The 220,864-nt window shown below is 45.2% G+C and carries 252 protein-coding genes, 7 tRNA genes, 4 pseudogenes and 1 CRISPR repeat array (2 of these 264 cut by a window edge); of the genes and pseudogenes, 136 read left to right on the forward strand and 127 right to left on the reverse strand.

Annotated elements, in window-relative coordinates:
* From metG (A3L04_RS05295) to gltA, 3 genes are all read left to right on the forward strand, one after another.
* Nucleotides 1-859, forward strand: partial view of a methionine--tRNA ligase gene (gene metG / locus A3L04_RS05295; RefSeq protein ID WP_068576975.1) — the final stretch only. 1,316 nt of this gene lie to the left of the window's left edge; 859 of the gene's 2,175 nt are visible here — the last part of the coding sequence; the start codon falls outside the window, past its left edge; it ends in the stop codon at nt 857-859.
* A 179-nt stretch (nt 860-1,038) separates the two neighbouring features.
* On the forward strand, nt 1,039-1,890 hold the full coding sequence (locus A3L04_RS05300) for a sulfide/dihydroorotate dehydrogenase-like FAD/NAD-binding protein (RefSeq protein ID WP_068576973.1): 852 nt from the start codon (nt 1,039-1,041) through the stop codon (nt 1,888-1,890).
* Nucleotides 1,891-3,318, forward strand: a complete 1,428-nt coding sequence (gltA, locus tag A3L04_RS05305) for an NADPH-dependent glutamate synthase (RefSeq protein ID WP_068576971.1) — start codon at nt 1,891-1,893, stop codon at nt 3,316-3,318.
* Nucleotides 3,319-3,370: 52 nt separating this feature from the next.
* On the opposite strand, the gene cutA is transcribed toward gltA, so the two are convergent.
* Genes cutA through A3L04_RS05325 form a run of 4 tightly spaced genes read right to left on the reverse strand, consistent with a single transcriptional unit; the run spans nt 3,371 to nt 6,774 of the window.
* On the reverse strand, nt 3,371-3,676 hold the full coding sequence (gene cutA, locus A3L04_RS05310; RefSeq protein WP_068576969.1) for a divalent-cation tolerance protein CutA: 306 nt from the start codon (nt 3,674-3,676) through the stop codon (nt 3,371-3,373).
* Nucleotides 3,673-4,836, reverse strand: a complete 1,164-nt coding sequence (locus A3L04_RS05315) for a 60S ribosomal export protein NMD3 (RefSeq protein WP_068576967.1) — start codon at nt 4,834-4,836, stop codon at nt 3,673-3,675. Before A3L04_RS05315 ends, cutA begins: the two co-directional genes overlap by 4 nt.
* Nucleotides 4,837-4,876: 40 nt before the next feature.
* The gene (locus A3L04_RS05320; protein WP_088859113.1) at nt 4,877-5,680 is read right to left on the reverse strand and encodes a helix-turn-helix transcriptional regulator; all 804 of its coding nucleotides are present in this window, start codon (nt 5,678-5,680) and stop codon (nt 4,877-4,879) included.
* Complete coding sequence (locus A3L04_RS05325) at nt 5,677-6,774, reverse strand: hypothetical protein (protein ID WP_068576963.1); 1,098 nt, start codon at nt 6,772-6,774, stop codon at nt 5,677-5,679. The genes A3L04_RS05320 and A3L04_RS05325 overlap by 4 nt, the downstream gene beginning before the upstream one ends.
* 184 nt (nt 6,775-6,958) lie before the next feature.
* Between A3L04_RS05325 and A3L04_RS10970 the strand changes: the two genes are divergently transcribed.
* Entirely contained in the window at nt 6,959-7,126 is a 168-nt protein-coding gene (locus A3L04_RS10970) for a hypothetical protein (protein ID WP_157092405.1), read from the forward strand.
* 2 nt (nt 7,127-7,128) lie between these two features.
* Nucleotides 7,129-7,311 (forward strand): hypothetical protein, encoded by a 183-nt coding sequence (locus tag A3L04_RS05330; protein ID WP_068576961.1) that lies wholly within the window; start codon nt 7,129-7,131, stop codon nt 7,309-7,311.
* Nucleotides 7,312-7,431: 120 nt separating this feature from the next.
* Here A3L04_RS05330 and A3L04_RS05335 read toward each other — a convergent pair whose 3' ends face one another.
* Complete coding sequence (locus A3L04_RS05335) at nt 7,432-8,088, reverse strand: peroxiredoxin (RefSeq protein ID WP_269451372.1); 657 nt, start codon at nt 8,086-8,088, stop codon at nt 7,432-7,434.
* A 220-nt stretch (nt 8,089-8,308) separates the two neighbouring features.
* On the opposite strand from A3L04_RS05335, the gene A3L04_RS05340 reads away from it, so the two are divergent.
* The 11 genes from A3L04_RS05340 (at nt 8,309) to A3L04_RS05385 (ending at nt 15,682) form a co-directional block, all read left to right on the forward strand.
* On the forward strand, nt 8,309-8,758 hold the full coding sequence (locus A3L04_RS05340; protein WP_068576958.1) for a hypothetical protein: 450 nt from the start codon (nt 8,309-8,311) through the stop codon (nt 8,756-8,758).
* A 16-nt stretch (nt 8,759-8,774) separates the two neighbouring features.
* Nucleotides 8,775-9,920, forward strand: coding sequence for a hypothetical protein (locus A3L04_RS05345; protein WP_068576955.1), 1,146 nt, complete (start codon nt 8,775-8,777; stop codon nt 9,918-9,920).
* The gene (locus A3L04_RS05350) at nt 9,917-10,324 is read left to right on the forward strand and encodes a hypothetical protein (protein WP_068576954.1); all 408 of its coding nucleotides are present in this window, start codon (nt 9,917-9,919) and stop codon (nt 10,322-10,324) included. The genes A3L04_RS05345 and A3L04_RS05350 overlap by 4 nt, the downstream gene beginning before the upstream one ends.
* Nucleotides 10,325-10,951, forward strand: coding sequence for an ABC transporter ATP-binding protein (locus tag A3L04_RS05355; RefSeq protein ID WP_068576951.1), 627 nt, complete (start codon nt 10,325-10,327; stop codon nt 10,949-10,951). It begins immediately after the preceding gene.
* 190 nt (nt 10,952-11,141) lie between these two features.
* A complete protein-coding gene (locus tag A3L04_RS05360) occupies nt 11,142-11,414 on the forward strand; it encodes a hypothetical protein (RefSeq protein WP_068576949.1) in 273 nt (90 codons plus the stop codon).
* On the forward strand, nt 11,411-12,088 hold the full coding sequence (locus tag A3L04_RS05365) for an MBL fold metallo-hydrolase (protein ID WP_068576947.1): 678 nt from the start codon (nt 11,411-11,413) through the stop codon (nt 12,086-12,088). Before A3L04_RS05360 ends, A3L04_RS05365 begins: the two co-directional genes overlap by 4 nt.
* Nucleotides 12,085-12,333: a DUF504 domain-containing protein gene (locus A3L04_RS05370; protein WP_068576945.1), complete on the forward strand. Its 249-nt coding sequence runs from the start codon at nt 12,085-12,087 to the stop codon at nt 12,331-12,333. The genes A3L04_RS05365 and A3L04_RS05370 overlap by 4 nt, the downstream gene beginning before the upstream one ends.
* Nucleotides 12,296-12,823 (forward strand): thermonuclease family protein, encoded by a 528-nt coding sequence (locus tag A3L04_RS05375; protein WP_068576943.1) that lies wholly within the window; start codon nt 12,296-12,298, stop codon nt 12,821-12,823. The genes A3L04_RS05370 and A3L04_RS05375 overlap by 38 nt, the downstream gene beginning before the upstream one ends.
* A 278-nt stretch (nt 12,824-13,101) precedes the next feature.
* The gene (locus A3L04_RS10975; RefSeq protein ID WP_157092404.1) at nt 13,102-13,272 is read left to right on the forward strand and encodes a hypothetical protein; all 171 of its coding nucleotides are present in this window, start codon (nt 13,102-13,104) and stop codon (nt 13,270-13,272) included.
* A complete protein-coding gene (locus A3L04_RS11255) occupies nt 13,269-13,709 on the forward strand; it encodes a hypothetical protein (RefSeq protein ID WP_231963856.1) in 441 nt (146 codons plus the stop codon). The genes A3L04_RS10975 and A3L04_RS11255 overlap by 4 nt, the downstream gene beginning before the upstream one ends.
* A gap of 728 nt (nt 13,710-14,437) precedes the next feature.
* Nucleotides 14,438-15,682, forward strand: coding sequence for an ATP-binding protein (locus A3L04_RS05385; RefSeq protein WP_068579488.1), 1,245 nt, complete (start codon nt 14,438-14,440; stop codon nt 15,680-15,682).
* 91 nt (nt 15,683-15,773) lie between these two features.
* Here the strand turns inward: A3L04_RS05385 and A3L04_RS05390 are convergent, their stop codons facing one another.
* Both A3L04_RS05390 and A3L04_RS05395 read right to left on the reverse strand, forming a co-directional pair.
* Entirely contained in the window at nt 15,774-16,670 is an 897-nt protein-coding gene (locus A3L04_RS05390) for a helix-turn-helix domain-containing protein (RefSeq protein ID WP_068576941.1), read from the reverse strand.
* A gap of 424 nt (nt 16,671-17,094) precedes the next feature.
* Nucleotides 17,095-17,526 (reverse strand): EVE domain-containing protein, encoded by a 432-nt coding sequence (locus A3L04_RS05395; protein ID WP_068576939.1) that lies wholly within the window; start codon nt 17,524-17,526, stop codon nt 17,095-17,097.
* Nucleotides 17,527-17,649: 123 nt separating this feature from the next.
* Here A3L04_RS05395 and hsdR point away from each other — a divergent pair, with 123 nt between their 5' ends.
* The 7 genes from hsdR to A3L04_RS05430 all read left to right on the forward strand — a co-directional run bounded on the left by hsdR (nt 17,650) and on the right by A3L04_RS05430 (nt 26,286).
* On the forward strand, nt 17,650-20,178 hold the full coding sequence (gene hsdR, locus A3L04_RS05400) for an EcoAI/FtnUII family type I restriction enzme subunit R (protein ID WP_068576937.1): 2,529 nt from the start codon (nt 17,650-17,652) through the stop codon (nt 20,176-20,178).
* 3 nt (nt 20,179-20,181) lie between these two features.
* A complete protein-coding gene (locus A3L04_RS05405; RefSeq protein ID WP_068576935.1) occupies nt 20,182-21,690 on the forward strand; it encodes a class I SAM-dependent DNA methyltransferase in 1,509 nt (502 codons plus the stop codon).
* Nucleotides 21,687-22,946, forward strand: coding sequence for a restriction endonuclease subunit S (locus A3L04_RS05410; protein WP_068576934.1), 1,260 nt, complete (start codon nt 21,687-21,689; stop codon nt 22,944-22,946). The genes A3L04_RS05405 and A3L04_RS05410 overlap by 4 nt, the downstream gene beginning before the upstream one ends.
* A gap of 125 nt (nt 22,947-23,071) precedes the next feature.
* Nucleotides 23,072-23,302 (forward strand): hypothetical protein, encoded by a 231-nt coding sequence (locus A3L04_RS05415; protein WP_068576932.1) that lies wholly within the window; start codon nt 23,072-23,074, stop codon nt 23,300-23,302.
* A gap of 92 nt (nt 23,303-23,394) precedes the next feature.
* Nucleotides 23,395-23,811 (forward strand): RNA-binding domain-containing protein, encoded by a 417-nt coding sequence (locus A3L04_RS05420; protein ID WP_172799782.1) that lies wholly within the window; start codon nt 23,395-23,397, stop codon nt 23,809-23,811.
* An 86-nt stretch (nt 23,812-23,897) separates the two neighbouring features.
* Complete coding sequence (locus tag A3L04_RS05425; RefSeq protein ID WP_068579485.1) at nt 23,898-25,088, forward strand: M20 family metallo-hydrolase; 1,191 nt, start codon at nt 23,898-23,900, stop codon at nt 25,086-25,088.
* A 109-nt stretch (nt 25,089-25,197) separates the two neighbouring features.
* A complete protein-coding gene (locus tag A3L04_RS05430; protein ID WP_068576928.1) occupies nt 25,198-26,286 on the forward strand; it encodes an AAA family ATPase in 1,089 nt (362 codons plus the stop codon).
* 154 nt (nt 26,287-26,440) lie between these two features.
* On the opposite strand, the gene A3L04_RS05435 is transcribed toward A3L04_RS05430, so the two are convergent.
* The 3 genes from A3L04_RS05435 to proS all read right to left on the reverse strand — a co-directional run bounded on the left by A3L04_RS05435 (nt 26,441) and on the right by proS (nt 29,137).
* Complete coding sequence (locus A3L04_RS05435) at nt 26,441-27,016, reverse strand: TATA-box-binding protein (protein ID WP_068576923.1); 576 nt, start codon at nt 27,014-27,016, stop codon at nt 26,441-26,443.
* 104 nt (nt 27,017-27,120) lie between these two features.
* Entirely contained in the window at nt 27,121-27,678 is a 558-nt protein-coding gene (locus A3L04_RS05440) for an AAA family ATPase (RefSeq protein ID WP_068576921.1), read from the reverse strand.
* Between the two features lie 10 nt (nt 27,679-27,688).
* Nucleotides 27,689-29,137, reverse strand: a complete 1,449-nt coding sequence (proS, locus tag A3L04_RS05445; RefSeq protein ID WP_068576919.1) for a proline--tRNA ligase — start codon at nt 29,135-29,137, stop codon at nt 27,689-27,691.
* 91 nt (nt 29,138-29,228) lie between these two features.
* Between proS and A3L04_RS05450 the strand changes: the two genes are divergently transcribed.
* Nucleotides 29,229-30,521, forward strand: coding sequence for a lipopolysaccharide biosynthesis protein (locus A3L04_RS05450; RefSeq protein ID WP_068576917.1), 1,293 nt, complete (start codon nt 29,229-29,231; stop codon nt 30,519-30,521).
* Here the strand turns inward: A3L04_RS05450 and A3L04_RS05455 are convergent.
* The 4 genes from A3L04_RS05455 to A3L04_RS05470 all read right to left on the reverse strand — a co-directional run bounded on the left by A3L04_RS05455 (nt 30,490) and on the right by A3L04_RS05470 (nt 34,968).
* Nucleotides 30,490-31,248, reverse strand: a complete 759-nt coding sequence (locus tag A3L04_RS05455; protein WP_068576915.1) for a metallophosphoesterase family protein — start codon at nt 31,246-31,248, stop codon at nt 30,490-30,492. The two genes, A3L04_RS05450 and A3L04_RS05455, sit on opposite strands and share 32 nt — an antisense overlap.
* Nucleotides 31,249-31,303: 55 nt before the next feature.
* A complete protein-coding gene (locus A3L04_RS05460) occupies nt 31,304-33,925 on the reverse strand; it encodes a DEAD/DEAH box helicase (protein ID WP_068576913.1) in 2,622 nt (873 codons plus the stop codon).
* Complete coding sequence (locus A3L04_RS05465; protein ID WP_068576911.1) at nt 33,922-34,845, reverse strand: MBL fold metallo-hydrolase; 924 nt, start codon at nt 34,843-34,845, stop codon at nt 33,922-33,924. Before A3L04_RS05465 ends, A3L04_RS05460 begins: the two co-directional genes overlap by 4 nt.
* A gap of 45 nt (nt 34,846-34,890) precedes the next feature.
* Nucleotides 34,891-34,968 (reverse strand) — tRNA-Tyr (locus A3L04_RS05470).
* Nucleotides 34,969-35,059: 91 nt separating this feature from the next.
* On the opposite strand from A3L04_RS05470, the gene A3L04_RS05475 reads away from it, so the two are divergent.
* Together A3L04_RS05475 and A3L04_RS05480 are read left to right on the forward strand one after the other, a co-directional pair.
* The gene (locus tag A3L04_RS05475; RefSeq protein ID WP_068576909.1) at nt 35,060-35,515 is read left to right on the forward strand and encodes an HIT family protein; all 456 of its coding nucleotides are present in this window, start codon (nt 35,060-35,062) and stop codon (nt 35,513-35,515) included.
* A complete protein-coding gene (locus A3L04_RS05480; RefSeq protein WP_068576907.1) occupies nt 35,502-36,473 on the forward strand; it encodes an AI-2E family transporter in 972 nt (323 codons plus the stop codon). The genes A3L04_RS05475 and A3L04_RS05480 overlap by 14 nt, the downstream gene beginning before the upstream one ends.
* Here the strand turns inward: A3L04_RS05480 and A3L04_RS05485 are convergent.
* Nucleotides 36,451-36,996 (reverse strand): nicotinamidase, encoded by a 546-nt coding sequence (locus A3L04_RS05485; protein WP_068576905.1) that lies wholly within the window; start codon nt 36,994-36,996, stop codon nt 36,451-36,453. The two genes, A3L04_RS05480 and A3L04_RS05485, sit on opposite strands and share 23 nt — an antisense overlap.
* Nucleotides 36,997-37,105: 109 nt before the next feature.
* Here A3L04_RS05485 and A3L04_RS05490 point away from each other — a divergent pair, with 109 nt between their 5' ends.
* Nucleotides 37,106-38,068, forward strand: a complete 963-nt coding sequence (locus A3L04_RS05490) for a homoserine dehydrogenase (RefSeq protein WP_068576903.1) — start codon at nt 37,106-37,108, stop codon at nt 38,066-38,068.
* Here the strand turns inward: A3L04_RS05490 and A3L04_RS05495 are convergent.
* The 5 genes from A3L04_RS05495 to A3L04_RS05510 all read right to left on the reverse strand — a co-directional run bounded on the left by A3L04_RS05495 (nt 38,065) and on the right by A3L04_RS05510 (nt 42,353).
* Nucleotides 38,065-38,898, reverse strand: coding sequence for an NAD(+) kinase (locus A3L04_RS05495; RefSeq protein ID WP_068576901.1), 834 nt, complete (start codon nt 38,896-38,898; stop codon nt 38,065-38,067). The genes A3L04_RS05490 and A3L04_RS05495 overlap by 4 nt on opposite strands.
* Nucleotides 38,899-38,942: 44 nt before the next feature.
* Nucleotides 38,943-39,569, reverse strand: coding sequence for a DUF3267 domain-containing protein (locus A3L04_RS05500; RefSeq protein ID WP_068576899.1), 627 nt, complete (start codon nt 39,567-39,569; stop codon nt 38,943-38,945).
* Nucleotides 39,570-40,598, reverse strand: a complete 1,029-nt coding sequence (locus tag A3L04_RS05505; protein ID WP_068576897.1) for a polyprenyl synthetase family protein — start codon at nt 40,596-40,598, stop codon at nt 39,570-39,572.
* 235 nt (nt 40,599-40,833) lie between these two features.
* The gene (locus tag A3L04_RS11400) at nt 40,834-40,956 is read right to left on the reverse strand and encodes a hypothetical protein (protein WP_269451362.1); all 123 of its coding nucleotides are present in this window, start codon (nt 40,954-40,956) and stop codon (nt 40,834-40,836) included.
* Nucleotides 40,957-41,030: 74 nt separating this feature from the next.
* Nucleotides 41,031-42,353, reverse strand: a complete 1,323-nt coding sequence (locus A3L04_RS05510) for an RNase J family beta-CASP ribonuclease (RefSeq protein WP_068576895.1) — start codon at nt 42,351-42,353, stop codon at nt 41,031-41,033.
* Between the two features lie 105 nt (nt 42,354-42,458).
* Here A3L04_RS05510 and A3L04_RS05515 point away from each other — a divergent pair, with 105 nt between their 5' ends.
* Nucleotides 42,459-43,328, forward strand: a complete 870-nt coding sequence (locus A3L04_RS05515) for a cation diffusion facilitator family transporter (RefSeq protein ID WP_068576894.1) — start codon at nt 42,459-42,461, stop codon at nt 43,326-43,328.
* Nucleotides 43,329-43,387: 59 nt separating this feature from the next.
* Nucleotides 43,388-43,892: direct repeats of the CRISPR family, unit length 30 nt; unit sequence CTTTCAATTCTCTTCTAGTCTTATTGTAAC.
* A 461-nt stretch (nt 43,893-44,353) separates the two neighbouring features.
* Here A3L04_RS05515 and A3L04_RS05520 read toward each other — a convergent pair.
* The gene (locus tag A3L04_RS05520) at nt 44,354-45,229 is read right to left on the reverse strand and encodes an acetamidase/formamidase family protein (protein ID WP_068576892.1); all 876 of its coding nucleotides are present in this window, start codon (nt 45,227-45,229) and stop codon (nt 44,354-44,356) included.
* Nucleotides 45,230-45,291: 62 nt separating this feature from the next.
* Here A3L04_RS05520 and A3L04_RS05525 point away from each other — a divergent pair, with 62 nt between their 5' ends.
* From A3L04_RS05525 to A3L04_RS11275, 7 genes are all read left to right on the forward strand, one after another.
* Nucleotides 45,292-46,044, forward strand: a complete 753-nt coding sequence (locus A3L04_RS05525) for a ZIP family metal transporter (RefSeq protein ID WP_231963854.1) — start codon at nt 45,292-45,294, stop codon at nt 46,042-46,044.
* A gap of 4 nt (nt 46,045-46,048) precedes the next feature.
* Nucleotides 46,049-46,624 (forward strand): tRNA(Phe) 7-((3-amino-3-carboxypropyl)-4-demethylwyosine(37)-N(4))-methyltransferase Taw3, encoded by a 576-nt coding sequence (gene taw3 / locus A3L04_RS05530; protein WP_088859114.1) that lies wholly within the window; start codon nt 46,049-46,051, stop codon nt 46,622-46,624.
* Between the two features lie 115 nt (nt 46,625-46,739).
* Nucleotides 46,740-49,943 (forward strand): isoleucine--tRNA ligase, encoded by a 3,204-nt coding sequence (ileS, locus tag A3L04_RS05535; protein ID WP_068576886.1) that lies wholly within the window; start codon nt 46,740-46,742, stop codon nt 49,941-49,943.
* A gap of 101 nt (nt 49,944-50,044) precedes the next feature.
* Nucleotides 50,045-50,395 (forward strand): DEAD/DEAH box helicase family protein, encoded by a 351-nt coding sequence (locus tag A3L04_RS11260; RefSeq protein ID WP_269451371.1) that lies wholly within the window; start codon nt 50,045-50,047, stop codon nt 50,393-50,395.
* 131 nt (nt 50,396-50,526) lie between these two features.
* A complete protein-coding gene (locus A3L04_RS11265) occupies nt 50,527-50,928 on the forward strand; it encodes a hypothetical protein (protein ID WP_231963879.1) in 402 nt (133 codons plus the stop codon).
* Nucleotides 50,929-50,930: 2 nt separating this feature from the next.
* Nucleotides 50,931-51,428, forward strand: a complete 498-nt coding sequence (locus A3L04_RS11270; RefSeq protein ID WP_231963869.1) for a DEAD/DEAH box helicase — start codon at nt 50,931-50,933, stop codon at nt 51,426-51,428.
* Nucleotides 51,429-51,468: 40 nt separating this feature from the next.
* On the forward strand, nt 51,469-52,197 hold the full coding sequence (locus A3L04_RS11275) for a hypothetical protein (RefSeq protein ID WP_231963853.1): 729 nt from the start codon (nt 51,469-51,471) through the stop codon (nt 52,195-52,197).
* Here A3L04_RS11275 and A3L04_RS10980 read toward each other — a convergent pair.
* Entirely contained in the window at nt 52,194-52,352 is a 159-nt protein-coding gene (locus tag A3L04_RS10980; RefSeq protein WP_157092403.1) for an antitoxin VapB family protein, read from the reverse strand. The genes A3L04_RS11275 and A3L04_RS10980 overlap by 4 nt on opposite strands.
* Nucleotides 52,353-52,404: 52 nt before the next feature.
* Nucleotides 52,405-52,752, reverse strand: a complete 348-nt coding sequence (locus tag A3L04_RS05545) for a hypothetical protein (RefSeq protein WP_068576884.1) — start codon at nt 52,750-52,752, stop codon at nt 52,405-52,407.
* Between the two features lie 195 nt (nt 52,753-52,947).
* Between A3L04_RS05545 and A3L04_RS05550 the strand changes: the two genes are divergently transcribed.
* From A3L04_RS05550 to A3L04_RS05560, 3 genes are all read left to right on the forward strand, one after another.
* Nucleotides 52,948-53,487, forward strand: coding sequence for a nucleotidyltransferase domain-containing protein (locus A3L04_RS05550; RefSeq protein WP_068576883.1), 540 nt, complete (start codon nt 52,948-52,950; stop codon nt 53,485-53,487).
* Between the two features lie 26 nt (nt 53,488-53,513).
* Nucleotides 53,514-53,930, forward strand: a complete 417-nt coding sequence (locus tag A3L04_RS05555) for a HEPN domain-containing protein (protein ID WP_231963852.1) — start codon at nt 53,514-53,516, stop codon at nt 53,928-53,930.
* Nucleotides 53,931-54,128: 198 nt separating this feature from the next.
* Nucleotides 54,129-55,181 carry an AAA family ATPase gene (locus tag A3L04_RS05560; protein WP_068576880.1) on the forward strand — a complete coding sequence of 351 codons (1,053 nt, stop codon included), beginning with the start codon at nt 54,129-54,131 and terminating at the stop codon, nt 55,179-55,181.
* Here A3L04_RS05560 and A3L04_RS05565 read toward each other — a convergent pair.
* Complete coding sequence (locus tag A3L04_RS05565) at nt 55,178-55,753, reverse strand: type II toxin-antitoxin system PemK/MazF family toxin (RefSeq protein WP_084448858.1); 576 nt, start codon at nt 55,751-55,753, stop codon at nt 55,178-55,180. The genes A3L04_RS05560 and A3L04_RS05565 overlap by 4 nt on opposite strands.
* A 156-nt stretch (nt 55,754-55,909) precedes the next feature.
* On the opposite strand from A3L04_RS05565, the gene A3L04_RS11280 reads away from it, so the two are divergent.
* The gene (locus tag A3L04_RS11280; protein WP_084448857.1) at nt 55,910-56,200 is read left to right on the forward strand and encodes a P-loop NTPase family protein; all 291 of its coding nucleotides are present in this window, start codon (nt 55,910-55,912) and stop codon (nt 56,198-56,200) included.
* 24 nt (nt 56,201-56,224) lie between these two features.
* Complete coding sequence (locus A3L04_RS05580) at nt 56,225-57,076, forward strand: ATP-binding protein (protein ID WP_231963851.1); 852 nt, start codon at nt 56,225-56,227, stop codon at nt 57,074-57,076.
* A gap of 406 nt (nt 57,077-57,482) precedes the next feature.
* Here the strand turns inward: A3L04_RS05580 and A3L04_RS05585 are convergent, their stop codons facing one another.
* Together A3L04_RS05585 and A3L04_RS05590 are read right to left on the reverse strand one after the other, a co-directional pair.
* The gene (locus A3L04_RS05585) at nt 57,483-57,809 is read right to left on the reverse strand and encodes a hypothetical protein (RefSeq protein ID WP_157092402.1); all 327 of its coding nucleotides are present in this window, start codon (nt 57,807-57,809) and stop codon (nt 57,483-57,485) included.
* A gap of 397 nt (nt 57,810-58,206) precedes the next feature.
* A complete protein-coding gene (locus A3L04_RS05590; RefSeq protein ID WP_068576876.1) occupies nt 58,207-58,410 on the reverse strand; it encodes a hypothetical protein in 204 nt (67 codons plus the stop codon).
* 278 nt (nt 58,411-58,688) lie between these two features.
* On the opposite strand from A3L04_RS05590, the gene A3L04_RS05595 reads away from it, so the two are divergent.
* The 7 genes and pseudogenes from A3L04_RS05595 to A3L04_RS05620 all read left to right on the forward strand — a co-directional run bounded on the left by A3L04_RS05595 (nt 58,689) and on the right by A3L04_RS05620 (nt 62,197).
* The gene (locus A3L04_RS05595; protein ID WP_068576874.1) at nt 58,689-59,204 is read left to right on the forward strand and encodes a hypothetical protein; all 516 of its coding nucleotides are present in this window, start codon (nt 58,689-58,691) and stop codon (nt 59,202-59,204) included.
* Nucleotides 59,204-59,497, forward strand: a complete 294-nt coding sequence (locus A3L04_RS05600; RefSeq protein ID WP_068576872.1) for a transcriptional regulator — start codon at nt 59,204-59,206, stop codon at nt 59,495-59,497. Before A3L04_RS05595 ends, A3L04_RS05600 begins: the two co-directional genes overlap by 1 nt.
* 59 nt (nt 59,498-59,556) lie before the next feature.
* Nucleotides 59,557-59,895 carry a DNA-binding protein gene (locus A3L04_RS05605; RefSeq protein ID WP_068576871.1) on the forward strand — a complete coding sequence of 113 codons (339 nt, stop codon included), beginning with the start codon at nt 59,557-59,559 and terminating at the stop codon, nt 59,893-59,895.
* Nucleotides 59,896-60,134: 239 nt separating this feature from the next.
* Nucleotides 60,135-60,278, forward strand: coding sequence for a hypothetical protein (locus A3L04_RS10985; RefSeq protein WP_157092401.1), 144 nt, complete (start codon nt 60,135-60,137; stop codon nt 60,276-60,278).
* A 256-nt stretch (nt 60,279-60,534) separates the two neighbouring features.
* Nucleotides 60,535-60,669 (forward strand): annotated as a pseudogene (locus A3L04_RS05610) (P-type ATPase); the annotation flags it as partial.
* An 82-nt stretch (nt 60,670-60,751) separates the two neighbouring features.
* A pseudogene (locus A3L04_RS05615) lies at nt 60,752-61,036 on the forward strand (recombinase family protein); the annotation flags it as partial.
* Nucleotides 61,017-62,197 (forward strand): annotated as a pseudogene (locus A3L04_RS05620) (RNA-guided endonuclease InsQ/TnpB family protein). The pseudogenes A3L04_RS05615 and A3L04_RS05620, both read left to right, overlap by 20 nt.
* Nucleotides 62,198-62,537: 340 nt before the next feature.
* Here the strand turns inward: A3L04_RS05620 and A3L04_RS05625 are convergent.
* From A3L04_RS05625 to A3L04_RS05665, 8 genes and pseudogenes are all read right to left on the reverse strand, one after another.
* Nucleotides 62,538-63,114, reverse strand: a pseudogene (locus tag A3L04_RS05625) (SagB/ThcOx family dehydrogenase).
* Between the two features lie 60 nt (nt 63,115-63,174).
* Nucleotides 63,175-63,483, reverse strand: coding sequence for a DUF424 domain-containing protein (locus A3L04_RS05630; protein WP_068576867.1), 309 nt, complete (start codon nt 63,481-63,483; stop codon nt 63,175-63,177).
* Between the two features lie 31 nt (nt 63,484-63,514).
* A complete protein-coding gene (locus tag A3L04_RS05635; RefSeq protein WP_068576865.1) occupies nt 63,515-64,507 on the reverse strand; it encodes a 5-oxoprolinase subunit C family protein in 993 nt (330 codons plus the stop codon).
* Nucleotides 64,500-65,183: a 5-oxoprolinase subunit PxpB gene (pxpB, locus tag A3L04_RS05640; RefSeq protein ID WP_068576863.1), complete on the reverse strand. Its 684-nt coding sequence runs from the start codon at nt 65,181-65,183 to the stop codon at nt 64,500-64,502. The genes A3L04_RS05635 and pxpB overlap by 8 nt, the downstream gene beginning before the upstream one ends.
* A gap of 7 nt (nt 65,184-65,190) precedes the next feature.
* Nucleotides 65,191-65,457, reverse strand: coding sequence for a PIN domain-containing protein (locus tag A3L04_RS05645; RefSeq protein WP_068576861.1), 267 nt, complete (start codon nt 65,455-65,457; stop codon nt 65,191-65,193).
* 157 nt (nt 65,458-65,614) lie between these two features.
* The gene (locus A3L04_RS05655) at nt 65,615-66,415 is read right to left on the reverse strand and encodes a LamB/YcsF family protein (RefSeq protein WP_068576860.1); all 801 of its coding nucleotides are present in this window, start codon (nt 66,413-66,415) and stop codon (nt 65,615-65,617) included.
* A gap of 72 nt (nt 66,416-66,487) precedes the next feature.
* Entirely contained in the window at nt 66,488-67,759 is a 1,272-nt protein-coding gene (locus A3L04_RS05660; RefSeq protein WP_068576858.1) for an ATP-binding protein, read from the reverse strand.
* A 104-nt stretch (nt 67,760-67,863) separates the two neighbouring features.
* Nucleotides 67,864-67,951: transfer RNA gene (locus tag A3L04_RS05665), tRNA-Leu, on the reverse strand.
* A gap of 99 nt (nt 67,952-68,050) precedes the next feature.
* Between A3L04_RS05665 and A3L04_RS05670 the strand changes: the two genes are divergently transcribed.
* From A3L04_RS05670 to pbp11, 5 genes are read left to right on the forward strand one after another with little or no spacing between them, the layout of a single operon-like run.
* On the forward strand, nt 68,051-69,016 hold the full coding sequence (locus A3L04_RS05670) for a beta-ribofuranosylaminobenzene 5'-phosphate synthase family protein (protein WP_068576856.1): 966 nt from the start codon (nt 68,051-68,053) through the stop codon (nt 69,014-69,016).
* The gene (locus A3L04_RS05675) at nt 69,013-69,732 is read left to right on the forward strand and encodes an N-glycosylase/DNA lyase (protein WP_068576853.1); all 720 of its coding nucleotides are present in this window, start codon (nt 69,013-69,015) and stop codon (nt 69,730-69,732) included. The genes A3L04_RS05670 and A3L04_RS05675 overlap by 4 nt, the downstream gene beginning before the upstream one ends.
* A 43-nt stretch (nt 69,733-69,775) precedes the next feature.
* Nucleotides 69,776-70,537, forward strand: a complete 762-nt coding sequence (locus A3L04_RS05680) for an ABC transporter ATP-binding protein (RefSeq protein WP_068576851.1) — start codon at nt 69,776-69,778, stop codon at nt 70,535-70,537.
* Nucleotides 70,537-71,991: a hypothetical protein gene (locus tag A3L04_RS05685; protein WP_068576850.1), complete on the forward strand. Its 1,455-nt coding sequence runs from the start codon at nt 70,537-70,539 to the stop codon at nt 71,989-71,991. Before A3L04_RS05680 ends, A3L04_RS05685 begins: the two co-directional genes overlap by 1 nt.
* A 2-nt stretch (nt 71,992-71,993) precedes the next feature.
* Entirely contained in the window at nt 71,994-72,314 is a 321-nt protein-coding gene (gene pbp11, locus A3L04_RS05690) for a tRNA-binding protein Pbp11 (RefSeq protein WP_068576848.1), read from the forward strand.
* Here pbp11 and A3L04_RS05695 read toward each other — a convergent pair.
* Nucleotides 72,311-72,880 (reverse strand): hypothetical protein, encoded by a 570-nt coding sequence (locus A3L04_RS05695; protein WP_068576846.1) that lies wholly within the window; start codon nt 72,878-72,880, stop codon nt 72,311-72,313. The two genes, pbp11 and A3L04_RS05695, sit on opposite strands and share 4 nt — an antisense overlap.
* 54 nt (nt 72,881-72,934) lie before the next feature.
* Here A3L04_RS05695 and A3L04_RS05700 point away from each other — a divergent pair, with 54 nt between their 5' ends.
* Nucleotides 72,935-73,780, forward strand: a complete 846-nt coding sequence (locus A3L04_RS05700; RefSeq protein WP_068576845.1) for a TatD family hydrolase — start codon at nt 72,935-72,937, stop codon at nt 73,778-73,780.
* 37 nt (nt 73,781-73,817) lie between these two features.
* A complete protein-coding gene (locus A3L04_RS05705) occupies nt 73,818-74,123 on the forward strand; it encodes a hypothetical protein (protein ID WP_068576843.1) in 306 nt (101 codons plus the stop codon).
* Here the strand turns inward: A3L04_RS05705 and A3L04_RS05710 are convergent.
* From A3L04_RS05710 to A3L04_RS05730, 5 genes are all read right to left on the reverse strand, one after another.
* Nucleotides 74,101-74,853, reverse strand: a complete 753-nt coding sequence (locus A3L04_RS05710; RefSeq protein ID WP_068576841.1) for an ABC transporter ATP-binding protein — start codon at nt 74,851-74,853, stop codon at nt 74,101-74,103. The two genes, A3L04_RS05705 and A3L04_RS05710, sit on opposite strands and share 23 nt — an antisense overlap.
* Complete coding sequence (locus tag A3L04_RS05715) at nt 74,850-75,881, reverse strand: FecCD family ABC transporter permease (protein WP_068576839.1); 1,032 nt, start codon at nt 75,879-75,881, stop codon at nt 74,850-74,852. The genes A3L04_RS05710 and A3L04_RS05715 overlap by 4 nt, the downstream gene beginning before the upstream one ends.
* Nucleotides 75,881-76,987: an iron ABC transporter substrate-binding protein gene (locus A3L04_RS05720; RefSeq protein WP_068576836.1), complete on the reverse strand. Its 1,107-nt coding sequence runs from the start codon at nt 76,985-76,987 to the stop codon at nt 75,881-75,883. The genes A3L04_RS05715 and A3L04_RS05720 overlap by 1 nt, the downstream gene beginning before the upstream one ends.
* Entirely contained in the window at nt 76,984-77,676 is a 693-nt protein-coding gene (locus tag A3L04_RS05725; protein WP_068576834.1) for an FmdE family protein, read from the reverse strand. The genes A3L04_RS05720 and A3L04_RS05725 overlap by 4 nt, the downstream gene beginning before the upstream one ends.
* A gap of 73 nt (nt 77,677-77,749) precedes the next feature.
* Nucleotides 77,750-78,469, reverse strand: coding sequence for a cytochrome c biogenesis CcdA family protein (locus A3L04_RS05730; RefSeq protein WP_068576833.1), 720 nt, complete (start codon nt 78,467-78,469; stop codon nt 77,750-77,752).
* 115 nt (nt 78,470-78,584) lie between these two features.
* On the opposite strand from A3L04_RS05730, the gene A3L04_RS05735 reads away from it, so the two are divergent.
* Together A3L04_RS05735 and A3L04_RS05740 are read left to right on the forward strand one after the other, a co-directional pair.
* The gene (locus A3L04_RS05735; RefSeq protein ID WP_231963849.1) at nt 78,585-79,973 is read left to right on the forward strand and encodes an ATP-binding protein; all 1,389 of its coding nucleotides are present in this window, start codon (nt 78,585-78,587) and stop codon (nt 79,971-79,973) included.
* Nucleotides 79,974-80,103: 130 nt separating this feature from the next.
* The gene (locus tag A3L04_RS05740; RefSeq protein WP_068576829.1) at nt 80,104-81,396 is read left to right on the forward strand and encodes an RNA-binding domain-containing protein; all 1,293 of its coding nucleotides are present in this window, start codon (nt 80,104-80,106) and stop codon (nt 81,394-81,396) included.
* 9 nt (nt 81,397-81,405) lie between these two features.
* On the opposite strand, the gene A3L04_RS05745 is transcribed toward A3L04_RS05740, so the two are convergent.
* Genes A3L04_RS05745 through A3L04_RS05755 form a run of 3 tightly spaced genes read right to left on the reverse strand, consistent with a single transcriptional unit; the run spans nt 81,406 to nt 83,769 of the window.
* Nucleotides 81,406-82,197: an ABC transporter permease gene (locus tag A3L04_RS05745; protein WP_231963848.1), complete on the reverse strand. Its 792-nt coding sequence runs from the start codon at nt 82,195-82,197 to the stop codon at nt 81,406-81,408.
* Nucleotides 82,194-82,949, reverse strand: coding sequence for an ABC transporter permease (locus A3L04_RS05750; RefSeq protein ID WP_068576825.1), 756 nt, complete (start codon nt 82,947-82,949; stop codon nt 82,194-82,196). Before A3L04_RS05750 ends, A3L04_RS05745 begins: the two co-directional genes overlap by 4 nt.
* Nucleotides 82,939-83,769, reverse strand: coding sequence for an ABC transporter ATP-binding protein (locus tag A3L04_RS05755; RefSeq protein ID WP_084448856.1), 831 nt, complete (start codon nt 83,767-83,769; stop codon nt 82,939-82,941). The genes A3L04_RS05750 and A3L04_RS05755 overlap by 11 nt, the downstream gene beginning before the upstream one ends.
* A 202-nt stretch (nt 83,770-83,971) precedes the next feature.
* On the opposite strand from A3L04_RS05755, the gene A3L04_RS05760 reads away from it, so the two are divergent.
* Complete coding sequence (locus A3L04_RS05760; protein WP_068576823.1) at nt 83,972-84,274, forward strand: nucleotidyltransferase domain-containing protein; 303 nt, start codon at nt 83,972-83,974, stop codon at nt 84,272-84,274.
* Between the two features lie 254 nt (nt 84,275-84,528).
* Here A3L04_RS05760 and A3L04_RS05765 read toward each other — a convergent pair whose 3' ends face one another.
* Complete coding sequence (locus A3L04_RS05765) at nt 84,529-84,918, reverse strand: methyltransferase RsmF C-terminal domain-like protein (RefSeq protein WP_068576821.1); 390 nt, start codon at nt 84,916-84,918, stop codon at nt 84,529-84,531.
* An 11-nt stretch (nt 84,919-84,929) separates the two neighbouring features.
* Nucleotides 84,930-85,433: a hypothetical protein gene (locus A3L04_RS05770; protein ID WP_068576819.1), complete on the reverse strand. Its 504-nt coding sequence runs from the start codon at nt 85,431-85,433 to the stop codon at nt 84,930-84,932.
* 49 nt (nt 85,434-85,482) lie between these two features.
* Between A3L04_RS05770 and truA the strand changes: the two genes are divergently transcribed.
* Together truA and A3L04_RS05780 are read left to right on the forward strand one after the other, a co-directional pair.
* Nucleotides 85,483-86,271 (forward strand): tRNA pseudouridine(38-40) synthase TruA, encoded by a 789-nt coding sequence (gene truA, locus A3L04_RS05775; protein ID WP_068576817.1) that lies wholly within the window; start codon nt 85,483-85,485, stop codon nt 86,269-86,271.
* Between the two features lie 32 nt (nt 86,272-86,303).
* Entirely contained in the window at nt 86,304-86,774 is a 471-nt protein-coding gene (locus A3L04_RS05780; RefSeq protein ID WP_068576814.1) for a hypothetical protein, read from the forward strand.
* Between the two features lie 59 nt (nt 86,775-86,833).
* Here the strand turns inward: A3L04_RS05780 and metG (A3L04_RS05785) are convergent, their stop codons facing one another.
* Nucleotides 86,834-87,163: a methionine--tRNA ligase subunit beta gene (metG, locus tag A3L04_RS05785; RefSeq protein WP_068576812.1), complete on the reverse strand. Its 330-nt coding sequence runs from the start codon at nt 87,161-87,163 to the stop codon at nt 86,834-86,836.
* 54 nt (nt 87,164-87,217) lie between these two features.
* Here metG (A3L04_RS05785) and A3L04_RS05790 point away from each other — a divergent pair, with 54 nt between their 5' ends.
* The 6 genes from A3L04_RS05790 to A3L04_RS05815 all read left to right on the forward strand — a co-directional run bounded on the left by A3L04_RS05790 (nt 87,218) and on the right by A3L04_RS05815 (nt 91,909).
* Complete coding sequence (locus tag A3L04_RS05790; RefSeq protein ID WP_068576810.1) at nt 87,218-87,910, forward strand: 6-hydroxymethylpterin diphosphokinase MptE-like protein; 693 nt, start codon at nt 87,218-87,220, stop codon at nt 87,908-87,910.
* Nucleotides 87,911-87,979: 69 nt separating this feature from the next.
* Nucleotides 87,980-89,689, forward strand: coding sequence for a carbon starvation CstA family protein (locus tag A3L04_RS05795; protein WP_068576809.1), 1,710 nt, complete (start codon nt 87,980-87,982; stop codon nt 89,687-89,689).
* 36 nt (nt 89,690-89,725) lie between these two features.
* Nucleotides 89,726-89,992 (forward strand): hypothetical protein, encoded by a 267-nt coding sequence (locus A3L04_RS05800; protein WP_068576807.1) that lies wholly within the window; start codon nt 89,726-89,728, stop codon nt 89,990-89,992.
* A gap of 9 nt (nt 89,993-90,001) precedes the next feature.
* Entirely contained in the window at nt 90,002-90,997 is a 996-nt protein-coding gene (locus A3L04_RS05805) for an ArsA family ATPase (protein ID WP_068576805.1), read from the forward strand.
* On the forward strand, nt 90,984-91,262 hold the full coding sequence (locus tag A3L04_RS05810) for an iron-sulfur cluster assembly protein (protein WP_068576803.1): 279 nt from the start codon (nt 90,984-90,986) through the stop codon (nt 91,260-91,262). Before A3L04_RS05805 ends, A3L04_RS05810 begins: the two co-directional genes overlap by 14 nt.
* Nucleotides 91,262-91,909 (forward strand): hypothetical protein, encoded by a 648-nt coding sequence (locus A3L04_RS05815; protein ID WP_068576801.1) that lies wholly within the window; start codon nt 91,262-91,264, stop codon nt 91,907-91,909. The genes A3L04_RS05810 and A3L04_RS05815 overlap by 1 nt, the downstream gene beginning before the upstream one ends.
* Here the strand turns inward: A3L04_RS05815 and ndk are convergent.
* The 3 genes from ndk to A3L04_RS05830 are packed head-to-tail and all read right to left on the reverse strand — an operon-like array spanning nt 91,906 to nt 94,553.
* Nucleotides 91,906-92,391, reverse strand: a complete 486-nt coding sequence (gene ndk, locus A3L04_RS05820) for a nucleoside-diphosphate kinase (RefSeq protein WP_068576799.1) — start codon at nt 92,389-92,391, stop codon at nt 91,906-91,908. The genes A3L04_RS05815 and ndk overlap by 4 nt on opposite strands.
* Complete coding sequence (locus tag A3L04_RS05825) at nt 92,351-92,647, reverse strand: hypothetical protein (RefSeq protein ID WP_231963846.1); 297 nt, start codon at nt 92,645-92,647, stop codon at nt 92,351-92,353. Before A3L04_RS05825 ends, ndk begins: the two co-directional genes overlap by 41 nt.
* Nucleotides 92,631-94,553, reverse strand: a complete 1,923-nt coding sequence (locus A3L04_RS05830; protein WP_068576797.1) for a helicase C-terminal domain-containing protein — start codon at nt 94,551-94,553, stop codon at nt 92,631-92,633. The genes A3L04_RS05825 and A3L04_RS05830 overlap by 17 nt, the downstream gene beginning before the upstream one ends.
* 345 nt (nt 94,554-94,898) lie before the next feature.
* Between A3L04_RS05830 and A3L04_RS05835 the strand changes: the two genes are divergently transcribed.
* From A3L04_RS05835 to A3L04_RS05900, 15 genes are all read left to right on the forward strand, one after another.
* Nucleotides 94,899-95,288 carry a hypothetical protein gene (locus A3L04_RS05835; RefSeq protein WP_068576796.1) on the forward strand — a complete coding sequence of 130 codons (390 nt, stop codon included), beginning with the start codon at nt 94,899-94,901 and terminating at the stop codon, nt 95,286-95,288.
* Nucleotides 95,289-95,445: 157 nt separating this feature from the next.
* Nucleotides 95,446-95,604: a hypothetical protein gene (locus A3L04_RS10990; RefSeq protein ID WP_157092400.1), complete on the forward strand. Its 159-nt coding sequence runs from the start codon at nt 95,446-95,448 to the stop codon at nt 95,602-95,604.
* 77 nt (nt 95,605-95,681) lie between these two features.
* Nucleotides 95,682-97,376, forward strand: coding sequence for a biosynthetic-type acetolactate synthase large subunit (gene ilvB, locus A3L04_RS05840; RefSeq protein WP_068576794.1), 1,695 nt, complete (start codon nt 95,682-95,684; stop codon nt 97,374-97,376).
* Between the two features lie 10 nt (nt 97,377-97,386).
* Nucleotides 97,387-98,376 carry a ketol-acid reductoisomerase gene (gene ilvC, locus A3L04_RS05845; RefSeq protein WP_068576791.1) on the forward strand — a complete coding sequence of 330 codons (990 nt, stop codon included), beginning with the start codon at nt 97,387-97,389 and terminating at the stop codon, nt 98,374-98,376.
* A 36-nt stretch (nt 98,377-98,412) separates the two neighbouring features.
* Nucleotides 98,413-99,909, forward strand: coding sequence for a 2-isopropylmalate synthase (locus A3L04_RS05850; RefSeq protein WP_068576790.1), 1,497 nt, complete (start codon nt 98,413-98,415; stop codon nt 99,907-99,909).
* A gap of 4 nt (nt 99,910-99,913) precedes the next feature.
* Entirely contained in the window at nt 99,914-101,185 is a 1,272-nt protein-coding gene (gene leuC, locus A3L04_RS05855; RefSeq protein ID WP_068576788.1) for a 3-isopropylmalate dehydratase large subunit, read from the forward strand.
* A complete protein-coding gene (gene leuD, locus A3L04_RS05860; protein WP_068576785.1) occupies nt 101,182-101,676 on the forward strand; it encodes a 3-isopropylmalate dehydratase small subunit in 495 nt (164 codons plus the stop codon). Before leuC ends, leuD begins: the two co-directional genes overlap by 4 nt.
* A complete protein-coding gene (locus A3L04_RS05865; protein WP_068576783.1) occupies nt 101,673-102,740 on the forward strand; it encodes a 3-isopropylmalate dehydrogenase in 1,068 nt (355 codons plus the stop codon). The genes leuD and A3L04_RS05865 overlap by 4 nt, the downstream gene beginning before the upstream one ends.
* Nucleotides 102,721-104,325 (forward strand): citramalate synthase, encoded by a 1,605-nt coding sequence (gene cimA / locus A3L04_RS05870; RefSeq protein ID WP_068576782.1) that lies wholly within the window; start codon nt 102,721-102,723, stop codon nt 104,323-104,325. The genes A3L04_RS05865 and cimA overlap by 20 nt, the downstream gene beginning before the upstream one ends.
* Nucleotides 104,294-105,949 (forward strand): dihydroxy-acid dehydratase, encoded by a 1,656-nt coding sequence (ilvD, locus tag A3L04_RS05875; RefSeq protein WP_068576780.1) that lies wholly within the window; start codon nt 104,294-104,296, stop codon nt 105,947-105,949. Before cimA ends, ilvD begins: the two co-directional genes overlap by 32 nt.
* A 38-nt stretch (nt 105,950-105,987) precedes the next feature.
* On the forward strand, nt 105,988-106,788 hold the full coding sequence (locus A3L04_RS05880; RefSeq protein WP_157092399.1) for a hypothetical protein: 801 nt from the start codon (nt 105,988-105,990) through the stop codon (nt 106,786-106,788).
* Between the two features lie 22 nt (nt 106,789-106,810).
* Nucleotides 106,811-108,103: a DUF2079 domain-containing protein gene (locus A3L04_RS05885; RefSeq protein WP_068576776.1), complete on the forward strand. Its 1,293-nt coding sequence runs from the start codon at nt 106,811-106,813 to the stop codon at nt 108,101-108,103.
* Complete coding sequence (locus A3L04_RS05890) at nt 108,100-108,942, forward strand: GNAT family N-acetyltransferase (protein ID WP_068576774.1); 843 nt, start codon at nt 108,100-108,102, stop codon at nt 108,940-108,942. Before A3L04_RS05885 ends, A3L04_RS05890 begins: the two co-directional genes overlap by 4 nt.
* Nucleotides 108,943-108,982: 40 nt before the next feature.
* A tRNA-Ala gene (locus tag A3L04_RS05895) sits at nt 108,983-109,060 on the forward strand.
* A gap of 12 nt (nt 109,061-109,072) precedes the next feature.
* Nucleotides 109,073-109,150: transfer RNA gene (locus tag A3L04_RS05900), tRNA-Val, on the forward strand.
* 146 nt (nt 109,151-109,296) lie between these two features.
* On the opposite strand, the gene A3L04_RS05905 is transcribed toward A3L04_RS05900, so the two are convergent.
* The 10 genes from A3L04_RS05905 to A3L04_RS05950 are packed head-to-tail and all read right to left on the reverse strand — an operon-like array spanning nt 109,297 to nt 119,895.
* On the reverse strand, nt 109,297-110,910 hold the full coding sequence (locus tag A3L04_RS05905; protein ID WP_068576772.1) for a chloride channel protein: 1,614 nt from the start codon (nt 110,908-110,910) through the stop codon (nt 109,297-109,299).
* A 30-nt stretch (nt 110,911-110,940) separates the two neighbouring features.
* The gene (locus A3L04_RS05910; RefSeq protein ID WP_068576770.1) at nt 110,941-113,454 is read right to left on the reverse strand and encodes a CDC48 family AAA ATPase; all 2,514 of its coding nucleotides are present in this window, start codon (nt 113,452-113,454) and stop codon (nt 110,941-110,943) included.
* On the reverse strand, nt 113,451-114,224 hold the full coding sequence (locus A3L04_RS05915; protein ID WP_068576768.1) for a hypothetical protein: 774 nt from the start codon (nt 114,222-114,224) through the stop codon (nt 113,451-113,453). The genes A3L04_RS05910 and A3L04_RS05915 overlap by 4 nt, the downstream gene beginning before the upstream one ends.
* Nucleotides 114,225-114,256: 32 nt before the next feature.
* Entirely contained in the window at nt 114,257-115,252 is a 996-nt protein-coding gene (gene porB / locus A3L04_RS05920) for a pyruvate synthase subunit PorB (protein WP_068576766.1), read from the reverse strand.
* 10 nt (nt 115,253-115,262) lie between these two features.
* Nucleotides 115,263-116,450, reverse strand: a complete 1,188-nt coding sequence (porA, locus tag A3L04_RS05925) for a pyruvate synthase subunit PorA (RefSeq protein ID WP_068576765.1) — start codon at nt 116,448-116,450, stop codon at nt 115,263-115,265.
* A 14-nt stretch (nt 116,451-116,464) separates the two neighbouring features.
* Complete coding sequence (gene porD, locus A3L04_RS05930) at nt 116,465-116,782, reverse strand: pyruvate synthase subunit PorD (protein WP_068576762.1); 318 nt, start codon at nt 116,780-116,782, stop codon at nt 116,465-116,467.
* Between the two features lie 52 nt (nt 116,783-116,834).
* Nucleotides 116,835-117,770 carry a 3-methyl-2-oxobutanoate dehydrogenase subunit beta gene (locus A3L04_RS05935; RefSeq protein ID WP_068576760.1) on the reverse strand — a complete coding sequence of 312 codons (936 nt, stop codon included), beginning with the start codon at nt 117,768-117,770 and terminating at the stop codon, nt 116,835-116,837.
* A 5-nt stretch (nt 117,771-117,775) separates the two neighbouring features.
* Nucleotides 117,776-118,960: a pyruvate ferredoxin oxidoreductase gene (gene porA / locus A3L04_RS05940; RefSeq protein ID WP_068576758.1), complete on the reverse strand. Its 1,185-nt coding sequence runs from the start codon at nt 118,958-118,960 to the stop codon at nt 117,776-117,778.
* A 10-nt stretch (nt 118,961-118,970) separates the two neighbouring features.
* Nucleotides 118,971-119,288, reverse strand: a complete 318-nt coding sequence (locus A3L04_RS05945; RefSeq protein WP_068576756.1) for a 3-methyl-2-oxobutanoate dehydrogenase subunit delta — start codon at nt 119,286-119,288, stop codon at nt 118,971-118,973.
* A gap of 49 nt (nt 119,289-119,337) precedes the next feature.
* On the reverse strand, nt 119,338-119,895 hold the full coding sequence (locus tag A3L04_RS05950; RefSeq protein ID WP_068576755.1) for a pyruvate/ketoisovalerate ferredoxin oxidoreductase subunit gamma: 558 nt from the start codon (nt 119,893-119,895) through the stop codon (nt 119,338-119,340).
* A gap of 252 nt (nt 119,896-120,147) precedes the next feature.
* Here A3L04_RS05950 and A3L04_RS05955 point away from each other — a divergent pair, with 252 nt between their 5' ends.
* The 9 genes from A3L04_RS05955 to A3L04_RS05995 are packed head-to-tail and all read left to right on the forward strand — an operon-like array spanning nt 120,148 to nt 126,259.
* The gene (locus A3L04_RS05955; RefSeq protein ID WP_068576752.1) at nt 120,148-121,197 is read left to right on the forward strand and encodes a hydroxymethylglutaryl-CoA synthase; all 1,050 of its coding nucleotides are present in this window, start codon (nt 120,148-120,150) and stop codon (nt 121,195-121,197) included.
* Between the two features lie 10 nt (nt 121,198-121,207).
* Nucleotides 121,208-122,374, forward strand: coding sequence for a thiolase domain-containing protein (locus A3L04_RS05960; protein WP_068576750.1), 1,167 nt, complete (start codon nt 121,208-121,210; stop codon nt 122,372-122,374).
* Between the two features lies 1 nt (nt 122,375).
* Nucleotides 122,376-122,780 carry a Zn-ribbon domain-containing OB-fold protein gene (locus A3L04_RS05965; RefSeq protein WP_068576748.1) on the forward strand — a complete coding sequence of 135 codons (405 nt, stop codon included), beginning with the start codon at nt 122,376-122,378 and terminating at the stop codon, nt 122,778-122,780.
* A 50-nt stretch (nt 122,781-122,830) separates the two neighbouring features.
* Entirely contained in the window at nt 122,831-123,271 is a 441-nt protein-coding gene (locus tag A3L04_RS05970; RefSeq protein WP_068579470.1) for a hydrogenase maturation protease, read from the forward strand.
* Complete coding sequence (locus A3L04_RS05975) at nt 123,268-123,513, forward strand: hypothetical protein (protein WP_068576745.1); 246 nt, start codon at nt 123,268-123,270, stop codon at nt 123,511-123,513. Before A3L04_RS05970 ends, A3L04_RS05975 begins: the two co-directional genes overlap by 4 nt.
* Nucleotides 123,510-124,103 carry a lysine exporter LysO family protein gene (locus tag A3L04_RS05980; protein WP_068576744.1) on the forward strand — a complete coding sequence of 198 codons (594 nt, stop codon included), beginning with the start codon at nt 123,510-123,512 and terminating at the stop codon, nt 124,101-124,103. The genes A3L04_RS05975 and A3L04_RS05980 overlap by 4 nt, the downstream gene beginning before the upstream one ends.
* Before the next feature lies 1 nt (nt 124,104).
* Nucleotides 124,105-125,046, forward strand: coding sequence for a transglutaminase-like domain-containing protein (locus A3L04_RS05985; RefSeq protein ID WP_068576742.1), 942 nt, complete (start codon nt 124,105-124,107; stop codon nt 125,044-125,046).
* A gap of 20 nt (nt 125,047-125,066) precedes the next feature.
* Nucleotides 125,067-125,582: a cob(I)yrinic acid a,c-diamide adenosyltransferase gene (locus A3L04_RS05990; RefSeq protein WP_068576740.1), complete on the forward strand. Its 516-nt coding sequence runs from the start codon at nt 125,067-125,069 to the stop codon at nt 125,580-125,582.
* The gene (locus A3L04_RS05995; RefSeq protein ID WP_068576737.1) at nt 125,579-126,259 is read left to right on the forward strand and encodes a cysteate racemase; all 681 of its coding nucleotides are present in this window, start codon (nt 125,579-125,581) and stop codon (nt 126,257-126,259) included. The genes A3L04_RS05990 and A3L04_RS05995 overlap by 4 nt, the downstream gene beginning before the upstream one ends.
* 9 nt (nt 126,260-126,268) lie before the next feature.
* Here the strand turns inward: A3L04_RS05995 and A3L04_RS10995 are convergent.
* Nucleotides 126,269-126,417 (reverse strand) — tRNA-Trp (locus A3L04_RS10995).
* An 83-nt stretch (nt 126,418-126,500) separates the two neighbouring features.
* On the opposite strand from A3L04_RS10995, the gene A3L04_RS06005 reads away from it, so the two are divergent.
* The gene (locus tag A3L04_RS06005; RefSeq protein ID WP_068576735.1) at nt 126,501-127,733 is read left to right on the forward strand and encodes an MFS transporter; all 1,233 of its coding nucleotides are present in this window, start codon (nt 126,501-126,503) and stop codon (nt 127,731-127,733) included.
* On the opposite strand, the gene A3L04_RS06010 is transcribed toward A3L04_RS06005, so the two are convergent.
* From A3L04_RS06010 to A3L04_RS06025, 4 genes are read right to left on the reverse strand one after another with little or no spacing between them, the layout of a single operon-like run.
* Nucleotides 127,722-128,285: a DNA replication complex subunit Gins51 gene (locus A3L04_RS06010; protein WP_068576733.1), complete on the reverse strand. Its 564-nt coding sequence runs from the start codon at nt 128,283-128,285 to the stop codon at nt 127,722-127,724. The two genes, A3L04_RS06005 and A3L04_RS06010, sit on opposite strands and share 12 nt — an antisense overlap.
* A 32-nt stretch (nt 128,286-128,317) precedes the next feature.
* Nucleotides 128,318-129,067, reverse strand: coding sequence for a DNA polymerase sliding clamp (locus tag A3L04_RS06015; protein WP_068579469.1), 750 nt, complete (start codon nt 129,065-129,067; stop codon nt 128,318-128,320).
* Nucleotides 129,057-129,236, reverse strand: coding sequence for a hypothetical protein (locus A3L04_RS06020; protein ID WP_068576731.1), 180 nt, complete (start codon nt 129,234-129,236; stop codon nt 129,057-129,059). Before A3L04_RS06020 ends, A3L04_RS06015 begins: the two co-directional genes overlap by 11 nt.
* Entirely contained in the window at nt 129,218-129,550 is a 333-nt protein-coding gene (locus A3L04_RS06025; RefSeq protein WP_068321684.1) for a transcription factor S, read from the reverse strand. Before A3L04_RS06025 ends, A3L04_RS06020 begins: the two co-directional genes overlap by 19 nt.
* Before the next feature lie 85 nt (nt 129,551-129,635).
* On the opposite strand from A3L04_RS06025, the gene A3L04_RS06030 reads away from it, so the two are divergent.
* From A3L04_RS06030 to pheT, 5 genes are all read left to right on the forward strand, one after another.
* Nucleotides 129,636-130,286, forward strand: coding sequence for a translin family protein (locus A3L04_RS06030; protein WP_068576729.1), 651 nt, complete (start codon nt 129,636-129,638; stop codon nt 130,284-130,286).
* The gene (locus tag A3L04_RS06035; RefSeq protein WP_068576727.1) at nt 130,246-130,797 is read left to right on the forward strand and encodes an endonuclease V; all 552 of its coding nucleotides are present in this window, start codon (nt 130,246-130,248) and stop codon (nt 130,795-130,797) included. Before A3L04_RS06030 ends, A3L04_RS06035 begins: the two co-directional genes overlap by 41 nt.
* Nucleotides 130,794-131,432 (forward strand): DUF120 domain-containing protein, encoded by a 639-nt coding sequence (locus A3L04_RS06040; RefSeq protein WP_068576725.1) that lies wholly within the window; start codon nt 130,794-130,796, stop codon nt 131,430-131,432. Before A3L04_RS06035 ends, A3L04_RS06040 begins: the two co-directional genes overlap by 4 nt.
* Before the next feature lie 213 nt (nt 131,433-131,645).
* The gene (gene pheS, locus A3L04_RS06045; protein ID WP_068576724.1) at nt 131,646-133,148 is read left to right on the forward strand and encodes a phenylalanine--tRNA ligase subunit alpha; all 1,503 of its coding nucleotides are present in this window, start codon (nt 131,646-131,648) and stop codon (nt 133,146-133,148) included.
* A gap of 9 nt (nt 133,149-133,157) precedes the next feature.
* Entirely contained in the window at nt 133,158-134,828 is a 1,671-nt protein-coding gene (gene pheT / locus A3L04_RS06050; RefSeq protein WP_068576720.1) for a phenylalanine--tRNA ligase subunit beta, read from the forward strand.
* 162 nt (nt 134,829-134,990) lie between these two features.
* On the opposite strand, the gene tdh is transcribed toward pheT, so the two are convergent.
* The 6 genes from tdh to A3L04_RS06080 form a co-directional block, all read right to left on the reverse strand.
* The gene (gene tdh / locus A3L04_RS06055) at nt 134,991-136,037 is read right to left on the reverse strand and encodes an L-threonine 3-dehydrogenase (protein WP_068576717.1); all 1,047 of its coding nucleotides are present in this window, start codon (nt 136,035-136,037) and stop codon (nt 134,991-134,993) included.
* Between the two features lie 71 nt (nt 136,038-136,108).
* Entirely contained in the window at nt 136,109-137,032 is a 924-nt protein-coding gene (locus A3L04_RS06060) for a type II secretion system F family protein (protein WP_068576715.1), read from the reverse strand.
* 4 nt (nt 137,033-137,036) lie between these two features.
* Nucleotides 137,037-138,101 carry a type II secretion system F family protein gene (locus A3L04_RS06065; protein WP_068576714.1) on the reverse strand — a complete coding sequence of 355 codons (1,065 nt, stop codon included), beginning with the start codon at nt 138,099-138,101 and terminating at the stop codon, nt 137,037-137,039.
* Between the two features lie 11 nt (nt 138,102-138,112).
* Nucleotides 138,113-141,484, reverse strand: coding sequence for an ATPase, T2SS/T4P/T4SS family (locus A3L04_RS06070; RefSeq protein ID WP_068576711.1), 3,372 nt, complete (start codon nt 141,482-141,484; stop codon nt 138,113-138,115).
* A 12-nt stretch (nt 141,485-141,496) separates the two neighbouring features.
* Entirely contained in the window at nt 141,497-142,447 is a 951-nt protein-coding gene (locus tag A3L04_RS06075; RefSeq protein ID WP_068576709.1) for a hypothetical protein, read from the reverse strand.
* Nucleotides 142,448-142,459: 12 nt separating this feature from the next.
* The gene (locus A3L04_RS06080) at nt 142,460-143,860 is read right to left on the reverse strand and encodes a DUF515 domain-containing protein (RefSeq protein WP_068576708.1); all 1,401 of its coding nucleotides are present in this window, start codon (nt 143,858-143,860) and stop codon (nt 142,460-142,462) included.
* Nucleotides 143,861-143,996: 136 nt separating this feature from the next.
* Between A3L04_RS06080 and A3L04_RS06085 the strand changes: the two genes are divergently transcribed.
* Genes A3L04_RS06085 through trm14 form a run of 3 tightly spaced genes read left to right on the forward strand, consistent with a single transcriptional unit; the run spans nt 143,997 to nt 146,430 of the window.
* Entirely contained in the window at nt 143,997-144,359 is a 363-nt protein-coding gene (locus A3L04_RS06085) for a TIGR04076 family protein (protein WP_068576706.1), read from the forward strand.
* On the forward strand, nt 144,286-145,353 hold the full coding sequence (locus tag A3L04_RS06090; protein WP_068576704.1) for a GTPase: 1,068 nt from the start codon (nt 144,286-144,288) through the stop codon (nt 145,351-145,353). Before A3L04_RS06085 ends, A3L04_RS06090 begins: the two co-directional genes overlap by 74 nt.
* A 24-nt stretch (nt 145,354-145,377) precedes the next feature.
* Nucleotides 145,378-146,430: a tRNA (guanine(6)-N2)-methyltransferase gene (gene trm14 / locus A3L04_RS06095; protein WP_068576702.1), complete on the forward strand. Its 1,053-nt coding sequence runs from the start codon at nt 145,378-145,380 to the stop codon at nt 146,428-146,430.
* Here the strand turns inward: trm14 and A3L04_RS06100 are convergent.
* The 3 genes from A3L04_RS06100 to A3L04_RS06110 all read right to left on the reverse strand — a co-directional run bounded on the left by A3L04_RS06100 (nt 146,423) and on the right by A3L04_RS06110 (nt 149,146).
* Nucleotides 146,423-147,460: an aromatic amino acid transport family protein gene (locus A3L04_RS06100; protein WP_068576700.1), complete on the reverse strand. Its 1,038-nt coding sequence runs from the start codon at nt 147,458-147,460 to the stop codon at nt 146,423-146,425. The two genes, trm14 and A3L04_RS06100, sit on opposite strands and share 8 nt — an antisense overlap.
* 165 nt (nt 147,461-147,625) lie before the next feature.
* Nucleotides 147,626-148,309: a fumarylacetoacetate hydrolase family protein gene (locus A3L04_RS06105; protein ID WP_068576698.1), complete on the reverse strand. Its 684-nt coding sequence runs from the start codon at nt 148,307-148,309 to the stop codon at nt 147,626-147,628.
* Between the two features lie 48 nt (nt 148,310-148,357).
* Nucleotides 148,358-149,146: a nitrilase gene (locus tag A3L04_RS06110; protein ID WP_068576696.1), complete on the reverse strand. Its 789-nt coding sequence runs from the start codon at nt 149,144-149,146 to the stop codon at nt 148,358-148,360.
* A 384-nt stretch (nt 149,147-149,530) separates the two neighbouring features.
* Here A3L04_RS06110 and A3L04_RS06115 point away from each other — a divergent pair, with 384 nt between their 5' ends.
* From A3L04_RS06115 to A3L04_RS06125, 3 genes are all read left to right on the forward strand, one after another.
* Nucleotides 149,531-150,166 (forward strand): metallophosphoesterase, encoded by a 636-nt coding sequence (locus A3L04_RS06115; RefSeq protein WP_068576694.1) that lies wholly within the window; start codon nt 149,531-149,533, stop codon nt 150,164-150,166.
* 74 nt (nt 150,167-150,240) lie between these two features.
* Entirely contained in the window at nt 150,241-151,461 is a 1,221-nt protein-coding gene (locus A3L04_RS06120) for an inorganic phosphate transporter (protein ID WP_068576692.1), read from the forward strand.
* Nucleotides 151,462-151,465: 4 nt separating this feature from the next.
* Nucleotides 151,466-152,134: a TIGR00153 family protein gene (locus A3L04_RS06125; RefSeq protein ID WP_068576691.1), complete on the forward strand. Its 669-nt coding sequence runs from the start codon at nt 151,466-151,468 to the stop codon at nt 152,132-152,134.
* On the opposite strand, the gene A3L04_RS06130 is transcribed toward A3L04_RS06125, so the two are convergent.
* Nucleotides 152,135-152,362: an Lrp/AsnC family transcriptional regulator gene (locus A3L04_RS06130; protein WP_010884736.1), complete on the reverse strand. Its 228-nt coding sequence runs from the start codon at nt 152,360-152,362 to the stop codon at nt 152,135-152,137.
* A 106-nt stretch (nt 152,363-152,468) separates the two neighbouring features.
* Between A3L04_RS06130 and cysS the strand changes: the two genes are divergently transcribed.
* On the forward strand, nt 152,469-153,899 hold the full coding sequence (gene cysS, locus A3L04_RS06135; protein ID WP_068576688.1) for a cysteine--tRNA ligase: 1,431 nt from the start codon (nt 152,469-152,471) through the stop codon (nt 153,897-153,899).
* Here the strand turns inward: cysS and A3L04_RS06140 are convergent.
* Genes A3L04_RS06140 through A3L04_RS06160 form a run of 5 tightly spaced genes read right to left on the reverse strand, consistent with a single transcriptional unit; the run spans nt 153,896 to nt 156,311 of the window.
* The gene (locus tag A3L04_RS06140) at nt 153,896-154,180 is read right to left on the reverse strand and encodes a hypothetical protein (RefSeq protein WP_068576686.1); all 285 of its coding nucleotides are present in this window, start codon (nt 154,178-154,180) and stop codon (nt 153,896-153,898) included. The two genes, cysS and A3L04_RS06140, sit on opposite strands and share 4 nt — an antisense overlap.
* Before the next feature lie 44 nt (nt 154,181-154,224).
* Nucleotides 154,225-154,989 carry a 7-carboxy-7-deazaguanine synthase QueE gene (locus A3L04_RS06145; protein ID WP_068576684.1) on the reverse strand — a complete coding sequence of 255 codons (765 nt, stop codon included), beginning with the start codon at nt 154,987-154,989 and terminating at the stop codon, nt 154,225-154,227.
* The gene (locus A3L04_RS06150; protein ID WP_068576683.1) at nt 154,983-155,330 is read right to left on the reverse strand and encodes a 6-pyruvoyl trahydropterin synthase family protein; all 348 of its coding nucleotides are present in this window, start codon (nt 155,328-155,330) and stop codon (nt 154,983-154,985) included. Before A3L04_RS06150 ends, A3L04_RS06145 begins: the two co-directional genes overlap by 7 nt.
* A 48-nt stretch (nt 155,331-155,378) precedes the next feature.
* On the reverse strand, nt 155,379-155,924 hold the full coding sequence (locus tag A3L04_RS06155; protein ID WP_010884731.1) for a 50S ribosomal protein L16: 546 nt from the start codon (nt 155,922-155,924) through the stop codon (nt 155,379-155,381).
* 51 nt (nt 155,925-155,975) lie between these two features.
* Nucleotides 155,976-156,311 (reverse strand): iron-sulfur cluster assembly protein, encoded by a 336-nt coding sequence (locus tag A3L04_RS06160; protein ID WP_068576680.1) that lies wholly within the window; start codon nt 156,309-156,311, stop codon nt 155,976-155,978.
* Between the two features lie 85 nt (nt 156,312-156,396).
* Between A3L04_RS06160 and A3L04_RS06165 the strand changes: the two genes are divergently transcribed.
* The gene (locus tag A3L04_RS06165; protein WP_157092398.1) at nt 156,397-157,572 is read left to right on the forward strand and encodes a magnesium transporter; all 1,176 of its coding nucleotides are present in this window, start codon (nt 156,397-156,399) and stop codon (nt 157,570-157,572) included.
* On the opposite strand, the gene pyk is transcribed toward A3L04_RS06165, so the two are convergent.
* A complete protein-coding gene (gene pyk, locus A3L04_RS06170) occupies nt 157,569-158,999 on the reverse strand; it encodes a pyruvate kinase (RefSeq protein WP_068576675.1) in 1,431 nt (476 codons plus the stop codon). The genes A3L04_RS06165 and pyk overlap by 4 nt on opposite strands.
* Before the next feature lie 22 nt (nt 159,000-159,021).
* Entirely contained in the window at nt 159,022-160,164 is a 1,143-nt protein-coding gene (locus A3L04_RS06175) for an MFS transporter (RefSeq protein WP_068576673.1), read from the reverse strand.
* An 82-nt stretch (nt 160,165-160,246) separates the two neighbouring features.
* On the opposite strand from A3L04_RS06175, the gene cdr reads away from it, so the two are divergent.
* The gene (cdr, locus tag A3L04_RS06180) at nt 160,247-161,569 is read left to right on the forward strand and encodes a CoA-disulfide reductase (RefSeq protein WP_068576671.1); all 1,323 of its coding nucleotides are present in this window, start codon (nt 160,247-160,249) and stop codon (nt 161,567-161,569) included.
* 2 nt (nt 161,570-161,571) lie between these two features.
* Here the strand turns inward: cdr and A3L04_RS06185 are convergent, their stop codons facing one another.
* The 3 genes from A3L04_RS06185 to A3L04_RS06195 are packed head-to-tail and all read right to left on the reverse strand — an operon-like array spanning nt 161,572 to nt 164,850.
* Complete coding sequence (locus tag A3L04_RS06185) at nt 161,572-163,002, reverse strand: MATE family efflux transporter (protein WP_068576669.1); 1,431 nt, start codon at nt 163,000-163,002, stop codon at nt 161,572-161,574.
* Nucleotides 162,999-164,348, reverse strand: a complete 1,350-nt coding sequence (locus A3L04_RS06190; protein WP_068576666.1) for an MATE family efflux transporter — start codon at nt 164,346-164,348, stop codon at nt 162,999-163,001. The genes A3L04_RS06185 and A3L04_RS06190 overlap by 4 nt, the downstream gene beginning before the upstream one ends.
* Before the next feature lie 43 nt (nt 164,349-164,391).
* Nucleotides 164,392-164,850, reverse strand: a complete 459-nt coding sequence (locus A3L04_RS06195; RefSeq protein ID WP_068576664.1) for an alanyl-tRNA editing protein — start codon at nt 164,848-164,850, stop codon at nt 164,392-164,394.
* A gap of 221 nt (nt 164,851-165,071) precedes the next feature.
* Here A3L04_RS06195 and A3L04_RS06200 point away from each other — a divergent pair, with 221 nt between their 5' ends.
* The 5 genes from A3L04_RS06200 to A3L04_RS06220 all read left to right on the forward strand — a co-directional run bounded on the left by A3L04_RS06200 (nt 165,072) and on the right by A3L04_RS06220 (nt 169,064).
* The gene (locus tag A3L04_RS06200) at nt 165,072-166,427 is read left to right on the forward strand and encodes a cyclic 2,3-diphosphoglycerate synthase (protein WP_068576662.1); all 1,356 of its coding nucleotides are present in this window, start codon (nt 165,072-165,074) and stop codon (nt 166,425-166,427) included.
* A gap of 38 nt (nt 166,428-166,465) precedes the next feature.
* Nucleotides 166,466-167,071: a DUF523 domain-containing protein gene (locus A3L04_RS06205; RefSeq protein WP_068576660.1), complete on the forward strand. Its 606-nt coding sequence runs from the start codon at nt 166,466-166,468 to the stop codon at nt 167,069-167,071.
* 73 nt (nt 167,072-167,144) lie between these two features.
* Complete coding sequence (locus A3L04_RS06210) at nt 167,145-168,443, forward strand: HsdR family type I site-specific deoxyribonuclease (RefSeq protein WP_068576658.1); 1,299 nt, start codon at nt 167,145-167,147, stop codon at nt 168,441-168,443.
* Nucleotides 168,382-168,663: a hypothetical protein gene (locus A3L04_RS06215; protein ID WP_068576656.1), complete on the forward strand. Its 282-nt coding sequence runs from the start codon at nt 168,382-168,384 to the stop codon at nt 168,661-168,663. The genes A3L04_RS06210 and A3L04_RS06215 overlap by 62 nt, the downstream gene beginning before the upstream one ends.
* Nucleotides 168,660-169,064: a secondary thiamine-phosphate synthase enzyme YjbQ gene (locus A3L04_RS06220; protein ID WP_394326728.1), complete on the forward strand. Its 405-nt coding sequence runs from the start codon at nt 168,660-168,662 to the stop codon at nt 169,062-169,064. The genes A3L04_RS06215 and A3L04_RS06220 overlap by 4 nt, the downstream gene beginning before the upstream one ends.
* On the opposite strand, the gene A3L04_RS06225 is transcribed toward A3L04_RS06220, so the two are convergent.
* Nucleotides 169,061-169,330 (reverse strand): ubiquitin-like small modifier protein 1, encoded by a 270-nt coding sequence (locus tag A3L04_RS06225; RefSeq protein WP_068576654.1) that lies wholly within the window; start codon nt 169,328-169,330, stop codon nt 169,061-169,063. The two genes, A3L04_RS06220 and A3L04_RS06225, sit on opposite strands and share 4 nt — an antisense overlap.
* Nucleotides 169,331-169,372: 42 nt before the next feature.
* Nucleotides 169,373-170,578: a molybdenum cofactor synthesis domain-containing protein gene (locus tag A3L04_RS06230; RefSeq protein WP_068576652.1), complete on the reverse strand. Its 1,206-nt coding sequence runs from the start codon at nt 170,576-170,578 to the stop codon at nt 169,373-169,375.
* Nucleotides 170,579-170,636: 58 nt separating this feature from the next.
* Here A3L04_RS06230 and A3L04_RS06235 point away from each other — a divergent pair.
* The 3 genes from A3L04_RS06235 to A3L04_RS06240 all read left to right on the forward strand — a co-directional run bounded on the left by A3L04_RS06235 (nt 170,637) and on the right by A3L04_RS06240 (nt 171,314).
* Nucleotides 170,637-170,723 (forward strand) — tRNA-Ser (locus tag A3L04_RS06235).
* 178 nt (nt 170,724-170,901) lie between these two features.
* Nucleotides 170,902-171,084: a metallophosphoesterase gene (locus A3L04_RS11450; protein WP_157092454.1), complete on the forward strand. Its 183-nt coding sequence runs from the start codon at nt 170,902-170,904 to the stop codon at nt 171,082-171,084.
* Nucleotides 171,085-171,128: 44 nt separating this feature from the next.
* Nucleotides 171,129-171,314 carry a hypothetical protein gene (locus A3L04_RS06240; RefSeq protein WP_068576650.1) on the forward strand — a complete coding sequence of 62 codons (186 nt, stop codon included), beginning with the start codon at nt 171,129-171,131 and terminating at the stop codon, nt 171,312-171,314.
* Here the strand turns inward: A3L04_RS06240 and map are convergent.
* The 4 genes from map to A3L04_RS06260 all read right to left on the reverse strand — a co-directional run bounded on the left by map (nt 171,311) and on the right by A3L04_RS06260 (nt 174,724).
* On the reverse strand, nt 171,311-172,198 hold the full coding sequence (gene map / locus A3L04_RS06245; protein WP_068576648.1) for a type II methionyl aminopeptidase: 888 nt from the start codon (nt 172,196-172,198) through the stop codon (nt 171,311-171,313). The genes A3L04_RS06240 and map overlap by 4 nt on opposite strands.
* Nucleotides 172,199-172,264: 66 nt before the next feature.
* A complete protein-coding gene (locus A3L04_RS06250; protein WP_068576646.1) occupies nt 172,265-173,068 on the reverse strand; it encodes a DMT family transporter in 804 nt (267 codons plus the stop codon).
* The gene (locus A3L04_RS06255; RefSeq protein WP_068576644.1) at nt 173,052-173,939 is read right to left on the reverse strand and encodes an Mrp/NBP35 family ATP-binding protein; all 888 of its coding nucleotides are present in this window, start codon (nt 173,937-173,939) and stop codon (nt 173,052-173,054) included. The genes A3L04_RS06250 and A3L04_RS06255 overlap by 17 nt, the downstream gene beginning before the upstream one ends.
* 257 nt (nt 173,940-174,196) lie before the next feature.
* Nucleotides 174,197-174,724 carry an ASCH domain-containing protein gene (locus A3L04_RS06260; RefSeq protein WP_068576642.1) on the reverse strand — a complete coding sequence of 176 codons (528 nt, stop codon included), beginning with the start codon at nt 174,722-174,724 and terminating at the stop codon, nt 174,197-174,199.
* 126 nt (nt 174,725-174,850) lie between these two features.
* Here A3L04_RS06260 and A3L04_RS06265 point away from each other — a divergent pair, with 126 nt between their 5' ends.
* From A3L04_RS06265 to A3L04_RS06305, 9 genes are all read left to right on the forward strand, one after another.
* The gene (locus A3L04_RS06265; protein WP_068576640.1) at nt 174,851-175,159 is read left to right on the forward strand and encodes a nucleotidyltransferase domain-containing protein; all 309 of its coding nucleotides are present in this window, start codon (nt 174,851-174,853) and stop codon (nt 175,157-175,159) included.
* 238 nt (nt 175,160-175,397) lie between these two features.
* On the forward strand, nt 175,398-176,150 hold the full coding sequence (cobB, locus tag A3L04_RS06270) for an NAD-dependent protein deacetylase (protein WP_068576638.1): 753 nt from the start codon (nt 175,398-175,400) through the stop codon (nt 176,148-176,150).
* A complete protein-coding gene (locus A3L04_RS06275) occupies nt 176,147-176,752 on the forward strand; it encodes a monovalent cation/H+ antiporter subunit E (protein WP_068576637.1) in 606 nt (201 codons plus the stop codon). The genes cobB and A3L04_RS06275 overlap by 4 nt, the downstream gene beginning before the upstream one ends.
* Nucleotides 176,728-177,000 carry a monovalent cation/H+ antiporter complex subunit F gene (locus A3L04_RS06280; protein ID WP_068576635.1) on the forward strand — a complete coding sequence of 91 codons (273 nt, stop codon included), beginning with the start codon at nt 176,728-176,730 and terminating at the stop codon, nt 176,998-177,000. The genes A3L04_RS06275 and A3L04_RS06280 overlap by 25 nt, the downstream gene beginning before the upstream one ends.
* Nucleotides 176,993-177,307, forward strand: a complete 315-nt coding sequence (gene mnhG, locus A3L04_RS06285) for a monovalent cation/H(+) antiporter subunit G (RefSeq protein WP_068576634.1) — start codon at nt 176,993-176,995, stop codon at nt 177,305-177,307. Before A3L04_RS06280 ends, mnhG begins: the two co-directional genes overlap by 8 nt.
* Complete coding sequence (locus A3L04_RS06290; protein ID WP_068576632.1) at nt 177,288-177,746, forward strand: hydrogenase subunit MbhD domain-containing protein; 459 nt, start codon at nt 177,288-177,290, stop codon at nt 177,744-177,746. The genes mnhG and A3L04_RS06290 overlap by 20 nt, the downstream gene beginning before the upstream one ends.
* Entirely contained in the window at nt 177,743-178,126 is a 384-nt protein-coding gene (locus A3L04_RS06295; RefSeq protein ID WP_068576630.1) for an MnhB domain-containing protein, read from the forward strand. Before A3L04_RS06290 ends, A3L04_RS06295 begins: the two co-directional genes overlap by 4 nt.
* A 1-nt stretch (nt 178,127) precedes the next feature.
* Nucleotides 178,128-178,397: a cation:proton antiporter subunit C gene (locus A3L04_RS06300; RefSeq protein ID WP_068576628.1), complete on the forward strand. Its 270-nt coding sequence runs from the start codon at nt 178,128-178,130 to the stop codon at nt 178,395-178,397.
* Nucleotides 178,394-179,872: a proton-conducting transporter transmembrane domain-containing protein gene (locus A3L04_RS06305; RefSeq protein WP_068576626.1), complete on the forward strand. Its 1,479-nt coding sequence runs from the start codon at nt 178,394-178,396 to the stop codon at nt 179,870-179,872. The genes A3L04_RS06300 and A3L04_RS06305 overlap by 4 nt, the downstream gene beginning before the upstream one ends.
* Here A3L04_RS06305 and A3L04_RS06310 read toward each other — a convergent pair.
* The 7 genes from A3L04_RS06310 to A3L04_RS06340 are packed head-to-tail and all read right to left on the reverse strand — an operon-like array spanning nt 179,814 to nt 185,744.
* Nucleotides 179,814-180,005 (reverse strand): PCNA-inhibitor, encoded by a 192-nt coding sequence (locus A3L04_RS06310; RefSeq protein ID WP_068576624.1) that lies wholly within the window; start codon nt 180,003-180,005, stop codon nt 179,814-179,816. The two genes, A3L04_RS06305 and A3L04_RS06310, sit on opposite strands and share 59 nt — an antisense overlap.
* A gap of 47 nt (nt 180,006-180,052) precedes the next feature.
* The gene (gene rbcL / locus A3L04_RS06315; RefSeq protein ID WP_068576621.1) at nt 180,053-181,315 is read right to left on the reverse strand and encodes a type III ribulose-bisphosphate carboxylase; all 1,263 of its coding nucleotides are present in this window, start codon (nt 181,313-181,315) and stop codon (nt 180,053-180,055) included.
* Nucleotides 181,316-181,351: 36 nt separating this feature from the next.
* Nucleotides 181,352-182,509 carry a magnesium transporter gene (locus A3L04_RS06320; RefSeq protein ID WP_068576619.1) on the reverse strand — a complete coding sequence of 386 codons (1,158 nt, stop codon included), beginning with the start codon at nt 182,507-182,509 and terminating at the stop codon, nt 181,352-181,354.
* A complete protein-coding gene (locus tag A3L04_RS06325) occupies nt 182,494-183,321 on the reverse strand; it encodes a radical SAM protein (protein WP_068576617.1) in 828 nt (275 codons plus the stop codon). The genes A3L04_RS06320 and A3L04_RS06325 overlap by 16 nt, the downstream gene beginning before the upstream one ends.
* Nucleotides 183,318-184,466: a tyrosine decarboxylase MfnA gene (gene mfnA / locus A3L04_RS06330; RefSeq protein ID WP_068576616.1), complete on the reverse strand. Its 1,149-nt coding sequence runs from the start codon at nt 184,464-184,466 to the stop codon at nt 183,318-183,320. Before mfnA ends, A3L04_RS06325 begins: the two co-directional genes overlap by 4 nt.
* On the reverse strand, nt 184,463-185,074 hold the full coding sequence (locus A3L04_RS06335; protein WP_068576614.1) for a diacylglycerol/polyprenol kinase family protein: 612 nt from the start codon (nt 185,072-185,074) through the stop codon (nt 184,463-184,465). The genes mfnA and A3L04_RS06335 overlap by 4 nt, the downstream gene beginning before the upstream one ends.
* Nucleotides 185,058-185,744, reverse strand: a complete 687-nt coding sequence (locus tag A3L04_RS06340; RefSeq protein WP_068576612.1) for an HAD family hydrolase — start codon at nt 185,742-185,744, stop codon at nt 185,058-185,060. Before A3L04_RS06340 ends, A3L04_RS06335 begins: the two co-directional genes overlap by 17 nt.
* A 50-nt stretch (nt 185,745-185,794) precedes the next feature.
* Here A3L04_RS06340 and A3L04_RS06345 point away from each other — a divergent pair, with 50 nt between their 5' ends.
* The 7 genes from A3L04_RS06345 (at nt 185,795) to A3L04_RS06375 (ending at nt 194,373) form a co-directional block, all read left to right on the forward strand.
* Complete coding sequence (locus A3L04_RS06345; protein WP_068576610.1) at nt 185,795-186,043, forward strand: TIGR00304 family membrane protein; 249 nt, start codon at nt 185,795-185,797, stop codon at nt 186,041-186,043.
* Nucleotide 186,044: 1 nt separating this feature from the next.
* Complete coding sequence (locus tag A3L04_RS06350) at nt 186,045-187,217, forward strand: cation:proton antiporter (protein WP_068576608.1); 1,173 nt, start codon at nt 186,045-186,047, stop codon at nt 187,215-187,217.
* Nucleotides 187,218-187,251: 34 nt separating this feature from the next.
* The gene (gene herA, locus A3L04_RS06355; protein ID WP_068576606.1) at nt 187,252-188,901 is read left to right on the forward strand and encodes a DNA double-strand break repair helicase HerA; all 1,650 of its coding nucleotides are present in this window, start codon (nt 187,252-187,254) and stop codon (nt 188,899-188,901) included.
* Nucleotides 188,902-188,911: 10 nt separating this feature from the next.
* Nucleotides 188,912-190,147, forward strand: a complete 1,236-nt coding sequence (mre11, locus tag A3L04_RS06360) for a DNA double-strand break repair protein Mre11 (RefSeq protein ID WP_068576604.1) — start codon at nt 188,912-188,914, stop codon at nt 190,145-190,147.
* Nucleotides 190,148-190,152: 5 nt separating this feature from the next.
* Nucleotides 190,153-192,789: a DNA double-strand break repair ATPase Rad50 gene (gene rad50 / locus A3L04_RS06365; protein WP_068576601.1), complete on the forward strand. Its 2,637-nt coding sequence runs from the start codon at nt 190,153-190,155 to the stop codon at nt 192,787-192,789.
* On the forward strand, nt 192,789-194,138 hold the full coding sequence (gene nurA, locus A3L04_RS06370; protein WP_068576600.1) for a DNA double-strand break repair nuclease NurA: 1,350 nt from the start codon (nt 192,789-192,791) through the stop codon (nt 194,136-194,138). Before rad50 ends, nurA begins: the two co-directional genes overlap by 1 nt.
* A gap of 157 nt (nt 194,139-194,295) precedes the next feature.
* Nucleotides 194,296-194,373: transfer RNA gene (locus tag A3L04_RS06375), tRNA-Gly, on the forward strand.
* Between the two features lie 63 nt (nt 194,374-194,436).
* Here the strand turns inward: A3L04_RS06375 and A3L04_RS06380 are convergent.
* The 9 genes from A3L04_RS06380 to A3L04_RS06425 all read right to left on the reverse strand — a co-directional run bounded on the left by A3L04_RS06380 (nt 194,437) and on the right by A3L04_RS06425 (nt 198,638).
* Nucleotides 194,437-194,631, reverse strand: coding sequence for a hypothetical protein (locus tag A3L04_RS06380; protein WP_157092397.1), 195 nt, complete (start codon nt 194,629-194,631; stop codon nt 194,437-194,439).
* Between the two features lie 17 nt (nt 194,632-194,648).
* Nucleotides 194,649-194,966 carry a hypothetical protein gene (locus A3L04_RS06385; protein WP_068576595.1) on the reverse strand — a complete coding sequence of 106 codons (318 nt, stop codon included), beginning with the start codon at nt 194,964-194,966 and terminating at the stop codon, nt 194,649-194,651.
* A gap of 228 nt (nt 194,967-195,194) precedes the next feature.
* Complete coding sequence (locus tag A3L04_RS06395) at nt 195,195-195,866, reverse strand: hypothetical protein (protein ID WP_068576590.1); 672 nt, start codon at nt 195,864-195,866, stop codon at nt 195,195-195,197.
* A complete protein-coding gene (locus A3L04_RS06400) occupies nt 195,863-196,213 on the reverse strand; it encodes a hypothetical protein (protein ID WP_068578030.1) in 351 nt (116 codons plus the stop codon). The genes A3L04_RS06395 and A3L04_RS06400 overlap by 4 nt, the downstream gene beginning before the upstream one ends.
* Nucleotides 196,214-196,447, reverse strand: coding sequence for a hypothetical protein (locus A3L04_RS06405; protein ID WP_068578033.1), 234 nt, complete (start codon nt 196,445-196,447; stop codon nt 196,214-196,216).
* Complete coding sequence (locus A3L04_RS06410) at nt 196,440-196,910, reverse strand: DNA replication complex GINS family protein (protein WP_068578035.1); 471 nt, start codon at nt 196,908-196,910, stop codon at nt 196,440-196,442. Before A3L04_RS06410 ends, A3L04_RS06405 begins: the two co-directional genes overlap by 8 nt.
* Nucleotides 196,907-197,575 carry a coiled-coil domain-containing protein gene (locus tag A3L04_RS06415; protein WP_068578037.1) on the reverse strand — a complete coding sequence of 223 codons (669 nt, stop codon included), beginning with the start codon at nt 197,573-197,575 and terminating at the stop codon, nt 196,907-196,909. The genes A3L04_RS06410 and A3L04_RS06415 overlap by 4 nt, the downstream gene beginning before the upstream one ends.
* A 4-nt stretch (nt 197,576-197,579) precedes the next feature.
* Nucleotides 197,580-197,816: a hypothetical protein gene (locus tag A3L04_RS06420; RefSeq protein WP_068578040.1), complete on the reverse strand. Its 237-nt coding sequence runs from the start codon at nt 197,814-197,816 to the stop codon at nt 197,580-197,582.
* A gap of 351 nt (nt 197,817-198,167) precedes the next feature.
* Nucleotides 198,168-198,638, reverse strand: a complete 471-nt coding sequence (locus A3L04_RS06425) for an AbrB/MazE/SpoVT family DNA-binding domain-containing protein (RefSeq protein ID WP_157895687.1) — start codon at nt 198,636-198,638, stop codon at nt 198,168-198,170.
* Nucleotides 198,639-198,783: 145 nt separating this feature from the next.
* On the opposite strand from A3L04_RS06425, the gene A3L04_RS06430 reads away from it, so the two are divergent.
* Complete coding sequence (locus A3L04_RS06430) at nt 198,784-199,326, forward strand: hypothetical protein (protein WP_068578042.1); 543 nt, start codon at nt 198,784-198,786, stop codon at nt 199,324-199,326.
* Nucleotides 199,327-199,343: 17 nt separating this feature from the next.
* The gene (locus A3L04_RS06435; protein WP_068578044.1) at nt 199,344-200,243 is read left to right on the forward strand and encodes a DUF4145 domain-containing protein; all 900 of its coding nucleotides are present in this window, start codon (nt 199,344-199,346) and stop codon (nt 200,241-200,243) included.
* Between the two features lie 9 nt (nt 200,244-200,252).
* On the opposite strand, the gene A3L04_RS06440 is transcribed toward A3L04_RS06435, so the two are convergent.
* The 4 genes from A3L04_RS06440 to A3L04_RS06455 form a co-directional block, all read right to left on the reverse strand.
* On the reverse strand, nt 200,253-201,443 hold the full coding sequence (locus A3L04_RS06440) for a hypothetical protein (RefSeq protein ID WP_068578045.1): 1,191 nt from the start codon (nt 201,441-201,443) through the stop codon (nt 200,253-200,255).
* Nucleotides 201,425-201,997 carry a hypothetical protein gene (locus tag A3L04_RS06445; RefSeq protein WP_068578047.1) on the reverse strand — a complete coding sequence of 191 codons (573 nt, stop codon included), beginning with the start codon at nt 201,995-201,997 and terminating at the stop codon, nt 201,425-201,427. The genes A3L04_RS06440 and A3L04_RS06445 overlap by 19 nt, the downstream gene beginning before the upstream one ends.
* 18 nt (nt 201,998-202,015) lie before the next feature.
* Nucleotides 202,016-202,522: a hypothetical protein gene (locus tag A3L04_RS06450; RefSeq protein ID WP_068578049.1), complete on the reverse strand. Its 507-nt coding sequence runs from the start codon at nt 202,520-202,522 to the stop codon at nt 202,016-202,018.
* Nucleotides 202,523-202,792: 270 nt separating this feature from the next.
* Entirely contained in the window at nt 202,793-203,902 is a 1,110-nt protein-coding gene (locus A3L04_RS06455; protein WP_068578050.1) for a hypothetical protein, read from the reverse strand.
* A 116-nt stretch (nt 203,903-204,018) separates the two neighbouring features.
* Here A3L04_RS06455 and A3L04_RS06460 point away from each other — a divergent pair, with 116 nt between their 5' ends.
* Nucleotides 204,019-204,711: a hypothetical protein gene (locus tag A3L04_RS06460; RefSeq protein WP_157092428.1), complete on the forward strand. Its 693-nt coding sequence runs from the start codon at nt 204,019-204,021 to the stop codon at nt 204,709-204,711.
* A gap of 4 nt (nt 204,712-204,715) precedes the next feature.
* On the opposite strand, the gene A3L04_RS06465 is transcribed toward A3L04_RS06460, so the two are convergent.
* The 15 genes from A3L04_RS06465 to A3L04_RS06525 all read right to left on the reverse strand — a co-directional run bounded on the left by A3L04_RS06465 (nt 204,716) and on the right by A3L04_RS06525 (nt 216,124).
* Nucleotides 204,716-205,012, reverse strand: coding sequence for a hypothetical protein (locus tag A3L04_RS06465; protein ID WP_068578054.1), 297 nt, complete (start codon nt 205,010-205,012; stop codon nt 204,716-204,718).
* Nucleotides 205,009-205,740: a hypothetical protein gene (locus A3L04_RS06470; protein WP_068578056.1), complete on the reverse strand. Its 732-nt coding sequence runs from the start codon at nt 205,738-205,740 to the stop codon at nt 205,009-205,011. Before A3L04_RS06470 ends, A3L04_RS06465 begins: the two co-directional genes overlap by 4 nt.
* A gap of 9 nt (nt 205,741-205,749) precedes the next feature.
* Nucleotides 205,750-207,162: a helicase HerA domain-containing protein gene (locus A3L04_RS06475; RefSeq protein WP_068578058.1), complete on the reverse strand. Its 1,413-nt coding sequence runs from the start codon at nt 207,160-207,162 to the stop codon at nt 205,750-205,752.
* A 120-nt stretch (nt 207,163-207,282) separates the two neighbouring features.
* Nucleotides 207,283-207,663, reverse strand: a complete 381-nt coding sequence (locus A3L04_RS06480; RefSeq protein WP_068578060.1) for a hypothetical protein — start codon at nt 207,661-207,663, stop codon at nt 207,283-207,285.
* A complete protein-coding gene (locus tag A3L04_RS06485) occupies nt 207,660-208,067 on the reverse strand; it encodes a hypothetical protein (RefSeq protein ID WP_068578062.1) in 408 nt (135 codons plus the stop codon). Before A3L04_RS06485 ends, A3L04_RS06480 begins: the two co-directional genes overlap by 4 nt.
* A gap of 5 nt (nt 208,068-208,072) precedes the next feature.
* The gene (locus A3L04_RS06490; protein ID WP_068578064.1) at nt 208,073-208,561 is read right to left on the reverse strand and encodes a LolA-like protein; all 489 of its coding nucleotides are present in this window, start codon (nt 208,559-208,561) and stop codon (nt 208,073-208,075) included.
* A 6-nt stretch (nt 208,562-208,567) separates the two neighbouring features.
* Nucleotides 208,568-209,353, reverse strand: coding sequence for a hypothetical protein (locus tag A3L04_RS06495; protein WP_068578066.1), 786 nt, complete (start codon nt 209,351-209,353; stop codon nt 208,568-208,570).
* Nucleotides 209,350-209,604 (reverse strand): hypothetical protein, encoded by a 255-nt coding sequence (locus A3L04_RS06500; protein WP_157092429.1) that lies wholly within the window; start codon nt 209,602-209,604, stop codon nt 209,350-209,352. Before A3L04_RS06500 ends, A3L04_RS06495 begins: the two co-directional genes overlap by 4 nt.
* Nucleotides 209,601-209,939 carry a hypothetical protein gene (locus A3L04_RS06505; RefSeq protein ID WP_068578070.1) on the reverse strand — a complete coding sequence of 113 codons (339 nt, stop codon included), beginning with the start codon at nt 209,937-209,939 and terminating at the stop codon, nt 209,601-209,603. Before A3L04_RS06505 ends, A3L04_RS06500 begins: the two co-directional genes overlap by 4 nt.
* Before the next feature lie 4 nt (nt 209,940-209,943).
* Nucleotides 209,944-210,456: a hypothetical protein gene (locus tag A3L04_RS06510; protein WP_068578072.1), complete on the reverse strand. Its 513-nt coding sequence runs from the start codon at nt 210,454-210,456 to the stop codon at nt 209,944-209,946.
* The gene (locus A3L04_RS06515) at nt 210,456-212,600 is read right to left on the reverse strand and encodes a hypothetical protein (RefSeq protein WP_068578074.1); all 2,145 of its coding nucleotides are present in this window, start codon (nt 212,598-212,600) and stop codon (nt 210,456-210,458) included. The genes A3L04_RS06510 and A3L04_RS06515 overlap by 1 nt, the downstream gene beginning before the upstream one ends.
* The gene (locus A3L04_RS11135; RefSeq protein WP_068578076.1) at nt 212,597-214,810 is read right to left on the reverse strand and encodes a peptidase associated/transthyretin-like domain-containing protein; all 2,214 of its coding nucleotides are present in this window, start codon (nt 214,808-214,810) and stop codon (nt 212,597-212,599) included. Before A3L04_RS11135 ends, A3L04_RS06515 begins: the two co-directional genes overlap by 4 nt.
* Nucleotides 214,807-214,974, reverse strand: a complete 168-nt coding sequence (locus tag A3L04_RS11005) for a hypothetical protein (protein WP_157092430.1) — start codon at nt 214,972-214,974, stop codon at nt 214,807-214,809. Before A3L04_RS11005 ends, A3L04_RS11135 begins: the two co-directional genes overlap by 4 nt.
* Nucleotides 214,975-215,068: 94 nt before the next feature.
* A complete protein-coding gene (locus A3L04_RS11010) occupies nt 215,069-215,239 on the reverse strand; it encodes a ribbon-helix-helix domain-containing protein (protein ID WP_157092431.1) in 171 nt (56 codons plus the stop codon).
* A 114-nt stretch (nt 215,240-215,353) separates the two neighbouring features.
* Complete coding sequence (locus A3L04_RS06525; RefSeq protein ID WP_157895688.1) at nt 215,354-216,124, reverse strand: integrase; 771 nt, start codon at nt 216,122-216,124, stop codon at nt 215,354-215,356.
* A gap of 139 nt (nt 216,125-216,263) precedes the next feature.
* Here A3L04_RS06525 and rlmD point away from each other — a divergent pair, with 139 nt between their 5' ends.
* On the forward strand, nt 216,264-217,490 hold the full coding sequence (gene rlmD, locus A3L04_RS06530; RefSeq protein ID WP_068578080.1) for a 23S rRNA (uracil(1939)-C(5))-methyltransferase RlmD: 1,227 nt from the start codon (nt 216,264-216,266) through the stop codon (nt 217,488-217,490).
* On the opposite strand, the gene A3L04_RS06535 is transcribed toward rlmD, so the two are convergent.
* On the reverse strand, nt 217,479-217,865 hold the full coding sequence (locus tag A3L04_RS06535) for a thioesterase, FlK family (protein ID WP_068578082.1): 387 nt from the start codon (nt 217,863-217,865) through the stop codon (nt 217,479-217,481). The genes rlmD and A3L04_RS06535 overlap by 12 nt on opposite strands.
* Before the next feature lie 54 nt (nt 217,866-217,919).
* On the opposite strand from A3L04_RS06535, the gene A3L04_RS06540 reads away from it, so the two are divergent.
* The 4 genes from A3L04_RS06540 to hflX are packed head-to-tail and all read left to right on the forward strand — an operon-like array spanning nt 217,920 to nt 220,563.
* A complete protein-coding gene (locus tag A3L04_RS06540; protein WP_068579579.1) occupies nt 217,920-218,336 on the forward strand; it encodes a DUF2240 family protein in 417 nt (138 codons plus the stop codon).
* A gap of 3 nt (nt 218,337-218,339) precedes the next feature.
* Entirely contained in the window at nt 218,340-218,987 is a 648-nt protein-coding gene (locus A3L04_RS06545; protein ID WP_068578083.1) for a class I SAM-dependent methyltransferase, read from the forward strand.
* Nucleotides 218,974-219,255, forward strand: coding sequence for a DUF3216 domain-containing protein (locus A3L04_RS06550; RefSeq protein WP_068578085.1), 282 nt, complete (start codon nt 218,974-218,976; stop codon nt 219,253-219,255). The genes A3L04_RS06545 and A3L04_RS06550 overlap by 14 nt, the downstream gene beginning before the upstream one ends.
* A gap of 36 nt (nt 219,256-219,291) precedes the next feature.
* A complete protein-coding gene (gene hflX / locus A3L04_RS06555; RefSeq protein ID WP_068578087.1) occupies nt 219,292-220,563 on the forward strand; it encodes a GTPase HflX in 1,272 nt (423 codons plus the stop codon).
* Here hflX and A3L04_RS06560 read toward each other — a convergent pair.
* Nucleotides 220,547-220,864 carry the final stretch of an inorganic phosphate transporter gene (locus A3L04_RS06560; protein ID WP_068578089.1) on the reverse strand. 636 nt of this gene lie beyond the right edge of the window, so the window shows 318 of its 954 coding nt (coding positions 637-954); the start codon falls outside the window, past its right edge; the stop codon is at nt 220,547-220,549. The two genes, hflX and A3L04_RS06560, sit on opposite strands and share 17 nt — an antisense overlap.

Raw genomic sequence — 220,864 nt, forward strand, 5'->3', positions numbered from 1 at the left:
CTTCAAGGAAGTTGGAGAGCTCATAATGGAGTACAGATTCAAGGATGCACTGAAGAGGGTTATGGCCCTAGCATCTTTCGGCAACAAGTACTTCGACCACAAACAGCCGTGGAAGACAGCAAAAACAGATATGAAGAGAACCGCAACCACAGTAAACATATCACTCCAGATAGTTAAGGCCCTTGGCATACTGATCGAGCCGTTCCTTCCGGATACTGGAGAGAAGATATGGCACCTCCTGAACCTCGATGAAGTCAAAGAATGGAAGTTCAAGGAGCTTCCCGCAGGACACTGGGTAAGGAAGCCCGAAATACTGTTCAAGAAGGTCACAGATGAACAGATAATCTACTTCATCCTTAAGTACATGGCTAAGGGCAATCCTGAGGGGGCCAAGCTACTTCTTGATAAGTACTACAAGAGAGAGCTTGTCGTCAAGGTCGCTAAGGAGAAGCTTGGGGAGGAAGGCGAGGTAATATTAAAGAGGTTAGGATATGAGGAAAAAAGTGAGAAAAAGAAAAAGGAGGGAGAAAAAGTGGGTTACATAAGCTTTGATGACTTTGCAAAGCTCGACTTGAGGGTTGGAAAGATAATCGAGGTCAAGGATCATCCAAACGCTGACAAGCTCTACGTCGTCAAGGTCGACCTTGGTGGAGAAGTTAGAACCCTGGTTGCGGGCCTCAAGAAGTACTATAAGCCAGAGGAGTTGCTCAACAAGTATGTAGTCGTTGTGGCTAACCTGGAGCCAAAGAAGCTTAGGGGCATCGAAAGTCAGGGAATGTTACTGGCAGCAGATGACGGCGAAAACGTTGCCCTCCTCATGCCTGATAAGGAAGTAAAGCTTGGGGCCAAGATTAGGTGACCGATAATTTTCTATTTTTGTCATCTCTTTTCTAAAAACTTTAATTACTCACAGCGGCTTTATTGCCCTTTTTTCGAAAGGAAAAACGGTTCTAAACCTTCGGTTTTAGAAATGCGTATAAACTTTTGGTTGCGAACTTTTGGTGAACATAATTGTTCACACGAACGGAGGTGTTCATTGTGGGGTACAAAATTACAGCCAAAAGAGATCTCAGCCCCATCGATTATATGGTAGAAGTTGAGGCACCTCACGTCGCCAGATCATGGAAGCCAGGACAGTTCGTTGTCTTCATACTCCATGAGAAGGGAGAGAGAATCCCAATGTCCGTATTCAAAGCCGAGAACGGAAAAGTAATGATGTTCATAAGAAAGTTAGGGAAGACCAGCTTACAGCTGTACTACGAGTTTAATGTTGGAGACGAGCTCTACAGCTTCCTGGGGCCACTAGGAAAGCCGATAAAGATTAAAGAGTATGGAAATGTTGTATTCGCCTCAGATGCTGTCTGCGGTCATGCCGAGAATTATGCACTGCTCAAGGCCATGAAAGAGGCCGGGAACTACACGATCTCAGTACAGACGTTTGAGGACAAGAACCACGTGTATCCGGAGGAGTTCCTAGCAAAGTCCGTTGCCGATGAGCACTATCTAACGACGTTGGACGGTTCTGCGGGAATTAAGGGACACTACCTTGATGTTGTCAAGAAGCTGATTGAGGAGGACAAAGTGGATATAATTTTTGCAGGAGGAGGGCTTAGGAACCTAGCGAAGCTTGCAGAACTTACAAGACCATACGGAATTCCAACCTACGCAACGGTCAGGCAGATAATGGTTGATGGAACTGGAATGTGCGGTTCTTGTAGGGTTCTCTACAACGGTGAAGTTAAGTTCGCGTGCAGAGACGGCCCGGTTTTCGATGCACACAAGATAGACTGGGAAGATGCAATCAACAGGAACTACAACAGGTTTATCGAGCAGGAAAAGCTCGCGAAGGAGCTCTATCTTAAGTACTTGAAGGAGAAGGGGGTGATGTGATTGCCCAGGCTCATTAAGGAGAGGGTTTCTACTCCTGAGAGACCTGTTGAAGAGAGAATTAAAGACTTTTATGAAGTTAATCTTGGCTATACGTGGGAGTTGGCTTTAAGGGAGGCTGAGCGTTGCCTCCAATGTCCAAAGGATTATGCCCCCTGTATTAAGGGATGCCCAGTCCACATAGACATCCCAGGGTTTATTGGAGCCTTAAGGAAGTATAGGGACGATCCAGATAAAGCCGTCAGAGAAGCGCTGAGGATAATATGGAATGACAATACGCTTCCCGCAATTACGGGCAGGGTCTGTCCCCAGGAAGATCAGTGTGAGGGAGTTTGTGTCGTCGGAAAGGTTGGAGATGCCGTAAACATAGGAAAACTCGAAAGGTTCGTCGCAGATTACGCAAGAGAACACGGAATTGATGAGGAACTACTCTGTGAGTTCGCCGAGAAGTGCGATGGGAGCAAGGGGAAAGTTGCAGTGGTTGGAGCAGGGCCCGCTGGTTTAACGTGTGCAGGAGAGCTCGCAAAGATGGGGTATAAGGTTACGATATACGAGGCCCTTCACAAGCCCGGCGGTGTCCTTGTCTATGGAATTCCAGAGTTTAGACTACCAAAGGAAATCTTAGACTACGAGCTGAAGAAGCTTGAAGAGCTGGGAGTTGAGATAAAGACAGACCATCTAATAGGCAAAACCCTGACGATACAGGAACTCCTTGAAGAGTATGATGCCGTATTCATTGGGACTGGAGCGGGAACTCCCAAGCTCTTAGATATCCCAGGAATTTTGCTCGATAGAATATACTCTGCAAACGAATTCCTGACAAGGATAAACCTCATGAAGGCCTATGAATTCCCCGAATACGACACTCCAATAGCGGTGGGTAAGAAGGTCATAGTGATTGGAGGAGGAAACACGGCAATGGATGCGGCTAGGTCAGCGTTAAGGCTGGGAGCGGAAGTAACGATTGCCTACAGGAGGGGCAGGGAAGATATGAGTGCCAGGGTCGAGGAGATAAAGCACGCCGAGGAAGAGGGAGTAAAGTTCATGTTCTTTGTTCAGCCAGTTGAATTCCTGGGGGAGAACGGAAAAGTAAAGGCTGTAAAGTTTGAGAAGATGAAACCTTTGGATGAGAAGGACTCTAGGGGCAAGAGAAAGATCGTGGGAACTGGAGAGTACATTACGGTTGAGGCGGACACCGTGATTATCGCCATAGGTCTCGAGCCCAACAGAATAATTCTCGAAGAGTCTGGCTTTGAAGTGAATCCAGATGGGACGATAAAGGTCGATGAGAATCTAATGACCTCTATCCCAGGGGTTTTCGCTGGTGGGGATGCAATCAGGGGAGAGGCTACCGTTATCTTAGCCATGGGGGATGGAAAGAAAGCAGCGAAGGCCATAGATGAGTACATAAGGAAGAAAAAGAGTAACTGATCAGCCTTGGGAGAAACGTCATCACCGCTCAGGTGGCCCCGTACTCATCATTTCATTTGGTCTCTTCAACCAGCCACTTCAGATACTCCTCGTTTACGTCTTCCACTTTTATCTTTATTATCGCCGGAACCGTGTAAGGATGCAACTCCTTAAGCCTTCTCCTCACTTCATCCCAGAGCTCATCCTTTGTCTTCAGGATTGCTCCTACTTCTTTGTCCTCCTCTATCTTCCCCTGCCACCAGTAGAAGGCCTTGTGCTCCCTTAAGTTAGCACAGGCAATCAGCCTCTCCTCTAGCAGAGCCTTCACGGCTTTATCAGCGCTCTCCCAATCTGGAAAGGTCGTGTAGACGATTATCATTCTCCACCCTCCTTCTCCTTTATGTATAACCTGCCCTTAACCTTCACTATCTTATACACCTCACCATCTTCAAGCTTTTCCTTGGGCTTCCTAACCTCGAAGGTCTCGTAAGTCTCCATGTCCATGAACTGAGCTTCGGTTGGAGTTTGACCCATAAGCAGTGCCTTCCTCTCCTCGTGCTCCGCTAAGTCAATTTTTTCCCTCTTTACCGTCTTCCAGTCGAAGTGGTCGCTCTCCCAAGTTTCGAGGTTTTTGAGCCTCATGCCCTTTCCGTCAACACTCTCCACCCTATACACCCTTCCATGCCTATCCTCGACTACATCGCCCTTCCTAAACTTGGGAAGTCTGATGGTAACGCTGGTTCTGTACACTTCTTTACTTGTCTGCCTGTCAAGACCAACTAGTTCGTAGGCCTCGCTTATAACTCCGCCGTACTTCTCCCTTATCGCATTAGCGAGCTTTCTTGCAGCACTCGTTGAGCCCATATAGAAGTCTATTCCCTCCTCCTTCTCTATGGTGTCCTGTATGAAGCCCATCCTGTCCCTCTGCATTATCTCATCAACCTTCTCCTGAACGAGCTTTGTTATCTCTTCCCTCTCCTCTTTCGTAAACTCCCTGTCCTCAACCCTAACCTGCAGAATTGCCTCATAGTAGCCGGCGAGGAACTTTTGGCACCTTGGACAGACGGTCTGCCTTATGTAAACCGTCGTTGTTACAGTTTCATCGTGAGGTTCAACCTGAAGCTCGTGTATCCTAGCTTTGACCCTTATCTCGTACACTATTATTGCGGGAAAGTGCTCTATGTGGTAGTCGAGAACCCTAAAGGCCACGAAGGCCTTTCCCACCGGTATCTCCTCTACTTCCTCGAGCTCTTCCCAGTCAACGACGTCAAATTCCCTAACCTTGTCTAGAGAATCCTCTATGGCCTCGAGGAGGGCATTTTCAGCAACTTCAAATATTAATGCATCAAGTTCATAATTCTGAGGATCAATCCAGACTCCCCTCTTCTTGTAACTCCCACAGTTCTGGCAGAGCTCAGTATTTATCTCGCCGGGCAGTAGGAGAATTGGGTTCTCCTTTCTAAAGCACACTTGACAGAGTCCGTTGATGAGAGGGCCTCCCTCTTCCTCGCTTATCCCGCAACGGTAACAGAACCTCATCTCTCGCACCCATAGAGGAATTCCGTGTGGGATTAAAAGGTTATCCTCCCAACTTAAGCTCTACCCAGTTCTCCTTCTTCCCTTTGAGGATCGTGACTAGGCCCTTCCTCTCGAGCCTCTTGAACATCCTCCATGCTGTTGTCTTTGGAATACCTATGGCCTCCCTAACTTCCGCCTGACTGCACCTTCCGCCCCTGTTGAAAATGTAGAGGAGAGCCCTCCTCTCTTCGTCCGTTAAATCCAGCCCATTAAGCATTTCCTCGAATTCCTCTCTCGTGATAGATTTACCCCTCCCCTTCATGAGGTGCAATCCCATGACAATTGCCAAGATTACCGGAGCTAGTAAAAAGTATATCCACCGATTCTCCTTAGCCTCCTCATGGGGCAAAGTATAGGAGATGCTCTGATTCCCTGGGGGCATCTCTATTGTGTTTCCGGCTATCTTGAGGGGAATGTCACTTAGGTCAACTATTATTGAGCCCTTTGGAAGGACGACCGTAAAGGGAGAATCAAGGGAGACGTTTAAAGTCCACACAACCCCCTTTTTGCTGGTTAAGTCGGGGGTGTAGTAAGTCACCCCAACTAAATGAGCGTCCCCAGGGTAAATGATCATGGAAGAATTGGAAACGGTAAACTGGAGGGGGTTTCCATTTTCATCCTCTACAACTATATCCTCGTAGTGCTCTCCAAGTATTGGAACTACAACTTGGGTAGAATAGTTAGAGGGAGTTATCTCGTACTCAACCTTAACGTACCCATCGGGGTAAACGGTTAAAGAGACAAGCTGAGCGCTAACCGGAAAGAGAAGGAGCGAAAAGGTAAAGAAGGCGAGGAGATTTTTCACTTATTCATCCCCCCGTGCTCGGCTATGAACCTCTCAACCCTGCTTAGGAGATCCTGGGCTACTGTGAAGTGGGCTCTTGCCTCCATTGGCCTACCCTTCTTGAGCAGCCTTAAGCCCACCATGACCTCCTGGGTCGCGACTTTAAGCTGAACCTCTGGAACCCTCGTATCGATCCCCTTCTCTCTCAGCCTCTGTAGGGCTATGTGACAGCGCTCTATCCTCTCCCTGAGATCCCTCAAGCTAGCCTTTCCGTGAGTTATCATCCTCACGGTTCTCTGGAACTTCTCTATAGTTTCTCTGTTTTCCTCGATGACCTTTAGGGCATCCTGCCACTTGCCCTGATCCGCCAGGCTCTTGACTTCCTCGTACACCTCCTTAAAGGCAGTTAACGTGGCGTTCAGCTCTGGATGACCATTATTTGCCGCCCTCTCAACGATCTCAATTCCTCTCCCCCCTCTCTCTAGGAACATCCTGACTATCTTGTCGGCATTCGCGTAAGCTAATTCCCTCCTGACCTTCCTCAATTCTTCATCAAGCTGGGTCTTTTTCTCCCTCGCAACCTTCAAGTCCTCCCTAGCCTTTTCATAGTCCTTAGCCTTTATGTCCTCAAGCACAGCCTTGTAGGCTTCCCTGGTCTCGTTGAAGAGCCTAGTCAGATTTGACACATCTATTCCCTCTTCCTGGGCAAGGGCAATTGTTCTGTTAACGAACCTGAAGTACTCCAGCGTCCTCTCAACCTCAAACCTCAAGTCCTGATACCTTGATTTTGCCTCCCTTAGAGTGGAGAGAACGGCCTTATAGTGGCGCATCGCCAGCAGGGAGTAAGTTACGGCCTTTTCATAATCCCCAGCATCGTACGCGTTCATTGCTTCCTTCTTGTAATTTTCGGCTATTTCATAGTTCTCAAGGGTGGCATTGTTCAGCTTATCCTTTATCGGCTCTACTTTGTCTTCAACGAACTTGCTTAGCCTCCCAAGGTTCTTAATTAGGGAGGTGGCTAGTTCCTGTTCCTCATTGTTAGTCTGGGCTATGGTTAAAGGTACTGCACTTGCAAGCAACAGCAGGCCTATGAGTAGGGGGAGCACCTTCCTCATGCCCATCACCATACTATAGGCTACCACCCTTATATTTGAGGATCCCCATGGAACGTTCGTTCCACATGGTTCCTTCCAAAAAGGAGATTGACACCGAGCGAGAACTAATGGATATGAAGGTTATAGATATCAAAAACGTGAAGAGGTGCTATGGAGGTGCTAGAAGCTGGGTTAATGCCGACCGATGAAAAAGGAAGAAGGGACGTGCCAAGCCCTCATGGTTTTGCCAATTAAAAGCTGGCTTTTCCTCCTCTACAGGTTCCTCCTAGTTTTCCTAGCTACCTTCCTTCTTACCCCGATATCTTCCGGAATCCTGGGATTGAAGTTCCGAGGATTCTTCCAGTGTTGTTGATCATGGACAGGGTTTATGGGCTGATACTCATGAAGTTCTCAAACTCAAGGATGCAGGCCGTGACTTTGGCAAAGGTCTTCGGGTGGTTGCATGAGATGTTTCTAAACCAGGGAAATACGTTAATAGCATTGGCCATCCACGTATTATGGGTATTTGCCCTCGTGTTCATTAGCAGGACTAGTTAATTTAAAATGGTAAAAGTTCAGTAAACCACAATTAACTAGCAAATCAGGTAGAACACATGCTTCATGCGAAAACTGCAGGGAAATTCCACTAATGCTTTAAATGAATGAAAGAAAAGGAAATCACTCAAGCTTTTTGTAGCAGAACCACCAGTCGTAGCACTCGATCTCGCCCTTGGCCTTAGCCTCTTCCCTCTGCTTCTTCTCCTCCACGGTGCTGGCCGGTGGGATGATTACCTTGTCCCCGATGAGCTCGTTGTTCGGCCACTTGTGTGGAAGTGCAACTCCCTTCTCCGTGCTTATCTTGAGGGCCTTAACCAGTCTGAGTATCTCGTCCCAGTCCCTGCCGACTTCCGCTGGGTAGTAAACTATGGCCCTTATTACTCCCTTGTCGTCAACGACAAAGACTGCCCTAGCTGTGATCGTTGCACCGCTCGGGATCATGCCGAGCTTCTCGGCAAGCTCTCCCCTGTCATCGGCTATAACCGGGAAGTCGATCTCGACACCGAGGTTGTCCTTTATCCACTCCATCCACTTAATGTGGGCGAAAACTTGGTCAACGCTGAGCCCTATTGGTTCGACGCCAAGCTTCCTGAACTCCTCAACCCTCTTCTGCATTGCATAGAACTCGGTCGTACAGACGGGGGTGAAATCAGCTGGGTGGCTGAAGAGGACGAACCACTTGCCCTGCCTCGCGAAGTAGTCGGGCAACTTAATTACCCCGTGGGTGGTCTTTACCTCAACTTCTGGGAACTTTTCTCCTATCACTACCATTTCGATCTCCTCCTTGTTTTTGTTCTCGATACGAACTAATACGGTTCGGATATATAAACTTTTCGGTTTTACTATTTGAAGCACTACAAAAAGTTATTCCTAATACTTTTTATTAAAACAATGACAATGTAATTTAGTCTATTTAAAATATTTCAAGTTTGGACAAAAAAATATATAAGAAATAGCGTAATTACAATTATGAAAAACCATTGGGAGGGATTGGTAAATGAATCCTAATATAAAAATCAAGATACTGTTTATACTTTCGGTAGTACTACTTGGAACAATGCTAGCACAAATATCAGTAATTGGGCTGTCTTTACTAACAATTGCCAAAGGTATACAGGTGCCATACTTACTCGAGAGAGTAAGTAACGATGAAGGTATAATTTTCAGGGCAACACCACTTCTTATAGTCCTGAGCTACCTTTTTGCCGCTGTTTTGGCCAGATATGGAATATTAACTGCTATAGGAAAAGCAAAAAATCCAGAACTTAGAGTTGTACAAGTTATAGTTCTCATTCTAGCAATATCTGTCATCGTGCTCATTTTTGGATCAATAGTAGCATGTGGTGTTGTCTGTCCGCGCTTGGCTTGTCATGGTGCCATGGAATCATGCAGTTGGAATACAGGCCTGTTTTATGTGAAATACGTATGTAGGTGTATAGTTGGATAGTTAGTGGTGACATTTTATGGGCATTTTTTATATATTTCTCATATGGCTTAAACTGCTAATTAGGAAATGGAGCTACATTGCTTTTCTGTTATTTACTTTAGGGACAGCATATATTATCAAAAAGCTTTCTCCAATTTTTGGATTAATACCAGACACTCTTGTGTTAATAAACATGATAATCCTAACAAGTTTCATTAGTTGGATTTATTATCTTTCACATGATCCAAAAAGGATTCTCTGTATTGATATGTTGCCAATATCTGACTGGAGAGTATCTATAGTAAGTCTACTGACTTTTCTCCCATTTCCAGTAATATTATCCATGACTGCTCCAGTCAATAGGATGTACTACGTTGTTCTCTCTATGGTTCTTTTCTTAGGCATAGCGGATAGTCCATTGTTTCTTTTATTTGGTGCTTTATTAGCTTGGGACCTCAGTCCTGTTGCTACTGCGATATTCATAGTTGCTTCAATAATAAAGATGTCCCTTAAATTGATTCCTGAGAGAAAAGTGTTGCTTATTTGGATAGGTAAGACTCCTGTAACTATTATAAATCCCCTAGTTTTGTGGCCCATATCCTTTGTAATAGTAGGAATGCTACTAATTGGTTTAACAATTGGTAATACAGTAAAGCTCTGGGCATCTCCAATTGGAGGGGGTGTTACGTACTTTTCTCCTATATCAATAGACAAGGATAGTAAGATACTGCTACTAGGTGGTATTTTTACAGCGCTTTCTATGATCCTATCCCTCATGTTATCTCTATCTGTCTCGGCTCTCAGGTATTTGGATAACTACCTCTGGCATATAAAAATCCTCAGGGGAGTATTTAGCAGGGCTCTAATTGTAGAACTTGTGTTAAATGCCGTGGTGGGACTTATAATGATAGCTTTGCCATACTTTATCCTTAGACTTTTTGGAATAGGTAGTTTTAGGGGAATTTCTCTTACCCTTGTGATGTCCCTGCTAGTTTCATCTGCCTTAGCTCCTTCTCCAGACAGAAAGGATTCCCTTGGAAATTTTTTGCTTGGATATATCCTCATAGGTTTTACCATACAATGGCTGAGTATTCCTGAGAAGTATATTGTACCACTACTAGCAGTTATGATTATACTATCATATTTACTCTGGTTTAAACTGAAAGAGGGGGGAAGGATATGAGGTTCCTTGAATTTACAAGAATTGTTGTAAAAGCCCTCCTAAGAGTGTTTCTTGGAGTAGGATTGATAATACTAGCAGGAGCAATTTTATTGGGCAAACTAAAGTGCCTTATTAACAGCTCATTGAACCTGGGAATCTTTGTCTCAATATTTCTAATGGTATACCTTCACGAAGTTGGTCACTACATTCCACTAAGACATCGAAAAATTGATGTTAAAAGAGAAGGCATTGGCATTAGGATATCAACAACCCCTCCAGTACCCCCTTCCGCTATCTTCCTTAGTGCCCTCCTACCGTTACTTGTTGCAGTAGGATTTAGCCTGATATTCAAGAACTGGATATTCATAGTACTATGGTTGGCAGTTGGAGCTATGACCCTTATAGATGCTGTGGAGGTGATATGAATGCTGGAGATAGAGAACCTTGTTGCAGGTTATGGTAAAGTACCTATTATAGGTCCAATAAGCTTACGAGTAAATCACGGTGAAGTTATAGTGCTTTGGGGTCCCAACGGAACAGGAAAAACAACGCTCTTAAGGACTATAGCATCATTATTAAAACCTCTAGAGGGGAGTATAATTCTAGATGGAAAACCAATATCAAAAGTTAAAAAAAAGATATTCCTGCTTGACGAGCGAGTTCATCTTCCAGGGAGTCTGAAAGCTATAGAATACCTAAAACTTATCGGGGCACTATATGAGAGTGATCAAATTCCATATCAAGAGATTCTCAAGCATATAGGCATTCCGCCAAATATATTGATCTTTAACCTCTCTCAAGGCCAGAAGAGAAGACTCCAACTAGCTAGTACACTTACAGCAGAGACGGCAGAACTTTTCTTAATTGATGATCCAACTGTAGGTCTTGACGATATTAGTGTTAAGGTTTTAATCCCATGGATCATTAAACAATTGGCAGATATGGAAAAAATAATACTCATTTCAACGAGAACAGAATTTTTGAAAGAACTATTAAAAGACGCAAGGGTCATTGATGTCACAAAATATAGTAGAGCTCTACCAAAAACCTAAAAATAAGAATAATTAGGAAAACCAAAGGATCTTTGAAGGTTAAGGTATCCAAAGTGCATCGTAGTTCATAATTGTAAGTTATGGTCTGCAAACCCTAGCCAGGGCGATGAAGAGTTTAACCCCTCCTGACGGCCTCGCTCCCCGGATGAGGAGGCGGTCCCCCCTGGAGCCCTCTTCTGGAGGTGAGAACGTGGAAGAGTTGAAGAGAGAAGTCCAGGAGAAGTTTGGAATTGAAGTTAAGGGAATGGACGATGCATGGAAGCTAGTTGAGTGGCTTGAGGAGAGGGGGTGGGTTGTTTACATAATCACCGCTAGGGGAAGGAAGCAGGTAGATGCTTGGCACTCGAACTATGGAACTCTCTTTGCCCAGTTCGGTGAAACTCCCAACTTCTCGAGCATACTTGAGGGTATACTGAGGGTCACCCTACTGGCGAAGAAGCTCGAGGAGGAAGGCGTTGTATGATACCCATCGAGATAAAGCCGAACATCTTAATGCTGAAGGGAGTTCACCTCGATTCAAACGTCTACTTCCTCAAGAGTCGTGATGAGGTCTTGATAGTCGATACGGGAACTGGAGTTTACTGGAATAGATACATAAGCGTAGCTGAGAGGGAGGGCTATCTAGACGTTGAGAAGGTGTACATCTTCAACACTCACGAGCACTTTGATCACGTTGGAGGCAATGAAGCTTTCAGGAGATACTTCAACGAAAAAGGCGTTGAGGTAGTGTTCGTTGCCCATGAGCTTACCGCCAAGACCCTGGAGGGGGGAGACGATTACGTAATACTGTCCTTTTACTACGGGAGGAGGTTTAAGCCTCAGAAGGTTCAAATAAAGCTGAGGGATAACGATTACCTCAGGGTAGGTGAGGTTGAGCTCAGGTTAATCCACACCCCGGGCCACACCCAGGGGAGTTCCTGCCTGTACTATGAGGAAGAGGAGATAATGTTCACCGGAGACACAGTTTTCCTGGGGATTTATGGAAGAACCGATCTTCCCACTGGCGACTTTGAGGAGCTAGTTAAATCCCTAGAGGAGCTGAGAGAGTTCAGGGTCAGGCTAGGCCTCCCGGGGCACGGAGGGATAATTAAGGACTGGAGGGCAAACCTTGAGGGGATCCTGGGGGAGCTCCTATGAGGAAGGGAACCGTTAAGGAAGTTCTGGCTAAGATAAAGTACGATCCCAGGGAGAACGAGGAAGATTATTACATCGTAATAGAGCACAGGGGAGCGTACGGTAACGTGAGGAAGATCCCGGTTAAGCTGATCGAGCTTGGCCACGGCTACTTCTTCGTTGGAGAGACCCAGATACCCTACCACAGAATACTGAAGGTGGTAAGGAAGGATGGCAGGATCGTATGGGAAACTAGGAAGAATAGGTAGCTTAATTCTGGTATTTTTGATCCTTGGATGCCTGTCCTCTCAGCCCCAGGTTTTACACGGGAAAGTCGTTAGGGTAGTTGATGGAGATACCCTCTACGTGAAGCTCGACAGCGGAGAAGTTGTGAAGGTCCGGCTCGTTGGAATAGACGCTCCAGAACTTGAAGCAGAGCTCATGAGGCCTGGTGAGTACAGGGGAGTTCACAATATCACCTGCCTAGTCAAGTACGCCTATATAGCGAAGGAGTTCCTAACCAACGTTACCCTGGGCAGGGAGGTGACCTTGGAGTTTGACTCGAAGCAGGGGAGGAAGGATAAATACGGAAGGCTTCTCGCCTATATATATGTGAACGGAACCGATGTGAACGAGCTGATACTCGAGAAAGGGCTGGCTAGGGTATTTTACGAGAAGAGGTTTGACAAGATGGGTGAGTACTTAAGAATTGAGGAGGAAGCAAGGAAGAAAAAGCTGGGCCTGTGGGGTTGTAACTAATGTGTAGTACAATTGACTAGAACGAATGGTTCATCACCACGGGGTCTTCTCCGCGTGAGTTTTTGTGGGCTCACGTGGGGTTCATTCCCCGAGGTTCTGCGGGTGCCCGGACTTAGACCGCCCCACCCACTGTTCTCTTAAGCCAGTACACTACGGCGGGACGGGTCGCCCGAACACCCGCAGGGTTCAGCCAGCCCTCCACTTGCCTAGCTCACCGACTTCACCGGACTGACCTCACAACCAAAAATATTTAAGTAAACAGGTATTTAAGTATTTCGGTGAATACAGTGGGTGTTATTACAGTGAAGATTCCTGATGAGCTGGAGGTCAGGTTCCGGAAGAAAATCTTGGAAGTTTATGGGCCAAGAAAGGGAGCTCTTGGAAAGGCCATAACGGAGGCTATTGAGTTATGGCTCGAAAAACACGAGAAGTCCGGAGAGGAGAAGTGAACTATATTACGGTAAAGACAAGACTAGAACCAGAAACAGGGGAAGATTACTTGAAACTAGCCCTTCTGACGGAGAAGTTCAAGAGGGCAGTTGAGCTGGCGATAAGACTCCAGCTCAAGGGTGTTAAGAAGAGTGAGGGTGTAAAGGAAGTTTCCCGGTTAGTTCTTAATAACTGGTGGTATTCTGACGGTGCGTGGGATTACGCGAGAATGCTTCTCAATGGAGCAAGACAGAATGGTGGGGATCCTGGGCGCATTCACTTAAAGTCAAAATTCATTATTAGTAAACTACAGGAGAATAGGGGCGGGAACAGGAATATTAGAATTGAAGGACTAAACGTTAGAATTCGCTCGAACGGTGAATGGCTGGAGTTTGGGATGAAGACTGCCGAGAAGTTCCTCCCAGTTATCCTCGATACTCAAAACAGGTTGTCCTGAAGAACGGGAAGATTTACCTGCACGTCCAAGTGCCCTTTGAAGTTTACCTCAGGTACTACGGGAAAACAGCCGAGGGAAGACTTTATGCCAGTTTCGACCTGAACTCTGATAGGGTGAATATGGTTATTCTTGACGAAGCTGGTATTATCAGGGATGTTAGGGTTGAGCACTTCCCGGAGGTCAATTCCCCCGGTTTCCGAAGAGGAAGACGAGGGATTTGAGGTTAAAAGTACTCACACGGTTGCTGGATTATGCGTACTATCACGGGTAGGGACTGTATTCTTCGAGGGCTTGGGTAAGATAAAAAAAGAAATGGTAAGGTGACTGGTTCGAGGAAGGGGAATAGGAAGGCCTCAAATTTCGCCAAGAGGGAACTCCTTGAGCATGGGATTATTATGGCATTAAAGAGGGGTTTCAAGGTTTACCTGGTTAACCCCGCAGGTTCTTCAAAACTAGGGCGAGAATTAGCTCGAGGGTTAGGCTTGGACATTCATACTGCCCCCGCTTTTGTTATCGGATGGTGGGGCGTAAACTCATTGAAAACCCAAAAAGAAGAACAGCCCAAATAGGCCCGGCCCCCAAGGGGACCTGCTGTGGCTCTATCTCTTGATATTTTACAGGTGCTATATAGATTTTGTCTAGAGCAGGGGAGAAGAATTAGGTGTCTTTATAAAGATGTTTCCCAGCAGGGAACAATGCTTATAAATATATGTTTCCTAGTAGGAAACATGCTTAAAGAAATAACTGAGGAATATCTTGGAGCACTCAACAGGATAAGCATAATCGAGAGGGAAGCAAAGCTCCCCTCTGGATCGGACATAAAGGCCATTGTAGGTGTTAGAAGGGTTGGTAAGACCGTATTAATGCTCCAAAGAGTCAGAGAGCTTTTAGAGAAAGGAGAAAATGCCGTCTACATATCTTTCGATGAACCTGAGATTAGAAAACTGAACCACAGAGAACTTGCAGAGGAAGTTAGGAGAGAATTTCCAAGCGGTAACGTTTACCTGTTTTTAGACGAAGTGCAGGAGTGGGAGGAATGGGATGCGAGGATTAGATGGCTCCATGACGTTGGCGATTTTGATATCTATATCTCGGGATCCTCTTCAACACTGCTTTCCTCCGAGATACCTTCAAGGCTCAGAGGAAGGTACATCTCACGCGTAATACTCCCATTTTCCTTTAGGGAAGTCTCTTCCCAAGACACTAAGACGTTTAGGAATAGGGGGAAGATTAGGAAAGTCCTCGATGATTACCTCAGATGGGGTGGCTTTCCCGAAGTCTGGACGTTCAAGTCTAGGGAAAAGATAATCTCAATAGTGGAGACGGTTTTCTATAGGGATATAATTAAGAGGTTCAAAATCCGGGACATTAAGGAGTTTGAAGACTTCTTTTATTACGTCCTCTCCCTTTATTCCTCCTATTTCACCTACAGGTCGCTCCAAAGGGCCCTAGCAAGTTGGATTAAGCTCAGCGTTAAAACCGTCATGAATTACCTGAAGTACATGGAGAGCTCGATGTTGATTTATACCATTCCCACATTTTCTCCTTCCCAAAGAGAGATAATCAGGAGACCCAAGAAGCTCTACATAGTCGACCACGGACTTGCGAACCTCTTCTTTAGAGGGATGGACATGGGGAGGAGAATTGAGAACGTTGTTTTCTTGGAGTTGCTGAGGAGGAAGCTATACAGGAATCCCCTCCTGAAGATATTCTACTATTCGGGCCCGGAGGGTGAAGTTGATTTCGTGCTCGTGGAGGGGAATAAAGTAATTGAGCTAATTCAAGTTACGGTGGAGGTGACGCCCGCAAACTACAAGAGGGAGGTTGAGGGCCTGATAAAGGTTGGAAAGAAACTTAAGTGCAACAATCTAACGCTCGTGACCCTGGAGAGGAGTGATGTTGATGGTGTTAAGGTAATTCCCCTGTGGGAGTTTTTGCTTAGCTCTCAAGAATCTCTTTTAAGGGAGCTATAAACCTGTCAAGAGGCTTACACGCCTTTGATGCTCATCAGCTGAGCCTTCTCATCAAGAATTAGAAATTCTTCAATGAGCTTTTCCCTTGTTATCATCTCCAAAACCCCCAATGATGCATCAAACTTCCTTCCAAACTTTTTCCTTTAAGATGATCAAGGATACCGTTAACGATCTCGGAAACCCCAAACTTAGCAGCAAGTTTCTTTATCCTTCTTTCATCGAAGTTATTTGTCTTGAGCACTTCTATCACGTAAAGGAGGCCTCGTCCATCGTGATAAACCTTCACCGTGTGCACGATAACATCTTCAAGAGCGAGATTTTCAGCTGGCCAATAATAGTGATAAATTCCTGGGGAGATTAGGGAAACTCCATAGTCCGATAAGCGTAATGGCCCCGTAAGCTGGAACCTTCCAATGGCTTTTCCCTTGAACCTTTTTGTTACTAGTATGAATTCTCCTACACCACTCCACACTAACGAGGCCGATTCATTGAATCTCTTAACCCGAATGGAATTCTGAAGGTAGAAGTATTCGTCGGCGAAGAACTTCAAGTCTGCAAACTTTTCCGTAATGAAATATCCTCCTCCCTTTTCCCCAACGATAAGCCTGTCCATTAGCTTGTTTAGGGATCTATACAAGGTAGCCCTGCTCACATTGGCCTTAAGTTCAATAAGCCAAGCTGGCTGGGGTTTTTCGACTTCAAGTGCAGAAAGGACTTTTAAGCTGTTGCCCGCCAGAATCTCGAGGATATTCAACTGGGGATATTTGAGGATAATTGTGTGTAGTAGGGAGGTAGCTTTAGCCTTGGATGGTCTAACTATAAGTTTTCTTCTTCTTTCAAGCTCAACAAGGCCCTTTTCCTTAAGCGGGTGAAGGATCGTCGAAAGGGTCGATTTGGATAGGTTAAGAATCTGAGCCAGATCCTTAAGCGTGGTCTCCTCCTCTATTATTGTGGCAAGGACTTTGAGCTCTAACTTCGTGAGAGTCATGTATCAAATTATCAAACTTTATTATAAAAATATTTGGATTTTTGAGCAAACAATTCTTTGGTGTCATGTAAAGTTTGTCTGGCATTCGAGCTGTAAGTTTCCTTGCAGTGGCACTAATCATGGCCGGATAGTATAAAACAGCGGGTTTTTATCCTGTTGCAATGGTATAAAGCAAATATCATCATGGGACGAAATAGGGGTGAAATCTCGTAGAAAGCACTTAAGAAGTACGTTTTTGCTGAAATCTATGTAAATAACCTCAATTCCAAGGATCCTGGGAGGGCAAGGTGACAGCGGGTTAAAAGGACCATGAAAAAGATGGGCTTAAGTTGGGGAGTGGTGATATACAATGGCCCTCTGAAAAAGAAGGAGGATGTATGGTTTGTGTCGAGGGAACTCTTTTTACTGATGCTCTGAAAAGAATTCATCCCAACATGCTCTCTATCAGCCTGTAGTCCTCCTCGGGAATTTCCCTCATGGCCTTACCCATCAGGTGCCCGCTCCACTTCTTCTTGTTCTTTATGAACTTCAGCTTGGGAATTAGGGGCTTGAACTTTACCTCTCCAATCTTTAGGGGCCTAATCTTCACCCTTATTGGGTAAGTTTCCCCAGGAGCGTGGGCTTTGAAGATCCTCGTTGAATCCGTGTAGGGTTCGCTTACTACTTCAAATATCCCGACTATCATGGGCTCCAGCACCTCTCCCTTTTTAGTTTCCTGCTTGACGTAGATGACGAGCTTGTCTCCGGGCCTAACCTTCTTCATGGTGTTTTCGTGTCTCCTGGGGACACCCCATACGTTCTTCTTCTTTATTATCTTCCAGTTATTCCTATTGGTTATGCAGAGCCAGAGTCTCATCTTTCAACCCTCCTAATATTCAACATGAGATTATGAAACTTTAAGAGCTTAGGTATTAAAATATAATCTTGAGGGATTAAATTCGATACAATATTTGACACTTATAAATAGGGGTGTCTTACAATGAGAGAAGACGAAACAAGAAAAACCTTGATCGATAAGATGCTTGAGAACAGTGGATGGATTATCGATGAAAACGTGAAGGAAGAATACGTAATTTCTCCTGGGATGATTATAAATGAAAGAGGCAATAGAATTAGAAAAAAGAGAGCTGATTATGTTCTTTTCTATCCTACAATATATGATGGGCATCCAATAGCAGTTGTAGAGGCCAAGAGGGTATCTAAAGATGTTTTAGCAGGACTAGAGCAGGCAAAGGCATATATGAAGATGCTCGGGGTTCCATTTGCATACGCCACAAATGGGCATGAAATAGTTGAGTATAACATCTTCACTAAAAGGGCAGTCAAAATAAACAAATTTCCAACGCCGTCAGAACTTTGGGAGAGGAAAGTAAGATGGGAGGAGATAGAAGATCCTAACCCTTTAAAAGTGCCATATAAGATAGTTGAAGGGAAGACATTAAGATATTATCAATATGTAGCAGTTGAAAACGCTATCAAGGCCATCTTATCTGGCAAGAAGAGAGTCCTTTTAACCATGGCTACTGGAAGCGGTAAAACTTATGTGGCTTTTCAAATTGCTTGGAAGTTGTATAGAGCAAATAGAGTTAGGAGAATCCTTTATTTAGTGGATAGAATATTCCTCCGAGAACAGGCATATAATGCTTTTGAGCCTTTCGGGAATGCGAGAATAGAGCTAACAAGTGATAATATAACCATGGCCAAAGACATATATTTTGCAACTTATCAAACGTTATACTCAAAGAAAGATAGCAAGAGAGTGTATGAACATTTTGATAGAGATTTCTTCGATATGGTAATAATTGATGAGTGCCACCGTTCTGGTTGGAAGAGATGGCACGATATCCTTAGGTACTTTAAAAACGCGATACACCTAGGATTAACAGCTACCCCCAAGAGAACGGATAACATTGATACGTACGCATATTTTGGGAAACCGGTATATGAATACCCCATGGCCCGTGGAATTGAAGATGGGTTCTTAGCTCCACCATATGAAATAATTAGGGTATGGACAAACATTGATAAGGAAGGAAAGCTTGTAATAAGGGAGCTTAAAAGTAAAGGAATAAAGATCGAAGTTCCTGAAGGAGCAGAGTTAAAGGAATACTATACAATGGAAGAATTTGAGAAGGAGATATTATTACCGGATAGAACAAGAAAGATAGTTGAATGGATAGCCAAGTTTTTGGAGGAGACAGATCCGCTAGCTAAAACAGTGATTTTCTGTCCAACTCAGAGACACGCAAGGGAAGTTGCAACGTTGTTAAATAACTATTTTAATCCAAAATTTGAAGTCGATAACTATGCATATCCGATAATTGCTGAGGACAGAGAGGCACATGATATTCTAAGGAGAAAATTCGCTAATTCAGACGAAAAGTTTCCAGTCGTAGCTACTACTGTCGACGTTTTAAGTACTGGTGTTGATGTCCCTCCAATTAAAAATGTAATCTTCTTAAAGCCCATAAATTCAAAAGTTGAGTTCCATCAGATTATTGGTAGAGCGACCCGTATAGACGAACGCTCTGGAAAATACGTCTTTAGGATAATAGACTTTACAGGAGCAGCAAGATTATTTGATGAGTGGGATGTTCCCTCCCTAGAACCCCCAAAGGAAGGTAAAAGGGACTGGTTCTTAAAGATACAAATCCTTGACGGTGATACACTTGAGCCGATTAAGAATGCAGATGTCGTCGTTTTTGTTAGCCCCAGTAACCCACTCCATGTAAAGTCCGATGATGAAGGATTTATCTTTGTAGAAGGAGTTCCGAGGGAAGCTGTTAAAGTAGACATAAGGGCGAGTGGGTATAAAGGCAAGGAAACAATTGTGCCAACGTTCCCAACTTCAAATCCCAGGGAATACGTTACAGTAACCCTAAGGCCTACCCAGAGGAAAACGACGCTCCCAGTTAAAGTTGAGGGGTTAGATGTCTATATTGACGAAGAAAACAGGGTGAAGATAGACGTTAGAGGTAACAAGCTCCTTGATGCTGAGTACATAAAATATTCCAAAGACGAGATAAAGAAGAGGGTCACGAGATTAGAGGACTTAAAAGAGATATGGAAAAACAAAAATAAACGTGAGGCCTTTAAAAATGAGCTCAAGAGACTAGGAATTGATCTAAAACTTCTAGCGAAGGTCAAGAAGATGGCAGACGTTGATGAGTTCGATTTGCTGGCAAACATCTTGTTCGATGCTCCCGTTATCTCCAGGGATGAGAGAGCAAGAATGTGCCTGAGAGTTAAAAGAGAGTTCATTAACAAGCATGGAGAAAAAATTAGGGAGTTAATATTTGACTTAATCGATAGATATAGGATGTTTGGGATTGACGAGCTTAGGCCAGAAGTTTTAGAGCATCCTTACTTCAGGAGAGAATATGGAGGTCTTATGGAGGTAATAAAAATCCTGGGGGATGGTGATCCAAATAAGGGGATGAGAAAGTTGATCATGATCCTCGAAGAACTAATTAGAGGGATTTATGCCGATCTATATGAGGAGGTGTGACACATGGACAGAACCCAATTTGCAAGCTTAATTGAGCAGATATATGAAATTATGAGGAGGGATGGTTTAACGTTAATTGATTACGTCGAGCAACTGTCTTGGATACTCTTTCTTAAACTCCTGGATGATGAAGAGAAGAAGAAAGAGTTACTCCACTATGAAAGTGAATCAAGTTATACTCCTTTAATCGAGAAAAAGTATAGATTTTCAAACTGGCCGAGTGCCGTGGGGGCAAAGAATTTTGAAATGGCCGATGCAGAGAAATTGAAAAAGTTTGTGGAAGAGGAAGTACTCCCCTACCTCAGGAATTTAAGTGGTAGTCCCGAGAGGGAAAAGATTGCAGAGATTTTCAGGAATATAACCTTGAAGATTAGGGATCCCCACAACTTCAAGGAGATCCTTCTAAAGATAAAGGATATAGACTTCAACAATCCAGAAGACACGCATATAATGTCCCAGCTTTACGAGGAAACGCTTATGATGATGGGCCGTGAAGGAGGTGCAGCCGGAGAGTACTATACTCCAAGACCAGTAGTTAGATTTATGGTCAAGGTTATTGACCCGAAGCCAAATGAAACAATATTTGATCCTTTCTGTGGTTCTGGCGGTTTCTTGGTGGAGAGTTATAGGTATATAGTTGAAAAGTATGGAGATAAGCTGAGCCTCGAAGAGTATAAAAGTCTGTCAAAGAATTTTTACGGCCAAGAACTAAAGCCCCTCGCATTCCTAATAGCTACAATGAACACAATGTTACATGGTCTTCAGGCCAATATAGTACTTAAGGACACTTTCAGTGAAAATATAATTTCAGGCCCAAAAGAGCGATACAAGGTAATCCTAACGAACCCTCCCTTTGGTGGGAAGCTCTCAAAAAACCAGAAAGAAAACCTACCAATACCCGTTACGGCAAGTGAGCTTGCCGCATTACAGTATGTCATGAGGAAAGTGGAACCAGGGGGAAGAGTTGGAATAGTTCTTCCAGATGGGGTTCTATCAAATATAACAAAATCCTATGTGAAAGTTAGAAAAGAGCTCGTAGAGAAGAATAATGTTTTCGCAATAGTAAGCCTTCCCCAGGGCGTATTTGCAAATATATCGCCGAAGGGTGGGAGTGGACCAAAAGCAAGTCTTCTGTTCTTTGAGCGCGGGAAGCCAACGAAGGAAATATGGTATTACGAGCTCGTTCCGCCGAACGGGAAGAACTACACTAGGGCGAACCCGATTAAGTATGAAGACCTTAAAGATGCCCTTGAAAAGTTCGAGGCGTGGAGAAAATACCTCGAAACTGGCGACAAGAAGTGGAGGAAGAAGGCCATCTCAGAGAACTCGTGGGTCGTGAGCATCGAGGAGATTAAGGAGAACGACTACGACCTGAGCGCGAGAAACCCGAACAAGAAGCTAACGGTGGAGTATCCCGCTCCCGAAGAGATTATCGCGAGCCTTGAGGAGAAGGAAAGGAAGATAGTGGAGCTGTTGGGCGAGATTAAATCCATCCTCGGTGAGAAGCCATGAGAGAGAGACCGCTTACCGAGTTCATCTCGAAGAAGGGCGAAAAGAAGGAATCCGCGACGCCGAAGGTCGGAGTTAAAGGTCCGTGGAAACTACCCGAAGGCTGGAGATGGATAAAGCTCAGAACAATTGGGGATATTCGGAAAGAAACCATTAATCCCCAACAATATCCAAGTGAGCTTTTTGAACTATATAGTATTCCTGCCTACCACTCCACAGGCAAACCAGAGTTAAAGCTTGGAAAACAGATAAAGAGCAACAAATTTATCGTGAAGCCCGGAGATATTTTATTTGGAAAACTAAATCCACATTTGCCAAAAGTCTGGATTGTAGAACCAAACAAGGGATACCGGCAAATAGCCAGTACAGAACTATTTCCAATCATTGTAAACAACAAAAAAGCCATAACAAAATATGTCTACTGGTATTTGCTGTCCCCACAGGTTAGAGAAGAACTAGTTCGCAAAGTCATTGGGACGACAGGCAGCAGGAAGAGAATTGGCAAAGATGATATACTTAACCTAAAAATTCCTCTCCCCCCGCTCCCTGAACAAAAGCGTATAGTTACGAAGCTCGACGAGCTTAACAAACGCATAGAAGAGGCAAAGCGCCTCGCAAGAGAAGCCAGAGAAGAAGCAGAGAAGCTGATGGCCTCTGCACTCCACGAGGTCTTCTCGAAGGCGGAGGAGAAGGGATGGGGGTGGGTAAGGCTTGGAGATGTTGTAACACGCAGAAATGAAACAATTGATCCTGCTCAAAATCCAGACTTGCCATTTGTGGGTCTTGAACATATCACCCCCGGTGAAGTAAAATTGAGTAAGTATTCATCCAGAGTAGATTTGAGAAGCCAGAAATATGTATTTTATCCTGGAGACGTTCTTTATGGAAAATTAAGGCCATACTTAGATAAGGCGGTAGTGGCAACAATAAAAGGAATGTGCTCTACGGATTTACTTGTGTTGACTCCCAAGGAGGGATTAATGCCCGAGTATCTCGTGACTTTTATGCACACTCCCCAATTCCGTGAACTGGTCACTCAATACATGCGTGGGACAAATCACCCACGAATCTCGTGGAAATCACTACAAAAATTTAAAATCCCCCTTCCGCCCCTCGAAGAACAAAAACGCATCGTCACATACCTAAATTCAATCCATGAGCGCGTACAGAGACTAATTAAACTCTACAAGGAAAGAGAGAAGGAACTCGAGCAACTGTTCCCTTCAATACTTGACAGGGCATTTAAGGGGAAGTTATGAGGATTTAAGTATGAAGCAGTTCCTTGGCTATCTCAACTACTTCAGCTTAAAGAGACTTTGGAGACAAGTTAGATATAGACGTTGATTCTCTACTTCAAACAAAAATTCCCTACAAGGAGTATGTGGTGAGACATATTAGAGATGTTTTTGCTAATTGGCTTGGGCTCAAGGAAGTCAAAAAGCTGAAAATAACTGCAGGAGTCCCAGAATATGGTTTAAACCCACATATCATGATAATAGCAATATTTGAAGACTCTGAGAAATCTGTTCAACTTTCAGAAGAGTTTGAATATGAGCTTCTCTCGGGAGATCTAAAAGCCTCAAATAGGATTATAGTATACTCTCTCTTCAAGTAGAACGAATTAGCTGGAAGTTCAGTATATACTAAATTACTAACCCAAAACTATCCTTAACCAAATCTTTTTAATTCTATCCACTCAGCTCGCTGATGATGGAAATGTTCGAGGAAGTTCAGGTTGAAGCTTACGTTTTTCCCACGGAGGATGTAGAGAAGGTCAAGAAGGCCATGCTCAACTTAGTCCCTGGGCTAAAGTTCGAGGCATTCGATAGGGGAGACTACATGCTCCTCGTCGGCAAGACCACAGATAAGAGAGCCCTACAAAGGCTGTACGAGCTCTTCAGGGGACAGCAAATATTGGATACAGCTAGGATGATGCTTGAGGAGGGCTACTTCGGGGAGGAGATAATAATCAAGGTTCACAAGCAGGTAGCTTACGTTGGCAAGGTAAACTTCAACGAAGAATCACCCCTAGGCCCAATAACGATAATAATCAGGACTAAGGAGCCAAAGAAGCTCATGAAGTGGCTCGCTCCTAGGACTAAGAACGGAGTTCCTATAGAATGATTTTATAGCCTTCAGTTCTTTTCTCAATTTGGTGAGCCTAATTGATCGAGGAAGTTAGCAAGGAGATTGAGAGGCTTAGGGACGAGATGGTTCAGACTTTAGTGGAGCTTATAAAAATTCCCGCATTGAGCCCGGACTACGGGGGAGAGGGAGAGTACGACAAGGCCCAGAAACTCTTGGAGATAATAAAGGGCTGGCCCTTCGACAAGGTTGAAGTTTACGAGGCCCCAGACCCCAGAGCAAAGAACGGGGTTAGGCCGAGCATTATAGCCTACTACTACGGTCAGGAGAGGGATAAGAGGTTGTGGATAATTACTCACTTAGACGTAGTGCCCCCAGGAGAGGGGTGGACGGTAACTGAACCCTTCAAGCCCCTCGTTAAGGACGGGAAAGTCTACGGGAGGGGAAGCGAGGACAACGGGCAAAGCCTCGTTGCCTCACTCTACGCTGTTAAGGCCATGATGAACCTCGGGATAAGGCCAAAGAGAACCGTAATCTTGGCCTTCGTCAGCGATGAGGAGACCGGAAGCAAGTATGGAGTTGAGTGGCTGATAGAGAACCATCCAGAGCTTTTCAAGAAGGACGACCTAATCTTAGTCCCCGATGGAGGAAATTCAGAGGGAACGTTCATCGAGGTTGCAGAGAAGAGCATCCTCTGGTTCAAGCTTAAAGTTAAGGGGAAGCAGGTTCACGCGAGCATGCCCGATAAAGGCCTGAACGCCCATAGGGTTGCCTTAGATTTAGCGTACCGCTTGGATAAGTTCCTCCACGAGAAGTACGATAAGAGGGACGAGCTGTTCGATCCTCCAGAGAGCACCTTTGAGCCTACAATGGTCAGGAATCCCGCAAGCTCCCCGAACATAGCCCCAGGGGAGCATGAGGTAGTGTTTGACTGCAGAATCCTCCCAGATTACAGCCTCGATGAGGTTCTAGAGGACGTTAAGAGGCTTGCAGATGAGGTGAGGGAGAGGTACAGGAAGGACGACCTCCCCAGGATCGAGGTTGAAGTCCTGCAGAGGCTGGACGCTCCTAAGCCCACAGATCCAAACAGCGAGATAGTTAAACTACTCAAGGAGGCAATAAGGAGGCTTAGGGGCAAGGAAGCCAAGGTCGGCGGGATAGGTGGTGGAACCTTTGCGGCGTTCTTCAGGAAGCTCGGGATTCCTGCCGTGGTTTGGGCCACCCTAGATGAGATGGCCCACCAGCCCAACGAGTACGCGAAGATAGATAATATGGTCGAGGACGCTAAGGTGATGGCGACCCTCGCTCTTCTCTAATTTTCTTCTTTCCTTTATTTTAGAGAATCCTTAGTTAGGATTTTTTGGTGATAGTGAAAAATGGAAAGTTTTAAAATGTCGTCCCGTCACTAGTGATGGGGTGTTCACTTTGTTCAGCACGAGACCCATAAGGAATGAGAAAGACCTGTTTGGGAAAGGGCATAGAGAAGCGGTAAGAAAGCTTAACAAAGCTGTAGAGGAGGGGGACTTTGCCGCAATTCTTGGTCCGAGGAGGGTTGGGAAAACAAGCGTGATAAATGTCTTCCTTAATAAGTATGGTTCAAAATACAAGTACCTCTATTATGACCTAGCATTTGGAATGGGTCGGGAGGCGATAAGCTATACAGAACTCACACCAGTCATGAGCAACATCTCTGAAGAAGATCTTGACTACTCCGCAACGTTAAGCCTCGGGATAGTGAAGATGGACATAAGGCCCAAGAAAGCTGTAGAATTTCAAAATGCATTCCTTAATTTACTCAGGTTCCTAAATAAAAGGGGAGAGGAGGTCGTCATTATATTCGACGAAGCCCAAGTGCTTCCACGGTTTGCGCCTTTAAACATGCTCGGCATGCTCCAAACAATCTCTGATGGATTCGAGAATGTAACGGTGGTTCTTTCTGGCTCGATGCCCGGACTACTTGAAAGGATACTGAACCCAAGCGAGGATAAACCATTCTTTGCAAGGTATGTTGAGAAGATACATGTTTCACGGTGGAAGCTTGGGGAAAGTGTAAAGTACCTCAAGAGAGGGCTTGCGAAAATAGGATACACCGAGGATGAACTAATTGAGGCTGCTACGGAGCTTTCAAACGTCCCCGGCTTTTTGGCCTATTACGGCAGGCTCAGGATTAATGGGAAGTCTCACAATAGGGCACTACTTGCAACGGTAGAGTATGCCGTGAAGTTGTGGAAGCTAGATATTAAGAACTTCATCAGAGTTTATAAGTCCCCTGCATACGTTGTTGCCCTGAAAAAGGTGGCAAGAGGTCCCTCTTTTGGCGTTACTACGGAGGAGATACTTGCGGAGGTTACCTCGCTTACTGGGATCTCAGAGAGGAGGGCAAAAAGCGTGCTGAGGAACCTCGTTGATGGGGGCTTACTAATAAAACCAAAGAGAGGAATTTATCAAATCCCCGAAAAACCACTGAGAAAAGCAATTCTCGAACTCCAAGACAAAGAAGTCTACAATCTTTGACACTCTTCTTAAGTTTCTACTATAATCCCGAGAGAAACATTCCACTTGTGTCCCTCACTTCAAGCTAAGCTGGTTGTTGTTTCCCTGTAACAAGCCGATAACGAAGAAGGGAGAACTTCTCTCTCAGAAAGCAATAATTTATAAAAGTAGCGAGCTAAAGCTCTTCCTCTTCCTCCTCCATAAGCCCGTACTTCTCAAGCTCCCTGAGGAGCTTCCTAACTGCCTCCCATGCGTCAGCTTCGCTCTTCGCTCCAGAACATACGATCTTACCCGAGGAGAAGAGCAGGATTACCGCTCTCGGCTCCTTAACCCTATAAATAACTCCGGGGAACTGCTCTGGCTCATATTCACAGTTTGGAAGGGTTAGGGCAACGTTATCTAGGTTAAACTCCCTTCCTATGTCACCGCTGAACACCATGTTCTGAATATCAATTTGGGGGGCCCTCTTGAACTTGACTCCAATACCTTTAAGCTTCTGAACAAGCTTTGCAACTGCCCTCTCAATGTCCTGAACGCTCTTAGCCCCGGTAACAACGAGCTTACCAGAGCTGAATATCAGAAGGGCGACCTTCGGGTCATCGAAGCGACAGATAATACCCGGGAACTCCTCGGGATTGTACTTAGAATTTGGGCATATATCGAGAACCTTCTCCAAATCGAGCTGAGCAAAGAGATCTACGGAAGCGACAATATTCTCTATCCTGAGCTTGACCTTGCTCGTGTCCACCATGTTAACACCTCCCTTTAAAAAGCCCTTTATAAATACAAAGCCCACTCTTTTTAAACCTTATCTAGGCCTAGGGATACAAGAAGTAACCACCAAAAGTAGAAAATTCAAATCTGGGATATTATTTTCGAAACAATTTCTTGAATTTTGGCTTGAAATTCGTCAAAACTGCAATCGTTGACTATCATGTAGTCCGCCAAAGCTATAACCTCTCCAATTCCGAACCTCAGCTCCTTCTTATCCCTGTCGACGAACTCCTCCCATGTCTTTGGATCGTCGCTCCTTCCCCTCCTCCTGAGCCTCTCGAACCTCATCCTAGGAGGAGAGTGGACTGCTAGGATTATGGTTTCCTCCTCGCTGAACTTTTTCCTGAACTCTTCAACTTCGTATGGACTCCTAACGCCCTCTATGACCACTATTGGTTCAGTCTCAAGCAGCTTTTCCACCTTGGGAATAGTCAGGATGGCAACTGCTCCAGGCCCTAGTTCTTCCCTGACCTTGAGGCTCACTTCTTTGAGGCCCTCTGGAGTCCTAGGGATCCCCCTTCTGTCAGCTTCTTCCCTAATGGCATCTCCCATGGAAACTACCGGAATGCCCCTCTTCTGGAAGGCCTTAGCGACCTCACCCTTTCCCGAGCCGGGCATCCCAGTTAAAAGAATGATCATGGGAGAGCCCTCAGTAAGTTCTTGCGAACCTCGCTATAAACTTAGCCTCCCTGCCGCATACTGGACACTTCTTCCCCTCTGGTGCCTCGGGGTTAGGATAAGGTGTTCCGAGCATCTTTGCCTCGAGCTCCTCCTCCATCTTAAGCCCGCACTCCTCGCTGCCGCACCACGGGATCTCGACTACCCCCCTCCTGTCTTCAAAGGCCTTCTTTGCCTCCTCCAGAGTGTCGACCCTCTTTATGTGACTCTCGAGCCACTTTCTCGACCTCTCAGCTAGGTAGTTCATTATATCGTCGAACAGCCCCCTAACCTTGTCAACGAGCTCCTCCCTGCTTATTGTGATCTTCTCGAGCTTATCCCTCCTCGCGATGACTACCGTTCTGTTTTCAGCGTCCCTCGGCCCGACCTCTATTCTTACTGGAACTCCCTTAAGCTCCCAGTCGTAGAACTTCCATCCGGGCCTCTTGTCCCTCAGGTCGAGGTGAACCCTTATTCCAGCCGTCCTTAACTCTTCCTCGATCTCCCTAGCGTAGGAGTAGACTTTCTCCTCCTCGCCCTTCTTCGGTATCGGGACTATAACTACCTGAATAGGGGCTATCGTTGGAGGCAAAACCATCCCCCTGTCGTCCCCGTGTATGGCTATGACGGCAGCGAGGAGTCTCTCGCTCATTCCGAACGTCGTCTGGTGGACATAGGCGTGAGTTCCATCCTCTTTCTCGTAAATTATGTTGTAGGCCCTAGCGAAGTTGTCCTTGTAGTGGTGCATGGTTCCTATCTGAAGCGTCCTTCCATCGGGCATCACAACCTCTGCTCCCAGGGAGTAGTATGCTCCAGGGAACTTGTCCCACTCGGGCCTCTTCGAGATTATGTAAGCTATAGCAAGCTTTTTCATGAGGTTGTCGAATATCTCCAGATCTTCTTTTATCTGCCTTTCCGCATCCTCAAAGTCTACGTGTGCTGTATGGGCTTCGAAGAACCTGCTTATCTCCCTAACCCTGATTAAAGGCCTCGTGTGCTTGGTCTCGTAGCGGTAGACGTTGACTATCTGATATATCTTGAATGGCAAATCGGCATGAGACCTGATCCAGCCTCCCCTGTCCTTGGAGAACATGGGGTAGATAGCGGTCTCGCTTGTTGGCCTCAGAATGAGCTTAACGTCGAGCTCGTCATGACCTGCATGGGTTATCCAGAAGACCTCCCCCTCGAAACCGGCTATATGCTCGGCCTCCTTCTTGAACTCGGTTTCGGGGATTAAAGCCGGGAACAACACTTCTTGATGACCAGTTCTCTCCATCTCCTCGTGAATGAACCTCTCTATGTTTCTCATTATTTTAAGCCCGTATGGCAACCAAACGTTCATTCCCTTAACGGGGTACCTCTTATCTAGAATTCCAGCCTCCTCTATTACATCGTTGAACCACTCGCTGAAGTTCTCGCTCCACTTCTTCCTCTCCACCATAAGACCACCTAAAGTTAGCCGGGTTAAGTAATTTTTAATCTTTCGTTTTGTCTTTGAAAAGCTTTTAATTGACGAAATAAAAGCTACCTGCATGGACAAGAGGAAGGTTATAATAAGGCACTCGCTCGCGAGCATAATAGCTTTGGCTGTCTTTGGGGGAAGCAGGTTCCTCTACAACGTTGTTGTGGCAAGGAGGTATGGAGTAGAGATCCTTGGAGAGGTAAACTCTCTAATTTCACAAGCCTTCCTGCTTGCCGGCTTCCTAGCCTTTTTCTCCGTGGGTTTGGGCAAATTCACGGCGGAGTTCCTGGGGAGGAGAGAAGAGGAGAGAATCAAGTCGATAACTAGCGTTTCCTATGCTTTTCCTCTCTTGGGGCTTCTCTTAGCTCCAATTAATCTTCAGCTCGCTGTTCTCTCTGTACTGAGGGCCTTACAGCTCACGTTCCGCTCGTTCATCTACGGACTTCACAGAGGAGAGGTCTACGCTTACGCGGTTCTCTTGGGCTTTCTGGGCTTCCTTGTGGGCTTTCTTGATGGGGTTTTGATGCCCTACTATCTCCTCTTGGGCATGATTTCAGGGTTTGGCCTTGCTTATTCAATGAAATTCCTGGGGAGGCCCAGGGTAGGGGAAGTTAAAGGGCTCGTTAAGTACTCGGGCTGGGCCTTCTTGGGCGGTATAGCTGGTATATTCCTAATCCAGGCCCCGTACTTTCTCACGGAAAAGCTTGCAGGCTCTAGGGTGGCGGGAGCTGTGTCGGCAATGCTCTCAACTTCGTTCCTGCTCTCTTACATGCCTCAGGTGCTCCAATCCGCAATCGTTCCCCTTTACGCCTTCGACTATGGCCGAGGTAGAAGGGAGGAAATTAAAGCTTTAGCAGAGGAAGCAACCACTCTGCTTTCCCTGCTGACCGCCTTGGCGGTATTCCTGATGCTTCTCCTCTCAAACCTCTTGGAGAATATCTTTAGAATAGAGTTTGGGTGGTCCTTCCTCCTTTCCCTTCTAGCTGTTGAAGTCTACGTGGTTTTCAACCCCCTGATAAACGTCCTGAGCGCTACGGAGTACATAAAGAGATCCGCCATATACTCCCTTACTGGTGCCCTCGTTTCCCTTCTTCTGTGGCTCTCCCTAATTCCGAGAATTTATGAGGTGGGAACATTCCTGGGGCTTTTGGCTGGATATTCAATTATATTCCTGCTCGTTCTAGCCGAGACAAGAAGGAGGTTCGGGGTAAAAATTACATCAATAAGGCCCTTTGTATTGGCGATGCCCTTTCAGGCGATTTCAATAAAGCTCCCAGTTCTGGGCTTAATTGCTTACTTACTCATAGAATATAAAGATTTGAGAAGAGCGGTCAGGCTTTTCCTCCGTGGTATAAAATCCTAATTATCTCATCTGGGAGCTTCTCGTTCTTTATCCTATCCTCGATTATCTTCTTGTCGTAGTCGACCTCGACGAACTTCACCCTTAGGGTTTCGGCATCTATCAGGGCGAAGGTTGCCTTGTGCTCCCTTGCTGGTGGGAAGCCCACGCTTCCGGGGCAGACGACCCTTCCGTACCTCGTCATTGCATCTACAGGATACCTCGGGCTTGCCACTATGAGCATCTCGTACTCTTTAACTGGCCTCATTATTGCCTCGTAATAGCTCGTTGGCTGGTCTGGAAGCACTTCTCCATCGAAGGGGTTTATTGGGCTACCGTAAACCCCGAATATCTCGTTGTCTCCTATCTTGTCCACGAGGTAAACCGGGAGATCCCTCAGGAACTCCCTACCCTCATGACCAAGCTTCTCCCACGTGTACTTGAGTGAAGCCTTGAGGTGCTTTGGTATCTCAAGCTTGTCTATATAATCCGGCCCCTCCGCGTGGGGATCACTCATGGCGATAAACTGGTCGTACTTACCCCTAATTATCTTCACCCTCTCGCTCTTCGCAAGATCCTTAATGGCATCTATAACCTCCCTAGGATAGGGGAATAGGCCGACTATGTTGCCCAGGATGTAGTACTTCTCGATCTCGTACCCTTCCTCCTTCATCTCCTCTATCTTCCCCAGGGCCGCCGTTAGGGCCGGAAGGTTTCCTGCTATGTTAGCGAGAACAGCCACGTACACCATCTTACCACCCCCTAGAACTTTTCTTTACCCAAATTAACTAAAATCCTTGAGGTATTTAAACCTTTTGATTGAGAACCTTCTCCCATATTTTGATCGCCATCCACTTGTCCAAGAATTCGTTGAAGGTTCCGCACTTGGGTGAATATATGCAGGCGGGACACCCGTCCTTGCATGGGCACTTGGCTATGTGCTCCTTACTCCTCACCATCAGCTTTTCAATGTTTTCGTATATTGGCCCTATTATTCCGGAACCCCCTTCGTTCCCATCATAAATGAACACCACCGGAAACCCGTGATAGTCGTCGTAGCTGTAGCCTCCAAGCTCCCTGGAGTCAACGTGCGTTACAACCGGAGATATCTTTATCAGGTTGTGCTCTATCGCGTGGAGGCCCGAACCAATGCCGTCCTTGCTGTCTATCATCTTCTTTACGGCGAAGACGAACTCAGGATCTGCTATTCCAGAGTCTTTTGAGTGCTTAGCTATAATGCTCCTTATGTAGTGGGTAGTTGCCCCCAGGAGCGTTGGGAAGAGCATCTTTCTCGATAGCCTGTTGTAGAGGAACATGGCTAATTCGGGATCAACTTCCGAGGCCTTTGCGAAGAACTCCCTGAACTCCTCTACGGGAACTGATTCTATCTCCCTGGGGAACACGAGCCAGATTCCCTCGGTTTCGAACTCCCTAACGTAGGGAGAGTCGAATGTCACCCTAGCGAACTTCCACCAGTCCTCGAAGTAGGTAACGGAGTACTCAACCTCTCCCTTCAGTACTCCCTCTTCCCTTAACCTCTCAAGCCTCTCCACGTGCCTCTCAACGTCCCTCCCCTTGACGGCGTAGCCGGTGTACTCGTGCCTAACCCTAAGCCTTCCCATGAACACCTTGACGGGCCCTACGGACTTATCCCTATAGGTTTCTAGGATCTCTATGCTCTCAACCTTGCTAACGTTCGTCTCAAGATCCTCCTGCATTGGGATCTCGCGGGCGAATACGAAGTGGAACTTCTCCCTCTTCACCTTGTCAACGGCCATGTAAAGTCTGCCCCTAGAGGGGTAGACCATCCCTGGGAGGAGGCTCCTGTGGAACTCGAGCTCGTCAACCTCCTCAACTATCATCTTCCTCTTCTTCAGGTAGTTTATGAACCTGAGAAGCTCAGTCCCGCTCCTCCTCATAAGCCCGGCCCTAACCCAGGGCTCATCCAAGACCAAGAAGAAGCTCTCATCGCTCGTCGTCCTTATCGAGGAGTAGTTAGCCGGCTTTCTTATCCTGACCTCATCCTTCCCAGTTATCGGGTTCTTCTGAACTTCAACTGCTCCCTCGCTCCTCAGCTCCTCAAAGGCCTTAAGCCAGTAGTCAGGAATCTCCTCAAGCTCAATGACGCCGAGCTCGGCCAGAAGGTAGTGAAGATGCTTTTTGGCTATCCTCTGATTGTTGAGATTTACCGGAATCCTCTCAACGAGTCCCTTCTCTATCCCCTCCACGAGCTCGTCGAAGTGCTCCTTGTAGTAGTAGTCGAGACCGTTCCTCCTCAGTATTATGGCATTTATTGCAACCCTGTTTGGATCCCTCCCAGCCCTTCCGAACCTCTGGATTAAAGAGAATAAACCATCTGACGGAATTCCGTAGTTTATCACAGCGTCGAGATCGCCTATATCTATACCGAGCTCAAGGGCATTTGTCGTTAGCAGAACCTTGAGGTGGCCTTCCTTAAAGTCCCTCTCTATCATCCACCTCTCTTCCTTGGTTAGGGTTCCCTTGTAAGTGGTTATGCTGTCAAACACGTCAGAAAAGAGGAACATTCTCATTACCCTCTCGGTTCCCCTCCTTGAGTCAAAGAAGACTAGGGTTTTGATGCCCTCCCTCACTAGCCTTTCAACTATCTGCCTTATTAATTGTTCACCAGTGAACCTCCTGGGCTCGAACATCACTATGTACCTCTTTGGACTCGGGCTTCCGGACCTAGTTACCTCCTCGAACTCCACCCCAAAGAATTCCCTGGCGAACTCTCCTGGGTTCCTGAGGGTTGCAGATAAAGCCAGAATCTGAGGATTTGAGCTTAATCTCTTGAGCCTAAAGAACAGCCTTCTGAAGACAAAGGCCACGTTCGTTCCAAAAACCCCCCTATACACGTGTAGTTCATCAACGACCAGCAGTTTGAGGTTCTTGAGCAACCACCTGTACTCCATCCACCTCGGCAAGATGTTGTGGTGGAGCATGTCTGGGGTCGTGAAGATGACGTTGGGCTTCTCCCTGAGTATCCTCCTCCTTTCGCTCCACTCCACGTCCCCGGTTAGTATTTCGGCCTTTACTGACCTGCCGGATACTTCCTTAAAGATTGCATTTTCGCGCCTGAACTTCTCCATTTGATTGTTTATCAAGGCTCGAGTCGGGTAGATCAGGAGAAAGGTTGAGGAGGGATCCTCAAGGAACTTGTCGAAGATGAACAGCCTGAATATCTCGCTCTTCCCGCTCGCGGTCGGAGTTGAAACTACAACGTTCTTCCCCGCGTACAGCTTTTCGAGGGCCTTCACTTGGTGGGAATAAAGTCTAAACCCAAGCCTCTCAACTAGCTCGTTGACTTCCTCATGCCTAAACTTGAACTCCCCATACTCACCAAAGCGGGGAGGTATCTCGTGGACGTTGACTATCTCGCTCTCCAAGCCTTTGAATACCTCTATCATTTCAGCTCCTTCAGGAATTTTTGAACGCCCTTAGGTAGTTCAACATCCTCTCCCTTTTCAAGCTTGTGCAGCTCCCTCCTGTAAGCTTCAAGGGGAGCACTTTCCTTCCCCAGGAACTCGGCGAAGGTTAACGGCCTCTTGTCGAGCTCTTCAAAGAACTTCTCGTAACCCTTATCCCTAACCACGTGGTGGTCTATTATCAGCTCGGCGTTGGTTTCGGCTATTATCCTGTTTATGTTCCTAATTCCTATGTCCCTGACGTTGCCCACCCTGTGCGTTAGGTACGTTGGAGGGCCTCCCGCGAATATAACATCAGGGTTCTTCTCGATAATCCATTCAATGGCCCTATCGTTTATAAGCTGGGTATCGCTCGCGTGCAGGACGGATTTTTTGCCGTCATCCACCAGCGTCATCAGCACGAAACCTAGCTTCGACCCTTCCCTTCCGTGAGGCACCGGAGGAGAGAACTCTACGGTGAAGCCGCCGAAGTCAAAGGCCCTTGAGTCGGCAAATTCTATTTTCTTTGCGATTGGATTTGCATTCTTCAAGAACTCGTGAGCCCTCTTCCTCTGGCTGTGGTTTATGTTCTCGGTCGGATGCTTTATCAGCAGAATCTTCCCCGTGTAGATTTCCTTAGCTTTTTCAACGGATGAGCTCTCATACAGGCCCTCAAAGAAGGGAGTGTGGTGGTCGTAGTGGTAGTGGGAGATAGTTATTATCTCAGTCCTTTTCGCGTATTCCTGAATCTTCTCCCTAGCTAACGCCAGGGCCTTCATCTCGGATTCTGCGGGCGGAAGGGAGTATCTTTTCGGCCCTAGGGCAACCCCAGGATCTATCAGAATTCCCGTTTTGCCCACCTTAAGGTAAAGGGCAAGGCTCCTAACTCCAAGGCTCTCCGATGCTAAGGGGATTATCTTCATACTTTACCCTCCCGCCAGAATAAGGCCAAAAGAATAGAATTCTGGTGGTCCCGCGGCCCGGATTTGAACCGGGGACCTGCGGATCTACAGTCCGCCGCCACTACCAGGCTAGGCTACCGCGGGACCCTACTGTAAGCCCCAAATTGATCTCACCAAAAGTGGGTTTATAAACTTTTCGCGGAGCGACTTATAAACCCAGCTGAGAACTAGATTTATGCAGTGCCCTTTCTGCACTCCAGAGCCGAGAAATCTCCTGTACGAGGACGGGCTGATAAGGATACTCGTTGACAGCTATCCCGCAAACAGGGGGCACCTGCTCGTAGTCCCAAAGAGGCACGTCACCAGAGTTGAGGATTTAACTTGGGAGGAGAAGCTTGCGATAATGAAAGGCGTGGAGAGGGCTATGGAAGCCTTGAAGGAAGTGCTATCGCCGGATGGCTTTAACGTTGGAATGAACATTGGAGGAGTAGCAGGCCAAACCGTCGAACACTTACACGTTCATGTGATTCCTAGGTACAGGGGTGACTGCAACTTCCCAAGGGGAGGGGTTAGGAAGGCCGTGCTTGACATTGAGGACGAAAACTTGGCAAACAAGGAGAGGTGGGTAAGGAATAGGCTCAGCGAGTGGGAGATAGAAAGGCTGAGGGTGGCTATTAATGGATCTGAATAAAATAGTGCTAGGTGTCGTAGCTGTAATCATAGTGTACCTGGCAATACTAACGATTATCCCATTTTTCTCGGCCCTATTCTTCGCGTTTGTAACCGCCTATGCCCTCGAACCAGTACACGTTAGGCTGTCCAGGAAAATTGGGGTTAGAAAGTCTGCCATTGCACTAACCCTGCTCATTCTCATGATAGCACTCGGAACCCTGCTCCTCCTCGTGTACACCCTCACTCCCGTGGTGGATCAAGCCTACCTGTACCTTTCAGATGCAGAAAAATTCATAAAAACAGTCCAGCTCCCAATAGGCTCAATTGAAGAGCTGACGACTCAGGCGATAGAGAAGGGAAAGGAGTACCTTGTAAATCTAACGTTCTCCATTCCAAAGTATCTCCTCCAGACGGTTGTGTATCTAGCGTTCGTGTACTTCTTCTTAATAAAGAGGAACGCAATTCGCGAGTTGCTCGTGTTTGAAGATGAGAGGCTCAACAGAATAGTAGAGCGAGGAAACTTAACGCTCCAGGCACTCATAAGGGCATGGCTCCTTCTCAACATAGCGAAGGGCTTTCTCATGACCCTTGGCTTCATAATGTTCAGGGTTTCAAACCTTCCAACGGCGATACTCGCTGGGATACTCACTATCCTCTTCTCCTTCGTTCCGTTGTTTGAGGGCTGGATGATATGGGTGGCGGGCAGCTTCTACCTCTTCAAGCAGGGGCACCTGCTCTCGGCCTTAGGCTTGGCAGTTTATGGAGCACTCCTGGTCTCTCCAACACCAGACTTCACGATAAGGCCAAAGCTGGTTGCCAGGGAAGCCAACTTTGATGAGACTATAGTTTTGATAGGAATGATAGGCGGAACCTGGGGCCTTGGACTTAAAGGGCTCATAATAGGCCCAATAGTCCTCAATGTGGCAATAGAAATGCTGAAGGAGTGGAAGAAAATCACAAACCCTCCACGATCTTGACTCCTTTCTCCTCCATTTCCTTAAGCGCCTTCTCCTCACCTTCCGGAGTTATTCCCTTGACGGCATCCTTGAGCAGGTAGACCTCAAAGCCGTGCTTAACTGCATCAAGGGCCGTGGCCCTTACGCAGTACTCCGTAGCAACTCCACAGATATAAACCCTCTTCACGCCTTTCTCCTTAAGTATCCCCGCCAAGTTTGTCCCTTCAAATCCCGAATAAGCCTCCTTGTCGGGGTCAGTTGCCTTGGATATTATCACGGCATCCTCGGGCAAGTCAACAACAAATTCGGCCCCTGGGGTGTTCTGGACGCAGTGCTTAGGCCAAGGACCGCCCCTCTCCCTGAAGCTGATATGGTTCTCCGGGTGCCAGTCTCTAGTTGCGACTATAAGTGCGCCCTTTTCCCTGAACTTCTTTATGTACTCGTTCACCTTAGGTATTATCTTGTCCCCGTCAGGAACTGGTAAAGCCCCCCCGGGCATGAAATCCCTCTGCATGTCAACAATTATGAGTGCCTCCTCGGGCATGCTGATCACCATGGTATAAATAAGCTGAAAGGAAAGTTAAGGTTTTGGTTGACAGTATGACCTCTGGATTGGCATCAACTTTTTAATTTTATCCATGTACCCTTAGCCCATGAAGGAGGTTAAGGTATCTATTTTCGGGTTTGGTACCGTTGGCAGGGCTTTAGTTGAGATAGTGTCAGAGAATCCAGAGGTTGTTGGAGTTAAAATAAAGGTCGAATCAATAACCGATAGGAGCGGAACCGTCTGGGGCGACTTTGACCCCCTTGAGGTTAAAGAAGTAAAGGAGAATGCAGGGAGAATAAGCGCTCTTGGGGACTATGAGGTGTACTCCTTCAAGCCCAAGGAGCTGATTGAAGAGGTAAAACCTGACATCTTGGTTGACGTAAGCAGCTGGGACGGAGCGTTCAGCATGTACGAAGTGGCCCTTAAGGAGAGGGTCAGCGTCGTTACAAGCAACAAGCCGCCAATAGCTGAGCACTACGATAAGCTTAGAGAGCTCGCGGAGGAGTCAAAAGCTGGAGTGTACTTTGAATCTACGGTTATGGCCGGAACTCCAATAATAGGCCTGCTCAGGGAGAACCTCTTAGGGGAGAATATAGAGGAGATACTGGCGGTTCTCAATGCCAGCACTACCTTCATCCTTACAAGGATGGAAAGTGGTAAGAGCTTTGAGGAAGCATTTGAGGAGGCAAAATCCTTAGGAGTTCTAGAGGAGGATCCATCAAAGGATATAGATGGAATCGACGCATTTTACAAGGCGAAGATTCTCCACTGGGTCGCCTACGGAGAGCCTCCCGAGAAAACCGAGAGGGTTGGAATAAGGGAAGTTGAGGACGCCAAGAACGTGAGGTTAGTTGCTAGAGTTTCAAAGGGCGAGATAAGCGTTAAGCCAAGGAAACTTGAAGAGAACAGCCCTCTCCTTGTTTCAGGAGTTTACAACGCCGCAATAATAAGAACGAACAACCTTGGAGAGCTCGTCCTCAAGGGGAAGGGTGGAGGAGGAAGGGTCACAGCCAGCGGCGTGTTCACGGACATAGTTAAAGCGGCCTTAAAGTTCCCGAGCCCCCGCTAGTGCCTCTCCTTTATCCTCATCGTATACTTTGGATAAATTTCCTTTGTGAACCTCACGAACTTTGTCTTTCTTGGACTCTTCTTGATCCTTATCTCAACGTCTGGAGGTAGATACTCGTAGTACTGGCCGTCTATTGCCATTACTATCTCTCTATCCGTCACTAGCCTTACATCAACGGTAGAATTGCCGGGGACTATCATTGGGACTGAGGTCCTGGGGAGAGGAAGAAGAGGGACTATAATTATAGTATCGAGCCTTGGATCAACGAAAGGTCCGCCTGCTGACATGGCGTAGCCCGTAGATCCCGTAGGAGTTGATACAACCAGTCCATCGGCCCTCACTTCATCGGCAAGTCCTCCATCTATATAATAGCGAAGGTGGATTATCTTCCCAGGAACTCCCGTTAATATTGCAACTTCGTTCAGTGCATCTGGAACCTTGTTCTCCCCGTTTATATACGTCCTCAGCTTTATCCTCTCGTCGATGTAGTAGTCACCCTCAAGCAGCCTGTTTATCGCGAAGAATGTTTCTGGAGGCTCAACTTCCGTGAGAAATCCAAGGGTACCCATATTTATGCTTAAAATTGGGATGTCCTTCTTGGTCTTGTGTTCTATCCTCAGGATCGTCCCATCCCCACCTATAGCTATTATGAAATCCACGTCGAAATCCTCTAAAGGTATGACATCTTCTTTCTTGAAATGAGGGAAGTTTTCATATGTTTCAGAATCAACTACAACTTCATAACCACTAACCTTGAGAAAATCATACACCCTATACGCGAGCTTCAAAGCTTCTTCCTTGTCCCTCCTAGCGACTATCCCGAACTTCATAGAAATCGAAAGTTTTCCGAGGTTTGCATTTTTAACTTTAGTGCTTATCCATTGGAATAAACTACAACAAACTCCACGTTGCTGATGAAAATTACTACGAGACCTATTAGTCCAAGCTTTAATGCTGTGGAAACTATCCTCGGGTAAGGCCTCGGGAAGTCGTGGGTTGAAACCATAACCGTCCCCTCGTCCCAGATTAGAGCGTCCTTGGGCATCTTCATTAAAGTTAGGGCAACTATTATGTCCCCAACCGAGCCTGCCGTATTAAGCACGAATATGAAGGCCCAGAAAAAGGAGTTGAATAGTTTAGCAAGGATCAGCGTGATTGGTGAGAGAATAAAAAGGGGGGCTAAGGTAGCCTTAATGAAATCTCTAGCCTTGATCTTCATGTTAGTTGACACGTAAGGGGCAATATCTATCTTGGTCACCATTGCCACTCCAAACTTGACCCTTGCCCCAAGGAGCTTAAAGGCGACGGCGTGGAGACCCTCATGAAGGATCACTAAAACAGCGAGAGGTAAGAGGACATGCCTCAGCACGTCAGAAATCGAGCTCATCTCAACTCCTACGTCACCTACTACTACCTGAGCAAGCTTCGCAGATAGGAAGAATAATATAAAATACAGAGAGATTATGTCCCATGTGTACTCCCTAAGATTCAGCTCTCCCATTTAGTACTCCCTCTCCACTATGAACCTAGCTAATAACTCCAGATCTCTCCTCGCGGTGCTGTCAGGGAGAGCCTTTAGGGCTTCATTGGCCTTATCGACGAGATCTTTTGCGACCTGTGAGGCGTACTCTATGCTTCCATACTCCTTCAGCAGCTCTATGGCCTCCATAACCTCAGCCTTAACATCCTCTTCAATTATACCCTTACCCTTCACATCACCCGCGTACCTTCCAAACACCCTCATGAACTTCTCCTTGGCTTTTTCATCTGCATTCTCAAAGAAGTGGGCAACTATGAGCGTTTTCTTCCCCTTCCTTATGTCGCTACCAACGGGCTTGCCCAGCTTTTCCTCGTCAGCTATTAAATCGAGAACGTCATCCCATATCTGGAAGGCTATACCCACGTTCCTTCCCCAAGTTGAGAGGGCTTTGATGTACTCCTCATTCTCCGTGCCAACGATTCCTCCTATAGTAGCTGAAGCGTCAAACAAGGCCCCGGTCTTCCCACTCACCATCTTCATGTACTCATCTATCGTTACAGTTTCCCTCTTCTCGAACTCTAGATCCATTGCCTGACCTTCGCAGAGCTCGTTTGAGGCCTTAACTATCGTCTCCAGAATTCTGGCCTTCTTCTCCGGACTAACTTCAGCCCTTGATACTGCTTCAAAGGCCTTACTGAAGAGCAGATCCCCAGCGAGAATTGCCATGTTTATTCCCCAGAGCTTATGTACTGTAGGCTTGCCCCTTCTCGTCTCGTCCATATCCATTATGTCATCGTGAACGAGGGAGTAGTTGTGGATTAGCTCTATGGCAACCGCTGGATAAACAGCACTTAAGGGGTCGCCGCCAACGGCCTCAGTTGCAGTTAAAACAACGAAAGGCCTGACCCTTTTGCCACCTGCCAATGGGTAGTGTCTCGCCGCATCATAGAGGACTTTTGGTTCCTTTTCAGGGATGAGCTCGAATAACTTTTCGTCAACGAGTTTAGCCTTTTCCTTAATCCTTGCGAAGAGTTCGTCATATTCTCCCATTGCCGTTCCCTCCGAGGACAATAAGTAGCCAAGGATGAAAAAGGTGAAGTCTTTATGAGTTTTACTTTATTGCCGTAGAGTATAGTGATGCCAAACTTAACCAAAAATCAGGAAAACAATTTAGTTTTTCTGGGTATCATCTTCATTTTTCTCATTTGGTGGTATCACAGTGATGTATGGTGGCCCTAATCCTACCGTCTTCGAGAACCGTTATCTGCTCTCTCAACCTTATTTCCTACTTTATGCTGAACCTTGCATCGCCTACGTTCACACCCACAAATCTCGCATTGTCCTTATCAATCTCGACAAGTTTTATCAGCTCGTTTATTGTCTCCTCCCTACATCCCCATCTTATCATCCCTATTCCTGGGGTTGAGAATTTTTTCTTCCCATTATAGAACTCCTAACAAGGAAAGGGAAAAGTAAAGATCTCTAAGGGATTTCAACCACGTGGCCATTCCTCGAAATAAATACATCTTTACCTATCATATATCCCTCCTCTTCGGCGAGCTCAGCATAGTGAGTGAGCATCCTGAACTCTCCGTGGGCAGGAACTATGGACTCGGGATTGAGCATCCTGATTAAGTAGCGGTGATCTTCCCTGCTCGCATGGCCGGAAACGTGGAGGTTCTTTATCATCCTAACTCCTTTCATCCTCAATTTTGTCTCTAAGGCGTACCTCTGGGCTATATTCAGGGGGTTGGGAATTACTCCAGCCGAGAACACCACGGTATCCCTCTTCCCTATGTCGTAAAGCTCTCCGTTGGCCATTCTAGTTAGGATCGCCCCAGGTTCGCCCTGATGTCCGGTAACTATCAGGAGATAGTTCTCCCTCGCCTGAGATACTTCCTTAAGAACCTTACTCACGGCATTTGGACTCCGGAGAACCCTTGAGCCCTTCATCTTTATTAATCCGAGCTGCTTCGCTATTCCAGTGTACTTCGCTAATGATCTCCCGATGAATACCGCCTGCCTCCCCATCTTGTTCGCTATCTCAATTAGCTCCTGAAGCCTCGCTATATGGCTCGCGAAGGTTGTGGCAATTAAACCATCAGCCTCCAACCCCTCGTAGAGGAAGAAGTCTTCAAGGAGCATCTTCGCAACGGCCTCACTTGGAGTCTTAGTTTCTTCGGCAACCCTCGTTGATTCAGGAATTAAAACCTTTACTCCCTCCCTCCCAAGCTCCTTCAGCCTCTTGTAGTCCGGCCTCTCACCGTAGGGGTGGTTGTTGTCGAACTTGTAATCGCAGGCGTAAACCACTGCCCCCTCGGGAGTGTGGATTACGACTATTGAGGATTGGGGAATTGAGTGAGTTATCTGCACGAACTCTATTGCGAGGTTCTCGCTTACCTGAACTATTTCACCGTAGTTCGTCTCGTACAGCGGATTAGTGACCTCGAAGTACTCTTCACCCTTTATCTCGCTCTTTGCAAGTCTTATCGTATAGGGAGTTCCGTAGATAGGGACATCAGGGTAGTGGGGAGCTAACTTACCAATTGCTCCTATGTGATCAAGGTGCCCGTGCGATAAGGCTATGGCAACCACCTTCTTGTTCCTTATTGGTCTATCATCTGGAACCGCTCCTAGTTTTCTGAGCTCCTTGGAGCTCATCTTCTGGAATTCAACGTCCTCGTGGATTAGAACTCTGTCAAGTCTTATCCCCATATCAACAATAACTACCTCTCCATCGTATTCTACTGCAGTCATGTTCTTTCCTACTTCCTCGTATCCTCCCAGCGTGTATATCTTGATCATTTCCTTCCTCCTCCGTTCTAATGCCCCGAGCCCTTTCGGGCACGGGGCGGAGCTGATCTTAGTTCACGGGTTTAGTTTAAAAAGGTGTGCATCCACGTCATTACGATGAAGCTCGAAAGGAAAATGATAGCATCTGCACTCCTGAACTTCGCTATAACTGGGGCGGAGATAGTTGGTGGAATATTATCTGGGAGCTTGGCTCTGCTGAGCGATTCCCTCCACAATTTCAGCGATGCCATGAGCATATTGGCTAGCTACATAGCCCTCAAGATAGGACAGAGGAGGAAGAATGAGAAGTTTACCTTTGGGTACAGAAGGGCCGAAATTCTTGTTGCGTTTATAAACTCGAGCGTTTTAGTTGGAGTTTCTCTCTTTCTGATTGTCGAAGCCTACCGGAGGTTCTTAGCTCCCAAGGCAATTGACGTTAAGGTCATGCTTCCAGTTGCCGCTGTTGGATTGCTGGCAAACATATTCTCAGTATTGTTACTCCATGAGCACAGCCATGAGAGCATGAACGTTAGATCTGCCTACCTCCACCTGCTCAGCGACACCCTATCCTCGATGGCCGTCGTCATTGGGGGGCTTCTAATGCTGAAGTACAACGTTTCCTGGGTAGATCCTCTAATTACAGTTGGAATAGCCCTCTACATCCTAAGGGAAGCATATTACATACTCAAGGAGAGCGTTGAAGTGTTAATGGAGGCTTCCCCAGGACTAGACTTTGAGGAGATAAAGAGGAGGATAGAGGAAATCCCTGGGGTTAAGAATGCACATCACTTCCACGCGTGGAGGATTGGGGAGGATGAGGTACACTTTGAGTGCCACGTGTCGGTGGAGGACATGCCAATAAGCAGGGGACAGGAGATAATAGATAGGATCGAAGAAATCCTGAGAGAGTACGGAGTAAAGCACGTAACCGTTCAGCTGGAGGTAGACAGGTGTAAAAATGGAGGAATCATTTGTCCGACGGATTGATAATTAAATCCGCAGAAAGCAACTCTAAAAACTTCCTAGCCTGTCTGTTCAAGCTCTCTCTTTCAGTTATCTTCTAGTCTTAGTCTTATTGTAACCTAAAGAGCTTAATAAAATTCTTCAGGAACTGCCAACTTTCAATTCTCTTCTAGTCTTATTGTAACCGACAGTCAAGAGAGACAGTTTGGGCTGTACATCTTGGCTTTCAATTCTCTTCTAGTCTTATTGTAACGCCCACTATCTAATCCAATGTCCCTCAAGCTCCGTGTCTTTCAATTCTCTTCTAGTCTTATTGTAACGCAGGCTCTACTGGGCCGAGCCATCGATTTACATCGCTTTCAATTCTCTTCTAGTCTTATTGTAACGATAAGAACCTAATTATCGTCGGTGGTTGGGTCAGCAACACTTTCAATTCTCTTCTAGTCTTATTGTAACGAGTATGTATTCAGAATCGGTATGTTCAAACTCCCACTTTCAATTCTCTTCTAGTCTTATTGTAACAGAAGCCCGGTGGGAACGGTCTTATTGTTCTCCCAACTTTCAATTCTCTTCTAGTCTTATTGTAACAGGCCAAATTTTTGCCTCATTTTGTTCATTCTCCTGTATGTGGGCTTGGATAATATAAGTTTTTCGAATAGGGGTAGCTTAAGGTGTGCCACATATAGAGGCATAGAAAGGGCATTACAGCACCCAAACATAACCTTAGGGCCATGATGTCTGCCCATTATATTCCACAACAATGAAGTTCAAGACATTATTAAGCACTATTTTAACCAATACTTATAAATTTCAGTCCTACAATGCATTTAAACATCCAATATTTGGATTTGACCATGATTGTTTTGGCGTGAACAGATTTCCAAAATTAAAGAAAAATTTTCGTAACATTAATTATAAGATGACAACACATTATGAAATATAATAACATGTAGTAACTAAAATCATCCAATTGGCTTACGACACCCCGTTTTAATAAATGAAGACATAAAACAAGAGAAAACAGCAAAATCGAGTAACCTAACGGGTTTCTAAAATTTTTCGACAAATTCTTTCGGGATCCGAACTCTTACAGTTTTCTTTGGATCAACAAGTTGGCTTATCTGGACATCCATGATTAGGCTTGCGAGCATGTAAGCTTCGTCCCAAGATAATCCCCTTCTCTCCATGATGAACTTGACTCCCTGCTCAACTGCCTCTTTCACGGCCTCCTCGAGGTTCTCATGAGAAACGAGTATATAATAGGAATCGTTAGTTTCAACGACTGGCCATTCTATTCTCCAGTCAACTACATCAACCTTAACGATAACCCTCCCACTTACCTCACAGGCAGAGACGCAGACCTCTCCATCGGCCATAACCGCATGGAGATCTCCTAACGCAAGGTAGGCCCCATCCTTGAACACGGGGAAGTACACCGTCGAGCCCGTGGTTATCAGGTTAGTGTCCATGTTACCACCGTGCCTTCCAGGGGTCCCCGTTGGAACTTCCTCCTCAGATGCAACACCAATAACTCCTACCATTGGCCTAACGGGAATTCTAATTTCGTTGAAGTGTACGAAGCCGTTCTTTATCTCGCAGATCTTTGTTCTCGGCTTCTTAACTTTATCCCCAAGAACCCCAGCCCCCGGTGCCGTAACTATAACTCCCCTGTCGGCGACTTCTATGTCTAGGATCTTTACTTTAAGGGTCATCCCCCTCTTAGCACCCTCCACGTACACTGGGCCAGTTGCCGGGTTTACCCTCGAGAAGTCTATCCTCTCTATTGTATCATCTTCACTCTTTATCTGCCCTCCCAGGGCGTCTAATGTCTCAAACACTATTATTTCTCTCGGCTTTACCCTTGCAACTTCTTTCATATCTGGGCCAAAAGAGTACACGTGCTTCTCCCTCGGCACGACTATCATATCGGCCACCATTCTCAAGTATGCCAAAGGCTTATAATTGTCTTTTGGAGTTACGCTTTAGTATGGAAGGACTAAACTTGGCTTTAGCTGGAGGCCTCTTCGTTGCTCTCACAACTTCCCTCGGGGCCCTCTTAGCTGTATTCGTTAGAAGGATTCCATCCTGGGGAATAGACTTCAGCCTGTCGTTTGCGGCTGGAATAATGCTTGTTGCAAGCTTCACTAGCCTAATCCTCCCGGGGATAGAGGAGAGTGGCTTCTTGAAAGTTTCTATCGGGATAATCCTGGGAGTTGGATTAATATATCTCCTGGACAGGTACTTACCTCACGAGCACCTTACGAAGGGCTACGAAGGTCCCCCAAGCTTAAAGGAGAAACTCAGAAAGGCCTGGCTTTTGGCCTTAGCGATGATAATCCACAACCTTCCCGAGGGATTAGCTGTGGGAACATCCATAGCTTTCAGCTCCAAAGACGGATTAATAACTGCTCTAGCTATAGGAATTCAGGATTTTCCGGAGGGAACGGCGGTATCTTTACCTCTAGCGGCAGTCCAGGGAAAGAGGCTTAAGCCCATTCTCCTCGGAGTTGTTAGCGGAGTAGCGGAGATGGTAATGGTCGTCCTAGGCTACGCCTTCTTCTCATACTTCTCCGGTTTCCTGGGTTATGGAATGGGAATCGCGGGAGGAGCAATGCTCTACGTCACGGTTAAGGAGCTCATACCGGAAATTTATAAGGGGGAGACCAGCGAAACCATAGTGACCCTCGGGTTTCTCGCCGGGTTCTACATAATGCTCTTCCTAGATTCAACTCTGGGGTGAGAGCATGAAATTTACCGAGAACTTTGAAAGGGCCAAGAAGGATGCACTAATGAGCTTAGAGATAGCCCTGAGAAAGGGAGAGGTTGACGAGGATATAATCCCCCTGCTCGAGAAGATTAACTCCATGGAAAACTACTTCACAACGAGCTCATGTTCAGGAAGGATCTCGGTCATGGAGATGCCACACTTCGGGGATAAGGTGAACGCCAAGTGGCTCGGGAAGTGGCACAGGGAAGTTAAATTTGAGGAAGTCATGGAAGCTATAAAGAAGCACAGAGAGGGACAGCTCTGGCTTTTGGTTAGGAGCCCTATCCTTCACGTCGGGGCTAGAACGCTTGAAGATGCAGTTAAGCTCGTCAATCTAGCGGTATCATGCGGCTTTAAGTACTCCAACATAAAGAGCATAAGCGACAGGAAGTTGATAGTTGAGATAAGGTCAACGGAAAGGCTCGATGCCCTCCTGGGGGAGAACGGGGAGCTGCTCGTTAGCGAGGACTACATAAGAAGGCTGGTAAATGTAGCGAATGCCCAGCTTAAGAGATTTAAGGATAAGTTGAGGAGGCTTGAGAAAAACTTATAAGCTCTCCACCCAACTTTGGCCGATGCTAATGAGGGGGGATTTATTTATCTGCTGAAATAAACTCCCCTGACTTTTCTTGTTTAGTCCTTACTATAAACCCCAGGAGGGTTCTGAAATGATAAAGGAGCCAGAGGTTAGAGAATACAATCCCGCCCAGCTTGAGGAAAAAATTGAGAAGTTCTGGAAAGAGAATGATATATACAACAAGGTGAAGAAGCTCAGGGAGAACGGGCCGAAGTACTACTTCCTTGATGGTCCACCGTACGTTAGCGGAGCAATCCACCTTGGAACAGCTTGGAACAAGATAATCAAGGACATGATAATAAGGTTTAGGACAATGCAGGGATACAACGTCTGGAGGCAGCCGGGCTACGACATGCACGGCCTCCCAATAGAGGTTAAAGTTGAGCAGGCCCTCGACCTCAAGACGAAGAAGGATATAGAGGAGAAGATAGGGGTTGAGAACTTCATACAGAAGTGCAAGGAGTTTGCGCTCAACAACCTCAGGATAATGACCGAGCAGTTCAAGATGCTCGGCGTTTGGATGGACTGGGACAATCCCTACATGACGATAAAGAACGAGTACATTGAATCAGCATGGTTCACGCTCAAGAGGGCCTGGGAGAAAGGCCTTCTCGAGAAGGACAAGAGGGTCCTTCACTGGTGCCCAAGGTGTGAGACAGCTTTAGCCGAGCACGAGGTTAGGGGAGAGTACAAGCTCAGGAAGGATCCGAGCATATACGTCAAGTTCCCGGTTGAGGGTAAGGAAAACGAGTACCTCCTAATCTGGACCACAACCCCGTGGACTTTGCCCGCAAACCTCGCGGTTTCCGCTCATCCCGAGTACGACTACGTTAAGGTCAAGGTCGAGTGGGAGGGGAGAGAAGAGTACTGGATACTTGCCAAGGCCCTCGTTGATAAGGTTCTCGGGGAGATTGGGGTTAAGGGAGAGATCGTTGAGGAGTTCAAGGGCAAAGACCTGGAGGGACTGAGGTACGTTCACATCCTAATGGACGAGTATCCGAGGCAGAAAGAATTCAGAGAAAACTACGAGTGGGCCCACAGGGTCATCTTAGCCGACTTCGTGACGCTTGAGGAAGGTACTGGACTGGTTCATACTGCCCCAGGACACGGTGAGGAGGACTTTGAGGTAGGGCAGAAGTATGGTCTGCCAGTATACAGTCCGCTCGACGACCAAGGAAAGTACACCGAGGGCAAATGGAAGGGGATCTACGTTAAAGAGGCTGACCCTCAGATAATAGAGCACCTCAGGGAGAAGGGCTACCTCCTCAAGGCAGGAGAAATAGAGCACAAGTACCCGCACTGCTGGCGCTGTAAGACTCCTCTCATATTCAGGGCTACAGACCAGTGGTTCCTCAAGGTCAGCAAGGTCAAGGACAAGATAATCAAGGAGAACGACGAGAAGGTCACTTGGTATCCGGACTGGGTTAAGATAAGGTTCGACAACGGAGTAAGGGACAGCGGAGACTGGGTTATAAGCAGGCAGAGATACTGGGGCATTCCGCTCCCAATATGGCAGGCCGAGGATGGAGAGATCTACGTTGTCGGCTCTTGGAAGGAGCTCGTTGAGCTGGCAGTAGCGATAGAGGTCGACGGCGAGAGGATTGACCTTCCGGAGAGCTTCGAGGAGAAGCTCAAGGTCATAGAGGAGAAGTTAGGTCCTGAAGACCTCCACAGGCCCTACGTAGATGCCTTCATAATAAAGGTCAACGGCAAGGAGATGAGAAGAGTCAAGGACGTAGTTGATGTGTGGTTTGACAGCGGAATAGCGAGCTGGGCCTCCCTGGGCTATCCCAGGAACAAGGAATTGTTCGAGAAGCTCTGGCCAGCTGACTTCATAGTTGAAGGAGAGGATCAGGTAACCAAGTGGTTCTACTCACAGCAGGCGGCTTCGGTTATAGCCTTCGACACAGTCCCATACCTAAGGGTCGCAATGCACGGCTACGTTTTGGACGAGAAAGGAGACAAGATGAGCAAGAGCCTTGGAAACATAATAAGGCCCGAGGAAGTAGTTGAGAAGGCCGGAAGGGACACTTTCAGGTTCTACATGCTCTGGGCCACCAACCCGTGGGAGAACCTCAAGTTCAGCTGGAAGGGAGTCGAGCAGGTAAGGAGGATGCTCAACATACTCTGGAACGTCTACGTTCTTGCATCAACGTACATGAGCCTAGACAAGTTCGATCCAACTAAGCTCAATCCAGAAGAGCTGCCCTTCAGGGACGAGGACAGGTGGATACTCTCAAGGGTCAACAACCTCATAGGGAAGGTGGAGAACGGAATAGAGAGCTTCTACCTCACGAAGGCAACTAGGGCCCTCTACGAGTTCATAGTTGAAGATCTTAGCAGGTGGTACGTTAGGCTAATCAGGAAGAGGATGTGGGTTGAAGGGGATGACCCAGACAAGTTGGCCGCCTACTACACGCTCTGGAAGGTCTTTGATGTCCTCCTGAGGTTAATCGCCCCGTTCACGCCGTACATAGCCGAGGAGATCTACCAGAACCTTATAAGGCCGTTTACTGGAGTGGAGAGCGTCCACATGCTCGACTGGCCCAAGCCGGATGAGAAGGCAATAGACGAGGAGCTCGAGAACGAGATGGAGTACGTGAGGAGGATAGTCGAGGCGGGTTCAGCGGCAAGGCAGAAGGCCAAGATCAAGCTGAGGTATCCAGTGAGGAGGATAATAGTCGAAACTCAGGATGAGACCGTAAAGAGAGCAGTTGAAAGGCTGAACAGAATACTGAGGGATCAGCTCAACGCCAAGGAAGTAGTGGTGGATACGGTAAAGAGGGAGATAATCGTGAAGCCCAACTTCGCAAAGCTCGGGCCGGAGTTCAAGGGTGACGCAAAGGTTATAGCTAAGTGGATAAGCGAGCACGGCCTCGAGCTCTACGAGAAGGGCGAGGTTGACGTTGAGATTGAAGGTAAGACGTTCCACCTAACGAGGGATCACATAATAGTGGAGGAGGAAATTCCAGAGTTCTTCGTGATGGAGGAGTTCGAGGGCGGAAGGGTCTACGTGGACAAGACCCTAACCAGGGAACTGCTGTCAGAGGGTCTCGCGAGGGAATTCGTCAGGAGGATACAGGAGATGAGGAAGAGGCTTGACCTCGACGTGAACGACAGGATAGTCGTGACGATAGAGACAACCGAGGAGAACAGGGAGCTGCTCGAGGAACAGCTCGACTACATAAAGAGGGAGACGAGGGCTACGGAGGTCATCTTTGGAGAGGCGAAGGGATACGTGGTGGAGTGGCCAGAGGTTAACGCGAAGATAGGGATTGAGAAGGTGGAGAGCTGAGACCCTTTTACTTTCTCATTTAACTTTTAACAGTTTTTATCATTATACCACCAGAAAGCATAAGTTTCTCTAATGGTCATGTTATGTGGTGAGTGATAGCCATGGATCTTATCTCCGAGTTTAATAGAAAGCTCGAAAACGCATTTGGATTTACCCTCCACAAGTACCAAGAAGCGGTTGCTAGAGAGCTTATAGATCAGTTGGAGCGTGGAGAGAGATTCATCACAGTGTCAATGCCAACTGGAAGTGGAAAAACAGTTCTTGAAATGCTGACAGCAGAATATCTGCTCAGCAAAGGATACAGAAGGATACTTGTCTTGGAACCAACTCGCTTTCTCTGTGACCAGATGCACTCAAGGTGGAAACAATTAGTTGAAACTGGCAAAGAATATGAAGGAAACTGCTGGAGTTTTTTGAAGAATTATAAATTTCAATCCCTCAAACAGCTCTAAAGTGTGTTTCAAGCCTTTAGGGGGAGTTTGATGCCGTAATAATCGATGAGGTTCACCATGCGATTACAGGAAAATACTACAATGAGCTTATTGCAGAGCTAAGACCAAAAATCGTCGTTGGATTCACAGCGTTGTTACCGAGTAAGAAGGCTTACAGGGCAAGCGTTAACAAGATTGGAAAAGTTGTTGGAGAGTTAAAGTTGCTCCACTACGATTTTCAAAAGCTTATTAGTATTGACCCTGAATTTAATCCTCCCAGGGCACTTGTTGATATTTTTGACTCAGAACTAGACGAAAGGGAAAGAGGAGTGTATGACTTGCTGTACTTTGGGAGGTTACCGGGAGAAGAAAGGATAATTTATTTCCTCGAGAGAACATTTTCGAGGTACGGAAAAAAGGCATTCTGTGAGAGCTTTTTCAGGGCAATAGAGAAAGGAAAAATTCCAGAATCCAAATATGTAGAGGAAATCAGAGACTTCTGCAGAAGCACTCAACTTTCCCATAAAAAGCCCGTGCACTGCTTGATGTCTTGACGGTGTATAATCCTGAAGAGAACCCCAAGTTAAGGCCAATTATTGTCTTTACATCTCGAAAGGCCACGGCATATGAGTTTAAAGACGCCATAGTTAAAGGGCTTAACGTGCCATCCACCAGGGTTGAAGTTCTAACAAGCGACTTTTCGAAAGAACAGAGAAAGGATTTAATCTCTAGGGCCAAAAAAGGCGATGTTTATATAATAATCTCGACGCTCGTGGGAGAAGAAGGTGTTGATATTCCCGAGGCAGGGGTTCTTGTGATGACTGACGTTCCTAAGAGCCCACTAAGGTTTTACCAGAGGCTTGGAAGACTAATTAGAGTTTCGAGCCCAATGAACACAAAGGTTTTTGTAATCACAATGAGTCCCAAGACCGAAGAATATCGGGACTTAAGCGAAGCCGTATGGAACCTTTACAGGGAAGGTGTTGATGTTAGCTATATACTTCTCAACTTGGAAGAGAAGCTGACTACCCAAAAGCTCCTCGACTATATTTAGGGAAACTACCAAGATGTTGAACTCAAAATGGGCATCATACATGTTGCTAACGCAGGGAGATGAGCCAAAAGACCTGGTAGAGTACTACCTAAGTGCACTTAAGTCGAATGAGAAGTTCAAAGAGACCATTAAGCAGAGATTTGGAGAGTTGTCGAATGAGGAATTTGAGAAATGGACGTTCATGATTACCACCATATCTTTCCTGAGAGATGATAACATCAAGAAAGCTATGAAAGAAGTTGAGAAACTATTAAACAAGGGAAAAGTCGTTAAGGATTTTGATAAGCTGATAAAGGAGGATAGGCTGTTTTATTTTTACGACCCTGAAGGACTTTCCGATATGGTGTTCATGGAACTTGAACGGCTCCGCAAATACTGCAAGGAAAACCAGAAAACTTTCTGTGAAAACGTTATCTTTAGGTTCGACAGAAAAGGATTTCTTAGACTGTTTACCAACGTATTCCCGATTGAGGACATTGGCGACATAATTAAAGAACTAAGGCAGAGAGTAAGCAAAAATGAGAGAATCTTTGGTGACATATACGTCTCAATCAGCTACAATCCAAAAAATAAAGCAATCATAGCAAACGCTCACTTTTCTGTGTTCGATGGAGAGGTATACTTAAGATTGGAGCCCCAATTCAACTACTACAATTTTAGAGATAATAGTAAGCTGAAAGAAAAGAAGCTTGAGCTAATTAAACTTAATGTTAAGGACATCTGTTACAGAGCTATGGAGAAGTACTTTGAGACATATGTGAAGGATTAAGAGTCACTCCTCCGCAAGCTTCGGGGAGTCCACTCATTCATCCATTCCTCAACTTCTTTCAATGTTTTCCTGAATCTCTTAGCTTCTTCCTCGCTCATGCTCCCAAATGCAATCATTAGAACATCAAAATTACCTTTTTTCCTGTCCTGAAGCACGCTCCTTGTTCATCATGTTTTGAATATCAGTCTTTTCCTACTTAACTCTTGCTCATCCAAAAATTATTACCCGCACAATCCACACCTGACTAATCACGATTAGAGTTAAAGCCAACGCTGTCAGCTTTCTGCTTTTCCTCGGCCCGTAGAGGCCCACGAGACCAAAGAGAATGTTCAGTCCAGAAAGTTCAAGGAGTAAGTTCACGATATTGCTACTTCTGCCAAGAGCCATGAGCTCCCCTATGGGGTCATCGCCGGCAGGGTAGCCAGAGCGAAGTCCGAGGATTCTGATCGCGACAAGAACTGTCGTATAAAAGATGTTCTGCCTCATTAGCTCAATTAAAGCCCCTATTGAGTTCTCTCCCGGTAAGAAGCTTATAGAGACAGGAGAAAAGGTCATAACACGTTGAAAAGAGACTTGTCAAAAATAAGTTTTCCAGCGAGTAGATGACTCGAACTTGGTAATGGTGGCAGGGAAAACTTCAAACCTCTCTGCTAACCTCAGTATGGTTGTCAAAAATGTTCACAAATCATGAACAAACTGTTCACAAAATGTGAACAAAAAGTTCATAAATCGTGAACATGATTTAATAGCATGCATGAGCTACTCTCGACAAAAGAGCGAATCAAAATTCTAAGTTATGTACTTGAACTGGAGATTGTTGGGGTAGAGGAGACTGCTAAAAAATTGGGGATTAGTAAAGGACTTGTGTCAAAAGTTTTCCACATGCTGGAAAAAGAGGGCATTGCAAAAAAGAAAGGTGGGAAGTTTAGAATTCTTGACTCCCCAAAGACAAGGGAACTCAAGAGATTTTTGAATTTCTTAATCCTGTATCCAAAGCTCTCACAGCTTAAAGAGGATTGGATTAAAAGTTTGGGTGTATATGGGAGCTTTTCAAGAGGAGAAAACAGAAGAGACAGCGACGTTGATATTTGGATTTATGCAGAAAAGGAAGATATAATGAAGAGTGCGAAGCTTCAAAGAAAACTCCGAGACGTTCTAGAGAGGAATGTGGATTTACTAGTCCTCACGCCTGAGAAAGTCAAAAGACTAAAGAAAGATGACCCCATCTTTTACTACAGCCTAGTATACGGCTCGATGATTATATGGGGTGAAAGCCTTGAACGACTTTGAACTCTGCGTGAGGAAAAAGGCTTTTAGTGAGGGTTGACCCATCCAGGGAAAAAGCATTTCTGAGCTTGAAAAGGGCTGAAGAATGGCTTATTGAAGCCGAGGCAAATTTAAAATTCGCCTCATACAGAACTTCACTAATTGCTTCATATTTGGCGATGTTCCATTCCGCAAGAGCTTTGCTTTTTAGAGATGGCTGGCGAGAAAAGAGCCATTTCTGTGTGGCCAGATTCTTAGAGGAATTCTATGTAAAAACAGGGAAATTGGAGCGGGAATGGGTTGATCTGCTTGATAGAATGAGAGAACTCAGACATGCCGATCAGTATGATGTTAGCTACTCGCCCACAAAAGAAGAAGCGGAAGAGGCTTTAAAACTAGCAAAACAGTTTGTAGGAAAAATTAAGAAGATATTGGGAAATCAAACTCTTGGAGAAGGGAATCAATGAAAAACATTCACAGCGTTGAAGTTTTCCTTGAGTTGAGAACCAAGGAGCCAGATGGCGAGCCAAAAGACAATGATTAAGAGCCAGGGGAAGAGATAGTTTCTGATGAAGATCCTCGTGACCTCCAATATCTCGCGAGGTAAATAGCCTTTTCGAAATCCTTATAACTCATGCCCCCATAAGTTACTTATGGTGGCGTAAGTGCTGTTCAATCTCAGACCCAAGGAGAGGAGAGAGGAGATATTTGACAGGGAAAAAGAGTTTGAAGAGCTTGAGAAGAGTGTCGAGAGGTATCCTCTAACCCTTATCCTCGGAATAAGGCGAGTGGGCAAGAGCTCCATACTCAGGGCATATCTCAATGAAAATCCCGGGATTCTGATAGACTGCAGGGAGCTCTACGCGGAGAGTGGCCACATAACGAGAGAAGATCTCATAAAGGAGATTCAATCAAGGCGAGGGCCACTTCAAAGACTCCTTGCCAAGTTCAGGATAAAACTAAACATGAGATTCCTTGAGGTAGAACCAGAAAAAGCATCGCTTAGGGAAGTTTTCAGAGAGCTGGACAGGCTTGGCGAGGAAACAGGTAGGTTTATAATAGCATTCGATGAGGCCCAGTACCTGCGCTTCTACGGATCACGAGGCGGGAGGGAGCTTTTAGCGTTGTTTGCTCATGCCTATGACAGTCTGCCAAACCTAAGGATAATCCTCACGGGCTCGGAGGTTGGCCTACTCCATGATTTTCTCGGCATAGATAACTACGAGAGCCCCCTCTACGGGAGAGTTGGAGGGGAGATCCACATTGGACCATTCGATAAAGAAACCTCAAAAGCCTTCCTAAAAGCCGGGTTCGAAGAAGCAGGCGTTAAAATTCCGGAGGAGGAGATAGAAAAAGCAGTATCAATTCTTGACGGTATTCCTGGATGGCTCGTTTTATTTGGGGTCAAGTACATGGAAACTAAAGACTTTGACAGGGCAATGAAGGCGACATTCGACATTGCTAGGGGCCTCCTCGCAGGGGAGTTAAGAGAGCTGGAGAGAAGGAGCAGAAGGTACGTTCAAATTTTAAGGGCAATAGCACTCGGGTACAATAGGTGGAGCCTTATAAGGGACTATCTAACCTTAAAAGGCACGAAAACTCCCGAGCCGAGACTTTATGAGTTGCTCAAGAACCTGAAAAAGATGGGATGGGTTGAGGAGAAAAACGGGGAGTACAAGCTGACTGATCCTGTTGTTGGAATTGTCCTTAGAAACTAGAGATCAAAGATTCGCCCAAGGCTCTCTTTGACTTCTATAACCTTTTCTCTCTTGAGGATACCAATTCGTTTTCTTATCCTTCTTATCAAAGACTTTTCAATCGTAAAAATAACGTACGGCTTTATCAGGCTTGGTCTTAAGGGTTTCGTCCCAGGATAACGTATAACATCGTTATCGGTGATTTTAATGTTGTACTTCATGAAACCACTCCTAATATTGGACGTGATTTGAAGAGCTATAACAGCGTTTGAAATTTTGTTGAGATTATTATTTGAAGCAATGAGGGCAGGACGAAGTTTTTTGCCAATGAGATCAACGAAGGGGAAATCAAGGAGGACTATCCCCCACTGAAGGAGCTCATTCCTTTGGTTCATATGGTACTCCCCTAATTTCGTCCCAGTACTCGTCTGCTTCGCTCTCCTAATCTTCTTTGAGGATTTTTCAATGCTTTTGAGGTATCCTATAAGCTCAAAATCCTCTACAACTCTCCTCCGAAGCAGAAAGTCCCTAAGAGCTTCTTTTATTATTTCACTTCGGCTCGAGTAAAGGCCCTCTTCTATCAGCTTGTCCATTTTCTCCACAAGACCCTTTGGTATCCTTCGCTGAAACCTTAACTGTTGTCGCCATTCTATCCCTATGTTATTCCCACTTGTCGGACATAGTGTATAAGAGTTTCTCACAGTGTTAAACTAAATCTACCAAACTTTCCCTCCATAAAGGGAAACTTTTTGAGAATTTTTACCTACATACTTAACATAAGTCGCGAGGATATCATTGGGCAGATCGCTAAGGACTTCCTTGAAATCCAAATTGAAGGCGTTAAGAGGGAGCTTCAAGTCCCCATTAGATTACCTGTTAGAAAGGCAATCACAATAGTTGAGCCCAGGAGAACCGGAAAAACGTTTTACCTGCTCTCCCTCTTTACGAAACTTAGGGATGAAGGAAAAGCTGCTCTTTTTCTGCCTCTGGACGATGACAGGCTTTACCTCCATCCTTGGAAGACCTGGGAGCAGTTATAAAGGTGTTTTATGAACTCTATCCTGATGCCGATGAAAAATATCTGTTCCTCGATGAAATTCAAGAACTGGAAGCTTTTCGTTAAAAGAGCAGTTGAGCGGGAAGGGTTCTCTGTCTTCTTGACGGGCTCCTCTTCAAAACTTTTAAGCAAGGAGACTGCCTCAAGTTTGAGGGGCAGAACTTTAACTTTTGAGCTCTTTCCCTTCAGTTTTCGAGAATTTCTGAAAGCTAAGGGCTTGAAAGTTGAAAAGTATATCTCAACTAAAAAGGAAGCGAGGATAAAAGCTTTTCTAAGGGAGTATCTTGAATTTGGGGGCTTTCCAGAAATAGTCTTCATGAATGATGAGTACCTCAAAAGAAAGACCTTGGAGGAGTACGTAGATGTCATGCTTTACCGTGATGATGTTGTTGAAAGACACTCAATAAAGAACCTCAAGGCTGTTCGATTGTTCCTTAAGCTCCTGATAACCTCCTTTTCCAAGAAGTTTTCCATAAACAGGAGTACAAACTATATGAGGAGCCTCGGGATAGAAGTCAGCAAGAACACCCTCTACAACTACCTCGAATACTTCAGCGATGCATACGTAATATTTCCGCTGAAGAGGTTCTCGTACAGCTTAAAGGAAGTTGAGAAGAGCTTGCCTAAGATTTACGTTGTTGACAATGGCCTTATAAACGTTTATTCCCTGCGCTTTTCCGAGGACATTGGCAGGTTGATGAAGAATGTCGTATTTCTAGAGCTGAGGCGCAGGGAAAAGGAAGTTTACTACTTCAAGGCCAATGGAAATGAAGTTGACTTTCTAATCAAGAATGGGAAGGATGTTTCAGAGCTGATACAAGTTTTCCTATTCGATCGAGGATTCCACCACCAGAGATAGGGAGATCAGGGCTCTTTTAAAGGCTTCAAGAACCACGAAATGCGAAAATCTTGTGATAGTAACCTGGGATGAAGAAGGAGTAATAAGCAGGGAAGGCAAAGAGATATGGGTGAAGCCCCTGTGGAAGTTCCTTCTTAGTTCCTCTAGGTAGCTTAAGCGAACTCGAGCAACCAAACAATTGCCATGAGTAGGAATATTGCTAATGGAAGCCCTTAGTGCAATCTTGTGTCTCACCCCATACGCAAGGAGATCCCTTAATAACCCAAATATTGCAATTCTATCTTGTACTATCCACGAAGTCTTGTTGTGATCTTTGAAGGCCTTCCTAAAGAAAGGTAAAGGGCAGGAAGAAGCAGGGAGCTCCTCCGGGAGATCTAGAATATGTTCCATACCTAACTCATACTAACTAGCGGCATCTAACTTCATTCCTACTAGATTTCATGATAGATTCTATTATGAAGAATGCAGGAAATAGTAGTGATGAGACAGCAAAAAAGCCTCCAAAGAATTTTATAGCGAGTGAATCAAAGTGTGTAAAGTCCTTAATGGCTTGGCTTAACCCGAAGACTGTGCTGGCTGCCAAAAATAGTTTGAACGTCAGAGATGTCATTCTCATACCCCTCCTGCCAAATGGCTCAAAATGACCAGTTAGAGCAAGGATCGTATACAATGCGATTACTAGAGTTATGAGTATCTTTGTGAGGGTTAATATTTCCATATTTGTCACCTCCATTACACTCCCTTACAGACCATGTGCAAAAACAAAAGTTTAAGAGACGCAAGTTAGTGGATACCCAAGGCATTGGCCGTGTGGATATTGACACACAGCCCAGCGTTCGCATGCATTCCTACAATAATCAATAGCATATACTATAGTAAGGCAAGCTAAGCAACCTATGGGGAATACCCCTGCGCAGGATACTATGCACCCAGCAACGGTTCCGATGCCACCAACGACACACACTGTAAGCTCCCATGTACCAACAGGATTAACACATGTTAATCCCACCGACGAAGCACAGACAACTGGAATATACACTGGATCCATTATTACTGCAGTTCCTTTCCCTACTAATTTGTCATTATAGTACATCAGCTCCTTTCAACAATCCTGGCAAGATAATTAAGCTCTATTTTTGCCTTGTTCCATATCCAGTTTGTTTCATCGCCCTTTTTCCTTTTTCATTATACCATGCGATAACTGCTCTCCTTATGAGTATACCGTCATTATTTGTATCTGCATTCATTGCCACAACTTGTGGAACAGGGATCAGTTGTACACTTAAAATTACAAATACAAGTAGCATGCTTATTCCCACTCTTACTAGCCTCATGTAACCACCTTTTAAGTGTAATAATCAAATTGGATATAAATTTTATTGTCTGTTGTTTGTATTTTGTTCAAATATTATGTCATAATTTCCATAAACTCTAGTGTGAATATATGAAAAAGTTATAACAGAAAAACGAAAAGTTAATTAATAATAGTTATAAAAACTCCCAAGTATCTTTTTAAAATGCCAACTTTGGTGTGTATCTCTAAGCTTCTTCTGTAGACCAGAATAACTCCCCAGTATAAATACTTCCTCTCCCACATTCTTATGGTGGGATCATGGAGGAGGTTAGGGAGCTTAAGAACGTCCTTGAGAGGGTGGAGAAGAAGCTCATAGCGAGCTACCACGTATACACTGCGCTCATATATTCAGCTTGGCTCCTCGTGATGGGGGGTTACTTACTGCTGGACTATTTAAACTTCCAGTGGTTGGGAGCGTACTGGGGCATCGCAATCTTCGGGATAATACTCTTGACGATACACGTTCACAACAGGTACTTAAGGGAACAGTCAGGGGAATTCAAGCTTGGATACGCTTGGATAATGATAATCGCGTGGATCCTGGGAGGAGTCTCCTGGGGCCTTCTCTTTCCGGGACCCCAGGGGCTGGCGTTCATGATATCTCTGGGGCACATAGGAATGTTCATATCCTTTGGAGACTACTCCTTCCTCATCCCCGTGCTGACGCTCATAACGTTCCTGAGACCTGAATGGCCCCTCGTTAACTCACTGATAATTATCACGTACTCGCTGACAGCGCTCGTCAACCTGTACAGGGTATTCAGGGTGATCTGATGGAGGAACTGAAGAAGCTCGTCAAGAACCACGCCTTAGGAAACCCCGTGAGGTTAGGGGTTATGGTGTTCCTAATCCCGAGGAGGAAGGCCCTGTTCAAAGATCTCCTCAAGGTCTTAGAGGTAACCCCAGGGAACCTCGACTTCCACCTCAAGATCCTTGAAAAGGAGGGCTACGTGAAGATATACAAGGTCTTCGCCGACAGACCCAGGACAATTGTAGAGGCAACTGATGAAGGCGTAGCAAAAACCAAGGAGTTCCTTAGAACCCTGATGGTCCTAGTGTCTAAGTAGGACTATCCCGGTAAAAACGTTTTTTAATCATATCCCCCTACCAGCCATAGGTGAGAGAGATGGCAGAGGACATTGAGGAAATCAGAAGAAGGAAGCTCATGGAGCTGCAGAAGAAATATTTGGAGCAGCAAAAGGCCCAAGAAGAGGAAATGAAGCAACAAGCCTTAATTGAAGCCCAGATACAGGCCATCCTTAGGAAGATCCTAACGCCAGAGGCTAGAGAGAGGCTTGCAAGGGTGAAGCTCGTGAGGCCAGAGCTCGCTAGGCAGGTAGAGTTAATTCTGGTTCAGCTCTACCAGGCGGGCCAGATTACAGAGAAGATAGATGATGCAAAGCTTAAAAGGATCTTGGCCCAGATAGAGGCTAGGACGAGAAGGGAGTTCAGGATTAGGTGGTAACTTATACCGTCCCCTCCTTACTCACTTTTGATGCGTAGTTTTGCAGTTGGTATGTTGATTTGTGTTGCAGTTGTACCTGGGGTAGCTTACTGCCCTATACCTTACAAACTTGGGAAGCTCATTTTAAGTATTAGAAGCGAACAATACAATTGTGACTGTTTTTGCTTATCCAAACACCTCGAGCGCAATAACCGCAATGAATGATGCCGTTAAAAAGCTAAAGCCAATAAGAGAGGGGAATGATTTACAAGAAACAGGATGGGGAGTACTTGGTTTTAATCCGGCTCATCGACATGGGATATTCCCTCTTCATTGCCAAGGGGCTGAGGCAAGAACTAGGGGCTGTAGAACTCTACACTATAATAGTTGGACCTTCTCCGTGAGAGATATTGTATTTCTTTTACCCCGCTTGGCTCGGAATTAGCGATGTAAGCTCGGTGAGCATCAATATTCCAAGCAGAATTAAAATCACTCCAACAATGATCTTCCCTAGGCTCTGCCTTTTACATTAAAATTCATTCTGTTTGGAAAGGCTCTATTGGTTATCCACCTTCCAACATCTCTGAATGTCGTGTTGGGCTTGTAGCCCTCATAGCTACTATCCTGCCGTTAGTTTACAACGAGCCATTTTCTGCTTGAGTGTATAGGGCATTAGTCCTCCTCGTAATATCGTGCCCCTGCGCCTTAGTCCTTTCAATTCCTCTTAGCTATTTCGGAGGCATAGGAAAGGCCGCCAGAGAGGGAATACTTGTTAAGGGGTCCAATTATCTGGATGCCCTTAAGGATGCAACAATTCTACTGCAGTTCAATTTTCCTAGTTTATAGTTGCATGAACTAATAGAGTGGCTCGAAGAAGAGGGATATCTTCAGCCTCGTTGAGAGTGGTGAAGTTACGAAAGTCGTTATAACTTACAGGGACAGGCTCACACGCTTTGGCTTCAAATACCTCGAACAATACTTCAACTCTCACGGTGTTGAAATCGAAGTAATCTTTGATGACGAGGAGAAGACGCTTGAAAAGGAGCTTGTAGAAGACTTGCTGGCAATCGTGACTTCCTTTGCTGGAAAGCTTTATGGAATGCGTTCTCACAAGAAAAAACGTCTTGTCGAGGCGGTAAAGAATGCCCTCAGAGACGATTAGATTGACAGCTAAATTCAAGCTGAAAGAAACACCGGAAGAATTAGATGAACTCTTCCAAACTTACAAAGAAATCATAAACTTTCTCATCACCTACGCTTTTGAGAATAACATTACCAGCTTTTACCGGCTGAAAAAGGAAACTTACAAAGACTTACGGAAGAAGTATCATGAGTTACCAGGCCATTACATTTACACGGCCTGTCAAATGGCCGCGGCAATCTACAAGAGTTTTAGGAAGAGGAAAAGAAAGGGGAAGGCCAATGGGAAGCTAGTATTCAAGAAGGAGGTTATTATGCTTGACGACCACCTGTTCAAACTCGACTTGGAGGACAAAATCGTAAAACTCTCCACTCCAAGCGGGAGGATTCAACTGGAATTTTATCCTGCAAAGTATCACGAGAAGTTCAAGGACTGGAAGGTTGGCCAAGCTTGGCTCGTTAGAACACCGAAAGGGACTTTTCTCAACGTTGTATTCTCGAAGGAAGTTGAGGTTAGAGAACCAAGGGACTTCCTAGGAGTGGATTTGAACGAGAACAACGTAACACTTTCCCTTCCGGACGGGGAATTCGTTCAACTCATTACCCACGAGCAAGAGATTAGGACTGGATACTTCGTGAAGAGGAGGAAAATTCAAAAGAAGATTAGGGCTGGGAGGAAGAGAAAGGAACTGTTGGAGAAGTATGGTGAGAGGAAAGGAACCGGTTGAATGACTTGTATCATAAACTGGCTAATAAAATCGTGGAGTTAGCTGAGAAATACGGTGGAATTGCTTTGGAGGACTTGAGTGGGATTAGGGATTCAATAATGTATTCTGTCGAGCTAAATGGCAGGCTTCACCGTTGGAGTTTTAGGAAGCTTCAATCAATTATCGAGTATAAGGCGAAACTGAGGGATGTCAAGGTTGTTTTCGTTAATCCCGCTCATACTTCCTCCGTGTGCCCGATATGTGGGGATAAATTAAGCCCGAATGGGCACAGGGTCTTGAAATGTGAAAAGTGTGGTTTTGGGGCTGATAGGGATGTAGTTGGTAGTTGGAATATTCGCTTGAAAGCCTTGAGGATGTGGGGAGTCTCCGTTCCCCCCGAAAGCCACCCGATGAAGACGGGAGGGTGGAAGGTCATCCGCTACGATAGTTTCACATATTTCAAAAGTAGCGGATGACCAGAACGGTACCTGAAAAGAGTATATGGCATCACAAGAGTTCTATAGGAGCAGTGTTTGCTATGCTCTTCGGATACTCTGCAAGCATGGAGTGGAAAGGCTGTTGATACAACCCAGCTACCTTGCTGTGGGATTAGCCTTGGTTTTTAAAGCGTACATGGGGGGTTAAGACATCGAAAAAGTTAAAGTTTTCTCTTCAAAATTTTATTGTCATGAGAACAATAATGCCAAACTAATGTTTGGAAATATTAAATGAATGAAGTTGTCAAAACTAGAGGATATCATTGATGCAATAAAAAAGTATGGATACAAGGTAGAGCTGTAGTTTTGTTTTATCTTTTTACTCTGCCGGAACTCCTACTGGAAATACATAGAGCGGATCTCCTGGAACGTCCAAAACGGCCTTGAGCTCTTCATCTATGAAAGCTCCTACAGCAACGGTTCCAAGCCCTATGGCAGTGGCTTGTAAGTAAATATTCTGGCCAAGATGGCCTGCATCCATATGGACATACCTGTAGCCTCTCTCCCCATACTTCCTCGTTGTTCTCTCATAGTGGGCAACTACAATTATAACTGCCGGAGCAGTTTCAACGCATTTTTGCCCCAAACAAGCCTTAGCCACCTTTTTACCTAACAAGCTTTAACCTGTGAGATTTACCATCGTAATAGTATAAGCCATTTTCAAGCCCTTCAACGTTGTTTGCAACAACGTACACCTCAAAAGGATAACACGCTCCAGCGCTGGGTGATGTTCTCTTTCCCCACTTGTTGATTCCGTAAGCAGCCCATAGCACTTGAGAGAGATGTTTTAGCTTTAAAGGAGCGTTTTTGTACCTCCTAATGCTCTTTCTAAGGTATATAGCTTCCTCGACACTCATTTTACCTTTTAAATTTGGAGAGGGCAACTTGACTTCCATTGAAAATCACCGTAAAAAAGTATGAAAAATCCCTCATATTTTTTGCGTTTCACATTAGATCTAGAAGAACATTTTAGCCATTTGAGCGTGAGGAATGCCTTGTATTCTTAAAACTCTGTTTTTATTAATGTACCCAAGCTCAATAGCTTTACTAACTACTCTTTCCCCTGTCAGGTTGGCTATTGTGGCTTCCTCCAGCAACCTGCCCAGCTCTTCCACGTCCATTAGCTCCCCCTTATAAAATCTCTCTTTTACCTCAAGTTTAAGCTCGCCTTCTCTGAAAGTTTTACCCAACAACTCTTCATCGCATGCAGCTAAGAGCACTTCACCTTGAACCCTGTAGATTTTAACGTACATTTTACCCGGCATCACTGACTCCTATTAGGCTCAAGTTATAACTTTAATCCTTAGTCCCAGAGAAAGCTAGGAATTCCTTTCCTCTGACCTTTATCTTATAGAGGAACCACTCATCGTTGATAGCCTTTCTGAGGGCTTTCATAGTTATCTCTCTTTTTCTAAGTTCCTTTATGGCCTTTTGAACGCTGATAGGCTTAAATCTCAGCTTTTCCCCAGGCCTCGTTTGTGCGACTTTTGGAATGTCAACCCTTATAACGGTGGCAATCTTGGCATAGCCTCCAGTTGTCTGCCTATCGGCGAGCATTATTATCGGCTTTCCGTTCGCGGGTACCTGAACCGCACCAAGAGGAATTGGTTCGGTAACTATTCCAGCTCCCCTCTCAGAGTGCTCTATCTTAGGCCCTTCGAGCCTGTATCCCATTCTGTCCGATTCGGGGGTAACCTCGTATTCGGATGATAGGAAAGTCCTGATACCCTGGGCTGTGAAGTGCTCTATGTTTGGCCCTAAAATAACCCTAATGGTTTTGTCGCCCCATAGGTTGGGAATAAATTTTCTTGGTATAGTCTTGCCAGCCTTACCCGTTAGTATTGCGTATCCCAAGGAAAGCTTGTCCCCAGGCTTCAGTGGCCTTCCAAATTTTGCTCTCACGTATGTTGAGCAACTCTCTAGAATCCTGGGGCAGTCTATACCTCCTGCGAGGGCTATGTAGCCGTACATCCCCTTCCTGAGCCTAACCTTTAGTACATCACCCCTCTTCGCCCAATAGCTCCTCCACGGCTCGAGAGGGTAATCATTGAGCAGAACCTCAGCTTCTCCCGTCACAGCAAACACTGAGGAAGAGTGAAACCTCAGGATAAGCCCACCGACCGTGAACTCTATTACTGGACAATTATCGGGATTACCAACGAGGTAGTTCGCCAACCTCGCGGACACTTCATCCATGACACCGCTCACCGGAACCCCAAACTTCTGGTAGCCAACTCTCCCAAGATCTTGGATCATAGCTGGGCTTGGAGTTGCAACTATCTCAATCATTTTCCCATTCCTCCTTGTAGATCTCCCAGAACTCTTCTTCATCTATGGGAACAAACTTGACGTAGTCCCCAGGAAGGGCTATGCTTGGCGGAACCTTTTTGGGGTTGAATGTCCTCAATGGCGTTCTTCCGATTATCCTCCATCCTCCCGGGCTCTCTATTGCATACCATCCAGTCTGCTTTCCGGCAATTCCAACGCTTCCTGCGGGAACCTTAGTCCTGGGTTTCTCGAGCCTTGGGGTAGCTATCCTCTCGTCCATGCCCCCCAAGTATGCGAACCCAGGGAGGAAGCCCAGGAAGTAGACTCTGTATAAAGGTTTGGAGTGAATCTCAATGACATCATCAATCGTGAGACCGTTATACTCTGCCACGAACTCTATATCGGGCCCGAATTCTCCTCCGTAAGCTACTGGAATCTCAATCTCCCTGCCCTTTACATCCTCCACATTGAACTTTAAATCGGAAACATATGAGATAACCTCTTCGTGCGTTATCAGGGTTGGATCATAGTATATTGCGAGTGAGGAATATGCTGGAACAACTTCAACGAGCCACTCTGGTTTATCCTTTTCTATCGCCTGAGCGAGAGCGTGAACCCTCTTATTGATCTCTTCATCTATCACCTCACCGAAGGAAATTAGAACGCCAGAGTCACCGAGTAATCTTATAGTTAACATTACAATATCACCTGTAGGGTGGTTTTATCACGTGCAGACCTTCAACTTTCGAGAAGTGCCTAATATTTCCCGTAACTACCGATAAGCCATGCACAATAGCAGTTGCTGCAATAATGGCATCACCGAGCCCTATATTGTAATCTCGCCTAATTTCGCCACTGAGGATTCCTATTTCTTCATCAATGAGGAGTATTTGAAAGTGCCTCCTCAAAAATCTGAGAAGCTTCATACCTCTTAGGACGTCGATTAGTACATCCGTATCAATTAGATACATCTCTGTCCCACTCCTTTCGAAGTTCCTCAAAGTTTATTTCTTCTTTAAAAAGTCCAAAGACATCTTCAAGATCCTTGGCGAATTCGTCAATAATTATTACCTTAACTGTTCTCTTATCTGGGATGTTGAGCTTTTTTCAAGTTTCAGGACCCCTTTTTCATAAATTGCTTTGAGTGTGATCATGCTGAATCCTCCCAATGATATCTCTAAGAGGAACTATTTTTACACCTTCCTCCTCAAGTTTCTTCCTTATGTGCGCTGTTATCTCCACGGCCTTCGGATTATCTCCGTGGACGCATATAGTATCAACCTTCAGCTCGATCCACTCCCCATTTATTGCCCTAACTCCGCCATCTTTGACCATTGAAATTACTCTCTCAGCGATTTCCTCCTTATCGTGGATTACTGCTCCGGGCTGACTCCTAGGAACCAAGGTCCCGTCGGGGTTGTAGGCTCTGTCGGCAAAGACCTCATGTGCAACCTTGAGACCCATCTCCTCCGCAATCTCCGCAACCCTTGAATTTGATAGCGTGACCAGAATGAGATTTTTATCAAAGTCGAGAATACCTTCAATGACGGCTCTCGCTAGGTCTTCCTCCTTAACCATGGCATTGTACAAAGCTCCATGGGGCTTTACGTGCTGAAGTTCAAGCCCCTCAGCCCTAACGAATGCATACAGTGCGCCTATCTGATAGAGGATGTAGTTTCTGGCCTCTTCGGGGGTTAGTTTCATGTACCTCCTGCCGAAGCCCATTAGATCAGGGTACCCTGGGTGGGCCCCTACTTCAACCCCATTTTCCTTTGCCAACCTTATCGTCTTCCTCATGACGAGTGGATCTCCAGCGTGCCATCCGCAGGCCACATTCGCTGATGTTATGTACTTCATGACCTCCTCATCTAAGCCAAGCTTGTACCTCCCGAAGCTTTCACCAAGGTCAGAGTTTAGGTCTACCCTCATGGGAATCCCCCAAGGAAAAATTTGGATGAAGAGTTCTTAACGTTAAAATTACATAATTAAATAATTGAAGAATTAAATAAGAAGCCACTTCCATAGGGGGACGACCTTAATGTTCTCCTTAAGAGTTTCTTCTTGATCCCAAGTTACTATCAAGAGGTTGTTACATTTGAGTTCTTTCGAGGCCCTGAGAAGGGCTTCAACTTCCCTCCTGTAGTTCTCATCATTCAGCTCATATGTTACTTGGATAAGTTGAATGACCTTGTTGCCTTCCTTAATGACAAAATCAACCTCACCATTCCTGTCCCTCCAGTAGTACACTTCCCTGTTTGAGAAGGAATAGCTAATCCTTCTTAAGATCTCAACAAAAACTACGTTTTCTAAAATCTTGCCAATGTCCTTAGTGGATTTAAATGCAACGGAGTTTATAATCCCACTATCAATTACATAAACCTTCCTGGGGGACAAAATTTGGCTTTTCAGTTTGGGAGAGAACCTTCTTAGCTGGAAGATTAAGTAAGCATCCTCTAAATAGCCAACAAAGTTTCTAACCGTGTGAACATCCTTCAGCCCAATCACGTTCTTTAACCTACTGTAGGTGATTTCCCGTGAAAAGTTAGAGAGCAAATAGAGGGCAAGTTCCTTAATAGCATGGACTTCCCTTATATTATGCCTCATAACGACATCCCGTTCAACTATATCCCTGTATATAGTCTGCAGGTAAACCCTACCAAACTTTAGTGCTTCAGGAAAGCCTCCAATTTTTATGTATTCCTCTAAAAGCCGCTTTATTTTCGCAATGCTTTTTGTTGAGTACATCCAGTTATTTTCCAACTTAACACCCTTGAACTTTAAAAACTCCCTAAAGCTGAAGGGATACAGCGTGAAGCCTATATACCTCCCAGTTAGGGAAGTTGAAAGCTCACCTGAAAGTAACGAGGAGCTACTTCCAGTAACTATGACCTTCTTTGTGGTTCTTATTCTTGAAAGAAATCTTTCCCAACCTCTTACACTCTGGATTTCGTCAAAAACAAAATACTTGACATCCCCATAAAGCTCATAGAATGCTTGCATCAGCTTTTCATAGTCATTGGGAGAAAATGAAAGTAATCTTTCGTCAAAGAAGTTTATGTAGGCGAACTTCTTGTCTCTCATAAGGAGCCACGTGAGAACTGATTTTCCTGACCTTCTCACTCCAAGGATTGCAAGGATATTTGGATAAGAGAAGAACTTTAACAAAGCTTCCTTGTCGATTTCCCTCTCAATTATATTCTCCCTCTCCATAAACTCTTCAATTTCTTCCCTCTGAGTGATGATGATCCTCTTTAATGACTCGATGTCAAGCATGTGATCACTAATCACATATCTCACTAAAAACTTTGTGATTACTAATCACATATTTCATGACAACCAATTATATCAACTCAAGCCTTTAACTTTTCGAGAAGAGTTGGTGCGGGGGCGGGGATTTGAACCCCGGAACCCCTACGGGACGGGACCCTCAATCCCGCGCCTTTGACCAGGCTCGGCAACCCCCGCTCCGTCCCGTCGAATACTCCTTAAAATAGATCTTATAAACTTTTCGCACTTTGACGAAACCATTAAGAGGCTTCCATTTTAGATCCACCGGGGATAAAAATGATAGTTAGGACACCAAAAAGGCTCCACCTCGGAATTATAGATCCAAGTGGCGATTTAGGAAGGAGATTTGGAAGTATAGGCTTGGCTTTGGATGGAGGATATGAAATAAAGATTACTCCCGCAGGCGGTTTAAGCATCGAGGCTAATGAAGAAGACAGGAAGGTTATAGAGAAGGTAGTTGAGGAGATAAACCTTCACTATGAGACCGGTGTGGACTTCCACATAGAAGTAAGGAGGAGCATTCCAAGGCACGTTGGCCTTGGCTCGACCACACAGCTCGCCCTGGGCATTGCCTCTGGGATTTTAAAGCTTGCAAAGATGGAAGTTCCAATAGAGGAGGTTGCAAAGATTTTGGGAAGGGCCAAAGAAAGCGGAGCTGGGTTGTATACCTTCAAATATGGAGGATTAGTAATAGATGGGGGAGTCAAGGACTCAATACCACCCCTTATTGTGAGGCACGAGTTCCCCGAGGATTGGGCCTTCATCCTCGTAATCCCCAGGATAAGGAGGGGCTTAAGTGAGGAGGAAGAGAGCGAAATACTGGCTGAGAAGTTCGGAGATCCGCAGGCTGGAAGAGAGATAACGTACAGGATCATCTTTGGCCTTCTCCCAGCCCTCGTGGAGAGGAACATAGAGGAGTTTGGGAGGCACCTCAGCGAAATCCAAATGCTCGTGGGGAAACACTTCAGCGCCTTTCAAGGAGGAACGTTCAGGGAGGACATTAGGATGATAGTTGATGAGCTGAATAGGATAACCTATGGAGCAGGTCAGAGCAGCTGGGGCCCCACTGTCTATGGCCTCATAAGAAAGGAGGAGTTCGGTAAAGTTAAGGCTAGACTTTTGGACTTCCTTGAGGATCAGGGAATAAAGACTGAGGTCGAGCTTGGTGTTCCAAGGAACAAGGGAGCCGAAGTCCTGGGAGAGAACTTGTTCCTAGAGAGGCTGATAAGTGGTGTAAAATGATAGTTGAACTGATAAAAGAAATAGGAATAGATGGAGCTAGGTACATAGAGGAGAACCTCGATGAGCAGTTTCAGGCTTTGAAGTACTTAAGCGAACATCAAGACAGTGAACTTTTTATAAAGCTTGTAGTGGCCAATGCACTAATTAGTTATCAGCTCACTGGAAGAGGGGAGCAGTGGTGGTGGGAGTTTGCCAAGTACTTCTCGAACCTTGAAGTTACTTCACTCTATGAGGCCTATTCAAATTTCCTCCCCACTTCTAGATACAACAGGAGGCTAGTAGGGCAGAAGCTGAGGCGGATAAAAAGGGTGGAGGGCTTTTTAAATTCTCTCTCCCTGGGTGAGCTCAGGGAGTACTATGGGGATATGAGGAGCTTCTGGCTTGCACTCGCAAAGGTGGTGGAGTCTGAAAAAGAAAAGAAGACGATAGTCTTCGCCGTGAAGATGTTTGGGTATGCCTCGAGGATCGCGTTCTCAGAGTTTATCCCCTACCCCATGGAGATCCCAATCCCAGAGGACGTTAGGATAATCAAGGTTACCAGAAAGCTAACCCAGGAAAACCCCAGGAAGTTCTGGAGGGAAGTTGCAAGGCAGACTGGCGTGCCTCCCCTCCATATAGATTCGATAATCTGGCCGATACTTGGTGGTGCCGATATTAGCAGGGCTCCTAAGCCCCTCCGTTTTAAGCTCCTCAAACTTTACAAGCTCATTAAATAATTAAACTTATTAATCCAAATCGGAATTATTCCTGGGGAGTTGCATGATAATAGTCGAGAACCTCAGGAAGGTTTTCGGTTCAACTGAAGCAGTGAAGGGAATAAGCTTTAGGATTGATAACGGTGAAATCTATGGCTTACTCGGGCCAAATGGTAGTGGAAAATCGACCACGATGAGAATTTTGGCTGGAATAACGGCTCCCACAAGCGGAAAGGTCATCGTTGAGGGCATAGATGTAAGTAAAGATCAGCTTAGGGTTAAGGAGATCACAGGATACGTTCCAGAGACTCCAGCTTTGTATGAGAGCCTAACCCCCTCGGAGTTCTTCAGCTTCATAGGGAGTATAAGGAGAATTCCCCAGGATGTGCTCGAGGAAAGAGTTGACAAGCTCGTGAAGGCCTTCGGCATTGAAGAATATATGAACCACCTCATAGGAACTTTAAGCTTTGGAACGAGGCAGAAAGTGTCCCTAATTTCCGCATTGTTACATGATCCGAAAGTCCTCATACTCGATGAAGCTATGAATGGCCTTGATCCTAAAAGCGGCAGGATATTTAGGGAGCTCTTAATGGAATTCAAGAAGGAAGGCAAGGTAATAGTATTCTCCACCCACATCCTCGCACTCGCCGAGATAATCTGTGATAGGATAGGCCTCCTCTACCAAGGAAGAATTATTGCAGAAGGCACTGTAGATGATCTCAAAAAGCTTGCAGAGGAGGAAAGTCTGGAGGATGTGTTCTTAAAGCTCACTCAAGCGAAGGAAGAGGTTTCACTACTAGTTTCAGCGCTGAAGGAGGCGCTGTGATGCTGTGGAAGATAATAAAGATCCTCTATAGGGAAGTGCACTACCAAATGCTTAAGGAGAACGTCACAATATCCTCTAATAAAAAGAAGTTTGAGGACTCGCTAAAGTGGCAGGCCAACATAAAACTTGGCTTGGGTCTCCAGGTCTTCTGGATGCTTGTAATGGGAGTCCTCTTTGGTGTAAGTGTTGCACTTGCTCCCAAAGATGTTAAGGGAATAGCTTTTGCTTCCCTCCTCCCAGTGCCCCTCATATACGCAATATACTCGACGGGTTTAACGGCCTCCTACCTTCAGTCCGGAAGGGTGTTTGAGCCACTAAAGCCCCTACCTATAAGGAACTTGAATTTGCTCGTTTCGCTTTCAATATTCCTCGAAGTACTCCCCGCTTTGTTCTTAATGCTACCTTCGGCACTCTTCCTAGGTGACGCTATTGCTACGGCGATGGGAATAGCATGGGTTCTCGTGACCCTCATAATGGGGCACGCTATAGGCCTCTTCATTCAGGTCAAATTCGGGGGCGTTCACGTAGGGAAGGGAAGTGTAATCAGGAATCTAGCCAAAGTCTTTGGCCTCCTCTTTATGGTGGGCATTTACTTAATCATCCAGCTCCTCGCCCAGTTTATAGAGGAAAACATAGAGGTTATTGCTCCACTATTCAAGAAGTACTACATTGCATTTCCCATGGCAGCTTCAACGGTCTACGATCCGCCAAGGTCCATATTGATATTACTATTGTATGGGATCCCCTTTGGACTGCTCTACATATACTCAATGAGGAGGCTTTGGGAAAGCATCGAGGGGATCAAAGTTTATGGAAAGGCAAAGCTGGAATACAAGTTACCAACAAAGATGCCACCACTAGCTCTCTTTGAGAAGGATTACAAGATCATATTCAGGAAGACTCAGCTCTTAGGGAGCTTTCTCGCCCCAGCGACGATGACGCTCTGGTTCATTTACATGGTCTTCAAATCTGGCTTTCCAATGCTTCAAGGGGCCCTCCTTATGATATCTATAGGCATGCTCAGCATGGTGTCGTTGGATGCGTCGTTTAAGGTTGATATGGAGGCATTTGAAGTTCTGAGGTCACTTCCACTAACGAGAACAAGATACCTTAGGGCAAAAGCCCTCACGATGGCTTTCATTCCGAGTATAATTGAGGCAGTGATCCTAACAATAGCCATCTTCATTAAGGGTGCTGAGGTGATTTATTTAGCTCCTTACGCGCTATCACCACTTTTAGGAGCTGCTATAGGTATTGGATACACTAGCATGAAGATTAGGGATGTCGAAATGCCGAACTTTGGAATCATGGATGGCATATTGCTTCTCCTCCTTATGATCATGCCTATAGTTATAGCCGGCCTGATACTTTTCTTTATGGGATCTCCGTACGTGTACCTTGGCTTGGGAGTTGCGTACGTTGCTATCTCACTAATAGTCCTGTGGAGGGTCTGAGAATGTTTAGGAGAATCCTGGAGATATTTAAGAAAGGCGAGAGTGAAGAGCTAGATTCTCAGGAAAAGTTTCTAGTAGGCAAAGTGAGGGTTGAGGGAAAGCTCAGGGTTGGGCCATGGGATGCAGTTATATGCGAGGTTGAAGAAGGGATAGTAAAGATAGGCTACAAACTCAAGAAGGGCAGGAAAAAAGTTCCAATAATGAAGATCCAGAAGGAAAGGAAGGATATAGAGTTCGCGATTCCTGGGGACAAGGTTGCGCTAATACTAGATGGATCAATAGAAGTGGAAAGTGGAGAAGTTCTTAAGATCTACTCCACCTAACACGGGCACTCTGACCTTGCAGTCCAGTACCCATCGCTCTCTCCATCCCTGTATCCGGCTTCATATCCTTCCGAGTACCAGTGTTTCCACAGTTTCTCCCATACCTTCCTTCCCTCCTGATCATAGAGTCTCACGTATGACTTACCGTATGTCTTATACCTCATGTACTCGGATCTTTCAAAGTCCCTAACCTCTCCAGTATAGACGTTTATTACTGCGGCCACATCGAAGATAAAGTGAACATCAGTTCCAACTACGATCTTATTAATGTCAAAGTTCGGGAACATTATTGGCTGTTCAAGCCATGCCTTGAGGTTGAGAGTTCCGGAAACTTTGTAAATTCCCTCACCAAGCATCTCCACTTTTTTGTTTGGAGTGAAAACCACGGCCTTTGGACTTGGATAGTGGAAGTAAATTGGCTTTCCGACAAAGTCCCTAATTATTTCCCTAGTCAGAACTTTCCTGTGCTCAACGAGCCAATTTGCAAATATTTCAACTGCCAACTCCATTTCCCTCTGTATCCTCTTCCTTTCCTTTCTGTCATTCCACCAATCTCTCAGCCCCATTGGGCGAACCTCCCATTTTAAAAATGCCTCTAGAATTTAAGTATGGTGGTCATTATGATAATCCTCGACAACCACTTCCATGTAGATCCAAACAACGGGATATTCCTTGAGGCCGTCAAGCAGTTCTACAGGGCAGGGGGGACTCATCTAGTTGTGGTCTATAAGAGCGCTCACGACTACGGCTTCCCTGGGGTCAGAGCGGAGGACTTCATGAAGGCAATGGACTTTCACGTTAAGCTAGTGGAGAAGATAAACAGTGAGACGAAAGTTAAGGCCTTTGCCGTCGTTGGAGTTCATCCTGCGGAATTCGACTATCTTGCAAGGAATAAGGGGCTAGAGTACGCGAAGAATGAGGTTATGAAAGCCCTAGAATACGCTCAAAAGCTGTGCCTAGAGGGGAAGGCCATCGGGATTGGGGAAGTGGGAAGGCCCCACTATGAAGTGCCTCAAGAGATATGGGAGGCGAGCATAGAGCTCATGAAGTACTCAATGGCTCTAGCCAAAGACGCCGACTGTGCTGTTCAGCTTCATACTGAGAGCTTCGACGAGGAGAAGTTTAGAGAGCTAGGAAGGTACATTAAGGAAGTTGGAATTAAGCCCTACAGAGTAGTTAAGCACTTCTCACCTCCCCTTGTGAAGGTGGCCAAGGAGGTGGGGGTGTTTCCAAGCATAATAGCCAGCAGAAAGAATATAGAGGAGGCAATAAAACAGGGAAATAGATTTCTTATGGAGACTGACTACATAGATGACAAGAAAAGACCTGGAGCAGTTTTGGGACCAAAGACAGTTCCCAGGAGAACGAAAGAATTCCTGCAAAAGGGCTTGTTTACTGAGGGGGACGTTTACATGATACATGTGGAGAACCCCAGGGAGGTTTATGGTCTCGAACTTGAGGACTAAGGAAATTTTTATAAGGTAGAAATATTTACCTACATTGATGTTGAAAGCTGTACTTCGAAGGTTAAAGAAGAAATTCAGAAGCAACTCAATTGGCGTTATAAAGGTTGAGAAGAGGATAAGGGCCAAGAACATGGAGGCTATTTTGGGGAAGGTTGAGAAGGGAGTCGTAAGGGTAGGAGCCATTGTTGGAAAGGGAAGAGTCGTCCTAATAAAGAAGCACAGAGGCGAGATTGAATTCGCGATGTCGGGAGAGGAGATTTTCGTGGTAATTAAAGGTACTGTGGGCAAGATAAAGGACGGCAAGGTAGAGGTTTTTGGGCCTAAAAGAAATAGCATATTTTAAAGCCATGCTTAGTCTCAACGATCTCAACATTGCTATCAAAGGCCGCTTTTAAAAGCTCCCTACAGCCATTCCCAGCTTCGCACTCACCGAGGAACTTTCCTTCCTTGATGAACACCATCCTGTCCCCATACCTCAGGGCGAGATTTACATCATGCATTACGGAGATAACTGTTTTTCCCTCTTTGGATAGTCTTTTCAGAACGTTCATGACCTCTATCTGGCTCTTTGGATCGAGGTTGTTTGTAGGTTCATCAAGCAAGATTATGGGAGTTTCCTGGGCTAGGGCCCTAGCTATTGCCGCTTTTTGAAGTTCTCCTCCGCTAAGCATCCTTGTTGGCCTCTCTGCAAGTTTTTCTATCCCCACGGTCTTTAGTGCATGCATTACTGACTTTATGTCATCGTTACTTGGTCTTAGGCCCATATACGGCTTTCTACCCAAGAGAACGAAGTCAAAAACCCTCAAAAAGTTTGGTTCAACCCTCTGAGGGACGTAGGATATCAGCTTAGCTAGTTCATCCCTCCTCAACGCAGCCAAATTCCTGCCCATGATCTCTATTGACCCCGAGCACTTCAGCATGCCCATGATACATCTTAAGAGGGTACTCTTCCCCGCCCCATTCGGTCCCAGGATTACCAAGAATTCCCCTTTCTCAACGTCAAAGCTTATCCCCCTAAGTATTGAATGACCATTGTACGAGAAGGAGACGTCTCTCAAGCTTAGGGCCTTCATCTCGCCCCCTCCATCTTTATCAAAAGGTACAGGAACGTTGGGGCCCCTAAAAATGAAGTCACAACACCAACTGGCAGTATCATTGGGGAGAACGCAAGCCTCGCGAATGTATCTGCTACCAAGAGTATTAAGGAGCCGAGTAGAGTGGAAAGGGGAATTAGGAACCTGTAGTCTCCTCCAAACATCAGCCTTATCGCATGTGGAGCAATCAGACCTATGAACCCTATAACCCCCACGAATGCAACGCTAACCGCCGTGATGTAGGCTGATAATATTGCGGAGATCATCCTGAACTTGTCAACCTCAACCCCAATGGAAAGCGCGACTTCATCCCCAATTGATGTAGCATTAAGATCCCACCTCTTCGCCAAGAAGTATCCTAGTGTAGGTATAAACGAAACTAGCATGATTAAATCTTCCCTCCAGTAGGGCCTTCCAAGATCACCAAAGCTCCAGTACACCATTGCGGCAAGCTGAAGCTCGTTGGCAAAGTACTGAATTAAGGTCGTCATGGCCATGAAAAGTGAGCTCATGGCAACTCCGGCAAGTATCATCGCTTGAGGGCTCAGCCCCTTAAGCTTCGCCAGGGACACTATCACTATCGTTGAGAGCATCGCGCCCATGAACGCGAACAAAACTATTGCATAGGGATTATCTACCACAACTCTTCCGGAGCTCTCAGCGTAGCCCGCTCCAAGGATTATCGCCAGAGAAGCACCAAACATTGCTCCATGAGAAACTCCCATGGTGAAGGGAGTTGCTAAAGGGTTCCTGAGGATCCCCTGTAGGACTGCACCGCTTAAGGCTAGAGAAGCCCCAACTAGGACTGCCGCAACTATCCTGGGGAGCCTTATGTTCCAGACAGTGTAGACTGCTGCTCTCGAACCTTTGCCTAATAGAGCATTGAAAACTTCCCGCGAGGAGAGAGGATAAGCCCCCTTCATGAGGGAGAATAGGCTAACCAAGAAAATTAGGAAGAGAAGGCCAAAAGCTGCGAGAGTTCTCTTTCTAACGTATCCTTCGTACATCACGGGTTCACCGGCAGGGAGTATGTAACACTTCCGTTCTCAAGATCTACCTTTCCAAACCCGCCGAACTGCTTTGCCAATATCGAATAGACTGGCTTGCCCACGAGGAACTCATAGATCTCATCCGCCTTTTTCGCTGGATCTACATCTCTGAACTTCTCGGGATACAGAACCTTGCCTATGAAATATGCATCGGCCATTGCAGTCCCGATGTTAGTGGCGTAGAAGTTGTAGGGTAGCAGACCATAAACGTGCCCCTCTTGGACTGCCTTTAGGGACTTGTAAAACCCTGGGTTCTTCTTGTAGTCTTCAAGGATAAGCTTTAATCCTCCTTCGTCTATGAAGAGGTACTCAGGTTGCCACTCGAGCAACTTTTCTTTATCTATAAACTTATGGCCTTTCCCAAGAACGCTGGCAACGTTCTCCGCATGCACAGCCTTGAATGGCGGATAATCGGCCTCGGTGCTCTCTATTCCATGTGCTCCCTTGTAGCCTATCCCACCAACGTACACGGTCTTAGGGGTTACGTCCTTTGTCCTTTCCTCCAAATCCTTCTGGATTGACTTTATGAAGTTAATTACCTCCTTGGCCCTCTCCTCCTTACCCAAGATTTTGCCGGCAAGTTCAAGTGACTTGAATAACTCCTCATCGCTGAAAGTTGCTAGCTCCCCATAGCTTAGAACAACAACCGGAATTCCGGTTTTTTCCTGAATTTCATCAGCGGTCTTCTTATCAACGTACGTCATGAATATCACGTCGGGCTTGAGCTTCATTATCTCCTCCAAGTTTGGCAACTTGCCCGGGCCTCCCGGGCCTATCGTTGGGAGATTTCTAAGCTCAGGGTGAGCTAAGATGTAAGGCCTTCCGAAGTTGAACCTCTTTTCGAAGTCCTCAACGCCAACTACCATATCGCTCGCGTTGAGGTAGACTATCAGCCTTAAACAGCCGGGACCCGCGGCAACTATCCTGTGAACTTCTTTGGGAACCTCAACCGTTCTTCCAAGCATGTCCGTAACCTTTACTACATTGGAAGTCTCCGTTGGAGTTGAAGAACCTAGGCAACCGAGAACCAGAAAGACCAAGGCAAAAACTATTAACTTCCTCATTTGCTACACCTCCAGCTGGTTATCCCTCTTCCAATGATTGCAGGAATCTCCTCACCAGCACAGGCCCTGCAGTAGGGCTTTTCGTTTATGTAGACAACTTTAGGAGCCATTACAAGCTCACCGCACTTAGAACACCGAATGCTTTCGAAAATTGGGGCCTGTTCTATTGGCGGGACTTTAACCCTCTCAATCTTGAAGTAATCTTTTGGAAGATGTAGAAACTCCTTCGCTATCTCTTCCCAGTACCTCCACAACTCTTTCCTTTCCTCGGGGGTTCCCCTCCTTTCCTTCACTACTTTGTTGAAGAGTTTAGTTGCCCTGGGAGGGTAAAGTTCCCTAAGCTTCTCAGAATCTGCATAAACCCTCACACCCTCCCAAGTTTCCCTCTTAACTAGGGTTAATGCCGTCTTTCCAGTGTCAACGTAAATCAGGGAGTTGTTGCCGAGAGTACAACCAGTTGCCACCTGCACTCCGTCGGTAAAGCAACTATTCGTTTCCACTATGGCGAGAATTGATTCGTCAACACTCCCCGAATAGTCGAGCCTTCCAACTCCCAATTCCTCCATGGCTATCAGTGAGGCCCTAATTCCGAGGGCCAAATAGGGGCAGATGTGACCGTGGAACTCCTTTGCGTATTCAAGGATCCCCTCGGCATCTCTCTTTTCAACGAGCTTATTTAACTTGAGCACTTTTCACACCAATTGATAAAAGAGTAACACGATTTTTAACAGTTTTTTAAAGTGGGTGTTATTAACTCCAGGTTTAGAACTTGAACAAGACCCATATTCCAATCCCTATTAGGAGGATTCCAGCAATTACTGAAAGCTCCCTAGAGTGTCTAACCATGGCCCTCGAGAACTCCTTGCTCTCGCTTAAGCTTCCCATTGCGAAGAGAATTATGAAGAGGGGCAGGACGAATATCAGGTTGTACAGGGCCAAGAGCAGGTAAGCTAGGGCCTCCATCTTAGATATAATCGTGTTGAAAACTATGTAAGGTCCCATAGAGCAGGGTAAGAGGGTTGTTGAGACTGCAAAACCTAGAATTAGGCCTCCAACTATTGTAGCTTCAGTTGAAAAAGCAAGCTTCCTTAACTTTCCCTTGCCGACGGTTCTAGACTTCTCGAGAAGCCCCGTTATTATCTCATATGTTCCAAATCCAATAGCTAAATAGCCGGCCCACGTTGTCGGTATCTTCCCAGTTAGGATCATGAGGCCTATTCCGAGGGTGTAGTATGAAGCATAAACGGCAAATATGAAGGCAAGGCCCACGGTGTATAAAGCCCTCTTGGGAAGGCCTTTGACTGAGAGTGCTATGAGGAATATAGTGTAGACCACAAAGGTGCAGGGGTTAACTGAATCAACTATTGCGAGGGTGAAGAACTGAGGGATGAAGCTTTGAAGATGAATTAAGCTCAGCGTTATTGAGCTTAGGCCAAAGGACAGGAGAATTATGAGGAGGAGGTACTTGAACTCAGTTTTCATCCTGGGCACAATTATTGAGAGCCTTCAAGGTTTTTAGGGCTTTCTAAAATTTTTGGTTGGAAACTAAAAGTGTCTCAAAAACACTTATATATTCAGTTGGTGAATAATTCAGTTGGTGAATATAGTGAGGTTCATAGATAGGAAACGTGAGATCAACGAGCTAAATAAAGCCAAAGAGAGGGCAAGAGGGAGATTGTACGTTCTCGTTATTTATGGGCATAGGAGAGTGGGCAAAACAAGATTGCTTGCGGAATTTCTAGGTAAAAATGATCTCTACTTTTTCGTGAATAGGGGCAAAAACTCCGAAAGGTTGCTCAAAGAATTTACCGAGATCCTGAGAGAAAAGCAACTTCTGGGAAAATATGAGGTTATTGAAACATGGGATCAGTTCTTTGACGTTCTGTTGTCTAGGTTTGAAGGTGTAGTGGCCTTCGATGAATTTCAAGACTTTCACTTCGTGGATAGATCGGTGTTCTCAACATTGCAAAGGAAAATTGACGAGTTCGAGAATAAAGCCAAAGTCCTCTTAATCCTTACCGGATCAACGTTGGGGCTAATAAAAAGAACGTTCCAGGATGGAAGAGAACCCCTTTATGGAAGAGTAGAGAAGTTTATGAAGCTTAAACCGCTGGGGATTAGAGATACATATAGATTTTCCTTAGAGCTTGGAATAGGCAAGATGCAGGATTTCATAACTCTGTACTCAGTATTTGGAGGTTACCCTAAGTACTGGGTTGCAATGGAGGATGAAGGATTAATAGGTGAAAGCGCGGAAAAAATCCTGAAGGAACTTATATTCTCCGAATTCCCTCCCCTTGAAAACGAGGCTGAGGTTATACTCTCGCTTGAGCTCGGAGGCAGATCATCTACTTACTACTCAATACTCCAAGCAATAGCGGAGGGAAAGTCAACGATTTCTCAAGTAGCCAGCCATCTGAGGAGAAAGGAAACCAGTATAACGAGGCAGTTAAATGAGCTCAAGGAGTACTTTGAACTTGTTGGGAAGACGTGTTCCCCAATAAATGAGAGGTGCCTCCTCTATGTTGCTCACCCATACCTAGCGTTCTGGTTTAGGTTCATTTATCCTAATCAATCTGAGTATGAAATAAACAGGGAAAAGCTTTGGAGGAAGGTTAAGAAGGAGTTAGAGGGCTACGTTGGGAATAGGTTTGACTTAATTGGTGCAGAAATCCTAACTTTAAAGTATCAAGTTTCCAAATTTGGAAGGCACTTCGGCTTTTACAGAGAGGGAGGTAAGAGGAAGGTATATGAGATAGACTTTGTTGGAATAGATGGCAAGAGAGCCATATTCGCTGAGTTTAAGTGGCGTAAAAAGGCTATTGATGCAGAGAAACTAGTTGAGGAATTGAAGTGGAAGGCGGAAATGAGTGGATGGAAGGGAGAGAAGAAGTTCGTTTTAGTCGGTAGGAAATTTAAGAACGTCCCCGGAGATGTTGAGGTTATAGATGAGGAGGATGTTAGAGAGTTAATTTCTCAAGCCTAGTAATAGAATTTACATTTTATCAGTAGGCTCACTCTAAGTTCCTATAACTCAACTATCGTTAAGTTGCGTAAACCCAAGAAAGTTAACAATAGCGTAAAGTTTTTTAGGTTAACGGTAGTTAACGGTAAATATGGACATAAATAAGCTTCTCGAGCTAATTAAGGAAGGCGAAAATGAGCGGATAGAGTTCAAGAGGGCGGCAACACCTGACATAGCGAGGGAAATATGCGCAATGGCAAATGCTGAGGGAGGATACATCCTAATTGGAGTCACAGACGAAGGAAAGATCACGGGATGTAACGTTAAAAAAGCAAAAGAGACCATAACATCTGCTCTACAAAATGTTACACCTCCTCTAAAGGTAAAAATGCACGTGCTCAGCCTTGAGGGAAGGCATATCCTAGTGGTTGAGGTTCCCAAATCGAGTGTTTTATGTTCCATTGGAGGAGTCGCATACATAAGAGTAGGAACAGGAATAAGGCCCCTTTCAATCCAAGAGATAGTTATGCTTTCCTCGGAGCTTGGAACTATAACATGGGATGAATTTCCAGTTGCTGATATTTCAGAAATCAAGGAAGAATATGTAGAATGGTTTTTCAATTCAATGAAGCGCGCGAGAGGTAGGGAGATCCGCAGAGAAAACTGGAATCGGTATTTAAGGAGTGTTAGGGCAATCAAGGGGAATAAGTTGACAAATGCCGGAGTCTTGTTCTTTACAGAGGTTAAGGAGTTCATTCCTTATGCGGGAGGTAGGATAATAAAGGTGGCTGGAGGAGAGCCGGTGTGGAGCAGGGAATTCGAAGGGCCGATATGGAAGGTCATAGATGAAATGTACAATGAATTAATATCTCAGTTCAAGGTCATTGAAGTCATCGTCGGGACAAAAAGAGTTAAGATCCCCGAATATCCGCCAAGGGCGATTAGAGAAGCTATTGTGAACGCTTTCGCTCACAGGAATTATGCTATTCCCTCCGACGTGAAGATTTTTATTCATTCGGATAAGCTGATAGTGCGGAATCCTGGGGGTCTAATGCCCGGGGTTGATCTAGAAGATCCCGAGCACGTGCCGAGAAATCCAAACCTCTGCACGCTCCTGTATGACACTGGATACATAGAAAAGTACGGTTATGGGTTAAAGCTGATACGGGAAGAATGCAAGAAGCATGGTCTCGTTGATGTCGAGTTTAAAAGCTCCGCAAATAAGTTTGAGGTAATATTCAAAAAAAAGAGCCAAGAGTTGCTTGATGACATTGACAAGAGAATATTGGAGTTTCTGACGATACCAAGGAGAACTGGGGAAATCAGCGAATACGTTGGTTTGTCAAAGCCAGCAGTACTCAAAAGGTTAGAGAGGCTTGAGGCCTTAGGACTCGTGAGGGCTGTTGGAAGAGGTGCGCACAGGAAGTACGTTGCAGTTGAATAGCCTTTAGCCTTAGAACCCCTGAATTCCCTTTCTCCTCATGGTTCTCTCAAGGAACTTGTATGAGAGAACGCCCAGCGTTAGGTATAGTAGGGTTAACGCGAAGAGTATCAACAATTCCTCCCTTACCCCAAATATAGGTCTTGATCCGGTGAGAAGGGCCCTTAGAACGTCAACTCCCCACGTGAAGGGAAACGCATACGAGAGGTGCCTTAAGGGCCCCGGGAGGAGAGTTATGGGAAAGTAAAGACCTCCTATGAGGGGTGCCATGTTTCCAATTAAGGATACAACCTCATCTCCCTCCCTGATCACTAGGGTTAGTCCAAATATGAGATAGGCGAGGCCGAAAGAGGCAGTTATGGACAGGAGGAACACCACAACTGAAACGGCAACTTCAGAAACCGTTGCCCCAATAAGTCCCATAATAACTGCCAAGGCAACCAAGGGCAGGGAAGTAACAGTTGTTACAGCAATCCCAAGGAGAGACCAGCCCAGGATGTACTCAAGTGGAGTGAGAGGAGTTAGCAACATGTCCTCAAGCTGGTCTGTTCTCATGTAGTACCTTAGGACAAAGATGGAGGACCACACGACCTCCACGTAGTTCCAGTACGCTATTCCGAGGATGTAGTACTCAAAGTAGTTCTCTGTTCCCAAAATATCCCCTAAGCCAATCTTTTTCCCGTACCAGAGTGCAATTATAACTGGAACTACCGTGAGCACTGGAACTAGAACGTTCCCGTACCAGTCAATTCTGTACCTCCTCGCCGTCAGCAGGGACGCTTTGGCAAGTGCCAAAAACCTCACCAAGCCTCCCACTCCCCGCTAATTCTGAGGAACTCTTCTCCCTTCTTTATCATCCATATTCCAACGATAAGGTATACAAGTGTAACTAAGTTTAAGCCCAGGAGGTAGTAGGATAAGCCGGAGAAGTCTCCATGGAGGATCTTTCTGCCCACTATTATCGTGTACGTTAGCGGTATCAGATATGCCACTCCTCTAACGATCCTGGGGTAAGCCCTAATGTCGGCGGTAACACCCGAGGCAACTGCGAGTGCTTCCTGGGTTAAGAAGTTCACTCCTCCTATCCTCCTGAACCTAAGGACTAGACCGGCCCATAGAAGTGAGAAGGCGAACATGTAAAAGCCGGAAGCTATGTAGAGAGGGAGGAGCCCAAATCCGGCTGAAACTCCAGCTAACTTGAAGATGACCATAGTAACAACCGTGATGTAGGAGCACTCGACAACCATCCAGAGACCCTTACCGAGGAGAAAGCTCAGAAGACTTACAGGAGATAGGGCAACACTCACTAGAGTCCCCTCCTCCCTCTCATCCTCAAATGCCTCCTGAAGGCCAAAGAAGTACTGGTTCAGCCAGTACCACATTATAGAACCCACTAACACGGATTCTCCAAAGCTTGGGGAGAGGAACTTCGCCGTGAGAACCCAGGGAGCTAAGATGAAGAACGGGGTTAGGGCAAAGTTGAGCCAGACTAACCTATACCTCCTCTGGACCCTCAACTCCTTCTTCGCTATCGTTAATACTTCCCTAAGGCTCATTGAGGAGCCTCCTCAAAACGGAGTATAGATCATCCCTTTCGACCCTTATATCCTGGGCGTTCCTCCTTATGAGCTCCCTAAGCTTCTCGTCGAGCTCCTCCTCTCTGGCTATTACCTCAACTTCCTCTCCATTGATTGTTGCGGTGATTCTTAAGGTATCGAACGAGAACCTTGAAAGCCTGTCATCGGCTATTATCCTTCCCTCCCTCATGACGATTAGCCTCCCGTTCTCGGGAAGGCCGTGAAGGATGTGACTCACCAACACAATCGTAACTCCCTGGGAGTTGAGCTCTTGAAGGAAGGAGATAACCTCGGTTACGGCCCTTGGATCGAGGCCATTTAAAACCTCATCGAGAAGGAGAACCTTTGGGTCGTGAATTAAGGCCTTTGCTAAGAGTAGCTTCTTCCTCATTCCCGTTGAATACTCTTCGACAAGTTTGTCCTTAGCATTCTCAAGACCAAGCCTTTTGAGGAGGTACTCGGCTTTTTCCCTCCAGTTTTTAACCCCATAGAGGCCCGCAAACACCTCAAGGTTCTCCATCCCCGTGAGCTTCCAGTATAGGCTTCTCTCGTTTGCAAGCACCACACCTAGGATTTTTGAAGCCTTCTTCCACTCCCTCATCATGTCGTAGCCGAAGACCCTAACTTCGCCCTTATCCGGGACTAAGAGACCAGAAATGATCTTAAGGAGAGTGCTCTTACCAGAACCATTTTCCCCGGCAATTACTACGAACTCGCCCTCCCTTATTTTGAGATTTACATCCTTGAGAACATGAGTACCATTGAAGCTCTTCCAAACTCCTTTCAGCTCAATTGCCATGGTTCCGGGTAGATTTGGGAATTTAAAAGGGCTTTCTAAACCAAAGGTTTTCCGTTAACATGTTAACTTACATCCGCTGTCATGTCTTCGTTGTTAATCAGTTAACTACACTCCCCTCAAAACAAGGTTGAGTTGTGTTAATTCAAATTCGAGAATACTTAGAAAGAACTACAAACAATAGAACTATAAGAGGACGAGGATCATGGAAAAAATTCTCAGGAATCTGAAAGCGATAATAGTTGAAGAGTTTGAAAGGAGAGGGATTAAAGTTCGTGAAATTATCCTATTTGGATCTAGGGCCAAGGGAAACTCTAAAGAGAGTTCGGACTGGGATATAATGGTCGTTATAGAAGATAATATCGATAGGGAAACGTATAATGAGCTCGGGTACAGTGTTTATAGGAGGGTTGATATTCCACTTGATTGGAGAAGTACAAGGACCTCCCAGGATTCATCTATTACTATGCAGTACGAGATGGTGTTAAGATATGAGGGAAGACGTTAAGGCATGGTTAAAATGAGCTGAGGATGACTTAGAAACTGCGATTGTTATCTTGGAATCACCCAAACCTGACAGAACTTTTGGCGTACTTATCCAAGAGAGAGTTGATGAGCTTACAAGATATGCAGTCGAATCGAGGTATCCGACACTCTTTGAGCCCACTTGGAGGAAGCAAAAAGAGCTGTAGAAATTGCAAGATTTGCGCATGACTTCGTTTCCAGAAAATTGCTAAATGACAGGGGTAAGTGAGGAAAGTACTAGAGCACAAGCCTCCTTTCCTTGGGAACGTAGTTCTTAACAACGCCATTGATAAGCTTTCCGCCGCCGAGCCAGTAGTTCCTCCACTTTAGGATAACCCATCTGTTCCCCTCTTCGTCAACCTTTATGTCCTCTCCCCTAAGCCATGTCCTCGCCTTCTCATCGTCGACCTCTATGACATTTTTCGTGGCTTTGGGTCCTATTATGAATGCTCCCTCAATGGTTAGCCTTATGCCATCAGCCTCTATCTTTCCAAAGTACACTCCTTCGTGACCCTTCTCTGGAAACTCGCACTTCCTGTAAGCGTATATTCTCCTTCCCCTAACTTCAAGAACTAAATCATCTGGAGCGTAGCCATACTGCTCTTCGAGCATTTTCTTGATGTCCATTTTTGTTCCCCCTAAATATATTTCATAAGCGTGTTCAGAGCCCACTCAAAGGCATCCCTATCATCAACATCTATGACGTGATCCAAGTACTGGAGGGCCCTAAGATTTATCACGAGGTAAGCTTCTCCCCTCTTGAGGCCAAGGTCGTAGGCGTCGTAGTAAACCCTTTCTTCTCCTAAGGCTTCATTAATCAGGTCAACGAAGTACTTTATGTCCTCGACGCTGATCTCATCCCACTTGCTCTCGAGCTCATCAAAGAACCTCTCCAAGGTGAATATCTTCTCGACCGGCAGGTTGAGGGTTCCCTTGATGAACTGAAACTCACCTACCCTGAATATCTTAACGTCATCGTTATCCCTGATTCCAACAGTATCCCAGAGTATCACTCCCTCTATTACGTTTCCACCACCGTACCTCTGAGAGAGCTCGCTGAACACGTCAAATACAGCTTGCATCTCCTCTATAAACTCTTCCTCATCTTCAAAGCTCACGACCTTGCTCACGCTACCCCTCATCTCGCAACCTCCCGTGGGATTATTAAAGCAGACACCCTGATTTTTAAATATGAGGGTCGCCCTTAAAATAGCCTACGATGGAACAAGATTCCACGGCTTTCAAAGGCAACCCAACGTTAGAACCGTCGAGGGCGAGATTATTAAAGCATTAAATGATGCAGGCATAGAGTTCACGGATTTCAAGAGCGCATCAAGGACTGATAGGGGCGTAAGTGCATTAGGGAACGTTGTTGCCCTGACAACAGACGATGAGAGGATTCTCAATCCAATGGTTCTAAACGGCAGGCTTGAAGATATTTGGGTTCTCTCAGCTGTGAAGGTTCCCCAGGATTTCCATCCTAGATTCTGGGCCAAATCGAAGGTGTATAGGTACTACCTTCCATCTTGGGATCTGGACATTGAGAAGGTTAAGGAGTGCTCTAGGCTTTTCCTAGGAACACACGACTTCTCGGCATTCGCGAGAGTTGATGGAAGGGACACGATTAGGAGTATAGATAGGATTGAAGTTTGGAAGAGCGGGCCAATTTTAGTTGTTGAGGTTGAGGCGAAGAGCTTTCTTTGGGAGATGGTTAGGAGAATAGTCAAGGCCCTTGAGCTCTGCGGGTCGGGTAAACTTGTATCCCAGGATATAGAGAGGATGCTTCAGGGAGCGTACGAGAGGAGCAGGAAGGTGCCCCCAGCTCCTCCAGAGGGCTTACTGCTCGTGGATGTGGAGTACAACGGAATTACTTTCCCACTCGACGAGAGATCCCTGAAAAAGTTTAGAAGGGAAGTCGAGGAGAGGGCGAAGGCTAGGATGATGCTTTCTTACTTAACCCTAGATATGATAAAAGTTTAAAGGGCCTCAACTCAAGCCCGGTGGGTGAAAGCATGAAGGTTGAGGGTTTGGTTTCGAGCCTTAGGAACGCGGAAACAGTTGAAGAGCTTTTCTCCATCCTTAAAAAGAAGGGTGCTCCAGTTATGGACCTCGAGGGCATGAAGAAGCTTGTTATAATCGAGGGGGACTTTGAAGGGAAGCAGTTTTATACCGAAATCAACGGCCTAAAGGCGAACATGGCACTGGGAGATGCTATGCTAAATGCTTCAAGCGTTCCGTTCAAGTGCAAGAAGCCGTTCACTGGAGGTAACTTGATCTTTGTAGACTACGATAACATCGAGGCGGAAGAATTCGTGCTCGCCTATAAGGCTGAGAACACTGGAGTTTACTTCCACGTGAAAGGTGGGGAGGCTAGAGAAATAAGCAAAGAGGAGTACGAGGAACTCAAGGACAAGATGCCTGAATTCAAGGTTAAGGGCTACAGTGAGGAAGAGATGGAAGGGATGGGGGCCTTCTTTGGATAGCCCTCAGAAGTGGTAGCTCTCATCACTCTTCAGTGCCGGGCTCGCTCCTCATCGGGCCCCTACCAAACTTTTGTCCCAACGGGAACCTCATCGGGAACTGGGATTAAGAAGACTTTCCCTTCTTCGGTTTCAGCAACTATAAGCATCCCTTGGCTCTCGACTCCCGAAAATTTCTTTGGTTTTAGGTTCAATACGAATATAAATTTCTTCCCCTTTAGGTCTTCTGGAGAGTACTGGTCAGCTATTCCGGTGACTATCGTTCTCTCTTCCTTCCCAAAGTCAACAACGAGCTTTATCAGCTTTTTCGTCCTTGGAATTTTCTCGGCTTCTTTCACTAGACCAACCCTCATATCAAACTTCCAGAACTCTTCAACGTCATACACCGACACCACCTAATCTTCGTTGGATTAACTTATATATCCGGTTTCCCAAACTACATCGACATGAAGTGGGAAGAGTGGAAGCCGTTTTACGAGCGAATAGTCAGAGAGATGGGGTACTCGGTAGAGGATGATAGGAAGTCAGCCGAGCTACTAAGGGCAATCCTTATTGAAAACGATAATTACATAATTAAAGAAGAGCTTAAAGCTGTAATTATGGAAAAAGTTTACGTGTTCGGTGCCGGCCCTAGTCTCGAAGATGCCCTAAAGAAATACGATTTCTCAGATGGCACAAAGATTGCAGCGGATGGAGCTACTACCGCCCTTTTAGAGCACCAAATGATCCCGGACATAGTGGTCACAGATCTTGACGGGAGAATTCAGGATTTAATTAGAGCATCTGGGAGGGCAATTATGGTAGTCCACGCTCACGGTGATAATATGGATAAGCTCCCTCTCGTGACGAACTTCCCCATAGTCCTGGGGACTTGTCAAACTGAGCCCTTAGATATAATATACAACTTTGGAGGCTTTACGGATGGAGATAGGGCCGCATTTCTGGCAGAAGAACTTGGGGCTAAGGAGATAATCCTTGTAGGTTTCGACTTCTCAGGCCTAGTTGGAAGGTGGAGCAAGCCTTGGTTGAAGCAACATACAACTGCATGGGAAGAAAAAAGGAAGAAGCTGGGTTTCGCAGAGGAACTTTTGCAGTGGCTTAAAGACAATGGTAAGGCAAAAATAACCTTTCTTTACTGATAAATAGTTCAAATTTCTGTCCAAAAATGATTTATATTAGATGACACTTTTAAATGCCGAGGTGATCTGATGAATTCCGCCATTACCATCTTTCTGGCGGGTCTCATCTATGTTGTCTTGTATCACACCTATGGTAAGGCCCTTCAGAACAAGGTAGTAAAGGCAGACCCCAACAGGCCAACGCCTGCTCACAAGCTCTACGATGGCGTTGACTACGTTCCAGCACACCCACTAGTTCTCTACGGCCACCACTTCGCTTCAATAGCTGGTGCAGGGCCAATTGTAGGTCCAGCCGTGGCAATGGCCTGGGGCTGGCTCCCAGGATTGCTGTGGGTCTGGTTCGGAAACGTCTTCATTGGAGCAGTCCACGACTATCTAGCATTGATGTCATCCGTGCGTTACGATGGTAAGTCAATTCAGTGGATAGCCGGAAAGCTCATGAGCAAGAGGACCAGCATGGCCTTTGAGCTCTACGTCTGGTTTGCGCTGATCTTAGTTATAGCAGCATTCGCTAACGTTATAGCAGGAATATTTGTCAAGACCCCTGGTGCTGCAACAGCTTCAATACTGTTCCTGCTGATTGCAGTCATATTGGGATGGTTGCTGTACAAGGTGCAGATAGACTTCAAGGTGGGAACGATTATAGGGATAGTCTTGCTAGCACTTGCAATTTACATCGGATTCAAGTTCCCAATAGAGGCCAGCAAACAGGTTTGGTACATATTCCTGGGCCTGTACATAATAGTTGCATCTTCACTGCCAGTTTGGATTCTGTTGCAGCCTAGAGATTACCTCAACGCGTACATTCTGTGGTTTGGTCTTGCACTTGGAGGCATAGCGTTCCTCGTGGTTGGCCTTAAGGGTATGGGGACTTTCACAGCTCCTGCATACACTACTTGGAGCGCCCACGTTGTCGGTGGAAAACCCTCACCATTCTGGCCAACAATCCCACTGGTCATAGCATGTGGTGCACTGAGCGGTTTCCACTCCTTGGTTGGTTCAGGAACGTCATCAAAGCAACTTGACAACGAACTTCATGGCCTACTTGTTGGCTATGGTGGAATGTTCACTGAGGGATTCCTATCGACTATCGTTATCTCTTCAATAGCAGTATATGGAATAAAGGTCTTCCAGGATGCCAATGTTGCAATAAACTTCCAGAACTGGGCCCAAATCTACGCCCCAATGGTAGCAAGTAAAATAGGAAAGGTCACAATATTCGCAAAGAGCTATGCCTATGGACTGCATGACGCTTTTGGTATTGATGTAAAGGCCGGTGCACTCTTCGCGAGCCTGTGGGTTTCAGCGTTTGCATTAACTACATTAGATACGGCAACAAGACTTGGAAGGTTTGCATGGCAGGAAATAATTGAGATGGTGAAGGGTCCAGAGATCCTTAAGAACAAGTGGGTTGCATCCTTCATCCTCGTGTTCCTGGGGATCTACCTGGCATGGATTGGAAAGTGGCTCGTTATATGGCCAGCCTTCAGTGGAATGAACCAGATGCTTGCGAGCATAGCTATGATGACAGCTTCTCTGTGGGTGGCAAAGGTTCAGAGGCCCGCAGGAATATGGAAGTGGGCTGTTCTAATTCCGGCGCTGTTCCTATGGGTTACAGTAACCGCAGCATTGATATGGTTCCTGATCTACGTAGGAAAGGGAAGCATCTGGGTCAGCATAATAACAATTGTTGGTCTTGCACTGAACTTCCTGCTCGTCATTGACTGGTACCACGCATGGAAGAAGCCCGCAGAAGAGTACCAGGCCGCTACCGCCTGACCTCCTTCTTTTCTTTTACGTTTAGGAGGCATTAAAATGGAGCCCATAAAGAACTTTCTGAAGGGTTTCTTTGAGTACTTTAAGCAGAGCTCAACTGAATACATCGAATTTGAGCTGAGAGAGCTCGAAAATGTGTTTGCACTAATTTTGATGGCCTCTTTCATAGGTATACCTTCTCCACCGACTACCCTCGTCTTGAGACTCATGCCACACATGGTGAAGGAGATAAAGGTAATGCAACAGAGAGCCATTGATCTCGATGATGTATTCGCGGAAGTCGCTGGGATGTTTGACATAGACTGAGGTGAGAGCATGAGAAAATATCTCCTACCTCAGGATGGATTCAGAGTGATATTTGTCATTGGGAAGGGAGGAGTTGGGAAGACAACCACCTCAGCCTCATTAGCAGTTGCCCTAGCGGAGGCAGGCCATAAAACCCTCATAGTCTCCCTTGATCCAGCCCACAATCTTGGTGACGTTTTAATGGAGAAGCTTTCAGATAAGCCCAGGGAGATAATGGAGAACCTCTATGCGAGCGAGCTTGACATGGAGGGAATGATTAGGGAGTATCTGGAGCACCTTGAGAAGAACCTGAAGAACATGTATAGGTATTTGACAGTAATAAACCTCGAGAAGTACTTCGAAGTCCTACGGTACTCCCCTGGAATAGAGGAGTACGCAACCCTTGAGGCTATAAGGGAAATACTTAGTGAGGGGGATAATTGGAACGTCATAGTGTTTGACACTCCTCCAACAGGTCTCACGCTAAGGGTTCTCGCTTTGCCGAGGATCTCTTTAATATGGGCAGACAAGCTAATAGAGATTAGGAAAAAGATACTCGAGAGGAGGAGGGCTATAGCCAAGATTCAGGGGGAGCAGAAGTTCGTAGTTGATGGAGAAGAGATAAAGCTTCCAACTGAGGAAGAAGAGGATGGCGTTATGAGGGAGCTGAAGGCATACAGGAGTGAGGTTGAATTCGTGTACAAGACTATAACTGACCCCAAAAAGACTTCAGTTATCGCTGTTATGAATCCAGAGCTGCTTCCCCTTTACGAAACTAAGAGAGCTTATGAAAGCCTGAAGAAATTCAAGGTTCCCTTCAACTTAATAGTCATGAACAAGGTGATCCAGCTTGAGCGCGAAGTTCCTGAGATAAAGGTCAAAATTGAGGCTCAAAAGAGAGTTATGGAGGAAGTTAAGAGGGAATTCAGAGGTGTTGATATAGTCGAAATTCCTATGTTCCAAGAGGAACCGAGAGGAATTGAGTGGCTGAGGAAGGTCGGGGGTATGATAGTTGGAAATCCTTGAAAAACTAAGGAGGGTCAAGAATCCGTTCACGGGTCAAGATATAGTCAGCGAAGGACTAGTAACTAAGGTTATTAAGGAAGATAATAAGGTCATAATTTACGTGGCCTTTGCAAGGAATACACCAAGAAAGCCCGCAGCAATGGCAATGGTGTGGCCAATTCAGGCTAAGATAGTGAGGGAGATAGTTAACGTCCTAAAAGATTACGATATTGAAATTTTAGACGATCTGACACTGCAAAGGTACTACCCAGTGGAGGAGGTATAATGGAGACCTCAATGCTGATCTTCATAATAATGGTTCTCGCAGCTGTTTCCTCCTTGCAGTTCTACAAAGGGAGAAAGCTCAACCTGATGCTTATGCAGCACTATCTTAGGAGCATAGAGGGCATATTGAAGCCCAAGGACAAGGACTACGTGTGGCTTGGAGGATACGTAGGTTTCAGAGCCTACTACAAGCTTGACGATCCAGATATACTAAAATTCGAGTACACCCTAACTCTCCTTCCGAGGCACAGCATCCTGTACTTTCCCGTGTCCCTCCTTATAAATAGGCACGACAAGCTTTACATTGTTGTCAGGCCAACGTTTGAGATAAAGAGGGAGGTTCACTTCCTCCAGAAGGGGTACTTCAGAATGAGGCCAGGAATTGAGAGGGAGATCGAGCTACTTAAGGGTGAGGAAGAAATTGGGGGTGTGAAATTTGAAACCCTCTTTGATAACTACGAGGACGTTAAGCCAGTGAAGGAGTTCATTGAAGGATTCTCAAACGTGAAGAACATCAAGCACGTCGCGATAGTTCCGAAGACAAACGTGATCTACGTTTTCATGAAACCAGAGCCTGACACAATAGAAAAAGATGTGAGGAATATCCTGAGGTTCATAAGAAACTTTCCAAAAGGAATGAAAGGCTAGCATTCTGCTTTTTTCTTTTCCCTGTAGAACCAGTCAGCAGCCTTACAGTACTCAAACAGTTCTTCTGGTTTGAAGTACAAGTTAATCTCCCTTTCGGCACTCTCCTTCGAATCGCTTGCGTGAATTACATTGTAGATTGCATCTCCAATGTCAAGGCCATAGTCTCCCCTAATGGTTCCTGGGGCCGCATCCTTGGGATCCGTTGCTCCAGCCATCCTTCTGACAACCTCAATTGCATATCTCCCCTCAACGACCATTACAACTACGGGAGCCTTTGTGATATACTCTATAAGGGCATTAAAGAAGGGCTTACCTTTGTGCTCTTCGTAGTGCTTCTCTGCCAACTCCCGGTCTATCCAAATCATCTTCATGCCAACGATTTTTAGTCCTCTTTTTTCAAACCTGCTTATTATTTCTCCAATTAATCCTCTGACAACAGCATCAGGCTTTATTATTACTAGGGTCCTCTCCACTTCTTCCATCAGCGACACCACTAATACCTTCCTGGGAGGATTTAATTAACTTATCTATCTCGAAAAAGAAGAACGCCAAGCCACTCGCAACCCCTACTAATATGAATGGTAGTTTTGAGGGAAGTGGCAATCCCCTGTGCCACTTATAAAGTAGGTAATTCTGGTAGAGAAAGGCATAGATGAACCACATCAAGATTAAGCTTTCAATTGCCGTTATTAAAACATCCTTCCACCTTTTCTTTAATATATCAACTTCCAATCTCACCAGACCTCCAGAACTTCCTAAGTCTGATTCTCATAAGAGGCAGAGTCACCGGCTTCATAGTCTCAACCATCCAGTCGGGAAGATCCTTTTTAACGTTACTCCACAGAACCCTATAGTCAAGGATAACTATGCTTCCCTTTTCCTCAGCAGAGCGATGAACTCTTCCAGCAGCTTGAGCGAGCTTCCTGTGGGCGGGTAGAACGTAGCCATAGTACCTTCCCTTCCCAGGGAACTTCTTTTCAAAGTACCTTATCTGGGCTTGAACCCTCGGAGTTGGCCGGGCATAAGGGATGCCCACCAGAACTACACCATTCATTTCATCTCCTGAGTAGTCCTGACCCTCGCTGTTCCTTCCGCCCATAACACCAAAGAGAACTGCCCCGTTTTTCTTTGCATGTGCCTTGAACTCTGTAACCATAGCATCATTTTCACTTGAGCTTGCATCCTTCTTTTCTATGAACACCTTCTTTCCAACTTCCTCCTCGATCTTTATGTGAACATTGGTGCTTATTATCCCCTCCAGCACTTCGTATGAAGCTGTAAAAACGCCCACGTTTTTGGGAATTATCTTTACGGCCTCAAAAATGTACTCGGCGATCTTCCTGTACAGGCTAGGGCTCCTCTCTTCTCCCCTCGTGGAAACATCCCTCGCAACTAAAACTATTGCATTCTCCCTTTTTACCATCCTGGGGAACTTCTTTAGCTCGGCTTTTACACCTATGATATCCCTAAATGCCTCCAAGGGGCTGAGCGTTCCTGACATGAAGATTGCCGAGTGAACCTCGTTAACAAAGTCTAGGGCCACTGAAGGATCAAGGGCTACGAGCTCTAGAGCGAGTCCCCTTTCCTTGCTGAATAAATGGATGTAATCCTCCCTCTCTCCAACGGAGAGCCAGTTCCATAGAAATTCCCCCACTCTTCCAACGTAGCTCCTTGGTGGGAGGTTCCTCTCTATTTTGTCCTCTCTTATCGCATCCCCAATTTCAACCATGTAGTTTATGATCTCAGCCAAATCCCTAGGAGAGTAAGAGAGTATGAGGATTGGATGTTCAAAGACTTCCTGGGGCCTTATAGGAATCTCGGAGGATTCATAATTCTCTAATCTCTTCTTGTACAGTATCTCCAGCCCCTTTAGGAATATCGAAAGGAAGTTTTCAACGTCATCCTCCCCGTATTCATGGGCCTCTTTAATTGCTCTCTCAATCGTCCTCACGCTTAGCCTGTCGCTTAACGTTGAGATTGCTTGATCTGGAACGTTATGGGCCTCATCAAATATCACTATCAGATCAGAATAATCAATACCAAGACTGTCCATAAAGGCCTGCCTGATCCATGGGTTCAGCATATAGAGATAGCTTGCAACTATTACGTTGGCCTTCTCCCCAACCTTCCTAGTTACCTCATAAGGACATAGCTCCAGCAGTTCTGAGTATTCAAGAACTTCCCAGGGAAAAGATGGTCTCTCAAGGAAGAATTCAACTATCTCCTTAACCCTATCTTTCTTCTCCTTTAGATTTTCGTAGAACTTGCACTTTCCAAGCTTTCTAAGGCTCTTACATACGACCATACTCGTGTAAGCGTCCGGAGCGAACGTCTGAATGTACTTGTGTAGGCATAGATCCTTTCTACTCCTGAACTCAATCCCGCTAACTTTTCCAACCTTTCTTATTGCCTTAAGCTCCTCTATTACCCTGTCCATCTGCTTGTGAGTTCTTGCCAGATAAATCACCTTGTACCCCAGGGAGATTGCATAGGGCAATACTCCAGCAAGAACACTTATCGTTTTCCCGAATCCCGTGGGAGCCTCCACTATTAGATTTTTCCCACTTTTAACGGCTTCCCTGACTAGGGTTATGAACTCTTCCTGATGCGGTCGAAGGCTCTGGTATGGGAAGTGCTCTAGCATCGCTATCGCCTTTCTCTAAGCGGAACTCTTCAAAAATCTACCGAGACTATATAGACTACATATGCCAATGTATAAACAAGAGCACAGATGCGGACATATGGTCGCAAATGAACATAAACGAAAGGTTTTTATATGTGAATAGTCTGTTTATTCTCTCGATGATGCAGATGGTGAGAACGATGAGAAGGATAAATTTAATCACGATAAAATATGTTGAAATCATTAGGTTACTTGTCATAATTCTCATCCTTCTTATCCTATGAAGTGACGAATTACCATCCCGCGAACCCCTCACCTTTTGGGGTTCGGTTTGTCTCCATGACAAAAAGCTTGGAGGTGGTCCGTATGGAGTTTGAGACCATGAAGAAGGTGGTGGTTGAGGCTATGGAGAACGGCGCCCAGTGGGTGGCCGTGACAGTAAAGACTAGAGATGCACCAACTAAGGTAATGGAGGAGTTTGAGGAGTTCCTAAAAAAGCAGGGGTGGAATGTGAACTTTAGAGCAAACTGGTGGAGCCCAGCAAGGTATGGGGTAGCAGTGTTGGAGGCTCAAAAAGGCGGAAAGAGCAAAGTGCTGATGGTCAAGTGGGCAGTTTCAAGCAAGGAAGACAAAGTACTGAGAGTTGAAGGCAAGATGGAGAAAGATGCAAGAAAAGAGTTCTACACAATAGTCGATATGGTCAGTGATGACTTCCTGTATGACACAATCTTGAGAAACATGATGGATAGGTACTAATGGATTTGTCAATTTGATGTAAACCTTGGCCTCTTCCTCTACCAAATTTCGTTTTGTATATAATTTCCGGATTTTGGAATTATATCTAATATGTCAAGTATACAACAAGAATTGCGAAAATTTATTATACAAGGTGTGCAGGGTGGGGGTTTAGGGAATGACTATGAGGGCCGGTGAAATAAGTTGGGTATTCAATCCATTAAGAACATGGCTTGGTGAGAGGGGTAGCAGTTATGATGATTATGTTGGCAATGGCACAATAATCGTCCTTCTTCTTCTGATTCTCATTATTATTGGACTCATTATCCTCCTCTGAAGTAATCAAAGGTACATTCCTCTCCTTTCCTTTCCCTGTGTCTTTTTCGTGAACTAAACTCTATGGGGGTGGTCTCTATGAAAATGTCCGGCGCGAAGGCTCTGGTAAAGGCCCTGGAAAAGCAGGGCGTGAAGCATACGTTTGGTATAATAGGTGGAAGCATAATGCCAGTATTTGACGAGCTATTGGACAGTGAAATAAGGCATATAACCACAAGGCATGAGCAGGGGGCAGCCCATGCAGCAGATGGATATGCAAGGGTCTCAGGAAGGCCAGGAGTTGCAATAACGACCTCGGGTCCAGGAGCAACTAACCTAGTTACGGGAATAGCTACCGCCTATATGGACTCCTCACCTATTGTGGCAATAACTGGTCAAGTGCCGACTTACATGGTTGGGAAGATGGCTTTTCAGGAGACCGACATAATCAACATAACGAAGCCGATAACGAAGTGGAACTATCAGATACAGAAACCTGAGGAAGTTCCCAAGGCAGTAAAGATGGCATTTACTATAGCGACCCTTGGAAGACCTGGGCCGACTCTTCTAGACTTCCCGAAAGACGCTCAAACTGGAGAAGGGGAAATGAACTTTGATGTAGACATCTCTCAGCTAGTTACGCCATGGAGACCACCAAAGCTTGATGCCTGTCCAGAAGAAGTGAAGAAAGCCGTTGACATGATACTTTCCGCGGAGAAGCCGGTATTCATTGTTGGAGGAGGAGTTGTTTGGTCAGGGGCAACCGACGAGGTTCTAGCGATAGCCGAGTACTTAATGATACCAATAATGGCAACCTTCATGGGCAAGGGTGCCGTTCCGGAGAATCACCCATTGTACGTGGGTAACTTGGGAATGCACGGAAAGATAGCAGCAAACAAACTACTCCCTGAGACGGATCTAATAATAGCAGTAGGAATGAGATGGAGCGACAGAACTGTTAGTGAATTCGAGAACTTTGCTCCAAATGCAAAGATAATCCACATAGACATAGATCCAAAGGAAGTTGGTAAGAACGTCAAGGCGCACCTTGGAATAATAGGCGATGCGAAGAGAGTTCTAAGAGCTATCTACAATGAGATCGTGAGGAGGGCCAAGAAGAGGGAAGATTGGCCGTGGTTTAGAAAGGTTCAGGAGTTCAAGGAAAAGTACAGGGAAGAATTAGTTCCAATAGATGGGAACTATCTAAGGCCCCCCGAGATCCTTAAGGAATTGAGAAAGCTATTGCCTGAAGATGCAATAGTGGCAACGGAAGTTGGTCAAAACCAGATGTGGGTAGCCTTGTTCTTCCCGATACTGAAGCCAAGAACTTTCATAACCTCAGGTGGACTTGGAACGATGGGCTTTGGATTCCCGGCAGCGATTGGGGCTAAAGTTGCCAAGCCAGACAAAGTCGTTGTTGATATTGCCGGTGACGGAAGCTTCATGATGTCCGAAAGGGAGTTGGCTACGGCGGTTAACGAGAACATCCCGGTTATAGTGATAATCCTCAACAACTCCTCCCTGGGAATGGTGGCTCAATGGCAGAGAATGTTCTACAACAGGCGCTACGTTGCAACGTACTTCAAGAAGAACCCCGATTTTGCCAAACTAGCTGAGGTTTATGGTGCTCAGGGCTTTAGGGCCGAAACTATGGATGAGCTGATCAAGGCCGTTAAGGAGGGAATGAAGGCTGACGTTCCTACCGTCATAGATGTCCCAATCCACCCGGAGGATGATGTTCTGCCAATGGTTCCTCCGGGGGAGCACATCTCGAAGGTCGTAACGAGGTATTGAGGTGGTTGAAATGGTGAAGGTATACTACGACAATGAGGTTAGTATGGACATACTGAAGGACAAGACCGTGGCCGTTATAGGGTACGGAAGCCAAGGAGAAGCTCAGGCAAAGAACATGAGGGATTCCGGAGTTCACGTAATACTCGGTCTTAGACCTGAAGGAAATTCATGGAAGAGGGCAAAGCAGGACGGCTTTGAAGTTTACACAATCGAAGAGGCCGTTCAAAAGGCCGATATAGTTCACATTCTAATTCCGGATTTAGTCCAGCCAAAGGTATACAAGGAGAAAATTGAGCCACACCTAAGGGAGGGGCAGGCATTAGGCTTCTCCCACGGTTTTAACATTCATTACAAACAGATAGTCCCTCCTGAATATGTTGACGTCATCATGGTTGCTCCCAAGAGCCCAGGAAGGAGGGTTAGAGAGACCTACTTAGAAGGCTTTGGTGTTCCTGCCTTAATTGCTGTCCATCAGGACTACACAGGCCATGCAAAGGAGTTAGCACTCGCAATGGCCAAGGCGATAGGAGCAACGAGGGCTGGAGTAATAGAGACAACTTTCAAGGATGAAACCGAGAGCGACCTCATTGGAGAGCAGTTAGTCCTCGTTGGAGGTCTAATTGAACTCATAAAGAAGGGATTTGAAGTTCTCGTAGAGCTTGGCTATCCACCAGAACTCGCTTACTTCGAGGCCTGCAATGAAGCAAAGCTAATAATGGATCTAATCTATGAGAGAGGATTCACTGGAATGCTGAAGGCTGTATCAGATACGGCAAAGTACGGTGGTCTTACGGTTGGGCCAAAGGTAATTGACGACCATGTCAAGGAAAACATGAGGAAGTACGCCGAGAGAGTTAGAAGCGGGGAGTTCGCCAAAGAGTGGATATCAAAGGCCGACAGAGCAAAGGAAGTTCTTGAGGAGCTAATGAAACCCATCGAAGAGCATGAGATAGAGAAAGTTGGAAGGTTCATTAGGAAGATGAGTGGATTGGAGAAGTAATCTCCCCCTCTTCCTAATTCTTTGGAGGGTTAAATCGTGAGAAGGATAAAAATATTTGACACTACGCTGAGAGATGGCGAGCAGACTCCTGGTGTTAGTTTAACCGTTGAAGAGAAAGTTGAGATAGCCAAGCAGCTCGCGAGACTTAACGTGGATATCATCGAGGCGGGCTTTCCAATCTCATCTCCCGGTGAGTTTGAGGCCGTAAGTAGGATAGCCAGGGAGGTTGAAGGGCCTACCATAGCGGCCCTAGCGAGGGCCGTTAAAAAAGACATAGACAGGGCGGGAGAAGCCCTTAAGGACGCTGAGAAGAAAAGAATCCACACTTTCATAGCGACTTCACAAATCCACATGAAGTACAAGCTTAGAAAGAGCCCCGAGGAAGTTAGAAAGCTTGCCGTGGAGGCAGTAGAATACGCCACCAAATACACTGATGATATAGAGTTCTCTGCCGAAGACGCAACAAGAAGCGACTGGGACTTTCTAGTTGAGATTTATGAGGCTGTTATAGATGCTGGAGCAACGACAATAAACATTCCAGACACCGTTGGCTATACAACGCCGGAGGAGTTCTACGAGCTGATAAGATATCTGAAGAAGAATATAACGAACCTCAATGGAGTAACGATAAGCGTTCACTGTCATGATGACCTTGGCCTAGCGGTTGCTAACTCCCTCTCAGCAATAAGAGCCGGTGCTAACCAAGTTGAAGTTACTGTGAACGGAATAGGGGAGAGAGCTGGAAACGCCGCCTTAGAGGAAGTTGTCGTTGCTTTAGATACTAGGAAGGACTTCTATAAAGTTGAAACTGGCATAAATCTGAGTGAAATAGCGAGAACTAGTAGGTTAGTTGCACATCTAACGGGAATTGAAGTTCCACCGAACAAAGCCGTTGTTGGAGCGAATGCTTTTGCTCACGAATCGGGGATTCATCAAGATGGAGTTCTAAAGGAGAGAACCACCTACGAGATCATAGATCCAAAGAAGCTTGGATTTTCTGGTAGCAAAATTGTCTTAGGGAAGCATTCGGGAAGACACGCTTTCAGGAAAAAGCTCGAAGAGCTCGGCTATAAGCTAAATGAGGAGGAATTTGAAAGGGCATTTGCTAAGTTCAAAGAAGTTGCAGATAGGAAGAAAGGCATTACTGATTTGGACATAGAGGCAATAATTCAGGAGGAACTTGGCAAAGGAAGGGAGAAGTACCACGTTGAAGTTCTTCACGTAACCTCGGGAAAAATCTCAACGGCAACGGTTAGGGTTTACTGGAACGGTACCGAGAAGATCGAAGCTTCATGGTCCAAGAACGGGCCAATTGATGCTCTCTTCTCAGCCATAAATAAGGCCCTAAACCTCGACTGCAGGCTCAAAGAGTACAGGGTAACCTCCGTCACTTCTGGAAGGGATGCTCTGGGGGAGGTTCTCGTTAGGATTGAGCACAACGGTGAGATTTACGTTGGAAGAGGGTTAAGCACTGACATTATTGAAGCCAGCGCTCAGGCTTATCTAAACGCCGTGAATAGAATAAGGAGGTGATAGAATGGGGATGACCATTGCTGAAAAGATATTGGCTGAACACGCAGGTAAAGAGGAAGTTAAGCCCGGAGAAATAGTTATGGCAAAGCTTGACTTCGTGTTCGGAAATGATGTAACAACTCCCTTAGCAATCAAGAAGTTTAAGGAGCTCGGAGTTGACAGGGTCTTTGATCCGGAGAGGGTAGGAATAGTTCTTGATCACTTCACTCCAAACAAGGACATAAAATCAGCGGAGCAGTGTAAGTTCTCAAGAGAATTCGCGAGAGAAATGGGCATAAAGTGGTTCTTTGAGGGAGGAAACGTTGGAGTTGAGCACTGTCTCCTTCCCGAGCTCGGACTAATACTCCCGGGAGACCTCGTGATAGGGGCTGATTCACACACATGCACCCACGGAGCCCTAGGAGCTTTTGCAACCGGAGTCGGAAGCACGGATTTAGCAGTGGCGATGGCAACTGGGGAAGCTTGGTTCAGGGTTCCTGAGACTATAAAGTTCGTTTACGAGGGAGAGCTCCAGCCATGGGTTACCTCGAAGGATCTTATCCTTTACACCATAGGAGACATTGGCGTTAACGGGGCTTTATACAAGGTAATGGAGTTCAGCGGGGAAGTAATTGAGAAGCTTTCCGTGGAGCAGAGAATGACAATGACAAACATGGCAATTGAGGCGGGGGCAAAGACGGGAATAATTGAGCCAGATAAGAAAACCCTGGAGTACGTGAAGGAGAGGGCTCAGAGAGATTACAAGGTCTACAAGAGCGATGAGGATGCGAAGTACCACAAAGTAATAGAGTACGACGTGAGCAAGATAGAGCCTCAAGTGGCATTTCCACACCTTCCAGAGAATACCGTGCCAATAAGCAAGGCCGCCAAGATGAACATAAAGATCGACCAAGTGTTCATTGGTTCTTGTACAAATGGACGATATGAAGATTTGAAGATGGCCGCGGAGATTCTCGAGGGTCAGAAGGTTGCTCCCTGGGTTAGACTAATCGTAATTCCATGCTCACCCAGCGTATACTGGAGAGCCCTAAAGGACGGCCTGCTTGAGATATTCCTCGAGGCTGGAGCCGTTATAGGGCCTCCAACATGCGGTCCATGCTTAGGAGGACACATGGGAGTTCTCGCTTCTGGGGAGAGGGCGGTTTCAACAACCAACAGGAACTTTGTTGGAAGAATGGGTCATCCAAAGAGTGAGGTTTACCTCGCAAGCCCCTACGTTGCCGCTGCATCTGCAGTTCTCGGAAGGATAGCTTCTCCTGAGGAGGTGGTAAAATGAAGGTTAAAGGAAGGGCTTGGAAGTATGGGGATCACATAGATACCGACGTCATAATCCCCGCGAGATACCTCAACACCTCTGATCCAAAGGAGTTGGCTCAACACGTGCTCGAGGATCTAGACCCAGAGTTCAGGTTCAAGATGAAGCCTGGGGACATAATAGTGGCCGGCGAGAACTTCGGGTGTGGCAGTTCAAGAGAGCACGCCCCATTGGCGATAAAAGCAGCCGGGGTTTCCTGCGTAATAGCCAAGAGCTTTGCGAGGATATTCTACAGGAACGCAATAAACATTGGACTTCCAATTCTCGAGGCTCCTGAGGCAGTTGAGAGGATAGAGACGGGAGATGAGCTCGAGGTAGATTTCTCCACGGGAGAGATTAGGAACCTGACTAAAGGGGAAGTATACCACGCGAATCCTTTCCCTGACTTCATAATGGAGATCATCAAGGCCGGAGGCCTAATAGAATGGACTAAGAGGAGGTTAGCCAAATGATCAAGATAGCGGTAATTCCTGGGGACGGAATAGGTAAGGAAGTAGTTGCGGAGGGACTAAAGGTTCTCAGAAAGTTAGAACAGCTCAGCAACGTGAAGTTCGACTTTCAAGAATATCCCTTTGGCGCTGAGCACTACCTCAAAACTGGGGAAACCCTGCCGGACTGGGCAATTGAAGAATTCAGGAAGTTCGATGCCATATACTTTGGGGCAATAGGTGACCCCAGGGTAAAGCCTGGAGTTCTCGAGCATGGAATACTGCTCAAGCTGAGGTTCTCCCTTGACCTCTACGTTAACCTGAGGCCAGTCAAGCTGTACCACCCGAAGCTCACACCGCTGAAGGAGAAGGAGAAAATTGACATGGTCTTCGTCAGAGAGAACACCGAGGGGCTGTACGCTGGTGCGGGAGGATTCCTCAGGAAGGGAACTCCCCAGGAAGTAGCAATTCAGGAGATGATAAACACCCGCTACGGTGTGGAGAGGACAGTAAGATTTGCATTTGAGTACGCCAAGAAAACGGGAAGGAAGAAGGTAACCCTCGTGGACAAGGCCAATGTTCTAACCTATGCCCACGATCTCTGGCAGAGGGTCTTTGCCGAGGTCTCAGAGGAGTACCCGGAGATTGAAACTGACCACTATTACGTCGATGCAATGGCAATGAAAATGGTTCGCTCTCCCGAGATCTTCGAAGTAGTTGTTACACCCAACATGTTCGGTGATATTCTAACGGACCTGGGGGCGGAGATAGTCGGTGGGCTAGGTTTAGCTGCATCAGGGAACATACACCCTAGGAAGGTCTCTATGTTCGAGCCTGTTCACGGTTCTGCCCCAGATATAGCTGGAAAGGGTATAGCAAATCCCTTAGCGGCGATATTAACGGCTTCGCTCATGCTTGAGCATTTAGGGTTGGACAAAGAGTCTAAGACGGTGGAAAAGGCTGTTGCAAAGGTGATAGAAGAGAATAAGGTAACTCCAGATTTGGGAGGTAGTTTGAAGACTCATGAAGTTGGAGATGCCGTTGTTAAAGTCCTAGAGGTGTTGTGGGATGAAGGAGAGGCGGGTTGAGCTGTACGATACCACCCTTAGGGACGGCGCCCAGATGGAGGGGATAAGCTTCTCACTTGAAGATAAGCTGAAGATAACTGAAAAACTTGATGAATTCGGCATACATTATATAGAGGGAGGATGGCCAGGTTCAAATCCTAAGGATATAGAGTACTTCAAGGCTGTTAAAGACCTAAGCTTGGAAAACGCTCAGATTGCAGCGTTCGGAAGCACGAGAAGGCCGAGGCTGAGGCCCGAAGAAGATCCAAACCTTAATGCCCTCGTTGATTCCGAGGCTCCAATAGCGACGATATTCGGTAAGAGCTGGGATCTCCACGTTACGGATGCATTAAAGACGACCCTTGAGAACAATCTCCAGATGATAGCGGATTCAATAGAGTACCTCAGAGAACACGGCATGAAAGTATTTTACGATGCCGAGCACTTCTTCGATGGATACAGGGCAAATTCAGATTACGCAATGGAGACCATAAAGACGGCTGAGGAGGCGGGAGCTGAGAGGATAGTCTTAGCTGATACCAATGGAGGGTCACTACCTTCCTTCATTAAGCAGGTAGTCGAGAGGGTTAGGGAAGAGATAAAGGTCCCCTTGGGCATCCATGCTCACAACGATTCCGAGCTGGCAGTTGCCAACTCTCTCATGGCCTTTGAAGCTGGAGTTGTTCAGATACAGGGGACGATAAACGGTTACGGAGAGAGGTGTGGCAACGCTAACTTGATTTCAATAATCCCCGCCTTAGAGCTCAAGTACGGGGTTGAAGTTGTTGGAAAGGAAAAGTTGAGGAAGCTTAAAGAATTAGCGCACTTCGTTGCCGAACTCGCCAATATGGAGATACCCAGGAACCAGCCCTACGTTGGAGACAGCGCTTTCGCCCACAAGGGTGGAGTTCACGTGTCAGCTGTCCTAAAGAATCCAAGGACATACGAGCACATAGATCCAGAGCTCGTTGGAAACAGGAGAAAGGTCGTAGTTTCAGAGCTCTCAGGAAAGAGCAACCTCATATACAAGGCCAAAGAACTGGGTATAGACTTGGATGAGAAGGATCCCCACCTTCAGGAGATAGTGAACAAGATTAAGGAGCTTGAATTCCTGGGCTATCACTTTGAGGCTGCTGAGGCCTCGCTTGAACTGTTAATCGAGAAGATAAAAGGAAGGTACAAGCCCTTCTTTGAGCTTGAAAGGGCAAGAGTTATAAGCGAAATACTCCCCGGCCAACCCCCAATATCGGAAGCTACAGTAGTTGTTAAGGTTGACAGCAAGAGAGTCCACACAGCTGCAGAAGGTAATGGCCCAGTCAATGCCCTAGATCTGGCACTGAGGAAGGCCTTAACTGAATTCTACCCAGAGCTCAAGGAGATAAAGCTCGTTGACTACAAGGTCAGGGTTCTTGGGAGCGAAAAGGGAACTGCTGCCAAGGTCAGGGTTCTTATCCAGACGAGCGATGGAAAGAAGAGCTGGGGCACCGTTGGAGCATCGACGAACATAATAGAGGCAAGCTTAAACGCCATAATCGACAGTATGGAGTACTGGCTGATGAAGGAGTGTGGTAAAAATGAGAAGCGATGTGGTAAAGAGGGGAATTGAAAGGGCTCCCCACCGTTCCCTTTTTAAAGCTATGGGGCTAACGGATGAGGAGCTTGACAGACCACTCATAGGAATAGCTAACTCATTCAACGAGCTGATCCCTGGTCATATACACCTCAGGAAGATTGCCGAGGCGGTAAAGGCAGGAATCAGGATGGCCGGAGGGACTCCGCTTGAGTTCAATACAATAGGGATCTGCGATGGAATAGCAATGAACCACTCCGGAATGAAATATTCGCTCCCCTCAAGGGAGCTTATAGCTGACAGCGTTGAATTAGTCGCTCAGGCTTATCACTTCGATGGAATAGTGATGATTGCTTCGTGTGACAAGATAATCCCGGGAATGCTAATGGCTATGGCTAGGCTCGACGTTCCAGCTATTTTCGTTTCAGGCGGCCCCATGCTGCCAGGCAGGTTTAGGGGAGAGTACGTTGATGTAAAGACCGTTTTTGAAGCAGTGGGTGCCGTAAAGGCTGGAAAGATGAGTCTTGAGGAGCTTAAGCTTCTTGAATCCGTAGCCTGTCCTGGTTGCGGCTCTTGTGCTGGAATGTTTACCGCAAACACCATGAATGCACTAACGGAAGCCTTGGGAGTTTCAATGCCGTGGAACGGAACTGCTCCGGCAGTTTACGCTCACAGGATAAGGATAGCCAAGAAAACGGGAATGCAGATAGTTAAGCTCGTTGAAGAGGACGTCAAGCCAAGCGACATAATGACTAAGGAAGCATTTGAAGATGCCATAGCCGTTGATATGGCTCTAGGTGGCTCGACAAATACTGTCCTCCACCTTATGGCAATAGCACATGAGGCAGGAGTTGACCTAACTTTAGATGACTTCGACAGGATAAGTGAGATAACGCCAACCCTCGCAAAGCTGAGCCCCGCAGGAAAACACTTCGTCGTTGACCTCTACGAGGCGGGAGGAATTCTTGGAGTAATGAAGAGGCTTGCTAAGAAGGGGATTATTCACGAGGACAGGATGACAGTTGCCTTGAAGACTGTAAAGGAATTGCTTGAGAGAGCATTCGTGGCCAGGGATGACGTGATAAGACCACTCGATAATCCTTACTCCCCTAGAGGGGGCATAATGATACTTAGAGGAACACTTGCCCCAGATGGGGCTGTAATCAAGGTATCAGCCGTTAACGGAGTTACCGTATTTGAAGGAACCGCCAAAGTTTATGACAGCGAAGAGGAAGCCACGAAAGCAATCCTGAGCGGAGAAGTTGAGAAGGGCGATGTTGTTGTGATAAGGTACGAAGGCCCAAGGGGCGGCCCAGGAATGAGGGAGATGCTAACTCCCACTTCCGCTATAGCAGGGATGGGGTTAGATAAAGATGTTGCCTTAATTACAGATGGAAGGTTCTCCGGAGCAACGAGAGGAATTTCAATCGGCCACGTTTCGCCGGAAGCTGCAGAAGGAGGACCAATAGCCCTAGTCGAGAATGGGGATAGGATAAGGATAGACCTAAAGGCAAAGAGAGTTGACTTACTAGTTGACGAAGGTGAACTTGAGGAAAGGAGAAAGAGATGGAAGCCAAAGGTTAAACCCCTCAAAGGGTATCTGAAGAGGTACTCGGAGTTAGTTACATCCTCAAATACTGGGGCAGTTTATAAATTCTAAACGCAATTCTTATATATTTTTACTACTTCCAATTTTTAGTGATCAAAATGAGGAAGATAATTCTGGCATTTATCCTAGGCGTGATAGTTGGAAGTGGAGTGTTCTTAGTACCAAAGACCCTTACTAGGACTCCAAAAACCATAGGTCAGATGTTCGTGGGGAGACAGGATGTGTACTATGCGGGTTATCCTGGGGACGTTATAGAGCTTCACGTTTACTGGATCAAAAAGAGGGGCAACATGTCTGCTGTTTACAGCATAAGGGATTTACCTAAGTGCCTGAACCTGTTGGCAATAGTGCCTTCCCACGAGGCAGTGAGTGGAGAAGTTGAGAAGGAGAAGTTCATCATATTGCTACAACTTAAAGGGGAGGGCAAGTGCACAGCCGATGCAAAGTTCGTACTTAGGTCGGGCAATGTTGAAGTAAGCATGCCCATAAGAATTGTGGCCTATGGCGTAAAGAAGGGTAGCAAACTAAGAGTATATACCTCCAAGGTGGCAGAAATTGGAAGTGAGGGGGATCTAAATGGGAGTATACTAGAGTATGAGATCTACAACCCAACGAACTCAAGTGTGTACATTAGGGATGTAAAGATAGAGCTACCTGGGATAAGGATCGTGAACTTTTCTCCAATCCAGATTCCTCCGAAAACTTCAAGGATCTTAACATTTATCCTAAAAGACGATAGGCCAATAAAAACCGACATCGTACTTATAAGGCCCCTTCTCCTGTACAGCATCGGTAATGAAACACTCGAAATGCCCCTTGAAGAGTACAGATTTGAGATTATCCCGGACTATACAGATATCCTGGGCAACACCCAAGTTGTAGTCAAATAATGCCGAAAGGAGCGCTGAAATAATGAAAAAGGGTGTAATCATAGCGACTCTTCATTTTATAATCCTTACAACGCTCTCTCTAATCAAGTATGAAAACCTGCAGTATTGTAGCCTAGACCTGGGAATATTCACACAGTCACTCTCTTCAATCCTCCACGGCATGTTCCTTTACAATACCGTGGAGTTTCAGATGTACGGGGCCTCAACGCATTTTGCCGTTCACTTCCAGCCGATACTCCTTCTAATCTTCCCCCTTTTTGCTGTTTTTAAAAGCCCAATAACGCTACTGATTCTTCAAAGTTTTGCACTTGCCATCTCGGTTCTAATAGCGTACCTCATAGCTATGGAGGTTAATGAAGAGATAGCCCTTCCAGTGACCATACTCTACGCCTGCAACTCCTCGTTAATTGGCATAGGGCTGTTCGAGTTCCACCCAGTTTCGCTTGCCGTTCCATTATTGCTCCTCTCCTTTTTAGCACTGCTTAAGAGAGAAAGCAAATTGTTCTACGTTACTAGCGCTCTTACCCTGAGCGTTAAAGAGGATGCATTTCTCGGGATTCTAGGAATTCTCGCATGGGATACGCTGAAGAATGGGGTATCAAGGAGGAAAATAATTGAAGTGCTCTGCGTGCTTTTCTACGGCATACTGGTCATTAAGGTCGTGATCCCCCTCTTCGGAGGGAGATACATATACGAGTCCCTCTATAAAAGCATCAATATCGACCAGAGAAAACTCCTGTACTTTATCACTGTCAACGCAACTTTTAGTTTCCTTCCCTTCCTGGATTATGAGTCAGTCATTCTGTTATTCTTACCTTGGCTTGAATCCCTGCTATCCTCAAGACCAACGCAGACGATGATAGGCTTTCACTATTCCTATATGATAGTTCCGTTATCGTTTATAGCCTCAGTTTATGGAGCGAAAAAGCTTAATAAAAGAGCCCTGGGAGGGCTAGTAGTGGCTGGAATCTTAGTATCCTTAGCTACCCTGCCCATAACTTTCTCCCCAAACAAGGAGGATTTGAGCGTAGTCCACTATGCAAGACTCCACCAATACCCCAGGAAGAACGCATTCTGGGAGTTGATAAAGCTCGTTAATGGCTCCGTATATACTCAACCGAGGTTTTATGCCCCACTGTCAACTAAGATCGACGTATACGTTTACCCGAGGGGAGCAAAGGTAGAGTACATACTACTTGATATGACAACGTATAGGGGGAGGATCTGGCTTAAAAGGTTCGGGAGGATAAATAAAGTAAGGGTAAAGGTAATTAAATGCATCAACGGTGTATGCCTCTTTAGGGTGCAAAAATGATAAGGGAAGCCACGTTCGACGACGTTGCGGGAATAGTGAAGTGTCACCTTTCTGACGTTGACATTCTCAGATATCACAGATTGAGCGTCTTTGAGAGGTACAAATATGGAGGCCCCTGGATGAGTGTTGAGACCTGTTCAATCCATCTGAACTACTTATTCCTTCATAATCAGCCCGTTCTAGTTGCGGAACTTGAAGGCAAGATAGTTGGAGAAATAGAGCTACTGATTGAAGAGGAGATGCTTCTGGACAGGCTCAGGAGGATATGCAACGCAGATGTTCTCATGGTTCATAGGGAATTTAGAGGGAGGGGAATCGGGAGAGCATTAATGCAGAAAGCAGAGGAGATTGCCAGGGCAAGAGAATGCGATGTTATTGTGGTAACTCCTGAAGACAGATCCTATAGCTTCTATGAGAGGCTTGGATATAAAAAGTTGCTCGAGAACCATGTTGTAAAGATAAACACCGAAAAGTTTGATCCAGAAGATGCGAAGCTCCATGGCTTTTCGTGGGAAGAAGTGAAAGGGCTTGAGCTCGTTGCTGGAAGATTTCAAACTTCATATCATCATTGGTTTTCAAGCTTTGTAGATCTAATTGCGGGGATCGATAACATCTTGGAGTCGGGGAAGTTGGGGAAGTCGTACTACGTTATAAGGAAGCTACCCAGTGGATTAGGAGGAGTTTACATCTGGGGACGGGAAAAAGATATCCCGGAAATCCTCGGAAGAGCTAGAAAATATTTCAAGGAAGTTATAACAACATTACCCCAGGATTTAGCTGAAGAGTTCGAGGCTGAAATCCTTAGAAGGAACGTTATCTTGGGAAAGTGGATATCGTAAAGTTTATAAATCAAGACCAAGGAAGTGAATGACGGACGGTGGGCCGGTAGCTCAGCCTGGTATGAGCGCCGCCTTGGCAAGGCGGAGGCCCCGGGTTCAAATCCCGGCCGGTCCACCATAAATTTTGGGCGGGCCCGTGGTCTAGACTGGTTATGACGCCACCCTGACAAGGTGGAGGTCCGGGGTTCAAATCCCCGCGGGCCCACCATTTCTGAAATTACATTCTCCACTATCCTCACCTTCTCAAGATACTCTTTTAAGAGCCTATAAACAAGAGCCGAGAGATTATAGCCCTCCTTTCTAGCTTCCTCCACCCAAACCCTATCCAATGTAAGTTAATCGTCGACATGCCCATTATGACAAATCATCTATGAACGTCTCTTCGAGGGCCATGTAATATCCCCTATATACATCGCTCTTAGTTACAACTCCCACTAATTTTCCAGTTTCATCAACAACTGGCAGAATTCTCTGTTTCATTAACAGCTCAAGGGCATCTCTGGCAGTCTTATCTTTTCCAATTGTATAGCCCTTTATGGGTTTCTTTGCTCCCTTTAAGACTTCTTGAATGCATATAATTCCAACAACGTTCTCATCATTATCCAAAACTGGAAAACAGTCATGACCAGTTTGTGTAGCTTTTGAAATGACTTCCTCTTGGCTGAATCCAACCCTTAAATAAACAACATCTTTAGACATTATCTCTTCGACTTTAACCATCTCAAGTATCATTGGTTTGCCGGTTCTTATTTTCAGGCCTCTCTTCTCGAGCTTGAGGGTGTATACTGATGATCCCTTAAATATAAACCTCGCAATCAAGAAGCTGAGAGTTGAGGCTATCATTACCGCAGGTAGAAGAGAGTACCCTCCAGTGAGCTCCACTATCATAAGGATTTGAGCTATAGGGGCTTGGGTTAATGCACTAAAGAACGCAGCCATTCCAATGAGTGAGTAGGTTTTAGGATCCAGCCCAAATAACAGGGCAAATGCTCCCCCGAGCATTGCGCCTATATAAAGACTAGGGGCAAAAATACCACCGCTAAAGCCCGATGCAATTGTAAAAACCGTTGCAATAGCCTTTGCAATGGCTAAGGTTATCATGATTTTCAGTCCTAATTTACCGAGTAGAGCTAGTTGAAGGCCCTCATAACCAACTCCAAAAATCCCATAATTCCTAAACTGTGATCCAATGACCCCAACAATTAATGCTCCGAGAATTAATCTCGGGAAAAGGGGGATTTTCTCTAGTGCATCTCCAGTCTTATATAGGGATTTCGCAAAAAGAGGAGCTAGAACACCCATGACTAACCCCATGAGAACGTAATAGGTACTTTCCGATATAGAATGAGAGAGACCTGTAGGTATTTCAACTCCAAAAGCTTTCCCGAGGAATGTCAATGTTATTGCATTCCCTATTATTGATGATATGAATATCGGCACTAAATTCAGAGAAAATGCGCCCATATAAATTACCTCAAGAGCAAACATAGCTCCAGCAAGGGGCGTGTTAAAAGTCCCAGAGATGCCGGCAGCCAGTCCGCATGTGGTTATTAATCTTCTCATCTGGGACGAAAGGGAAAGCCTCCTACCTATCCAAGATGCTATTGATGCCCCTATAAATCCAATTGGTCCTTCTCTACCTGCACTTCCCCCTGAGCCTATTGTTATTGATGTTGCAATGATTTTTAGGATTGCGAACTTCCCACTTATGTCCCCTTTTCTGAAGATCACGCTTTCTATAACCTCAGGAACCCCTGTTCCTCTTACTTTTGGATTGTTCTTAACTATTGGGTATATAAAGAGAGCTCCTATTATTGGCATCAGAAATAACTTAAACTTGGCGGATAAAACACCAAAGAAAAGCCTCGTTGTTATGTTAACTAAAAATCTAAAAAGTAGGGCTCCAAGCCCCCCTCCAATACCTGCAATTATGGATGCAAATATTACCTTTGCCCATTTCCTTATCATCGGACTATTCCCCAATAACGGATGATATGATCAGCCGGTGAAGTAGTCGGGCTCTCTAACTGTTTCACCGCCCATTTTCTTTCTGCTCTCTTCGAACTGTTTGTAGTACTCAATCATGTATTTGGTAACACTTGGCTTAACTTTCTTGAATGCTTCCTCGAAATCCTTCCTCGTAACTACAAGCTTGTTTAAAAATTCCTCACTCTCTTCCTCAACGGCTTCTGGAGATAATGAAGAAACTGCCCTTTTTAGTGCGTTTAGTGCTGCTTCTCTGACTAGAGCAGCTATGTCTGCTCCAGTGTACCCCTCAGTTTTTCTGGCTAATTCCCTAAGGTCAACGTCTTTTGCTAGTGGCATGTTTCTGGTGTGTACTTTGAATATTTCTAGCCTCGCCTTCTCGTCGGGCGCTGGAACTAGGATCAGCCTGTCAAACCTACCCGGCCTAAGCAGGGCTGGATCAAGTATATCCGGCCTGTTGGTTGCAGCAATAATTACAACACCACTGTTCTCTTGTATCCCATCCATCTCGGTGAGTAACTGATTGATTAACCTGTCTGTAACCTTTTCACCTTCTGAGGTTCCCCTTGCCGGCGCTATTGCGTCAATTTCGTCGATGAAAATTATAGAAGGTGCTGCCTGTCTCGCTTTCCTGAATATCTCTCTTATTCTCTTCTCGCTCTCACCGACCCACTTGCTCAGAACCTCTGGACCTCTGATAGCTATGAAATTAGCTTGACTTTCAGTTGCTATTGCCTTAGCTAACAATGTTTTACCAGTTCCTGGGGGCCCATAGAGGAGGATTCCCTTTGGAGGTGTTATGCCTAGTTTTTTGAAGGCTTTTGGGTATTTAAGTGGCCATTCTACTGCTTCTCTGAGTTCTTGCTTTACGTCTTCGAGTCCTCCAATGTCATCCCAGTGGACGTTTGGTACCTCAATGAGCACTTCCCTCAATGCTGAAGGCTCAACCATCTTGAGCGCCTCGAGGAAGTCCTCCTTTGTTACCTTAAGTTCCTCCAGGACTTCTCTTGGAATTGTCTCTGCTTCAGGGTTTATCTTTCCTTCTTTGATTAGCCTTCTTAGAACTACCATTGCAGCCTCCCTAGCTAATGCTGCCAGATCAGCACCAACGAATCCATGGGTTATCTCTGCAAGTTCATCAAGTAGCTTATCAATGAGCCTTGCCTTAACTTCAACGTATATCTTGCCATCCTTTTTTAGAATATCCTTTATCTCTTCTTCGTTACTTGCTTTCTTTACCTTCTCTATAAGTTCAGAAACAATGGCTCCATCAAATCTCTCTTCCCTTTCCAATTCCTTAAGGACTTTCAATACTGCATCCTTCTCAAAGTCTGGTTCTATTGGCATTCCTCTTGTGTGGATTTGTAGGATTTCCTTCCTACCCTGCTTGTCTGGAACACCAACCTCAATCTCCCTATCAAACCTTCCAGGCCTCCTCAAAGCCGGATCAATAGCATCAGGCCTGTTCGTCGCTGCAATGACTATCACTTTGCCTCTTGACTTGAGGCCATCCATTAAAGTCAGTAACTGAGACACGACTCTCTTTTCTACTTCTCCAACAACTTCCTCTCTCTTTGGTGCTATTGCGTCAATTTCGTCGATGAATATTATTGCTGGAGCGTTCTCCTCAGCCTCCTTGAATATTTCCCTTAATCTTTCTTCGCTTTCTCCGTAGTATTTGCTCATTATTTCCGGACCGTTGATTGCGATGAAGTATGCATTAGCCTCGTTGGCCACGGCCTTAGCTAGTAAAGTCTTACCAGTTCCTGGGGGCCCATACAAGAGAACACCCTTCGGTGGTTCTATTCCCAGTCTTTCAAATAATTCAGGATGCTTGAGGGGCAACTCAACCATTTCCCTGATCTTTTCGATTGCGTCATTGAGACCACCAATATCTTCATAGGTAACTTCTGGAACCTTTTCCTCACGAACTTCGACTGCCTGGGGAAGAACCTCGACCTCGGTGTTGTAAGTTATCTGGACAATTCCCTTGGGTATAGTGTTCACAACGACGAACTTTAGCTCGCCAAAACCAACTGACATTGCCTCGAAGAAACCTCTAAATAGCTCGTCAAAAGGTGTCCCAGAGTAGAACTCTCCCCTTCCACTTGCAACAATTATATCTCCCTTAACTACAGGCCTCCCTAGGAGGTTGTTTTTTATTACGTCCCCAGGGATTTGAATAATAACACCCCTCTGAGCCGGTGCTAAAACGACTTTTTTTGCTTCCTTAACTTGGGCCTTCCTAACGGTTACAAAATCTCCTATGCTGACCCCAGCGTTTCTCCTAATATATCCATCCATTCTGATGATGTCGAGCCCTCTATCATCTGGATGAGCATTTGCGACTATAGCGGCAGTTACTCTTTCTCCTTCAATCTCCACTATATCCCCAGCCTGAACACCAAGCATTCTCTGGTATTTTCTATCAAACCTAACTATCCCTCTCCCTACATCCCATTTCAGAGCTTCGGCAACTCTAAGCTTTATCTCCTCTTTCTTCTCATCCCCTCTCCCAAGTATCATTTTCTCACCTCTTTCCTTCTTTTTTGAATGTTTATTGCTTCTTCTATCGTGATATTTCCTAAAGCGACTTCTCTCGCTAATTCGGATGATATCGTTATTTTGCCCCCGCTTAATCTTCTGCTTTGGGCTTTAATATTTTCTATTTCTCCTTTAGTTACTTTATCCCCCTTAATTAACTCTCTTATCGTTATCTCCCTTCCGTCTCTAAGACCTATATTAATAGAAGCAACTATATCCTGTATCGCCCAAGCCTCCACTCCGCCAACTCGAGGAGTCGTCCCTTTCTCATTGACTAGGATTATTGGATAATCTTCTCCGAGTATCTTTGCAAGGGTCTTAAGCATTAGTATTCTGTGCCTCTTAGCACCATGACCAATCTTAATTTTGGCTTTAGGATATTTTTCAAGCAGTTGTATTATTATATCAACATCTCGGGGGCTTTTTAGATGGTAGACCTCGAGGACTCTGTTATCTGCAACAACACTTACCCCAGGTCTCTCCCCAGGATCGATTGCTATGTAAATATGTTCAAATCTCCTTTTCCCTTCTAGCCTCAAAAGCAATTCATCTATAAATGTCTCGTCTCTCACTATTATCTTAGTGGGGAAATTTATCTTATTAGAATCTCGTTCTGACGTCAAAACTATCTCTACATCAAAAGGAATCTCATCGGTGATCTTCAAACTATAGAACGGAATTTTATGCTCTTTTAACACTTTCGTGGCTATATAATACACCCTTGCGTCTGTTGTTATTACTGCTACTCGCATCGTTAATAAAGTAGAGGAGAAGAATAAAAAGCTCACTCCTCAGGCTTGGGGAGAATGGCCTCAACACCAAGGACTTTCCACATGGCCTTTATCTGGTTCCTTAGCTCTTCAATAGCCTCAGGCCTCTTGAAGAGATGCTTGAATCTTCCCTGGAGCTTGAGGTACTCTTCAATGGGCTTCTTGAACTCAATCCTTACTACTCTTCCGCCCTCCTTGTGTACCTTCGCACCTCCTCCTGGTGGTTGGATCTTGATGTTCCAGATGTCACCATACTCGATCTCGAATAATGGCCACATTCCTGTTTCAATTGCTAGCCTCGCTATCTCAACGCCTTTCTCAAGTGGTGTTCTCCATCCTGTCGGGCAGGTACAGTGAACTTGGATAAATGCGGGACCATCGACCTTAGCGGCCTTCTTTACCTTCTTTATGAAGTCGAATGGGTTTCCAATGCTTGCTGTTGCAACATAGGGTATCTGATGAGCAGCTGCAATGAGAGCGACCCACTTCTTCGGCTTGTCTTCACCAATTGAGTACTTTCCTGGTGGTGAAGTCGTTGTCCATGCTCCGTAGGGGGTTGAACTTGACCTCTGAATTCCAGTATTCATGTAGGCCTCATTATCATACATCAGATAGACTACATTGTGCCATCTCTCAAGCATTCCCGAGAGGGCCTGCATACCTATATCTGCTGTACCACCGTCACCACCAATTGCAAGGATCTTGCCCTTAATTCCCTTCTTCTTCCATGCAGCCTCAATTCCGCTTGCAACAGCTGCAGCGTTCTCGAATGCAACATGAACCCATGGAGCCTTCCAAGCGGTGTATGGGAATACAGCCGAGACTACCTCCATACATCCAGTTGCCTGGGCAATTGCAAAAGCATTTGGATCTCCATACTTCTCTTCCATAGCCTCGCTGAAAGCCTTAGTGGCGAGCCTCAAAGCTGTAGCACAACCACATCCAGCACAGGCAGCGTGGCCCGGTGCCCAGTACTCGCGAGTGGTAACAGGAGGCTTTCTAACTGCCATTTCAACCACCTCACAAGAGCTCTTTCCTTAAACCAATCCAACTTATTGGCCTCTCAACCTTACCCTCCTCAAGGGCCTTCTTCGCTATCGCCAATGCCTCGTCAAGTTGCTGGAATGTTACGTCTCTACCACCGAGACCGGCTATGAAGTCAAGTAGCAATGGCTTCTCGCTTTCATTGATTAGGGCAGCTGAGGCATCCGTAAACACGGCACCGTAGAGACCAATTGTTATGTTCTTCTCGATGAATGCGAGAACCTTGGTCTTCTTAGCGAGCTCCCTTATCTCCTCAACTGGGAATGGCCTGTAGACAGTCATCTTTGCTGCTCCAACCTTGTATCCCTCTTCCCTCTTCTTGTCGACCCACTCCTTGAGGGTTCCGGCTAGTGAGCCCATAGTTACGAAGATTATATCTGCATCCTCCGTTCTGTACTCCTCGATCTTCTGGTACTTCCTTCCGAACTTCTTCTCGAACTCTTCAAAGACTTCATCAATGACCTTCTTGGCTCTCTCCATAGCCTCCCACACTAAGTACCTAGTTTCCATATAGTGGGCTGGGAATGCTAGGGCACCCTGGGTTATGGGCCTCTGCGGGTCGAGGTAGGCGTGCTTTGGTTCGTACTCACCGAGGAACTCATCAACGACTTCCTGATCTGGTATTTCCACGGGCTCAACCGTGTGAGTTAGGATGAATGCATCGAAACCGACCATCGCTGGTAGGAGAACCCTCTCATCCTCTGCAACCTTGTATGCTGCGATTATCAAGTCAAGGGCCTCTTGGTTGTTCTCAGCGTAGAACTGAATCCAACCAGTGTCTCTCTGGCTGATCGTGTCCTGCCAGTCGTTCCAGATGTTGATTGGAGCTGAAAGTGCTCTGTTACCAATGGCCATTACAATTGGTAGCCTCATTCCAGCCGCTATGAAGAGTATCTCGTGCATCAGGGCAAGACCCTGGGATGCAGTTGCCGTGAACGTTCTAACTCCAGCTGCTGCAGCTCCAACCAACGCTGAAATAGCTGAGTGCTCGCTCTCCACCTTTATGAACTCAGCGTCAAGTTCACCATTTGCAACGAATTCGCTGATCTTCTCGGGAACAAGGGTTGAAGGTGTAATTGGGAACGCTGCAATTACCTTGGGTTTAGCCAGCTTTGCAGCCCAAGCTGCCGCTTCATTTGCCTTCATAACGGTTCTAATTGGCATCTTCACCACCCCATTCACTTAACTTCCCTAACCATCTCAATTGCCTTGGTTGGGCACTCATTTGCACAAATTCCACAACCCTTACAATAATCATAGTCGAAAACTGGATAGCCCTCTTCGTCTAAGTAAATTGCTGGCTCTGGACAATAGATGTAGCACAGGAAGCACCTAACGCACTTATCCTTGTTGAACTCGGGCTTAAAGACTCTCCAAGAACCTGTCTTGTTAATTACGCTGCTTCCTGGTAGGTAGACTATTGCCCCTGGAGTCATTTTCTCCGTTAACTCCTTTTGAGCTCTTTCTATATCCGCCTTAAACGGGCTCTCAGCCATACATACCACCCCAAGTGAATTATCCGCCTTATTTAAATAAATTAAGGAAAGTTCAACCAAACACTTCAGCAAGCTTCTTAAGCCTCTCCCACTCCTCAAGCACCCACTTCTGAAGTGTTTCAATGTCATCCTTAGTCATGTACTTGAATCTTCCCTGTAGCTTGAGGAACTCCTCAATTGGCCTTGGCTCTTTCTTTGGATTTGGCATGTTGATTTTGTACTTGCCGTTCTCGTATTCAAAGAGCGGGAAGTATGCAGTCTGCACAGCAAGTCTAGCGATTTCTATGGTCTTGTCTGTTGGGCTCCTCCATCCTGTTGGACAGGGAGCAAAGAGCTGGATGAAGCTTGGTCCTGGTGTTTTTTGAGCCTTCTTGAGCTTTCTTATGAAGTCCTCAGGATAGGCTATGCTCGCAGTAGCAGCATAAGGAATTCTGTGGGCAATTACGATGTCAATAACTTTCTTCTTGTGCCTCTTCTCAAGAAAGTGTCTCTTTCCTCCTGGTGTGTTTGTTGTCCATGCTCCGTAGGGGGTTGAACTTGACCTCTGAATTCCAGTATTCATGTAAGCCTCATTATCATACATTATGTAAACTGCGTCATGGCCTCTTTCAAGGAATCCACTCAATGCTTGAAGGCCTATATCTGCGGTTCCTCCGTCACCTGCCCAGCCAACCACCATTATACCGTCTTCTCCCTTAACTTTGTATCCCATAGCCTTCAATGCAGCTTCAATACCGCTAATCACGGCACCTGTAGTTTCGAAGGCCGTGTGGAAGAGGTTGGCGTCTAGAGCTGAATAAGGCCAGGGACCAGCTATGATTGTTGAACAGCATGCAGGAATTGCAACTATTGTCTTTCTTCCATATGCCTTAAGCACGTACCTAAGGCCGAGGGATGCACCACAGCCTTGGCAGGCAGTGTGACCAGCATAAAAGTGTTCATCAAACGGAAGGGTGAGCCTCTTCTTAATGTTCTCAGGAACTTCCATCATTCTCACCTCTTAAGGTGATACCACTCAACTTCTCTATCCAACTTACCGCTCGCAATAATCTTCTTCATGTCCTCGGCAATAGCCTTGACGTCTTTAACCGTGAAGTCCCTCCCTCCGAGTCCTACGATGTAGTTCTTCATTATTGGCCTGGCGTCGGTATTGTACAGGGATCCCTTAGCCTCGTTGAATAAAATTCCCTCCTGCCCAAATGAGAAGTTTCTGTCTAAAACGGCTATACCCTTAACACTCTCCGCAATTTCCATAAGCTCCTCCTTCGGGAACGGCCTGAACCAGCGAACCTTTGCATAGCCAACCTTGTAGCCTTCTTTTCTTAGGAGATCTACTGCCTCTTTAACGGTTCCCATTAGGGAGCCCATTCCCATGAACACGAAGTCTGCATCATCAATGTAAGCCTTCTCTATCATCTCACTGTAATCCCTTCCAAACCTCTCACCAAACTCTCTGCCAACTTCCTTGATAACCCTCTTTGCCTCCTCCATGGCCTTCGCAATCTTGTACCTGAACTCGTAGTAGTCATTTGGGGTTGCAAGCCCACCGACTGCGAAAGGCTCGTCAAAGTTAGCCAAGCTGTAGAGGGGCTTTCTAGGTGGGAGGAACTCATCCACAAGTTCCTGGGGAATCATCTCAACTATATCATAGGTGTGACTTAAAATGAACGCGCTCTCTATGATCATAGCTGGTAGGTTTACTGTTTCTGCAATCTTGTAGGCCATCAAAACCCCATCGTAAACCTCTTGGTTGTTCTCAGCATAGAACTGCATCCAGCCCGTATCTCTTTGGGCAAGCGAGTCAGTCTGATCATCCCAGACGCTCCATGGGGGTGCCATTGCTCTATTCACGTCAACCATTACTATTGGCAATCTCGCTCCAGAGGCCCAATGGAGCATCTCATGCATTAAGGCAAGACCTTGAGCTGAAGTTGCGGTAAAGACTCTAGCTCCAGTCGCAGAAGCTCCTATACATGCGGCCATTGCGGAGTGTTCACTCTCTACGGGGATGTACTGAATGTCAGCAAGACCATTAGCAATGAACTCAGCAATCTTCTCAATGATGCTGGTCTGGGGGGTTATAGGATAAGCAGCGACAACCTGAACTCTCGCGTGAAGAGCTGCATACGCAGCGGCATAATTACCGCTTACAACCTTCCTAATTGGCCTGTACTCCATAACGAACACCTCACTTTTCCTCTCTCACCATTGTAATTGCCTTAGTTGGGCACTCATTAGCGCAAATCCCACAGCCCTTACAATAATCATAGTCTATTGCAACCATGCCATCTGGCTTAATGTAAATTGCCGGCTCAGGACAGAACTTCCAGCAAATATAGCATTTAACACATTTCGACTCGTCAATGACAGGCATGAAAGTTCTCCAATCTCCGGTGAAGTTAACTAGTGTGGTTCCCAAACTAACTGGGGCTTCGGGGTACTCATCCACGGACTTAGGAGAAATTGGCTTCGCCTCATCCTTAGTTTTTCCAAATAGGGTATTCACGTCGACCACCCCATTCACGGGAAGAGGGTTAAACCAAAAAGTAAGGAAGTTAAAGCTCAAAGACCTGGGTCTTTTCAAAAGCTTCCTGAGCAGCTCTAGCGTTCTTTTCGCCAAGCTCACCAGAGAACGTGTCCTTAATGGCTTCCTTGATACTGTCAATCTTAACAAGCCCAGTAGCCTTTGCGACTGCACCGAGAATTGCGGTGTTCGTAATTGGAAGACCAAGAACCTCGAGGGCTATTGTAGTAGCATCGACTAGGGCCAGCTTCTTTGGCTTCTTCTTGAGCTTCTCTAGAACTTCTTCCTTGCTCTTCTCGGTGTTTATTATCACGATTCCATCATCCTTGAGACCTGCTGTGACGTCAACAGTTTCGAGAAGGCTTGGGTCTAAAACTACTACTATGTCAGGCTCATAGATCTGGGTCTTGATCCTAATGGGTTTGTCATCTATCCTGGTAAATGCAGTAACTGGGGCACCTCTTCTTTCAACACCAAAGAATGGGAAAGCTTGAACGTACTTGCCTTCTAGAAATGCTGCCTCAGCGAGAATGTTTGCGGCAGTAACGGCACCTTGTCCACCTCTACCGTGAAAACGAATCTCTATCATCTTCAAGCCTCCTTAAAATTTTTTCAAATTGATCCGGGTCATTTTTGGTTTGATGGAGTCCTATTTATTTAGTTTTCGGTGTAGAGTGAAAACCCTCACGTCAATTGTCAAACTTTTGGTTGGAAAATGTTTATTCCATGTTATTCGATAATCAACGAATGATGTTTTGGCTTTCACCGAAAGCCTTTTATATAATTCACATCCTCCAAATACGAAAGCCCGTTCTAATGAAAATTCACTAAGGTGATGTGAATGAAACTGCTAAAGCCAGCGAAGGACATAGGTATTGTTGGTTATGGTGCCTACGTACCAATGTACAGAATCAGGAATGAAGAGATAGGTAGGGTTTGGGGAGTTTCAAGCTTCCCAATCGAGGAAAAGGCCGTTCCTGGTCTTGATGAGGATGCCGTGACCATAGGAATTGAAGCTGCAAGAAACGCCCTTAAGAGGGCTAAAATCGACCCCAGGAAGATAAGGGCGATATGGTTTGGAAGCGAGAGCAAGCCTTACGCGGTCAAGCCCTCGTCAACGATAATAGCTGAAGCCATTGGAGCAACTCCTGATTTAGAGGCTGCAGATTTTGAATTCGCATGTAAGGCAGGAACCGAAGCATTGCAGGCGGCAATAGGTTTCGTGGCCTCAGGAATGGCTGAATACGCAATGGCAATAGGGGCAGATACCGCGCAGGGAAGACCTGCTGATCACCTCGAATTCACCGCTGGAGCAGGAGGTGCTGCATTCATAATCGGGGAAAAGAGCAGTGAAACCCTAGCATATTTTGAGGGAAGCTACTCCTACGTCACCGACACCCCAGACTTCTGGAGGAGGCAACATGAGCACTACCCCAGGCACGGGAACAGGTTTACCGGAGAACCAGCATACTTCCACCACGTAATAACTGCGGCAAAGACGTTGATGGATGAACTCGGTTTAAAGCCAAGCGACTTCGACTATGCAGTGTTCCATCAGCCAAACGTTAAATTCCCGCTTACCGCTGCAAAGATCCTGGGGATACCAAAGGAAAAGGTCCTCCCTGGGCTTTTAACCGGAAGGATTGGAAACACGTACAGCGGAGCAACGATGGTTGGGATTTCTGCAGTTCTCGACATCGCAAAGCCTGGGGACAGGATACTGTGGGTTTCATTCGGTTCAGGAGCCGGAAGCGATGCGTTCAGCATAGTCGTTCAGGATGCAATTGAGGAGAAGAGAGATCTCGCTCCGAAGGTTGAGGACTACATAAAGAGGAGGAGGGTCATCGACTATGCGCTGTACGCCAAGGCGAGAAGGAAATACATACTGTGAGGTGGTTTAAATGAGGAAAGCAATTATCGTTGGAGTTGGGATGACCCCCGTTGGGGAGCACTGGAAGCTCTCACTTAGAGACCTCGCGGTCGAAGCCATTCTCAACGCTATGGACGATGCCGGTGTAGACAAGGTCGATTCCCTCTATGTAGGTAACATGGCTTCTGGGCCTTTCGTTGAGCAGGAAAACCTTGGAGCTTTAATAGCTGATTGGGCTGGCCTCGGAAATATACCTGCAGTAAAGATCGAAGCTGCTTGCGCCTCTGGAGGAGCCGCCGTTCAAGAGGGAGCGAAGGCCGTGCTAAGCGGTCTTGAGGATGTTGTTCTTGTCGTCGGTGTTGAGAAGATGACCGATGCATGGCCAAGCGATGCCACAAGATACTTAGCCTATGCAAGCGATGCTGAATGGGAGTTGTTCCATGGGGCGAGCTTTGTAGCCCTTAACGCGCTGATAATGAGGCACTACATGAACACCTATGGATACACTGAGGAAGACCTAGCATTATTCGCAGTCAATGCTCACGCCAACGCCGCAAAGAACCCATATGCTATGTTCAAGAGGGCGATCACCGTTGATACCGTTATGAAGAGCCCCTATATTGCAGATCCGTTGAAGCTGTTCGATGCTTCCCCGGTATGTGACGGAGCTGCCGCCGTGATAATAACTACTCCGGAGAAGGCTAAAGAATTGGGAATTCCGAAGGAGAAGTGGGTTGAGATCGCGGGAATGGGAAGGGCCGTTGACACGATAAACCTCGCAAACAGGGAAGATCTACTCACGCTTAAAGCCGCAAAGATAGCCGCTGAGAGAGCCTACAAGATGGCCGGGGTTACGGTTGATGACATAGACTTCTTCGAGGTTCATGATGCCTTTACTGTCATGGCCGCTCTAAGCTTGGAGGCATTAGGTGCGGCAAAGAAGGGAGAGGGAGCAAAGCTTGCTAAGGAGGGGCAGATAGCGATTGATGGAGACTACCCAATCCAGACGATGGGTGGGCTTAAGGCGAGAGGCCACCCAGTCGGTGCAACTGGAGTTTACCAGACCGTGGAGGCAGTCCTTCAGTTGAGAGGAGAGGCACCGGAAGGAATTCAGGTTCCTGATGCCGAAGTTGGGGTTACGCAGAATATTGGTGGAACGGGCTCAAACATAACCGTTACAGTTCTGAGGAGGGTTTGAAATGGGGAAGCCCATGCAGGTTTCCCGTTACTGGAGGCACTTTAAGGAGAAGTACAGGCTAATTGGAGGAAAGTGCGAGAACGGCCATGTGTTCTTCCCGAAGAGACCCGTCTGTCCAGTTTGTGGTAGCAGGAACGTTGAGGACTTTCAGTTCAGTGGCAGAGGTAAAGTCATATCATGGACATTAGTTAGGAATCCGCCGAGCGGTTTTGAATACTACAAGCCATATCCAATAGCACTAATACAGCTTGAGGAGGGGCCAGTTATATTGGCCCAGCTAACTGACGTTGATCCGGATGAAATTAAGGAAGGCATGGAAGTAGAGATGGTAACCAGAAAGATCAGGGAATTCGATGAGGACGGAATAATACTGTACGGCTACAAGTTTAGGCCCATGCTGAAGTGAACCGCGTTTCTAACTTCAGCTTTAAATACCCTATTCCTTCTTTCAATTTGATGAGAACGCTAATAGTTGCACTTGGAAATGAGGTCATGGGTGACGATGGAGTAGGGATAAAGATAGGCAGGGTACTAAGGGGAAAGGGCTACAGGGTAGAAGAGCTGGGAACCGACATTTTCTCACTTCAGAGGGTTTACCAGGGAGAAGAAAAGATCATAATTATCGATGCAGTTCTCTCAGAAAATCCCGGAGAGGTCATCCATCTCAGAGGGGAGGAGGTGTTCTCAAGATTGAAGGCGGAAATCAGGAGCGCCCACTTTATGGGTGCCATAGAAGGGCTTAAGCTTTTAATGGCCCTTGATGAAAGGCTGAGGAAGGCTGAGATACACTTCGTTGGGATAACGATTAAGGAGATAAAGCTTGGCCTTGAACTCAGTGAAAGCGTAAAGAGGGCTATTCCAAGGGCGGTAAAACTCGTGGAGGAGATAGCGGGATGAACTTCCTGATTCCACTAATCCTGGGGATCATCCTGGGATACCTGCTGAGAAACAAGATAAAGGTAAACACCGAAGTTTTAATGTCTGCATCCGTTGTAGCATTAGTGTTCCTTATGGGGATAAAAGCTGGAGAAGTCGAAGTTAGCGCGACAAAGGCCGTTCTTTACTCTCTTACCTTAATGCTATTTGCTGTTGTCGGGAGCATTGGTGTAGCAAAGGTTTTGTGGAGGGAAATAAAGTGAGATTTACAGTGGCCGTTATAGCTTCCCTAATAGCAGGATACACACTGGGAAAAATTGGGGTGAAGGCGGGGGAACTGTACGAGCTCGCCCTCTACCTCCTAATTTTCATCATAGGCCTTGACATCGGGCTGCACGGTAGATGGGCCGAGATGAAGAAAAGCCTGAGCGTGAAGAGCCTGCTTCTCCCCCTAGCCACTTTAATTGGTTCTCTAATTGGGGGTGTCATTGGAGGAATCATTTTAAATATCCCTCTAAAATGGGCTATTCCAGTTGTTGCTGGAGTTGGGTGGTACTCCCTTACTGGTCCCATCTTGGCCCAGTACTCAGCCTTCTATGGCATCATAGGATTTCTCGCCAATTTCCTCAGGGAAGTATTTACCGTGATCTTGTATCCATTCTTCGCTAATACGTTTGGCAAGGAGCCTTCAATCTCTATTGGCGGAGCAACAACGATGGATTCAACTCTTCCCATAATCGTTAAGTTCGGTGGGAAGGAGATAACTATGATTGCTTTCATCCATGGTTTTATACTGTCTCTCTTAGTCCCCGTTATTGTCCCGTTCCTCGCCTCAATTGCGGCTGGTGGATAAAATGAGGAAAGTAGCAGTAATTGTATTGTTGATCCTCTTTATTTCCCCAGGATGCCTCAACAGGAAAGCTGAGGTCACAGAGACCACTAATGGGCCCCAGGAATGTCTAACATCAAATCTAACCCTCGCTTTAGCCTGTTACATCTCTCAAGATTGGAGTCTTTTAACAAATCTTTCAGTAAAATTCAAGAACGAAAGCCTTGAATGGACAATTTGGAACATTCTCAAATGGGAGGAGGAAAATTTTAGATACGATGATTTCAAGAATTCGAGCATCATACTAAGGCCCTCGGAATTTTTAAAGATTAGAAAAGGAGTCTGTACTGACTACACCGTCCTTACGGCAGGAATTCTTCTGGCACTAAATGTGACTCCGGTTTACGTTTTGATAATCCATTTTTCAGAGACACCAACGCTACACTCTGCTGTTGCAGTAGAGGTCGGTAACTACACTTTCATACTCGATCAAAAGCTTCCCCCGCGCGATTTGGGGAGCTACTTAGAAGGCTTTGCCTATAATGGTAAGACTATAACGTTTGCAGAAGTTTACTTGCTTAACACCCCAGGGAACGTATCTTATGTGGGCATCTGGGGAGTTGACAAGTTTAGAGAGAACGATTATACCCCCACCTACTACGATGCCTTCAAGCTGAGTAGGGAAATAGCAAAAATATTCAGAAGGAAAACAGGTCTCTTCCCCAGAGAGGAGTTAAGAGTTACGATACCCCAAGGATTCCTAGAAAGAAAGGTGTGGGTGTTCAGGTTTAAAATGCTCAAGATATCTTACAATCCCCTATTCCTCCAGCAGTACGCCACAATGCTCGCCGAGACTATTATGGAGGATAGTGAAGTGAGTAAAGACCTCCAAACCTACAAGGCGTTCTGGACGTACGCGTACTGGGAGGGGGATGACCTCGTAGTTAAGCTTTTCTTGGCTAAGTGAACCATTTATTCGGTGATGATATGAAAGTTACGACGAAGGTCGGGGATAAGGGAACCACGAGGCTTTTTGGAGGAGATGAAGTTTGGAAAGACTCTCCAATAACTGAAGCCAACGGGAGTATAGATGAGCTAACGAGCTTCTTGGGGGAAGCGAGGCATTATGTCAACGAACAAGTTAGGGAGATACTGGATAAAGTTCAGGCCCATCTATACAGGATAATGGGGGAGCTAGGTAGCAAAGGTCAATTTAAAGGCGTTGGAAGGGAGGAGATCGAGTGGCTTGAAAGCCTTATAAGGGATTATGAAGGAAGAATAGAACTGAGAAGCTTTGTTCTTCCGGGAGGAACGCTGGCGAGTGCCAAGCTTGATGTGTGTAGAACCATAGCGAGAAGGGCAGAGAGAAGGGTTGCGACCGTTCTCAGGGAATATGGAATTGGGAGATGGGCCTTGATTTACTTGAACAGGTTAAGCGACCTCCTGTTCCTTCTGGCTAGGGATATTGAGAGGAAAGAAGGAAAGCTGAGGGAGGCAAAATGAAAGTTATAGGAATACTGGGCGGAATGGGCCCCCTTGCAACGGTTGAGCTCTTCAGGAGGATAGTTGAAAAAACCCCTGCAAAGAGGGATCAGGACCATCCCAGGATAATAATCTATAATAATCCCCAAATACCTGACAGGACTGCTTTTATCCTGGGGAAAGGAGAAGATCCAAGACCGCAACTTATTTGGACTGCAAAAAGGCTCGAGGAGTGTGGAGCAGATTTTATAATAATGCCGTGCAATACCGCACACGCATTCATCGAGGACATACAAAGAGAGATAGGGATACCAATTATTAGCATGGTGGAGGAGACCGCAAGGAGGCTTAGTGAGATTAGATGCAGAAAAGCTGGACTTATTGCAACAACGGGAACGATAGTGAGTAGGGTTTACCACAAAGCCCTAGAGAGGTATGGAATTGAAGTTATTCTACCCGAAAACCAAGAGGAAGTTATGAGAGGAATATACGAAGGCGTCAAGGCCGGAAATTTAAAGCTTGGGAGGGAGATACTGCTTAACGTAGCTAAGGAGCTGGAGAGAAAAGGCGCAGACTGCATAATAGCGGGATGCACAGAGGTTAGTGTTGTTTTGAGGCAGGACGACCTAAAAGCCAAGTTAATTGATCCTATGGACGTTATCGCAGAAGTAGCCGTTAAATTAGCACTCCATGATTAAGGAAGTAAATGGTGGGGGCGCGGGGATTTGAACCCCGGTCCGCGGGTTTCTCCGGCCCTCGGGGCTCCAAAGGTTCATCACGCCCCGAGGTCAGCAAACCCGCCTGTCCTCATGGCCTCTGGAGCCCGCGATGATGGACCAGGCTACACCACGCCCCCACTCGATTAAGCTTTAGCACCCGATGAGCTTATAAGCTTTACCCCTATATGGTTCTCGGTTAAACGTTTAGAAGGTGGTTATAATGAAGCCCAGGAAAGCAGCGACACTCCAGGGAATAAACGAAAAAGCAAGAAAAGTTCGAAAGAAAAGCATAACAAGGAGAAACATACTTTTCTTCGCCATAGCAATGTTCTTTGCCAATTTGTCTTGGGGAATAGCGTTCCCCTACCTCACAGTGTACATGAAGATGATCGGAGGTACGGTGTTCCTTGTTGGAATGCTCAGCGTTGTCTTCAATGTAACATCAACAGTTTTCCAGTATCCCTTCGGCTACCTCTCAGACAGGGTAGGAAAGAGGAAGCCCTTTATAGCCTTAGGAATACTCTCATCCGCAACAACTTATGCTATAATAGCTTTTATAACGACTCCACTCCTCTTACTTGGATTTAGAGCCATGCAGGGGGCTCTAAGTGCTTCCATGGCTCCGGCTCACTCAGCATTGATCTCGGAACTCTCAACAAAGGTAGGCTCTGCTTTTGGTTTCTTCAGCTTTGTCGAAAACATGGGGTACATGGCCGGCAACTTCTTGGGGAGTTATATAGTGAAGAGCATGGACGTTAGGAGCGCCTTCTTTATAGCTTCCGCATTTTCCCTGCTCTCAATACTGTTTCTTATACCAATAAAGGAGAGGGAGAGGCCGAGAAGGAGAACTGGTAAATTAATAATAGTGCAGGAGGGAAGAGAATCTGAAAGGGCTGAGCTGACGAAATTAGCGTTCAAAAGGCTGATGAGAGGAAAGCTTGGACTGTTCTATCTCTCAGTATTTTTAGCGATGATAGCTTCTGGCGAGGTATACTCAACGGTCTCCGTGTACTTTCAGGAGAAGTTTGGGGAGGAGTTCGTTGGCCTATTCTTTGGGATTGACTCCCTAGCTGCAGCTTTAAGCTCCCTCGCAATTGGGAGATTAATAGACAAGTACGGAGAAGGGTTGTTTTACAAGATCTCAATAGTTGGTTATATTTTCACGTTCCTGGGGTATGCTTGGGCGAATTCTGTTGAATTAATGACCCTTGTATGCGTAATTTCTGGAATAAAGTGGGCGATGATAATAAGCTCCTCCTCGACTTACGTGGCCAAAAGAGTTCCCTCAACTGAGAGGGGCCAGGGAATGGGTCTGCTCAACACCATGATGAGCCTTGGCTGGGTAGTTGGGCCCTTACTGGGTGGATACCTGGCAGATATAAGCTTCGAGCTAATGTTGTACTCAACGGCAGTTCCGCTAATCTTAGCTTTGATACTAGTCTTAAAGGCTTAGAGTTATCCTCTCAGCAACTTCTCTTTTTACTAGAACGTTTCCAAGGGACCTAGGAAGGCTAACTAGATCTCCTGCTTTAAAAGGCCCGTACTCCTTAAGCTCCTCGTCTATGATCCTGGGTATGTCGACCTTTATCAGGTAGAGATCAACAAAAGTCGGTCTTACCTGCTTTTCTTCAATGACTTCCTCAGTTTCCTTTATCTCAACTTCTCCCTCAAGGGGAAGAGGTTCCCCGTTTATAAAAGCAGATATTATCGCAAATATCTTTTTCTCATCGCCAACCAGGTTCCTGGGAACCCCCTCAAATGCCATATCAACTATCTTATGTAGCCTTATCTTTAGTATCTCCCTAACTATCTGCTGGAGCAGATAAAGCTGTGCTAAGTAAAGCCTCTTTTCTATGTCCTCCCCTCTCTCCTCGTGTCTCTCAGCGTTTATCTCAAGGGCCTTCCTAAAGCTCGCCAAATCCCTATAAAACTCCTCATCTATCTCGGTAAGCTCATCGGAGGAAAGTTCTCTTTCGAGGAGCTTTCTGAGAACTTCGATATCCATAAGCAACACCTAGAAATGAAAGAGAGAAGAGATCACTCCTCAACCCTTGGTGCCAGCAGGAATATCAGCCTACCCTCATCCCTAATGTAATACTCCATCTGCATTGGCATCTCGTTGCCGAACTTTATTGTTACTTCATCGGCCTTTCCGATTCCCTTGACCATGTCTGCTAGGTAACTAACACCATAGGCGCTCTTGGTTTCCTCTTGAACTTCTAAGTCAAGCAACCCCTCATCTTCGAGCGTAAGCTTTATCTCAACTTCTTGGGTTTCCCCCTCTGCTCTCATTATGAACTCATTCTCCTTAGCTATGAACTTGAGGCTGTCGCTTACAAGGGATGCATCCTTGACGGCTTCCTTGAGGACTTCTCCCAAAACTACGACCTTTGCCGTGAATGGGAGATCTGGTAAGTCGACCTCTATCTCCTCAACATCGATGAGCGGGAGCCTAAAGGTCCTAGTTGCGGTTCCCTGTAGGCTTATCTCGAGGAAGTTCTCCTCTCCCTTCTTAAGAATTAGGGTGTCCTTGGCTTTTCCTCTCTTGAGAACCTTCTTAAGGTGATCCATGTTTACACCAATTGTCTCTTCTCCATCGACCTCATACTTGCTGAAAATGCTTGCGGGGAGGTTAAGGTCAATTAGAACTACCCTACTTGGATCCATTGCCCTCATGCTTATTCCTTCTTCCGTAACCTTAAACGCAGCTTCATCTATGAGCCTGCTTGCCGTCTCTATGAGCTGGGCGAACTCTTTAGCCCCCTCAAAGACTATTTCAAATGGCATCATCCTGCACCTCCTTCAGAATATTAAGCATGAGTCTAACCCTTTCTTTACCTCTCCATAGATAAGTCTTTCCGTTGTCCATATCAGGTATCCTTTTATATGCCTCCTCCAAATCTTTTAAGGCCCTCTCAGCCAACCTCCTAAGGACTTCTACTCGTAGCTCCTCCATACGTAGCCACACCTTTTGCACTTATAGAAGATCGTGCTTGGCTCATCGCCTGCCCTAGTCTGTAGCTCCCACCACCAAGCTTCATGATAGCCACACTTGGGGCACGTGACCTTGGCGGTTGGAAGGGTGGAGAAGTCCTGCTCAACGACAATAACTCCCTCATCAGGCTTGTGCTTTACCTCCTCAGTTCTTCTGTAAGCTTTGGCATCCTCAGGATTTATTGGTTCTTCATAACCACACTTCCTACAAACGAAAACTCCTCTTTTCTTATCAGGAATCATGATACTCCCGCACTTGGGGCAGAACTTCACCATTTTCTCACCCCCATATTAGCCGAGGGCAAGGTTAGGCCGTTCAAGATAAAAAGTTTGTTATCCCAAGGTGAGGTGGTGGTAGATCATGAGAATCGAGGAAGTGATTAGGAAAGTCAAGGAAGTACTTGACGAAAAAGATTCACTGAGGGAAGAAGCCCTCCAAATCACTAGGGAGATAGTGAGACTGAGCGGAGATTCAATAAAGGCCATGCACAGAGGAGAACTCAAGACGGCCGAAGAAAGGCTTAGGAGGGCAGGAGAGCTCGTTTCTCTGCTGAGAGAGAAGTTAGGCAACCATCCTGACCTCTACTACACAGGTCATGTGCAAACAGCAAATCAAGAGTTCACTGAGGCAACACTGCTGTACCACTACTTGACGGATAAGAATTTCCCTGGTTACGAAGATCTGGGCGTGCCACCCCAGGATTACATCCTGGGAGTCGGAGACTTTATCGGTGAGCTGAGGAGGTACTTCCTGATAAGTCTAATGGAAGGAGATATAGAGAGGGCTGAAGAAACGTATAGGTTTATGGAGGAAGTATATGAGGAGTTAATGACACTTGAGTATCCAAAGGGGCTTGTTAACGTCAGGCAGAAGCAGGATCAAGCGAGGTATATACTTGAGAGAACGCTTGAAGACCTGACTAGGGCAAAGCTAAACATGAAGCTGGAGAGGAAGCTGGAGGAGGCCATTAATGTTGGAGAGAGTGGCAAAAGCTCAAGAGAAGCTGAGTAGTAAGGTTAGGGAAGTTCCCCTTGAAAAAATTGAAAGAATTGGGGCAGTTGATGCTTCGTACAGGGAAAACCTAGCTAGGGTTGGTTTTGTTGTGTGCACTTATCCCGAGTGTGATGTTATAAAGATGAAAACTCTTGAGGTCGAAGTCACATTCCCATACATCCCCACATTTTTCTTTCTCCGGGAAACAAGGCCAATTCTAATGGCATCCAAAGGAGAGAATTTTGACGTGCTACTTGTAGAGGGACATGGGAAAGCTCACCCCCGCAGATATGGGCTTGCTTCCCACATAGGGGTTGTCCTCCAGAAGCCAACGATAGGGGTCGCAAAGAAACTCTTAAAGGGAGCGCCCCCAGGAAGTTATGCGAAGGTCGGAAAGGTATACGTAAGCGTTGGGAATTTAGTAACCCTTGAAGATGCAATTGCAGTTGTTAGCCAAGTTCTTGACGAAACAGGCTATCCAAAACCCTTAAAATTAGCAGATAGATTGTCAAAGGGGAAGATAAAATGAAACTTAAGACTTTATTCCTCCTGATAAACCTCGCAAAGAGGGGTGCAATAGGAAGAGAAATCATGGTCACATTGAGAGAGCTTGCTAAAGAACTTAACGTTTCTCCTCAGACAGTTCTCAGATGGCTTGATGAGCTCGAGGAGCTAGGATACGTCTCAAGAAAATACTCCAAGAGGGGAACATCAGTTCAGATAAAGGATGAAGGAATGAAGTTGCTAGAAACCTTGTATGAGGAACTGTCTTCGGCACTTTACAGGGGCATAATTATCGGTGAAGTAGTTTCAGGAATTGGAGAGGGAGCATATTATGTTCAGCAGTACGCTCCATTAATAAGGGAGTATCTGGGCTTCGATCCATACCCAGGGACACTAAATGTGAAGGTAATCTTCCCAAAGACAATATTTGATGCACTTTGCAACGCTCGACCGATCATAATCCCAGGCTTCGTAAAGGATGGGAGAACTTTTGGAGATGTCAGAGCTTACCGTGTAAGGATAGATGGAATTGAGGGGGCAATAGTCATTCCTTCGAGAACCATTCATCCTCCAAAGATAGCGGAGATTATAGCTCCAGTTAATCTAAGGAAAACACTAAATCTAAAAGACGGGGACAGGATAAGAATTGAGGCATTATAGGCCCGGTTTATCCACCCGCCATCATTGTTCGCCGTTATCGGCTCCCTCAGGCGGCCCCGGAGACCGGGCCCTGTCCGCCCGGCGACGTCGCCTCGTTCACGGCGCGCCGTTATCGGCACGCTCCCTCGGTCGGGCCTCCGGGCGGGGTCGGACATTCTAATTTAACCAAAAAGGATTTTTAAACCTTCGACCCTCACTTCTCGGGGTGTGAGCATGACCCTTGGCTACAACGAAAAGCTTGTTTTGCTCAAGCTAGGAGAGCTGAAAAGGACAGATGTCGAGAAGTTGGTAAAGGCAACTGGACTTGAACAGGTCGCCGTTATGAGAGCAATACTAACGCTCCAATCCCAGGGACTTGTAAAGCTTAAAGAGAGAAGGGAAAAGGTCGTCAAGCTTACAGACATTGGAAAGAAGTATGCTGAAATAGGATTACCAGAAGTTAGAGCCCTTAAGCTACTGAAGGAGAGGAAGAAAATAAGGCTTGATGACCTGAGAGAAGTTCTAACCGAGGACGAAATAAAGCCCATAATTGGAGTGCTAAGGAGAGAGGGATGGGTTAAAGTTGAGAAGACTTCTGAAGGGTTAGTTCTCGAAATCACTGAGAAGGGGGAGAAAGCTGGAAAAAGGGCCATCGATGAAATCCTCGAAAGGCTCGCTGAAAAAGGCCACCTCTCGCTCGAGGAAGTTGAGAAAGTTATTCCCGTTAAAGAGCTCAAGAGAAGAAAAATTGCCCAGGAAGATGAAATAGTTGAGAGAACAGTTGAGATAACTGAGAAAGGTCTAGAGCTCGTGAAGGGAGGAATAGAGCTCAAGAAAGAGGTAACAGTTCTAACCCCAGAACTCATAACTACGGGCAAGTGGAGGGAGGTCGAGTTCAAGCCCTTTAACATAAAAGCCCCAGTTAAAAAGATCTACCCTGGGAAGAAGCAACCCTACAGGGTTTTTCTTGATAAGATTAGGAGAAGGTTAATCGAGATGGGCTTCATCGAGATGACGGTTGATAGTTTAATCGAGACGCAGTTCTGGAACTTCGATGCCCTCTTCCAGCCTCAGAATCACCCCGCGAGGGAGTGGACGGATACATATCAGCTTAAGCACCCCGAAAAGGGACAGCTTCCAGAAAAGGAGCTCGTTGAAAAAGTCAAGACTGCTCACGAGAAGGGATTAGCGGGATCGAGAGGGTGGGGCTACGTTTGGAGCCCAGAAAGGGCAATGTTGCTAATGCCGAGGGCCCATGCCACAGCCTTAAGCGCGAGGCAACTTGCCAAGGGCGTCCAAATTCCTGGGAAGTACTTCACGATACAGAGGGTCTTTAGGCCGGACGTTCTCGACAGGACGCACTTAATAGAGTTCAACCAGATTGATGGTTTCGTAGTTGGTGAAGACCTAACCTTCAGGCACCTCCTCGGAATACTCAAGAGATTTGCAATAGAGATAGCTGGAGCCAAGAAAGTCAAGTTCTTCCCAGACTATTACCCATTCACTGAACCAAGCGTTCAGCTAAGCGCCTACCATCCAGAGCTCGGCTGGGTAGAGTTTGGAGGGGCGGGAGTGTTCAGGGAGGAGATGACAGAGGCTTTGGGAATAAAGGAGCCCGTAATAGCTTGGGGAATTGGAATCGATAGATTGGCGATGTTTAAGCTTGGAATCGACGATATAAGATACCTGTTTAGTTATGACTTGAGATGGCTCAGGGAAGCTAAGCTGATCTGGTGAGGTGATAGTATGCCAAAGTTTGACGTTTCAAAATCAGACTTGGAAAGACTCATAGGGAAGGAGTTCAACGTTGAGGAATGGGAGGACTTAGTTCTATACGCAAAGTGTGAGCTTGATGATGTATGGGAGGAGAACGGCAAGATTTACTTCAAGCTTGACTCAAAGGACACAAACAGGCCCGACCTGTGGAGTGCGGAAGGCGTTGCAAGGCAGATAAGATTCGCCCTGGGGATGCAGAAGGGACTTCCCAACTATGAAGTTGAGAAAAGCGACGTTGTAGTTTACGTGGATGAAAAGCTCAAAGATGTAAGACCATACGGTGTTTACGCTATAGTTGAAGGCCTAGAGTTTGATGAGGATTCATTGAGTCAGCTAATCCAGCTCCAGGAAAAAGTGGCCTTAACCCTTGGAAGGAGGAGAAGGGAAGTAGCTATAGGAGTTTTTGACTTTGACAAAGTAAAGCCTCCAATTTATTACAGAGCCGCAGAGAAAAGCGAGAAGTTCGTTCCTTTAGGATTCACTGAAGAGCTGACCCTTGAAGAGATCTTGGAGAAGCACGAGAAGGGTAGGGAGTACGGACACTTAATCAGGGATAAGCCGTACTACCCATTGCTTGTAGATTCCGAGGGCAACGTTCTCTCAATGCCCCCCATAATAAACTCGGAGTACACCGGAAGGGTAACTGAAGAGACCAAGAACGTTTTCATAGACGTTACTGGATGGGACCTGAAGAAGATAATGCTAGCTCTAAACGTCATGGTCACGGCACTAGCGGAGAGGGGAGGAAAGATCAAGAGCGTCAAAGTAGTATATAAGGACTTCGAGATAGAAACTCCAGACTTAACCCCAAGAGAGTTCGAGGTTAATCTCGACTATATAAGGAAGCTCTCAGGTCTTAGCCTGAAAGACGAGGAGATAAAGGAGCTCCTTGAGAGGATGATGTATTCTGTAGAGATAGAGAGCGGAAAGGCCAAGCTCAAGTATCCAGCATTTAGAGATGACATAATGCACGCTAGGGACGTTCTTGAGGACGTCCTTATAGCCTATGGGTACAACAATATAGAGCCAGAAGAACCAAGGTTGGCAGTGCAAGGAAGGGGAGATCCCTTCAAGGACTTTGAAGATGCAATAAGAGATCTAATGGTCGGTTTCGGTCTGCAAGAAGTCATGACGTTCAACTTGACCAACAAGGAAGTGCAATTTGCAAAGATGAACATTCCAGAGGAAGATATAGTTGAGATAGCGAACCCAATAAGTCAGAAATGGAGTGCGTTGAGGAAGTGGTTGTTGCCTAGCTTAATGGAGTTTCTGAGCAATAACACCCATGAAGAATATCCACAGAAGATATTTGAAGTAGGCCTTGCAACGCTAATCGACAAATCTAGGGAAACTAAAACCATCAGCGAGCCAAAGCTAGCTGTAGCCCTCGCGGGGACAGGCTATACCTTTACGAATGCAAAAGAAATACTTGATTCACTTATGAGGCACTTGGGGATTGAATACGAGATAGAGGAAACAGAGCACGGAAGCTTTATCCCAGGAAGAGTCGGCAAAATCTTGATCAACGGAAAGGAAATAGGAATTATAGGAGAGATTCATCCACAAGTTCTTGAGAACTGGAATATTGAAGTGCCTGTAGTTGCCTTCGAGCTGTTTCTGAGACCCCTGTATCGCTCTTGACGTATTTTTCCATTATTGTGCTCATTATTTCAAAGTTCTCTAGGTTTATTATCAACTCTATGTCCATGGCTACCTCCCATATATGTTGCAGAAGTAATACCCTATAAACATTTGGCAAACAATGTTGAAAAAAGGTCAAAAAACATTACGTATGTAAAGGGATTATTTTAGCATGAAAACAACTTTTCCAGTTTTGCCAGCCCTCATTAACTCGAAGGCTTCTTCAAACTTATCGAACCCCTTGTACTTGTGAGTGATAATCGGGTCTAGGTTGAGCTTTCCGCTCTGAAGGAGCCTTGAAACGGTGTACCAAGTCTCCCATAAGTGCCTGCCAGTTATTCCATAAACGGTGAGGGCCTTGAATATTATCAGGTTGTTGAAGTCTATGCTGACTTTACCAGGGAACAGGCCCAAGAGAGAGACCCTGCCGGCAGGGGTCACCGCTTGAAGACCCTGCTCCAAAGCTTTGGGGGCACCACTAAATTCAAGGAACACGTCGACACCATTTCCATCCGTTATGTCCATAACCTCCTTGACAACATCTTCCTCAAATGGGTTAATGACGTAATCTGCTCCCACTTTCTTAGCCAAGTTCCTCCTGAACTCACTTGGCTCAGAAACTATAATCGGGTAAGCTCCAGAGGCCTTGGCGACGGCAATTCCCAGCAACCCAAGGGGACCCGCTCCAGTTATGAGAACGCTCTTTCCAGCTATTGGGCCCGCTAAGACAGTGTCGACAGCGTTTCCTAGTGGTTCCTGAAGGGTTGCGTATTCGGGAGGTATGCTCTTTGGATTCTTCCAGACGTTTTGGGCAGGGATTATTGCATATTCTGCAAAGACTCCATCCGTGTCAACACCAAATATCTTCGTGTTCTGGCAAACGTGATACTGACCCCTCTTGCAGGCATAGCACTTTCCACAAACTATGTGGGTTTCTGCTGATACATAGTCACCGACTTCAATGCCCTCCACACCGGGGCCTACCTCCACTACCTCTCCAGCGACCTCATGACCCATTATCTGAGGGGGCTTTATTCTGGACTGGGCCCATTCATTCCACTCATAGATGTGCAGGTCGGTACCACAAATACTCGTTGCTAAAACCTTAATGAGAACTTCCCCTGGGCCAGGCTTTGGAACATCAACCTCTACGAGCTCAGCACCGTACTCTGGTTTTGTCTTCATGATAGCGACCATCTTCTCAGACATGAGATTCCCTCCTAATCTAGTTGACATATCATCATATTAAATGAACATTTAAACGGTTTATGGAGATAAAACTAAAATCCAATTCTAACTTGCAACCCAGCCCAGTATACTGCCCCGGCCATTAGGCCTATCAGAGTTCCGTACTTTGCTCCGGAGGAGAATTTCCCTTCTCGTATCACTCCAATTCCTAGGCCAGTTATAAATCCTTGGATAATCGAGAATAGCCACAATATTGTTTTTAGCTCAGCAACTGGAATTTGAACATTCATTCCTCCTGTTGTAGTTATCATCGTTGCAATGTTAGATATTACGGCTACAATAAATGGGCCAACGAATCCACCAGAGGTTATAAAGAACATCATCTGCATTCCTGTAGAAGCTTTCCTTTCCTTTTTTATTCTTAGTATCTCTCTCACATCGTTTCCCACTGCAACGAGAACATCTGCCATTGGGGCACCTCTCTCTAAGGCCTCTATTATTATCATCATTGCTCTGTAGATAACTGGGGATTTCTTATTCCTTAGGGCAAAAGCTCTAAGTGCATCTACTGTAGGTCTACCCCTCTTTATTTCCGCGACCGTTCTTTTGAACTCATCTGTGAGTGCACCAAACTTTGCCGTTGTTAGCTCTCCCAGAGCTTCAGAAAATGAAACACCAGCTCTTAAGGATCCTGCTAGATAAAACAGGGCATCAGGAAGAGCTTTCTCCATGTCCTCTATCCTTCTAGAGATCCTCAAATTTGGGTATATGTATGCAAAGCCTATAAATCCCCCAAAGAAACCCAGGAAGAAGTGAAGGCCTGAGCCTGAAATAATCAAAAGAACTGCCCCAATTACAAGACCCAACATCAATGAAATCCCCAAGTACTCAGAGGCTTTGAAATCTATGCCGGCTGAGTAAAGCAGTAGATCATATCTCTTTAGAGTCTTTTTAGGGATCACCCTCTCTATAAACCTTACAAGCAAGCTGGTTAGTGGACTTTCTTTCTTAGCCATAAGCTCACCTCGGCTCTGCTCTCTTGATCATAATCACAATTATTGTTGACAATGCTGGGAATGCAAAAAGCATTAAGACTGCCAAGCCAGAGATTGAAATTATTAATCTCCTTGACATTAGAGATCCAGCCAAAATTGCGACGATCAATAGCGTTGGCATAACTACTGACATGAACATATATACGAAGGATATACCATTTATCTTCTGAACGTAATCCATGAGCTTTATACGATACTCAAATGCGAATTCATCGGCCATCTTATATAAAATATCAGCCAGATTACCACCGAACTTTATTGCCCTTAATATCTGCTTGACGACTTTAGTTACGTTATCCGAAGCCATTCTCTCTTCGAATCTTGAGAGAGCATCCTCAAAGCTTGCTCCCTTGTGCATATCTTGTATTATTAAGTTGAACTCCTCTGATATTACACCGTAATCCGACTTTGCAACAGAGACCATTGCTTCAGCTATACCCACACCCGCACTTAAGAGGGAGGCCATGTGTCTCAAAACATAGGGAAGTGCCCTTTCTACGTCTTCAACCCTTCTCCTCCACACCATTTTTGGATATACTCTCATATAGAAGAATCCCAGGATAAAGCCGGCAACACCAAGCAAGATTGAGAGATCCCAAGGTAGCATTATAGCTACTGAAAATGCAAATCCTACTATGCCCGATATTATTCCAACTCCAAGCATTAGAGCTACATACTTTTCTTTTGACATTGATATGTTCGCTCTATATAAATCAAGCTCTAATCCCTTTATGGACTTACTAAGAGACTCAACAGGTCCTCTGAAGTATTTAAGAACTCCTTCTGCTATTCTTTCAGAAAGTGGTTTTTGTATAACCTTCTCCCTCCACTCAATAGCTTCTTCGATAATTCTCTCTTCCTCTGCCTCCCTCTCTTTTTCAATTTGCTCTCTCATCTGCTTAAGCAACTCAAGTCTATCTCTGATTGACATTTCTCTTTTGGGGAGACGCCTAATTGGAGCTTCGGTAACTTCAATGGTTTTTCCACCGAGCTTCTCAAGGAACTCAAGAAATGATGAAACTAAGCCCAAGATTCACCACCTCATATAAACTCCTTGATTCTTTTGCTCATTTCTATAGTAGTTGCCTCTCTTTCAATCTTCTTGAAGAACTCTTCCTCATCTATGTAGAACTCTCTGATTTGGGCGCCAACTTCATCGATTCTTCTGATACCTTTTTCAATCATCCAATCGAGCACCAGCTTTCTCTTTTCTATTTCGTACATTATCTCATCTGGATGCATCCCAGTATGATATGATAGAGTCTGCAGGAATCTGCTCGGTACTTCTGTTCTCACTAACTCATCCTTTGCCGGGTCATATTTATAAAGGAAGTTCAGCTGAACGCTCTCCCCTTCAATGCCAGAGACTTCTGCTATTTCAGTAATCCTCCTGATAGTACCCTTCTTCCTTGTATGATATCTCACCTGCATTATGATTATATCAAGAGCGGGTATCATTATCCTGGGAACGTTCATTGGAGGACTTTCAAGCCTGATTATAGTCTCCCTAGCAGAGTTTGAGTGTATCGTTCCCATGCAGTTTGATACAACGATTCCGTTGGCAACGTAGTTGTGATCATCCTCCACGGTCAGATCATAGACGTACTCTATCCCTAGCTCCCTCGGATCTACTTCCTCGACACTCACAACTTCATCCCAGTACACATCCCCATCCGCTATGAGCTCAAGCCTTTTTGCCTGAACCCAGGAATCTTCATCGTCAATGTCTCTGGCAATCTGCTGAAGGGCCAGTGCAATTCCTCTAAGAGCTGATCTTCTAACTTCCTTTATTCTGCCCTTTTCTATATGCCTAATTAGGCTCTCCGATACTTTCTCACCAGCGTAATAGGAGGCAAGCTTCGAGAGCTCTGAAACTGTAAGATTAAGTTTCCTCCTGAGAGGCTCGATCATTATAGGCGAAATCGGCACGCGATCAGTTCTCTTTCCGCGGCGGGCCTTATGCTTCTTTATTATCTCCTCAAGCTCTGCTCTCTTCCTTGAGTGCCTGAGCGGGATGTAAGTGTAGAATCTAATTAGATTGTCAACACCCCTCACGGTGACCCTGAAGATTACGTTCTCTCCATCTTTCACACGGGAGACCGTACTTATTATTCCAAGCCTCTGGAGGGCATACCAGACCTTCCTCGCGAGGTTTTCACTCTTAGTCGTTAGGACAATCGCTGGGCCCTTTTCATCTACGTAAGCGTCGGCATCGAAAAGTCCTGCTATGAAGTGCCTCAGCAGGTCATCGTTCGAGTGGAGGAACTCTACGAAGGGCTTTAAGACATGGGTTACAACGGTATATGTGGATTCACGCTTAACCTGGGGCTCACTCTCTGGAAGGAACTCCTGAATGGCAGAGGTAAACGCTTTCATGTAGGATTCGTCGTCAAATGTAGCTGAGATATAGTAACCATTTGAGGATATGTAGCCGTCTCCAAGGAGGACTCCGACTACGTAGGAAAGGCTCTCATCAACCTCGCAAACAATCTTTACAGGCTTTGAGTTTATTGAAAGGAGATACTGGACCATCTCTGGAGGTATACCATCATTTTGGATCTTCACAAGGTTCTTTCCGTTGAGAACGAGATAATAGTCACTTATTCCCGCATAAATCTCAGGATTAATGATAGCTTTCCTCTGTGGAGGCTTTGGAGGTTTTCTCATTACCGCAACCCTGTCTCCGGGTTTGAGCTTTTCCGCTTCCTTCCTAACCACGTCCCCGTCTGAGAATACGAAGAACGGGTGAGTCTTAGTGAGTATAACCTCATTGCCCGTCCTCGTTATTACGCGAATTAACTTCTCTCCTTCCCTAACCTTCCTCCTCCAAATCCTCGAAACCACGTGCTTCCCAGCTTTGAGGTCTGGACCAATACTTACAACTTCGAACCTGTCCTTCTCGTCAAGGACTACATACTCTAAATCCTTGTGGGTTTTTATTCTGTCCGAGTACTTCTTGAAGAGCTCCTCGAGCAAGTCACCAATTAGGACAAAGCGACCGTTTGAAAGCTGAATAACTGAAAAGTCGTAGAGAGCACCATCATGTCCTGTATTCATTGCCGTGAACATAGTTCTGGCCTCTGGACCACGGACTTCACCGACTATAATTCTGTCGGGACGCATTCTCAGGGTGTTCTTTACTAGATCATCCATTGTGATTTCTCCCTTACCCTCGACGTTTGGTGGTCTCGTTTCAAGCCTTACCCAGTGCTCTATCGGGAGCTGTAGCTCGGCAGTATCCTCTATGCTTATTACTCTCTCGCTCGGTGGGATAAACATTGCCAGTGAGTTGAGGGTTGTTGTCTTACCTGAACCCGTTCCACCCGCAACCAAGATGTTTGCTGGCTTAACTCCGAGGCCATCAACCAGTAGCCAGAGGAAAGCTGCAACCTCGGAGTTCAGGGTTCCATACTTGATCAGGTCTATAATAGTTAGGGGGTCTTTCTTGAACTTTCTTATTGTTAGTGTTGGGCCATCTAGGCTTATCGGGGGTAAGGTGGCATTAACTCTACTACCATCAGGAAGCCTAGCATCGAGAAGCGGATTTTGCTGATCAATTCTCCTTCCAACTTCTCTCGCTATCCTCTCTATTATGTTTAGGATGTCCCTCTCATTTTCAAATACTATGTTCGTCTTACACATACCAAAACGCCTGTGCCATACATACACCGGCTTGTTGGTTCCAATTACCATAATCTCTTCAAGGTTGTCGTCTCTTACTAGGGGATCCAGCTTTCCGTATCCTATCATGTTCTGAACAACTAGCTCTGCAAGAAGTTCAACCCTACCTTCGGAAAGCGTTGGAGCCATTTCCTTTACCATTCTTCTGACTTCTCTCATGAACACTCTTCTTCTCTCTTCAAAATTAGGTATAGACTCAGGGTCAATCTGGATTTCAACTATCGCTCTATCTCTAACCATTTTCAGGAGCTTTTCCTCTTCCTTACTTAGTTTGGGCAAGTTTATCTCATATATTGGAACTGCTTCTCCCTTAACCCTCAATATCCTTATGTTTCCATAAACGTCTAGAACTTTAACTTCACCAACATACTTTGTCTGCTTAGCTCCTGCAGAGAGTATATCTTGGAGGCTGATTGTTGATTTTTCCTCAGGTTTTTTAACAGGGACTTCTGGCTTCTTTAGTATCTCTGCTAGTTTGGGAGCACTCTCTTCTTTCAAAAAGGCAAGCGGAAGGGGCGGCTTCTCCTCTTCTTTCTCTTTTGGCTTAAGAGTCTCACTACTCTTACCTGCTAGGATATCACCGAGGGATAAGGGCCTCTCTGTTTTCTCGCTTTCTTCCTTTTTTAAAGACCCTTCTTGGGGTTTACTCCCCTTCTTTAAAATAGCCTCCAACGTTAAATTATCGCTACTTAGGATCTCATCTATCCACGACTTTTTCTTTTTCTCCTCCAACTATCTCACCCCTTAGTTAACCCCCCATTTAAACTTGTAAGAAATCTCAATTGAAGATCCATCACCCAGCCACACTACCCATACAGGATAATCAATCTTTGTATTAACAGTTTTTGCGGTGTTGATTTTAACTTTTGAGGTTAATAGATCCTGAGAGATATCATAAATTACCAGCTCATTTTGGATATCTATGGAACTTGGCTGGTTAATCTCTCCGGTGCTCCAAAATGTTTCCTGAAGGTACTCAATATAACCAGTATAATTCATTGTTGGAGCTGGTGAATATCCATATACCTTGGCTCCTGGAAACAGCAATGGAGGTGCAATAGCGAAAACAACGCGAGTTGGAATATTTAAGGTTGTGTTATGGGTAACCTTGAATTTAACAATCCCCTGGTAGTTATACACAACAACATCGAATGCTTTGATATCAAAAAGGGCTTTAGGATCTAAATAGTGTGGAAAGTTTAACAGTTGGGGGTACATAACGTTACAGATTGGCCCAGTATATATTGTGGGGGGTATCTTTATCTTTAGAACATCTCCCTCAATATATCCATATCCTGTGCATTGAGGCTGATAGTAATTTTTAAGGTCTATGGGAAATGCGTCTGTTTCATTTATGAAAAACCTAACTCTCAAAACTTCATGCGGATATATCCAAAAACCTGGCACGTAGTTTAGGAGGGTTTGACCCGGGGTTCCTACTATAGAATCTCCTGAAGATGTATGATACAGGAATTCACTCTCGTTTTTTCTTAACACCTCAAACTGATACCTGGGGTTTACAATAATATATCTTGGAACATCGCCTGTATTAACGAGAGTGACATTCAGTTCGACTTCAACGAGACCTGTCAGGTATATGTTATTTCTTTTAATTGGTTCAAACCCTCCCATAGATGGTTTAGTTACTATGCTCACAACTAATAATAAAAGGAGGAAAGCCTTGAGACTTCTCATTTTTTCATCACCTCAGGGCTTAGAGAGCTTTGCTATTACTAGTGAATTTTCTGACTTCAATACTTGAGATACGAATTCAGTAGGTATCTCGACAATTACCAAAACTCTAGTATTCTCATTCAGCGCCAATAAGTTTGAAGATTCCTCCAAGGTTAAAACTTTCCACCCATACTTTTCTAGCTTTTCCTTGATTTCCTCAGGATCCTTAATCTTTCCTGCCGCTATGGCTTTTAACACTTCTCCAAGGTTTACGGAATACGAGTAGCTCGCTGAAAGGGTCTCGCTACTAGTCTGCTGAACTGAACTCTGGCTCTGGGATGTTTGAGATACCTGGTAAGGTGTTTCTCCTGGAGAGTAGTTCGTGCTGGAGGACTGCTGAGTTGTCGTTGAGGAAGTTGATGACCATGAGGTAGTCTTCGACTGGGTTTCCGATACTTGAATTTGACCGGCATCGAATAGGACTAGCACTACATATCCCTCTGGAACTAACCTCTTGCCGGTCTTCTTGTCATATATTTGTATTTTGTCTCCAGGCTCAAGAAATCCTCCATTGACATCTTTCCTACTTAGAACAAGAGCAACTTGGACGAGCTGAACTTCTTTCACCTGGTATTGCAAGAGATCCGAGAGGTTCTCCACCTTACTTATCACTTCTTTTGCTTCGGACTTTGTGTAGATGTTTGTTGTGTTACCTTTCATCAGGATGACTTTCGTTCCAGGCATGGAGTCTATCCTATAGAAGTAGACCTTCTTCCATAAGTCCAGTAGATAGGGGGTTGGGTCTATAGAGAGTACTTCCTCCTTAGTCTTCGCACTATCAACTTGAGCTAATAAACTGTTCATGGTATCTACGATCTCCTTCTTAAGCTCATCTGGAACCTGAACGCTAAGTAAGGGTTCAAATGCCATTTTTATATTCTCTTTTGTCTGATTCTTCAGCTGTGCTAGTTCTTTGGCTAGTTTTTCCTGTTCTGCTCTTTTCTTCGCTTCCTGGAGAGCTTTCCATCTCTCTTCACAAATCGCTTTCACATTTATTTTCTGGAGATCTTCTATGCTTTTGGCAGCCATTATTGCATTTATGAGCTGGATTTTAGCCGTATCATTTGCTAACTCGCCCTTGAAACACGCATTAACCTCGGCGATTTTAGCTTTTTTAGCATTTTCTAGCTCCCTAGCAGCTTTGTTTTCCAAGTACATATAAATACTTATAACAGCTCCAATGATTATTATCGATAAAACAAGTGCCCCAACAATAATTCTCTTTTTCCTTTCTTTCTCTCTTAGCATTCCTATTCTTGAAACCCTTCTTCGAGGAGGTTTTGGCGGAGTGGGGGCAGGTTGTTCCTCGCTCTCACTTACGGCTCTACCCAATTCCCTAAGCCTTCTTATCTTTGCCTCAATATCCTCGGCCACTGTTGACACCACCTGGGGTTATCATAATAGGTATTAATGACATCACTACATATTCATGACAGCTCAAATGCTTATTTATATTTCGGCCCTATACTTTTTATTCCAAAGTTTTTAAACATGTTCTAAGGTGCGAGTTATGGAGAAGCTAATAGTAAAGGTCATAGAGATAAGAGGAAAGTGCCCTGTCTTCAAATTAGGGGATAAAATAGTAATAGAGGGCCCCAGGATAGTATTAGAGAAAACAGATGCCATCTGCACTCATGCATTTGCATCACTACTTCCATATATAGTGGCATTAAGGAAGGGAGTAAAGCCGAGCGAACTAGGGTTGGGGAAGGATGATAAAGCTTACGTTCAGTGCTTGGATCCCGGGCCTCCCTACACGAATGGGGGGACGGTAATATTTGAGATAACGGTGATCAGAAATGAAACAGAAGAAAGCGTGGAGGGTAGTCAAAGAGGTAATAAACGAGGCAGATATAGTAGTGGAGGTAGTTGATGCTAGGGATCCAATAGGAACAAGAAACAGAAAACTCGAGAGAATGGTTTTGGAAAGTGGAAAGAAACTACTCATAGTGATGAACAAAGCAGATCTCGTTCCAAAGGAGTGGGCCGAAGAATATAAAAGGAGAAGTGAGATCCCAGTAATATTCATCTCAGCGAGGGAAAGAAAGGGAACTGGTATTTTAAGGAAAGAGCTAAAGAAGATTGCAAGGGAGATAGATAAGGAGAAAGTTAAAGTTGCCCTGATAGGCTATCCAAACGTTGGTAAGAGTACAATAATAAATGTGCTTAAAGGAAAACATGCCGTGGGAACTGCTCCTATCCCAGGGTATACAAAAGGCAAACAGCTAATCAGACTAACAAAGAGATTGTGGCTTCTAGACACGCCGGGGGTTGTTCCGATAGATGACTTTGATGAACTAGTTATAAAAGGAGGATTTCCAGCCGATAAAATTAGGGATCCAGTCTCTCCAGCGCTAAAGCTCATAAGGAGGATATTAGAGACGAGGAAGGAGGCATTAACGGATAAGTTCGGTATAAAAGACTTTGAGGGCGAGGAGGATATTCTGAAAAAAATTGGAGAGAAAAGAGGCCTATTCAGGGAAGGCGGGGAAGTTGATTTAGAGGAAACCGCTAGGTGGTTTTTGAGAGAGTGGCAGACTGGCAGATTTACATTATTTTCCAAAGATCAAGAAAAGAAGCAGGAGATAAACTGGGATTTTGAGGAGATACTGGGTAAAGTAAAGGAAGAGGAAATATTTGATCCTAGGAGAATCCTCTGGAAGTTCGAAGATAAGTTATTGGAGAAGCTTGATAATAACAAGAGGGTTGGCATACTCGAGGTTGGAGAGTTTATCGTTGGAATAGCAACGGGATTTAAGAAATGTGATTCTGCGGTAAAATTCTTGGAGAACCTTACTGGTAAGAGCGTCGTAATGAGCGAGTGCTTCGGGAAGAAATGGAAGGGGATAATAGCTATTTTAAGCTAAACCCAAATAGAGTGAGGGAGGGAAATGGCTGAAATTTTGCTTACAACGGCCCAAGGAATTGAGGATATTACTCGAAAGGAAATAGACGGAATACTTAAAGACATTGCCCAGGAAATATCGGAGAGGCCCTGGGGAATTAAAGGCAGGCTTTTAGTTAAAGCCAAAGAAACCTACTTTATTGACGAAAAGGGTAAAAAAAGACCTGCCAGCATTCCCGATATGATAATTCAGAACTCCCGAACGGTGCATAGGGTCATAGTCCTCCTAACACAGGGGCAGGCCAAAGATTTAAGTGAAATAGAAGACATCGTTAAGGGTGCAAAAGTCAGTGAATATTTGAAGAGCACTGAGAGTTTCGCCGTAAGGGCGGAGAGGTTTGGTGAACACGAGTTTACGAGCATGGATATTGCAAGGGTCGTTGGGAGGATAATTCAAGAGAAAACAAATGCCACTGTGAACTTGGATCACCCCTCCGTAATATTCAGGGCAGAACTCATTGGGAAAACTTTCATTTTGGGAGTAGACGTCACAGGGGATCACTCCCTTCACAGAAAGCCATGGCGCGTCTACGATCATCCTGCACACCTAAAGGCAAGCATTGCAAATGCGCTAATAGAGTTAGCCGAGCCTCATGGAGTGTTTATAGATCCCTTCTGCGGCTCTGGTACGATACCAATCGAGCTGGCCCTCAGGGGATATAAAGATAGGATAATATGCCTTGAAAAGTTTAAAAAACACCTGAGAGGAGCAAAAATGAACGCCCTCTCAGCTGGCGTTTATGATAAGATTGACTTCATCCTGGGGGACGCAACTAGGTTAAGCACTTACGTTGATGCCGTTAACACCGTTGTGAGCAACCTGCCTTACGGTTTGAAGATCGGGAGAAAGGGCATGATCCCAGAACTGTACATGAGGTTCTTCTCCGAGCTGGCAAAGGTTCTCAACGGAAGGGGAGTGTTCATAACGACTGAAAAGAAGGAAATTGAGAGGGCCATAGAGGAGAATGGCTTTGAAATTGTGCACCACAGGGTTATAGGGCATGGGGGGCTAAGTGTCCACTGCTATGTGGTCAAGTAGCTTCAGCCTCTCCGCTTCCCACTGGTAGCAATCTGGTCGTTATGTAGATAACTATTGGTAGTACTATGAATGCCATTAGATCCCCAGTGTCTCCCGCAACTCCAAGTACGCTGACAAAGTCTCCTATTCCCAAGAGATACACTATCAGAGGGGGAACAACTGTGAGGACAAATGCAACATTCCTGGGGAGCTTAAGGAATTCCTGAAGGTTGCTGAGTTGGGCAAGGGCTATTCCTATGTAGCTCGTTGTAATTGCGAAGAAGGGTATTAGGTTGCCAATTACATTTCCAAAGTCCCCGTACAGAGAGGCCAATGCTTGAGTTGCTATCTGTGGTGTCTCCCTTCCAAACACTATCAGGAATGAGACCATGAATAAGGCGTATACAGCTGTTGGTATAAGGAACGCGAGTAGAACTACTCTCTTCATATCTTTGTAGTTGCCCAGGGACTTGTAAACGTCAGGGATTATACTGTGACATCCCAAAGCAAAAATGGAAACTCCAATGATCTTCCAAAGGCCTTCGCGGTTGAAGTACATTGCCCTATGAATATCCCCCTTCGGCAGCAGTAGTATCGCCACGAGAAGGAAGAGCACTAACATAGCTAAGCTCATTGCAAGCTCACTCTTTCCGCTCATCTCTATTCCAGCGTACACTATCAGGCTTGCAAACAACCAAAACAGTACTGCACCGAGTCTGTCGTTTATTCCAAAGAGCCCGTTCAAAACTTCTCCCATTCCAGAGATGTAGGCAAGCAGTGCCCCGAAGCTCATTATTGCAATGCTTATTAGCATTATCCATCCGCCGGGCTTGCCAAGCACTCTCTGAGCTATTGTACTCATCTGAGCACCGTTCATCTTTGCGGAGAGATCGAGGACGATATAAGCAGTGAACAGCATGAGGAGCATTACACCAATTAGAACCGCTAGGGCTGGAATTAGGCCAACTTCACTCGCTGCGTATGGTAATCCTAAAACTCCCGCCCCAATTTGCGTTCCTATTAGTATGGCAAGAGCCTCACTCTTCTTCATGCTCACCACCAAATATTGATAGTTTTTCAGAGATAATATAGGTTGCTATATGTAAAAGTCAAGCTTCACTGATTACAAGAAAACGACCAAATGCATACCTGAGCACAATTATACAAAAAAGTGTAGGGGCAAGTTCACGTGAAAAATAATTTTATCGAAAAATTTTCAACAAAGTATAGAGTCCTCAGCTATGACGTCCTCCCTGAGTACTCCTATTCCCTCAATCCACGCCTCTATTTTATCCCCATGTCTCAATGGCCCAACACCAGGAGGGGTGCCAGTTGCAATTATATCACCAGGCTCCAGAGTCATGACTGAGCTTATGTATTCTATTAGCTCCGGGATCTTGAATATCATCTGGCTTGTTCTTCCCAATTGCCTTAGTTTTCCGTTAACTTTAAGGCCTATCTCGAGATCCGAGGGATCAAGCTCTTTCTTATCAACGATCCTGGGGCCTATGGGAGCGAAGGTATCAAAGCCTTTACAAAGTGTCCAAGGATGACCAAGTCTTCTGGCTTCGTCTTGGAGATCCCTCGCGGTAATGTCGAGGAGTATTGTGTACCCCAGGATATAGTCAAAAGCTTTCTCTGCAGGAACTTTCTTTGCTCTCTTTCCAATTATGACCGCAAGTTCAACTTCGTGATCAACTCTTTTGCTCATCCTGGGAAGAACTATCGTTGAATCTGGTCCTATTAGGGCGGAGGGTGGTTTTAAGAAGAATATAGGCCTCTCAGGAGGTTCATCGTTCATCTCTTTTGCATGCTCAGCATAGTTCTTTGCTAGGGCAACTATCTTCGTCGGTCTGACCTCATAGTATCCATCCTTGAAAGGTAACCTAACCCAGGACATTTTAAACCCCGTGAAATGCTGTTTAAGGAGATTTAAAATCTATTATTTTTACGTGAAATAATAGTCCGGCTTCCTGTCCTTAAATATATCGTTAAGCTCATTGAGTCTTTTGTTCCTCGCAATACTTGGATCTATGTCAACAACCCCAACTTCTTCTTCCGTCTCGGAGGCCATGACTAGTACCTCTGCCCTGGGGGATGCTATTAAGCTCTTGCCAATGAATTTAAGACCTCTCTCCTCACCGACTCTGTCCGCGGTTATTGTGTATACCCTATTCTCCAGAGCCCTAATAGGCATAGCCCTCGGGGCATATGGCATTACTAAGTTAGCGGGATGTGCTATAACATCCGCCCCCTTTAATGCAAGCGTTCGAGCAGATTCGGGGAAAAACCAGTCAAAACATATCATAACACCCACCCTCAAAAAGCCAAGGTCAAATACCTTAAACCCCAAATCTCCCGGCTCAAAAAAGTACTTTTCACGATAGAACAGGTGGATTTTTCTGTACTTTCCAAGGTATCCACTTGGGCCAACTACGACTGCAGAATTGTATAGGTTCTCTCCATCCTTTTCGGCCGTTCCAGCTACAATGTACAATTCCAAATCCCTAGCAATATCCATAAGGAAGCTGGTGGTTTCCCCATCGGGGATCGGTTGAGCAACTTCAAAAACATCTTCCCTAGTCTCAAAATTGTATCCCGTGTCAAACAATTCAGGTAACACGACTAGTAGAGTACCTAATTTCTTCGCCTTCTTTATTAGCTTCTCAGCCTTTGAATAGTTCTTATCAAGGGATAAAAGCTCTGGGTTCATTTGGACAAATCCAACCTTAACCATGTTCTCACCGAAAGAGCTTACAACAAATGTTCTAATTAAGGTTTGTGGATCCATGTTTTCAAGAATACTTGGTTTTCCAAGAGAATAATGCTATTAGAACAACGTACTGGCCATGATATAAATGCTATATATCGCATTGCGTTATTAAAACGATCTAAACTATTATTCCACAAAAAGAGGCTATATAATTAGACGTAATATTCGCATTAATAAAACTTAAAAATCAAGCTTCTTGGGCTAAAAATGAGAGAATTTAGGAGGTGACGCTCATGAAGAGGAGACCAAGGAAGTGGAAAAAGAAAGGCAGGATGAGGTGGAAGTGGATCAAGAAGAGGATTAGGAGACTGAAGAGACAGAGGAAGAAAGAGAGAGGGCTAATCTGACATGGAGCTTTCCTTATATTCTTTTGAATTTGAGAGTTCTCAAGGCAAAACTCTTATTTTTGCAGATCCTCATATTGGATTTGAGCCATTTAGAGGAATAAATGTCAGGAGCAGGTTTGAAAGGAAACTTGCAGAATTCGTTATTTCCGAAAACCCCGATCTTGTTATTATCCTTGGGGATATCAAAGAAGACCTAGGTCTCAAGAGGTACACACAGAGAGTACTGATGGAGTTTTTCAGCATTCTGAAAGATTATGAAGTCATTATAACAAAGGGAAACCACGATGGCAGGATTGAGGAAGTAACAGAGAATTTTGATAATATTTCTGTTGTAGACTACTATATACTGGATGAAATACTTTTCATGCATGGCCACAAATCCTTGCCCGAGGTCGACTTTAAGAGAGCTTTTCTGGGCCATATCCATCCAACTGCAATTATCTCCCTAAGCGGAGTTAAGAGGAGGGCAAAGTGCTTCGTTAAAGCCAAAAACTTTGTAATTCTTCCTACAATAAACCCCTTCTTCGAAGGAATGGACATAAGGGAAGGTATCAGGCTTATACCATTCCTCAAGAACCTAAAAACGGTAGACTTGCTAATCCCACCATCTATTCATATAGAGGGGTACCCTATATAGAGTATTTGTTGGACTATATTTTATTTCGACAAGGCATTTATATTATCCCACATACTCCACAACCGGTGGATCCAATGATTGCGGATCCTTGGGTATTTTTCACGATCATCTTGGGTTTAGCTATGGCATGGGCAATAGGTGCAAATGATGCTGCGAATTCTATGAGTACTGCTGTTGGTGCAGGTGCAATAACTCCAAAGCAGGCAGTTTTAATCGCAGGCGTGTTAGAGTTTACTGGAGCTTACTTCTTCGGCAAGAGCGTTACTGAGACAATAAGAAAAGGAATAATTGATCCATCAAGGATCAATGATCCCAACGTCTTAATTTACGGATCGATTGCAGCCCTCCTTGGAGCGACAATATGGCTGATAATCGCAACGAAGTATGGACTTCCTGTGTCAACAACACATTCAATCATAGGAGGGATAGTGGGTTATGGAATAGTATACGCAGGAACATCAATAGTCAACTGGAGTAAGATGGCCAAGGTAGTCATGAGCTGGATACTTTCTCCAATAGTCGGAGCAATTTTCGCATTTCTCGTATTCAAAGCTCTCAGTAAAACAGTTCTTCAGAGCAAAAATCCAATAAAAAGTGCAAAAAGATGGTCCCCATTTTGGATAGGGCTTGCCTTTGTCGTTATAGGAACGATGTTTTACATAAAGGTCCTACACGGAAAATCTCTCGTTATCGGATTTTTGAAATTTGGGATCCCTACTGGAGTTGTGACATTTGTTATAACATCCCTAATCCTAAGGGTTAGATTCCCAAATGTCGATCCTTATCTTGGAGCAGAGGCAATATTCAAGAGAGTCCAGGTAATGACTTCCGGCTATGTTGCACTAGCTCATGGAGCAAATGACGTCGCTAATGCCATAGGCCCTGTTGCTGCCGTGTATACCATAGCAACAATGGGAATGGCAGGGGCAAAAGTCCCAGTTCCCAGGTGGATACTAGCCTTAGGTGGTCTTGGGATAGCAATAGGTGTAGCGACTTACGGCTACAGAGTGATGGAGACAGTTGGAAAGAAGATTACAGAGCTAACCAACACGAGAGGATTCACGATAGATTTCTCTGCAGCTACAGTTGTTCTAATAGCGAGCTGGCTTGGCATGCCAATCTCAACGACACATACTGTAGTGGGTGCCGTCATTGGAGTTGGGCTTGCTAGGGGAATAAAAGCAATAAATAAGGACATCGTGAAGGATATAGTGATATCATGGTTCGTTACTGTCCCTACCGCTGGAATAATTTCGGCAGTAATTTTCAAGGTATTGATGCTGATTGTGGGGTGATATAATGCAGGTTTGGACTAAATTATTTGCAAAAAGCCCATTTAAGCCCCTAATAAAGCATGCGGAGGTTGTGGTGCAGACAGTAGAAACTTTAGAAAAGGCCCTAGACTTATGGGCCCAGGGAAACTATGAGGAGATGAAGAAATATGCAATTGAAGTAGACAGGCTTGAAGACGTCGCCGATAGAATAAAGATGGAGCTCAGGAACAGCGTTACATCAAAACTGTTAATGCCCGTCCAGAGAACCGACATTCTAGAATACCTCCACATGCAAGATAAAGTTGCTGATGCTGCAGAGGATACGGCTAAATGGTTACTAGTGAAAAAGGAGATAAATGTGCCCCAGGAGGTAAAAGACCTTATCCTAAAGATGGGGAGAGAGAGCATTAAAGCTGCAAAGCTTGTCTACGAAGCAATCAGACAAATGGACACAGTAGTTGAGAGCGGATTTTCCGATGCGGAAATAGAAAAAGAATATGAGATAATAAAGCAGATAGAAGACGTCGAGAGTAAAATCGATGGTCTAGATACTAAGCTCATGGAGCTCGTGTTAAACAACAATTTAAGCTGGGCAGATGGCCTTTATATCCTTAACATAGCAAGAACACTTAGCAACATTTCAGATAAGGCAAAAGATGCTGCAGAAAGAATAAGAATAATGATGAATAAGTGATCAGATGGCGATCATGGTAGAAGTCATCTGTATCTCTGGCATCTTTCTTATCTTTTCAGTTATGAACTGATCAAGATCTTTCAGTGTATCGGTTTCAACCTTGACAATTAGATCATATTCACCGTACACTACGTAAGCCTCCTTAACCTCAGGCATCGCTAGAAGTTTTTCCATAACTTCCCTTTCCTTACCAGCTGCCGTCACCATCAAGATAAAAGCCGTCACCATTTTCCATCACCAAATTGAATTATTTTCCGTCAGGTATTTAAAGATTGTCTTACCTTTACCGACACTCTAATAAGATAATAACCCAAGGTTTTGGACGGTGGGTGTTATGGTTTTGAGAATTTACAATACCCTAACACGACAAAAGGAGGAGTTTAAGCCTCTCAGAGACGGAGAAGTACGAATGTACGTTTGCGGCCCAACAGTTTACGATTATCCTCATTTAGGCCATGCAAGGACTTACATAGCTTTTGACGTGATAAGAAGGTACCTAGAGCACAAGGGATACACGGTTTTGATGGTCATGAACTTCACAGATATAGATGACAAGATAATCAGAAGAGCTAAAGAAACCGGAGAAGACCCAAGAGAACTTGCTGAGAAGTTCATAAAGATATTCCTAGAGGATATGCAGGCCCTAAAGGTCAAGCCAGCCGATATATATCCCAGGGTTACGGAACACATTAACGAGATAATAAAGTTCATTGAAAAGCTCAGGGAGAAAGGTTATGCTTATGAGGGAAGCGATGGCGTTTATTTTGAAGTCCAGAAGTTCAAAGATTATGGAAAGCTAAGCGGTATTAAGGTGGAGGAGCTAAGGAAAGGAGCCAGAGTCGAGCCTGGCGAGGGTAAGAAAAATCCGGAAGATTTTGCCTTATGGAAAAAGGCTAAGCCAGGAGAGCCTAAATGGGAGAGTCCCTGGGGCGAGGGAAGACCCGGATGGCATATAGAATGCTCGGTAATGAGCAGTAAGTACTTGGGTGAGAGTTTTGACATACACGGAGGCGGAAACGACTTAATTTTCCCGCACCACGAAAACGAGATAGCTCAAAGTGAAGCCTGCTTCGGTCACGAGTGGGTTCGTTACTGGCTTCATACTGGCTTTGTCATGGTTAAAGGGGAGAAGATGAGCAAGAGCTTGGGCAACTTTGTCACGGTGAGGGAACTGTTGCAAAGGTACAGTCCAGAGGTCATAAGGTTCTTCGTTCTTCAGAAGCACTACCGCTCTCCCCTCGACTATACCGAAGAGGGGTTGCAACACGCGAAGAACAACTTAGAGAGGCTTTACAACACCCTTGAAAATATCAGAGTAGCTATGGAAAAAGCTGAGATAAGTTACACTTGGGGAGAAAAAGAGTTTGAGGCCTACGAAGCAGTTAGGGACGGAAGAAGGAAGTTCTACGAGGCCATGGATGACGATTTTAATACAGCAGAGGCGCTAAGAGCTGTATTTGAAGTAGCCAATGCAATAAACAAGTACCTAACCGAAACGGAAAGGCCTAAGGAATCAATATTAAGGAAAGCTTGGGAGTTCTTCAAGATCGTCAGTGAAATTTTCGGAATATTCGAGGACTACTTCAAGGAAGAAAAGAAAGGGGAAGAGGAAGAGCTCATCAGGTTACTAATAGAAGTTAGAGCCCAGCTCAGGAAGGAAAAGAGGTACGATCTAGCGGACAAGATAAGAGATGAGCTCAAGAGGCTTGGAATACAGCTTGAAGACAAGGGGGAAGAAACCATCTGGAAGAGGATAAAAGTCTAGTCCTCGGGTCCGTGAATGCACTGAAAGTTCAGGGTTATCAAGGTGTCAATTAAACCACTCTCTATGTTCTCCTTAATTTTTGGCATTATTCTTTCTAATTCTTCATCACTAAGTGGTCTCTTGTCCCTAAGCCACTTTACTTTTCCATCGTTTTTATCCAGAACAACAACTTCATCCCCTTCAAAGTACAGAGGGAGATAGTTCATTCTAAATCCGTAAAATTTCTCCGTGAATTCCATCCTGGCTCTTAACAGCTCAAAGTACCGCCTAACTTCCTCCATAATACCACAATTTTACATTTATAAAAGGGTTTTTAAAGTTAGAGTTAGAGGACATTCAGGTACTTATGAACCTGAAAGCTCAAGCCAACGTTCTTCTTCCCAAGAATCTCTGCCGCAACCCTGTAGATATCCATCAACCTAGCTATAGAGATGTCGATAGGCTCTTTAGGTTGTATGGCTAGAGGAGCAAGACCTTTCAGCAGTTCAGCGTACCAGCGGACGTTTTCTAGTTTTGTTTCATTTGTTACAACAAGCTTAGCGTAGACTTCGACCCCTGCCTTCTTAAGTATCCTTATGCTTTCAATTTCCCTAAGCACCAGATCCCTCCAGTTTTTTGCTGCCTTTGCGCTCTCATCTTTTATATCAACACTTGCGTAGTCTGTAATGTTGGCAACTTTTCGTATTGCCTCTGGAAGACCCCCATGGGTCTCTAAAAAGTTATCAAAGCCGAGTTCTTTCATCTTTGTCATTAGAGTTTTCAGAGCTTGTATCTGAAGGGTTGGCTCACCGCCTGTGTAGCTTATCGAGTGTATATCCCCAGTATCTAAGTGAAGAATCACTTTTATGACATCTTCTAAATTCGCGGGGTTCTGTCTATATTCGAATTTCCCAGTGAAGGGTTCCACCTCGTATCTCCAATGGGAAACACCCGAAGCATCTATATATTCCCTAGAATCACACCATTTACATCTTAAATCACAACCTGCGAATCTAACAAATATCTGCCTTCTGCCGAAAGTACTGCCTGGGAGACTTCCTCCCTCCCCCTGCCAACTGTTAAAGATCTCCGCTAGAACAAGCTTTACCACTCTAGCTCCACCCCATAGTCACTTCCTTCCCAGAGAACTAGCCTCTTTAAAATAACTTTATCGGGCAATTTGCCCTTTATTTTATCCGCAAGCCATAAAGCTATGTTCTCAGTTGTTGGGTTATCAAATATCTTATTCAGATTTCTATGGTCAATTTCTTTAGTTACACTCTCAATTGTCTTTCTGAGCTTTACAAAATCCATTATATATCCATGCTTTATTGGTCCTTCAACAATAACCTCCAAGAAAAATGTGTGTCCATGTAATTCTTCCCAATCGTTTTCGATTTTAACTGCGTGAGCAGCGTCAAAGCTTGTTCTAACAATCAACCTTGCCTTCATGAAATCACCAAGAAGAATTAGGTAGACTCCAAATAAAAGGATTAAGAATCAGAGACCCTGGGAAAGTATCTTTGTTGTTACATCATTTCCTTCCTTATCGTAAATCCTGTAATAGCACTTGCATGGGAACTTCATTGCTGCCCTCCTTGCACCTTCAATAGCGAACTTAAGGTGCTGCCTGTTGACCCTAATGCTGAGTATCTTCTGATCCCTCTTGAGCCTTGCAGCTAGTCCTATGGGCTTCCCGAAGGGCCTTCTCATTCCGTTACCGTAACGATCTGCCTTCCTTCCGGTAGCCATCGGGTTCTCTCTAAGAACTTGGAATGGGTAAACCCTTATCTTGAAATGGTAGTTGCTCCTACCGACGTTCTTCTGGAGGTACCTGTTGACCTGCTGTCTCGCAGCCTCAAGTGCGTTCTGCCTTATCTGAACAGGCTCAGCGGTGTGGAGGGCAACTTCGAACTCAAAATCTCCAGCAGGGTTCCCCATGTCGAAGATGGTTATCTTTGGACCTGGAGCTCCTCTAATGTATTCCCTTCTTGTGTAAGCAGGCTTGTCAACGTACCTATCGATCTTAGCGGGCCTTAGAGCCATATTCTCACCCCCCTGATTAGAGTGATTCCAATGTATGCGCCCAGGGAAAACTTATAAAGCTTTCTTCTTTTTGGCTTCAAACTTCCCTATAATGTTCCCCCTGAGGTCATAAACGTAAACGTTGTCGAACTTTACTAAGGCAAACTTCTCCATTATGTTACCCACTATCCTTGAGTAAGCCATCGCCGCACCGCCCAAAATGTTGTACTCTGCTTGACTCTCGAACTTAAGCCAAACCTTTAAAGTGTCCTCCGTAACTTCGAGGCCAGCCAAGACTCCAGATTCAAGTATGCTCTCGCCAGTTACTGGATCTGTTATCTCTCTCATTTCTTCTAAGACTTCCCTATATTGTTCGGGCCACTCTCTATTGGGATAATAAACCTTCATGTTGTTCCCCTCTTCTTAAAGCCTTATTAACGTTCTTTTGATTATGCAAAAAGTTTAAATTTACTTTTTTGCAGCCCAATCTGGGGTGAGAAGATGGGGAGGGATGGGAATGACAACAGTACTCCTCCAAAAGCTAAAGGAATCTATAAGATTTACGTTTTCAGCGCTATTGCTGTGTCTAGTTCTTGATTTCGTGGGAGGGACTTTCTTAGGTGTTAACTATTCTGAAATAGTGAAGAACTATCCCATAATTCTCGTCATTCTCCCGGGCCTCATGGATCTCAGGGGAAATGTTTTTGGAACTTTAGCTTCCAGACTCACGACAAAACTAAACCTTGGGATTATAAAAAGGCTCAAAGATAGGGAAGTAAAGAGGGAAGTTTTAAGGGCAATTTTCTCATCTAAAATACCCCTGATAGTCCTCTGGGTTATTGGAGTGCTACACACCGATAACCTTAGGATGGCGGTTGCTGCATTACTTGTCGTTATCCTTTCGGCTCTCGCAATAGGAATAGTCTTAGGTTACTCTGCAGCACTAATAACAATAGTCCCGTATTCAAGAGGATTTGATCCAGATAGAATAGCCGCACCCCTGATAACATCGATATCGGATATAGTGACGATACCAACTCTCATATTCTTCTTGAACCTCTATCTCGTCAATAGGCAAATGTTTTACCTCCTGCTTTTCCTAACGTTAGGCATTCTTATTTGGCTGGGAGTTAGGAGTGGGAACATAGTAGAGCGCAGTTTTACCGAGATCGCTGGCATACTAACGTTCCTAGCATTGATAGAATCATTTGCAGGCTCCCTGCTTGAGCAGTATTCCTCAGCGATTGGGAAGATGATACTCTTGGCGGTGCTTTACCCCTCAATACTTGACAGCCTGGGGAACATGGGAAGCGTTATAGTTGCCAGGCTCTCCACTAAATATCACCTTGAAGGAGAAGAAGGGATAAAATCAAAAGATACTTGGCTTGAAATCATGGCTATGCTCTTGATGAGCGTTCCATTAATAATTATTGCAAACATTATAGGAATGCTAATAGTTGAAGTCACAATGCACGTGCACTCTCATCTTGTTGCCCCTCTGATCTTAGGATATCCCCTGATAACCTTGATCGTAATGATAATTGGGGTTGCATTAGTTCTCGTTGCCCCAAAGATACATCTCGACCCTGACAACCTCGGAGTTCCCCTAATAACCACAATAGCTGATGTCCTGGGGACGATTTTCGTAGTTGCTCTGGCATTGCACTAAGCTATTTGGAATATCTTTATCGAGTTCGTTCCAACTGTTTTCTCTATTGGTCTGCCCTCCGTCATGAGAACCATGTCATCGCTTTCCACTAATCCCAACCCCTTGATTAGCCTGACTATGTCCTTTTCATCAAACCCCTCTTCTAAGCAGAAGGAGTACACCCCGTAGCTGAACATCAGGTTGTTACAGACCCTCTCGTTCGTTGAAAATGCTAGTATCCACTGCTTTGGCTTGAACCTCGAGATAAGTCTAGCCGTCTTTCCAGTCCTCGTGGGGGTTAAAATGTACTTTATGTCAACTGTACAGAGGGCATCTATTATGCTCCTCGTGATTGCCTCTTTTATCGTGCCCCTATGTGTATTGCTCTCAAGCCATTCCCTTATTCTGTTAAGCCCAAAGCTCTCCCGGTATTCTTCAGTAACCTTCGCTATTTTCGCCATCATTTCCACGGCCTCAACTGGAAACTTTCCAACTGCTGTTTCCTCCGAGAGCATTACGGCATCCGTCCCATCAAGTATTGCGTTTGCCACATCGGTGACCTCAGCCCTTGTGGGAACCTTCTCAGTTGTCATAGAAACGAGCATCTGCGTTGCAGTAATTACGGGCTTTCCTTCCTGATTCGCCTTCCTAATGAGCTTCTTCTGCAGTATTGGTAGCTTTTCAATTGGCATTTCTACGCCCAGATCACCTCTAGCTATCATTATGCCATCTGCAGCATTCAGAATCTCATCAAAATTCCTAACCGCATCTGGCCTTTCTATCTTTGCTATAACGAATATATCTCCGGCATTCTTCTTCTCCAGAAATCCCTTAACTTTGAGAACATCGTAAACGCTACCGACGAAACTCAAGCCTATGGCATCAACTCCATGTTCAACGGCAAACTCTATTATCTCCATGTCCCTGGGGGTGACTGCTTCAACCGGAAGGTGGGCCTTTGGAATATTGATTCCCTTCCTGGAGAACAGCTTCCCACCCGAAACAACGACAGCCTCTACTTCATCTTCTCTAACCTCTTCCACCCTCAGCACTATGTATCCATCGCTCAGGTATATCGTATCACCTTTGGACACGAGTTTTGGAAAGTCTTTGTACTCAACTGGGATCGTTGTTTCATCCCCTTCAATATCCCTTGTAGTTAGAACAACCTTATCTCCTCTCTTGAGCTCGACATATCCTCCCTTTATCTCTCCAACTCTAATCTTTAACCCGGGTAGATCGGCAAGTATTGCAACTCTTTTGTCAAGCTTCCACGCTACTTCTCGAATCCTCTCGATTACCTTTGCATGCTCCTCAAAAGTCCCATGAGAAAAGTTTAGTCTCGCAACGTTCATTCCAGCCTTTATGAGTTTCTCTATCATCTTCTTTGAGTTCGTAGCTGGACCTATTGTTGCCACAATCTTCGTCTTGTGTCCTGGCAACTTCACCTAGCACCACCATAGATGATACTCATTTCCCCAATTTACGACTTACTATTATCAGTCCCAGGGAGGGTGGGAGATAGGGAAGAAATGCGAGGTAATAAATCCCTAGAGAGCCAAAGGTGTATGCTAACCCAAAAATTATCCCTCCTAAAAAGGCAGATATGTTCTGAATTCCATTAATTCCACCAATTGCAAGCGAAGATCTTGAATGGGCAACCAAAATCTTTCTTGATATAGGCCTGAAAGAGTTCACCGCCAACAATGCCAGAAATATGCCCAAGAATATCGTGAACTCCGTTTTAATGCCGGCGAGAATTGGAGCAAGGAACCCAAATACGGCTATGATCTTGAGGGCCTTAGCGCTTCCCAGGGAATCAGCTATCCAAGATATGAAGTATGAAGTCAATGATGAAATGAAGCTTATCGTTCCGAGTATCATTGCAACCCTACCCTTTTCCAAGCCGAGGGTCTCAGATATGTATACATAGGTTATCTCGCCAAAGGCAAAGGCAGATATAAATGAAATGATCGCTCCAAATGTCATTACGGTTCTCGGATTTACCTCAATGTCCTCCCTCTTTTCTACCTTTTTCTCCCTCTTTATACTGCCTATGAGGAGATATGCAACTGCCATGAGAATGCCCGTTAAGATATAGAAAAGGCCGGAGATTATCATCTGTCCTCTCATTCCCAAGCCAATCGTAAACGCGTATAGGTAGTTGCCAGCAAGTGAGGCCAAACTCCCAAAAAAGAAGTAAAGGGCAGAGATTCTTGCTCTAGTATTTTTAGGAGAAGCATAAGCAACTGCCAATTGCGCTAAAGGCCAGCTGATCCCATTTAAAAGCCCATTCACTAACTTTATCCCAACTATGTGAATCCACGAAGATGTTAGAGAATATAAGTAGACAAGGGGCGCATTTAGTGCCATGGCTAGTGCTCCTAAAATTATTAACTTTGGTCTTTTATCAACTAAATAACCCCCAAAAACTGCGGCAAAGGCTCTAGCTAATATGAAGGAGGTCGATATTATTGAAATTGAAACCATTGAAGCCTTCAAAACATCCCTACTGTAGTAAGCTATCGCGGGCACGGCTAACCTGAACGCTAAACTCCCAGTAAATGCCGAAACGATAAGCAATATTACCGCGAGGCTATTCCTTTTAAACATCGAGCTAAACTTTCAGACAACCTTTTTAAAAGCCTTGCCAAGCTTTTTAACGTAATGTTTAGAACCTTTGGTGGGTGAGAATATGAAGAGGGTCGTTATAATAGGTGGCGGAGCCGCTGGAATGAGCGCGGCATCACGTGTAAAGCGTTTAAGGCCTGAATGGGACGTCAAGGTTTTCGAGGCAACAGAATGGGTAAGTCACGCTCCTTGTGGTATCCCTTACGTTGTCGAGGGGATCTCACCAACTGAAAAGCTGATGCACTATCCTCCAGAGGTCTTCATTAAAAAGAGGGGGATTGACCTCCACCTCAACGCTGAAGTTATAGAGGTAGACCAAGGGTACGTCAGGGTCAGGGAAAAGGACGGAGAAAAAAGCTACGAGTGGGATTATCTAGTCTTTGCCAACGGTGCCTCTCCTAAGGTTCCACCAGTTGAGGGCATTGATCTCCCTGGAGTGTTTACAGCCGACCTACCCCCAGATGCCGTTGCGATAAAGGAATACATGGAAAAGCACGAGGTAAAGGACGTTGTCATAGTGGGTGGAGGGTACATAGGAGTTGAGATGGCGGAAGCTTTCGTTGCTCAGGGCAAAAACGTAACGGTTATCGAGAGGGGCAACAGAATACTGAAGAGGTCTTTTGACAAGGAGGTTACAGATGTTTTGGAGGAGAAGATGAAACAGCACGTCAACTTAAGGTTGCAGGAGATAATCATGAGAATAGAAGGGAGAGACAGGGTTGAAAAAGTCATTACAGATGCTGGGGAGTACAAGGCAGACATAGTTATACTCGCCACGGGAATAAAGCCAAACATAGAGCTCGCAAAGCAATTGGGCGTTAGGATAGGTGAGACGGGGGCAATATGGACGAACGAGAAAATGCAGACAAGCGTTGAGAATGTTTACGCTGCAGGAGATGTTGCCGAGACAAAGCACGTGATTACGGGAAGGAAGGTATGGATTCCCCTTGCACCCGCTGGAAACAAGATGGGATACGTTGCGGGTAGCAACATAGCAGGGAAAGAAATACACTTCCCTGGGGTTCTGGGGACTAGCATTACTAAGTTCATGGACGTTGAGATAGGAAAGACTGGATTGACAGAGCAAGAGGCAATAAAGGAAGGGTACGATGTTAGAACGGCATTCATAAAAGCATCAACAAGGCCCCACTACTATCCTGGGGCAAGGCCAATATGGTTGAAAGGAGTAGTTGACAATGAAACGAACAGATTGCTTGGAGTGCAAGCTGTGGGAGCAGAGATACTCCCCAGGATAGACACAGCTGCAGCGATGCTGATGGCGGGCTTCACCACGAAGGATGCATTCTTCACGGACTTAGCCTATGCACCTCCCTTCGCCCCGGTCTGGGATCCTCTGGTTGTTCTTGCGAGGGTTCTCAAGTTCTAATCCTAATCTATTATTCTTTTCATCCAGCTCCCCCTAAGGAACCATATCAACCCTATTATCGCAGCCAAGAAGTTGCTCATTCCCATGCCAAAGAAGACTCCTTTACTAGTAAAGCCGAAAAGTTTCGCCAATGGTATCTTAAAGTTTATGGAGTGGCCCAGGACTGTAAAGACAACCACCAAAGCTGGAACGTAGCCAAAAGCATAGCTCAGAGGAATCCTAAAGCCCCAAAGCCTTAGCATGCTCATTATCATGCTCTTCTTGGTGTGGCCCGCTGAAGTGAAAACCCTCGTAACCACGACAAAGATGCCGTTGAAGAAGGGGACTGATATTAGGAAGTACTTCAGTACTATCGCGCTCTCGGCTATAACTTTCGGATCATTCAAGAATATCTTAAAGATAGGAACCCTAAAAATGCCAATCGTTAAAACGGCAATGCTCGCTATTATAAAGTTCACGACCATGGTTCTTTCTGCTATCGTTTTAGCCCTCTGATACTTCTCCGCACCTACGTTTTGGGCAACCATAGTACCCATGGCCATGCTGAAGCCTCTTGATATGCTTGTTATGAAGTTCACAAGCCTGGTTGTTATCGTATAAGCCGCGTACGTTACATCTCCAAAGCCCATGATTATCCTTGTGAGAACGACGAAGCCAAAAGAGTTGGCGGATTGGCCTATACTGGAAGGAAGGCCAACCCTTATTATCTTCGAATAAAACTTCCAGTCTGGCTTCATATCACTCCACGTGATTTTTAGTCCGGCTTTTCCACTCAAAAGGAGTTTAAACCCTATAACGGTTCCAACAGCATTGGAAAGAACAGTGGCTATTGCCGCTCCTGAAACCCCCAGACCTAAGATAAAGATAAACACCGGATCAAGGATTATGTTAAGGAAAACCGTGAGCATGCTTATCTTTACGGGAGTTTTGGTATCTCCAGAGGCCCTCATCAAAGCGGTAGATGCCATGAACGTGAACGAGGCTGGAACACCGGCAAAGACTATCAGCGAATAAGTGAACGCATAGGGATAGATAGTTTCTGTCACGTGCATAAACCTCAAAGCCAGAGGCAAGATTGCTATACTTATCACAGCGGACAGCGTGGAGAAGAATAAAATGAGCGATAATAGGGCGCCAGCTGAGCGATTGGCCTTCCTGTAATCTCCAGCCCCAATGTACTGACCCACTATTGAAAATCCTGCCATTGTAAAGCCCATGCCGAGAGCCATGAGTGTACCGATTATCGGCCAGCTTACTCCTGGTGCCGAAAGAGCAGCCCTTCCAAGCTTGCCGAGCCAGAAGGTGTCGGTTATGTTATACAGAACTTGGACTAAGTTGTTCACTATTATGGGCCAAGCTAACTTAAACAGCGTCCTTTCAATTGGCCCCTCTAGTATCTCTTTTCGCATTGCCTTGACTTTCTCCATGCTCATTCTATTATCCTCCTCATCCAGCTCCCCGTCATGAACCATGCTAGACCGATTAAAGCTGAAATGACATTACTAAGGCCCATCCCTATCCAAACCCCAGCACTGTCATGGAGCATCTTCCCGAGATAATAGCTAAGGGGTATCCTTAATCCCCAGAGCCTTATTGTACCCAGGACGAGGTTTTTCTTGGTATGGCCTGCTGAAGCAAAAACATTTGTCACCGCGGCAAATATTCCGAAGAATGGAAAAGATGCAGCGAAGTACTTTACAACTTTCTCGCTCTCCCTTAGTATCCCAGGATCCTTTATGAAGAAACTAAATATCTGTTCCCTAAAGGCTATGAATATAATAGTGCCGAGTGAAAGTATAAGGAAATTAATAAGCATTGCCTTCTCAGCTATTATCTTTGCCCTCTCATACTTCTCCGCCCCAACGTTTTGCCCAACCATGGTTCCCATTGCTTGACTTATCCCATTGGCAAAGGCGAACATGAAGTTTGTCAGTCTGTTAGTTATGGTGTAAGTTGCAAATGCAACTGTTCCATAGCCGTAAATTATCCTAGTCAGAAGAACAAAACCAAAAGAATTCGTCGAATCACCAATTGTTGCAGGTAGGCCTATCCTAAAGGTCTTCCAATATAAGCTTAGGTCAGGCTTCATGTCCTCCAAGGTTATCCTTATGCTAACCTTCCCCGTAAAAAGGAGATAACCTCCTATTACTGAGCCAACTCCCTCACTAACTACAGTAGCCAAGGCGGCACCTAAAACTCCCATTCCAAGAGGAAATATGAATATTGGATCGAGGATTATGTTCAGGATTATCGTGAACACGTTCACTATTACTGGAGTCCTTGTATCACCAACAGCCCTTAGTATGAAGTTAAACGCATAGAGGGTTAGAGCGATAGGGATACCAGCGAACACTATCACCATGTACTTTAGGGCAAAGGGATAGACTTCAGGAGTTACTCTAACAAACTCCAATGCATAGGGAGCAATGAATATCCCAAAGCCAGCTAAAATGGAGGATAGAAAGAGAAGGAGAGCATAGAGAGAACCGGCAACTTTACTTGCCTTCTTGAATTCGCCCGCTCCAACATACTGGCTAACCATGGCAAAGCCTGCTGTAACAAATCCAGCACCCAAACTGGTCATAAACCAGAGCAAAGGCCAAACAGTTCCTGGGGCAGAAAGCTCAGCCTTTCCGAGCTTTGCTAACCAAAACGTGTCCGCTAAGTTGTACATAACTTGGACTAGGTTGTTTATTATTAGAGGAAACGCGAGCTTAAGTAGGGTTTTCTCTATGTTCCCGTGAAGTATCTCTTCCCTTGCTTGCTGGAGCGTAGTCATCAAATGCCCATCTAAACGTTATAATAAAAAGTTTATCATGGAATTAATCTCCAATGACGTCAAAGCTTATCTCGAGCAATTCTTTGTTTTTCCTAAACCTAACTTTCCTTACCTTGATTACTCCGATTTCCCCGGTTGTCTTCGTATGCTCCTTATTACACGCATTTACATTCCAATTCTCGATTACAACTACCTTCAGAACTTTCACGTTGTCAGGAACGGGGAATAGGTCGTACATATCTTCTCCAAATTTTTCTTCAGCTTCCTCCCTGGGAAGTTCATAGACTTTAATTGGAGCGTTCTCCCTGATTTTTGCATTTGCAAGTTCTTCAATCTTTTTGATCTCCTCTTTGGTAGGCTTTCTGTTAAACTTAACGACGAGGACACCATGGGCACCCTTAACATATGTTGATGCTGTCCATTTTGCTTCCTTCCCTAGAACCTTAACAATTGCTCCCTTGAGTACGTGAAGAGCTGTGTGTGTCTTAACTTCATTACTCATGTCCACTACCACTCGCCAAATAAATTTAACATCTTTCCCTCTAAAATTATCATTTGAACAAAATCAAACATCGGAAATTGCACAGCATTTCTTGAATGTTCTTCAGGCCTCTCGTGGATTTTTTGAATAATATTAGCCAAGAGCTTTCTCTTTTAAACAAAAACTGTTATAAATGCCAAATTCGAAAATGTTTCGACATAAAATATTTTGAGGTGATTAAGATGGCTGAACAAAAGAAGAGGAAAAGGGTTGTCATTCTGGGTGCAGCTGGAAGAGATTTCCACAATTTTAACGTCTTCTTTAGGGACAATCCTGAGTATGAAGTTGTTGCCTTTACAGCTACCCAGATCCCTGACATCGAGGGAAGAGTTTACCCACCTGAGCTCGCTGGTGAGCTATACCCGAATGGGATTCCAATACTCCCTGAGGATGACCTTGAGAAGATAATCAAAGAGAAGGATGTTGACATTGTGGTCTTCGCTTACTCTGACGTCTCTCACGAGCACGTTATGCACTTAGCTAGCAGAGCCCACTCAGCTGGAGCCGACTTCTGGCTTCTCGGACCGAAGTCAACCATGCTCAAGTCCAGCAAGCCAGTTGTAGCTGTTACAGCAGTTAGAACCGGTTGTGGAAAGAGCCAGACATCAAGAAAGGTTGCAAGATTACTCCAAGAGATGGGCTTCAAGGTTGTTGCAGTTAGACATCCAATGCCCTACGGTGATCTCAGGAAGCAGGTTATCCAGAGATTTGCCACATTCGAAGACCTCGACAAGCACGAGTGTACAATTGAGGAAAGGGAAGAGTATGAGCCCTACCTCGAGAGGGGCATGGTAGTGTACGCTGGAGTTGACTATGAGAAGATACTCAGAGAGGCAGAGAAAGAAGCTGATATAATCCTCTGGGATGGCGGAAACAACGACTTCCCGTTCTTCGAGCCAGACCTCTGGATCGTAGTTACCGACCCACACAGGCCAGGCCACGAGCTAACCCATCACCCCGGTGAGACTAACTTCAGGAGCGCCGATGTAATTATAATCAACAAGATCGACTCAGCCCCACCAGAGAACATCCAGACGATCAGGGAGAACATAGAAAAGGTTAACCCGAACGCCATCGTTATTGAGGCAGCATCGCCGATCTTCGTCGATAAGCCAGAACTCATCAAGGGCAAGAGGGTTCTAGTGGTTGAGGATGGACCAACACTAACCCACGGTGGAATGAGCTTCGGCGCAGGTTACATTGCTGCCAAGAAGTACGGAGCAAAGGAGATCGTTGACCCAAGGCCATACGCTGTAGGTTCGATCATCGAGACCTACAAGAAGTACCCACACCTCAGCAACATCCTGCCAGCAATGGGTTACGGCAAGAAGCAGATCAAGGAGCTTGAAGAAACAATAAACAGGGCTGATGCCGATGTAGTCATTATGGGAACTCCAGTTGACCTCAGAAGGTTCATGAACCTCAACAAGCCCGCAGTTAGGGTTAAGTATGAGCTCGAGGAAATCGGAACGCCCAAGCTCAAGGACATCCTTGAAGAGTGGGTCAAGAAGTGCGAGAAGCTCAAGAAGAAGGAGTGATACCAAACCTTTATCTACCTTCTTTCTAATTTTACTTCATGAAGCTCCTTGTAATCGCACCCTGCTTGATAACACCCTTCTACGTCTACAGGGGGCCCAAGGAAAAGGAGTACAGAGTTTCCAAAGAGATAAGAAAGATAATTTCCGAATTGGATGAGGATTGGCAGGTTCTAGCGTATCCATGTCCAGAATTCATCCTCCTTAAATGGCCAAGACCCCCAATGAGCAGAGAGGTAATGGCTCACTTGGGAATGGAAAAGATTGTAAAGGATATAGCCGACTTTATAGGAAGGGTGATAGCCGAGGAAAATCCTGAAGAAGTTGTTTTTGTTGGGGTTAAAGGATCTCCAACATGTGGAGTTTTTGTCACAACTTCAAGTGATCCCGAAATTTACGACTATCCCTCAATCCGGAGGTTCTTTTATCTAGGGAAAGAGGAGAGAATTAAGGGATATAGGGAGATTATTGAAAAGTTTGGGCTTAAACCTAGCCCCGGGAGCGGTCTTCTGTTTGAGGAACTTCTGAAGAGATTTGGGAATCTTAGTAATACATATTGGATTGAAATCGACAAAGATAATATGAAAGAAGGAATAGAATCGCTTAGAAAAGTTATCAGAGAAACCAGAGAAAAACCGAAAAACTAATTAAGAGCATCAGCGTAGAATTTCACAATCTAGGGCTAAACTGTGGGAGTAGTTTAAATTGTGGTGATGTAGGATGGTAATAGAGGAGGCCATAGAATCGGTATCTTCGATTCCAGATCCTTATATGAGAATTGTAACCTATGGAAGGATAGGAGTATCACTTGCAAAAGCAAATGATCCAAGGTATGAAAAAGTATTCAAACTAGCCTTTGAGGAGCTGTCAAAGATAGAGGATCCCTATATTTTACTTAGGAGCTTACTCGTCATAGGATATTCAACAAGTCTTGCGGGATTTAAGTCATCAAAAAAGGCATTCAGGGAAGTAATGATAAACTCTGAAATGCTACCACCTGAGTTGAGAGACTCAATAAGAGCTGAAGCCGTTGACTACCTAGTTTCTCTTAGAGAACTCGAAGAAGCACTGTTTTATGCTTTGGAGATAAAGGACAAGAAGATTAGAAATGAAAAGCTCCTAAAGATATTAGAAAAGGCCCTTGACGAACTTGGAGGAGAGAAAATTAACATCATATACAAAAAGAGAAAGGTAAATCTTATACTAGAAGCAATAACCGATGAACCCTATAGATCCGAGGCGATAGTGAAAACTATTAGGCCCCTCCTTTCCGTAGGTGATTATAGGCGAGTAATAGAACTTGTTCAAGAAATTAGTAGCAGGCCTTGGTTGAGACAGGCTCTTGCTGAAATATTATTGTATCTCAAGCAAGAGAAGGAAGAGCATGTACAAGAACTCGTAAAATTCTCCAAAGAACTTGCCATAAAGGTTAAAGAGGACATTAGAGAAGACTTAGCTTATATATTTGCAATTCATGGATTTATTGATCATTCAGTTGACATTATCGAAGAAATTTCAAACCCTGAATTTGTCCTGAAAGAAATATTTGAAGTTCTTTTAACAAGAAATCCCAAGAAACTTCGGGATTTTCTTGAAAGGCTGTCTCCAGGCCTGTTATACTACCTTAAACAAGACATAATAAAAATGCTAAATGAGGGTGATGAAAATTTAAAAGAGATAGTGGATGTTATTGCAGGGAAAAACATCAGTGAAGACATTCTTATCGGCGCCGTTAAATACTATCTCTCGATTGATGATCTTCAGAATGCAATGAAAGTTATGTCAAACTTAAAAAGTGAGAAGGCAAGATCTATAGCCTTGGGATTCCTAGCCCACTATTTAATTAAAGTTGGAAACATCGGAGATGCTGTTGATATAGTCCTCAGTATTAAGGATAAAAGATTAGCCTCAAGACTTGCCTCTGAGATACTCGTAAAAGTTGTGGAGGGGAGCCTAAGTGAAGTTCCCGAGAACCTTCGGGAGAAAGAAAGAGCTGGAGAACATCCAATTTCTTTATGAAGTACTAGACAAAATGGCAAAGAATGGGGTTCTAAGAGAGGATGTTATTGAAGAAGTGTATTGGACACTAAAAAAACTCCTAAAAGGAAAATATGATGCTGAAATCCTTGAGGCATTTGAGGAAGTGGTCACACTTAGGGCTAAACTTAGCATGGAAAAGAACCCTGAAAAGCATCTAATGGTAGCGAAGGAAATGCTTGCCAAGTATTTGGAGGGATGATTATGGATGTAATAAAAATTACCACATCAAAAGAATTTGAGGTCGTAGATATAACTGGTAAGGTTAGGGAGATCGTGAGGAAATCAGGAATTGAGAATGGAATAGTAGTTGTATTTACCAGGCACACCACAACTGGAATAATCATTAACGAGAATGAAAGCGGTTTAATTAGCGACCTCGAAAAGACAATAGAAAAGCTCATCCCCAAAGGTGCCGGTTACACTCATGACAGAATAGATAACAATGCTCACTCCCATCTAAGGGCAATAATCTTGGGCTCAAGCGTTGCTATCCCAGTTGAGAACGGTAGGCTTGCCCTAGGAACATGGCAGAGCATACTTTTCATTGAGCTTGATGGACCGAGGACGAGAGAAATATATGTAAAGGTCTGCAAGTGCTAGCCCCCGCTCACGGGCGGGAATATACCAACAACATCTCCATCATTAAGCTTCTCATCCCAGGAAACGTACCTGCCATTAACAGCTATATTGGCATCTGCATCCTCATCAAAACCTTCCCCGAAGACTTCCTCCCTGAACTTTGGGTGCCTCTTTTTGATTTCCTCTATTAGATCTTTCACAGTTGCCCCCTCTGGAAGCTCTAAAACCTCTTCATCGATCCCGGCGAGTGTCCTGAACCTAGCTAAATATTTGACCTTAACCTTCATACCACACCCATGGGACTACTCCCAAGGAAATATAAGGTTTAGCTAAAAGGAAAAGAGCGTAACCTCAACTTCTTCTCCCTCATCAAGACTCTCAACGTTCTCCGGTATCTCTATGAAGCCATCAGCATCTATGAAGCTCGTTACGGCCCCGCTACCCTTCAGTATGGGGACAGCGATGTTACCCTCAAGCTTCACCGGCAGGAACTGTCTCCTCCCCTTTACCGAAAATACCTTGTGCTTTAACCTGGCTTTAACCTTCTTTACTTTGCCTTCCCTTCCCAAGGACTTCAAGAGGAGAGGAGCAACCAGTAACGTGAAGTTAGTCAAGCAACTCGTCGGATACCCAGGAAGGCCGAATATTGGCTTACCCTTAACTATGCCTATTATGGTCGGCTTTCCAGGCTGAATTGCTATTCCGTGAACCTTCACTTCCCCAAGCTCCTCTATGACTGAAGCCGTTAGATCCCTCATTCCCCCACTTGCCCCTCCGCTGAGAATTATCAAGTCGGCAACTTCAATAGCCCTTTCTATGAGCTCTTTCAGGCTATCCCTGTTGTCCTGGGCGATCCCAATGAAAATTCCCTCTCCACCCAATTCATTTACTGCATCGGTTATTGCCCTCCCGTTTATGTCGTATATCTGGCCCGGCTTAAGCTCTTGCCCGGGGAGAACAACTTCATTGCCAGTGCTTATCACGGCCACTCTAGGCCTCTTGAAGACCCTAACCTTGTAAATGCCAACCGCAGAGAGAAGGGCCGTCTCCTTGAACGTAAGCTTCGTTCCCTTCTTAATCAGCAACTTCCCTTTCTCTATATCTGTCCCCTTCTTCATGATGCCTAGCCCAGGGTAAGCGGGTTTTTGAATTATTATCTCATCGTTAATCCTTTCAACGTCCTCAAACTGGATTACTGCATCTGCGTTCTTAGGCAACATTGCTCCCGTGGAAATGTACACTGTCTCTCCTTTTCCGAGCTCTATCGAAGGGACTTCTCCGGCATGAACTTCCCCAATGACTTTAAGCCTAACTGGATTCGCCTCGCTCGCCATGAATGTATCTTCAGCCCTAACGGCATATCCATCCACGGTGGCCCTGTCGAAGGGAGGGACGTCTATCGGGGAGTAGACGTCTTCAGCAACTATCCTTCCGAGGGCATTCGCGAGATCAACTTCCTCGACCTCAACCGGGAGTTTGAATGAGAGAACTACCTTGAGGGCTTCTTCAAGTGGGATTACCTTCAAGAACGCCATTCTTGCACCCCGAGCTAAAGGTTTATAAAAACCATTATTAGGTCTTTCTATTGGGTACGCCGGGGTAGCCTAGCCAGGGAAGGCGCGGGACTCGAGATCCCGTGGGCGTTCGCCCACCGGGGTTCAAATCCCCGCCCCGGCGCCACCTGCCGAGCTCTAATGGATTACTAACAAAAGGCCTCGATAGCTAGTCATTCCCCTTTTATTGTGCTTTTTTATAGGGGGTTTGGGTTATGAAGATACTATTCATTTCAGACTTGCATTACACCCACAATACGTTTCATGGAATTTATCAAGGGCTGGCATGGTCATAGCTTCTCGATATTGTATACCGCACAAAGCCAGACTTAATTCTCTCTGCAGGAGATTGGGACAGGGGGATATCAAGGGAAGAGTTTGAAGAACTTCTAAAAGAAGTCCCCGTGCTATCCATATACGGCAACCATGAGAACGTGGAAGTTTTAAGGCAGTTAAGAAATCCCCTACTTGAAAACAGGCTAGTATAAGGCTAAACCCACACACGAAGACCGTTTTAGAGTGCCTCAAGAGGGTGAAGGCAGATTTAATCCTGGGAGGCTACATCCACGAAACTCCCTACACAATCCACTTGGGAGAGTTCAAGTACTTAAGGGTCGACTCCAGCCAGAGGCATAAGGCTTATGCACTAATAGACACGGAAGAAAGGAAGGTAGAGGTGTTCATTGACAGAGAGAAAGTTGAGGAGTTCGAGTACTAATCCGTCGTGACGACTGCGGAATCCTTCTCCACTATGATTGTGTGCTCGAACTGAGTCACAATCCCGTTCCTTATCTCTTTAAGTATTGGATAGCCGTAGAGGGCCCCAGCCTTCTCAAGGTTTCTGAGGGCGAGCTTTAACTGGCCCTCTGGCATCTCCCCCTGGAGCCACCTGTACGCAAAGGGCAAGGTTTTGTACTCCCTCTTTATCTTCGCAAGGAGGAATCTAGCTTGAGCCATCCTGACGGGAGCGTCCCTCACGTACATGTAGATCAAGGTAGGAGGGACTTCAATCACCTGACCGGCACCTGTTGTCGCGAAGGGCTCTATCGCAAAAACGTCCCCCTCCTTGAGGACGTAGTTGTCGTGTGGCCTGTATATGTTCGGAATGCTTATTCCAGCGTGAAGCTTGTACCTCTCTATCTTGTGGCCCGTAAGGTTGACTATTGGGTTGAAGCCCCTCTTTCTTATTTCATTCTCTATTGCCCTTCCAAGCTCCTTTATCTCAACACCGGCCCTTGCCACTGATATAGCGCTCTCCAAGGCCTCCTTTGCTGCCTCCATGAGCTCGTCAAACTCTCCTCCAACCTTGACTGTTACAGCTGTGTCCGCTATGTAGCCATCAATGTGGACTCCAATGTCTATCTTTAGGTAGTCCCCCTCTTTTAGTATTGTATCGTCACCTTTATAGGGGGTGTAGTGGGCGGCAACCTCGTTAAGGGAGAGGTTAACGGGAAAAGCCGGTTTCCCGCCGAGCTCAACTATCATGCCTTCAATCTTCTCGGCAAGCTCAAGAAGGGAAACTCCGGGCTTTGCCATTTTTATTGCCTCTTCCCTCACCTTCTTGGCTATCTTGCCAGCTTCAATGAGCTTTTCAACGTCCATTAGACCACCCTAATTTGAAGTTTGCAATGAGTATAAAAGGCTATTCTTCGAGAGCCATCAAAAGAACTATTCTCTGCTAAGCCCTAAAGTGCCCAGGATTGTAAGTGCAAATCCCAAGAGATGCCACACAGTTACGGGCTCGCCCATAAGGAGTGCAATGGCAATGGCCACGGCTGGAGCCGGAGTTATTATTGCCGTTGCGAGAGACAAATCAATCCTTCTTATTGAAGCGTACCATATCAGCTGGCCAACCGCTATTATGAAGCCCTCCGCCACCGAATAGGGAGTAAATTCTAAGCCGGTAACTAAGGCGAGGGGAAGCAGATAGAGTGAGCCAAAAGAGTTCCTAAGGAAGGCTATTGTCTGGGGATTTGCATTAGTTTTCTTAGCGATGACGTGTCCGATCTGCCAGAATAATGGAACGAGCAGGAGAAGGAGATCTCCAACGCGCACTTCTAAGCCCTTACCCTGGGTTATAACCATTGCAACTCCTGAAAGCACTAACAGGGAATAGAACGCTCTCCTTCTCGTAATCTTTTCCTCTAAAAATATTGAGGCAAGGATAAAGGAGAAGAGAACTTCAGCTCTAGTTATCAATGCAGCATTCACTACCGTGGAAAGCCTCGCTCCTATTGAGTACGAGAGGTAGGCAAGAAAAGTCCCAAAGAATCCTATTAACGCCCCTCTCTTCCACGTAGCCTTTACCTCTTGTAGGTTAACGGTTGGGATAAGGATTAAGGAAGCAGCAAAAGCAGAGAAAAAGGCAAAGCTTATGGGATTGGTGGGGTTTGCCTTTATAACCACTGGCTCGAGGCCATAAAGTAGCATTCCGGTGAGTGCGAGCAGAACTCCTTCACTCTTCCTTCTCATCTCCCTTTATTTCCTTCAGCTTGTTTACAAGCTTTTCCGCTATCTCCATGAAGGCCTTTGCCGCTGGAGTATCCCCATACAGGACTATCGGAATGCCGAGGTCACTGGCTTCCCTTGCCTTGAGGTCTATTGGTATTTTGCCCAGGAAGTCAACGCCTTCCTTCTCCGCGAGCTTTTCTCCCCCTCCCTCTCCGAAGATGTCTATCTTGTTTCCACAGTGCGGGCAGATCAAATAGCTCATGTTCTCCACTACCGCTATATATGGAACCTCCATCTTCTTCATCATGTTCACTGCTTTTCCAGTATCGAGCAGGGCGACTTCCTGGGGTGTCGTGACAATTATGGCAGCATCAAGCTGTATCGACTGGACTACGGTTAGAATTTCATCTCCTGTCCCCGGGGGGAAGTCTATTATCATGAAGTCCAATTCACCCCACTTTACGTCCCCTAAAAGTTGCTTTATTGCCTTCGTTACGAGGGCACCCCTCCAGATTATTGGCTGATCCTCTGGAACCATCATTCCCATACTCATTACCTTTATTGGAGTAACCTGACCCATGAAGTCCGCCATTGGGGGTATCATCTCGAAGTGGCCGTCGTCAAACTTCTCTGCCAAAACTTCGGCCTTGTCAACGCCGAGCATCTTCGCAACGTTTGGGCCGTGTATGTCTGCATCGAGAATTCCGACGAAGTAGCCCATCTTAGCCAATGCCGCAGTCAAGTTAACGGCGACGGTGCTCTTTCCAACTCCTCCCTTTCCGCTTAAAACCGCTATTTTATACTTCCACTTCTTCTCTTTCTCCTTTATCCTCTGCGTTAGGGGGTCAACGCCAAGTCCGGGCAAGTTTAGGGTTGGAGCCTTTATCGTCATTCCATTCCACCCGTCATGAGTTGTTAGGTTGGGTTAAAAACCTTTGCCCTTTTATGTAGCTTTTGGGTCAAAAATGTGTAATTGAGGTTGTTCAGTGAAACTTAATTTTTCCTCCCTATTAGCCATGAGCCGGAATATTCCACGTCCAAGGGAAGAACTTGAGAAAGCATGTGCTAATAGTAAGGAGAGAGCCACTTAAGGAGCATAGTGGGAGAATTGTTACCTCCCAGCAAGGGGTAACTATTAAACAGCAGACTCTAGATGTACTCGAAATCCCTCGTCATTAGATCCTCGAGCAACTCCTTAACCCAAGGCCTCCTCGTTCTGAGGGATAAGTGGATTATGCCCTCGACGTGAACCCCGTACTTCTCCTTGAGCTCTTCCTTGGTCACGGGCTCCTTAAAGAGGAATGGCCTCTCTATCGTGAAGGCGTAGCCGAACTCGTTTATATAACCCTTAAGCCATCTTTTCCCCTCGCTCTCGCCGTGAACGAATGTCAACCCGCTTGTATCCTTCGTGAGCTCCCAAAGGGTCTCAAAATCAGCTTTTATGACTTCACCAACCTCAAATCCTCCAGCTATAGTCCCCCTCTTCGTGAGGGTTTGCTCTTCAGTTAAGCCTAACCTTCGAAGGGTCTTCTTCAGCGTATACAAGTCTCCTCTCGCTATGTATAGAAAGACTATATCCCCCTCCTCAAAGACCCTGCTTCTCCTTATTTCGTGCCACTTTAACCCTCTAAATATTAACTCACTGTAGACTTGATGGAGAGCAATTACGTGTTGCATGGTCTTCGATAGTGAGAAGGATTAAAAATGTTATCTGCCCAGGGACTCTGCAAGGTTACTTGGGTTCATGTACAACAGGAGATCCACAGTAGAGCACTTTGAAAAAGCTAAGAAGGTGGTGAAGTTTTGCAGGAGAAGATTGAAAGTTTAGTTAAAATCATAAAGAAGGCTTACCCAGATGCCACTGTTATTCTCTTCGGCTCTAGGGCTAGGGGAGATTATCTAAAGGACAGTAACTACGACTTGATAGTGATTTCCAAAGCATTTGAAGGAAAGCAGTTCACGGACAGATCCACCGAAGTCCTGAAGTTGCTGTTTGGGGAGGGCATAGTTGGAGATTTTGAAATCCTCTGCTATACCCCCAAAGAGTTTGAAAGGAAGAAGAGAATGATAGGAATAGTCAGGGAGGCCCTAAAAGAGGGAATTATTCTTTGAATTGGAGAACGATCCAGTGCCTGTCGCCCTTTATCTTCATGGAAACTTTATTCTTTCCCTTGACTATTCTGCTACAGTAGGGTTTCAGCTCTTCTATGGCATCTCTGTTTTCTCCTTACAAAGGTTATCTTTAGGGGAAGCTTTACCCACCCATAACGTAATTTTGTGTATTTGCTTTTAAAACTTTACCAAAAAACAAAGGAACAGTTTTTAAGGACTATCGCCTAAAATTCCTTCGATGATAGTCGAGGTTGCAGGAGTTTTGGCTTCCTCCAAGAATGTAATAGCCTTCACGGGTGCCGGGATCAGCGCCGAGAGCGGGGTTCCAACTTTTAGAGGTAAGGATGGACTGTGGAAGAAGTACAGGCCAGAGGAGCTTGCAACGCCTGAGGCCTTTGCAAGGGATCCAAAGCTCGTGTGGGAGTTTTACAAATGGAGAATTCAGAAGATCCTCCAAGCAAAGCCAAATCCAGCCCATTACGCCCTCGTTGAACTCGAGAGGATAGGCATATTAAAAGCCGTGATAACTCAGAACGTGGATGACCTCCACAGGGAGGCCGGAACCAAGAACTTGATAGAACTCCACGGCAACATCTTCAGGGTTAAGTGCACCTCCTGCGACTACAGAGAGTACCTCAAGGAAACCGGCAGGGTAAATGAAATCCTCAGTCAGGAGCTCCCTAGGTGCCCCAAATGCAACTCGCTGTTAAGGCCCGATGTAGTGTGGTTCGGTGAACCGTTGCCTGAGGAAGCTCTGAGGAAGGCCCTCAGGCTTGCAGAGACTGCCGATGCAGTGATAGTTGTCGGAACTAGCGGTATTGTCTATCCAGCGGCTTACATACCCTTCATCGTTAAGGAGAACGGCGGAACAGTTATAGAGGTGAACGTTCAGGAGTCAGCTATAACCCCGATAGCGGACTTCTTTTGTAGGGGCAAGGCCGGGGAAATACTTCCAAAGATCGTGGAAGAGGTCAGGAGGCTCCTTCAATGAGTAGAGTTCATTTGTACCTCAGGAAGAGGCTCGAAGAGATTAGGAACAGGTACATCTATGAAATCTACGAGAGACAAAAACTCCCTCCCTGGGAGAAGTTCCTGCTTACTTGGATAGTCCTCTTCGCTTTCTGGCTTGGCATTACCGGCGACATTACGCTTCGAGGGTTTTCCCTGGGCCTTCCCACTACCGGGATAATAGCATTCTACATGCGAGACCTCCTCACTGATGATATAAGGCACTCGAGGCATTTGATATGGAAGATCCTGTACTTCGCTTTCCTCTACCTGCCCCAGTACCTAATAATTATGGCCTTTAGGCTCCTCGAGAGCAACATAAAGGTTGCGAAGCACGCTATATTGATGGACATAAACCCAGGAATAGTAAGGATTAAAACAGATCTGCACTCCAACACGGGGGTAACGATACTTGCCAATTCCATTACGCTGACCCCAGGAACCCTAACACTGGACGTTGTGAAGAAGCTCGATGGAACGTACCTCTACGTTCACTGGATAGATGTTGAAACCCTGAACGTTGAGAAGGCAGGAGAGATCATCAAGGGGGACATTGAGGAATGGCTAAAGAAAGTATTCTGGTAGCGGGCATCGGGGTGCTGTTATTCACGGCACTAATGGCCATGTACAGGGTCATAGCGGGCCCCACGTTAGCCGATCGAATAGTCGGACTCAACACGGTAACCACTAAGGTAGTTGGAATTATAGCCATACTCGCCGTGCTCTGGAGGGAGTGGTACCTGATAGATGCTGCGATAGTCCTGCTGATGGTCAACTCCGTTAGCGGCCTTATACTGGCCAAGTACATGGAGAGGAGGGGGAAGAATGCTTGAAATAATTCCATTATTATTTGGTTATTCAATTATGTTCTTTGGCTCGCTTGGCGTGATAAGGTTTCCCGACGTATACACTAGGTTGCATGCCGCGACGAAGTGCGATACCGGTGGTATAATGGGGATAGTTTTCGGGTTAATGATGATCATGGACGGCCCGTTCGTAGTTAAGGTTAAGCTCCTCTTCCTCTTGATCCTTATAGCCCTGATAAACCCTATGGTAAGCCACGCGATCGCCAGGGGAGCGTACAAGATGGGTGTAAAGCCAGAGGTAAAGGTGGATATGTATGCTTGGGACAATCCTTAGCTTAGTCATTATAGGGCTCGCCCTCGTTGTTGTCCTACACAGGGACTTCCTAGCCTCCCTAATAACGTACGGACTTGTGAGCTTAGCCTTTATCCTCCTCCTTCTCCTTCTTAAGGCCCCAGATGTTGCTTTATCAGCTATAGTTGTTGGAGCCTTGGTTACAGGATTATTCATCTTCGCTTATGAGAGCACAGGAGAGAGCGGGAAAGTTGAACTCTGGAAGGGCATTTTCCTTCTTCCCCTCTTAGCCTTGTTCCTACGATATAAGGTTGAGCCGAGAACTTTTACCTACAATGCTTATATCTCGCACTGGTCAATGAAAAACCTCGTTACGGAGATCTTGGCGGGATGGAGGCTTTATGACAGTATAGGGGAAGCGATGATACTCTTCTCGGCGGCGTTGGGATTCAGCTTAATCCTCAGGAGGGACAGGAAGTGAAGATGAGCATAGTCGCGAGAACCACAACAAAGCTTGTAAGTCCCTTTCTTGTCACCTATGCCGCTTACCTCATGCTGTACTCCTCTCAGTCCCCAGGGGGAGGGTTTCAGGCGGGAGTAATCCTGGGGGTGGCAATAATACTTCTCATAACTTCTCATGGATACAAGAGGGTAAGGAAAAAGTTCAAGAAAAAACTTGTAAGCTCGATGGAGGGCGTATCAGGTATAATTCTCGTGCTCCTCTTGCTGTTGACTGCCCTACTATACCTGCCCCCGAGGGAGGGGACTGTAATACCCTTCAACGTTTTCGTCGGGATTAAAGTCGGAGCTGCCTTTACTCTGATATTCTACACGATAACAGCCTTCATGGAGAGGGATTAAGATGATAGGATTGATAATCACGGTAATAGGGCTCTTTGGGATAATAGTAAATCAATCGAAGCTTAAGCAGTTGTTATCCCTAAACATCATGGCCCTTGGAGTTGTTCTGTTCCTCATCGAGGGAGGGGCAAAGGTGGGAAGTGCTCCACCGCTGAAAGGGGGCAATCCTGTAGATCCAATTCCTGCAGTTTTAATGCTCACAACGCTTGTAGTCGACGTTGCCGTGACTGGCTTGGCCTTGGCTCTAATAATGGGAGGGAAGAGAAAGTGAACGCCGTTGTAATGGTAATCGTTCCCCTAATCTCAGCGATCTTAATATACCTCGTGGGAGCTCTCAGGATAGAGGGTACGATAAGGGCAAAGTTTAGACTACCTCTGAGCCTCGAGGTCAAGGCCCTCTATATCCTCGGTGCCTTCACTCCGATGCTCCTACTCCCCTTCGTTTCCTCGGGAGTCGTAGGAGGATACCCCAGGGTGATGGGAATAGAGATCGGAATTGACAGAGTTTCGTTGCTATTCCTCTTAGGAGAGTTTGTGGCTTTCGGATCTGCCTCACTGTACGTGCTCTCCAAGGTCACTAACTGGAAAGAGCTGTCCCTACTTTTGCTTGTTCACTCGGGGCTTATTGGGGCTTTCATCTCGAAGGACTTCTTTAACTACTACGTTTTCATGGAGCTCTCTGCAATTTCGTCATTCGCCCTGGTAGCGAGTTCTAAGGAAGAGGGAAGCAAGGAAGCCGCATTTAAGTACTTAATGCTATCCATGGCAGCTTCCTACTTGCTTATTTTAGCGCTTGGCATGATCTACTTCCAGACTGGCTACCTTAACGTTAATCTTGCCAGAAACCTAAAGGATGATCTGCCCGTTAAAATGGCCTCAGTGGCATTAATGCTTAAGGCAGGAATATTTCCCCTCCATATCTGGCTCCCGGATGCCCACTCAAAGGCAAAAACTCACGTCAGCGCAATACTCTCGGGGATAGCCGTTAAAGCACCGGTATATGGTTTAATCCTCCTCTCGAACATTTCCGACCTTGACTTCCTGAAGCCCTTCGCTTTGGCTTCAATGATCTTTGGAGTGGTCTTAGCATTAATGCAAAAAAACGTAAAGAGATTATTAGCTTACCACACGGTCAGTCAGATGGGCTACGTCCTCTTGGGGGTCACGATAAGTCCGATGGCTGCGGCCCTCTACTCCTTTGCCCACGCCACGTTTAAGTCGGGCCTCTTTCTCTCTTTAGGCTCTCTCGTTGATGTTAGAAGGAGAAAGGAGCTGGAGTTCTTGGGAGCTCGTGACATGCCCATTCTGCTAGCGATAGTTCTAAACTTAAGCCTCGCCATAGCCGGCTTCGGCTTGACGATCGGCGGGGTTGCCAAGTCCGCACTTACCGACGCAAAGCTGTTCGTTTATCTGGCCTCAGTCGGCACGGCGATGTCCTTTACGAAGGTCAACTACTACCTGTGGAAGGGCCATGGAGTTGAGCCCAGCATAAAAGCCGTAATGCCAGGAGCGATTCCAGCAGTTATTGTCTTTTTGGCCGGAATAATTTTGGGAGGAAAAGTCAGTATTTACGACTCTATGATAATCCTAGGGATAATCCTATTCTTCACGTTAAGAACCAAGATACCGAGAAGGGACTTTCTGATTAATGTGGGAATAAGCGAAGGAGTAGTCTTAATTTCCATTATCACAGCTCTTCTATCTTTTTCCTTGCTATCTTCTTTGAGCCTATTCGGAGGTTTTTGAAGAAGTTTATATGCTCTTCGGGAAGGAAGCTATCGAGCTTAGTTGCCTTAAGCCTCTTCTTTTTCTTTCCATCCTTCTTAGGCTTACCTACTTTGACCCCAGGATTTATGAAATCATCAATCTTCCTGTCCATGAGCAACTCCCATTCCCTATTGAAAGAAAAATTTAAAGGAATTTCGACTACTTTGGCTTAAGATAGCCCCACTTCTCCAAGGCCTTCTTCAGTTCAGGGCTCGATTTTGCCTTCTCTTCAAGGTCTATTCCATCAACTGCAGCCTCAATAGCGTCCCTTAATGCTTTAGCTCCAGACTTTGGCCCATCTGGATGACCCATGACACCTCCTCCAGCCTGAATAACTAGATCTTTTCCGAAGAGCCTTATCAGTTCAGGCATCAAGCCGGGGTGAAGGCCACCGCTTGCCACTGGGAACACTGGCCTTATGTGCTCCCACTTACTCAGGAGAAAGTCGTTGATTCTCTTGATCTCTTCATAATCTCCTGCCATCTTTCCTACAGCTGTTCCGGTGTGGATTTGATCAACCCCTATCATCCTTGCTGCCTTGGCTAAAGCAAACATAGTTATACCGTGCTTTGGATTCCTAGTGAATGCTGCATGCATTGCCCTGTGGGCGTGGATTGCCAATCCCAAGTCTTCAGTGACTTCCCTCATGTACTGAAGCGCGCTCCATCCTGCAACGACTATATCAATCATCACATACTGCCCGCCTTCATTAGCAACTAATTCGGCCCTCCTCTCCATAACATCCACTGGACCCGTGATGTTGATCAGGTACTCCTTTGTCTCTCCGGTCTCTGCCTCAACCCTGTCCCTTACCCTGTAGAGCTTCCTCACCCTCTCTTCGAACCTGTTGAAGGGGAAACTCGTGAAGTTCTCGTCATCCTTAAGCAGGTCAATTCCACCACTCCAGAGCTCGTAAGCAATCTCAGCATACTCCTCAACGCTCCACCCCATCTTTGGCTTTGGAACCGTTGCGGTTAGGGGCCTGTCCTTGATCCCCATGAATTCCCTAATCCCCTTAACTCCGTACTGAGGCCCTCTGAAGTGCCTTAGGTACTCGTATGGAGGATGGAAGTCGAGCAATCTCAGGTTCTTCAGGGCTTTCATCCCGAACACGTTGCCAGCTATAGCGCTGAAGAGCTGGACTAAGCTCCCCTCCTCAAACAGGGTCAAGGGGTAGGCTATCTTGGCAATATAACCTTCGCCACTCTTCTCCAAATAGAACACCTTTGCCATACTCCTCTTCGCCATCTCCGGAAGCTTCCAGAGGGTCGTCCACGTTCCAATAGAGCTTTCGCTCGCTATCCTTCCAGCGGCTTCTTCAGGAGAAACGCCATTCGGCTCGAAGTAGTACTCAACTATGAGCTCGTCCCTTCCTGGGGTGTAGTCTAGGTCAACAAAATCGAGGTACCACTCAACCTTCATGGGGAGCACCATATAATATTGCTTTGGCCATGCTAATTAGATTATCGCGACTATAAATAATGTTGAGATAACATCTGAAAGGGTAGTTATCGTGGGAACGGTAACGTTGTCGGGATCAAGGCCTATTCTCTCGAATGCCCTCGTTAGGAAATAAGCGAGTATCATTACTCCCAGCGCAACGAGCGGGTACAGGGCTATGAACTTCCAATAGATTCCAACTTTCACTCCCTTAACCATAGAGTACAGAAAAACCCCCACAGCCATCATGAAGGCCGAGAAGGGGTAGGCTATTGCAACATACAGGAGCATTTCTAGGAATGTCTTAACATCAATTAAGCCCTCAATTTCACCGAGGTGAACCCTGGTTGAAGTTTTTGAGCCTATTATCGACCCTATGTTTCCAAGGCTCGCAAGGACTACTGGATACATTATGCTAAACACGGTCTTTCCTATCTCCTCACTGTATGTTTGCAGTATTGAACCCGTAACGCTTGAAACTACAGCCAACGCCCCTATAACTCCTAAGATCTCTCTGATTAAGGCAACGTCTTCACGCTCGTATCTAATCCCTCTACCAACGAGGAGTGATATTAAAAGCCCCACAGCAAAGAGGGCAAAGAATATCGGCATGTCATGCTCGTACACGTAGAGAAACGTTACTAGGAGAGGTATCGTTATTAGATCCGCAGTGGCCGTGACTATGGGGACAGCTATGGCATCTGGATCAATCCCCTTTTTGAAGGGAATTATCGTTGCTAGAGCTGTAGTGTAGGCTAGGATGAGTGTGGCAAATATCGTTGAGGCAACAACTATTCCCAGGGACGAGAAAACGTTCACCCTAACCTTTAGTGCCCCTATCAGCCACAGCACGAACAGCGGTATCATGGATAAGATTATCGAGATGACGACGTTCTTCCTAACGTTCCTATCTTTTATGCTTGGTTCCATTTCACCAAGGTGAAGCATCGTCGTGAACCTTGAGGCTAAAGCACCGAATATGTTTCCCCTAAGCCCCATCAGCCCAGGAAGTATAACCAATAGAACCCCATACCTCATGAGGTCGTGAAAGTATCTCCCCATGAAAATGCCCGCAAAGAAGTCTATGAACATGGCAAAGACTAACCCAGGAAGTGAAACTAAGGTAACTTCCTTGATTATCTCCTTGATCTCGTACTTGCTCACATCACGCAACATTCGTAGTGCACCTCTACATCCCTAATTGTTCTGGCCCACTCTATTATCTTCCTTGGGGGGTTCGTTATCCTATCAACGCCAGCAAGGATTGCCTTTTTGTCGAATTCCTCTCTCCACCTTCCAAAGGGTCTCATGCACCCAATACTCAGCTCACCTTCAAACTTCTCCCTCGCGTACTTAACCACTTCCACTGCAACATCAACGGGAACCTTCTTCACGTTGGCCATCTCAGTCCCCGGGGTTGGAATCAGGACATCGAGGACGAGAACCTTGATTGGGTAGTTTATAAGCGTATCTATGGCCTTAAATTCCCAATGAACTTTTCCAAAGTCCAGCCCTATGGTGATGTGAGGGGCAACTTCTATCCCATTAGATGTTAAAAGGTCGAGAACCCCAAGGTAGTCTTTGACAGTTTTGTTGATTTTGTAAACCCTCCTAATTACAGCATCATCCCCGACAAAGTCTAGTGAGACAACGTCAACGTACTTAAGCCACTCTAAGTCGGACTCATCAACAAAGCCAACATGAGCGTTTATTTTAAGCTTTGTTTTTTCCTTTATCTTCCTTATTTCATCTTTAAACTTGTCTAGGGGAACCTTTAGCCTTTCATCCATCCCTCCGCTGAGGAGACAGCCTACATATCCTTCCCTTTCCATTTCGAGGCATCTCTCGACCAAGCTCTTCCTCGTAACCTTCATCATTCCCTCAAGGTAGTGCCTTCCACAATGGGCACAGTTGAGGTAGCAGTAGTTGCCGGTTACCGAGATAGAGGGAAACCTTACCCCTGGGATGTAGACCTTCAGCTTCCTCATAGGACTTCCCTCAGGTCCTTGATAAACTCCTCAATCATCTCCTTAGTTACGTGGGGCATGAAAACTATCCGTATGTATCCTCTGTGAGCGCTTATTCCCCAGCCCTTCTCTTTAAGCTTTCTCTCAACGCCATGGAGGTTCTTCGTTTTGAAGGAGACTATGTTGAGAACGGGCTCCCTTACGAGCCATGCATTCGGCGTTTTCTTTATCTCCTCAGCGAACCATCTTGAAAGCTTCATCGCTCTGTCAACTATCTCCATATACCCCTCAAACCCGAGGTGTTTTATTAGCGCCCACACGGCAAGAACGCTTGCTCCAGGCCTTGTTCCCGTAATTGTTGCTTGCCAAACTTTTCCCCCAGCTAAGTAAGGGGCTAAAACGCTTATCGCTTTAAGGTACTTCTTTCTCCTGAATATTATACCTCCGGCGGGAATCGGGGCCATTCCCATCTTGTGGGGGTCTATGGTGATGCTCTTTACCCCCCTAAGCTTGAAGTCGAAGTCGGGTATTTCGTAACCTAAAGCCTTAGCGAAGGGTATTACAAAGCCCCCAAATGCAGCATCAACGTGAAGTGGTATTCCGTAATCCTGGGCTAAATCACTCAGGCTAGGTATGTCATCCACGACTCCAAGTCCCGTTGTCCCCGCGATGCCGACTATGCCAATTGTGTTATCATTTATCTTCGCCTCCACATCCTTAACGTCCACCGTGTAATCCGGTTTCAGCTCAGCCCAAACCAGCTTAACCCCGAGCATCTCCCCCGCTTTTATAAAGGAAAAGTGAGCTGACTTTGGAAGTATTAACTCGGGCCTTTCACTGTCCGAGAGATTGCGGAATGCCCTTACGGCGAGTATATTGGCCTCAGTTCCTCCGGAAACTATGTGCCCATAACCCCTTTCTAGATGCAGTAAATCTGAAAGCATCCCTATTACTTCTTCCTCTATCTTCCTAGTCCCAGGGTGTAGCCCAGGATCTCCCAGGTTTCTATCAATGTATCTACAGAAAACCTCAATTGCAAGTTCATGGGGCATCGTGCACATCGAGCCAAGTATTCTTCCCGAGGAGAATGAGAGATCCTGGGAAGTCACTTTTTCCAATTCTTTAAGGATCGTTTCCTGAGGCAAACCTTTCTTAGGAAACTTCAAACTCTCACCCCCGCTATATAGAGGGCAAGGGCTATTGCAAGCTGGTTTGAGAAGTTGTCATCGGGAGGCAACTCGTAAAGCTCAGCTAGGGTTCCAACGAGGGCTCCTAAAAAAGCCATCTCAAAACCTACCAACGGGGTTAAAATCAGCAAACCCGTGAGGAAGTAAGCTAAGCTCCCCTCAATGCTCTTCCCATTCTTAAACCTGTGCCTCCCAAAGGGCTTTCCAATTATAGCCGCCATCGCATCCCCAAGGGTCGCGACAGCTATGCTCCCTATCGCGACCTCCCTCGGGAAGAAGTACACTATTATCAGCGCGGCTACCGTGAAGTATATATGCGCCCCAATCCCTCTCTTTTCATGCTCCCTCGCTATGCTATCAATCTCTCTTTCTATTATTTCAACGACACCATTTGGCAAACCAAGCTTTCTCTTTATTCTCTCTCTGAGATCCTCAATCACCCTGAATGGCTCTAACGCTAGGAATATTACGAGGAATAGTGCGACAAAACCCAAGGCAACCTCACGCCCGAAAAGATAGTAGATTAGAGGAACCGAAAGACCAGTCATGTGGAGGGCCTTTCTCTTTATCTCAGCCTTTAAGCTCATTCTTTATCACCTCTAGTGCCTCATACAGGTTGTTCACGATGTAATCGGCGTGCTTAGCTCTCCTTCCCTTGAAGTATCCTCTCCTCACTAGAATCGTCGTTGCGTGAATTGCCTTTCCTCCCTTCATGTCTGTATCGTCCCTATCCCCTATAACGAAAACTGGTTCCTCCTTTAGGAAAGCCTTCCTCGCGAGCACGAAGTTATAGGGCTCGTGCTTGCTGTGGCCAGTCTCACCGCTTATAATAACCTTGTCAAAGTAGTCCATTATCCCAAGAACCTCAAGCTTCCTCCTCTGCCAAGTTGATGAGGAGTCGGTGACCAAAACTATCTTCGCGTTCATCTTTTTTAGCTCGTTTAAGAAAGGGATGACGTCATCATACAGCCTCAAATTTGCGAAAAAAGTTCTGTCAAACAGTTCCATCATCTCCTTAACTTCCTCCTTATCCACCTTCTCATAGATTTTATCCATTATTCTATCGAATATTTCTTCAAAATCAAGCACGTGCAACTCCTTTAACTCTTCAAGCTCCCTATATCTCTGCGTGATAATGTAAGCGAACATTCTAAACTTTCTTAACCTAAGCATGGTAGGGATAAGCCTAACTATCGCTATCCTTGCCGCATCCCAGGTGTTGCATAAGGTATCGTCGAGATCGAGGATTACCAGCATCGATAGTTGGAGGAGGTAAAGTATTATAAAGCCTCCCCCAACTTCCTACCATGAAGGGAGAGCTTCTCATCGTTGCCGGAATCTTCCTCATAATGATCGGTTTCATGCTCGTGTTCCTAGGCACAATAATCTCGGCATTTTCTCAGCCCCAGGAGGGAAATGTAGAGGCTGGAGGAGTAATAATGATTGGGCCAATTCCAATAGTGTTTGGAACAAAGAAAGGAGCTACAATAGCAATGATACTCGCCGTTGTTTTAATGGCCCTGTGGATAATCCTCGCACTATTGAGGAGGGCATGAGATGAGCTATGTTCTCCACCTTTCGATTCTCCTTGTAGTGGCCAAGCTACTCGAATGGGTATTCGAAAAGAAGGATATACATCCAATAATAGCCCATATACTCACGGGAATACTCCTCGGCCCCTTCGTCCTCGGGATAGTAGAGCCCACGGAAGACCTCAGGGTCCTTGCAGAGTTCGGACTTATAATGATGATGCTCTACATGGGGTTAACAAGCAACTTCTCGGCGATAGCTCAAAACAAGCTTAAGGCGACGATAGTTGCATCCCTTGGAGTTGCTTTCTCCTTTATCCTGGGGTTTTCGACAGTTTACCTGTTTGGAAAAGGCATTACTGCAGCTTTGTTCGTAGGAATAACCCTTGGAAATACGGCAATAGAGGTTACGAGCGGTGTCTTGGTTAGGGAGAGGGTGAAGAGGGAAATATCCTCAGTGTTGATGGGCGCTGCGTTTGCCGATGACATAATAGCTGTTTACCTAATAGGCCTCCTGACGGGATTAACTAGGGGAGAGTTCTCCTTAGTTCCATTCACCGTGCTCACGGTTAAAATCGTCATATTTATCCTCTCCGTCCTGTTGCTTTCCGAGTTAGTATTCAAGAGATCCAAGAGGTTCTACCAACTGATAAAGGATCTTCATGTGTTCTTCACGTTTACAATAGTGCTGACCTTTGCACTGGCCGTCATAGCCGAAAACATAGGGCTAAACCAGATAATTGGGGCATATTTGGCAGGACTGACAATAAGCAGGCTCAGAGAAAGGAAGGATCCCTTGATAATAAGCAGGATAAAGCTTAATGAGCTGATAAACGACCTTGAAATTGTTCTTACGGAGTTCTTTATTCCCCTGTTCTTCATATTCGTTGGACTGATGTTTAACCCGAACATATCAGAGATCAGCATTCCCATGATTATCCTGCTATATATCTCCGCAGTTCTCGGAAAGTTGATAGGTTGTGGCTTGGGTATGAAGGTATTTGGAGCATCATGGAGAGATTCGATACTGGTCGGAATTGGAATGGGTGGAAGGGGTAGCCTGGAGCTTGCCATACTCAAGTTTGGCCTTGAAAGCGGTCTAATCGATGAGGGACTGTTCGCCATGATAGTCATAGTCTCAATGCTTACTGCCCTTACCACTCCAATCTTCTTCAGGCATGCCGTGAGGAAACTTTCTTAAGATCTCAGATGGTAAGGGATAGAGGGGTTCCAATATGATAAGCGAGGGAGACAGAATAGGGATCGTTAAGGGAGAAGCGAGCTTTACAACGTACGAGTTTTCCGTCGATCCTAAGGCTGATATATCATTTGGTGAGTTCGTGGTTACAAAGAACAGGGCTGGAGAGTTGGTTCTTGGCACGGTCAGGAACATAAAAAACGTTAATTGGCTTCTTTCAAGTGCGAAAAGCAATTTCAACTCCCTCTTGTTGGATGTAGAGGATTATGGGGAGAGCATCCATGAAAATGAAGAAGTTGTTGCCACGGTGAGGATCTTAGGTAAGGTCAACGGAGGGGAGCTCGCCCCAAACAGGGTTCCAGTTAAAAACGGCGAGAGCGTTTACAAGGCCTCAGATGATATACTCAAACAACTTTACGAGCCCAATGGAGCTAGCATTGAAGTGGGTACACTTCTCTTAAGGGAAAACGTCCCTATAAAGCTTGATGTTAACGAGCTCGTTTCAAGGCACTTTGCAGTTCTTGCAGTAACGGGTGCAGGTAAAAGTAACGCTGTAGCAGTTATGGTAAAAGGACTAGTAGAGGACATAGGAGGGACAGTGGTTGTTCTCGATCCTCACGGCGATTACGTGAACTTGAAGCTGCCCGAGACCGGAAGTTCCCTAGTAAACATCATAGAGGGAAAGATAAAGGTTGACGAGCTTGACTCGGAGGAGCTAGCGGACTTACTAGAGGTAAGATCAACGGCCTCAATTCAGAGGGAATTCTTGGCGAGAGCCTGGGAGACAATCCAGCACGAGAACAAGGAGCTTGGTGGAGCAGTTCTTCTTGAAGAGCTCGAGAAAACTCTGAGAGAGTGGATAACTAAAAGGATGATCAAATACTGGGATGAGAAGAAGCAGAGATACGTTACGGAGGAACTAAAGAGCGACAGGATAGAGACGATAAGAGGAATAATCTTCAGGATTAGAAGGTTCCTGAGGAACTATGGAGCTTTCGTGACGAGCGAGAATTTAGTTGCAGCAATAAGGCCCGGGATGGTAAATGTAATTGACCTTGGGCCCTTGGACGAGCTACAGATGAAGGTTATAGTCGGAAAATTCCTTCAGGAAGTTTTCGAAGCTAGAGTTGAATATGAAAAAGCAAGGAAGAACTACATGAGGACAGGAGAGAGGGAGTACGAGAAGATAATGGATGAGATAAGGCAGAAGTATCCGGCCTTGGCTTACCCAATACTGATAATAGTTGAGGAGGCTCACATATTCGCGCCTCAGGGAGAAGAAAATGATGCCGCAAGAATCATGGGAAGGATAGCGAGGGAAGGAAGGAAATTTGGAGTCGGCCTTGGGGTTGTTTCCCAGAGACCAAGCAAGCTGAATGAAGATATACTCAGCCAGATGAATACAAAGATAATCCTCAGAATCGTTAATCCGAGGGATCAGGAGTACGTACTAAGGGCCAGTGAGCAACTAAGCAAGGACTTAATGGATGATATAGCGGGACTAGGGAAAGGAGAGGCTGTTATTGTTGGACAGGCAATTAAGGTTCCCGCGCTCGTTAGGATATACAACTTTAAGGAACTTAAAGGGAAAGCCGGAAGGGGAGAGTACGGTGGGGAGGACATTGGAGTTGTTGACAGATGGGCTGAAATGAAGAGCGAAGGAATAGACTACACAGTTGACTTTTGAGGGTGAAAGCATGAAGTTCGCCCACATCGCCGATGTTCACCTCGGATATGAGCAGTTCAACAGGCCCCAGAGAGCGGAAGAATTCGCGAATGCATTTAGGAAGGCCCTAGAGATCTGTATTGAAGAGGATGTTGACTTCATACTCATCGCCGGAGATCTCTTTCACTCCAGCAGACCCTCCCCAGGAACGATAAGAAAGGCCATAGAAATCCTGCAGATTCTAAGGCAGAATGATATCCCAGTATTCGCAATAGAGGGGAACCACGACAGAACCCAGAGAGGCCCCTCAATTCTCCACCTCCTCGAGGATCTCGGCCTGCTAAATGTAGTTGGGATAAGAGGGGAGAAAGCAAACAATGGTTATTTGAAGAGCGAGAGGCTTGGAGAGCAGTGGCTCGTTAAGGGAGAGTGCTGTGGCGTTGAAATCCATGGGATGAAGTACATGAGTCCAGCATGGTTTGAAGCAAATCTAAGCACGTTTAAGAGGATCTTCCAGGGATCGAAGAACGCGATACTAATGCTCCATCAGGGGATAAAGGAGATAGCAGAGAGCACATTCTACGGACAGGGCGGGGAGATAATCCTCTCAGATTTACCTAAAGGATACTCTTACTATGCCCTAGGTCACATCCACAGGAGGTATGAAACTACCTACGAGGGCTCCCCCGTTGTTTACCCCGGATCCCTTGAGAGGTGGGACTTTGGAGACTTCGAAAAGAGATACACATGGGACGGGATCAAGTTCAAGGAAATTGTGGGATGGGAGAAAGGTTTTTACATAGTTGAGAACTTTAGGCCAAGATTCGTTAGAATAGAGGCGAGGCCGTTCATAGACGTTCAAATTAAGGGGAGCGACAGTGAAATTAAGAAGGCCATAAAACTCGCAGTCCCCCTCATACCCAGGAACGCGTACGTTAGGTTTCACATAAGGTGGAGGAGGCCCTTTGACGTTGAGTGGATAAAAGACATCGTGAGAGCTGAGTATGTAAAGATACACACCATCCTAGAAGGAAGGGAAGTTATCGATCAGGTAAAAGGGAAGAGCATAAGCGAGTTCTTTAGCGAGGAGGAATGGAGGATAATAGAGGCTCTCAGCGAGAAGGACTTTGACGAAGATGAGATCATTAAACTTCTCTCGGGTATCTCAACGGAAAAAGGGAAACGAGAAGAAAAAGAAAAGAAGGAAGTTAAGAAAATTAGCAAACCAAAGAATCCTGGGGACCTGCTCTCTTGGATTAAAGGGTGAGAGTTATGAAGATAGAGAGGGTTAAAGTTCAAAACTTCCGCTCACACAGAGAAACTGAGGTTGTCTTCAAAGATGGAATAAACCTGATAATAGGCCAAAACGGTTCTGGAAAAAGCTCCCTCCTCGATGCAATTCTCGTTGGGTTGTACTGGCCAAAGGCCAGCAAGAAAGGCCTCCAGAAGAAGGACTTCACGAGGGTAGGGACAAGGGGGGCGAAGATAGAGATATTCTTCGAGCACGATGGAGTAAAGTACTGGCTACTAAGGGACATGGCAAGAAACGTTGCCTACCTCAAGAGGCTTGAAAACGGAGAGTGGAGGCATGTTACAGAGCCCAGCATGGAAAGTGTTGCCAACTTCATGGAGAGGCTAATTCCCCTCGAGATATTCAGGAACGCTATTTACGTTAGGCAGGGTGAGATAGAGGCTATTCTCGAGAGCGACGAAACTAGGGACAAGGTCGTCAAGAGGATCCTAAATTTAGACAAGATAGAAATGGCGTATGAAAACATCAGAGGGCTGATAAAGTACATCAAAAGAAAAATACAGGATAGAGAGGCATTCATAGAGAGGACTAAAACGATAGATTCTTCCATTGATTCACTCGAAAAGAGCCTCATTGAAGTCTTGAAAGATATAAAGGAGATAGAATCTAAACTGCCGGAGCTGGAGAAGGAAGCCCGCGGGCTTGGAGAGAGGGAGAAAGAGCTTGACGCACTAAAAGAGGAGATCGTAAGGAGTGAGCTGAAGCTAGAAAAGCTCAACTCAAAGAGAAGGGGGCTTGAGGAGAAGATAAAAGCACTAGAGAAGAAAATTGAAGAAAGGAACAAGAGAATTAAGGAGCTTGAAGAGGCAACGAAAGCACTGAAAGAGCTTGAAGAGAAGGAGAGGAGGTTTCAAGAGCTCAAGGAGTTTAGGGAGAGGTACATAAGGGAGAAGTCTCAGGGAGAGAAGGAGCTCGAGAGAATTAGGGGACAGGTAGAGAACATTGAGGGAAGGCTAAAGGAGATCAGTGAGAAAGAAAAGGAAACCAAAAAGTTAAGGGAAGAACTAAAGAGGCTTGAACAGGCTAAAGATGGGCTTGAAAAGGCCGTTAAGGAGTACGAAGAGGCAAGATCAAAGCTACTTCAGCTGAAGCGGCTTAAAGTTAAGCTGAAGGGCATAGACCCAAGGGGGATACCAGCCAAAATAGAGGAGCTCGAAAAGAAGAGGGAAAGAATAACTGAAGAGATCAGCGAGCTTAAGTCGAAAAAAGGAGAGCTCCTCCAGAGGAGAAAGGACAGGGAAAAAGCCATTGAAGAACTAAAAAAGGCAAAAGGAAAGTGTCCAGTCTGCGGGAGAGAGCTTACGGAAGAGCACAGAAGGGAGTTACTCCAGCAGTACTCTCTTGAAATAAAGGAGATTAGGGAGGATTTCTTGAACATTTCCAAGAAGGAGGAAGAGCTGAGCAGGGAACTTGAGCGTATTGAAAAAGAGCTAAAGGAGCTCAGAGGATTGAAGAGTATTGCCGAAGATCTGATAGCCCTCGAAGAGAGCCTCAAGGAAGTAAATTTAGAGGAACTTGAGGAGAAGAGAAAGGAGTACGAGGAGATAAAGCAGAGGATAAGTAGCATAAGAGGCAAACTCTCAGAGCTCGAGAGAGAGCTCAGACTTAAGGAGGCTTTTGAGAGAAAGCTAGAGAGGTTGAATAGTATCAAAGACGAAATAACTTCAAGATTGGAGGCTCTAGAGGAGAACCTAAAATCCCTAGGGTTCTCAACCTTGGAAGACCTTGAAAGAGAGATTAAGGAGCTCGAGAAGTTCCATGCAGAGTACATCAGGGCAAGGAAAGCTGAAGAGGACCTTAGGAGAGAATTGGGCCTACTAGGGAGGGATAAGGAAGAACTCGATATTGCATTCGAAGAGCTTGCGGAAGTTGAAGAGGAGATGGAGGAGCTCGAGGAGAAGATAAAAGCCCTCAAAGACAAATACGACCAAGAGGGACACAGAAAAGTTAAGGAAGAGCTCCAGAGAAAGAGAGAAGCTATTAGCGCAATGAAGGCAGAGCTTGAACAGCTGAGGAAGAGAGAGGAGGAAATAAAGAGATCCCTTGAGGAGCTGAAGAAGCAGAGGGAAGAGAGGGAGAAAGCTGAAGAGGAAGTTAAGATGTTAAGGAGCGCCTTAAAGCGTGCAGAGTCCTTAAGGGACAAGATAAAGATGTATAAGACAGTCGTTAGAGAGGAGGCCCTAAGGAGGATAGGGGAGATTGCGAGCGAGATATTCGCCGAATTCACAGAAGGAAAATACTCACAGGTAGTTGTTAAGGCCGAGGAAAATAAGGTTAAGCTCTTCATTGTCTACGATGGAAAGGAGATGCCCCTAACGTTTCTCAGCGGTGGGGAGAGGATAGCCCTGGGCCTAGCCTTCAGGCTCGCCATGTCTATGTACCTAATTGGAAAGATGAACCTCTTAATCCTCGACGAGCCAACCCCCTATCTTGATGAGGAGAGGAGAAGGAGGCTCGTAGAGATAATGGAGAGGCACCTCAGGAAGATATCCCAGGTCATAATAGTATCGCACGACGAAGAACTCAGGGATGCGGCCGACTACGTCATAAAGCTCAGCTTAGAGAACGGTGTTTCCGTCCTCACCATCATGGGGTGATGCTAATGCTCCTCACAAACGGCAGGATTGATAGGATCGCCGATACGCTCCTTGAGCAACTAGAAAGTACTTTGAAGTCGATAAATAAGGATGAGCTACTCAAGTCTTGGAAAGAGTTGCCTTCTCCTATTAGGTCTAAGGTGTACGCTATAGACGGGAGCAGGAGCATTTCAAGGCTAAGTGGAACCGTTATATATTTCCTCTCATCTTTCGCAGTTGGAACTGGAAAGCAGTACCGGCTTGTTTATGCCAACGCCATGAGGTACAACTACGGGGTTTCTGAGCAAATAATAAGGATGCAGATGGAAACCCTCGAAAACATGCTCGGCTATCTGGCTGGTAAAAAGCTCGGTAGGGAAGGGTTAGTTCTCATGGACGGGACGCTTACGGGCTCCATAATAAGGCCTCCTGTGTATCCAAAGGATATAGAGAGTATGAGCATATTGAGATCAATCCTCGAGGAGGACAGATTTGATGAACTCGTGACCCAGTTCATTAGAGAACTAACTAACCACTACTCCAAGGTTGAGGAAGAGCTGGAATCCAGCGGTCACAGCGATTCACCCCTTAAGGCCGATGAATCTGTGAAGAGGTTTGAGAAGGAGTACCTCCAGAAAACGATATTTGGCTATCTAAGGGGGAAGGTTAGGGTAAAGGTTAGGATAGAAGATTTTAGGAGGAAGAGCGTTCCCGTGACGGTTTTAGAGAAGGCTGTAGAAAACGGAAAATCCCTAGAGAAGCTCGTTGATGAGATAAGGAAAGGGGAAATTGAAATATACGTAAGCAAGGAAGATCTGCTTGATGCCCTACACGTCCTACTTACCTATCTTGAGTACCTGTACTCACTTGACAAGCTACTCGGCCTCCCTAAAGTGGCTTACGTTGCCAAGAGTTTTTACACGAGGAACTTAGCTGAGAGGCTTGGGCTTGAGGTCGTTGATACTGCACTTCTCGACATAATCATGAGGAGCATCTTGGGGAGCGAGAGAGAAGGTTACTTAGACCTCGACCCAATAAGGCCAAAGCATGAAATTCCAGACTACCTCCTTAAGCACTTCAAGAACATCGAGAAGATACTCTCCAATGGAATAAACATAGCCTATGTGAGGTTCGAGAGGGGGGATGTTATATACATGGTTCAGTCAAACAGAAAAATCGAGGAGATTCTGCCAGAGATGCTCTATCACAAGGCTGGAGGCTACTTAAGGCCCCTTCAACTTGCCCATCACGGCGTTAAGATCTCGTACAAGGAGGCTAAAGCAAACCTTGCAATACTGATAAACATGCTGAGGGCCAAGAATCCCAATTTGAAAATATTCGTGAAGTACGGAAGGGCCCCGCTTGAGTAGCCTGCTGGTGAACATTCGACTGGATTTAAGCCCGGTAACTGCTACAACTAACATTTTCCAGTGCCATAATTAAGGAAGTGTTATTTTAAGGATGCAGAGGGGTTCGCACTCTCCGCAAAGCTTATATACCCTCTAGAAAATAGGTGGTTCTGGACGTGCGGTGGTAGTCTAGCCTGGTCTAGGACGCCGGCCTCCCAAGCCGGCGACCCGGGTTCAAATCCCGGCCACCGCACCATAATTATTTCTTGAAGCCTTGTAATGGCATCCCCTTGCGAAACAATAGCTGCAAGAATCATATTCACCACCCGCGACAAGTTGTAGCCCCTTTTACGAACTTCCTCGACCAAACCCTCACATAGGTAAAGATGAACCCGTTTCTTCTGCCAATAATGGGTTGAATCTCGGTTGAGAGCCCCGCTTTTTCCGTGGGCCTTTTGTCCCAAAATGACCCACCAAATATTGAACAGAGGTTGGGGGTTATATTAATGTCCATGAGAGCCACCTCTAGATCTATGCCTTTAGCCATTCCGAATACTCTCTTCCGAGTTTGATCATCCTGCTTGAGAAGCGCTTTGAGAGTATTATGTAATCCTTACCGTTAATTATGACTTCTTCAAGAATGCCAAGTTCTTTAAGGCGCCTAATCACATAGTAAACTGTATTTGTGTGAACGCCTGAGGCTTTAGCTACTTCTTGGACGAAGGATTTGAGGTTGCCTCTAAAGAGCTTGCCGTCATGTTCATACTTCAGTTTGTCGAGAATGTTCTCAACTACGAGCTTTTCACTCCTTAGCATACCATACCTTATGACCTTGTCAAGCCAGTCCATACTCACCACCTTTGTGCCCGCACAAATCCTTTTGTGCGAGAGTTAAGCCTTTCGGGAAAAGAAGGTTTCTGAGGATGTTTTTCTCCCGTGGACCGTGGACAGTATAGCACAAATGTTTTTGTGCTTTTAAATACTCCCTCTCATATAGGGGGGCTTGCAAGCCAAAGAAATATCTAGAAAAATTAAGGCACAACTGTGACCCTAGCATGTTAGCATACCCACTTAATGTCATGCCCTAACACCCCCTAGCCACACCTCTAAATTGAGATCCTTCTTCCTGGGGAAGAGCTTTGAAAACTCCTCCTCAACCTTGATCCTAACCGCCCTCTCGATCATGTACTCCAGAGAACTTGCTGGAGAGTGATACTTGGCTGAGACAATCATCTTAGCAAAGCCTTCCTCCCAAACCACCCATCCAATCCCATAGTAACCCATGACAAAAAGATCTTCAAAGTCAAGCGTAACCCAGGATCTAGTGGCGATGTACATGTAATCAACATAAGGCTGCCTTGCAATGGCTTGGGCAAGGACCTTCTTAACATCACCCTCCTTAAACTCAACCCCAATCCTCCTAACATGCCCCTTCCTATTTCTCAAAATAATTAGGAGATCAAACTCAAGCTTTTCATTATTTCCATTAAGCCACACATGAGGATGAACCTCCTTAAGCTCCAAATTAGTGCCAGCAGTATGATACCTAACTATAACATCAAGCACGCCAAGAGCATATGCCTCTGAGCCTACTGGAATCTCCTTCTTGCACTTCTCACAAACATGAGACTTCCTAGTTCTTATCCTTCTAGACTTGTAAAAGCTACGATAATTTACAAACCCTAGGAGATATGCAATTGGTACCCTAAGAAAATCAAGAACATATAGAGAAACATTAACCTCACTCATGCCTCAACCTCCCTCAGGCTTTTTACTTCCATGAGATTTGTTTTGATCTCGGAAAGCTTTCTCCTAACCAATCCGCTTTCTTGAATTTCAAAAATATCGAGAAGGTTTTTCTGAGATTTTGAGAGTGTGATTAGGACATTTAAGTCCCTGATAATCTTCTCAATGTCGTAAGTTGCTGGAATCTCAAATGCCACAACTTCCCCACCCCTGAGTAAAAGCTTGATATCAAAGTGCAGGCCTCCCTTGTATGTTGAGGCACTAACATCAACTGCTTGAACCTCACTGAGGTCAACAAGCCTCATCAAAACCTCTTCAGAAAAATTGAAGAACACAGCAAGCCAAGCCATTCACACCACCCCGAATTTCTTTAGAAGCCCTTTTACGGTTAGTAAAGCCCCAACGTACCCCTCCCAATAATAGAACTCCTCCATGTCCCCCTTGCGGAGGAAGTACTCCTTCCTCTTCCTGGCTTCCTCAAGTTCCCTCTCAATTAACTCCACAATACTAACCCTAGACTGCTCCGCCTCCCTAGCCTTCCTTACTTCAGAGGCAACCCACTCCCAAAACTCAGCCTCACTCATCCACAACACCCCCATCGAGAAATCCGCGTAACTCCTCACTCCAACGCCTGTAAAACTCCCTCTCCTCTTTTGTTAGCTTATTCTCGATTTCGAGAGAGTTGGGGCGAATTAAAGCAGCATAGAAGATCTTCTCAAGCCTAGTCATCTTGAGCTTCCTCACGTGATCTTGGAAGCGCCTGAGAGTGTCCAAAGCATAAGCATCAGCCCTCCTAGCCCTTGTCAACAAAACTTCTTCCACAAGCTTCACTTTCTCATAGAAGTCTTCATCGAGCTTCTGCAATTCCGTATTCTTAGCCTCCAAATACCTTAATGCCGCAACCTCCTTCACAAAATCATGAAGACCAGCAAGATCCACAATACCCTTCTTGAACAGTTCTCTAAACGTACCTATATCAACCGAAATATAGTCTCCTTTTCTCCAGCTCCCAATATCAGTTAATACAACCGCCAGAACCTCAGTCATGCAATCACCCCCTCAACTATTCCTGATGAGCGAAATTTCCCATCATCCCGTTTTGCAATCCTAACAATCCAACCGAGCTCCCTAAACCTCAAATCCTTCTCAACAACCAACCCAAGCTCCTCAGAAACCAGAATCTTGCCCTCATCAACAAACCAGCGCTCCAGGAATTCTTTCGCGTGCCTCAAGTAATCACCAGAATATCCAAGCCTCTTGAGAAGATCTAACATCTTTATACTGCCATCTCTACCATACTTGTCGAGGATTTCGTAGATTTCGAGCTTGAGATCCTCAGCCTGGCGCTCTCTTGCACTCATCTTTAGCTGTCTCTTGAGTTCGGCCAGCTCAGCCTTCAGAGCCTTCACTTCCTCACGAAGAGCATCACGCTCTTTCAAAACCCTCTCATAATCATCCTGAAGCTTCAGAAACTTAGCCTCAAGCTCAGCATAGTCCTTCTCGAGCTTTGAAGTAAGCCTTTTATACTCCTCAAGCTCACGCATAACTTCTGCAACATTTGCATCCGATGCATCGAGCAACATTTCTATAAATTCACGTCTCGAAAGGGAACCTCTACGTTCATCTAGTTTCCTAACGTATGAGATCTGAAGTTGTAAATGAATATTTTCAACAGGTTCTTTCAATCTCTTTGGAGCTCCTCTTCTTGCCATAATATCACCGCTTAGCCCTGTATCTTTCAAGTTCAGCTTTAAGAGCGCTTAGTTCCTCTTTTAGAATAGCAAGTTCCTCTTGTAGTTTCCGATTTTCCTCGATTAGTTTCCATTTCTCAGAATCAAGTGTTTTAATTAGATCTTCTAGCAGTTCTGCCCTTGTTCTGCCATTTTTCATTGATTCAAGCTTATGCCAAAGTTCTATTGGTACATCAGCAATCCATCTTTTCTTCAGGGGCATGTCTTATCCCTCCATACGTTATTAGCTCTATATACGTCAGTAACGTATACGTGATTGACGTATTTAAGAGTTATGTTCTATAAACCATACATAATGTTCCAAAAATTTGACACAGGTCTGAGAGAAAATAGTCTATTTCAGTGCCAGCTACTATACTATTTTTTGTACGCTGAATTGTTTATACATACAATTTAACATAACATAAAGAAGGAAGAATAGAGAAGAAAAGTATGATTTTCTCCTCCCTGTGGAGAGATTTCATGAAAGTTGAATATAGTGTACAATTAAATGGCCCTAATTTTTACATCCTCGTAGTAATTCACCAAATTTTTATGTACATATAAACAAACATTAGGCTCTGCTTAGTATTCTTATCTCCTGATCTCTAGTTATTATTTCATATTTGCCTCTGAGGATATTGCGAAGAAATTTGGCCTTATCTCCCAATAGCTCTTCTGGCTTAATTATATCTACAATTAATACTTCAACGAAGTCTCCTGGCTTTATCCCGATTTCGTCTCTTAGGCCTTTTGGAATTGTCATATAGCCTTTGTCATATACTCGGGCTAGAAAATGTCCTCTATGTACTTTTTCGTTGTCTTTTTTCCTTATTATCACCTCTATGAAATCCCCAAGTTCTATGTTATAATACTCCCTAATGGGAGTTAGTAAGGTTATTCTCCCCTGAACCATTACCTTTGTTGGATACTTAGCTAGTGGCTCTGGTGTTTCTTGCATTCTTTGTGCCTCCTTGAGCTTTCTTATTATGCTTATATGTTTAGACGTTTTTGAACCTATAATGTTTTTTATCCTATTTACCATGTTTGCACTCTTATGCATTTTTATTACTTACAACAATAGTCAAAATTTAGGATTGTCATGGGCTTGATAATTTGGAGAGTAAGAGTTTTTATTATGCATTTCCAGAGATTTTAAAGCTAAAAGAGAGGGGGTGAAGGGGGTGAGCTTGGGAAAGGCGATAATGGTAGTGGGGATTATTTTGATTGTAATAGGAATGTTTGGTCTTGGTTTTTACTATGCGGCTTCTCCAAGGTTAATACAGGAGTATAACTTAAATAAAAATCTTTATGTTGGGGCTGGATATCCTATTAAGTTTATTGCAGAGCGGGGGAATATCATTGTTGTTAAAGGTGAGGGTAGAGGCCCAAATGGCGAATTAGTGCCGGTTAATATCATGATTGATGGTGTTTCAAATATAAAAATTAGCAGGAATCCTGGGACTTCTGACTTCTTCTATAGCGTTGATAGGACTCCCTTGATGTCTCCATTTGGGTATAGTTTTAGAGCTCCTTTCACGGGAGAGTTTGAAATCACTCTTGAATATTTGCCTAAAGACCTTGACAAATGGCCAGGTGAGGCAACTGTTGTGGCAACGATTTCGGTTTATGATGACTCATTTAAACGGAGAAACCTTCTGATATTTGGGGCTATTACTGTGATAGGTCTTTTCTTAACTGTGATAGGTAAACTCCTACAGCGAACTTCATGATGGAAGGAGGTGATACTATGGGAAGTATTGCTGCTAAGGAATATATGGTTAAAGCTAAGCCTTATGATCACTTTGAAATTGTTGTAAGTATTCGTCCCCAGGGTGGTGGTCTAAATATTAGTGTCGGGTTCTATAATCATCCTCTGAAACCTGGCCCTACTCCAAACATTGAAATATGGTATCCCATAGTAGGATACGTTGGGTATAGGGATAGAAGCAACTTATTTACTATAGGTCATCTTTATCATTTTTCAAGAGATATTAGTCTGCATTCTGTTGGGCGGGTTTTCCAAGGACTTTTACGCCCCGGTGATCCTCCTATAGAGATTGAATTCTTTGTAAAGGTTCCACTAGAGCATGCAGAAAAAATGAAAGAAATTGCTGATAAAAGAGGTGTGTTATCTTTAATTGTTGCTTTACAGTTCTCAGCTTTATACGATCAGGGAAAGATAGGTCAAAGAACAATGAATTATGAGATCAATCTTCCATTTGAGATACCTAGGGAAAGTATTGAAGAGTGGGTAGCTTATTGGACAGGTATCTATGCATACTATGTTGAATTGCCAAAAACGACACCAGAGGAAGTTTTTCATGACTATGTTGAGGCTATAAAGGCATATAATGTGGGAGCATATAGGGCTAGTGTTGCAATGGCGAGAAGGGCACTTCAGCAGGCCTTGATTGATAAGGGTGCTTCTAAAAAGAAGACATTGCATCAGCAAATAGAAGAGCTCTTTGAAAGGGGCCTTCTGGATAAGGCTACAAAGAGCTTGGCTGATAGTGTCAGGTATTTTGGGAATTATGGAGCCCATCCTCAGGATGACATGCTTGCGCAAGTGACTAAAGAGGATGCAAAATTGGTTCTCGATGTTCTTAGAAAGATTCTGTGTATCCTTTACCAGGCCAAGGATAAATGATATCTAGAATTAAAGACGTTTCTGCCCCAAGAATATCTTTTTAAGGGCTTCCTTTTCTTTGATGTAATCAATTGAGTCTGTTTGGTTAATATACTTTTGGGATCTCTTAAATTCGTCTCTACTTTCTCTAAACTCGTGAACTTTTGAAATTGCTTTTATTATGCTTAGCTTTTCTGGATTTCTCTGAGCTTCGGGGTAATTTTGAAGGGCATCAATTACGGTTTTTTCGTAGTTTAAGGAAGATGCAATAGTATCAATCCAATCGTCATAATTCCATTTGAAGTCCCTTAGGTTTTCTATTGTTAGTTTACTCCTATCAAAGAATTTTATTACAGTATCGACGGGTCTTTTAGGTAATTTTTGAGCTCCTCCACCAAAGGGTACCCACTCTGCTGTAATATCACCCATAATAAACTCAGCATAGTGAGGAGACGCCACCTTTGGAACAATATCTGATGCTCCTTCTCTCTGAACATCTATTAACAACACGGCAATGTCTTTATCATATAGACGCTCCCACAGGACATCATAACTTGCTTTATGGGTTGCTATTTTCTTATAGATGACTCCAATAAATTGGATCTGGTCGAGATATGGATTTAAGGCCTCGAGATACCTTTCTAAACTTTCAGCTTCAGAAATGTCGAGGATAGGAATTACTTCAATGTCATCTGGAAGGTTGTTCCGATAAATCCTGTAAATGTTTGCAAGTTCTTTAGGCGTTAGCTCTATCCATGGGATAGTTACCACATTAAGGCCAAGATCTCTTATCTGGAGATCAACAACCATCCGAAGGAATTTTTCTTTTAGATGTTTTGTTTTAAGAAGGGAAATGGCTGGCTGAGTTGGCTGGACTAGAACAACGTTCAGGGGAAAATATTGCATTCTTAATAAATGATAATATATGGAATCCCGAATTCTGTTATATACTGAATTTTTCTTAAGGAATGCCTTTATATTCCTCCTTTGGCCGGAACTAAGCTTAATATTTACAAATCCTATGTCTGCTTCAATTGGGATCTCTGCTGGTATTGTAGCTTTTGCATTCATTTCAGTATTTGTAATGGCTCTGATGGGAGCTCTTATTGTTTTAGAAGTACTTATTCGAATCTTTAGTGTTCTCGCCCGATAGAGGTACTTGTCAGATTCATCAATGTTCTCAAGTTTAACTTCTAAAGCCATTATCCACGTCCTCCCCATAACACTTCCTTATATTTGTCCTTTATTTCAGACTGTTTAGTGTAATCAGGGTAATTCCTATATACATATCTTAGTATTCCATCAATTCCTAGCTGATCCCATCCAATTCTCATCTTTTTAATGTCCTCCTGGAGTTCTTTGGGAAGTGAACTAAATATCTTATGGGCTTCTTCTTCTCCTTTTGGAGTTAATTTGAACGTTTCTTTTCTAGTATTCCTTCTCCCATAAATATCTATAAGGCCATTCCAGTAAAGTTGTTTTATAATTTCTGCAAGTTCAAAACTATAGGGACCGTATTTGTATCCAAAGAACTTGGGATCTTGAAGGATGAAGACGTTAGTATACTTGCTAAGTATTTCTTTATACAGGAGGAATATCTCTTTAAAAAGCATTATACGGCTGTGAATTGGCTTATCCTTTTGAGCATAAAGGAGGATAAGCACCATATCTCGTAAGGTTATGATTTGCTTGTTCTCTCTTTTAATTTTGTCTACTATCTTAGAAATACGGGCTATTTTTTCGTTGAAGTTTGTGTTTCCATTTATAGCTTCCATGACTGTTACCCCTCTATGTTATCTTATTATTTCTATATGCTTCCCAATGATCTCGCCTGTTTTATTATTGCGGTAAGCACTCAGATAAAAGTTTTGTCCATTGGATTTGAAAAGTATGTGTAACTCATAAGCTACCTTTTTTGTCTTTGAAGAAAGCCATCTACGAGTGTTATTAGCTATACCCTCCGGAATAACAATCGCATAAGCGTTGTAGAATATATCCCTGGGATCTATCCCCCAACTTATAATTTCTTGTGCAATTGCTTCCTCATTTTCAAATTGGAGTTTATCTAGTACGAAATTAAGAAACTCAGGGTTATTATCATGATCAGCAATTATTATGTATCTTTTGCCACAATACTCACACACAATCTTAAAGGGGCTAGTAACGATTTCATACTCAGTGATTTGGCCACTACTTACAATCTGGGCTAATGTCTGGAGAGAGAAAATTATCTTTGACGCCTTCATTACTGTTATATTCTGATTGCCGCAGTAAAGGCATTTCCTAGGAACATTATTCACTATCTGCCCCCCTGTAGGCTTATGGGTTTGTCTCTTCTCCCCTTAACAGGTTTAAGCTTAAAGGGAATAAATTTTTACCTTGCCCTTTTATTACTTGTCATATGTTCTATAGTACGACAATAAAATTGGATTAAATATTGAATACTTTGATTAAAGATAACTATTCGACAGTGGCTATCCGATCATCCAGTGTTCATTCTGGCCTTGATCCTTTGATGTGTCTAGAAGAAAGAGAAAGAAGAAATTAATAAAACTCAAGTCCAACATCCTTTATTTCCCAACCCATCCACTATATATTGCTGTGTAGTTTGCTGGTGGGTTGTTGAGGTCTATGCTGGCGTCCTGGGCTAATAGCAGGACTTTACACTCCGTAAGCTCTTTTACCAGTGTCTTGTTTGATAGCATTACTGTGTATAGGATCTCAGTATATCTTTCCCTGAAGGGATAGCTGAAGAGGAGTAGGCCGTATGGAACTTCAACTTTTATCGCCTTTGCATTTTCTGTTAGTGCCCCCAGGTTTAATGTGAACTTGCATCCTGGGAAGTCCCTCTCTAAGAGCTCGTTCATGACTTCCACTTCTGGGGTCCCAAACAGCATCCATTCTGTTGCTTGGAACTGAAATTCACTAGCTGGTATTGTCCCCAGCTTTTCAACCTCGTAGCGGCCATCCTCATATTTCACATCCCACACGGTAATGTTCTTTGGAGGATCCCCTACAATTTCCAAGAGTTTTAATGCGGCTGATAACCTCATCGGGATTCTGAATGGCCAGAAGATTACTAATGGCTCCCTGGGAACCCAAGGGTGATCCACGATTATCTTAAATCCTGGAAGTACTCCAAAGCCCTTCTCAGTTCTTATGTAAAATAGATAGGTTTCAAATCCGTCCCTTGCTAGAGCATATGCTGCAAATAATGCCATATCCGCGTAGGTTCCTCTTCTCGTTTGGAATACCTCATACGGGGTCTTGATGTTGTAATAATATCCCTTGGCCATGCTTTGATTTTCTAGATATGTGTCCAGGTAGACGTAATTTACAAGAAAGTCTGTAATTGTTAAGGCATCTTTTGTCTTGTTCCCTGTTAAGCTTAGAGAAAATACGGGATCAAAATTCCTATTTCGCTGAAGATCAAAAACACAGGCCAAGGCTTTTTCAAAATCATCTCTCCAAGAGTCGTTGAGACAGGGATCCTTTTTAGGGGAAGTTGTTGGGGAGACTGATGTTATCTCTCTGCTTGTAGAAATGACTTCTGGGGTTGTGGCCTCCGTCTTTGTTATTGTCCTCGTTACTGTAATTGTTTTTGTTTGAGTCTGGGTTATACATCCACTAATTGTTGCAGTAAATAATATTATTGCCAGTAAGAGAGGAAGTGATTTCATTCGTGCACCTCCCATTTTATGCTTTCAAGTTGCCAGATAAAGTTTTATTTTGTAATTGTTAATTACTTTCAAAAAGCAATCGTGTATATTAAATACAGAAAAATTGAGATCGGGGGTTGATATCAAGGATGTATAGACCTAGTAGGAAGTTTTTCCTTTTCATAACCTTTGCTTACTTAGTATTCGCGACGGTAGCAGTTAATTTTTCAGATGAGAGAACTCTCTCAAAGATTGGGATTGTAATAAATATGGGAGTGTTAATTTTTATTGGAATTCAGGCCTATTTCCAAGAGAGACTCCTAGAAGAAACTCTTAAACAGAGATCGCGGATTGATAAGTTGAGGAGATTAGTTGTTGGATATCTTCTTAATTTGAGTTCTTTTCTTAACTCAAGTGTAATTGATAAAGTAAAGTCTATGCAGCAAATTCCTGCCCTGGGATCCGGCAATCCCTTCCAGATATACTACAATGTGCTATTTGATTATCAAAAAGAAAAAGGTGCTCGTGAAATTTCGCTTTATGAATTGGGTGAAATATTCCTTCGATACCAGTATTTGAAGAATGTCCTTGAGAATTATGGAGGCATAAAAAGTGATGAGTTTAGTGAGTTGATTAAAATTATAGGCAAGTACAACCAGGCAGTTCAGAAAGGGGATATGAATCGGGCTAAGGAACTTGGTTCTGAAATAGAATCCAAAGCTAACCAAATGCTTGAAAAAGTAAACAACCTGTTAAATATGCTGACTTCACAGGAAGAACTAGAAATTGAAGAGAAATTATTGGAATTAATACTCCAAAATAAGAAATAGAGCGTTAATCCTTCTTCATTTTCAGTTTTGAGAATTCTGGGTCTGTTTCTATTATTATTCTGAGGTATTTCGCGGCATCTATTGCGGCTTCCCTTATTTCTGGCTGGAATGTATTCTGAGCAATATATTTTAGTTTCAGCATTGCCAACCTCATTAGCTCGACCTTTATGTCGCTTGGAACCTTCACGTCCTCCACTTTCTCTACCGGCTCTTCCTGGGTTACCTCACTTGGAGCACTATCCTGGGGATAGTTTTCCATTATTGCCTTGAACAGGTCTTTTGCATTCACGGCTTCGCTCATAGGTTGAGGCCCTCCCAGGGATCTTTGATCATTATCTCAGCTCCTGAGGCTCTCTTGGTTTTCTCTATCCCCTTTCTCTCATCCTTATTTCTCTCGATCAATGTGTACGTCTTAACGAATGGGTTTATGTTTAGGCTTGTGTCAACTATCCTGCTCACTTGGGAGAATATCTTGTCAACGAGCTCTTCTAGGGTTCTTGCCTTCTGGTAGATTGCCCTGAAGGCGGCAACTTCCTCTTCAGTGAGCATTGGTGGTAGGGCGAACTCTCCCCATGCCGTCTTTACAATCTTGGATGTTTCAACTATTATCGCATAATCCAAGGCTGGTAGTGGGGCAAACTGCGGTAGGACCCACAATAGGTGGGCGGGTGGTTGCTTGCCAAATATTCTTGCTATTGACATTAGTGCTTCGTCTATCCACCCTGGGGCCCTGGGTGTGTATGAGATCACCAATAGGCCATCGGGGCTTATTGCTATTCCTTGAACGTACCCTAGGGTGACTACCTCTTTGAATACTCCATTCCCTACCGGGATTTTATATAGGGCCTTGAGGACCGTGTGATGGGTCTTAACGAACCTGAGCTTTGGCGGTCTTATTGGCTTTACGTCCTGTATTTGCACTAGTTCGGTAATTCTTTCTTCGGCCTTACTCCCCAACTTCTCAAATACTCCATCATCTTCTCTTTTTGGTAATCCTCCTTCACGCTTCTTTTTTCTCCTAAAAAGCATATTATCACCTCACAAGGTTTGTGAGGGCCTAAAAAGGATTCTTTCAGTAAACAGTTTGTTTATGATAATGTATCCTCTCCCTTTGTGCTCTCTTCTCAGCTTTTCAACTTCTCCTGGGGTTCTAGCAAGAGGTTGGTGGTATTTAAGCTCGAAGTCTGGGATTAGTTTCCTTAATAATCTGGTGTCATCTGCGCTTGTAAGAAACCCTAGAATTGCTATATGTGATGCTCCATAGATTAGCTCACTCGGTAGGCTGTGTAAATATTGGGTTGCAGCGAAGAGGTTTATTTGGTTGCTTCTTCCTTCCCTAAACAGACTGCTTATGATTTTTCTTCCTGTATGGTCATCTAGGTATTTTTGTATTTCATCGCCAACTATGAAGATTGCTGTTTCTTTTATTTGGGCGTACTCGTTCATCAGGTACTCGATTATTTTCCTGAAAATGAGCTTCTTTTCTTCAAGGGTTAAGCGTGAATTCTGTGAGAAGTCAATGACGTTTATCTTATCATTGTCTATAATATCAATGAGGTCTTTTCCGTCTTTTTCAAAAAGTGGATTGCTTTTTAGCCTTTCCATTGTGGCTTTTACTCCCCACAAGCTCATGTTAGGCTTTGCTGATTCTATTTCAAGGAATTCGAGCATTTCTTGGTAGATTTCCTTTGCTCTATGCAGGACCTCATCTGGATCCCTGATCTTTAGGTGGTCCCATGCTTCCTTTATTACTCCTGAGTATATGGTATAGTTGTTGAGGTTGAGCAACTTTGCGAGGTCCTCAAAGTTTAGCCTTGAGTACTTGATTTTCGTTGCTATTATCTCGGCCTCTGGTCCTGAATCATAGGCTATGTGATGCAATTCTCTTGTTGGGTTGAAGACTATTCTCCGCATTGGGAATGGCTCTGGTCTTAGGCCAAAGTTTGAGAGTTCTGTGTTTCTTGAGTCTATTTTTTGTAGCCCTAAGATGTTGCCCCAGGCTAGTGCAAAGTCTCCCATGAGTCCTATTGAGCCTGCCATTCCTGGGTTCATGAGGAGGGTTATGTAAAATTTCATCTCCTTGTAGTGTTCTTCTCCAAATCTGTCCTTCAACCACTTTTCTCCTTTTTCTTTTAGGAGTGTTATGAATGTGTTTTTGACTGCTTGTGCTTTTGCCCTGTCATATTTTGCTTCAAAGACTACGATTAGTGGCTTCTCTCTGTCTCTACCCCAGGAAGTTTTTGTCCATATCTCCTGTATTAGGGCTTTCATTGCGGTGGTTTTCCTAAATCCTGATGGTCCCAGGAATACCATATGGTTGGCATCTTCCTCGGTAAGTTCTAGGTACCTGTAGGTGCTTCCAGTTTCATCAACTTGATTTGCCTTTCCAACAAGGATTATATTTCTTTGTCTCGGAAATGTTGTTGCTGCGTTTATTACTGCTTCTACCACCTGCTAACCCCTCCATTTTCCTAATAAAAATAAATGTGCCCTTCTAACGGAATTATTACTTATCAACGTCGTAATCGTTTTCGTTGCTTATTTCACCTGTCTCGAGGTTCTCCACCTCCGTTACACGTAGTGCTTGTATTTCCTCTCTGTAGATTTGAGAAAGCCGAGTATGGCTAGGGAGAATATGCCTGAGACTATGAGGGCTCCAAAGATTATCTTGCCAATCTTTTCTTTTTTGGCCGCGGCCTGTATGTAGCTTTCCTTTGCTCTCCTACTTTCTTCCTCCATTATCTTTGCTAATAGTTGCCTATATTCGTTGATCTGCTCTCTTAAGAATTCATTTTCAGCTTTCAGCTCGTTAATTAGCTTTGTTTGGTTTGCGAGCTTTGCTTTGAGCTCTCTATTCTCCTCGATTAGCTTTGTGGTGTTATCCTGGGCTAGGACGGGGGTGATTATTACCATTATAATAAGGAGGGTAATAGGAAAAAGGATCCTTTTCATTTCACTGTCACCTCGAATTTTTCCTGGGATCTAATCTCGATCTTGGCAAGGTACGCTGTTGTGCCTGCGAAGTAGCCTTTGCCTTTGACCTCCAGAGGGCCAGGGGTTATTTCTAGGGGCTCGTAATATAGTTCGGTTTCATTGTTTGGAGATGTGATAAAGAAGGCAAATTTCTGCTTCCTTACCTCGTACTCAACTTTAATTGTCCATGTCTCGTTGCCCACTTTTATTATCAGGGACTTTCCGGCTGCTATGGTGTTCTCCCATGTGTATCCTGGAGATGTTGTAGTTGCATTTGTTTGATTAGTTGTGATATTGAGGTTTAGGGGGAGAGGGATGCCATCCTCTATGCATCCTGCAACTAGAACCATGAGGGGAATTATTATTCCTAATATGTATTTCATAGAAATCACCCCAGGATGCCTTTTACGGCTACAAGCCCAGTTTTCCTGTCAATCCAAATTGAGCCAACATACCAACTAGAATGGCCCTTTTTCAGCTTCATATCAAATACCCAGTATAAGGTGCCGTCTTTTTCCTCTTCTCTTAATGTCTTTTCGTCAACTACTAATTCATAGTTATACTCTCTTAGCTTTGAGTTATAATCAGCGAGATATTGGTTCGCTAACTTCAAGGCGTCTTCTGCGGTAATTTTGTAAGACTCAATGTATGTGCCTTGAATTTTCACCACAATGCCATTTGCGAATTTTATTGTGCCGTTTTCTATGATGTAGCCTTCTGTTGGGTAGCCTAGCTTAAACAACCTTTCCGTTAGTGGATCCTTTGTATGAAATGTTGAGTAGGTGAGGTAAGCTGAGGCAAAGGCAAAGGTTATGAGGAAAACCTTAAGGGTTACTACAAATGGAGAGGGAGTGGGTGAGGGGCTAAAGCGTTCCATTGCCCCTCACCCGCTAATCGTTGTAGTTTCGTTGGCATAGAAGTGGATAGTTCCATTGGCCGGGTATCTTACCTCATTGCCACTGAGGTCTTGGGCTATGACGTAGAGGTCGAGGTAATAGTAAGTGGTATCTGTAATGTTAGCATCAACTTTAATAGTGGCCACCCAAGGTGCAGCCGTTAGGGTCGCATTGGCCCAAGTGGCATTAGTCAAGTTGCCATCCTGGGTAATGGCATAGTAGATAATCACGTTCTTTATGGCGTCATTGTCGGTTGCATTGACGGTTATCGTCGCGTTTCCTGTAGTAGCGTTATAGGTGATCGTTACTCCATTAACTTTGGGAGGAACGGTGTCCTTGACTTGGATGGTGTATACCTTGGTTTCAAAGGTCTTATTCTGATTATATTCGACTTTCACCTTGTAATAGACTGTATCTCCGAATGTTGAAGGAATTTCCGTTGCATAAGTTCCGTTTCCAAGGGTCGAGGCATTTATGGAGACGTAGGTTGCATTTTCAGGATCTGCAACGTTTAGTGCATATAGGACCTGCACGCTACTAAGGTTGAAGTGCTCATAGTTCGTTATGTTGAAAATCAGCTTAACATGCCCGTTTTCTAAGACTTCTGCTTTTATGTCTTTGATATCGAGCTGATAGGTCTCATTGTCTTTGTTTATCTTATCCAAAACTGGTATTGGTGCTCCGTCGAACCAGCCCGCGTAGGCTGCATATGCTATTATTCCAAATAGGAAGACTAATCCTATAGTAACTAACTGTCTTTCTCTTTTTCTCATCCTAAAACACCTCCTATCTTTTCAAGAATGCTCGGGAGAGAGTGAAGTATGGTCTTCACAAGGTCAACAAATGGATCAACAAGCCCAAATTGGTAAAGAAAGCTTGTAAGCCCAAGTAAGGCGATAACGGCTCTCATTTTTCCTCTGATGAAGAGTGCAACAAAAAGCAGCACTATACCCAAGGCAAGGTAAGGGTAATCTTTTGCAAGGTTTTGCATTGTGGTTATTGCGGTTGTTACCTCCATCTTCATCCCCTCCTTGCAGCTGAAGTTGCAGCTATTGCCCCGAGAATTGTTCCAATTGCAAAGCCAACTGCACTCTTGACTACCTCATATGCAACTTGCTCTATGTTGCCTGTCATGCTTGTTAGGGCGAAAATGCCAAGCCATCCAAGTGCTAATGCATCGAGAACTCCCCAATTTTCTCTGTCGAGTAATCTAAGTATTGAGAGGGCTGAAATTGTGGAGGGAATGTAGAGTGCCCAAAATCCACTAAGCCCGATAAGCTTCCCGAATTCTACTGTGTATTCCTTGAAGTACGTGATTAGGAGAATAAATGAAAGGAAGGAAGCTAAGAATCTCAGCATGGCATCACCCCAGGAAGTTTAGTCCTAATCCTGGTGGGAGAATTGTTAGGTACTGGAACTTCGTTGCAATAGTTGCTCCGAGCCATAGCCACAACAATAACTCGTCATCCCCTGTTTCTGGTGCAAAGATGTACAGTGCTATTAAACCGGCAACGAAGATGTTTGCAGGGCTTATTGTTCCTATGTTCATTGTTATCGTCCCTGTTAGGGCCCACACCACTACAAAGAACCCTAATCCTGCAAACAATAAGCTGACAATCACTGCAGAGATTCTGCTCTTTCCAGCTGGTGAGTTCGTTGCGTAGGCGTAAAGCTTATTGTAGAAGTCATTCTTGTCTGCAAATCTATCAAATAACTCAATGAGGGCAACGAAGGCTAATGGAATGCTTGCTAAGGCAACGTTAGTCTCTGCTATCGTTACGCTGTGGTCTGCTGCATAGGCAAGTAAAAATCCCAAAAGACCAGAGGCAAGGGCAGTTTTCAATAGCCATTGGCCTATCTTCAATTTCCTATCCATTACCTAATCACCTCCAGAAGGAAGTCAAGAACTCCGGCATACTTGCCCAGGAACCAACCCAGGATTATGAGCAGTCCGAGTAATCCCCAGGAATTGCCAAGTACCCTACTCAGAACTAGGGCTAAGAGAAGCCCAACTGCAAGAACTATTATGTCATCTGTATCAAGCGGTATATTCAGGCCTGCTAAGGTTAAGGCTATGCTGGGCTCATACTGCTTTGCTAGCTTGCTTGTCTCTTCTGCTTTCTTCGCGTCGAGCTCGGCCTGTTCGTGCTCATTGTGTAATGCCTTATATGCTGCATTCTTATAATAATCACCTGATATCTCATGCTTTTTGGCCGCATTCAGATAATTCAGGAGAGTTTGGACACTCTTAGTTGACTTTACCTTTTCAAGGTCTTTTATTGCTGCCTTGTACTCCTTGATTGCTTTTTCTGCATAATCAATGGCTTTTTGGTTGTTCTGAGCTTGTGCCTTCTCTTTTAGCTCCTCTACCTCAGTTATCTTATCCTGCAGTCCAGTGATCCACTCATTAGCCTGAGCTACTATGTGCTCTCTATCTGCCTCAGAGATCTCATTGTCTTCAACCAACTTTGTAAGCTGCTCTACCTGTGTATCGTCGAGTTTTAATCTCTCATTTTGGAGCACTGAAATTAGAGGTTCTACAGCAAGCCATGTCTTGATGGTTGTGTTGTCATCACGTTTTATCTTGAACAGGGCAAATCCGTAGACCTTATACGTTACTGCAGCGGGATCATCCGTATACCTTGCCGAGAGTTGCTTTTCTATTGAAGAGGTTAAGGCTCCTAGGTTCCCCCTTATGCTATCTGCAACTTCATAATCTCCACTCTTCGTGACTTTAACAACTACAAGCCTGAAATCATCCGTTATCTCTGGATTTAGAGGATCAAAGTATCCTGGGTTTCTTGCAAAGGTAAACATGAAGTCTGCAGTGCTCCCAATCACATGGACTGGAGTTGCTGCGGTAATAACGAAGACGTTGCTAACTGCACCACCAAACTTCTCCTTGTATATTGACCATTTACTTGCATACTCAGTTGAGAGGAACTTAGTTGGAATACTGGCGTACATCCCCTTATCTATGAGGACAATATCGGATGCTCTGGTTACATGGCGCCAAGCTGAAATTGTATGAACGCTGTAGTCAATATCAACGATCTTTACAAACTCATAGCATGTGTTTGTAGAAGGATCCCATTTCTTATTTCCAGTACAAGTTTCTTGAGTATCATTGGTACTTTGCCAGACTTCCCTATAGGCGTCTATGTTCACATAAATCTCAAAACTCTTTGTTGTAGCGTTAAACAGCTTTTCAACATCCTCTCTGCTTAAAACTCCAGTCTCTATTATTCTCTCAACAATGCTAACGTAATCGTCTGGAACTTTCATTATAGTTGTGTAGACAGCCTGACCTCCGTTCAGGCCTTCACTTCCTTGCCCATAGTCCCAAGTTCTTGCCCAGTATACTCTCCCATCCTCGTCCTTGAGATAAACAGTGACTTTTCTCAGGTGTATATAGTTAAATGGGATAGGGCTTTTCCTAAACTCTAGTTTTATTTGAATTGGGAATGCACTAAAGCCGTAAATCTTCTCGGGTCCCCAAACTGTTGCAATGATATCACCAGTTGCTCCACTCTCTGCAGTATCGTATTTCACCAAATCGCTTCTCAGCTTAGCTGAAACTTCCGCTATGGCTTTATACGCTTCCTTGTTTGCGTTCTCAGTTATGTGTTTCAAATCACTAAGATCTGAATCCGTGCTTACGGTAGTAGTATTTGCGTACCTCTCCGAGTTCATGGGAATGCTCTTCTTGTCCTCATCTCCTCCAAGGACGTAGTTCTTGATTGCTCCATATATACCGCCAATTACAGCTCCTGCAATTGCTCCAACCTTAGCACCACCTGCAGCACATACCGCTGACAGGGTTCCCCCTGAAAATATACCACAGACTACTGCACCTGCAATTGCCCCAACAACAGCACCTGCACCTGCAGTCTTTACAGTGTCCCAGAACTTTGATACCTTCTCCTTCAATCCTGAGAAGCTAAATGCAGCTACTTGGGCGTCATTTACAGTCGCTAAGATTAATGTAAAAGCAAGGAAGAAGGCAAAAGCTGTTCTCATCTCCTCACCTCCCTAACGATAAGCAGAAGGGCTACTACTCCTAGAACACCCCACATCCACAACGGCAGCCCGAGAGGTCCTTCTCCTCCAAGTGGTAGTGAGAACCCTGTATCCTCTATTATCACGTGAACAAGGCCTTGGTATGTGGTAGCATTTCCTTGCAGAACCCTTAGCGTAAGATCATATGCATCGAACTGGACATCCTTTGGAACTGAAAAGGCGATATCAATAGTCTTCTCACTAAGTGGAGCAACTGCTATCTGCTTGGTTACATTTCCCTCTATGAAGCCTCCCTCAAGAACAACTGTGTAGTATTGGGTTCTGCTTGTTGGGTTCCTTATCTTGACTTTAATTGTTCCAATGTCTCCTTTGCCAACGTTTACAGTATCGGTTAAGATAGAAACTGCAGGATTCACTTTAATGCTCCAAACTGCAGTATAACCGTTCCAAGAAACCTTAAGAGTATAATCTCCCTCGGCTGGTATATTTACTGTGAATGCATGTCCCTCATAAGGACCAAAGGTGTAGCTGTCGCTCCATATCTCGGTTCCATTCGGATCAAGTAGACTTAGAGTAATCAGGACTTGTTGGCCGCTTGCTTCGTTGATTCTTACTTCATTTTCACCAACACTCCAAGTACTTGGCAACTGCACCTGGAACGGAAGTTGTTTAACTGTATATACAATCTGCTTTGTTGCCTCGTATGTTTTAGTCCCCAGGGCATCTTGGCTTGTTATTGTTACTGAGAAAGTCTTGGTTCCAGGAGTGCCTGCCTTGAATTTTATCGTGATCTCTGTTAGAGAGGAAATGTCACCGAGATAATATTTGCCATTTTCACTTGAAATAATGGAAGCACCTTTGCGAACCTCGAGAGGGGTAATTCCAGAAACTGATAAGTAGGCATTCTTTGTTGCTTCCTGAGCTATGGGCTCAATCTGAAGTTTGACTTCTGTTAGAGTGTTCTCAAATGTTGTTATGTTCGATGGAGCTTCTATCATTACTGCAGCACTTGATGGGTACATTTCTACTTCTACTGTCATGTCTGATTGGACGTCTATCGTTTTAGTGACGCTCCAGTAGCCGCTTTTCTCGAAAGTGAGCGTGTGAGTGCCCTTGGGGAGTTCAATGCTGTCTCCTGAATTTATCGTGCCGAGAACTTGATCTCCTTCTTTGACTACTACATTATCTAAGGGCTGGTTAGTGAGGGCATCTTTTATGTTGATTGTTATTGGTGCTGTGTTGTATCTTACTTTTATTGAGTAGATGTAGAGGCTTGTTACTGCCCACGCCCAATCGCCAGCCAATAAATGCTGTCCTATCGTCAGTGATTTTATTTTACCAGTAACAACAGTTGGGAGGGTATAATTTGAGTAAGTTACGTTGTTAAGAATATCTTTCACAATAACGTGATTTCCGCTGAATTCTACTGTTAGCATGACTTCTTTATTTGTCGTATTCCAGTCCTTCGACTCTAACAATGACTTGGAGCCATCAATATTAATCAGATAGAGGTGGTACCTCCATGGGGATCTTCCGTCATTATCACCGTGAAAACTAATTCCAATTCCCGCCCCACTCTCATCAATGAACTTGAAACCAAATGACATCCTACCATAACCATTCGGATCACCAAACGAGTAATGGATTTCAAAATACGTTGCTGGAATAGTAAAGTTTATCACTGCATAAGCATTATTCGGAGGCAAACTCAACCCACCATTTACGTACTCAGCACCATTATACAACACCGCCTCTGACAAATCAACAACCTCAAGAGCACTTACCTCTCCTATCTGAACGCTAACCGCCGCTAAAACAACCAATAGAGCTATAATAATGCTAACTTTCCTCATCCCTCCCCCCTCCACTCCATAATCCAGCCCTATTGCTCCAACAAGACTTAATGTTAGAACAACATTCTGAACGTTGTTCTTGAACGCTTCAAGAAGAGCGAAGTTGCTTTGCTTCAACAGAGCGAACAGAAAACTCAACAAGAGCATGTCATAGAGTAAAACACGCCAGCCCGCGCTAAAGGGTCTTATGTTGATGATATTCCTGTTACCCTTGTTCGTAAGAGCCCAATGAAGCAGTATCCCGCCCAAGGCACCTACCGCGATAGAGACCTTATCTTGTAAGGGCCAAGCGATTTTGTACCACAACCCCAAGATCACTAAGAATATCAAGAGCTGGAGAAGGCTCTTGGCGTTCATACTGACATCACCTTTCTTGCTTTTGATAATTCGGCAATTGTTTGCTGTAATTCGCGTTCTACTCTGATTTTCTCTTCGAGAATGCGATGATACTCCTGCTCAAGCCTTGCCTTCCTCTTCTTCAACTTCCTCAACTTTTTCTCAAGTCTTTCAATAGAATCCACACTAGGCCACCCAAATAATGAGAATTCGCCATTAAAAGAAAAGAATATTTAAAATTGGATACAAATTGGCTTAAAATTGAATTAAAAGCCGATTTTAAGATTGCTTTTTAACCTCCTCATATAACCTCCTGATGGCCATCCTAACAACTGCCGAATTGTTGTTTATACCCAACGCCTTGGAGATCTCCTTGATCATCCTATGCGTCTCGCTATCGATAGTGAAAGTCCAAGCATACATTCCAGTGGAAGCCTTACCCCTACCCAACTCCCTACCACCTCCCTCTAATTTTCCAGTACTCAACTCCAGAGGCAAACAGGACTATGAGAGTAAACAGCATGACGAAAACAATGAAGACAAAAAGCATCCTAACAATAAAGATCATTCCAAACCCTCCAGAACCTTCTTCAAATCATCAACAACTTTTGAATAGGCCTCATCCGCCTCCAATTCTAAGTCGAGATAGTGTTTCTCTAAAACTGTTCTTGGAACCCTGCTCTGTATGTAGTCTATTATGTGATCCTTCACACCATGCATTGAGAGAAATGTTGCATGCCATTTCCTTATCGTTGAGGCGTTCACTCTTCCATAGCGAAGCCTCTTCCCTATCGTGTCCTCTTTTATCTCAACTGACCTAAGTTCCTTGATAATGTCTGCAGGCATGTAAATGAAGAGGGTTGCCTTAGTCCCCCTCCTTTCTATTATTGCATATTTAGCTATGTTTGGATATTTTGGAGGAAATATGACCTTGCTAGGATCAAAGTTAGTGAGCATCTTATGGACTGCCCTAAGCCTTGCCCCACTGAACACTAGAATCTTAAAGAAAAGCTGAGTCACCTCGTCAGAATGCTTCTTGTGATACTCCCAAGCTTCGAGCAGTTCCTCAGTTGAAATCCTTATTTTGCTTTCCTTTGTTGCCTTGATTGGTATTGCATCTTTGAGCTCTTCAGCAAGTACTGGACTGATAATCTTCTTGCTTCTCAGGAACTGCACAAATTTCCTGAGTGCCTTACACAGATGGCGCTTATAGTTCTCCTTGGCGAGGGCCTTCTCAAGTTCACCAACTGAGTGTGGGCTGTATTTATCAAAGAACTTCCTCAATGCCCTAGCGTATTCGGAAGCTGTTTCTTCCGATAATGCTCCTGCTTTCACTTGAGCGGAGAGCCATTCCAAAAATAACCCTTCATATCTGACCCATAAAGTATTTAAACCCCTAAAATCTACTGCCTCCCAAGCCGGCGACCCGGGTTCAAATCCCGGCCACCGCACCACACTTTTTTGAGGGAGGAAAATGCCAATAGTGAGGAAGCTTAATGAAGAGGGTTTTGGGATAGCTAAAGGAGTTTTAGTTCCCTATTCTGCCCCAGGAGATGAGATAGAAATAGAGGAAGTTAAGAGGATTAAGAAAAACAGGGTTGCTACAAAATGGAAGCTATTAAGATCATCCCCCCTTCGAGTGGGAGCTAGGTGCAAGGCCTTCGGGAGATGCGGAGGTTGCATAATCCAGCACATTGAGTATAGCTATCAGCTCGAATTCAAGAAAGAAAAGTTGAAGAAAATCCTGGGTCTTGAGGTTGAGATAATTCCCTCTCCAAGGATATTCGGGCACAGGAATAGAATAGATCTTGCAGTAACCGTTGAGGGAATAGGGTTCAGGGAGAGGGGAAAGTGGTGGAGCATAGTGAACATTGAAGAGTGCCCCGTGTTTGGCCCCACATCAAAAAAAGCAATCAAGAGGCTGAGAGAGTTCATTGAAGAAGAGAAAATAGAGACTTGGAGGATCAGGGAAGATAAAGGATTCTTAAGATACATGGTTCTTAGGGAGGGAAAGTTTACGGGAGAGGTAATGGTTAACTTCGTTACCAAGGAAGGTGAACTCCCAGATCCTTCTCCTTACTTCGACTTTGCAACCTCGATATACTGGAGCATAAACAGAACGAAGAGCGACGTATCTTACGGGGACGTTGAGAGGTTCTGGGGAAAGAAGTTCATTACGGAAGAGCTTGACGGCGTTAAATATCTGATCCATCCAAACTCCTTCTTCCAGACTAACAGTTATCAGGCTGTTAATCTGGTTAAAATTGTGGCTAAGCTCGTTAATGGTGAAAAAGTATTGGACATGTACTCGGGGGTTGGAACGTTTGGAATATACTTGGCAAAGAAGGGCTTTAAGGTCAAGGGGTTTGATTCTAACGAATTCGCCATAGAAATGGCCAGAGAGAATGCAAACATCAACGGTGTTGAGGCCGAATTCTTCGTCGCAACCGACAGGGAAGTTGAGGTCAAGGGCTTTGACACGGTGATAGTAGATCCCCCTAGGGCCGGACTGCACCCAAAGCTAATAAAAAGGCTGGAGAGGGAAGGCCCTGAAACTCTCATTTACGTCTCATGCAACCCGAAAACATTCCATCAGAACGTCAAACAATTAAAGAATTACAGGATTGAGGAAATAATTGGACTCGACATGTTTCCGCACACGCCCCACATAGAGATCATTTCAAAGCTCTCAAAGGTCTAACACGTGCTTCTCCAAGACGTAGCAGTGGAACTTACCTTCCAATACTACATCCTCTCCCCTGTAAACCTTCACCTCAACTATCTTCTTCCTTCCATGGTCCTCAACGACCTTCGCCTTTGCGAGAAGTCTATCGCCAACTTTAACCGGCTTCGTGAATCTAACCTCGGCCTTCCCCAGGACTACTGTAGGCTCATTTACAGCCAACATCGCAGCGTAGTCAGCTAGGCCAAAGGTAAAGCCTCCGTGCACGAGACCCTTCTCGTCAACTTTCATCTCGTCTATAGTTACAAGCTCAACCTCCGCGTAGCCTTTCTCAAGCTTGATAGGCTTACCAACTAGCCTTTCCGACGTGAGTTTATGAGTCCTTTGCTCCATAGGCCTCACCGATAGAGAAAGCTTTTTTGCCTTAAAAGAGATTTATCCTTGGGGATGAGATTGGGTAAGTATAGGCCACTCTTAGAGGCCGTGAAGCTTAAGGGGGATGAGGTATTCCAAAGCAAGAGCGAGCTTATTGGTATATTGACGTTTAAACTCGGAATCATGGCGGTTAGCGAAGCTAAGCAACTCATAAGTGAGGCCATAGAAGGAGGTATTGTAGAAGAGACCCCGGAAGGACTTATCGTTCACACAGACTTAATTGAGGAGGAAGAGGAGAAGAGGGATGTTTTTGGAGAGATGGTAGAATACATAGCCAAACAGTTAGGGGTTACCGAGCTTGAGGTTCTTGAGGAGGTAGAAAAGTTAAGGGAGAGATATGGAAATCTTGACAAGAAGATACTGGCCTACCTCTATGGCTTAGAAAAAGGAGTTGATATGAGCAGGTTTAAAGACGAGCTGGAGGGTTGAATCATGGCAAAGATAAAGCCGTTTGAGGAGCATAGGGATAGATACGAAAGCTGGTTTGAGAGAAATAAGCTGGCTTACTTGAGCGAGCTCAATGCCGTAAAGGAAGTTCTCCCTGAAGGGGAATGCGTCGAAGTTGGGGTTGGAACGGGAAGGTTTGCGGCCCCTTTAGGGATAAAGGTTGGAGTTGAGCCATCTAAGAAAATGGCAGAGGTAGCGGAGAAGAGGGGGATAAAGGTAATTCCTGGGGTCGCTGAAGATCTGCCGTTTGAAGATTCTTCCCTCGACTGCATACTTATGGTCACGACGATATGCTTCGTTGATGATCCCGAAAAGACGATAAGGGAGGCTTATAGGGTTCTTAAACCTGGGGGCTATCTGATCATAGGATTCGTGGACAAGGAAAGTCCAATAGGGAGGGAATATGAGGAGAAGAAAGACAAAAGCCTCTTCTACAGAGAGGCAAGGTTCTTCTCAACCCAGGAACTAATTAGATTATTAAAGAAGCAGAGATTTGTTATCGACAGGATTGTCCAGACATTATTCCACAGACTAAATGAGATAAAAGAGGTAGAGTCGGTAAAGGATGGGTATGGAGAGGGTAGCTTCGTTGTAATAAGGGCAAGGAAGGTGAGTCAAAATGGAACTAGTTGAAGAGGTAAAGTCCCTGTGCGAGAGGTTAGGAGAGAATAACCTAGTAGAGGCAATAGACAGGTTCACGCTATTGAACCAAGGATTGGAAAAGACTAGAGGGGAACACTTCGCTAAGGCAGGCATTTACGGGTTCCTTGAAGGAATTCTCACGACGTTGAAGATTAAGCATGAAGATAGGAAAATTGAGGAGTTGCTTATAAAAGTTAAAGAGGCCCGAGAAAAGGAGGAGCTGTTCCTAAGGAAGGCAAGGCCCCCCATTTCTGAGTAGAAACCTCTTTAAACCTCTAAATCTTTCTAAATTTTGATGAGAGTCATCGGTGTGATAAGGAAGTCAAGGCGAGAGAGGGTTAGTAGGGAGGAGTTTGAGGAGCTTTTGAGGAGTGCTGGCTATGAGGTTCTTGCAATAGTTGAACAGGTAAGAGAGGAGCACCCACGCTATAATATTGGGCCGGGAAAGCTCGAGGAGATAAAGAAGCTCATTGAGGAATTAAAACCAGATAAGGTGGTATTCGCTAACCGATTAACACCATCTCAAGCTTATAATCTATGGAAGGAGTTGAGGATTGATATAATTGATAAGTGGCAACTCGTTCTTGAGATATTCGAGAAGAGAGCTCACTCTAAAGAGGCAAAGCTCCAAGTCGAGCTTGCGAACCTTCAGTACGAACTTCCCCTTGTTAAGGAGGCAATTAGAAGGATAAAAATGGGAGATAGAGCAGGATTTAAAGGTATGGGTGAGTATCAGGTTCACCAGTACTTCAAGCACATAAGGTACAGGATGGGCAAAATAAGGGAGGAGCTAGAGAAGATAAGGGCAGAGAGAGAAATTAGAAGGAAGAAGAGGGAAGAGGAAGGATTCGTTCTAGTTGCCTTAGCTGGCTATACAAACGCCGGGAAGTCCACCCTCTTAAACGCCTTAACGGGGGAGAGCATAGAGGCGAGGAACCAGATGTTCACCACCCTAGACACTACAACGAGGAGGTTCAAGGTCAACGGGAAGATGCTACTCATAACCGACACCGTTGGTTTCATTGACAACCTCCCGCCCTTCATCGTTGAGGCGTTCCACTCAACGCTTGAGGAGATAGTGAAAGCTGACATAATAGTCTTAGTTCTCGACGCAAGTGAGCCGTGGCCCGAAATTAGGAGGAAGTTCTTCGCTTCCCTTGACGTTCTCAGGGAACTTAAGGCCTTAGATAGGCCAATGATAGTGGCGTTGAACAAGATAGATTTAATTTCAGAGGAAGATGCTAAAGAAAAAGCCCTCCTGCTTAGGGAGCTCGTAAACGGGAGGGCTAATCTCATAGATGTCGTCAAAATATCGGCAAAGCAGAAAAGGCTTGAAGAACTTTACAGTGCAATAGAAAAAGCTATAGCGATTTCTCCAAAGTTCCAGGAGTTTGAGATTACCGTTAGAGATCCAGAGAAAGTTGGAAAGGTAATAGCGATGATACACTCCGTTGGGGAATTGCTCGACATAGACTACGGTGAGGGGGCAAGGATAAGGGCATACATCCAGACCGGAATGATAAGGCACCTCACCAAGTTAGGAGTTGAGGTCAAGAGAGTAGCCTAAAGTGAAGGAACAGGAGCGCTAAAGCATATGAAAGGACTACTCCCAGGATTGGGGCTAGAATCCAGCCGGTAACAATGTCAACTACCGTGCCTTTTCTAACTTTTTCACCAGCTCCCAAGCTAACCCCTATTATCCCGCCAACTATAGCCTGGCCGGAGCTAACTGGCAGTCCAAAGAAATTAGCTAAGCTTACGGATATTGCGGAACCAAACTGGGCTGAGAATGCAGTAACTGGATCTAGGCTCGCTATCTTTTTGCCCACTGTATTCATGACCCCATAGCTAAAAGTAACCGTGCCCAG

Source organism: Thermococcus chitonophagus (genome assembly GCF_002214605.1).
Taxonomy (GTDB): Archaea; Methanobacteriota_B; Thermococci; order Thermococcales; family Thermococcaceae; genus Pyrococcus; species Pyrococcus chitonophagus.

Bases quoted from the DNA above. Each gene is read 5' to 3' on its own strand.
- A3L04_RS11275 (WP_231963853.1), top strand. From the start codon at position 51,469: ATGTTGCTAACGCAGGGAGATGAGCCAAAAGACCTGGTAGAGTACTAC.
- A3L04_RS05915 (WP_068576768.1), bottom strand. From the start codon at position 114,224: ATGCGAGTAGCAGTAATAACAACAGACGCAAGGGTGTATTATATAGCC.
- A3L04_RS06025 (WP_068321684.1), bottom strand. From the start codon at position 129,550: ATGGTGAAGTTCTGCCCCAAGTGCGGGAGTATCATGATTCCTGATAAG.
- leuD (WP_068576785.1), top strand. From the start codon at position 101,182: ATGAAGGTTAAAGGAAGGGCTTGGAAGTATGGGGATCACATAGATACC.
- A3L04_RS05485 (WP_068576905.1), bottom strand. From the start codon at position 36,996: ATGCCCGAGGAGGCACTCATAATTGTTGACATGCAGAGGGATTTCATG.
- A3L04_RS06020 (WP_068576731.1), bottom strand. From the start codon at position 129,236: ATGGAGGAGCTACGAGTAGAAGTCCTTAGGAGGTTGGCTGAGAGGGCC.
- A3L04_RS06505 (WP_068578070.1), bottom strand. From the start codon at position 209,939: ATGCTGAGATTCTTAGCTTCCTTCCTTTCATTTATTCTCCTAATCACG.
- A3L04_RS05970 (WP_068579470.1), top strand. From the start codon at position 122,831: ATGAGAACGCTAATAGTTGCACTTGGAAATGAGGTCATGGGTGACGAT.
- A3L04_RS06185 (WP_068576669.1), bottom strand. From the start codon at position 163,002: ATGAGCATGGAGAAAGTCAAGGCAATGCGAAAAGAGATACTAGAGGGG.
- tdh (WP_068576717.1), bottom strand. From the start codon at position 136,037: ATGTCTGAGAAGATGGTCGCTATCATGAAGACAAAACCAGAGTACGGT.
- hsdR (WP_068576937.1), top strand. From the start codon at position 17,650: ATGAGAGAAGACGAAACAAGAAAAACCTTGATCGATAAGATGCTTGAG.
- A3L04_RS05655 (WP_068576860.1), bottom strand. From the start codon at position 66,415: ATGAGGGTAGACCTAAACTCTGACCTTGGTGAAAGCTTCGGGAGGTAC.
- A3L04_RS06060 (WP_068576715.1), bottom strand. From the start codon at position 137,032: ATGGCTAAGAAAGAAAGTCCACTAACCAGCTTGCTTGTAAGGTTTATA.
- A3L04_RS06310 (WP_068576624.1), bottom strand. From the start codon at position 180,005: ATGGACAGGAAGATTGATGATTTCATAAATCCTGGGGTCAAAGTAGGT.
- A3L04_RS05700 (WP_068576845.1), top strand. From the start codon at position 72,935: ATGATAATCCTCGACAACCACTTCCATGTAGATCCAAACAACGGGATA.
- A3L04_RS05435 (WP_068576923.1), bottom strand. From the start codon at position 27,016: ATGGTGGACACGAGCAAGGTCAAGCTCAGGATAGAGAATATTGTCGCT.
- trm14 (WP_068576702.1), top strand. From the start codon at position 145,378: ATGGCTGAAATTTTGCTTACAACGGCCCAAGGAATTGAGGATATTACT.
- ndk (WP_068576799.1), bottom strand. From the start codon at position 92,391: ATGGAAGAAGTGGAGAGGACCCTAGTAATAATAAAGCCTGATGCTGTT.
- A3L04_RS05585 (WP_157092402.1), bottom strand. From the start codon at position 57,809: ATGGAGGTGACAAATATGGAAATATTAACCCTCACAAAGATACTCATA.
- porB (WP_068576766.1), bottom strand. From the start codon at position 115,252: ATGGCAGTTAGAAAGCCTCCTGTTACCACTCGCGAGTACTGGGCACCG.
- A3L04_RS11135 (WP_068578076.1), bottom strand. From the start codon at position 214,810: ATGAACGCCAAGAGCCTTCTCCAGCTCTTGATATTCTTAGTGATCTTG.
- A3L04_RS06545 (WP_068578083.1), top strand. From the start codon at position 218,340: ATGGCAAAGATAAAGCCGTTTGAGGAGCATAGGGATAGATACGAAAGC.
- A3L04_RS06340 (WP_068576612.1), bottom strand. From the start codon at position 185,744: ATGCTGGTAATCCTCGATCTCGACGATACCTTATGCAACACCTGGGAT.
- taw3 (WP_088859114.1), top strand. From the start codon at position 46,049: ATGAAATTTACCGAGAACTTTGAAAGGGCCAAGAAGGATGCACTAATG.
- rad50 (WP_068576601.1), top strand. From the start codon at position 190,153: ATGAAGATAGAGAGGGTTAAAGTTCAAAACTTCCGCTCACACAGAGAA.
- A3L04_RS05910 (WP_068576770.1), bottom strand. From the start codon at position 113,454: ATGATACTTGGGAGAGGGGATGAGAAGAAAGAGGAGATAAAGCTTAGA.
- A3L04_RS05990 (WP_068576740.1), top strand. From the start codon at position 125,067: ATGAAAGTTACGACGAAGGTCGGGGATAAGGGAACCACGAGGCTTTTT.
- A3L04_RS06435 (WP_068578044.1), top strand. From the start codon at position 199,344: ATGGGAAGTATTGCTGCTAAGGAATATATGGTTAAAGCTAAGCCTTAT.
- A3L04_RS05590 (WP_068576876.1), bottom strand. From the start codon at position 58,410: ATGAGGCTAGTAAGAGTGGGAATAAGCATGCTACTTGTATTTGTAATT.
- pheT (WP_068576720.1), top strand. From the start codon at position 133,158: ATGCCAAAGTTTGACGTTTCAAAATCAGACTTGGAAAGACTCATAGGG.
- A3L04_RS05345 (WP_068576955.1), top strand. From the start codon at position 8,775: ATGGGCATTTTTTATATATTTCTCATATGGCTTAAACTGCTAATTAGG.
- A3L04_RS06405 (WP_068578033.1), bottom strand. From the start codon at position 196,447: ATGAGTGAGGCTGAGTTTTGGGAGTGGGTTGCCTCTGAAGTAAGGAAG.
- A3L04_RS06230 (WP_068576652.1), bottom strand. From the start codon at position 170,578: ATGGCGTTCTTGAAGGTAATCCCACTTGAAGAAGCCCTCAAGGTAGTT.
- A3L04_RS05740 (WP_068576829.1), top strand. From the start codon at position 80,104: ATGGACATAAATAAGCTTCTCGAGCTAATTAAGGAAGGCGAAAATGAG.
- A3L04_RS05960 (WP_068576750.1), top strand. From the start codon at position 121,208: ATGAGGAAAGCAATTATCGTTGGAGTTGGGATGACCCCCGTTGGGGAG.
- A3L04_RS06200 (WP_068576662.1), top strand. From the start codon at position 165,072: ATGGCTGAACAAAAGAAGAGGAAAAGGGTTGTCATTCTGGGTGCAGCT.
- A3L04_RS05635 (WP_068576865.1), bottom strand. From the start codon at position 64,507: ATGATTGAGATAGTTGCAACTCCAAGCCCAGCTATGATCCAAGATCTT.
- A3L04_RS06500 (WP_157092429.1), bottom strand. From the start codon at position 209,604: ATGAAGATGGAGGTAACAACCGCAATAACCACAATGCAAAACCTTGCA.
- pbp11 (WP_068576848.1), top strand. From the start codon at position 71,994: ATGTTTAGGAGAATCCTGGAGATATTTAAGAAAGGCGAGAGTGAAGAG.
- A3L04_RS05375 (WP_068576943.1), top strand. From the start codon at position 12,296: ATGGCAGGATCGTATGGGAAACTAGGAAGAATAGGTAGCTTAATTCTG.
- rbcL (WP_068576621.1), bottom strand. From the start codon at position 181,315: ATGAAGGTTGAGTGGTACCTCGATTTTGTTGACCTAGACTACACCCCA.
- A3L04_RS06480 (WP_068578060.1), bottom strand. From the start codon at position 207,663: ATGAAAAGGATCCTTTTTCCTATTACCCTCCTTATTATAATGGTAATA.
- A3L04_RS06175 (WP_068576673.1), bottom strand. From the start codon at position 160,164: ATGTTTAAAAGGAATAGCCTCGCGGTAATATTGCTTATCGTTTCGGCA.
- A3L04_RS06410 (WP_068578035.1), bottom strand. From the start codon at position 196,910: ATGACTGAGGTTCTGGCGGTTGTATTAACTGATATTGGGAGCTGGAGA.
- cimA (WP_068576782.1), top strand. From the start codon at position 102,721: ATGAAGGAGAGGCGGGTTGAGCTGTACGATACCACCCTTAGGGACGGC.
- A3L04_RS06445 (WP_068578047.1), bottom strand. From the start codon at position 201,997: ATGGAAGCTATAAATGGAAACACAAACTTCAACGAAAAAATAGCCCGT.
- ilvC (WP_068576791.1), top strand. From the start codon at position 97,387: ATGGTGAAGGTATACTACGACAATGAGGTTAGTATGGACATACTGAAG.
- A3L04_RS05450 (WP_068576917.1), top strand. From the start codon at position 29,229: ATGGACAAGAGGAAGGTTATAATAAGGCACTCGCTCGCGAGCATAATA.
- A3L04_RS05630 (WP_068576867.1), bottom strand. From the start codon at position 63,483: ATGCCGGGTAAAATGTACGTTAAAATCTACAGGGTTCAAGGTGAAGTG.
- A3L04_RS05815 (WP_068576801.1), top strand. From the start codon at position 91,262: ATGGAGACCTCAATGCTGATCTTCATAATAATGGTTCTCGCAGCTGTT.
- A3L04_RS05580 (WP_231963851.1), top strand. From the start codon at position 56,225: ATGCCGATGAAAAATATCTGTTCCTCGATGAAATTCAAGAACTGGAAG.
- A3L04_RS06160 (WP_068576680.1), bottom strand. From the start codon at position 156,311: ATGAAGGTTTATTATCCCAATAGAGAGTGGCCCGAACAATATAGGGAA.
- A3L04_RS05340 (WP_068576958.1), top strand. From the start codon at position 8,309: ATGAATCCTAATATAAAAATCAAGATACTGTTTATACTTTCGGTAGTA.
- A3L04_RS05600 (WP_068576872.1), top strand. From the start codon at position 59,204: ATGGAGGAACTGAAGAAGCTCGTCAAGAACCACGCCTTAGGAAACCCC.
- A3L04_RS05985 (WP_068576742.1), top strand. From the start codon at position 124,105: ATGAGGAAAGTAGCAGTAATTGTATTGTTGATCCTCTTTATTTCCCCA.
- A3L04_RS05315 (WP_068576967.1), bottom strand. From the start codon at position 4,836: ATGAGGTTCTGTTACCGTTGCGGGATAAGCGAGGAAGAGGGAGGCCCT.
- A3L04_RS06110 (WP_068576696.1), bottom strand. From the start codon at position 149,146: ATGGTTAAGGTTGGATTTGTCCAAATGAACCCAGAGCTTTTATCCCTT.
- A3L04_RS05830 (WP_068576797.1), bottom strand. From the start codon at position 94,553: ATGCTAGAGCACTTCCCATACCAGAGCCTTCGACCGCATCAGGAAGAG.
- A3L04_RS05975 (WP_068576745.1), top strand. From the start codon at position 123,268: ATGAACTTCCTGATTCCACTAATCCTGGGGATCATCCTGGGATACCTG.
- A3L04_RS05800 (WP_068576807.1), top strand. From the start codon at position 89,726: ATGGAGCCCATAAAGAACTTTCTGAAGGGTTTCTTTGAGTACTTTAAG.
- A3L04_RS06130 (WP_010884736.1), bottom strand. From the start codon at position 152,362: ATGGTGACGGCTTTTATCTTGATGGTGACGGCAGCTGGTAAGGAAAGG.
- A3L04_RS05465 (WP_068576911.1), bottom strand. From the start codon at position 34,845: ATGAAGATAATCCCCTTAGCATCGGAGAGCCTTGGAGTTAGGAGCCTT.
- cutA (WP_068576969.1), bottom strand. From the start codon at position 3,676: ATGATAATCGTCTACACGACCTTTCCAGATTGGGAGAGCGCTGATAAA.
- A3L04_RS05750 (WP_068576825.1), bottom strand. From the start codon at position 82,949: ATGAGCCTTAGGGAAGTATTAACGATAGCGAAGAAGGAGTTGAGGGTC.
- pheS (WP_068576724.1), top strand. From the start codon at position 131,646: ATGACCCTTGGCTACAACGAAAAGCTTGTTTTGCTCAAGCTAGGAGAG.
- A3L04_RS06385 (WP_068576595.1), bottom strand. From the start codon at position 194,966: ATGGACTGGCTTGACAAGGTCATAAGGTATGGTATGCTAAGGAGTGAA.
- A3L04_RS05720 (WP_068576836.1), bottom strand. From the start codon at position 76,987: ATGAGGAAGTTAATAGTTTTTGCCTTGGTCTTTCTGGTTCTCGGTTGC.
- A3L04_RS05765 (WP_068576821.1), bottom strand. From the start codon at position 84,918: ATGGACATCAAGAAAATGCTCGAAGAGCAGTATGGCTACGCTCCAGAT.
- A3L04_RS05350 (WP_068576954.1), top strand. From the start codon at position 9,917: ATGAGGTTCCTTGAATTTACAAGAATTGTTGTAAAAGCCCTCCTAAGA.
- porA (WP_068576765.1), bottom strand. From the start codon at position 116,450: ATGCCAATTAGAACCGTTATGAAGGCAAATGAAGCGGCAGCTTGGGCT.
- A3L04_RS06210 (WP_068576658.1), top strand. From the start codon at position 167,145: ATGGTAATAGAGGAGGCCATAGAATCGGTATCTTCGATTCCAGATCCT.
- A3L04_RS06550 (WP_068578085.1), top strand. From the start codon at position 218,974: ATGGAACTAGTTGAAGAGGTAAAGTCCCTGTGCGAGAGGTTAGGAGAG.
- A3L04_RS06010 (WP_068576733.1), bottom strand. From the start codon at position 128,285: ATGGATATCGAAGTTCTCAGAAAGCTCCTCGAAAGAGAACTTTCCTCC.
- A3L04_RS05550 (WP_068576883.1), top strand. From the start codon at position 52,948: ATGCATGAGCTACTCTCGACAAAAGAGCGAATCAAAATTCTAAGTTAT.
- A3L04_RS05710 (WP_068576841.1), bottom strand. From the start codon at position 74,853: ATGAAGGCCCTAAGCTTGAGAGACGTCTCCTTCTCGTACAATGGTCAT.
- A3L04_RS06465 (WP_068578054.1), bottom strand. From the start codon at position 205,012: ATGAGCGAAGCCGTGAATGCAAAAGACCTGTTCAAGGCAATAATGGAA.
- A3L04_RS05480 (WP_068576907.1), top strand. From the start codon at position 35,502: ATGGATCTGAATAAAATAGTGCTAGGTGTCGTAGCTGTAATCATAGTG.
- A3L04_RS05495 (WP_068576901.1), bottom strand. From the start codon at position 38,898: ATGAAGTTCGGGATAGTCGCTAGGAGGGACAAGGAAGAAGCTTTGAAG.
- A3L04_RS05645 (WP_068576861.1), bottom strand. From the start codon at position 65,457: ATGTATCTAATTGATACGGATGTACTAATCGACGTCCTAAGAGGTATG.
- A3L04_RS06510 (WP_068578072.1), bottom strand. From the start codon at position 210,456: ATGGATAGGAAATTGAAGATAGGCCAATGGCTATTGAAAACTGCCCTT.
- A3L04_RS05425 (WP_068579485.1), top strand. From the start codon at position 23,898: ATGGTTCAGACTTTAGTGGAGCTTATAAAAATTCCCGCATTGAGCCCG.
- A3L04_RS06540 (WP_068579579.1), top strand. From the start codon at position 217,920: ATGAGATTGGGTAAGTATAGGCCACTCTTAGAGGCCGTGAAGCTTAAG.
- A3L04_RS05805 (WP_068576805.1), top strand. From the start codon at position 90,002: ATGAGAAAATATCTCCTACCTCAGGATGGATTCAGAGTGATATTTGTC.
- A3L04_RS06105 (WP_068576698.1), bottom strand. From the start codon at position 148,309: ATGTCCTGGGTTAGGTTACCTTTCAAGGATGGATACTATGAGGTCAGA.
- A3L04_RS05675 (WP_068576853.1), top strand. From the start codon at position 69,013: ATGATAGTTGAACTGATAAAAGAAATAGGAATAGATGGAGCTAGGTAC.
- ileS (WP_068576886.1), top strand. From the start codon at position 46,740: ATGATAAAGGAGCCAGAGGTTAGAGAATACAATCCCGCCCAGCTTGAG.
- A3L04_RS05520 (WP_068576892.1), bottom strand. From the start codon at position 45,229: ATGATAGTCGTGCCGAGGGAGAAGCACGTGTACTCTTTTGGCCCAGAT.
- A3L04_RS05760 (WP_068576823.1), top strand. From the start codon at position 83,972: ATGGAAAAAATTCTCAGGAATCTGAAAGCGATAATAGTTGAAGAGTTT.
- A3L04_RS05525 (WP_231963854.1), top strand. From the start codon at position 45,292: ATGGAAGGACTAAACTTGGCTTTAGCTGGAGGCCTCTTCGTTGCTCTC.
- A3L04_RS06035 (WP_068576727.1), top strand. From the start codon at position 130,246: ATGTTGGAGAGAGTGGCAAAAGCTCAAGAGAAGCTGAGTAGTAAGGTT.
- A3L04_RS06260 (WP_068576642.1), bottom strand. From the start codon at position 174,724: ATGCAACACGTAATTGCTCTCCATCAAGTCTACAGTGAGTTAATATTT.
- A3L04_RS06090 (WP_068576704.1), top strand. From the start codon at position 144,286: ATGAAACAGAAGAAAGCGTGGAGGGTAGTCAAAGAGGTAATAAACGAG.
- A3L04_RS06125 (WP_068576691.1), top strand. From the start codon at position 151,466: ATGCAGGTTTGGACTAAATTATTTGCAAAAAGCCCATTTAAGCCCCTA.
- A3L04_RS06085 (WP_068576706.1), top strand. From the start codon at position 143,997: ATGGAGAAGCTAATAGTAAAGGTCATAGAGATAAGAGGAAAGTGCCCT.
- A3L04_RS05410 (WP_068576934.1), top strand. From the start codon at position 21,687: ATGAGAGAGAGACCGCTTACCGAGTTCATCTCGAAGAAGGGCGAAAAG.
- A3L04_RS11400 (WP_269451362.1), bottom strand. From the start codon at position 40,956: ATGATAAGATGGGGATGTAGGGAGGAGACAATAAACGAGCTGATAAAA.
- A3L04_RS05330 (WP_068576961.1), top strand. From the start codon at position 7,129: ATGGACAGGGTTTATGGGCTGATACTCATGAAGTTCTCAAACTCAAGG.
- A3L04_RS05595 (WP_068576874.1), top strand. From the start codon at position 58,689: ATGGAGGAGGTTAGGGAGCTTAAGAACGTCCTTGAGAGGGTGGAGAAG.
- A3L04_RS05670 (WP_068576856.1), top strand. From the start codon at position 68,051: ATGATAGTTAGGACACCAAAAAGGCTCCACCTCGGAATTATAGATCCA.
- A3L04_RS05965 (WP_068576748.1), top strand. From the start codon at position 122,376: ATGGGGAAGCCCATGCAGGTTTCCCGTTACTGGAGGCACTTTAAGGAG.
- A3L04_RS06395 (WP_068576590.1), bottom strand. From the start codon at position 195,866: ATGAGTGAGGTTAATGTTTCTCTATATGTTCTTGATTTTCTTAGGGTA.
- A3L04_RS10970 (WP_157092405.1), top strand. From the start codon at position 6,959: ATGAAAAAGGAAGAAGGGACGTGCCAAGCCCTCATGGTTTTGCCAATT.
- A3L04_RS05680 (WP_068576851.1), top strand. From the start codon at position 69,776: ATGATAATAGTCGAGAACCTCAGGAAGGTTTTCGGTTCAACTGAAGCA.
- mre11 (WP_068576604.1), top strand. From the start codon at position 188,912: ATGAAGTTCGCCCACATCGCCGATGTTCACCTCGGATATGAGCAGTTC.
- A3L04_RS06495 (WP_068578066.1), bottom strand. From the start codon at position 209,353: ATGAGAAAAAGAGAAAGACAGTTAGTTACTATAGGATTAGTCTTCCTA.
- A3L04_RS05500 (WP_068576899.1), bottom strand. From the start codon at position 39,569: ATGGGAGAGCTGAATCTTAGGGAGTACACATGGGACATAATCTCTCTG.
- A3L04_RS06515 (WP_068578074.1), bottom strand. From the start codon at position 212,600: ATGAGAACAGCTTTTGCCTTCTTCCTTGCTTTTACATTAATCTTAGCG.
- pxpB (WP_068576863.1), bottom strand. From the start codon at position 65,183: ATGTTAACTATAAGATTACTCGGTGACTCTGGCGTTCTAATTTCCTTC.
- porD (WP_068576762.1), bottom strand. From the start codon at position 116,782: ATGGCTGAGAGCCCGTTTAAGGCGGATATAGAAAGAGCTCAAAAGGAG.
- proS (WP_068576919.1), bottom strand. From the start codon at position 29,137: ATGGTGGAGAGGAAGAAGTGGAGCGAGAACTTCAGCGAGTGGTTCAAC.
- A3L04_RS06250 (WP_068576646.1), bottom strand. From the start codon at position 173,068: ATGAGAAGGAAGAGTGAAGGAGTTCTGCTCGCACTCACCGGAATGCTA.
- A3L04_RS06455 (WP_068578050.1), bottom strand. From the start codon at position 203,902: ATGAAATCACTTCCTCTCTTACTGGCAATAATATTATTTACTGCAACA.
- A3L04_RS05795 (WP_068576809.1), top strand. From the start codon at position 87,980: ATGAATTCCGCCATTACCATCTTTCTGGCGGGTCTCATCTATGTTGTC.
- A3L04_RS06275 (WP_068576637.1), top strand. From the start codon at position 176,147: ATGAGTAGAGTTCATTTGTACCTCAGGAAGAGGCTCGAAGAGATTAGG.
- A3L04_RS05565 (WP_084448858.1), bottom strand. From the start codon at position 55,753: ATGGACAAGCTGATAGAAGAGGGCCTTTACTCGAGCCGAAGTGAAATA.
- A3L04_RS05660 (WP_068576858.1), bottom strand. From the start codon at position 67,759: ATGCTTGACATCGAGTCATTAAAGAGGATCATCATCACTCAGAGGGAA.
- A3L04_RS06490 (WP_068578064.1), bottom strand. From the start codon at position 208,561: ATGGAACGCTTTAGCCCCTCACCCACTCCCTCTCCATTTGTAGTAACC.
- A3L04_RS06040 (WP_068576725.1), top strand. From the start codon at position 130,794: ATGAAACTTAAGACTTTATTCCTCCTGATAAACCTCGCAAAGAGGGGT.
- A3L04_RS05685 (WP_068576850.1), top strand. From the start codon at position 70,537: ATGCTGTGGAAGATAATAAAGATCCTCTATAGGGAAGTGCACTACCAA.
- nurA (WP_068576600.1), top strand. From the start codon at position 192,789: ATGCTAATGCTCCTCACAAACGGCAGGATTGATAGGATCGCCGATACG.
- A3L04_RS06345 (WP_068576610.1), top strand. From the start codon at position 185,795: ATGAAGGGAGAGCTTCTCATCGTTGCCGGAATCTTCCTCATAATGATC.
- A3L04_RS05865 (WP_068576783.1), top strand. From the start codon at position 101,673: ATGATCAAGATAGCGGTAATTCCTGGGGACGGAATAGGTAAGGAAGTA.
- A3L04_RS05835 (WP_068576796.1), top strand. From the start codon at position 94,899: ATGGAGTTTGAGACCATGAAGAAGGTGGTGGTTGAGGCTATGGAGAAC.
- A3L04_RS05490 (WP_068576903.1), top strand. From the start codon at position 37,106: ATGAAGGAGGTTAAGGTATCTATTTTCGGGTTTGGTACCGTTGGCAGG.
- ilvD (WP_068576780.1), top strand. From the start codon at position 104,294: ATGAGAAGCGATGTGGTAAAGAGGGGAATTGAAAGGGCTCCCCACCGT.
- A3L04_RS06485 (WP_068578062.1), bottom strand. From the start codon at position 208,067: ATGAAATACATATTAGGAATAATAATTCCCCTCATGGTTCTAGTTGCA.
- A3L04_RS05890 (WP_068576774.1), top strand. From the start codon at position 108,100: ATGATAAGGGAAGCCACGTTCGACGACGTTGCGGGAATAGTGAAGTGT.
- A3L04_RS06100 (WP_068576700.1), bottom strand. From the start codon at position 147,460: ATGAAGAAGAGTGAGGCTCTTGCCATACTAATAGGAACGCAAATTGGG.
- A3L04_RS05780 (WP_068576814.1), top strand. From the start codon at position 86,304: ATGAAGGTTGAGGGTTTGGTTTCGAGCCTTAGGAACGCGGAAACAGTT.
- A3L04_RS05510 (WP_068576895.1), bottom strand. From the start codon at position 42,353: ATGATCAAGATATACACGCTGGGAGGATACGAGGAAGTAGGAAAGAAC.
- A3L04_RS06300 (WP_068576628.1), top strand. From the start codon at position 178,128: ATGATAGGATTGATAATCACGGTAATAGGGCTCTTTGGGATAATAGTA.
- A3L04_RS06320 (WP_068576619.1), bottom strand. From the start codon at position 182,509: ATGTTGCGTGATGTGAGCAAGTACGAGATCAAGGAGATAATCAAGGAA.
- A3L04_RS11260 (WP_269451371.1), top strand. From the start codon at position 50,045: ATGGATCTTATCTCCGAGTTTAATAGAAAGCTCGAAAACGCATTTGGA.
- A3L04_RS05505 (WP_068576897.1), bottom strand. From the start codon at position 40,598: ATGGGAGAATATGACGAACTCTTCGCAAGGATTAAGGAAAAGGCTAAA.
- herA (WP_068576606.1), top strand. From the start codon at position 187,252: ATGATAAGCGAGGGAGACAGAATAGGGATCGTTAAGGGAGAAGCGAGC.
- A3L04_RS06535 (WP_068578082.1), bottom strand. From the start codon at position 217,865: ATGGAGCAAAGGACTCATAAACTCACGTCGGAAAGGCTAGTTGGTAAG.
- A3L04_RS06140 (WP_068576686.1), bottom strand. From the start codon at position 154,180: ATGGAGGAAGTTAGGCGGTACTTTGAGCTGTTAAGAGCCAGGATGGAA.
- A3L04_RS05395 (WP_068576939.1), bottom strand. From the start codon at position 17,526: ATGAGACTCTGGCTCTGCATAACCAATAGGAATAACTGGAAGATAATA.
- A3L04_RS05695 (WP_068576846.1), bottom strand. From the start codon at position 72,880: ATGGGGCTGAGAGATTGGTGGAATGACAGAAAGGAAAGGAAGAGGATA.
- A3L04_RS05730 (WP_068576833.1), bottom strand. From the start codon at position 78,469: ATGAAAACTGAGTTCAAGTACCTCCTCCTCATAATTCTCCTGTCCTTT.
- mnhG (WP_068576634.1), top strand. From the start codon at position 176,993: ATGCTTGAAATAATTCCATTATTATTTGGTTATTCAATTATGTTCTTT.
- A3L04_RS05385 (WP_068579488.1), top strand. From the start codon at position 14,438: ATGCTTAAAGAAATAACTGAGGAATATCTTGGAGCACTCAACAGGATA.
- A3L04_RS06075 (WP_068576709.1), bottom strand. From the start codon at position 142,447: ATGAGAAGTCTCAAGGCTTTCCTCCTTTTATTATTAGTTGTGAGCATA.
- cysS (WP_068576688.1), top strand. From the start codon at position 152,469: ATGGTTTTGAGAATTTACAATACCCTAACACGACAAAAGGAGGAGTTT.
- truA (WP_068576817.1), top strand. From the start codon at position 85,483: ATGAGGGTCGCCCTTAAAATAGCCTACGATGGAACAAGATTCCACGGC.
- A3L04_RS06290 (WP_068576632.1), top strand. From the start codon at position 177,288: ATGCTTGGGACAATCCTTAGCTTAGTCATTATAGGGCTCGCCCTCGTT.
- A3L04_RS05905 (WP_068576772.1), bottom strand. From the start codon at position 110,910: ATGATAAGGAAATGGGCAAAGGTAATATTTGCATCCATAATTGCAGGT.
- A3L04_RS05955 (WP_068576752.1), top strand. From the start codon at position 120,148: ATGAAACTGCTAAAGCCAGCGAAGGACATAGGTATTGTTGGTTATGGT.
- A3L04_RS06350 (WP_068576608.1), top strand. From the start codon at position 186,045: ATGAGCTATGTTCTCCACCTTTCGATTCTCCTTGTAGTGGCCAAGCTA.
- A3L04_RS06030 (WP_068576729.1), top strand. From the start codon at position 129,636: ATGAGAATCGAGGAAGTGATTAGGAAAGTCAAGGAAGTACTTGACGAA.
- A3L04_RS05715 (WP_068576839.1), bottom strand. From the start codon at position 75,881: ATGTACGAAGGATACGTTAGAAAGAGAACTCTCGCAGCTTTTGGCCTT.
- rlmD (WP_068578080.1), top strand. From the start codon at position 216,264: ATGCCAATAGTGAGGAAGCTTAATGAAGAGGGTTTTGGGATAGCTAAA.
- A3L04_RS05365 (WP_068576947.1), top strand. From the start codon at position 11,411: ATGATACCCATCGAGATAAAGCCGAACATCTTAATGCTGAAGGGAGTT.
- A3L04_RS06280 (WP_068576635.1), top strand. From the start codon at position 176,728: ATGGCTAAAGAAAGTATTCTGGTAGCGGGCATCGGGGTGCTGTTATTC.
- leuC (WP_068576788.1), top strand. From the start codon at position 99,914: ATGGGGATGACCATTGCTGAAAAGATATTGGCTGAACACGCAGGTAAA.
- A3L04_RS05370 (WP_068576945.1), top strand. From the start codon at position 12,085: ATGAGGAAGGGAACCGTTAAGGAAGTTCTGGCTAAGATAAAGTACGAT.
- A3L04_RS05885 (WP_068576776.1), top strand. From the start codon at position 106,811: ATGAAAAAGGGTGTAATCATAGCGACTCTTCATTTTATAATCCTTACA.
- A3L04_RS06255 (WP_068576644.1), bottom strand. From the start codon at position 173,939: ATGACGATAAAGGCTCCAACCCTAAACTTGCCCGGACTTGGCGTTGAC.
- A3L04_RS05790 (WP_068576810.1), top strand. From the start codon at position 87,218: ATGAAGTGGGAAGAGTGGAAGCCGTTTTACGAGCGAATAGTCAGAGAG.
- A3L04_RS06220 (WP_394326728.1), top strand. From the start codon at position 168,660: ATGATTATGGATGTAATAAAAATTACCACATCAAAAGAATTTGAGGTC.
- A3L04_RS05455 (WP_068576915.1), bottom strand. From the start codon at position 31,248: ATGGTGTACGTGGCTGTTCTCGCTAACATAGCAGGAAACCTTCCGGCC.
- A3L04_RS06115 (WP_068576694.1), top strand. From the start codon at position 149,531: ATGGAGCTTTCCTTATATTCTTTTGAATTTGAGAGTTCTCAAGGCAAA.
- A3L04_RS06335 (WP_068576614.1), bottom strand. From the start codon at position 185,074: ATGAGCTTAAAGGCTGAGATAAAGAGAAAGGCCCTCCACATGACTGGT.
- A3L04_RS06380 (WP_157092397.1), bottom strand. From the start codon at position 194,631: ATGGACATTAATATAACCCCCAACCTCTGTTCAATATTTGGTGGGTCA.
- A3L04_RS06120 (WP_068576692.1), top strand. From the start codon at position 150,241: ATGATTGCGGATCCTTGGGTATTTTTCACGATCATCTTGGGTTTAGCT.
- A3L04_RS05515 (WP_068576894.1), top strand. From the start codon at position 42,459: ATGAAGCTCGAAAGGAAAATGATAGCATCTGCACTCCTGAACTTCGCT.
- A3L04_RS05405 (WP_068576935.1), top strand. From the start codon at position 20,182: ATGGACAGAACCCAATTTGCAAGCTTAATTGAGCAGATATATGAAATT.
- A3L04_RS05420 (WP_172799782.1), top strand. From the start codon at position 23,395: ATGATGGAAATGTTCGAGGAAGTTCAGGTTGAAGCTTACGTTTTTCCC.
- A3L04_RS05705 (WP_068576843.1), top strand. From the start codon at position 73,818: ATGTTGAAAGCTGTACTTCGAAGGTTAAAGAAGAAATTCAGAAGCAAC.
- A3L04_RS05460 (WP_068576913.1), bottom strand. From the start codon at position 33,925: ATGATAGAGGTATTCAAAGGCTTGGAGAGCGAGATAGTCAACGTCCAC.
- A3L04_RS05605 (WP_068576871.1), top strand. From the start codon at position 59,557: ATGGCAGAGGACATTGAGGAAATCAGAAGAAGGAAGCTCATGGAGCTG.
- A3L04_RS06190 (WP_068576666.1), bottom strand. From the start codon at position 164,348: ATGACTACGCTCCAGCAAGCAAGGGAAGAGATACTTCACGGGAACATA.
- ilvB (WP_068576794.1), top strand. From the start codon at position 95,682: ATGAAAATGTCCGGCGCGAAGGCTCTGGTAAAGGCCCTGGAAAAGCAG.
- A3L04_RS05325 (WP_068576963.1), bottom strand. From the start codon at position 6,774: ATGAGGAAGGTGCTCCCCCTACTCATAGGCCTGCTGTTGCTTGCAAGT.
- cobB (WP_068576638.1), top strand. From the start codon at position 175,398: ATGATAGTCGAGGTTGCAGGAGTTTTGGCTTCCTCCAAGAATGTAATA.
- A3L04_RS06420 (WP_068578040.1), bottom strand. From the start codon at position 197,816: ATGCCCCTGAAGAAAAGATGGATTGCTGATGTACCAATAGAACTTTGG.
- A3L04_RS05935 (WP_068576760.1), bottom strand. From the start codon at position 117,770: ATGGAAGTTCCTGAGAACATTAAGAAGAGGCTCACCCTTCCGTTTGAT.
- A3L04_RS06400 (WP_068578030.1), bottom strand. From the start codon at position 196,213: ATGGCTTGGCTTGCTGTGTTCTTCAATTTTTCTGAAGAGGTTTTGATG.
- A3L04_RS05995 (WP_068576737.1), top strand. From the start codon at position 125,579: ATGAAAGTTATAGGAATACTGGGCGGAATGGGCCCCCTTGCAACGGTT.
- A3L04_RS06150 (WP_068576683.1), bottom strand. From the start codon at position 155,330: ATGAAGGCAAGGTTGATTGTTAGAACAAGCTTTGACGCTGCTCACGCA.
- A3L04_RS05390 (WP_068576941.1), bottom strand. From the start codon at position 16,670: ATGACTCTCACGAAGTTAGAGCTCAAAGTCCTTGCCACAATAATAGAG.
- A3L04_RS05770 (WP_068576819.1), bottom strand. From the start codon at position 85,433: ATGAGGGGTAGCGTGAGCAAGGTCGTGAGCTTTGAAGATGAGGAAGAG.
- A3L04_RS05440 (WP_068576921.1), bottom strand. From the start codon at position 27,678: ATGATCATTCTTTTAACTGGGATGCCCGGCTCGGGAAAGGGTGAGGTC.
- A3L04_RS05475 (WP_068576909.1), top strand. From the start codon at position 35,060: ATGCAGTGCCCTTTCTGCACTCCAGAGCCGAGAAATCTCCTGTACGAG.
- A3L04_RS06155 (WP_010884731.1), bottom strand. From the start codon at position 155,924: ATGGCTCTAAGGCCCGCTAAGATCGATAGGTACGTTGACAAGCCTGCT.
- hflX (WP_068578087.1), top strand. From the start codon at position 219,292: ATGAGAGTCATCGGTGTGATAAGGAAGTCAAGGCGAGAGAGGGTTAGT.
- A3L04_RS06015 (WP_068579469.1), bottom strand. From the start codon at position 129,067: ATGCCATTTGAAATAGTCTTTGAGGGGGCTAAAGAGTTCGCCCAGCTC.
- A3L04_RS10985 (WP_157092401.1), top strand. From the start codon at position 60,135: ATGATTTACAAGAAACAGGATGGGGAGTACTTGGTTTTAATCCGGCTC.
- map (WP_068576648.1), bottom strand. From the start codon at position 172,198: ATGGACGTTGAAAAGCTCATTGAAGCTGGCAAGATAGCCAAGAAGGTG.
- cdr (WP_068576671.1), top strand. From the start codon at position 160,247: ATGAAGAGGGTCGTTATAATAGGTGGCGGAGCCGCTGGAATGAGCGCG.
- A3L04_RS06425 (WP_157895687.1), bottom strand. From the start codon at position 198,638: ATGGTAAATAGGATAAAAAACATTATAGGTTCAAAAACGTCTAAACAT.
- A3L04_RS06415 (WP_068578037.1), bottom strand. From the start codon at position 197,575: ATGGCAAGAAGAGGAGCTCCAAAGAGATTGAAAGAACCTGTTGAAAAT.
- porA (WP_068576758.1), bottom strand. From the start codon at position 118,960: ATGGAGTACAGGCCAATTAGGAAGGTTGTAAGCGGTAATTATGCCGCT.
- A3L04_RS05755 (WP_084448856.1), bottom strand. From the start codon at position 83,769: ATGGCAATTGAGCTGAAAGGAGTTTGGAAGAGCTTCAATGGTACTCAT.
- A3L04_RS05545 (WP_068576884.1), bottom strand. From the start codon at position 52,752: ATGACCTTTTCTCCTGTCTCTATAAGCTTCTTACCGGGAGAGAACTCA.
- A3L04_RS10990 (WP_157092400.1), top strand. From the start codon at position 95,446: ATGACTATGAGGGCCGGTGAAATAAGTTGGGTATTCAATCCATTAAGA.
- A3L04_RS06440 (WP_068578045.1), bottom strand. From the start codon at position 201,443: ATGGGGAGGACGTGGATAATGGCTTTAGAAGTTAAACTTGAGAACATT.
- A3L04_RS06195 (WP_068576664.1), bottom strand. From the start codon at position 164,850: ATGAGTAATGAAGTTAAGACACACACAGCTCTTCACGTACTCAAGGGA.
- A3L04_RS05950 (WP_068576755.1), bottom strand. From the start codon at position 119,895: ATGATAGAGATTCGTTTTCACGGTAGAGGTGGACAAGGTGCCGTTACT.
- A3L04_RS06325 (WP_068576617.1), bottom strand. From the start codon at position 183,321: ATGAGGAAGCTGAAGGTCTACATCCCAGGGGTAAGGTTTCCCTCTATC.
- A3L04_RS06470 (WP_068578056.1), bottom strand. From the start codon at position 205,740: ATGCTTTTTAGGAGAAAAAAGAAGCGTGAAGGAGGATTACCAAAAAGA.
- A3L04_RS06005 (WP_068576735.1), top strand. From the start codon at position 126,501: ATGAAGCCCAGGAAAGCAGCGACACTCCAGGGAATAAACGAAAAAGCA.
- A3L04_RS06225 (WP_068576654.1), bottom strand. From the start codon at position 169,330: ATGAAGGTTAAGGTCAAATATTTAGCTAGGTTCAGGACACTCGCCGGG.
- A3L04_RS05355 (WP_068576951.1), top strand. From the start codon at position 10,325: ATGCTGGAGATAGAGAACCTTGTTGCAGGTTATGGTAAAGTACCTATT.
- A3L04_RS06205 (WP_068576660.1), top strand. From the start codon at position 166,466: ATGAAGCTCCTTGTAATCGCACCCTGCTTGATAACACCCTTCTACGTC.